Origin of the sequence: Longispora sp. NPDC051575, from assembly GCF_040681875.1 — a bacterium.
GTDB lineage: Bacteria > Actinomycetota > Actinomycetes > Mycobacteriales > Micromonosporaceae > Longispora.
In genome coordinates this window covers 280,730-507,536 of the sequence record NZ_JBFAZP010000005.1, presented here as the reverse complement: position 1 = coordinate 507,536, position 226,807 = coordinate 280,730, and the positions used below count along the sequence as shown (strand labels likewise).

The following is a 226,807-nucleotide window of genomic DNA, read 5'->3' as shown; positions in this document are numbered from 1 at the left end:
CGATGGCGGCGATCACCCACCAGTGCGTCCGGACGTGCTCCTCGGCGGGCCGGTCGGCGAGCAGCGCCGGGTCGAGGACGCCGTCGCGGCGGGCGGTCCGCCAGTGCTTCTCCTCCTCGGCCTTCTCGATCACCCGGCCGGGCAGGTCCACCCGGGCGAGGTCGAGGGCGAGCAGCAGGGCCGGGTCGAAGTCGTCCAGGACGGCCTTGATCGCGGCGGGCTCGCGGAGGGGGAGGCGGACCTCGGTCGTCCAGCCCTGGGCGGGCGGGCCCGAGGGGGGCCAAGGTAGACGGAGGACGGGTACACCGCCCCGTCGCTCCGCTTCCGCACGTATATGCGGAATATCGGAAATTGTAGCGGCGGTTTCCCGGGCTGAGAAGCGCACCCCGCCCGTGGTGGAGAGGATCTCGGGCTCGTCGGTGACCGCGAGGACGGCCGAGAAGCCCACCCCGAACCGGCCGGTGGAGCCGTCCTCCCGCTTGCTGGACGCCCGCAGCGAGGTGAGCGCGTCCAGCCCGGCGGTGGTCAGCGGCTCCCCGTCGTTGGCGACGCTGAGCGTGTCGCCGTCCAGTCGGATCCGGACCGTGGTCGCGCCCGCGTCGGCCGCGTTGGTGAGGAGCTCGACGAGCAGCCGGTCGGCGTACCCGCCGTGCAGCAGATCCTCCTCCGCGTTGGCGTCCTCCCGGAACCGGGTCGGGGAGTCGCGCCACGCGGCGAGGATGGCCTGCCGGCGCTGGGCGAGTTCGCCGTCGCGGCCGGTCCGGGCCGGCTGGGCGGCGGGCCCGGTGGGGCCCGCCGGGTGCTCAGAGCTCGTCAAGGGCAGAGTCGTCATAGGCGGGACCCGGAGTCGGCTCGGGCTCGGCCTGGGCCTCGACGAACAGCTCCGAGAACGCGCCGCAGCCGTGGTCGCCGGACACGACCTTGCCGTCGTCGGCCGCGTACTCGTTCGAGCAGACGCCGAAGTCCTGGCGGAGCAGGCCGGCGAGCGGCAGGAAGAACCCGCAGCCGGCGCACTGGGCGCTGTCCGGGGCGGCCTTCGCGATCGGGGCGTTGGGGCCGTGCTCGCCCTCGTACCAGCGCTGGGCGGCGTCGAGGCGGCCCGTCCGGCTCAGCACCCGGGGCCGGCCGAGGCCGATCTCCCAGGACACCTCCTCGACGGCGGGGTCGTCCGACAGCACGTACGCCGGGGCGAGCCGGTCGTCGTCCGGGGCCGTGGGCAGCAGGTCACCGACGCCGACGTCGCCGGGCTGGAGCCGCTCGTTCCACGGCACCCACGCGGGGGTGGTCAGGGCGTCGGCCCCCGGCAGCAGGGTCGTCTCGCACACGGTGACGTGCTTGCTGCGCGAGATCCGGGTGACGGTGACCGACCAGTACCAACCGCGGTAGCCGGCGAGCAGGCACTCGTAGAAGTGGGTGACGAGGCGTTCCCCGTCGGCGACGGCCTCGGTGTGCTTGCCGACGCTGTCGGCCGCCTCCGGAATCGATGCCAAAAGGGCGTCACGGGCAAGGTCCGTGGCATCCGCGCAGACCTGATCAATTCGGGCCGAGCGGGTGCGGGAACGAATTACTGCGCTGGTCACCCGCCTATTCTCGCATCATGCGAACCCTGATCGTCACTGCAGTCGAGGCCGAGGCCGCCGCCGTCCGGGCCGCGTCCGGTGACCTGGAGGTGTACCCCGTCGGGGTCGGGATCGCCGCCGCCGCTGCGGGCACCGCCGCACTGCTGGCCAGGGGCGGTTACGACCGGGTGATCAGCGCCGGGATCGCCGGTGGATTCGCGGGGCGGGCGGACATCGGGGACGTCGTGGTGTGCACCCGGACGGTCGCCGCGGAGCTCGGCGCCGCGTCCCCGGACGGCTTCCTGCCGATCGAGAGCCTCGGCTTCGGCACGTCGTGGTTCGCCGCCGAGAAGCTGGCTCTGGGGGCGGCCGGACCGCTTCCCGGGCTCGCCGTCCGGTTCGGGGAGATCCTCACCCTGCAGACCGTGACGGGTACGGCGGCCGGCGCCCGCGAACTCGCCGCCCGGCACCCCGACGCGCTCGCCGAGGCGATGGAGGGTTTCGGGGTCGCGACTGCCGCGCACCTCGCGGGGGTACGGTTCGGGGAGCTGAGAACGATCTCCAACCTGATCGGCCCGCGCGACACCTCGACCTGGCGCTTCGGGGTGGCCTTCGCCGCGCTGACCACGGCATTCAAGGAGCTCCTGTGAAGGTCGCCTACTCGCCCTGCCCCAACGACACCTTCGTCTTCCACGCGCTCGCGCACGGCCTGGTGCCCGGCGCGCCCGACCTGGACGTGACCTTCGCGGACGTGGACGTGACGAACACCTCGGCGGCGACCGGCGAGTACGACCTGGTGAAGGTGTCCTACGCGGCCCTGCCCTGGCTGCTCGACTCCTACCGGCTGCTGCCGTGTGGCGGAGCGCTCGGCCGGGGCTGCGGCCCGCTGGTCGTGACCCGGCCCGGGGTGACCCCGCGCACGGTGGCCGTGCCGGGCGACCGGACGACGGCGTACCTGCTGTTCCGGTTGTGGGCCCAGACCGAGTACCAGATCACGGTCGTGCCCTTCCACGAGATCATGCCGGGGGTGGCCGCCGGGAAGTGGGACGCCGGACTCGTCATCCACGAGGCGCGCTTCACCTACCAGGAGCACGGCCTGGTGGCCCTCGCCGACCTCGGCGAGTGGTGGGAGGGCGAGACCGGGCTGCCGATCCCGCTGGGCGCGATCCTGGCGCACCGGGACCGGGTGGACCCGGAGCGGGCGGCCGAGTGGGTGCGCGCGTCGGTGCGGCACGCGTGGGCGTACCCGGCGGCGAGCCAGGACTACGTGATGGCGCACGCCCAGGAGCTGTCCCCGGACGTGGCCGCCCAGCACATCGACCTGTACGTGAACGAGTTCACCGAGGACCTCGGCGAAGAGGGGTACGCGGCGATCGAGGCCCTGCTGGGCAGGGCCTCGGCCGCCGGTCTGATCCCGGAGTGTTCGGTGCGCTAGGGAGCTTCAGCTCCCGGAGCCGACCGCCAGCTCGTTGGCCACGGCGTGCACGACCTCGGCGAACTTGGCCGCCGACTTCTTGTCCGGGTACCGCCCGCGCTGGAGATCCGGCTGGACCTTGGACTCCAGCACCTTGATCATGTCCTCGATGAGGCTGTGCAGCTCCTCCGGCGAGCGGCGGCGCAGCTCGGTCAGCGAGACCGGCGACTCCAGGATCTTCACCTGGAGCGCCTGGTCGCCCCGGCGGCTCTCCACGATCCCGAACTCGACCTTCTGGCCGGGGGTCAGCGCGGCGACACCGGACGGCAGGGCTGCCTTGTGCACGAAGACGTCGCCGCCCTCGTCCCGGGTGAGGAACCCGAATCCCTTGCCCTCGTCGTACCACTTCACGCGACCGGTGGGCACAGCGGGACCTCACACTTCATTTGCGGATAACAGGGCCCTTAAGGCTATCCAGGGTCGCCGCGTCCAGCCAAGTGAGATCTTGTAGCACCAGGTCAGCGCCCGCCGCGCGGAGTTCGTCGGCCGTGCAGTGCCCCGTGGTGACCCCGATCGCGGGCACCCCCGCGCTCCGGGCGGCCGCCATGTCGGCGGTGTGGTCGCCCACGTACGCGACCGGGCGGTGCTCGCGGAGCGCGTCGGCCTTCCCTTCGCCCCAGGCGAGGCCGACGAGGTGCTCGACCTGGAGCCCGAAGTACTCCAGGTGCATGCGGGCCTGGGGCGCGTTCTTGGCCGTGATGACCACCGGGGTGGTGGCCGCCAGGACCTCGCGGGCGCCGGGCAGCAGGTCGACGGCCGGGATCGCGTACTCCGGGTACAGCGCCCGGTACGCCGCCGCCATGTCCGCGACCCGCTCCTGGGGCACCCAGTTGCCGAGTTCGGACTCCAGCGGCGGGCCGAGGCGGCCGACGACGAGGTCCACGTCGATGCTCAGCCCGTACCGCGCGTTGAGCTGGTGGTAGACCGCGCCGATGCCGCGCCGGCTGTCGATCAGGGTCATGTCCAGGTCGAAGCCGACCAGCGGGCGGGTCACCACTAGTGGGTGGGGGCCGAGCCCTCGTGCGGGTGGGTGTAGGACAGGCCCTCCACCGGCAGCGGGAACTCCACGTCCTCCCCGAACGGCGACGGGGCCCCGGCGCGGTCGAACAGGAGCTCGTTGAGGGGCAGGTGCCCGTCCTTGACGATCGCGGACTTGCGACCGGGCTGCTGCGCGTGCGCCGGCTGGTGGGCGTTACCCATGCTGACTCCTTAGTTCACCTGTCCGGTCAGTCTGTCACAGCCCCGGGGGACCTTGCGGGGCCCGGGTAACGTGGTCAGTCGCGAATCCACCGAAAGAATTCGGACTCCGCGGCAACCAGTGGGGCACCGCTTAGCGTCATATTGGTGCAGACCCACAACGGGGAGGAAAACACAATGGGTGTACGAACGAGAGCGCTGGCCATCCTCGCCGGTGCCCTCACCGCGGTGCTGCTCGGGACGGCGACGGCGTACGCGCTGAGCCCCGTCCAGGCCACCCCGCGGTTCCAGGACGTGGCGGTGAAGGCAGCCGAGGGCTCAGAGCCCCCGCCGAGCCCGCCCGCCGGGCCGTCGGCCAGTCCGTCACCCGCCCCGTCCGAGCCGCCCGTGCGCGGCAACACCGGCAGCTGTGAGGTCGGTGAGCACCAGAAGGAGGTCGAGGACCTCCTGGTCAAGATCGGGGGCTACGGCGCGATCGACGCCGACGGCTTCCAGTCCGATGGGGACTGCGCCGCGATCAGGGCGTTCCAGACCCGGTTCGACATCCGGCCGACCTCGGGCCGGCCCGGCCCGCTGACCGCGAAGGTGGCCCGCCGGATCGCCGCGTTCGACCCGGCGCTGTGCAAGGCGGGCGCGGGTCTCACGATCTGCGTCGACCTGACCCAGCAGACCGTCTGGGCGATGCGGGACGGCGCGGTCGTCCTCGGCCCGACCGTCGTGCGGACCGGGATGGGCGGCGGGTTCCAGACGCCGGCCGGCCAGTTCGAGCTGACCCGGAAGAACAACCCGGAGTGGTCGGTGCCGTACAAGGTGAACCTGCTCCGGTTCCAGCACTTCACCGACGGCATGGGCTTCCACGACACGCCGAGCTACATCCACGACGCGTTCGGCTCGCACGGCTGCGTGAACATGCTGGCGGAGGACTCGAAGGCGCTGTGGAGCATGACCGAGGTTGGCACTCCGGTGCACCTGTTCGGCCGCAAGCCCGGCACGTAGACCGAACCGCACGGTAGGCCCTGGTCGGCGCGCTGACCGGGGCCTTCGGCGTTTCCGGGAGAACGCGGCCGACCGGGTGCCCCGGTCGAGGGCTGCTCCCCCGGTACCCGGAGAAAGGGTTTCAGGCCAGGGTCGCCGACGTGATCCGGGCCAGGGCGAAGGTGTGCAGGGTCTCGCTGCGTTCGTCCTCCGCGCGCAGGTAGCCCGCCCCGATCGACATCGGCCGCACCAGGCGGGAGATGGTCGAGCCGTGCGGGTCGATGTAGCCGACCCAGACGGGCACCCGGTCGCGGATCGCGTCCCGGAGCACGGCGAGCGCGTCGTCGATGCTGCCGGTGACCATCACCGGGGCCTTGCGGGCGGCGCGGGCCCGGGCGTCGCTGATCCGGAGCTCCTCGACGATCCCGGCCAGGTACGCCTCCGGCAGCTCCAGCGGCTGCCCCGAGGACCGGTCGAACCCGGCGGTGGGCGCCCGGCGCGGCGTGGCCCGGGTGAGCAGCACCACCCCGGTGGCGTCCTCGGGCACCGGGCTGTAGCCGGTGTCGCGGAGCGCGTCGACCACCCGCGCGATCGGGTACGGCGACACCAGCACGGTCGGGGCCAGCCGGCGGAAGGCCAGCCCGGACAGCCGGCGGTCGGCGGCGATCTCGGCGAGCAGCGCCTCGTCCTCGCTGCGCAGGTAGGCCGAGGCGCTGCCCGCGCGCAGGCCGCCGTGTTTGCGGGACACGTCGTCGATCAGGTACGTGAGCGCCTGGGGCACCGGGGTGGTGGACCGGCGCGCGAAGAGGGCGTGCAGGTCCGTGGACGCGTACCCGGAGTCGAGGGCGCCGCGGAGGCTGTCGACGCTCACCCGGTACACGCTGGGGGACTCGGGGACCGCGACGGACGCCAGTTCGGCGGCCAGGCCGGCCGAGGCGGGGCCGGGCACCACGATCGTCAGGTCGGCCTGGAGGAGCACCTGGTCCACGGGGGCCGGGAGCAGGGCGGCGAGGATCGTCACGGAGCCGGGGGCGCGGTCGAGCACGCCCAGCGGGTCGTCCACCGACTCGGGGGCGAGCAGGGCGCGGCCGTAGCTGGTCAGGGCGCCCATCGCGGTCAGGCCCAGGGTCGCGGCCTCCGCGAGCGCCGCGCCGAGCAGGGTCGGGCGGGTGAACCGGCGCGGCGAGCGCCAGCGCAGCACGGCCAGCACGTCGGCGGTCTCGGCCCCGGTGCCGGCGGGCAGCTCGGTGAGCATGGCCAGGACGGCCGCGCGCAGGGCCGGGGCGCCGGACCGGGCCAGCTCGCCGGACAGGGCGTTCATGGGGCGGTCGCGCTCGTCCCGGGTGCCGATCAGGGCGGCCTGCCGGGGCATCCGCAGCCAGGCGTCGGCGAGGATCTGCCAGCGCTCGGCGAGCCCGGCGGCCAGCCAGGTGTCGAACACGGCGGTCGGCAGCCAGTGCGCGCCGCCGGTGCCGCCGCCGTCCAGGACGCCGATCAGACCGGCCGAGTACGCCACTTCCAGGAGCAGCCCGGCCGTGTTCTCCTCGACGCCGGCCGTCCGGGCGACCCGTTTGAGGTCGCGCGCGCTGAGGCCGCCGGCCTTGAGGATCGGGGCGGGCAGGGCGTTGACCAGCACATCCACCAGCCGGACGACCTCGATGGCCTGCCCGGCGCCGGCCTGGTCGACGGCCGCGCCGCGCTTCTTCGTCGGCAGGGTCGGCGGGGCGGGGTGCAGCTGGCCGAGCGGGCCGTCGTCGCGGCGGAGCAGCAGGCCGACCTCGCGGGGCAGCTCGACGGCGTCGTCGGAGATCGGCACGAGGAGCCGGCGGTTGAGCAGCCAGCGGACCGGGGAGTCGTCGGTCTTCGCCGTCCGGGCCTCGGTGAGCGAGCCGACGGGCGGGCCGGCGGCGAGGGTGTCGAGCACGGCGCGCGCCTCGGGCGGGGCGGACATGATCGTCCGGCGGAGGGCGGCCGGGTCGGCGGCCAGTTCGGTGGCGGCGGAGTCGCCCAGGTCGGCGGCGGGGCGGCCGAGCCCGGCCGGGTACGCCGAGCAGACCTCGTCGAGCACCGACACCGGTCGCAGGGCGGTGTCCGGGCCGTGCACGAGGAGCAGCGCGCGGAGCCGGTCGACGGCGGCCCGGGTCTCCGCCACGTACGGCGCGGTGACGGTGAGCACAGCGTCGAGCGAGGCCGCCGGGGTGCCGGCCGGGCCCGCGCCGAGCAGCCGGAGCGCGTCGAGCACCTCGAGGGTGAACAGGTCGAGTGCCTCCAGGGCGCGGGCGACCGAGAGCCGGGTCTGTGCCCGGTTGGCCAGGGCGGACAGGTCACCCGGAAGGGGGACGGTCAGGTCCGGACGGGCACGAAGCAGTTCCGCGAGGGCCTCATCGGGCAACGCTCGCAGGTGGTCAGCCAGGCTCATAGACATCGTTTCCTAAGTTACCTGTCCCCTGGCCAAAACGCGGCCCAGCGACGCCAGCCCTCCGGCGAGGCATACTTGAGGGTCTGCCTTGTTGGAGGTCCCCGTATGTCCTGCCTGATCGTGCAGAGCGACAAGACGCTGCTTCTCGAAGTCGACCATCCGGACGCGCAGGCGTGCCGGCTGGCCATCGCGCCGTTCGCCGAGCTGGAGCGTGCCCCCGAGCACGTGCACACCTACCGGGTGACCCCGCTGGGCCTGTGGAACGCCCGCGCCGCCGGCCACGACGCCGAGTCGGTGGTCGACGCGCTCCTGAAGTACAGCCGCTATCCGGTGCCGCACGCGCTGCTGGTGGACATCGCCGAGACCATGTCGCGGTACGGGCGGCTCCAGCTGCTCAACGACCCCGCCCACGGCCTGGTGCTGCGGACCACGGACCGGGCGGTGCTGGTCGAGGTGGCCAAGGCCAAGCGGCTCGCGGGCATGCTCGGGGCGCGGATCGACGAGGACACCCTCGCGGTGCACGGCTCCGAGCGGGGCAACATCAAGCAGGCGCTGCTGAAGCTGGGCTGGCCGGCCGAGGACCTCGCGGGGTACGTGGACGGCGAGTCCCACGAGATCACGCTCGCGGAGGACGGCTGGCACCTCCGGCCGTACCAGCAGGAGGCGGTCGACGGGTTCTGGGCCGGCGGTTCCGGGGTCGTGGTGCTGCCCTGTGGCGCGGGCAAGACGATCGTGGGCGCCGCCGCCATGGCGCACGCGTCGGCGACCACGCTGATCCTGGTCACGAACACGGTCGCCGGCCGGCAGTGGAAGCGGGAGCTGATCGCGCGCACGTCGCTCACCGAGGACGAGATCGGGGAGTACTCGGGCGAGAAGAAGGAGATCCGCCCGGTCACCATCGCGACGTACCAGGTGCTGACGACCCGCCGCAACGGCGCGTTCTCGCACCTGGACCTGTTCTCCGCCCGCGACTGGGGCCTGGTCATCTACGACGAGGTGCACCTGCTGCCCGCGCCGATGTTCCGGTTCACCGCCGACCTCCAGGCGCGCCGGAGGCTCGGCCTGACCGCCACCCTGGTCCGCGAGGACGGCCGCGAGGGGGACGTGTTCAGCCTGATCGGCCCGAAGCGGTACGACGCGCCGTGGCGGGACATCGAGAACCAGGGCTGGATCGCGCCGGCCGACTGTTGCGAGGTCCGGGTGACCCTCACCGACCACGAGCGGATGACGTACGCGACGGCGGAGGCCGAGGAGCGGTACCGGATGGCGGCCACCGCCAAGACGAAGCTGCCCGTGGTGCGCAAGCTGATCGAGAAGCACGCGGGCGAACCGGTCCTGGTGATCGGCGCGTATCTCGACCAGCTGGACCACCTGGCCGCCGAGCTGGACGCCCCCGTGATCGAGGGCAAGACGTCCAACAAGGAACGCGAGCGGCTGTTCGACCTGTTCCGCAAGGGCGAGCTGAAGGTGCTGGTGGTGTCGAAGGTCGCGAACTTCTCCATCGACCTGCCCGAGGCGTCGATCGCGATCCAGGTGTCGGGCACGTTCGGTTCCCGGCAGGAGGAGGCGCAGCGGCTCGGCCGGGTGCTGCGGCCCAAACAGGACGGTCGCCAGGCGCACTTCTACACGGTGGTGTCCAGGGACACCGTCGACGCGGAGTACGCGGCGCACCGGCAGCGGTTCCTCGCCGAGCAGGGCTACGCGTACACCATCATCGATGCCGACGACGTGCTGGCTCCACCGGATCTCCACAACTGACCGGCTGTTTCCCCAAAATCGCTCCGTAGCGTCGGCCGCATGACCGCATCGCAAGGAGCACCGAGAACCCTGGTGTGGGCGTTGCTAGGCACCGCCTTCGCCGTCGCCGTCGCCGTGCCGCTCGACCGGCCCGGGTTCGGTTGGCTGGCCGGCGGCCTGCTGGCGGCCGGCTTCGTCCGGTACGCGAGCGGCCGTTGGCTGCCGGCCCCGTCGCGGGCCGGGTGGGCGCTGATCTGCCTGGCGCTGTTGGCCGTCGGCGGCTTCCGGGCCGCCGGCTGGCTGTTCATCCTTTGTGTACTGGGCGCGCTGCTCGCCGGCATCCTCGCCGTGGCGGACGGCCGGATCCACCGCCTGGGGCTCGCGGCCCTGAGCCCGTTCGCCTTCACCCCGCTGGGCCTCGCGTGGCTGGCCCGGGGCTTCGGGCGCGCGGCGTTCCGGCCGAACGGCCGACCGCTGGCCGTCATCGGCGCCTCGGTCGGCCTGCTGGTGGTGTTCGGGGCGCTGCTGGCCAGCGCCGACGCCCGGTTCGGGGACCTGCTCACCGGCTGGCTGCCCGCCCTGCAGATCGGGCCGGTCTTCCGGATGGGGGTCGTGTTCTGGGGCGCGGTGGTGGCCCTGGCCTGCGCCGGGTACCTGGTCGGGCGGGAGGCCGGGGACCTGATCGGGCAGAAGCAGGCCGATCCCGTGGACTCCCCGCCCGGGCCCGCACGGCTCCGTACCGGCGAGTGGGCCGTGCCGGTGGGGCTGCTCGTCCTCCTGTTCGCCGCGTTCGTGGCCGTGCAGCTCTCCGTGCTGTTCGGCGACCAGCCGGCGGGGGTCAGCTACGCCGACCACGCGCGCGGCGGCTTCTGGCAGCTGTCCGCCGTGACGGTGCTGACGCTCGCGCTCATCGGGGGCGTGTTCCGGCTCGCGCCGCGCACCGACGGGGTGCTGCTGCGACTGCTCCTCGGCGGACTCGCGGGGCTCACCCTCGTCATCGTGGCCTCGGCCCTGCACCGGATGTCGCTGTACCAGGAGGCCTACGGCTTCACCCGGCTCCGGCTGCTGGTCTCCGCCTGCGAACTGTGGCTGGGCCTGGTGTTCGTCCTCGTGCTGGCGTCCCTGGTGCGGCTGCGCGGCGGCTGGCTGCCCCGCGCGATGCTCGCCACCGGGCTGCTGGCGCTGGTCGGGCTCGCGGTGCTCAACCCGGACGGGTTCATCGCGGAGCGCAACGTCGCCCGGTACGCGGCGACCGGGGACATCGACGTGAACTACCTGGCGGACCTGTCGGCGGATGCCGCCCCGGCCCTGGACAAGCTGCCCCCGGACCGGCGGGCGTGCGCGCTGCGGTTCGTCCGGGAGGACCTGCGGGACCTGCCGGACGACGAGTCCTGGCGGGGCTTCAACCTGGGGCGGCACCGGGCCGCGTCGATCGTGCGCGGCGAGCCCGGGCCCTGCACCTGGCGGGAACTGCGCTGACGGCCCCGCCCGTGGACGGACGGGCGGCGGCGGGCTGCCCCACGGGGACGGAATGCGGCGGGCCGCTCCGGCCCCGTGGGGCGGACGGGGGCGGGCCGGCCCGGAGCAACCTGGGCCGGCCCGGGTCCATCAGCTGCCGGTCAGGCCCTGTACCAGGCCGACCAGCTTGCCGAACGTGGGGCGCGGCTCCCCGCAGTTCTCCACGGTGTAGCTCTCCTGACCGAAGGTCAGCGTGTACGAGAACGTGTCCGCGCACTTCGCCGTACCCGGCGTCTTGAGCTCCTTGACCAGGACCGGGTCCTTGAGCAGCCCGGTCAGCTCGGTGCGCTGGGCGTCCGTCAGCTTGCCGGACTTCTTCTGCGCGGAGCGGTTGTCGCTGGCCCACGAGCCGTCGGGCTGGATCGTCCACGTGTCGCGGACCCCGGCGAACCCGCCGGTGCGGACCAGGGTCACGGCGTCGGAGGTGTTGGGGACCTTGGGCGGGTTGGCCGTGGCCTGGCCGGTGGCCGACGGGCTTGGCTGTGCGGACGCCGACGGAGAGGTGGTGACCTGGGTGTCGGCGGTCGGGGACGCGGACGGCTCCGCGCCGCACGCGGCCAGGGCCAGGGCCGCGAGGCCGGCGATCGTCAGTACACGAAGGGTGCGCATCTTGGGTTCTCCTAGTTGGTCGCCGTCACACGGCCGACGAATTCCGCCAGCTCGACGATATGGGGGGTCGGGGACTCCAGGCCACAGCCCGGGACGATTCCCGAGGCCGGACCCGAGTTCAGGATGTAGTCGATGCCGTCCGGGCAGGTACCCGGGCGGGCGTCGGCTCTGAGTTCGGCCGCGAGGGCCGGGTCGGTCAGCTTGCGGGTCAGGTCGCCGAGCTGCTCCCTGGTGAGGGTGCCGGTGGCCTTGACCTGCTTGCCGGCCGGGTCGGTGCGCCGCCAGCCGCCGTCGGCCGTGATGGTCCACATGTCCGATCCGCCCTTGAGGCCGCCGGTGCGGACCAGGACCATCTGGGTACCGAAGCCGGTCGGCGCCGGGGCGGTGGCGCCCGGGGACGGCGACGCCGTGACCGCCGGGGTGGGCCCGGCCGCGGGCGTGGACGTGCAGGCCGGCAGGGCCAACAGGGCCAGGACGACGAGGGCACGGGACGCACGCATACCCATGTGACGTCCGCCATGGCGCTACGGTTCCCGTATGGGACTGACTGCCGATCTCCGGGCCGCCCTCGGCGACCGGGTGCTGACCGACCCCGACGTGCTGGAGACCTACCGGCGGGACGAGGCGGACCTCTGCCCGGCCGGGGTGCCGCTCGCGGTGGTGCGGCCCCGTTCGACGGCGGAGGTGGTCGAGGTCGTCAGGATCGTCGGGGGGTACGGGGTGCCGATCGTCCCCCAGGGCGCCCGTACGGGGCTGGCGGGCGGCGCGAACGCGGTCGACGGCTGCGTGGTGCTCAGCATGACCGCGATGGCCGACATCCTGGAGATCGACCCGGTGAACCGGCTGGCCGTCGTCCAGCCCGGGGTGGTCAACTCGGCGATCAGCGCGGCGGTCCTGGCGCACGGGCTGACGTACCCGCCCGATCCCGGCTCCTGGGAGTCCTCCACCATCGGCGGCAACGTGTCCACGGACGCGGGCGGCATGTGCTGCGTGAAGTACGGCGTGACCAGCCGGTACGTACTCGGCCTGGAGGTGGTGCTCGCCGACGGGGAGGTGCTGCGCACCGGCCGGCGGACCGCGAAGGGCGTCGCCGGCTACGACCTGACGAAGCTGTTCGTCGGTTCGGAGGGCACCCTGGGCGTGATCACCGAGATCACGTTGAGCCTGCGGCCCACCCCGGGCCCGGCCCTCGGACTCGCCGCGATCTTCCCGGGCACCGCCGCCGCCGGGGCCGCCGTGACCGCGATCGTGGCCGGCGGGCACAGCCCGAGCCTGCTGGAGCTGATCGACCGGACCCACCTGCGCGCCCTGGAGGCGTACCGGCCGATGGGTCTGCCCACCGACGCCGCCGCCCTGCTGCTCGCCGCCGTGGACACCGCCGGGCCCGAACTGGAGGCCCTGGCCGACCTGTGCCGGGCGGCCGGCGCCACCGAGGTGCACGTGGCCACGGACGAGGCGGAGACGGCGGGCCTGCTGGCCGCGCGCCGCAACGCGCACCCGGCGATGGAGCGGCTCGGCAAACTGATCATCGACGACGTGGCGGTGCCGGTCTCGCGGCTGGCGGAGCTACTCGACGGCGTCGACCGGGTCGCCGAGAAGCACGGCGTGACGATCGGGGTCGTCGGGCACGCGGGTGACGGGAACATGCATCCGAACATCGTCGTCACCGAGGACAACGTCGCGGCGTGTCAGGCCGCGTTCGACGAGATCATGGCCCTGGGGCTCGCGCTCGGCGGCACCTGCTCCGGCGAGCACGGGGTCGGACTGCTCAAACGCGACTGGCTGGCCCGTGAGCTCGGCCCCGTCGGCGTGCGCGTCCATCACGCGATAAAAGCCGCCCTCGATCCGCGAGGATTGCTGAACCCGGGGAAAGTGCTTCCGGGCTCCTGACCCACTGGAGGTCGAGTTCCGCCCACTCCACAGCCGACCGGTCACCCTGAAATCGCCACTCGTCCCGGGCGGAGAGCTTCGGCAGCCGGTCCGTGAACAGCGCCATCGCGACCAGCCCGCCGACGGCCACCCCGCCGAGCGCCCAGGTCGCGGCCTCGGCCAGGCCGGTGGCCCCGCCGTAGAGCCGGCTCCACGAGGCGGCGGCCGCCGCGAGCGGCACGGCGACCAGGGCACCGGCGCCGGCGCTGAGCACCGCGCGCAGGTCGGGGCCGCCCGTCCGGAACCGGGTGAACGCCGCCGCGAGGATCACGGCTGCGGCGGCCAGACCGAACCGCCAGCCGAGGTGCGCCTCGGCACTGTGCCCGCCGGGCCACGGGAGGACCCCGGCCACCGCACCGAACACCGGGAGCACGGCACCCAGGATGGCACCAGAAATCAACCCAACGATCAGGGTGCCAGTGGGCCGAACGGTGGATGTCATATCGCCACATTACGGAGTCGAAGGCTCCGGGTAGGTCGAATTTTCGTCACAACTGCGTATCACTGGCCGTGGTCGATGCACCTGACCGGAATGAGGGACGGGCTCCCCCGCGAGGTCCTCCGTGCGGAGCGCCCTGACGCCGCAATCCTGCCGGAAATCCAGGTCGGACGCCGCCAACTTTCCGGCGTGGCCAGGTTCCGTCGGGTTCCCGACATAACGCCCCGACGTGGGTGGCGGGGCGTCAGGCCGAGGCCGGGTCCGGGGCGTAGCCGCGCACGTCCGGCGCGCCCAACCGGGCCGCGTCCGCCGTCTGGTCGTCGGGCATCCGCTGGGACTCCCGCTCCGCCTGCACCCGGGCCAGGTAGTGGGTGATCTCGTTCGTGAGCGTCTCCGGGGACCAGCCGAGGACGTCGGCCATCAGCCGGGCCGCGTGCGGGGCGGACTCCACGCCCCGGTGCGAGGTCTCGATCGAGATTCGGGTCCGCCGGGTGAGCACGTCGTCGAGGTGCAGCGCGCCCTCGGCCCGGGCCGCGTACACGACCTCGGCGGCCAGGTACTCCGGCGCGCCGTCCAGCGGCCCCGGGTACTCGTCGGCGACGTCGAGGATCTCGGTGTACAGCGCGCCGTACCGTTCGAGGAGGTGTTCGAGGACGCCCACGGACACCGCGTGCCGCCGGGCGATGTCGGCGCGGTTCTGCCACGCGTGCTCGTACCCGTCGGCGCCGATCAGCGGGATGTCCTGGGTGCGCGACTCCGGCGTGCCGGGCAGCCGGCGGGCGGCCTTGTCGACCACGTCGGCGGCCATCACCCGGTACGTCGTGTACTTGCCGCCGGCCACCACCATCAGGCCCAGCATGGGCTCGACGACGGCGTGTTCGCGGGACAGCTTCGAGGTCTCGTCGGACTCGCCGGACAGCAGGGGGCGCAGGCCCGCGTACACGCCCTCGATGTCGGACGCCGCGATCGGGCGGTCGAGGACGGCGTTGACGTGTTCGAGCAGGTAGGCGATGTCGCGGCCCGACGCGGCCGGGTGCGAGCGGTCCAGCTGCCAGTCGGTGTCGGTGGTGCCGATGATCCAGTGCCCGCCCCACGGGATGACGAACAGGACCGACTTCTCGGTCCGCAGGATCAGGCCGTCGTCGCCGGAGATCGCCGAGCGGGGCACCACCAGGTGGATGCCCTTGGAGGCGCGCACCCGCAGGCCGCGCTTCTTGGTGCCCAGCATCTCGGCGATGTCGTCGGACCAGACGCCGGTCGCGGCGATCACGGTCCGGGCGCGCACGTCGAACTCGTCGCCGGACTCCATGTCGCGGACCCGGACGCCGACGACCTCGCGCGCGTCGCGGAGCACGTCCACGACCCGGGTGGACGTGGCGACCGCCGCGCCCAGGGAGGCGGCGGTCCGGGCGATGGTGGCCACGAACCGGGCGTCGTCGACCTGGCCGTCGTAGTACTTGATCGCGCCGATCAGCTGGTCGTCGCGCAGGGACGGGAACCGGCGCTTGGCGGCCGTGCGGGACAGGTGCCGGTGCCAGGGGATGCCCCGGCCGAAGCCGAGCACGGAGGCCATCGAGTCGTACAGGGCCACGCCCGCGCCGTAGTAGGTGCGCTGCCAGACCCGGGAGGTGAGCGGCACCAGGAACGGCACCGGGCGGACCAGGTGCGGGGCCAGGCGGGTGAGGAGCAGGCCGCGTTCCCGGAGCGCCTCGTAGACCAGCGGGAACTCCAACTGCTCCAGGTAGCGCAGGCCGCCGTGGATCAGCTTGGAAGACCGTGAGGAGGTGCCCGACGCGAAGTCCCGCGCCTCGACCAGGGCCACCGACAGGCCCCGGCTGGCCGCGTCCAACGCCGCGCCGACCCCGGTCACGCCACCGCCGATGACCAGCACGTCGAACGTCTCGGTCCGCATCCGGTCGAGGTCGGCGGCCCGCCGTTCCGGGGACAGGCGGCTGCGGGCGTAGCGGGACTCACTCGGATCACGGCGCACATGCCCACGGTATCGGTTGACCACGGATATCGTCCGGTTATGCAGCCTGAATCACCCTCGCCCTGGTCCGTCGTCGCGGCCGTGTTCGTCGGCCTGTGGACGGTCGGGGTCACCTGGCTCACCCAGAGCGGCTGGTGGCTCGTCGCGGATCTGCTGCCCAGCTTCGGGCTGGACGCGCCGCCGGCCGTGGGCGTGGCGGTCGGGCTGGTCAACGCGCTGTTCGTCGCCGTGCCGGCCGCGTTGCTGCGGCTGTCGGGGCGGCCGGCCGTGCGGGCCGCCGGGACGGCCTGGCTGCTGGGGGCCGGGCTGATCGGGATGCTGGCCGCGAGCCGGGCGGTGCCGGCCGCGTACCACGAATGGCTGCTGTTCTGTCAGCTCGTGCTCTTCGGGGTGTGCGACCTCGTCCTGCGGCGGCGCGGGCGGGAGCGCGGCGGGCGGCTCTGGGGGCTCGCGGCCGGGCTCGCGGTGGCGCTGCCCTGGGCGTGGGCCGGGTCGCTCGGCGGCTGGTTCGAGACGTTCCTCGCGGTGCTGGTCGCCGTCGCGGTGGGCGGGTGCGCCGGCTCGCTGCTGGACTGGGGCCCGTTCCGGGCGCTCGGCACCGCCCGGCGGCTGTGGTGCGGGGGCCTCGTCGCGGGGGTCGCGTTGCTGCTGGTCGGCGCGTCGGCCGGCGCCGCTGGGCAGAACCTGCTCCTGATGGCCCTGCTGCCGCCGCTCGGGTTCGCCGCCGCCGCGCTGCACCGGCCGCTCGGGGTCGCCGCGCTGGTCGGCGCCGCCACCCTCGGCCCGCTGGTCTTCGTCGACCCGGAGGAACTGTCCCTGCTGCTCAACCTCGAAACCCGCGACATCGGGTACTGGGCCCTGATCGCCACCGCCGGTTCCCTGGCCATCGCGCTCCTCCTGTTCCTCCTCTACGGCCTGGCGGTCCCCCGCGACGCCGGCCGCCCGCTCGTCGCCGGGATGCTCGCCGCCCTGCTGCTCGTCGCCGGGGCCGGCGTCTACTTCGGAGCCGGCCGGCCCGGCTTCCACGGCGACCGGCTGTTCGTCATCCTCAAGTCCCAGGCGAGCCTCGACGGCGTCCGGGGCGCCGCCGTGCAGCCGTTCCTGCGCGGGCACGCCGAGGAGACCCAGCACGACCTGCTCGCCGCGCTGAAGGGCCGCGGCCTCGGCTACCGGTCGTACTACCTGGTCAACGCCGTGGAGGTCGACGCCAGCGACCCGGTGACCCGGTCCTGGCTGTCCGACCGGGGCGAGGTCGACCGGATCCTGCACAGCCCCCGCCTGCGCCCGCTCCCCGAGCCGCTCCGCGTCGCCAAGGGGGACCTGCCCGCGCCGACCGGGCCGGGGTGGAACCTGGACCTGATCGGCGCGCCGACCGCGTGGGCCGCCGGAGCCAGGGGCCAGGGCATCGTCATCGGCACGTCCGACTCCGGGGTGGGCATGGTGCCGGCGGTGGCGGACGCGTACCGGGGCGGCGCCGACTCCTGGTACGACCCCTGGAACGGCTCCAGGACGCCCCAGGACCACGGCGGGCACGGCACCCACACCCTGGGCAGCGCGCTCGGCCGGGGCGGGATCGGCGTGGCCCCCGAGGCCCGGTGGATCGGCTGCGTGAACCTTGACCGGAACATGGCCAACCCGGCGTACTACCTCGACTGCCTCCAGTTCATGCTCGCCCCCGGCGGCGACCCGACCCGCGCCCCGAACGTCCTCACCAACTCGTGGGGCTGCCCCGCCTCGGAGGGCTGCGACCCCGGCGCGCTGTCCCAGGCGCTCCGGGGCATCAAGGCCGCCGGGATCTACTTCGTCGCCGCCGCCGGCAACAGCGGCCCCGGCTGCGGCACGGCCGCCGACGTCCCGGCCCTGTACCCGGAGAGCCTCACCGTCGGGGCCGTCAACCGGAACTCGGAGGTCGCGTCGTTCTCCAGCCGGGGGCCGGCCGGCGGACGGGTCAAGCCCGACGTCGTCGCGCCCGGGGCGGGGGTGGTGTCGGCGATGCCCGGCGGCGGGTACGCGGCCCTCGACGGCACGTCCATGGCCACCCCGCACGTCGCCGGGGTGGTGGCGCTGATGTGGTCGGCGAACCCGGCGCTGGTCGGGGACATCGACCGGACGACGGCGATCCTGCGGTCCACGGCGAGTCCGGTGACGAAGGTGGACAAGGACAGCCTGCCGATCGACGGGTGCGACGGGAACCCGGAGAACGTGCGGGGGGCGGGGCTGGTAGACGCGGCTGCGGCGGTGGCGGCGGCGCGGGAGGTGCGCTGAGGGTGCGTTACCGGGGCCGCTGCCGGGGTGCCGACGGTTGCCGCTGCCGGGCCGCTGACGGTGGCCCCGCCGGTCAGGTCGTGGGCAGGGTCAGCCGGAAGTGCGCGCCGCGCTCCGAAGCCACCAGGACCGCCGCTCCCCCGTGCGCCGCCGCGACGGCCGCCACGATCGCCAACCCCAGCCCGGCCCCGGACGACGCCTCGGCCCGGGTCGTCCCCGCCCGGTAGAACCGTTCGAAGATCCGGTCGGCGTGCGCGGCGGGGATCCCCGGCCCCTCGTCGGTCACGTCCACGGTCCCGGGCCCGACCCGCACGGACACCGGCCCGGCGGTGTGCCGCACCGCGTTGTCCACCAGGTTCGCCACGGCCTGGCGCAGCCGGACCGGGTCCCCGACCACCGGCGCGGACTCCCCGGTCAGGGTCACCCGGTCCGTCAGGTCGTCGAGGACCACGTCCGCCGCGACGTCCAGCAGGTCCACCGGTTCGGCGGCGAGCGGGCGGTGCTGGTCGAGCTGGGCCAGGAGCAGCAGGTCGTCCACGAGTCCCGTCATCCGGACCGCCTGCGCGGAGATCCGGTCGATGATCCGGTCGGTGTCGGCGGGCTCCAGGGTGCCGCGCTGCTGGCGGTGGACGTCGGCGTACCCCCGGATGGTCGTGACCGGGGTGCGCAGCTCGTGCGAGGCCTCCCCGACGAACCGGCGCATCTGCTCGGCGGCGGACAGCGCGGCCCGTTCGGAGGCCTCCCGGCTGAGCAGCGCGGCCTCGATCCGGCCGAGGGTGCGGGCCAGCCCCCAGCAGGCCACCCCGAGCGCGAGCAGCGCGAAGCCGGCCACGCCCAGGTTGATGGTGGCCAGCCGGTCCACGGTGTCGTCGACGTCGGTCAGCCGGGTGGCGACCGTCAGGTACCCGGGTTCGCGCTGGTCGGCGACCCGGACGACCAGCCAGTCCCCGGACACGAACGGCCGGTCGACCGGGCCCGGCCGGACCCTCGGCGCGGCCTGGTCGCCGGAGTCGAGGGTCTGCACGAGCGTGCCGTCCGGGGCGTAGCTCTGCACCACGTAGTCGCTGGGCAGTTCCTGCCGGCCGCCACCGGGGCGGGGCACGGTCAGCCGGGGGAAGTGCCGGACCCGCTCGGCCGTCGCGACCAGGCGCTTCTCGGTCTGCGCCATCAGATAGTGCCGGAGCAGACGGGTACCGGCGAAGCCCGTGACCAGCAGCGTCGCCGACACCAACGCCAGCACTCCGGCCACCAGCCGGAGCCAGAGCGGGGCCCGGCGCACGCCCGGCCAGACCCGCCTCACGGCCGGGGCACCGTGGGCGCGGCCGGGAGGCACTGGGGGCGCGGGAGGCGCGCGGCGCCCGTCACGGCCGGGGCACCCGGAGCACGTACCCGACGCCCCGCAGGGTGTTGATCAGGCGCGGCCCGTGGTTGTCGACCTTCTTCCGGAGGTACGACACGTACAGCTCCACGATGTTCGCCTCCCCGTCGTACTCGTGGCTCCACACCCGGTCGAGGATCTGCGACTTGGACACCACCCGCCCCGCGTTGAGCATCAGGTACCGCAGCAGCCGGAACTCGGTGGGCGACAACGCGACGAGCCGCCCGGCGCGGCGCACCTCGTGGCTGTCCTCGTCGAGTTCCAGGTCGCCGACCCGGATTCGGCCGGTGGCCGCCTCGGTGGTCCGGCGCAGCACCGCCCCGATCCGGGCGATCAGCTCCTCCAGCGCGAACGGCTTGGTCACGTAGTCGTCGCCGCCGAGCGTGAGGCCCGCGACCCGGTCGGGGAGGTCGTCGCGCGCGGTGAGGAACACGACCGGGGCGTCCACGATGGCCCGCAGCCGCCGGAGTACGGCGAACCCGTCGAGGTCGGGCAGCATCACGTCGAGGACGACCAGGTCGGGCGGGTTCCCGGCGGCGTGCCGCAGCGCCTCGCCCCCGGTGCCGACGGCGGTGACGTCGAAGCCCGCGTACCGCAGGCCGCCGGTGAGCAGTTCGCGGATGTCGGGCTCGTCCTCGACGACGAGCAGCCGGGCGGTCACCGGGTGCCGCCGCCGCCCGGAGCCCCGCCGGTGCCGCCGTTGCCACCCCCGCCCGGGACGCCGCCCGTGCCCGGGTTGCCGCCCGTGCCCGGGTTGCCGCCGCTCGGCCGGGTGAACCCCGGGAAGTTCCCGCCGCCGGGGAACTGCTGCTGCGGGTTCGTCACCGTCGGCGTGGCCGGCGTCCCCACCTGCCGGGTCGTGTACGCCCCGGCGAGGAACCCCGCGACGAGCAGCACCAACCCGAGCAGGACCGCCGTGCTCCTCGGCAGCCGCCAGCTCCGGCGCCGCCGCGCGACCGCGTCCGCGAGTTCGGCCTCCACCTCGTTCGCCATAGCCATCCTATTCATATCGAAGTGCATCTATCGGACGCATCGAGGCGGCCCGGTGCGCGGGGAAACTGCCGAAGAACAGGCCGATCGCGACCGAGACGCCGAGCGCCAACGCGACGGAACTGGGCACGACCACCGGCTGTACCCCGCCGATCGTGAACGTCGCCCCGACCAGGGCCACCAGCACGCCCAGGCCGCCGCCGACCAGGCTCAGCACCGTGGCCTCCAGCAGGAACTGGCCGAGGATCGTGCCCCGGGGCGCGCCCAGCGCCTTGCGGATCCCGATCTCCCGGGTCCGTTCGGTGACCGTGACCAGCATGATGTTGGTGACCCCGATCCCGCCGACGAGCAGGCTGATCGCCGCCACCGCGCCCAGCAGGAACGTGAACGTGTCCGCCGTGGCGGTGCGGGTGGCCAGCAACTGGGCCTGGTTCTGCACCCGGAACGGACTGTTCGCGGCCGTCGCGTGGTGCCGGGCGTTGAGCACGTTGAGCACCTCGGCCTGCGCGAGGTCCGTGGTCTCGGCGCTGGTGGCCCGCACCAGGATCGAGGACAGGCCGCCGTACCCGGTGACGCTCTCCCGGAGGGCCGCCACCGGCACGATCACCGTGTCGTTCGGGTCGGAGAAGCCGGCGGTGTCCTTGGCCGCGAGCACCCCGGTCACCGTGAACCGGACCCCGCCGAGGGTGACCGTCTGCCCGAGCGGGCTGATCCGGCCGAACAGTTCGCTGGTCACGGTCTGGCCGAGCACCGCCACCCGCCGGGTGTCGCCCACCCCGAACAGCTCCCCGGACTCCAGCTTCGTGTTCGTCGCGGCCAGGTAGCCGGGTTCGGTGCCGATCACCTGGGGCACCGCGTGCGACGTCGACTCCCGCACGGCCGTCAGCGCGGTGGTGACAACCGGAGAGACACTCACAGCGTCGGGTACGAGTGCCTTGTCCAGCAACGATTCCGCGTCCGCCAGGGTCAGCTCCCCCGAGGAGGTCTGCGCCGCCGTCGCCGACCGGCCGCCCGCGCTCCGGTTGCCCTGCACCGTCAGCGTGTTGCTGCCCAGGCTCTCGATGCCGGCCTGCACGGCCTTCGCCGACCCGTTCCCGTACGCGACCAGCATGATCACCGCGCCGACCCCGATCAGGATGCCCAGCACGGTCAGCCCGGACCGCAGCTTGTTCGCGGTCAGCCCGCGCACCGCCTCCCTCACGCGAGCTCACCGTCCCGGAGCCGGATCACCCGGTGCGCGCGGGCGGCCACGTGGTCCTCGTGCGTGATCAGCGCGATGGTGACGCCCTTCTTGTTCAGCCCGTCGAGCACGTCGAGCACGTCGTCGGTGGAGTGGCTGTCCAGGTTGCCGGTCGGCTCGTCGGCCAGCAGCAGGGCCGGCTCCGTGACCAGCGCGCGGGCGATGGCGACCCGCTGCTGCTGGCCGCCCGACAACTCGTTGGGCAGGTGGTCGAGCCGGTCGCTCAGCCCCACGGTCTCCAGGGCCGCAAGCGCCCGTTCGCGGCGCGCCCGCCGGGGCACCCTCGCGTAGGTCAGCGGCAGTTCCACCTGGGCCAGCGCCGTCCGCCTCGGGATCAGGTTGAACGCCTGGAACACGAACCCGATCCGGCGGTTGCGGACCAGCGCCTGGCTGTCGTCGTCGAGCTCCGCCACGTCGATCCCGTCGAGGTGGTAGCTCCCCGACGTCGGCGTGTCCAGGCAGCCCAGCACGTGCATCAGGGTCGACTTGCCCGAGCCGGAGGAGCCCATCACGGCCACGTACTCGCCGCGCCCGACCGTGAGCGAGACGCCGCGGAGGGCGTGCACGGCGGTCTCGCCCGCGCCGTACACCTTGGTGAGGTCGCGGACCGCGATCACCGGCCTCATCGGGCGGTCCGGCCCGCGCCGCCGGTACCCCGCTGGTTGGTCGGGTTCTGGGTCGTCGTCGCCCCGCCCGTCGTGGCCAGCACGACCTTCTCGCCCGCGACCAGCCCACCCGTGACCTCGGTGTACAGGTCGCCCTGCAACCCCACCTGCACCGTCTTGGCGGACTGCGCGCCGGCCGCGTCGACCACGGTCACCGTGGCCCGGTTGCCCGCGACCCGCACCGCGCTCGTCGGCACGACCAGCACGCCCTCCTTCGCCCCGGTCACCACCGTCACCGACGCGGACTGCCCGAGCCGCACCTCCGCCGGCAGCTGGTCGAACGTGACCGTCACCCCGTAGGTGACCACGCTGTTCTGGGTGGTCGGCACCGGATCCACCACCGACACCTTGCCCGGGGCAGGTCGGCCGGGGGCCGCGTTCAGTGCCACGCTCACCGCCTGGCCGACCTTCACCTTCAGGCTGTCGGCCTCCGTGAACGACGCGCGGACGGTCAGGTTCGCCAGGTCCGTGAGCTGGAAGAGGGGCGTGCCCGCGTTCGTACCCGTCGAGGCCGTTTTCGTCCCTCCCCCGGTGCTCGCCCCGCCGACCTCGGCGTTCACGGCCAGCAGCGTGCCGCCCGAGGGGGCCTTCAGGGTCGAACTCTCCAGCGCGTCGTCGGCCTGCTCCGCCTTCGCCTGCGCCGAGACCAGGGAGGACTGGGCCCGGGCGACCTGGGAGGCGTCCACCTTCGTCGCGCCCTTCGCGGCGGTCAGGTCGGCCTGCGCGGACGTCACGGCCGCCCAGGCGGCGTTGGAGTTCTGTTCGAGCACCCTGGTGTCGAGGGTGGCCAGCACGTCCCCGGCCTTCACCACCTGGCCGACCTTCACCTTCACGTCGTCGATCCGGCCGGCGGCCGTGAAGTCCACGTTGAGGATCTTCGCGGCCGTGACCGTGCCGCTCGCCGCGATGGAGGCGCTGACGTTGCCCTGGGCCACCGCGACCGTGCGGACGCCGGCCTTCGACTCCGCCCGGGCCGGGGCGCGGAGCGTGAGATAGCCGGCCACGCCGCCGGCGACGACCAGCAGGGCCAGGACGCTGTTGACGAGAACGAGGCGACGCCGCCTGGGATTGCGCATGATGGGTACCCCACCACCGCGACCTGTGAGGACCCTATGAGTCGGGGCCTACATGTCCTCCAGTTCCCGCCCCTTCGTCTCCTTGATGAACCGCAGCACGAAGATCAGGGCCAGGAACGCGAACATGGTGTACAGCCCGTACGCCAACGTCAGCCCCACGCTGGCCAGCGGCGGGAACGTCACCGTGATGATCCAGTTGGCGATCCACTGCGCGGCGGCGGCCACGGCCAACGCGGTGGCCCGGATCCGGTTGTTGAACATCTCGCCGAGCAGCACCCACACGACGGGCCCCCAGCTCATCCCGAACGCGAAGACGTACACGTTCGCGGCCACCAGCGCGATCTTCCCCTCGGTGTCGCCGAGCACCAGGTCCGTCCCCGAACCGCTCGCCGTGGAGAACGCCCACGCCATCAGCCCCAGCGACAGCGCCATCCCGGCCGCGCCGATGATCAGCAGCGGCCGGCGGCCCACCCTGTCGATCAGGGAGATCGCGACCAGCGTGGTGACGATGTTCGTGACGGACGTGATCACGGAGGTGAGCATCGCGTCGGACTCGGCGAACCCGACCGCCTGCCACAGCGTCGTGGAGTAGTAGAAGATCACGTTGATGCCGACGAACTGCTGGAACACCGACAGCAGGATCCCGACCCAGACGATGCCGCGCAGCCCGAGCACCGGCCCGCGCAGGTCCCGCAGGTTCACGGCCTGGTCGCCGCCCGCCAGGGACCGGACGATCTCCTTCATCTTCAGGTCCACGTCGCCGCCGACGAAGCGCTTGAGCACCTCGCGGGCCCGGTCCATCTTCTTGACCTTGACCAGGTACCGGGGCGACTCGGGAATCTGGAGCGCCAGCACCCCGTACACGAGGGCCGGCAGCATCGCCGACGCGAACATCCACCGCCAGGCCGCCCCGCCCCACGGCACCGACTCGCCCGCCCCGCCCGCCGACCTGGCCAGCAGATAGTCGATCAGCAGCGACGCGAAGATCCCGGACACGATGGCCAGCTGTTGCAGCGAACCGAGCCGCCCCCGGATGTCGGCCGGCGAGATCTCCGCGATGTACGCGGGCGCGATCACCGACGCCGCCCCCACCGCGAACCCGCCCACGAGCCGCCACCCGGTGAGACTGATCGGCCCGACCGCCAGCGCCGAACCCAGCGCGCTGATCCCGAACAGGATCGCGGCGAGCAGCATGACCCGCAGCCGCCCCCACCGGTCGGCCAGCGGCCCGGCGAACCAGGCGCCCACGGCGCAGCCCAGCAGGGCGGAGGAGACCACGAAGCCGAGTACCGCCGAGGACAGTCCGAACTCGGCCTTCACCGCGTCCACGGCCCCGTTGATGACCGCCGTGTCGTACCCGAACAGGAAGCCGCCGATCGCGGCCGATCCGGACACGAACAGCAGCGCGCCGTGCCGCTGCCCCTCCGAGATTTCGGTCATGTCGCAAATCTATAGGCTTGCCCGCATCACCCGCAGCGCATTCCCGTGCGCCAACGCGCCCAGCTCCGCCTCCGACCAGCGCCGCCGCCGCAACTCCTCCAACAACCTCGGATACCCGGCGACATCCTCCAACCCGGCCGGCAACAGCTCGACCCCGTCGTAGTCGCCCCCCAGCCCGACATGCTCCACCCCGGCCACCGCCCGCACGTACTCCACGTGGTCCGCGACATCGGCCACCCCCACCGGCGGCAGCGGATTCGCCCGCAGCCAGCCCGGCACATCCTCCTGTTTGTCCTTCTCCTCCGCCCAGGCCCGACACTCCTCCGTCAGGAACCACGGCACGAACGTCACCATCACCAGCCCCTCGGTGTCCCGCACCCGCCCCAACACGTCGTCGGGCACATTGCGCGGATGGTCACACAGCCCCCGCGCCGAGGAGTGCGAGAAGAACGCCGGCGCCGTCGACGTGTCCAACGCCGCGTGCATCGTGCTCGGCGCGACGTGCGACAGGTCCACCAGCATCCGCAGCCGGTTCAGCTCCCGCACCACGTCGTGCCCGAACTCCGTCAGCCCGCCCACGACGGGGTCGTCGGTCGCGCTGTCGGCCCACGGGATGTTCCTGATGTGCGTCAGGGTCAGATAGCGCACGCCGAGCCGGTGCAGCATCCGCAACACACCCAGCGAGGAGTCGATCTGGTGCCCGCCCTCCGCGCCCATCAGCGACGCGATCCGGCCCCGCTCCCAGGCCCGCTCGACCTCGACGGCGGTGGTCGCGAGCTCCAGGTCGTCGTAGCGCCGGATCAGCGCGTGCACCGCGTCGACCTGCTCCAACGTGGCCGTCACCGGGTCCGGCACGTCCTGGTCCACCCACACCGACCAGAACTGGGCGGCCACCCCGCCGGCCCGCAGCCTGGGCAGGTCGGTCTGCAGTCCGGTGGCGGTCAGATCAACCCCGAGATCAAAGAGATCCGGGTTGTACCGGTACCGGGCGCGTAGCTCCCATGCCAGGTCGTTGTGCCCGTCGATGATGTCCACGGGCAGATCCTACGACCAGCGATTTCTTGCTGGGTGGGGCTGGAGTGGGCTGGGTGGGGTGGTGGGAAGGGTTGGTGCGGGCGGCGCTTTCCTGGGGTGGGTGGGGAGCCGGGCCGAGCGGTGAAAGGGTGACGCAAGTGTCGTCGCTCAGCACTCGATTCCGAGGCGGGGTGGCGGGAAGAGTTGGGGTGGGTTCCTTCGCTCATGGGTGACAGCCGGGCGGCGGTGTGGGTGGGCTGTTGGCGTGGCGGTGGCTGGTCTCTCCGTGCATCTGACGGCCGGGCAGTATCGGGCCGCTGTGCGCGTGACAGCCGGGCGGCGGGCGTGGCGGATTCCCGGCACCCGGGGTCTGCCGTGGTGCCGTCGCGGGTGGCCTCCGGAGCGGCCGATTAACTTCGGCGGCGGACCGGCCGCTAGGCACGGCGGTGGCGGGGGGCCGTGGCCGTGGCCGTGGCTGTGGCTGTGGCGGTGGCGGTGGCCGTGGCTGTGGCTGTGGCCGTGCCGGTGCCGGTGGCCGTGGCGGTGGCCGTGCCGGTGCCGGTGGCCGTGCCGGTGGCCGTGCCGGTGGAACATTGCTTGACGAGATGGGCCGGGGCGTCGGCACCTCCTCGCGAAGGTGGTGCCGACGCCGTCGGGCTACTTCGACGCGGCCGGGCGGTAGACGCACACGTTGACGCCCGCGTCGCTCGTGGTCGCGGAGACCAGTTCGAACGTGTGCAACCCGCCGTCGGCGGGGAAGATCGACTTGCCTCCACCGAGGAGTACCGGCATGACGATCAGCCGGAGCTCGTCCACCAGTCCCTCGCCGATCAGAGTGCGCGCGAGCGTCGGGCTCCCCATGACGACCAGGTTCCCACCCTCGGCCGCCCGCAGCTGCCCGATGTCCGCGACGGCCGTACCACCGGGGATCAGCGTGCTGTTGTTCCAGCTCAGGTCGTCCTCGCCCAGCGTCCCGGACACCACGTACTTCGGGAGCGCGTTCATCCGGTCCGCGAACGGGTCACCGGCCCGCTCGGGCCACGCCGCAGCCATCGCCTGCCACGTCCGACGCCCGAACAGCAGCCCCTCGGCCCCGCTCATCGCCCCGTCGAACGCGCCCCCCACGATCTCCGGGTCGAAGAACGGATGCGACCAGCCACCGTGCGCGAACCCGCCGTCGGTGTCCTCCTCGGGCCCGCCCGGCGCCTGTACGACCCCGTCCAGGCTCATGAACTCCACAATCACGATGCGCACGGAAATCGCCCCTCTTCCTCACTCCGACGTATGGCGCTGAAGATCATCCCACCTCGCCTCGGCCAGCGACCGCACATCACCGCGAGCCCGCCCCACCCCACCGCCCCTCAGCCCTACCCATCCCGCCGCCCCACCGCCCGCACCGCGAACCGCACCGCCGCCCCACCGCCCGCACCGCCGCCTCGTCGACCGCACCGCGCGCCACCCCGCCGCCCGCTTCTCGTTCGGCCCCAGCGGCCCGCCTGCCTCACCACGCGGCCAAACGGAGACCGCCCATGCGCCACTCCTCCGAGCTCACCCTCGGCGGCCAACCAAGCCCTGGCCCGGCGCACCCGACCGTCCGGACCCCGCCAGCGACCATCACATCAGGCTGCGATCCTCCGGCCCCTCCGGCCACCATCAGGTCCGGCTGCACGCCTGCGGGCCCGCCGTCCGCTCAGCGGTCTGGCTGCACACTGGCAGACCCGCCCACATGCCCGAGACTCTCGGCCCGACACCGCCGCGGGCTACTCCACGACCCGCGCGGCGCTCACCCGTCGGCGCCCACCTGCCCTCGACGCACGTCGCCCGAGCCTCCGACACTTCAGCACGCCGCAGCCCGCAATCATCAACTCAAGTCGCGCGGAACCATGCTCAGCTCCGCGCCCCAGTCGTCACGGGCACCCACGAACCCGCCCACCACGCAGGATGGTCAGCCCGACACCGCAGCGCGCTACTCCACGACCCGCTCGGCGCTCACCTATCGGCGCCCACCTGCCCTCGACGCACATCGCCCGCGCTCCAACACGCCAGCACGCCGCAGCCCGCAGTCATCAACTCAAGTCGCGCGGAACCAGCTCAGCTCCGCGCCCCAGTAGTCACGGGCATCCACGAACCCGCCCACCGCACACGACGGTCAGCCCGAGACCACCGCGCGCCACTCCGCTACCCGCTCGGCGCTCACCCCGGCGGCCCAGCCGCCCTCGCCACGGGCCGCGCTGCCCACGTGGAACGCCCGTACCCCGTTGGCGCGCAGCACCGGCACGTGGGCCGGCGTAAGCCCGCCGCCGGCCAGGATCAGCGCCGGGTCCCGGGCGAGCAGCCCGTCGAGCCCCGCGCCGAGACCCTGCGGCGCACCGGCGGTGAGTACGGCGTCGAGCCCCGGGAGGGCGCACACCAGGTCCCAGGCGTCCGGGCCGACCGCGTGGTCGATGGCGCGGTGGAAGGTCCACGGTCGACCGTCGAGCGCCCCGGCGAGGCGGGTGGTGGAGGGGACGTCGATCTCGCCGGTACCCGTCAGGAAGCCCAGCACGAACGCGTCCGCACCGGCGTCGACCAGCTGGGTGGCCACGGCGGCCAGCTCGTCCAGGTCGCGCTCGTCGGTCTGGAAGCCGGCCTGGGACCGGAGCATGACCCGGAGCGGGAGCCTGGTGGCGGCCCGGATGGCGGCGACCGTCGCCACGGACGGGGTGAGCCCGTCGGCGCGCATGTCGGCGACGACCTCCAGACGGTCGGCCCCACCGGCCTCGGCGGCGGCCGCGTCGAAGGCGTCCAGGGCGATGATCTCCAGCAGCGCGCGCGTCATGGACAGGATTGTTTCAAATTACCCGAGGTGTCTCCGTTACCGGGGCCACACCGGACTGTCGCGGCCCTCCGACTCGGATACCTGGACGGCTGTCCAGGTCGTCCGGCGGCTGCTCTGGAGGGCGTAGCTCAGGGCGAACACCGTTACGAACGGGAGTATGTAGGACATCCTGTCGAAGTACGTCGGGAGGCTTTCGCTGACGATCCATCCGGACAGCCCAGGGCCGAGGTCCACGCCGCCTAGTGTGCCCGGCAGCCACCACAGGAAGAGGTTCCACGGGGTCTGTGCCCCGAACCGCTCCACGACCTGGACGCCGGCCGCCAGATACAGCGACCCCAGCCCCCCGACCACCGCCACAGCCCCCGCAACCACGCCCCCGACTCCAGCTCCGCCTCCAACTCGGGCTCTGCCTCCGACTCCAGCTCCGCCTCCGACTCGGGCACCGGCCCCAGCACCGGCACCGATTCGGGCTCCAGTTCTGCCCCCGACTCGGGCTCCAGCTCCGACGCCGACCTCGGCACCGCCCCCGCCCCCGCCCTCGACCTCGGCTCGGTCCCCGACCTCGGCTCCATCCCCGGCCTCGGCACCAGCACCAGCACCAGCACCAGCACCAGCACCAAGTCGAAGACGACGGCCCCCCATCCAGAACAGCACCACGGAAACCACTCCCAGCCCCACTCCCCACGCGAAGACACTGTGCAGCACCCGAACCTGCCGACCCGGGTCACGGTTGTCCAGAGCCTCGATCGCCCCCAGCAGCACCGCCGTCGCCACCACCAGCACGACCAGACACACGAGCGGACGGACCATCGCCCCCGGCCGCACCTTCGCCCGACCGACCGGCGACTGTCGCCTCCCGAGCCACCGGCTCCCCTCTGCCGCGGCCGGACTTCCCGCCCCTGGCGGAGATCTGTCGCCGGTCACCGGAGTGCCCGGCGCCTGCGGGGACGAGTTGTCCAGCTCCGACGGCACCCCGGCCCCGGCAGCCGGCGGCACGGATCCGTTCTCCGCCAGCCGGCCGCTGAGGGTCTCGTTCTCCGGCCAGCCACGAGCCCCGTCGACCGACGCCACCCGCCCCGCTTCCCCCGGACCGCCGGCCCCGTCCGGATAGGCCGCCCCGCCGCGGGACTCCCGCGCCACCAGCACCCCGAGCCCCGCCGATATCAGCGCGAACAACAGGAACACGACGGCGTGCAGGATGTATCCCACCGACGGGGACCCGTCGAACGCGCCCCGGGCGAACATGGCCACATACATCCCGACCTCGCCGAACACCCCGAGCAACGGGGCGAACAGCATGAGCAACCCGGGCCGCCACACCCCGTGGAGGGCGAGCCGCAGACCGTCGCCCCGGGCCCCTTCCCGGGGCGGCCGCGCCACGGCCAGACTCAAGGCGAACGCCAGCCGGGCCCACCCACCCTCGATGACGTGCACCTCGGCAGCCCACTCGGGCCCGACCTCGGCCCGCAGGCGCTCCGGCCACCGCCGAACCGCGACCCGCAACAGGACCCGCACCAGCCACGCCACAGCACCGGACCCACCACCCGAGCCGGAGCTCGAACCTCGACCCGAGTCTGCCCCCGCCGTCACCATGCCGGCCGCACCACGGGAGCCGGACTCGTCTCCTGCCGCAAGGCCTGAAGTGCCACCCGTGACCGCGACGCCCCCTCGGCGGTGACCCGGTAGTACCTCCGGGCGGGCCGCCCAGCCTGAACGGGATCGATGTCCTCCCACTGGGTCTCCAGCCACCCGGCACGCACCAGCCGGGTCAGGATCGGATAGAGGCTGCCGCTGGCCAGGCCCGTCTGGTGCATCAGGTCGAGCCCGTAGCGCTCGACCTCCACGTCCGCCAGGAACGCCGCGAGCACCCGCGCCACCGGCACCGTCAACCGCACATCATCCGCCACCCCAAGAACTCTACATAGGGCCTATGCCCGTTGTCTACATAGGGTTGGACCAGCACCCCTGGGCCCAGCCTGGCAGCCACCAAAGGCCGCACACCCACGCGCCCAGCCCAGAGCAGCGGACGCAGCCCACCGGCAGCACGCCCCGAGCCCCCGAATCACAGGCACCAGCCATGGCAGGACCACAGACCCCGCCCACCAAAAAGCAGAGGGCGGACCCGAAGGCCCACCCTCTGCTGAGGTAGATCAGATCAAGGACTTAGAAGTCCATGTCCCCACCGGGGTTACCGGCCGGAGCGGCCGACTTCTCCGGCTTGTCCGCGACGACAGCCTCGGTCGTGAGGAACAGCGCGGCGATCGACGCGGCGTTCTGGAGCGCGGAACGCGTCACCTTGGCCGGGTCGATGATGCCCTCGGCCAGCATGTCGACGTACTCGCCGTTGGCCGCGTTGAGGCCCCAGCCCGGGGTCAGGTTGCGCACCTTCTCGACGATGACGCCACCCTCGAGACCGGCGTTGACGGCGATCTGCCGCAGCGGGGCCTCGAGCGACACGCGGACGATGTTCACGCCCGTGGCCTCGTCACCGGTCAGGTCGATCTTGTCGAACGCGGTCGCGCCGGCCTGGACGAGCGCCACGCCACCACCGGGGACGATGCCCTCCTCGACGGCCGCCTTCGCGTTGCGAACGGCGTCCTCGATGCGGTGCTTGCGCTCCTTGAGCTCGACCTCGGTGGCCGCGCCGACCTTGATGACCGCGACACCGCCGGCGAGCTTCGCCAGGCGCTCCTGCAGCTTCTCGCGGTCGTAGTCGGAGTCCGACTTCTCGATCTCGGCGCGGATCTGGTTGACCCGGCCCTGGATCTCGTCCGCCTCGCCGACGCCGTCGACGATCGTGGTCTCGTCCTTGGTGACGACGACCTTGCGGGCGCGACCGAGCAGCTCGAGGCCGACACCGTCGAGCTTGAGGCCGACCTCCTCGCTGATGACCTGGCCACCGGTGAGGATGGCGATGTCGCCCAGCATGGCCTTGCGACGGTCACCGAAGCCCGGGGCCTTGACGGCGACGGACTTGAAGGTGCCACGGATCTTGTTGACGACCAGGGTGGCCAGGGCCTCGCCCTCGAGGTCCTCGGCGATGATCAGCAGCGGCTTGCCGGACTGCATGACCTTCTCGAGGATCGGGAGCATGTCCTTGACAGCCGAGATCTTCTGGTTCGCGATGAGGATGTACGGGTCGTCGAGAACCGACTCCATCCGCTCCGCGTCGGTGACGAAGTAGGGCGAGATGTAGCCCTTGTCGAAGCGCATGCCCTCGGTGAGCTCGAGCTCGAGGCCGAAGGTGTTGCTCTCCTCGACGGTGATGACGCCTTCCTTGCCGACCTTGTCCATCGCCTCGGCGATGATCTGGCCGACGGTGTTGTCACCGGCGGAGATGGAGGCGGTGGAGGCGATCTGCTCCTTGGTCTCGACGTCCTTCGCGAGCTTCGACAGCTCCTCGGAGACGGCGGCCACGGCGGCCTCGATGCCACGCTTCAGGGCGATCGGGTTGGCACCGGCGGCAACGTTGCGCAGACCCTCGCGGACGAGAGCCTGGGCCAGCACGGTGGCGGTGGTGGTGCCGTCGCCAGCGACGTCGTCCGTCTTCTTGGCGACCTCCTTGACGAGCTCGGCACCGATCTTCTCGTACGGGTCCTCGAGCTCGATCTCCTTGGCGATGCTCACACCATCGTTGGTGATGGTGGGGGCGCCCCACTTCTTCTCGAGCACGACGTTGCGGCCCTTCGGGCCGAGCGTCACCTTCACGGCGTCGGCGAGGATGTTCATGCCCCGCTCAAGGCCGCGGCGCGCCTCCTCGTCGAACGCGATCAACTTAGCCATGGTGGCGTGTCCTCCGCTGCTGCGTTCTGCCCGGGTAAGGGCTGAATGTACGCAAGGTCCGAGTCGAGTCAGTGCCCGCGACGGACGACCCTACGGAGGGTCTCACCTTCTCGACCTGGCACTCGCAGTGCACGAGTGCCAGGTCAACGTTTAGCACTCTCCAGCCGCGAGTGCAACCTATGAGGCCTCCCGGAGGAGCTGTTCCGTGCTCAGCGGGGTCTCCCGGGCGCGGAGGTCGGCGTAGGTCACAACGGTGCCGGCCAGCACGAGGACGAAGATCGGCAGCGCGACGACGGCCGACCAGAGCCCGCCGCCGACGTCGGCCACGAACCGGCCCACGTCCCCGCTGATCGAGGCGGACAGGCCGGAGGGCGCGCCGAGGCAGCAGGACAGCACGATCACGACCAGCGCGAGGGGTACGAGGCGGGACAGGGTGTGGCCGAACCGGGCGTGGGTGAGCTTGAAGGAGCGCGGGATGCCGGCGGTCCGCTCGTACACGATGACGGGGGTGACCAGGGAGCAGGCGATGGCGAAGTACACCGAGCCGATCAGGCACAGGCAGATGCCGAGGGCGATGAGGATGGAGCTGAGGATCTGCCAGCCCCAGACGGCCAGGGCGCGGGTCCGGCCGAACCGGAGGGCCTCGCCGAGGGTGACGGTCCGGCCGGCGGCCTCCTGGGTGATCGCCCACACCCCGGCGGCGGAGCCGAGCGAGCCGAGGTAGGCGGCGCCGATCCAGACGACGAAGGCGAGGAGGCCGACCACGGGGCGGAAGTTCCAGTCGTCGGCGGCGTTCTGGTCGTAGGAGACGTTGGTCAAGATGGTGAGCAGGACGGTGGGGCCGGCGATGGTGACCGCCGCGATGGTCAGGAGCGACTGCCAACTGCGGCGCAGGACGCCGACCACCCGGTCGTACCAGCCGCCGAATCCGGCGGCGGGGTCGGGCACCAGCGGGTCGTCGGTCGGTTGGCCGATGGCCTGATAGCCATAAGTCGCCATGTTCGCCCCCTATTGGGTAGTTGAACATTGCTTAGCATGGCTAGATATAATTTTTCCGAGAAACAGCCTGAACGAATGCGGTGACCGCCTTGTCCCGGGAGCCGGCGAGCCGGATGGCGCGCAGTTCACGGGCCAGGGACAACCCCTCGACGGGTACGAGCACGAGGCTCCCCGCCGCCAGTTCCTCCCGGACGGCCAGCCGGCTGAGAATGGTCGCGCCCAGCCCGGCCCGGACCGCCGCCTTGAGCGCCTCGGTGGAGGTCATCACCCCGAACGGCTCGGCGATCAGGTGCCCGGCGGCGGCCGCGGCGGCCTCGTAGGTGCGCCGGGTGCCCGACTCGGCCTCGCGGAGCAGGAGCCGGGTGGCCACGAGCGTCTCCAGCGGCAGCGGGCCGTCGAGCCGGGCCCAGGCGTGTTCGGGGGCGACGAGGACGACGAGTTCGTCGCGGTCGAACAGCTTGGTGGTGAGCCCGGCGGTGGGGATGGGCCCCTCGACGAACCCGACGTCGACGGCCCCGGACCGCACCAGCGCGGTGACCTCGTCGGAGTTGGCGACGGTGAGGGACACGGTGACGTCCCCGGCGGCGGCGATCCGCCCGGGCAGCACGTACTCGGCGTTGGTGTAGCTCGCGGCCACCCTGATCCGGCCCTGGGCCCCGGCCCTCAGCGTCTCGGCCTCCCCGGCGAACCGGTCGGCTGCGGCGAGCAGTTCCCGGGCGAGGTCGGCGAGCCGGGCGCCCTCGGCGGTGGGCCGGCAGCCGCGCGGCGTACGGATCAGGAGTTCGACGCCGACCCTGCGTTCGAGCCGGCGGAGCGCCTCGCTGGCGGAGGGCTGGGTGATCTGGTGCGCGCGGGCGGCGGCGGAGATGCTGCCGGTGGCGACGGCGTCGACGAACAGGCCGAGCGGGACGAGGTCGGCGAGCCCGAGACGACTACCCATAGGTTGAGTCTATGGGTAGTCCACCCCGTCTCGGCGCGGTCTCCCGCGAATGGCTCAACCAGCCAGGCGGACGTTCTCCGCCTGCGGACCCTTCTGGCCCTGACCGATCTCAAATTCGACCCGCTGGCCGTCCTCGAGTGACTTGTACCCATCCATTTGGATCGACGAGAAGTGGACGAAAACATCCTGCCCGCCATCCACAGCGATGAAGCCGTAGCCCTTTTCGCTGTTGAACCACTTGACGCTACCTTCAGCCACAGCCGCACTTCCTTCTGCCAAACACCCCGACGCCGCACGACGCTGACGCCGGCATCAAGCCATTCCCGGTGCTCGATGAACGCACGCTACACGAGCCGATCAACCTACGCACTAATACAAACCGGACAGTAGAAATAACGCTGCGACTGTGGACAATCGCGGCTAGATTCTGTTTCTTATGCGCGCACAACCACCACCGTCCCGAGCCACTCTCGATTGGCTACACAAGGTGATCGGCGCCGACATCGCGTCGGCCGTGCCGCTCACCGGGGGCGTGGCCCAGTCCGTGACGGGGGTGACGACGACCGACGGCCGGGAGTACGTGCTGCGGTTGTGGAGCCGGCCCGACTGGCGGGAGACCGATCCCGACCACAGCCCGGAGAACGAGACCGCGGCGCTCACGGCGCTCGTCGGCAGCGGCCTGCCGGTGCCCGAGGTCGTGGCGGTGGACGCCGAGGGCCGGCACGGGGAGTACCCGGCGCTGCTGATGACCAGGCTGCCGGGCACGATCCTGCACAGCGCCACCCACCGTTCCCCGACCGCCGAGCCGCTGACCGCCGACATGCTCCGGCAGCTGGTCGACGCGGCCGACGTGCTGCACGCGCTGCCGGTACCCGACGTCGGCCCGTACGCGCCGTACGAGGATCTGAGCGAGTGGGAGCCGCCGTCGGAGCACCCGGTGTGGGAACGCGCTCTCGCGGTGGCCGCCTCCGGTCCGCCCCCGGGCCCGGACGTGTTCGTCCACCGCGACTTCCATCCCGGTAACACGCTGTGGCGGGAGGGGCGGCTCACGGGCGTGATCGACTGGACCACCGCGGCCCGGGGCCCGGCGGGCGTGGACCTCGCGCACCTGAGGATCAACCTCGTCCTGGCGTACGACCGGGCGACCGCCGACTCGGTGCTGCGGTTCGCTTCCGAACACAATCCTTACTGGGACGTCCGGGCAGTGCTCGACCTCGTGGACGAGGACGACGAGGACGACCTGCCGACCGTCGAGGAGTACCTGGAGAGCCTGCTGTGACCGTCGCGGACCCCGCGCGCCCGCGGGCCGCTCGGATCAGGCTGACCGTCGCGGATGGACGGACCCGGCGCGCGGCGGCCGTCTGACGGCCGCCGCGCGCCGGGTCGGGTTCAGGGTCGACAGGACCGGAGCAGGGCCAGCGACGGGAGCGGGTTCTTCCGGACCCCGCGCCCGCACCGGGCCAGTCAGGGCACCGCCGACGGGCTCGCGCTGGTGGCCGGGGTCGGCGTGGCACCCGGGGAGGCGCTCGGGGCGGCACTCGGCGCCCCGGACGGGGACGTCGACGGGCGCGGCGCGTCCGCGGAGCGCCGGATCGGGCCCGGGCCCTGGATCTCCTGCGGGCACAGCGGATAGACCCACCGGTCCGCCCAGTCCATGTTGTTGCGGTAGACGACGCTCGACGACTGCAGGCACCGGAACGGGTTGCCCATCTGGATCGGGTCGCCGTTCTGGTCGTAGATCCGGATGTCCTTCAGCGGCTTGCCCTCGGCGTCGTAGGCGACGATGTCCTGCACGTGGCCCCACCGGTCGTAGCTGTTGTAGGGGGCGTTGCGGTCCGCCGACTCCGCGACGATGACCAGGCCGGCGAGCGCGATCGGGAACGCGGCGGCCAGGAGCAGCCATCGGGGCCAGCCGCGGGTCTTCCGGGTCCGCCGGCCCAGCCAGACCGAGAACGCCACGGAACCCAGGAGGACGAGCAGGCCCAGGAGCGGCTGTCCGTTGCCGAACGGCAGCAGGCCGGTCCCGCCGCCGGTGAACACCAGCATCAGGAAGCTCGCGATCACCCAGCCCCGGAAGATCCACCAGGCGGGGCGGAGAGCGAGGAGGAGATCCATGATCCGTGGGTACCCGACGAGGGTGCCCAACCGGACGTCCACCCGGCTGAGGAAGGCCGCGAACCGCCGCCAGTCCAGCGCGGTGGCGTGCGGGCCGTTGCCCGCCGGGTCCAGCCCTGCGGCGGCGCGCAGTTCGGCCGCGTACTCCGCCGGGGTGCCCAGCCGCTCGGTCAGCGTCCCGCTGTGCTCGGCCTCGATGTCGGCGAGGTGGGCGGGCAGGTCCTCCATGAGGTCGTCGCGCACCTCCGGCGGCAGGTCGGACAGCGCCGTGCGGACCCCCGCCAGGTACGCCTCGCCCGAAGTGGTCGTGGTCATCACGCTGCCGCCTTCCCGTCGAGCAGGCTGTCCATGGTCCCGGCGAACCCGCGCCACACCGTGCTCGACCGGGTGAGCTGGGTGCGGCCGGCGGGGTTGAGGGCGTAGTACTTGCGGTGCGGACCCTCTTCGGAGGGGACCACGTACGTGGTCAGGTAGCCGGCGGTGAACAGCCGGCGCAGGGTGCCGTAGACGGAGGCGTCGCCGACCTCGTCCAGACCGGCCGCCCGCAGTCTGCGGAGGATGTCGTATCCGTAGCCGTCGTCTTCGCGGAGCACGGCGAGGACGGCCAGGTCGAGCACTCCTTTGAGAAGCTGGGTGGTATCCACGCATCAGACAGTACTGCGGACAGCGAAGTACCGTCAAGACGGAACTACCACCCGCTGCGCCATACACCTGTGGGCACAAAGGAGCGGGCGGGCACCCGGAGGTGTCCGCCCGCTGGAAGTGCGCTGTCTAGCTGTGCCGGCGGGACTGCACGATCCGGAACCGGTTGGACACGTAGGCCCCGTCGGTCAGGGCCGAGTTGGCCGCCCGGTTGGCGCCGCTGGCGTGGAAGTCCGAGTACGCCGCGGACTGGTTGACGAACACGCCGCCGGTCAGGTTGATCGACAGGTGGGTGCCGACCTCGATCGCGGCCTCCTCGACGACCCGGAGCACGTCCTCGTCGGTGGAGTACACCCCGACGGTGAGCGCGCCCTTGGCCTCCACGGTGCGCGCGAACAGGTCCACGCTCTCCGTGGTGCCGGCCGTGCCGATCAGGAACGAGATCGGGCCGAACCACTCGGTGCCGTAGGTGTCCTCGTCGGCCGCGTCGAGCTTCACGATCAGCGGGGTGCGGACCACCGCGTCCGGGAAGTCCGGGTGGGTGTGGGCGACGGAGTCGAGGACGACCTCGCCGACCTTGCGGGCCAGGTCGAGCCGGCCGATGACGCCCTCGTTGACGATCGCGCCGATCAGTTCGACGGCGCGGGCCGGGTCGCCGGTCAGCTTGGCCACGGAGCCGGCGATCCCGGCGGCGACCTCGTCGAAGGTCTTCACGCCGTCGGGGGTGGAGATGCCGTCGCGCGGGATGTAGATGTTCTGCGAGGTGGTGCACATCTGCCCCGAGTACAGCGACAGGGTGAACGCGATGTTGCGGCACATCCCGGCGAAGTCGTCGGTCGAGTCGATGATGATCGTGTTGACGCCGGCCTTCTCGGTGTACACGACGGCCTGGGTGGCGTTGGCCTCCAGCCAGTCCCCGTACTCCGTCGAGCCGGTGAAGTCCACGATCCTCACCTCGGGCCGGGTGGCCAGCACGGAGGCCAGCTTCTCGCCCGGGGCCTCGGGGGCGAGCTGGACCAGGTTCGGGTCGAACCCGGCCTCGGCGAGCACCTCGCGCGCGACCCGGACCGTGATGGCCAGCGGGGCGATGGCGCGCGGGTGCGGCTTGACGATCACCGGGTTGCCGGTGACCAGGGAGGCGAACAGGCCCGGGTAGGAGTTCCAGGTCGGGAAGGTGTTGCAGCCGACGACGAGGGCCAGGCCGCGCGGTACCACGTGGAAGGTCTTGGTCATCTTCAGCGGGTCGCCCTTGCCGGCCGGCTTCTCCCACTCGGCGGTGGCCGGGTGCCGGGTCATCTCGGCGTACGCGTAGGCGACGGCTTCCAGGGCGCGGTCGAACGCGTGCGCGGTGCCGGCCTGGAACGCCATCACGAACGCCTGGCCCGTGGTGAACTGCACGGCGTTGGCCAGCTCGAACGTGTTCTTGGCGAGCCGGTCGAGGATCTCCAGCGTGACGCCGGCCCGGGTCTGCGGGGTGGCGGCGCGCCACGCGGGCAGCGCCTCCTGGCCCCGGGAGACCAGGGTGTCGGCGTCGGTGTGCGGGTAGCGGATGCCGAGGTCGACCCCGAACGGGCTGGTCTCGGTGGCGACCCGCTCGGCGCCGTCGAGCGGGAAGTCCGCGTTGTGGTACGCCTCGAAGGCAGCCTTGCCGTCCGCGGCGGCCGTCTCGCCCCACACCCGGGGGCTGGGCGATTCGGGGTAGGCCGACCAGTAGCCCCGCTCCCGGATCGCGGTGAGCGCGGCGTCGAGTTTGTCGCTGTGTGTGGCGAAGAGGTCCGCAGTCATGCCCACCATCATGCCCCGACTGTGACAACTTTCGGCAATCTGATCACCAACGTGTCATGGACGGGTCAGCAGGGTGGGGGTTCGACCTGGTCGGTGACGTAGGCGTGGGTGACGTACTGGCCGCCGTAGAGCTTGTCCCAGCGGTCCGTGGAGCCGATCTGCTCGCCCCGGGTCTGGCACTCCAGCGGCAGCACCGCGTACGGCGCGGCGAGCCCCACGACCGCGTGGTCCGTCCCGGGCCCGGACCGCAGGTTGAGCAGCGTCTCGGCCTTGCCGGCGCCCGGGGACAGCCCGGTCCACAGGAAGGTCACGGTGACCCAGGCGTTGTTGGTGAGCCGGAGGCCGTCCCAGAAGGTGCCGTCGGCGAGGTCGATGCCCGCCGGGTTGTCGACCGTCCGGCCGAACTCGTCCTTCTTGGCGTTGTACTCGTCGTAGTAGGCGGCCTGGGCCTGCGGGGTGCCGTGCGGCAGGTCGCCCCATTCCTGCCGGTCGGGGTTCCAGTAGTCGTCGTGGGTGTTCCAGGGGCCGACGTCCCACACCGGCGCGTACTCGCACCGGCCGTTGTCGGAGCACACCTGCACGCTGCGGTCGCCGCCACCCTTGGCCGACAGGCCCCGACGGGACGGGAGGGCGACGAAGTGGTCGTGGGAGGTGATGACGTGTCCGTTGGCGGTGTTCTTGCCGACGAGCCCCTCGCGGGTCGCGTACACCCGGGACTGGAAGGGCGGGTCGTCGGCCGCGAAAGCAGGGGTCGGAGCCACCGTAATGACCCCGACCAGCACACTAGCTAGCTTCACCCACATAAAAGAACATTAGGCGGGTTTTACAACTCCTGCTGCCAGTTCACCCAGGTATTCGCCCAGCGGAACCCCATCCGCTCGTTAATCACGATCATGTAGCCGTTGTCGGCGGCGTTGGAGGTGTCGATGGCCCGGAGCTGCGGATACGTCTCCCGGTAGAAGGCCAGGTTCTCCAGTTTGACGATCGTGCCGAGCCGGTGGCCCCGGTGCGCGGAGCTGGCGATGGTGTTGTGCTGCCAGGCGTGCCACTCGTCGCCGGCGTCGGTGGCCAGCGCCGAGTAGGCCGCGAGGGTGTCGGTCTCGCGGTGCACCAGGCCCACGGCGAAGTGGATGTGGCCCCGGATCCGGGCGACCTCCTCGCCGGCCTTGACCCGGTCGGCGTCGATCTTCTCCTCCTCGAAGGTGAAGTCGCCGGTCGGGGACTCCATCATGATCCGCCGGTCGAGGTAGGCGAGGTCGTCGGCGTACTTCTCCGGGACCCGGTCCTTCCAGGTGATCAGGTCGTAGCCCTCGGCGTGCGTCCAGGCCTCGGCGAGCTGGCGGGCCAGCTCCTCCTCGGACACCACGCCCGGTACCCACCGGCGGTGCGCCTCGTCGAGCACCCGACGGAAGCCCATCGCCTTGGCGAACTCCTGGCCGGGGCCGTGCGGGCTGCCCTCCTCCTGACCGGGGAGCGCCTCGGTGGAGTCGGTCTGGAGGTTCTTGCGGTTCTCGGCCTTCGCGCGTTCGACGGCCTTCGCGTACAGCGCGCGGCCGATGCCCTTGCGGCGGTGCTCCGGGTGCACGGTGAAGTCGGCCCCGATGTTGTCGAGGTTGTCGAGGGTCGGCATCGACAGGGCGAGCAGGCCGACGGTTTCACCGTTCTCGGTGGCGGTCCAGTACTCACACCTCTCGCCCGGCCACGGGTTCCTGAGTCTTCCGATGTCACGTTCGAGCGTGGGGAACGGAAAGTCCGCACGCTCCAGGGTGTGTGCCGCGAGATGCACGCGGAACCAGGCGGCCACGGCCGCGTCGTCGGTCACGTCGAGCTGGGAGATATGCATACCCGTCAGACTGACGAACCCGGACCGACGCCGCGACCGAATTATGCCAACACCTGCTTGTACTCCTGATCGATCTTGCGGACCCGGAATCCCATCGCCTCGTTGACGGCGATCATGTGCCGGTTCTCGTCGGCGTTCCAGGTGTAGAGGGTGCGCAGTTCCGGCACCTCCGAGCGGACGAAAGCCAGGTTGGCGAGCTTCACGATCGTGCCGAGCCGCTTACCCCGGTGCTCCGGGTGTGCGATGGTGATCCACTGCCAGCCGAAGTCGTCGAAACCATGATCAAGGGCAATCGTCGTGTACGCGACCAGCCGGCCCCCGTGCAGCACCCCCGCGTTGTACCGCCGCCGCTTGCGCACGTCGAGCGCCGCGTCCTTGGCCCGGACCAGGTCGACGTCGATGTCCTCCCGCTCGACCGGGATGTCGCCCATCGGGATGTCGAGCAGCATCCGGCCGTTGAGGTAGGCGACGTCGGCGATCACCGAGTCCGGCGCGCCGTCCCGCCAGGTGATCAGCTCGTAGCCCTCGGCGTGCGTCCAGGCCTCGGCGAGCAGGGCGTCGAGGTCGGCCTCGGACACGGTGCCGGCCTCCCACCTGCGGCACACCTCGTTCAGGGCCCAGCTCGCGCCGACGGTCCCGGCGAACGCGCGGCCGGCCTCGCCGTGCGCCTGGCCGATGAGGACGGTGCGGCCGAGCGCTCCGGCGCGCTCCAGGGCCCTGGCGTGCAGGGCGCGGCCGACGCCCCGGCGGCGGTGGTCCGGGAGCACCCAGAGGTCGACGCCCAGCAGGGTGAGGTTGTCGCGGGTCGGCCAGTCCAGGACGAGGCCGCCGACGATCCGGCCGTCCTCGACCGCGATCCAGTGTTCGTAGCCGGCGCCCGGCCACGGGTCGTCCACGGCGTCGACCCACTGTTCGCGGCTCCGGGGCGGCATGTCCGGGTTCTCGGTGTGCCAGACGGTGTTCATGGCGGCGTAGCGTTCCTCGACCCGGGCCAGGTCCGAGGTGTCCAGCTCGATGATGTCCATGGGTCCACCTTGGCCGCCGCACGATCCCCCCGCGACCGATTAACCCCGGACGAAAAAGAGCCGCCCCCGAGTCCTCGGGGGCGGCTCACACGTTGGTCGGGAGAACGCTCGCTTGAGCAGCACCGCCAAATTGCGGCACCGCTGCACCGATCGAGATCGGAGCACATCATCGAAACAGGTTTCGACGGTGGTTACGGCGTCCTCCCGCAGAGAAAATACTCTGCCTCTACTTCCCCGTCGTCAAGCAGCCAAGTTATAGTTATCGATCGTTAAGCTCACCGTGAGTGGCGACTCGCCCGGGGACACCGGACGACTCGCCAACCCACCAGCGCACATTACGCAGTGCCTTGACTACGCTATGTAGTTTGTGTGACCTAAGTCACAACAGCCCAGCCTCACGGGCGGCGCGCAAAGAAGGCTTCACCTGGTGCGTCGGGCCTACGCGATCGGCCACGGCGTCCAAAGTCTTCAGTCCCTCGCCCGTGTTGTACACAACTGTCTCAGCCGACGGGTCGAGCTTGCCACTCTCAAGAAGCTTTTTGAGGACCGCGACCGTGACGCCCCCGGCGGTCTCCGCGAACACGCCCGTCGTGCGGGCCAGCAACTGGATGCCGTCGCGGATCTCGTCGTCGGTCACCGAGTCCATCCAGCCCCCGGTCCGGCGCACCGACTCCAGGGCGAACGGCCCCGCCGCCGGGTCACCGATGTTCAGGGACTTCGCGATGCCGGTCGGCTTCACCGGGGTGATCTGGTCCTTCTCGTCGCGCAGGGCGGTGGCGATCGGGTCGCAGCCCTTCGACTGGGCGCCGAAGACCTTCCAACCACTCTCGGGTACGAGGCCGATCTCGACCAGTTCCTCGAACGCCTTGTCGATCTTCGTGAGCAGCTCGCCGGACGCCATCGGCACGACCACCTGGGCCGGGAGCCGCCAGCCGAGCTGCTCGGCGACCTCGTAGCCGAGGGTCTTGGAGCCCTCCGCGTAGTACGGCCGGACGTTGACGTTCACGAACGCCGTGTCCTCGAACTCGTCCGTCTCCGTGAGCTCGCCGCAGAGCCGGTTCACGTCGTCGTAGGAGCCCTCGATGGCGACGAGCTCGCCACCGTAGACCGCCGTGGTGATGATCTTGCCCTGTTCGAGGTCGGACGGGATGAACACGATGCTCGGCACCCCGGCGCGGGCCGAGTGCGCCGCCACCGAGTTCGCCAGGTTGCCCGTCGACGCGCACGCGAACCGGGTGAAGCCCAGCTCCTTCGCCGCCGTCAGCGCCACCGACACCACCCGGTCCTTGAACGAGTGCGTCGGGTTCGCCGAGTCGTCCTTCACCCACAGCGTGCCGGTCATGCCCAACTCGGCCGCCAGCGCGTCCGCCCTGATCAGGGGGGTCAGACCGGGGTCGAGGGTCACCCGGGAGGCGGGGTCCTGGCCGGCGGGGAGGAGCGGGGCGTAGCGCCAGATGTTCTGCGGGCCCGCCTCGATCTGCTCACGGGTGACCTTGTTCAGCGCCGCCTGGTCGTAGCCGACCTCCAGGGGACCGAAGCACTCGAAACACGCGTGCTGGGCGATCAGCGGGTACTCCTGGCCGCAGGCACGGCACACGAGACATCGAGCGGGTGAGTTGGTTGCAGACAGCGCCATGCGCGGATTCCTTCCCATCTTTCCCGGATTCGATCTTCGATCCGGGCCGGATTTGGCACCTAACCCACATGTGTGGCGGTTGCCGGAGCGTCAACGGGCCGTTCCCTCGGCTCCTCTGGATGAGGTATTCAGTTGTGCCCAGCATTCTATGGGCTTTTTCCACCACCCGACACGTGAGCCGCACCACGCTCGTTGAACCTTCCGATCGGGGACAAGGAGGTCCGAAATGGCAGTAGGGCACAGCCCAATGGTGCGTCGGAGCAGGCTGGGCGCTGAGTTACGCAAGCTCCGCCGGGACAAGCAGCTGACCATCGCGAACGTGGCCGCACTCGTCGGCTGGCAGGCATCGGAGCTCAGCAGGCTGGAAAACGGCAAGCTCCGACCGGACCTGTCGGTTGTCATGGACATTCTGGACGCGTTGGAGGTGATCGGCGGGCAGCGCGAGATCCTGATCTCCATGGCCCGCGACGCCAACCAGCGCGGTTGGTGGAAGGCGATGGTGGGGCCGATGTTCGAGCGGTACCGCCAGATCGCCGAGATCGAAGCGGGCGCCACGGACATCAGGCAGATCACTCTGCTGTACGTGCCCGGGCTCCTCCAGACGGAGGACTACGCCCGGTCGCGCCTGTCGCACTACCCGGGGTTCACCGAACCCGGGGCGCTCAACACGGCCATCCACGGCCGTCTGACCAGGCAGAAGCTCCTCGACAACGAGGAGACGCGGTATTCGGTGATCATGGATGAGGGAGTCCTTCATCGCCGAACCTGTCAGCCAGCACTCATGGTTGAGCAGTTCAAGCACCTGATCAAGATAGGCCAGCGGCCAAACATTCAGATCAAGGTGCTGCCGTTCAGCTCGGAAATCTACGAGCGCACCTCGATGACCACGGGCTTCACGCTTTTCCGGTACGCAAGTCCGGATGACCCGCAGGTTGCTTTTGTCGAGACCAGCTCCGTGGACCTGATCCTCAGCGACACCGAGGACCTGGCCCGCTACGAGGGGATGTACCAAGAGATCTCGTCACACGCGCTGAGCGTCGAGGACTCGCGGACTCTCCTCGAAGAGGCGACAGAGAGATTCAGCAACGAAGGACGGCGATGACGCACCCCACATTCAGCGACTGGCACAAGTCAACTCGCAGTGACCAGTCCGGTTGCGTTGAGATGTCGTCGAGTGACGACCAGCTCATGGTTGGAATCCGCGACACCAAGGACCGGTCTGCTGGCACGCTCGTGTTTGGCAGCGCGGACTGGCAGACGTTCCTCAACGAGGCCAAGGGTGGCTCCTTCGTGCACTAACAGGGTCTACTTGCACAACGATTGTGTGGCCTCGGGGAACCTCCCGGGGCCACACATATTTATTCCGGAACCCGAATATCGGGACTTCGGGGTGTGGGTGGGATGCAATCTGGCGCTACCTTCGAGGCATGTCGAAATCGGCTGATCTATTCCGACGACGCCAGGAGCTGGGCGTCGCCCTCCGGGAGCTTCGCGAATCCGCAGGTCTGAGCGGTTCCAGACTCGCGGCCAGGCTGGGCGTAAGCCAGTCGAAGGTGTCGAAGATCGAGACCGGCCTCAGTAGACCTTCCATCGAGGAGGTCGAGATTATGCTGAACGCTCTGGAGGCGAGCACAGAGGTTCGGCGGAAGATCCTCAAACTCGCGCAGGTTAGTCCCTTGAGCTTCACACACATGAGCGCCATGCGTCAGGTCGGCTTGGATCGCAATCAGCAAAACGTGGGAGCACGGGAGCGAGCAGCCCTGGAATACAGGAACTATTCGTCGACCTTCATCTCCGGCTTGTTGCAGACTCCTGAATTCATCCGCTCATTGTTCGTCAAACCGCTCTTCGTTGGAAGCATCAACGCGCAACGAATGATCACAGCACGCGTCGATAGGCAGCGAATTCTCTACGAACCAGGGCGGCACTTCCGCTTCCTGTTTTCGGAGGCGGCTTTGCGTAGCCGACTCTGTTCCGGCCCTGTGATGGCCATGCAGATGGACCACATCGCGTCCATGTCTCGACTCGACAGTGTGGACATCAGCGTGCTCCCGTGGACCACCCGAATCCCTCAGGCAACCCTCCACCACTTCACGATCTATGACGAGCGGCTGGTTGTTGTCGAGAACATGCACGGCGACCTGAAGGTTCGCGATCACAAGGACATCGTCATGTATGCGGAGCTATTCGAGTCGCTGCATGGGGTGGCGCAACACGGCGACGCCGCGAGGGAGTTTCTGCGGGAAGTGGCTGACGAGCATCGGGGACTGCCGGACTGAACCGATGCGCGCCGGGTCGGGGCCCACCGTAATCAGATGATGATTTTATGCTTTGACCCGCATGAATTCGGTCCTCCGTCGGGGCACGGTCCTAGCGTTTTGGGCAGCCGGGGCGGTCCCTTCCCCCCTGATCGCCCCGGCCGACCCCGAAGGGAGAAGCCATGGCCACCACGGCGACCGCGCTCGGCACTCTGGACACCGTCTCCAACGGCCCCCGCGACGCGATCCTCGGACTCGCGCTCGACGGGATCGTGCACTGGATGACCCCTGGTGAGGGGTACCGGCTGCACCACGACGGCCTCGACTGGCGGGTGACCGGCGGGCGGTTCCACGGGGCGGTGCTGACCCGGGCCGGGCAGCCCGTGTTCCGGCTGCCGACCCAGCACGGGGACGAGCCGCTCAGCGTCCAGCACGCCTACACGGCGCAGCTCGGCCCCGACGGGCAGTGGGAACTGTGGCGGCTCAACTGGTGAGGAGTTTGGGCAGGTCCTCGATCCAGGCGAGGACCATCTTCTCGTAGCGGATGCCGTATTCGCAGGTCACGAGGCGGTAGGTCTCCCCCGCCTCCAGCATCGCGACCCGTTCCGCCTCCAGTTGGGCGAGCCGGGCCTCGTGCGCCTCGCGGTGCCCGCCGAGCAGGACCTCCAGCTCGTCGGGGCCGAAGTGCTCGCCGAACCCGATCCGGAGCAGCAGCTCCTCGCGGGGCTGCTGGACCTGCGGCACCCCGACCAGCCAGGTGGCGAACGCCTCGCGCCCCGCGTCGGTCAGGTGGTACGGCACGCTGCCGCGGGGGCCCGTGTCGCCCGCCCCGACCAGGCCACGGCCGGCGAGGAGCGGCAGTTCCCGGAAGATCTGGCTGCGGGTGATCCCCCAGAAGGGGCTGATATCGGACTCGGCCGCCCGGGCCAGCTCGCCGGCCGTGGCCGATCTCAGACGGTGCAGCAGACCGAGAGTCGCGGCGGAGGTGGCGTTCAGGTCGCGCGGCTGCCTCATGGAACAGAATTGTCCGCCGAAATGACGAACTTCGGTGCCTAAAAAGGGTTAGCTGTCAGTTAAGACACGCCGTGTCGTGGTGGAATCCCCGTATTGAGCCCGAATTGGTGGGGTCCACAGTTGACGGATGAGTGAGCAAGATCCACAGTGGAAAGTGTCGTAGCCCGCTGGCACAATTCTGGCATGCGGGACGTGAGCGGGAGACGGTTCGGGGGCGCGATCCTGGCGTTGGCCCTCGTCAGTGTGCTGTCCGGGGTGGCCGCGATCGGGCTGGCCGCCGTCTCGGTCGCCAGCGTCGGCTTCGGGCCCGAGCGGTGCTGCCCGGCCGGCGGCCCGCCGACGCGGCCGAGTCCCGCGCCCCGCCCGAGCGCCACCCCCGGGCCGACCCGGGCCGTCGGGCTGCCGGCCTGCATCATCGGCTCGTGGCGGGTGGTGTCCGAAACCTCCATGGTGAAGTACTACTCGAACGCCGACCCCTTCGCCGCCAGCTCCAGCCCCGGCAAGTCCTATGAGTTCCGGGCCGACGGCACCGGCACCGAGAAGTGGGACAACGTGACCTACACCGCCAACAGCGGCGGCTCCACCCTCCGCCTCCAGTCCAACGGGTCGGCGGAGTTCACCTGGACGGCGACGGGGGACACGGTGACGTATCTGGCGCGGACCAGCGTGAACCTCAAACACCACTGGTCGGTGCCCGAAGGGGAGTCCGACGCGACCAGCTCACCGAACCCCGCGCTGAACGAGGTCGACCGCTACAAGTGCGGGGCCACCGGGTTCGAGGAGAGCAACGACACCGGTTACCGCTCGGTGTGGGCCCGCACCTCCGGCTACGGGTTCTACGGATGAGGCGCGGCACGGGTCACCTCACGGAGGTGGGCGGCCGGGTGGGGCGCGCGATCTCCCGGCTCGGGCTTGCCGCCCTGTTGGGGCTGGTCGTGGTGGGGGTTGGCGCACCGGCCGGGGCCGCGCCGCCCAGTGCCGAGGAGCGGGCCGCCGCCATCGCCCGGCCCGCGATCGTGATCGTGGAGATCCGGTGGCAGGCGTGGGTGCGGGACACGAAGACCGGGGAGGTGTTCGGCGGCAAGGACGGCTATCGGATCGTCAGCTCCTGCACCGGGTTCGGGGTGCACGCCGACGGCCTGCTCGTCACCGCCGGGCACTGCGTGGACCCCGGGGCGGAGGGCATCGGCCGGGCCCTGTTCGGGATCGTCGCCCAGGAGCTGGCCGCCGTCGGCCGGGTCGGCGACAACAACAAGGCCGTGGCCGCGCTGCTCGACCGCGCCGTCGCCGAGGGCCCCGAGAAGGACAGCCCCGTCAGTCGCGAGGTCGTCGTGCACCGGGGCGTGCGGGTCGACGATCGGACCGTGGACGACCCGCTGCCCGCCGAGGTCGTGCACATCCTGCCGCACAGCCGGGGCGACGTCGCCGTCCTCAAGGTCGAACGGGGCCGCCTCCCCGCCCTGGAGATCATCGACGGCAGCGACCTGCCCGTCGGCACCCCGATCCTCGCCATCGGCTTCCCCGGCTCCGCCGACCGGATCAGCGACCCCACCCTCGAACCGAGCGCCAAGGACGGCCGGATCAGCAACCGCCGCACCATCGCCGGCGTCCCCTTCTACGAGGTCAGCGCCGCCTCCACCGGGGGCATGAGCGGCGGGCCCGTCGTGGACCAGTCCGGCCGGGTGATCGGCCTCGTGAGTTCCGCGCCGGCCGGCGAACCGCAGGCGTTCAACTTCATGGCCGCGTCCTCGCTGGTCGCGGGGGTGCTGCGCGGCAAGGAGATCCCCAACGGGCTGGGGCCGGTGGACCGCAACTACCGGTCCGGGCTCAAGCAGTACTACGCCGGCCACCACAAGTCCGCCATCGAGTACTTCGACGCGGTCCTCAAGGCCTCCCCCAGTCACCAGCAGGCCTGGGAATATCGGAGGCTGGCCGGGCAGACGCCGGGGAGTTCGGCCGTGCCGAGCCTGGTGATCGCGTTGTGCGCGCTGGTCGCGGTGGGGACCGGGGTGGTGGCGGTGTTCCTGTTCATGCTGCGGCGGACGGCTGCGGCCGGGGGCGTCGTCGGGGCTGGGCCCGGGACGCCGATCGGGCCCGTTTCGGGGCAAGGCTTCGGGGCTGTCGCCGGGCCGGTGTCCGGACCCGGGTTCGGGGTGCCCGCTGGGCCTGTGTCGGGGCCAGGCTTTGGGACAGCGGTCGGGCCGGTGGCCGGGTCGGAATGGGCGCCCGAAAGCGGGCCAGACGCCGGGCCCGCGCCGGGGCAAGGGTTCGGGGCCGCAGTCGGGTCGGAGTCCGAGCAAGGCTTCAGGTCGGAGCCCGGTTTTGGCGCGGTCGCGCCGATATCCGGACCGGCGTCCGGCCCCGGGCTGGAGCCGACCTCCGGTGCAGGGCCGCTGCCCGGCCCGGCGACCGAGCCGGAGCCGGGGCAGAGGGCCGGCTAGCTCACCACGTCCTTGCGGAGGAAGCGCCACCAGCCGAGCGCCACGAAGATCGTGACGTACAGCAGGGCGGAGATCGTGCCCCGGATCATGTCCTCGGTCTGGATGGGGCTGGCCAGCAGGCCGAGCCAGCCCGTGTCGTAGTGCCCGGGGAGCCAGTTGCGCAGGTCCCCGAGGGCGGTCACCGCGTCGAGGATGTTCGCGATGATCTGCAACAGGACCGCGCCGCCGACGGCTCCGAGGGGCGCGTCGGTGCTCACGGACAGCAGGAAGGCCAGGCCGGCGATCGGTAGCAGCTGGATCGCCAGGTAGGCGACGACGCCGAGGACCCGGCCGGTGCCGGTGCTGGCCGGGAGGACGCCGCCCAGCGGGGTGCCCAGGTCGTGCCAGCCGAAGAAGATCCAGCCGAACAGGGTCGCGCTGCCGGCCAGCAGGAGCACCGCGATGGCGCAGTAGGTCAGGGCCACCGACAGCTTCACGGCGAGCAGCCGCGACCGGGGCACCGGGACGGCCAGCAGGTAGCGCAGGCTCCCCCAGCTCGCCTCGCTGGCGATCGTGTCCCCGCAGAACAGCGCCACCACCACGATCAGCAGGAACGTGGACGACACGAACAGCGAGAAGATGGTGAAGTTCAGGGCGCTGCCGGTGGCCAGATCCACCAGGCTGCCGTACGCGCTCTGCCGGGTCGACTGGTTGCCGCCCGGGTTCAGCTTGAACGCGCCGGCCAGCAGCAACGGCAGGAGAGTCAGGAAACCCAACGCCATCTTGGTACGGCGGCGGGTCAGCTGCCGGCGGAACTCCACCCCGTAGCGCAGGGTGCGGTGGGCGTGCCAGCCGGTGGCGCGGCCGTCGGTCTCGGTCACGGTGGTCACCGGGGCACCTCCTGGAGGCGGGGGATGGACGCGGCGGGGGTCGTGGTGCTCAGGACTGGCGCGGTCAGCGCCCAGCGGTGCGGTGTGGCCGGCAGGCACCCGCGCGGGGCAACCCGGCGGTCAGTCGCGGTCATCTTCCGGGCCCCCTTCGACCAGGGCGAGGAACGCGTCCTCCAGGCGCCGGCCGGAGCTGGCCACATCGGCGACCGGCCCGGCCGCGACGAGCCGGCCCTGGTTCACCACGACCACGTGCGTGCAGGTCTGCTCGACCTCCGCCAGCAGGTGGCTGGAGACGAGCACGGCGCGGCCGTCGACGGCGTACTTCTTCAGTACCCGTCGCATCTCGGCGATCTGCGGCGGGTCGAGCCCGTCGGTCGGCTCGTCGAGGACCAGCAGTTCCGGCATGCCGAGCATGGCCTGCGCGATGGCGAGGCGCTGCTTCATCCCGTGCGAGTAGGTGCGGGCCTTGCGGTGGATGGCCTTGCCGAGGTTGGCGATCTCCAGGACCTCTTCGAGGCGGGAGTCCTCGGCGGGGCGGCCGGTGGACTGCCAGTACAGGCGGAGGTTCGCCATGCCCGACAGGTGCGGGAGGAAGCCGGGGCCCTCGACGAGCGCGCCGAGCCGGGACAGCACGGGGGCGCCCGGGATGAGCTGGTGGCCGAAGACCAGGACCTGGCCGGCGCTGGGGCGGGTGAGGCCCATCAGTACCCGCAGAGAGGTGGTCTTTCCCGCGCCGTTGGGGCCGAGCAGGCCGACGACCTGGCCGCGTTGCACGGTCAGGCTGATGTCGCGGACCGCGACGTAGCCGCCCGCGTACTCCTTGCGGAGGCCCTTGATGACCAGCGGGGTGTCGGCGTACTCGGCGACGACCGCGCGGTCGCGGCCCCGGTGCCGGGCCCGGGCGATCAGGACGGCCGCCAGGATGCCGAGCAGGATCAGGCCCACCAGGACGGCGAGCCCGATCAGCAGCGGGGTCTCCGCCGTGATCAGCGGGGTGCCGGCGGCGGTGGGCAGGGCGACGGCGGTGCCGGCGGCCACGGTGTAGACGACCGGCTGGACCGGGCCCTGGTAGGACTGGTCGGACGTCGCGATCACGACGCGCACCCGGTGCCCGACGTCGATCCGGGTGGAGATCGCCGGCAGGGTCACGTTGACCGGCTGGGCGGTGGCGAGGTCGGCGGACAGGCCGGAGAGCCGGATCGGGGCGACGAGGCCGTTGGGCAGGGAGGCCTGGCCGTTGGGGCTGACGTCGTACAGCTTGGCGAACAGCACCGCCTCGCCCGTCGGGGACGCGACGCGCAGCTGCACGCTCGGGGTGCCGACGACGTCCGCCGCCGTGGTCAGCGGTTCGGATTCGAAGGCCGCGTTCTGGCCGGTCATCTCGACGCTGGTCAGGCCGGTGCCGCCGAGGGACAGGCCGGGCAGGACCGAGATCGCGGAGGGTACGCCGTTGGGCGGGCTGGCGATCCGCTGTTCGCGGCCGGTGATGTCGACGGAGCGCGGGGAGCCGTCGAGCCCGGGGTACGCGTCGAGCTTGAAGCCCGTCGTCGTCAGCCCCCGCTCCTGCGCGCTGACCCCGGTCACCCGGCTGTACGTGAACGACGTACCCGGCGCGTCGCCCTGCTTGAGCAGGTAGTGGTCGAGCCACTGGACGGTCAGGAACTTGACCCGGTCCCGGTCGGCGTTGGAACCGACCCCGCCGTCGTGCCCGCCGGAGAACCAGGCCAGGCGCACGGGCGCGCTGGTGATGGCCTTCGCGTTGGCCTCGGCCTCGGGCAGCGGGAACAGCGAGTCGGCCATGCCCTGGATCAGCAGGGTCGGGGCGGTGATCTGGCCGGCGATCGCGTTGGGGCTGACCTCGCGGAGCAGCTTCACGGTCTCGGGGGTGGCCCGGCCGGTGGTCACGGTGTCCAGGAACGCCGCGCAGACGTCCTTGGCGAACCGGCCGCACTGCGGGTCGCCGGGGACGGTGCGCGCCGGGGCACCGTTGCCGGCGCCGCCGAGGGAGAACCCCGAACCGGAGCCGAACAGGACGCCGACCCAGCCCTTCTTCAGCACGCCGTTCTCGGGCGGGCCGCCGGAACCGTCGGGCAGCAGCGACCGGGCCAGGTCGTTGTACGTGATCTGCGGGACGATCGCGTCCACCCGCTTGTCGACGCCGGCCAGGTTGAGTGCCAGCGCCCCGCCGTACGACCCACCGACGACGCCCAGTTTCGGGTCGCCGGCCGCGTCCAGCGCCACGGACGGGCGCTGCGCGGCCCAGTCGATCAGGCCCTGGGCGTCCTTGATCTCGAAGTCGCGCGCGTTGAGGTGGATCTCGCCCGTGGACCGGCCGAAGCCCCGGGCGGTCCAGGTCAGCACGTTGTAGCCCCGGCCGGCGAGTTCCTTCGCGGAGTCGGCGACGGAGTTCTTCGAGCCGCCGAAGCCGTGCGCGAGCAGGATCAGCGGGGCCTTGCCGGAGGCCTGGGCGTAGAAGGTGGTGTCGAGGGTGACGCCGTTGACGGGGAGCTGGGCGTCGGTGGTGCGGTAGTCGGCTTCGTCATCCGAGAAGTACCACCAGGAGAGGCCGCCCAGGAGGACGATCACGAGTGCGAGCGCCCACAGGCGATGGCGACCGATCAAGCGCATGGTGGCGACTGTACGCGGCGCGATGGCGTCGGCTAAAAAAATACGGTTAAATCTCCCACATGCTTGGCCCTGACCTCCCCCCGCCCCATGAGCCGTTCAAAACGGACGCCTTCGAACAGCGCTGGCCGACCGGCGCCACGAAATGCGAACTCATCGATGGCGCGATCATCTTCTCCGGCGCCTTCGACGAACGCGACGTGAAGACAGCCACCCGCGCGTACCCGGGCCGCCGGGTCCAACTCGGCCCCGACAACGGCGTGGAGGTGTACCCGGGCGGCAGCACCTGGACGATCTGGGACCAGTGGGGTGGCGTCGAGGCGGCGCGAGCCGCTATGAACAACGGATGACCCGGACCCTGATCCACGGCGGTGTCGTGTTCGACGGCACCGGCGCTGCCCCCTCCCCCGCCGACGTGGTCGTCGAGGGGGACACGATCGTCGAGGTCGGCGTCGGCCTCGACGGCGATGTCGCCATCGACGCGACCGGCCACACCCTGCTGCCCGGCTTCTTCGACTGCCACGTGCACGTGATGTTCTCCGGTGTGGACTACCTCAAGGGGCTGGCCAGGCCGTTCTCGCTGCCGTTCTACGAGTCCGTGCACAACCTGCGGGCCACCCTGGACTGCGGCATCACCTCGGTGCGCGACGCCGGGGGCGCGGACCTGGGCGTCAAGGAGGCCGTCCGGCGCGGGCTCGTCGCCGGACCGAGGATGCAGATCTCCGTCAACGCGCTCAGCCAGACCGGCGGGCACGGGGACGGCTGGATGCCGTGCGGTACCTCCGTGAAGCTGTTCCCCGCGCACCCGGGGCGCCCGCACGGGATCTGCGACGGGCCCGACGAGGCCCGGAAGAAGACCCGCGAGATGCTCCGCGCCGGGGCCGACGTTCTCAAGATCATGACTTCCGGAGGGGTACTGTCCCCGCGCGACGACCCCCGGCACGGCCACTTCCGGGACGCCGAGGTCGCGGTGATGGTCGAGGAGGCCGCGGCGGCGGGCAAGTACGTCATGTCCCACGCCCAGGCCGCCGACGGGATCAAGGTGGCGCTGCGCAACGGGGTCCGCTCCGTCGAGCACGGCATCTACCTCGACGACGAGGGCGTGGCCCTGCTGCTGGAGCGCGACGCCTGGCTGGTCCCGACGATGCTCGCCCCCCAGATGGTGCTCCGGATCGCGGCCGACGGCGGCGGCCTGCTGCCCGAGGTGATCGAGAAGGCCCTGATGGTGGTCGACCAGCACACGGCCGCCGTCGAGCGCGCCGTCGCGGCGGGCGTGAAGATCGCGATGGGTACGGACTCCGGCGTCGGCCCGCACGGCGACAACCTCGACGAGTTCCGGCTCCTCATCGAGGCCGGCATGACCCCGGCCGCCGCCCTGCACACCGGCACCGGCTCGGCCGCCGACCTGCTGGGCGTGGCCGATTCCCTGGGCACGATCGCACCGGGCAAGAAGGCCGACCTGGTACTCGTGGAGGGCGACGCGCTCGCGCACGCCGGGGCCAAGGGCGCGCTCAAGGAGTCGATCCGGGGCGTGTGGCTGGACGGCAACCGGGTGGTGGACCGCACGGGCGCGTGATGGGCGCGGGGCCCGTACTCGGGTGACGGGAATGGCCGACGCCGGGCTGGTGGTGGGCGTGGCGGCAATGGGCCCTTGCCTCGTGCCGGGGAGGGGCCCTGTCCAGCCCACACCCGGGGGGCGTCGCGGAGTCTGTTGCCCCGGAGGCACGCGGGGCGCGGGGAGCGCGGACAGGCGCACGGGCCTGGCCCCGTTGGCGGGGCCGATTCCTGCCCGTGGCGAGTTGGACGCCCCTGTGGGCGCGGCGCGGCACCGGCCGGCCCCGGGGGTACGCGGGGCGCGGGGAGCGCGGGTGGGCGCGCGGGGGCTCGTACCCGTCTGGTGGGTTGAGGGGTTTCGTTTCTGGCCCCTCCCGGGGCGGCGGGAGGCGGCTAGTCTCGGGGCGTGACCGAAGCCCTGACGTTGACCGCCAGCCTGCGCCCCGCCGCCCTCGACGCCCGCCGGGGCATCGTCCGGCTGCACGCCGAGGTGCTCACCGCCCTCGGGCTGCGGCCCGGTGACCCGATCCGGCTCGTCGGGCGCCGGGAGACCGCCGGCATCGCGGCCCTCGCCGAGCCCGGCACCGCCCGGGGCCTGCTGCACGCCGACGACCTGATGCTCGGCAACCTCGGCGCGCGCGACGGCTCCTCGGTCACCGTGTCCGCGCTGCCCGTCGAGGCCGCCCGGCGGATCACCGTCGCCGGCGAGCCGGAGATCATGGCCTCGGTCTCCCCCGAGATGCTCCGCCTCGCCCTGCTCGGCAAGGTCGCCACCCTCGACGACAACGTGTCCCTGCTGCCGCACGACGTGGCGTCCGGCGCCCGGCAGAGCCTCGCCAACCGGGTCGGCCTCGCCTGGACAACGGTGCTGCTCACCGTCACGGCCGTCGAGCCCGGGCCGACCGGCCTGGTCACCATGGACACCGTCGTCGGCTGGCGCGACGGGCACGCCACCCACTCGCCGTCCGCCCCCGAACCCGCCGGCCCGGCCGCCGAGGAGATCGAGCTCGCCGGGCTGCGCGGCCAGGCCCAGCAGCTCACCGAACTCCTCGACCTCGGCCTGCACCACCGCGAAGTGCTCGATTCCCTCGGTACCGACGTGTCACTCGGCGTCCTCATCACCGGGCCGGCCGGGTCGGGCAAGTCCACACTGGTCAGAGCCGTCGCGCACTCCCTGAAGGCTCGGGTCACCACCCTTTGGGGCCCAGAACTCGCCGCCCAGCCGCCGAACGACGCCCTCGCCGCGCTCCGCAGGTCCGAGGGCATCCTGCTCGTGTCCGATGTGGATGCCCTGTCCGGCGGGCTGGCCACCGCGTTCCGGTCCCTGATCGTCGACCGGGTCGGGCGCGGCCGGGCCGTCATCTGCACCACCAGCCGTCCCGAGGACCTCGAACCCGGCCTGCGCGGCCCCGGCCTGCTCGAACACGAGATCTCCGTACCGCTCCCCGACGCGATCGGCCGCCGCGAACTCCTCGACGTCCTCACCCGGGGCGTCGCGCTCGCCCCCGACGTGCTGCTCGACGACGTCGCCGGCCGCACCCCCGGCTTCGTCGCCGCCGACCTGTCCGCCCTCACCCGCGAGGCCGGGGTCCGGGCCGCCCTGCGGGTCCGGGGCGGGGCCGCGCCCCAGGTCACCCAGGCCGACTTCGACGCCGCCCTCGAAGTCGTCCGGCCCAGCTCCATGGGGCAGTCGACCCTCGACCTCGGCCGGATCACCCTCGACGAGGTCGGCGACATGGCCGACGTCAAACAGGTGCTCACCGAGAGCGTGCTGTGGCCGCTGACGTACCCGGACACGTTCGCCCGGCTCGGCGTCGACGCCCCGCGCGGCGTCCTGCTGTACGGGCCGCCCGGCTGCGGGAAGACGTTCCTGGTGAAGGCCATCGCCGGCACCGGGAAGGCGAACGTCCTGTCCGTCAAGGGTGCCGAGCTGCTCAACAAATGGGTCGGCGAGAGCGAACGCGGCGTCCGCGAACTGTTCCGCCGCGCCCGCGACGCCGCCCCCACCCTGATCTTCCTCGACGAGGTCGACGCGCTCGCCCCGCGACGCGGCCAGTCCACCGACGGCGGCACCACCGACCGGGTCGTCGCCGCCCTCCTCACCGAACTCGACGGCGTCGAGTCCCTCCGCAACGTCGTCGTCATCGGCGCCACCAACCGCCCCGACCTGATCGACCCCGCGCTACTCCGCCCCGGCCGCCTCGAACGCCTCGTCTACGTCCCACCGCCGGACGCCACCGCCCGGGCCGCGATCCTCCGCGCCTCCGCCAGGAACGTGCCGCTCGCCGACGACGTGGACCTGGCCGTGCTCGCCGAGGAGTTGGAGGGGTTCTCCTCGGCGGACTGTGCGGCGCTGTTGCGGGAGGCGGCGCTGGCGGCGATGCGGGAGTCGTTGGACGCGGCCACGGTGACGGGCGCGCATGTGGCCACGGCCCGGGAGCGGGTGCGGCCGTCGTTGGATCCGGCGCAGGTGGCGGCGCTGGCGGCCTACGCGGCGTCCCGGTAGGGGCTGCCGCCCGGTGGCGGGCCGCTATCGGGAATGCGTCTCCGCCCGGGTGTCGTAGCCGATAGTGGGGACCAGGGCGGCCCGGCAGGATGCAGAAGCCGAGCCGAGCGACCGAGGAGCAACCTGTGTCCACCCCCGCACGCACCCGCAGGTTCGGCCGGAGCTCGCTGCTGGCACTCGCCGCCCTCGCCACCTTCGCCGGTGGCGCCGTCGTCGCTTCCAGCCCGGCGGCGGCAGCCTCCTGCGGCACGCTGACCGGCCCCAACCGGTGGGCGAACGGCCCGGCGGGCAACGCCGTCAACTACGTGGTCCGCCAGGGCACCCACACCACGCTGGTCTTCGGTGCCTCCGACGCCCTCGGCGTGTGGATCGAGAACGGACCCGCACCGCAACGGCACCTGCCGAACGGCGCGTGGCGCTTCGAGTTCACCCCCTCCTCCTCGCAGGCGACGCTGACCGGCTACACCCACGACGTGCCCGGCTACCGGGTCATCCGGGTGCACGCGTGGAACGCCTCCTGCGAGACCAGCTCCGAGTACGGGGTGCAGGTCGTACCCGGGACCACGGAGACTCCCGGCGGGTCGACGTACCCGGCGACCCCGCCCCACGAAGGCTCGGACGAATTCGGCTCCGGTACGGCGACCTACTACGATCCCTCGCCCGCCCCGGGCGTGACGGGCTCCTGCGGCGAGGTCGACACCGCCGACCAGCTCGTGGTCGCCGTCAGCCGTACCGAGATGACGCGGGGGCTGTGCGGCAGGAGCATGCGGGTCGAAGGGCCCCGGGGCACCGTGACCGTGCGGATCGTCGACACCTGCGGGTGCGGTCCCGGCTCGATCGGGCTCACCGCGGCCGCGTTCGAGCGGATCGCCGACCTGGACCTGGGCCAGGTCAACATCACGTGGCAACTCCTGTGAGACACACCGCGCCGCGACCGGCTCAGGGCAAGATCTACCGGATCCGCCCTAGCCGCGCGAGCGGCGGCGGGTGTCGCGAATCCGGCGGAGGCGGCCGACCAGCACCGGGTCGTGTACCAGGGCCGCCGGGTTGTCGAGCAGCTCGTTGATCAGCTGGTAGTACCTCGTGCCGGACAGGTCGAACTCGTCGCGGATCGCCTGCTCCTTGGCACCGGGGAACCGCCACCACCGCTTCTCGAAGTCGAGCAGCTCGCGCTCCCGGACGCTCAGCTCCGGCAGCTTCGCCTCGGGAGTGTTCGACGAGATGGCCATCCCTCGACCCTAGCGAAGCCCCCACCCCGAACGAAAGGCCAGTTTTCGGTATCCACAGGGTTATCCACAGGCCAACGAGTTGTCCACAGGCGGCCGCGACGGGTACCCGGGGGCCGTACTGTGCCCGTCGTGGAGGAACTGTTCCGGACGGTGGCGGCGGCGGTGGGCGTGTTCGCCGGTACCAATGTCGATGATCTTTTGATTCTGACCGTGTTGTTCCTGTCGTCCCGGGCGACGGGCCGGCCGGGGCGGTGGCAGATCTGGGTCGGGCAGTATCTGGGCGTCGGCGCGCTGGTGGCGGTGTCCGCGCTGGCCGCGCTGGGGCTCCAGGTCGTGCCGGACCGCTGGGTCGGGCTCCTCGGGCTGGTGCCGGTCGGGCTGGGGGTCCGGGGCCTGGTCGGGGCGTTCCGGAACGCGGCGAACGGGGCGGACGCACCCCGGGTCGCGGGCGGCTGGCTGGCGGTCGCCGGGGTGACCGTCGCCAACGGTGCGGACAACGTGTCGGTCTACACGCCGATGCTGCGGACGATCGGGGTGACGGAAGGCCTGGTCACGGTGGGGGTGTTCGCCGTGCTGGTGGCCGTGTGGTGCGTGGCCGGGTCGTGGCTCGGGTCGCACCGGCGGGTCGTCGCGGTCATCGAGCGGCACGGGCACTGGATCGTGCCGGTCGTGTTCGTCGTCATCGGAGCCGCGATCATCGCCGAGTCGGGCGTCATCGGCCGGGCCCTCGCCCTGATCTGACTCCGGCCCCGCGCCGGGAGCGGGTCGCTTCGTCGCCCGGACAGCAGTGAGCCCGTGCGATGAGGGGGCCGCCTCGCCGCACGGGCTACGTCTACCAGATGATTGCCCAGATCCGGACATGCGTCAACGCGCCGGAGCGTGTCCCGGTGACGAACCGGTCACACCTTGACGACCTTCAGCCCCGCCGCCTCGAACTCGGCCACCAGTCGCGGGTCGGCGTGCTGGTCGGTGACCAGGGTGTCGACGCGCTCGATGGGGCAGATCCGGGCGAAGGCGTGCTTACCCAGCTTGGAGCTGTCCGCGATGATCACGACGCGTCGGGCGCGGGCCGCCATCAGGTTGTTGATCGCCGCCTCGCCCTCGTGGTGCGCCGCCGCGCCGAGCTGGACGTCGACCGCGTTGACGCCGAGCAGGACCATGTCCAGGGTCAGTTCGCGGAGGATGCCGGTGGCCAGGGGGCCGACGAGTTCGTAGGACTGGGGGCGGACGACCCCGCCGGTCACCACGATCTTGATGTGGGACCGGACGATCATCTCGTTGGCGATGTTCAGGGCGTTGGTGACGATCGTCAGGCCCTGGCCGTCGACGCCGCCGGCCAGGTCGGCGCGGGTGGCGAGCGCCCGGGCGACCTCGGTGGTGGTGGTGCCGCCGTTGATGCCGACGACCATGCCCGGGGAGACGAGCGAGGCGGCGACCTGGCCGATCCGCTGCTTCTCCCCGATGTTCTTGGCCGATTTGTACCGCAACGGCAGGTCGTAGGACACCCCGTTGGCGACCGCGCCGCCCCGGGTGCGGGTGATCATCTGTTGCTGGGCGAGCTGGTCGAAATCCCGCCGAATTGTGGCCTGCGACACAGTCAGCCGATCGGCTGCGTCCTCGACACTGACACGCCCGGTCTCCGCGAGGAGCTCCAGCAGCGCATTCCAGCGCGCGTACCGGTCCACGTGCGGCCCCTCTCCCAGTCAGCCCCAGTCGGGCTCGATCTCCGTCAGCCCCGTCGGGCGGCATCACAGTGCTATGCATCCTACGGAGTTCCGTGCACAATGATTCTCCTGCACAATGATGCTCGAAACTAGGCCCTTACGTCGAGTTCCGTGCGCGAAATCGGATCATAAGCCATCAAGGAGGCCACGCAGGTGACGTACGTCGAGCAGGAGATCGCCAGCCAGCCCGCGTGCTGGACCCGCGCCGTCGAGGTGGCGGGCGCCCGGGTCGACGCTCTGCCCCGCACCGGCGAGCGCATCGCGGTCGTCGGCTGCGGCACGTCGTGGTTCATGGCGCAGTCGTATGCCGTGTTACGCGAGAGTGCCGGGCACGGCGAGACGGACGCGTTCGCCGCGTCCGAGTTCCCGGTCGGGCGCGGGTACGACCGCGTCCTCGCCATCACCCGGTCGGGCACCACGACCGAGGTGCTGGAGCTGCTGGGCCAGCTGCCCGCCAGCATCCCCAGCGTCGCCATCATCGGCGACCCGACCTCGCCGGGCGTCGCGCTCGCCGGGGACGCGATCGTGCTGGACTTCGCGGACGAGAAGTCGGTCGTCCAGACCCGGTTCGCGACCACCACCCTGGCCCTGCTGCGCGCCAGCCTGGGCGAGGACCTGTCCGGGGCGATCTCGGACGCGGCCAAGGCCGTCGAGCTCGCGCTGCCGGTGGACGTCGCGACGATCGAGCAGATCACGTTCCTCGGTCGGGGCTGGACCGTCGGGCTGGCCAACGAGGCCGGGCTGAAGTGCCGGGAGGCCGCGACGTTCTGGACCGAGTCGTACCCGGCGATGGAGTACCGGCACGGCCCGATCTCGATCGCCGCCCCGAACCGCGCCGTGTGGGCGTTCGGCGAGGTGCCGAAGGGGCTGGCCGAGGACGTGGAGCGCACCGGCGCCGCGTTCGTCTCCAGCGACCTGGACCCGCTCGCGGACCTGGTCGTCGCCCAGCGGGTCGCCGTGGCGCTCGCCGCGCACCGGGGCCTCGACCCCGACCAGCCGCGGCACCTGACCCGTTCGGTGATCCTGGATGGTTAGCGGGCCGCCCAGCCACGCGCCCCGTACCGTCGTCGCGATCGATGTCGGCGGTACGGGGATGAAGTGCGCGCTCGTGGACACCGAGGGGCACGTGCTGCACGTCGAGCGGCACGCGACCCACCGCGAGCGCGGGCCCGAGGCGGTCCTCGACACGATCGGCGACGTCGCGGCCGGCCTGGTGCGCACGGCCCGGGAGAAGGGGCTGGACCCGAAGGCAGTCGGCGTCGTCGTGCCGGGCGTGGTCAACGAGGACGGCGGCATCGCCGTGTACTCGTCGAACATCGGCTGGCGCGACGCCCCCTTGCGCGACCTGATCGAGCGGCGGACCGGGCTGACCGCCGCCCTCGGGCACGACGTGCGGGCCGGGGCCCTGGCCGAGGCGCGGATCGGTGCGGGCAAAGAGTACAATAACGTGCTTTTCATTCCGATTGGTACTGGAATCGCCTCGGGGCTGGCCGTCAACGGTCAGGTCCGGAGCGGCGCGCACGGGGCGGCCGGCGAGATCGGCCACATCGTCATCCGCCCGGGCGGGCCCCAGTGCGGCTGCGGCCAGTTCGGGTGCGTCGAGGCGATCGCGTCCGCCAGCGCCATCGGCCGCAGGTACGGTGAAAACGTGACCGCGGCCGAGGTGGCGGCGCGGGCCGAGGCCGGAGAGGCCAAGGCGCAGCAGATCTGGCAGGAGTCCGTGGACGCCCTGGCGGACGGGCTGCTCGCCGGGATCGCCCTGCTCGACCCGGAGATCATCATCATCGGGGGTGGGCTGGCCGAGGCCGGTGGCCTGCTCCTCGCCCCGCTCGCGGTCGCGCTGGACGCCAAACGGACGTTCCATGCCCGGCCACACCTGGTCCGGGCCGCGCTCGGCGACGAGGCCGGCTGCATCGGTGCGGCACTCCTCGCGCTCGACAGGTTGGAGAGCTCGTGAAGATCGTCACCCCCGACGGGGTCGTCACCGGCCAGCTCGACAGCGAAGACGGCATGATCACCGAGGTGGTACCGGGGGGCGACGCCACCCACTGGCTGATCCCCGGCTTCGTGGACATCCACACCCACGGCGGCGGCGGGCACACGTTCACCACCGGCGACCCGGTCGCGGCCCGCGCGGCGGCGGCCTTCCACCTCACGCACGGCACCACCTCGATCATCGCCTCGCTGGTCACCTCGCCCCCCGAGCTGATGAGTACGGCGACGGCGAACTTCCGGCCCCTGGTCGGCGACGGCACGCTGGCGGGCATCCACTACGAGGGCCCGTACCTGTCGGCGATCCGGTGCGGCGCCCAGAACCCCGAGTTCCTCCGCGACCCCGACCTCGACGAGCTGGCCGCGCTGCTCAAGCTCGGCGGCGGGGCCGTGCGGATGGTGACCGTCGCCCCCGAGCTGCCCGGCGCGCTCGCGGCCACGAAGATGCTGGTCGACGCGGGGATCGCGGTCGCGATCGGGCACACCGACGCGACGTACGAGCAGACGCTGGCCATGATCACGGCCGGCGCGACGGTCGGTACCCACGTGTTCAACGGCATGCGCCCGCCGCACCACCGCGAGCCCGGCCCCGTGTTCGCCCTGCTCCGCGCGCCCGGCATCGTCTGCGAGTTCGTCGCCGACGGGGTGCACCTGCACGACGGCACCCTGTCCTTCGCGGCCGGCGTGACCGGCCCGGAACGCGCGGCCCTGATCACCGACGCGATGGCGGCCACCGGGATGCCCGACGGCGAGTACGAGCTCGGCGGGCAGGGCGTGGTCGTCGCCGACGGCGTGGCCCGGCTGACCCGCAACGGCTCCATCGCCGGCAGCACCCTGACCATGGACGCCGCGTTCCGCCGGGCCATCGGGGCCGGCTTCTCCATCGTCGACGCCGTGCGGATGGCCGCGACCACCCCGGCCGGCGCGGTCGGCCTGCACGACCGGGGCGCGATCGAGGTCGGCAGAAGAGCCGATTTCCTGGTACTCGACGACAACCTCCAGGTCCTCGAGGTGCACAAGGGCGGAGCGCGAGTCGCGTGATCCTCACCGTCACCCTGAACGTGGCGCTCGACGTCACCTACCAGGTCGACGCGCTCGTCCCGGGCTCCGCGCACCGGGTCCGCACCGTCGTGGAACGCCCCGGCGGCAAGGGCCTCAACGTCGCCCGGGTCCTGCACGCCCTCGGTGAGCCCGTCATCGCCACCGGCCTGATCGGCGGCGCGGCCGGCACCCGGGCCCGCGACCTGCTGGAGACCAAGCACGCGTTCGTGGAGATCGCGGGCGAGTCGCGCCGGACGGTCGTCGTCACCGACGGCTCCGACGCCACCGGGTTCTGGGAGCCCGGCCCCGAGGTCAGCGCCGAGGAATGGGCCGAGTTCGTCGGGCGCTACACGGGGCTCGTCGCGGTCGCCCGGGTCGTCGTCCTGTCCGGGTCGCTGCCGCGGGGGGTGCCCGTGGACGCGTACGCGCAGCTCGTGGGCATCGCGCGGGAGCGGGACGTGCCGACGGTGCTCGACACCAGCGGGGAGCCGCTGCTGCGCGCCCTGGCGGCCGGGCCGGATGTGATCAAGCCGAACGCCGAGGAGTTGGCGGAGGCCATGCACGCCGGGCGGGCCAGCGAGTCGCGGAACAGCAACGTCCGGCAGGGCGCCGCAGACCCCGGCTTCCCCTCCGGCACCGAGCCGGCCGCCCCCGGACCACGCACCGACACCACCCGCGCCGACCTCGCGCCCACAGATCGTCCGGGCGTCGACGGGGGCGCCCGGACGGCCGACTCCACCGAGCGGCCGACCGACGGTGAAACCGCCGCCGACGCCGGGTACCGGATCGCCACCGCCGGCCTCGCGCACATCATCGAATGCGCCGAGGCGCTCCGCACGGCCGGGGCGCGCACCGTCCTGGCCTCCCGGGGCCCCGACGGGATGCTCGCCGTCACCGCCGACGGCCGCTGGCACGCCGCCCCGCCCGCACCGGTCGCCGGCAACCCCACGGGAGCCGGGGACTCGGCGGTCGCGGCCGTGGCGCGCGGGCTGGCGTACCGGAAGGAATGGCCCTCGATCCTCGCCGACGCGGTGGCGCTGTCCGCCGCGGCGGTGCTGGCCCCCGAGGCCGGGGCCTTCGACCAGATCGCCTACCGCAGGTTCTGCCATGCGGTGACCTCTCAGGAGCTGTAGATGCTGACCCCCACCGCAGAGCTCGTCGTCCCCGGCCGGGGCGTCGGCGCGTTCAACGTGATCACCGTGGAGCACGCCGAGGCCATCGTCGCGGGAGCCGAGGCCGCCGGCCAGCCGGTGATCCTGCAGATCAGCCAGAACGCGGTGCTCTTCCACCACAATCGGCTCGCCCCGATCGCGGCGGCGGCCCGGGAGGTGGCCCGCGCGTCCTCGGTACCCGTCGCGTTGCACCTGGACCACGTCGAGGACATGTCCTTGGTCGAGCAGGCGCCCGACCACGGCTTCGGCTCCGTCATGTACGACGGCTCCAAGCTCGACTTCGCCGCCAACGTGGCCGAGACCCGCAAGGCCGTCGAGTTCTGCCACGCGCACGGCCTGTGGCTGGAGAGCGAGCTGGGCGAGGTCGGCGGCAAGGACGGCGCGCACGCCCCCGGGGTGCGCACCGATCCCGACGAGGCGGCCGCGTTCGTCCGGGACACCGGGGTGGACGCGCTGGCCGTGGCCGTGGGCTCCTCGCACGCGATGGTGTCCCGGGACGCCGCGCTCGACCTGGAGCTGATCGGCCGGCTGCGCGCGGCGGTGCCGGTGCCGCTGGTGCTGCACGGGTCCTCGGGGGTGCCGGACGGGGAGCTGACGGCGGCCGTGCGCGCGGGCATGACGAAGATCAATATTGGTACGGCGTTGAACATCGCGTTCACCGGGGCGGTGCGGGAGTACCTCGGGGGGAACCCGAAGGCCGTGGACCCGCGGAAGTACGTGGCGCCGGGGCGGGACGCGATGGCGGCGACGGTCGAGCACTTCCTGCGGGTGCTGAACCCGTAGCGGCGACGCCGGGTGGCTCGCGAACCGTCGAGCCGCCCCGGGCTATGCCGCCGTGGCCGGCTCCCGGCGGCGCGACCCCAGCGCCTCCCAGTCCACCCAGCTGATCAGGCGGGACAGCAGCACGCCGATCAGCAGGCCGGCGGCGGTGTCCGTGACCCAGTGGAAGCCCAGGTAGATCGTGGTGAAGGTGACCACGACGACGGGTACGACCCGCAGCACCAGCCGCCACCGGGCGGTCAGCCACGGGGCGAGCAGGATGACCAGGATCGTGTACCAGACGAACACGTTGACCGCGTGTCCCGACGGGAACGACTCGTTGGCCGGGCCGCCCGAGAAGCCGGGGTGCGGGGCGGCGAAGAAGGCCGGGTCGTTGGCCGGGTCGTGCGGTGGGAGGCGGTGCGACCAGACCTTGAGGGGTTTGATCGACAGGCCGGTCAGCAGGTAGCCGGCCACGGTGATGAGAAGTGGCCAGAGGCGGCCGAGCAGCGCCGCGCCAGCCGTAGGGGTGCCGTTCCCGGGGGCGGCTCCGGATCCGGCCCGGGCCCGCCAGAGCCGCCAGACACCGGCGAGCAGGCACAACACCATCAGCGGGGTACCGCCGCCGAGCCGGTTGAACACCTGCCCGAACACCCAGTCCGCCCAGTCGGGCCGGTGCGCGTCCACCGCGTCGCGGACGGCGACATCGAGATCCAGCAGCCACCCGGCGCCCCGGGCCAACGCGGTGGTCAGGACAACCAGAACGGCCAGGCAGGAGGCGTCGAGCCACCAGCCTGGCCGTTCCTTGACCAGGGGAATTCGCATCCCCTATTAAAGCGTGCCGACCGTTCCTACAGCTTGCCGGCGATCTTCTTCTGGATCAGGTCGACCCGCACCCCCGAGTTGGGGCAGCCGCCGAAGTGGTGCAGCGCGACGACCTTGTGGGTCCGCCGCGACAGCACCGGCGAACCGGACGAGCCGCCCTCGGTGTCACAGAAGTACGAGACGTCCGTGCCCGGCCCGTACCCCTCGAAGTTGGGATCGTCGACCTTGCAGTTGGCGCCATCGGCGTCGCTGGTCATCGCGATCTGCTTGGTCTGCCCGCCCGGGTGCTGCGGGATGTAGATCTCCTCGCCCGCGTCGGGCCGGCGATCGTCGAACTCCAGGTACCCGAAGGACTGGATCTCCTCGAACTCGCCCACCGAGAACAGGGTGAAGTCGAGCTTGTCGTCCGTGGCGAGGAACTGGTCGCCCCACACCTTGGTGACCGGCTCCGACTTGGCCGCCCCGCACACCGCGCACTGGTAGTTGAACCAGACCTCGGTGTTGTTCACGTCGCGCTGGCTGGCGATGCAGTGCTGGTTGGTCAGCATCCGGTTGTTGGCGCCGATCCGCCAGGCGGTGCACAGCTCGACGCCGTTGATCAGGAGCCGGGCGACGGGCTTGGCGTGCTCGAACTCCCGGGGGTACTCCGACTGGAAGCACACCGCGTCGGACTTGTCGTCGCGCTTGCACACGCTCTCGGTGCGCGGCTTCTCCTTCGCGGCGAGTTCCTTCTTGCCGAAGCCGCGCGCCACCTTGTCGACCGTGACGCCGAGGCCGCCGAGCTTCTCGGTGGGCAGCGGCAGCCGCTTGCTGACGACCTCCAGCACGGCCGTGTCGCCGGGCACCGACATGACCCACTTGTCCACGCCGGTCAGCGGACCGTTGGACAGGGTCTTGCCGACGTCGAGCAGGCTGGCCGGGTTGAGCGGCAGGCCCTCGGGGCCGTAGTACCGGCTCTCCTTGCCCGCCTTGTCGCTGACCTTCAGGTACTGCCCGGGCAGCAGCACCAGCTTGCTGATGTGCGGCTTCACGTACTCCGCGTCCTTGTAGTGCAGTTCGGTCCGCCCGTTGCCGAGGAGGTCGAGGACCTGGTTGACGGGCTCGATCCCGCCGATCAGGGCCGGCGCCGGCCTGATCTTGGACTCCTTGGCCTGGGTCTTGCCGGGGGCCTTCGACTTCGCTTCCGGCGCGCCCGCCATCCCCTGCTCGGGCTGCTGGTCCGTGCTCGCGGCGACCAGCATCCCGAACGGGCCGTCCTGTCGGTGCGTGATCGCCGCCTCCGCGACCCCTCCGGCGACGACCAGGATCGCCACCCCCATGAGTACCGCCACGACTCGCCGCATGGTGCCCCTTCCGCGCATTTCGGGTTTGCCGTGGTTAACGACCCGCGCGGTGGGGGCGACGCGGTCATCGGATGATTCGTACCTCGTCCAGAGGCTTCTTGGTGATCGCGGGCACCTCGGCGTCCGACGCCGGGTACCCCACCGGGATCACCACGTACGCCCGCTCCTCGGCCGGCCGCTCCAGCACCTCGTTCAGGAACCGCATCGGGCTCGGGGTGTGCGTCAGGGTCGCCAGGCCGGCGTGGTGCAGCGCCGCGAGCAGGAAACCGACGGCGATCCCGACGGACTCCTTCACGTAGTACGGCCGGGGGGTCTCGGGCCCCTTGTGCACCTCGAACACCACGATCAGGGCCGGCGCGACCTCCAGGAACGGCTTGTCGGTGTCCGTGCCGAGCGGGGCCAGCGCGTCCAGCCACTCCTGGCTCGCCCGCCGGGTGTAGAACTCGACCTCCTCCTCCTCGGCCGCCACCCGCAGCCGGGACTTGATCTCGGGGTCGGTGACGACCACGAACCGCCACGGCTGCACGTTCGCGCCGCTCGGGGCGGTCGCGGCCACCCGGATCGCCGCGTCGATCACATCGAGGGACACGGGGGCGTCGGAGAAGTCGCGGATCGTCCTGCGCTGGAGCATCAGGTCGGCGAAGGCCTCGACCCTGGCAAGGGCCTCTTCGGCGGGTACGTCGTAGTGCGGGGCCGGAACGGTGGGGTAGCTGCGCGTCATGCGTACATTGTTAGACCCCGACCGCCTAACGGACAAGAGTGTTCACTATTCGGACGTGGACCGGGACACCGTTCTCGGCAGCAGCCGGCCGAGCCCCGCCCGGGTCGCGACCACCGTGATCCGGTCCCCCACGGCGAGCAGATGGTCCGCCGACGGCCGGTACCCCGTCCGGCCGCCGTTGCGCATCGCGATCACCCGCACCTCGCCCGAGTCGTGCGCGGCACTCAACCGGGCCCCGACCAGCTCCGACCCGCGCGCCAACGGCAACTCCGCGACCAGCAGCACCCGCCGCCCGACCGGGATCGTCTGGATCGCCTTCCGGTCGATCATCGCCGCCGCGAACGCCGGAGCCGCCATGTACGACACGCTCCGCGACCGGGTGATCCCCAGATGCTTCTCCACCCGGTGCGCCAGGTCCCCGTCGAACAGCCGCAGCGTGACCCACAGATCCGGCTGGAGCTCCTTGCCCAGCAGCCCCGCGTCCAGGTTCGTCGCGTCGTCACTCGTGATCGTCAACAACGCCCGGCACGTGTCCACCCCGGCCGCCAGCAGCGTGTCCCGCCGGCTCGCGTCCCCGACGATCACCTCGCGGCCCAGCGACCGGACCACCGGCACCCCGATGGCCTTCTCGTTCGCGTCGATCGCCACCACGTCGATGCCCAGGTCGTGCAGCTGGCGCACCACCCGGGTGCCCACATTGCCCAGACCGATGACCACCACGTGCCCCGAGTGCGTCGTCCGGGGCTTGTTCAACGCGATCGCCAACCGGGTGTTCACCACGAACTCGACGGCCAGCGCGGTCGCGATCGGCACCAGGATCACCAGGCCGGCCAGCGTCACCGCGACCTGCACCACCCGCTCCGGCCCGTGCAGGTTGTGGTCCACCTGCCCCGAACCGGCGGAGGTCATCATCATCTCGTACAGCGACGAGAGCCAGGACTTGCCCGTCAGCTCCGACCACACCGTCGCCGCCACGGCCATCACGCCCAGCCCGACCAGCAGCGCGATCCACAACTTCCGGAACCGCAGCACGTCCCACAGCATCTTGGCCGGCGCGCGCCGCTTCGGCGGGGCCGGCGCGGTCTCCTCCGGGGTCCCGGTCGCCAGCGCCAACACCAGGTCCGTACTCCGCGAGCCCTCCGGCAGCAGCGCCGACGGCGACTCCGTCGGATCGGTGAGCGTGCACAACACCTGGTCCTCGGGCACCGAGTCCCGGTGCGCGACCCGCAGCGTCTGGCCCGGCAGCCGCACCACGTTCAACGTCGGGTCGTTCAACGCCGCCACCACGAACGCCGGGGCCGCGATCGCCGCGTCCGACAGGGCCGTGCAGTCGTCGAACAGCTCGTGCATCCGCCGCCCGAGGCTCGTACTCGACATCCGGACCACCAGGCGCAGCCCCGGGTGCAGGTCCTGGGCGCGCAGGGCCGCGTGGATGTTCTCCACGTCCCCGTGCTGGACCAGCGCCAGGGCGCGCGCCTCCGGCAGCCCCGCGGCCCGGAACGTGTCCTCGTCGAGCCGGGTGGACTCGACGATCCGCACCCCCGGCAGCCGGGAGATGTCCGGCCCGTGGTTGTCCCTCTTGGACCGCAGGATGACGGTGACGTTCTCCCCGTACTTCTTCGTCAGCTCCTCGGCCAGCCGGAACGCGAGCGGATTGTCCCCACAGACGACGAAGTGCCGGCGTTGCACACGGCGGGGCAGGACTGGGGACATGTGCCCGATGGTAGCCAGCCGGGGCAACCGGCGACCGTCCCGACCACGGCCGGCGTCCAGTGAGGAACCCCACGCCCGCGCGCCTCCGCCGGCCCGGGCGGCGAAACGGCGGGCGGCACCCTCGCCACCCGCCGTCCCGGATCAGACCTACAGTGCCGGTTCGAGGACCAGGACTTCCCAGGCCCCCTCGCGCACCTCTTGCACGCTGTAACTGTTCGGGCGGATCAGGACGAGCGGCCCGTCGGCGGTCGGCAGCTCGCGGATCGCGCTGCCGTCCTCCTCCACCAGGTGGCCGATGAGAATCCCGTCAGCGTCGACGAGCTTCCAACCGTCGTTGGGGCGGATCTCGTAGCGGAGGCCGGGCACCAACCACTGGCGGTAGGTCATCCCGTCGTGCTCGACCAGAACGCCGGCGATCCCGTAGATCGTCGCCGGATGACCGGAACCGCCATGGCGGGCCGGCTCGTCGCTGGTCCGCCCGTAGGTCTCCAGAGCAGCCATGACTCCCCCTTTCAGGGGCTGTGCGTCGACCACGGCGGGTGGTCGACGCAGGACAATTGCCGCAATTAGGGTAACTAACATCTTTGAGATCTGGGTACCCTTCGCGCTTCTGATCTACGCAACGAGCGAACCGCACTCAGGTCTCGCCTTCGCGGGGCGATTATTCAACATCAATGGGCGGATCTGCATAACCATCCGATTGGGTGCCCATGCCACGACACTCAGTAACCAAACACCCGAATCCCATTCACGTGTACGAATCCCCGCGCGCCATCGACCACCGCGCTTCCCCGCCGCCGCCCCCGTCACCCCGAGAACCATTCATCGTGCGAACGATCCTCCGCGTACCCACAGCTCAGAACCCCTGAGGCCGACCGGGCAACAGAAGAGCGCCCCATGATGTCAGAGCCCGGGCAGCGCTACTGGTGCCAACCGAAGGCAATGGCGACCGCGTAGGCGAGCACGCCCACCACGAACGCGCCTACGACGATCAGACAGATACCTTCAGCGAGCGCCTCCGCGCGGTCCGCAGAGCTTTCGTTAGGGAGCGCCGTGCATCGGGGCGTCACCGTCGGCAACTCCCGCGTCGGCTCCATCCCTGCCCGGCCCCCGCTGGGCGCACTGTGCCTCAGGACAGCCACGCGTCATCGCAGACGAGGGCAGCGAACGACTCACGCACTCCGGGGTCGGCGAAGTCGCCGGTTACGTAGGTGTGCAGGACCATAAGGCGGTCGATCCCGGCCCGGTTCATGATCGCCCGACAGCCGACCGGCGCGTCCGGCCCTTTCGAGAACCCGAACCGGCCTTCCTCGTCCACGAAGATCAGCGCGTCGACCTCGTCCGGCCGGTAACTGTCGACGAAACTCACGATCCGCTGGCCGAGTTCCGAGATCTGCGCTGGTGAAGCCTTGAACATGGCGATAGCCCTTCGGGAGAGGCGTCCGACGACCTGGGTGAGGACTGCGGGGATAAGTCGCGACTCAGGAGCGACTTCCGCTGTCCACAAGCTCACCAGGCCCGCCTGCGCGAAGGAACGTCCCGCCAAAGGCAGTCGGAGAGCAGCGACTAGGCATCGAATAGGCGGGAACTGTCACCGTTCGCTCCCCGATAGCCTGTGGGCACACGGACGAGCGCGGGAGGCGGAAGTGGTGTCGCGAGCGACGGACGCGGTCCCCAACATCGCTCTGTACAACCTCAGGGACGCGGCCGGCCAGACCCAGCATGATGTCGCTGAGGCGCTGAATGCTCTGGGAGCCACGCACCACCGCGGAATCGCCGTTTCGGCAAACCAGGTCAGCCGCTGGGAGCGCGGCATCACACACCCCTCCGGCATCCACCGCCAACTGCTCGCCGAGCACTTCGGCGTCTCCCTGGAGGAGTTGGGCCTGACCCGGCCCCGGATCACCAGCAACCCCGGGCCCGGCAACAGGCCACGTGAGCCGTTCTCGATCGACTCGCCTCCGGTCGAACACGTGGACAAACCTCACGTCGCCCACAGCCAGGCGGAATGGCGTGAAGTCCGCAGACTCCTGAACCTCAACCGCGTGCGGATCGCCCGTACAGCAGCCCAGCTCTACGACCCCGACGTTCGGGTGGGTGGTTCCGGCTTGATTGCACACCCGTCCTGGCTGCTACCGACTCCGCTGGACCTCGACGAGTTCCGCATCAAGCTGACCGGGCTAGGGCAGCCCACTGTCACCGGGTCAGAAGACTTCAGCGCGAGGATGCGGCCTTTGGCCGACGTCGGACGTCGCTACCAGCGCTACAGCCAGGCGGTTCGGGACCTGGACCATCCTCGCCTTTTCGAGAACAAGTTCGCTTGGCGACTGGTCGATATCGACTGGGCTGATCCGGAGAACGCACTGACCTTCAGTTCGAGCACATACTTCGAGGGATTCGATGTCGCGGAAACACTCGCGCACGAAATGGCCGCCCAACACCTGTCTTCCGACGGCGCCAAACTCCTGCCCGCCAGTTGGCGGGGCCTCAACTTCAGACGGGAGTTGGAAGATCCCTTCACCCTTCCACGCCGTCCCGCCACCACGTCCACCGATACTCTGACCCTGCGCGTTGATCGAGATGGAGCGACATTCGTCCTCCACGACAGATCCGCCAACAGAGTCGCCACCGCCGGCGGCATGCTGCACATCATGCCGGCTGGCGTCTTCCAGCCTTCCAGCATCATGCCGGCGGCCCAGGCCACGGACTTCGACCTCTGGCACAACATCATGCGGGAGTACAGCGAAGAATTCCTCGGCAATGCGGAGCACGGCGGCGACGGCCAACCAGCCGACTACGGCGCGGAACCGCTCTCGTCCTTCGGTCGAGCAAAAGCCTCAGGCGGAGTTCGGGTGTACTGCCTCGGCGTAGCCCTGGACGCACTCACGCTGTGGGGGGAACTCCTGACAGTCGCTGTCTACGACGGCCCGGTATACGACCGGCTCTTCGCGGAGATGGTCCACTCCAACGACGAGGGCACCATCGTCACCACGGGGACTGTCAGACCGACGCACGCGATTCCCTTCACCCGGCACGTCATAGACGAGCTACTCGACAGCGACCGTCTGGCGCCCGCTGCGGCCGGAATTCTGGAGCTGGCGTGGCAACACCGAGCGAAGATCCTCGAAAGGAGCTGACGTGCAGGTACTGGTCACCGGAGGGTTGGGATTTCTTGGGCGCGCCGTCACCCTCGACCTCCTCGCCGCAGGGCACCAGGTCACCGTCCTGAGCCGGGGCGGGACGGACACGAGGCTCCCCGAAGGCGCGACCCTCGTCCACGGCGACGTGCGGGACCGTACCCGGATGATCGAGATCGTGGCCGAAGGCGGATTCGACGGGGTCTGCCACCTGGCCGCCCTCGCACACGGCCGGGACTCCTTCGCCCACCCTCTGGCCTACTTCGACGTCAACGTCGCCGGCACCCTCAACCTTCTCCTCGCTCTGGAGGCGGCAAAACCCGCGACCCCGCCCAGCTTCGTGTTCACCTCCACGAACATCGTCTACGGCTCGGTCCACACCGGCGCTCTCGCCGAGGATCTGGAACCGCACCCGGAGAGCCCCTACGCCGAGTCGAAGCTGGCCGCCGAGCGCCTCGTCGCCGCGCACGCAGCGACGGGAGCCGTCACCGCCACGAGCCTGCGGCTCTTCAACCTGGCCGGTGCCGTCGACGGAGTGCCCGACACCGATCGCACCCGCATCATCCCCAACGCCCTGCGCGCCGCGGCGGGCGAGCTCGACCGGGTCACGCTCAACGGCGACGGCTCGGCGGTCCGCGACTTCGTGCACATCCTCGACGTCGCCACCGTTGTCCGGCTGGCTCTCGGCAGATCGACAGCCGAGAACACGTCCGCGCCCGACAACGGCGAACCGACACCTGGAAGCCGACCAGAGGCCGGTTCCGACGGCTACCGGGGTCCGGCGCCGCACGAGCTGTACAACATCGGCAGCGGCACCGGTTCAAGCATGGCGGAGGTCGTCCGCGTGGCCCGGGAGGTCACCGGCGTCGACTTCACCGTCGAGCACCTCCCGCCGAAGCCCGAGCCCCAGCTTCTCATCGCTGACGTCCGGCGCGCGGCCACCGGGCTGGGCTGGGTCCCGACCAGGTCGGGCCTCGGGGAGCTGATCGAGGACGCCTGGCGCGCATGGCGGGGCTGAAAGAGCGTTCGACGGGAAACCGAGATTCTAGTCAGACGATCTCGCCATCCGGGCGCAGTACCCAAAAAGTGGTGAATTCAATGTGTTGGACCTCAAATTTGACTGTTACCTAGAATCCCGGGCGATCGGGATTCTAGGGTTCCTCGACAGGCACGCACAGTTCCGAATCGGGGGGAAACATGGACTACCGAAAGCTGCTGTCCGCGACCGCGCTCGTGCTGGGTGCGGGTTCGATGGCGGGTTGGGCGACACCGGCCGGGGCGACGTCCCCGGGCGGGCCGGTCACGGAGGCGGTGCAGGTCCAGCAGGTCACGCTCCGGCTCGCCAGTGACCCGGGGCAGGTCGCCAACGTCTCCGGGGGCTCGGTCGACAACGGGGCGGCGGTGATCCAGTGGCCGCTGACCAACGCCGGCAACGAGCGGTGGGAGGCGGAGTCGACCCTGGACGGGTACTACCGGTTCAAGGCCGTCCACAGTGGCAAGTGTCTCAACGTCCAGGGTGGCGGGACCCAGGACGGGACTGCGGTCATCCAGTACACCTGCGGGAACGCGGCCAACGAGTTGTGGAAGCTCGTCCCGAAGGGGATCGGGTACCAGGTCGTGGGCAAGGAGAGCGGCAAGTGCCTCAACGTGCGCGGCGGGGTGGGGCGGGGCAACCCGCTGATCCAGTACACGTGCGTCGCGGCGGGCGCGCCCAATGACGTGTGGCTGCCGGTGTGGGAGGACACGCTCAAGTAGGCCGGGCACAGGTGCCGGGCGGCCATCCACGACCGCCCGGCACCATTCCCGACCAGCACCTCCACACCCCGCCCACATCAGCCGGCTACGGTCCGGCCCATGCCCCTGACGTTCCCGTCGCACGCCGCAGCCGTCGTACCGCTGAAAATCTGGCGGCCCCGCTGGTTCGACGGCGTCGCGCTCGTCGTCGGCTCGGCGGTACCGGACCTGCCGTTCGCGTTCGAGCCGTGGGTGACCGTGCGGGCGCACCTCTGGTGGTCGCTGGTCTGGTTCTGCGTGCCGGCGACCGTGCTGGGCAGCCTCGTGCTGCGCCGGGCCGCGCCGGTCGTCGCCGCGCACCTGCCCGGCTGGGGGCGGCACTACGGGGTACTGGGCCGGGTGCGGCACCGCTGGTGGGTGACGGCGTCGTCGGCGTACGTCGGCGCGCTCAGTCACCGGCTCTGGGACATGGTCACGCACCGGTCGCTCGACCAGGGCCGGGTGCGGTTCGAGTGGTTGAGCCTGGCGGGGCCGTTCGGGGTGCCGGTGCATACCTACGCGCACCTGGGGTCCACGGCGGTGGGCGGGATCGCGGTGGCGTGGTGCGCGGTGCTGATCGGTCGGCGGAGCCTGCTGCTGCGCTGGCACGGCCCGCTCCGGCCGACCGACCTGTGGCCGGGGCCCGGCGCCGCCCGGACCGGCGTGTTCTGGGGCGTCGCCTGCGCGGTGACCGGGCTACTCGCGATCGTGTCCGTGCTCCTTCCCGGCTGGCCCTCGCTGGCTGTGGTCGGCGTGCGCTGGATCCTGTCGGCGGTCCTCGGGGCGCTGGCCGGCGTGGTGGCGGTACGGGTCGCGGGGTCGCGGCGCCTCGACCGACAGCCTCAGGACCACCCGGCCGGCTAGAGGATTTTGGCGTACGCGGTCGTGCTGCGCCCGACACTCATGCCGACCCGTTCGTACAGGGCCAGCGCGCCGGTCCGGGAGTGTGTCCACAGTGTGCAGCCGAGTCGGCCGCGCTGGAAGAAGCCACGGAAGGTGTCCCGCAGCAGCAGGCGGGCGACACCCCGGCCCCGGTGGTCATGGCGGACCGCCAGCCGCTCGATGTAGCCCTCGGTCGTGCCGGGCACGTCCAGCGCCAGTACGGCGCCGATCATCTGGTCGCCCGCGAACGCCACCGGCGACACGTCCGGCGCGAACGAGGTCCGGCCGACGGTGAGCGCCGCCCATTCCGTATATGACCTGCGCCGCTGCCCCCACTCCTGGAACGCGTCCTCGAGCAACTGGTGGGCGGCGGGTCCGTCGCCGGCCCGGAACGGCCGGACAGTGATCCCCGGCGGCGGTTCGGGCACCTCGGGCTCGGTGGGCAGGGCGATCTCCAGCCGCCAGTTCACGACGATCGGCTCGAATCCGCGTGACCGCAGCAGCGCGACAGCGGCCTCGTCCTCGTCCGGCACCGTCTGGGTGAGCTGCGGGGTGCCGTCGCGGCGCGCCCGTGCCTCGACCCAGTCGAGCAGCGCGCCACCGAGCCCGCGTCCCCGGTGCCGGGGGTGCACGTCGACTTCGCAGCGCTTCTTCACCCAGGCCCGGGCGACCAGGACGTCCGCCGGGTCAAAAACCATCGACGTGTCGAGCTCCGGGTCGAATCCGGGCCGGGCGAAGGGGGCCGCGACGGCGTCGAGATCGGTTTCTGCCCGGCCGAGCAACGCATGCTCACAGGCCCCGAGCAGGCCACCGATCGCGGGAACATCGGCAAGGGTCGCGGGCCGGGCCCGGTAGCCGGCGGGCAGTACGAGGGGAGTGCGCATGCGGGGATCCTGCCCGTGGCGCCAGCCCGGTCGCACCCGAATTGACGGGAGCCACGGCCGCGCGTGTCGAATAACGTACCCAAATGGGTGATTTGAGCCGCTATCGGGACTCGAACCCGAAACCTTCCCATTACAAGTGGGGTGCGCTACCAATTGCGCCATAGCGGCCTACCGGCTGCAGAGGATCATACCGTCAGCTGTTGGCAAGCGATCTCCCCCGCGCCTATGGTGGTCGGGCACTGCTCTTTCACTCGGATCGTCCGGCACGTTCCTGCCGGTGGAAGGAAGGTTAGTCGCAGCATGGCTACAGTCAGTTACAGGTCCGCTACTCGGATCTATCCGGGCACCCCCCGACCCGCCGTCGACTCCCTGAACCTCGAGATCGGGGACGGCGAGTTCCTGGTCCTCGTGGGCCCCTCGGGTTGCGGCAAGTCGACCAGCCTGCGGATGCTCGCCGGCCTGGAGGACGTCGACAAGGGCGGCATCTTCATCGACGAGCGCGAGGTCACCCACCTCGCCCCGAAGTCCCGCGACATCGCGATGGTCTTCCAGAACTACGCGCTGTACCCGCACATGACGGTGTACGAGAACATGGCGTTCGCGCTCAAGCTCCGCAAGACCTCCAAGGACGAGATCCAGCGGCGGGTCAAGGAGGCGGCGGTGCTGCTCCAGCTGGAGGAGTACCTGGACCGCAAGCCCAAGGCCCTCTCCGGCGGTCAGCGCCAGCGGGTCGCCATGGGCCGGGCCATCGTCCGCGAGCCGCAGGTCTTCCTCATGGATGAGCCGCTGTCGAACCTCGACGCCAAGCTCCGGGTGCAGACCCGTTCGCAGATCGCCGCGTTGCAGAAGAAGCTCGACATCACCACGGTGTACGTGACGCACGACCAGGTCGAGGCCATGACCATGGGTCACCGGGTCGCGGTCATGCTCGACGGCGTCCTCCAGCAGGTGGACACGCCGCGCAACCTGTACGACGCGCCGGCGAACGTGTTCGTCGCCGGCTTCATCGGCTCGCCGGCCATGAACATCAAGACGGTGCAGCTGACCGCCGACGGTGGCCAGTTCGGCTCGATGTTCATCCCGCTGAGCCGGGAGCAGGTCTCGAAGGTCGACAACGGCAAGGTGACCATCGGCTTCCGGCCGGAGGACACCGACCTGGTCGGCGCGGGCGACGGTGGCCTGCAGGTCATCGTGGACCTGGTGGAGGAGCTCGGCTCCGACGCGTACGTGTACGGGCACGCGGACGTCAACGGCGCCCAGGAGCGGTTCACGGTCCGGACCGACGGCCGCAACGCCCCGCGCCTCGGCGACATCGTGCACGTGAAGCCGCGTGGCGCGCACCACCACGTGTTCGACGCCGCGTCGGGGCTGCGGATCGCGTAGTAGTACCCAGCAGAACGGGGGGCGTTCCACGGCCGTGGAACGCCCCCCGTTGGGAATTACCTGGGTACGAGTAATTCTGCCCTAAAAAGTCCAGGCTGTTAGCTTTTCGGTAATAAGCGTGCACACCAGGTACTTGTCGCTGGCCACGCACTTCTCGTCCCCGGCGCCCGGAAGCTTCGCCAACGGCCGGATCTTCCGGGACCCGACCTCGGCGAACCCCACCCAGTCGACGCCCTCGAAGATGCCGCTCAGCGCGAACCGGTCCACCGAACCGTCGTGGCCGGGCAGCGGCGTCCACCGGCCCAGGTTCAGCAGCTCCTCACCGGTGGCGGCGTCGACCATCCGGATCCCGGTCCCCCGCGCGGTGCCCAGCATCGCCCCGTTCACCCCGGCGCCGACCAGGTACAGGCCATCCGTCCGCGAGGTCCACCGGGTACGCCCCGTCACGACGTCCACGGCCACCACCTCCGGGCCGGACATCTGGCACAGCAGCTTCCCGCACGGCATGGCCCACTCGGACTCCGGGGCCGACGTCGTCCACAACTGCTCCAACGTCTCCGGGTCATACGTCGTGTACGACGAGCCCTGGCGCAGCACCAGCGCCGTCGCCGTGGCGAACAGGCCGCCGAACCGGTTCACCGCGCCCTGGTCCGGGCCGAGGTCGCGGCTCCGGAGCACCCGGCCCGACTCCAGGTCGACGATCCGCAGCATCGTGCCCTCCGCGAACGCCATCCGCCACGGCGCGACCGGGGTCTCGCCGCCGACCAGCGCCGCCCCGCCCTCGCCCGGCGAACGCTTCCACAGCTCCCGCCCGGTGGCCACGTCCACCCCCACCAGGTCGCTGCCCCGGCTGAACAGCAGCTTGTCCTCGCCGAGCCGCGCGAACGGGAAGCCCTCCGCCGACCACGCGGACGCGCCGGTCCCCTTGTCGAAGGCCATCGCCACCGGGGTCAGCAGCGCGCCGTCGTCCGTCGGCTGGCCCTCCGGGAACCGTTGCAGGAACAGCCGCTGGCCGTAGAGCACCAACGAGCCCACCGCGCTGCTGTCGACCGGGACCTGCCAGTGCCGACGGCCCCCGCGGGTCAGGTCGTAGCTGGCCAGCCAGGTGGTCGCGCCCTCGCGGTACACCCGGAAGAGGTCGTCGCCGTCGATCAGGAGTTGCTGGTCGCTGCGGCCGTGCGAGGGCGAGGACACCGAGAAGACCTCGACCAAGGGGGGTACCCGGGCCGTCTCCACCGCCCCGCACGTCAACAGCGTGACCGCGACCAGGCCGAGCACCTGGACCCGGCGCCGCCACCTCTCCCACGGCGGCCCGGCCGACGCCGGCTCCGACTCCCCGCCGGTCAACTCACCCAGATCAATGAACCCCATACGACCAGGCTCCCAGACGACCCCCGGTGTCGACACACGCCAGGTGGCGATCGTTCCCGGCACAGCTCGCCGGGGACGTCGGCAGCGGCAGCACCAACCGGACCCGGCCGGTCGGGCCGTCCAGGACACCCAGCCAGTAGCCGCCGGCGTCGGCGTCGCGGACCAGCGGGATCCGGTCCGGGAACCGGCGGTCGGCGTCGAGCACCCGCCACCCGGTCAGCTTCTCGAGAACCGTGCCGTCCGGGGCGAGCACCAGCGCGTTCGAGCCCAGCCGCCGGTAGCTCCCGTCCGTCGTCACCGCGCCCGAGAACGTGTTCTGCCAACGCGCCGTCCCGGTCTCCGGATCGACGGCCGTCACCGGGGCGTACGACATCCCCGTCGGGCTGTCCAGGCAGACCAGCCGGCCGCAGAGGCTCGGGGCGAACAACCGCAGCGGGGTCGGCGACCGCCACCGTTCCTTCAGGGTCGCCGGGTCGATACCGACCAGGGCGGTCTTTTCGTCCAACAGGACGCCACCCGGGACGACGAACACGGGCAGTGTGTCGAACACCTCGAAGCCGCCGGTGTCGCCGGACTCACGCCGGACGGAGTAGGAATAGAGGACCCGCGTGGCCAGCTCCCGGCCCGATTCCGGTTCCCACAGGCGCAGGTGTTCCGAGACCACGGTCGACGTGCCCGTGGACTCGCTCCGCGGCACGACCTGGATCGTCCGCAGCGGGAGCACCGGCGCCCCGTCGGGCCCGAGCACGAAGGGCCCCGAGTCCCTCCACAGCTCGCGACCCGTGGCCAGGTCCACCGCCGCACCCGTGTCGAACAGGACCCGGCCGTCCGGCAACACGTGCGACACGATGCCCGGGTGGTCCCACCGCTGCGTTCCCGTCCCCGGGTCGTACGCCACCGTGGTCGCGTCGCTGCCCGGCCCCGACGAGGCCCGGACCGTCGCCAGCAGCATCCCGTCGACCACCCGCAGGGCGCTCGGCGCGAGGGCGTGGCTGACGGGCACGCGGTAGACGACCCGGCCGCCGTGCCGCAGGTCGTACCGGGTGAGCTGGGTGGCCGTCGCCGCGTACAGGGTGTCGCCGTCGAGGGCGGGCGGGCTCTCGGCCGCGTACCCGTCGACGGCTGTGAGGATCTGGCGGGGCGCGCCCGGATCCGGGCCGGCCGCCGCGACGCACCCGACACCGATGACGGCCGCCATCAGCAGACCCGCCGGCACGCGCCGCACCCAACCCAGGTCCAGGGGACGGCGGGGCGGTTCGGGGGCGGGTTCTTCGGTGATCTCGCCGAGGTCGATGACGTTCATGGCCCCGGGAGACTACCTCCCGGGGCCATGGTCGCGCAGTCCTTCGACTAGATGTCCAGCGCCCGGCGGCGGGCGATCTCCGACAGCGTGACGGCGGCGGCCACCGAGGCGTTCAGCGACTCGACCTGGCCGGCCATCGGAATGTTGACCAGCAGATCGCAGGATTCGCCGACCAACCGGGACAGACCACGGCCCTCGGAGCCGATCACGATCACGATCGGGTCGACGGCGGCTTCGAGGTCGTGCAGGGACACGTCGCCGTCGGCGTCGAGCCCGACGACCATGTAGCCGGCCTCCTGGCAGGCCTTCAGCGTCCGGGTGAGGTTGGTCACCTGGGCGATCGGCAGCCGCGCCGCCGCACCGGCCGAGGTGCGCCACGCGGTGGCGGTCATCCCGGCGGCCCGACGCTCGGGCACGATCACGCCCTGCGCGCCGAACGCGGCGGCCGACCGGACGATCGCACCCAGGTTGCGGGGGTCGGTGACGCCGTCGAGCGCCACGAGCAGGGGCGCGGTCACGGCGTCCCGGGCGGCGCCCAGCAGGTCCTCGAGGGCCTCGTAGTTGTACGGCGGCACCGCGAGGCCCACGCCCTGGTGCAGCACCCCGCCGGTCATCCGGTCGAGTTCGCGCCGGGTGACCTCCAGGATCGCCAGGCCCTTGTCGGCGGCGGACCGGACGATCTCCGTGATCCGCTCGTCGATGTCGATGCCCTGCGCGATGTACAGCGCGGTGCTCGGCACGTGCGCGCGGAGCGCCTCGACGACCGGATTACGTCCGACGAGCAGCTCGGGGGCCTCCCGGGGCGTGTTGGCGCGCCGACCGGGGGCGACCCGGGGGCCCGCCGGACGGGCCGGGCCGGACGCCTGCCGGATCCTGGTACCCGGGGCGACCTTGCCGCCGCGGGTCGTCTGGACCGAGCCCGGCTGGCCGACCTTGGGCGCGCGGCCCTCGACGGCGGCGGCCTTCTTCTCCTTGTGCTGCTTCCACGCGGTCTTGCTCGGGACCTGCTCGGTGCCCGAGTAGCCCTTGTGCCAGGGCCGCTCCTCGGCGGGCAGCGTCTTGCCGCGCGGCTTGAGGGTCTGTGCGCCCCGCTTGCCGCCGCTACCGCCCGTGGCGCCCTTCTTCGCCTTGCGCTGAATCGCGCCCTTGCGCTGTGAATTTCCTGCCATCGTCAGCTCCCCAACGTCCAGCGAGGCCCGTTCGGGGTGTCCTCGACAATGATCCCGGCACGCTTCAGCTGGTCACGGACCGCGTCTGCTGCCTGGAAGTCCTTACGGGCGCGGGCTGCGTTGCGCTGCTCGAGCGCCAATGCGACAAGAGAGTCGACTGCCGGCTTGAGCTGCTGGTCGCTGCCGGCCACTCGCCACTGGGAATCCAATGGGTCGATACCCAGGATACCGAGCATGGCCCGGACACTGGCCAGCGCCCGGCGTGCGGCGCCGTGGTGGCCATCGGCGAGGGCCGAATTGCCCTGCCGGATGGTCTCGTGCAGGGCCGCGAGGGCCCTCGATGTGTTGAGGTCGTCGTTCATCGCGGCGACGAACTCCGCGCCCAGCTCGCCCGGCTCGACCTCGCCGACCAGTTCGGTGGCGCGGGTGACGAAGCCCTCGATCCGGCGGAACGCGACCGCGGACTCCTGGATCGCCTCGTCCGAGTACTCGATCGCGGAGCGGTAGTGCGGGGACGCGATGTAGTACCGCACCTCGATGGGGCGCAGGCCCTTGGCGATCAGCGCGTCGAGGTCCAGGACGTTGCCCACGGACTTGGACATCTTCTCGCCGCCGAGGTTGAGCATGGCGTGGTGCACCCAGTGCCGGGCGAAGCCGAAGCCGGCCGCCTTGGACTGCGCGATCTCGTTCTCGTGGTGCGGGAACTGGATGTCCAGCCCGCCGCCGTGGATGTCGAACTCCTCGCCCAGGTAGCGCCAGGTCATGGCGGAGCACTCGATGTGCCAGCCGGGCCGGCCCCGGCCCCACTGCGAGTCCCAGTAGGCGTCGGCGGGTTCGGTCGGCTTCTCGCCCTTCCACAGCGCGAAGTCCAGCGGGGAACGCTTGCCGGACGCGCCGCTCTCGGTGGGCAGCATCGCGTCGGGGCGCTGCCCGGACAGCTCGCCGTACGGCGCCCAGGAGCGCACGTCGAAGTAGACGTTGCCCTCGGCCGCGTACGCGTGCCCGCGCTCGATCAGGCTCTGGATGAGGGCGAACATCTCGGGGATGTGCCCGGTGGCCCGGGGCTCCACGGTGGCGGGAAGCACACCGAGAGCGTCATACATCCGACCGACCAAGAGCTCGTTGCCGTAGGCGATCTGCCAGAACGGCACGTCGGCTTCGAGGGCCTTGGCCAGGATCTTGTCGTCGATGTCGGTGATGTTGCGGACAAACCGGACCTCATACCCGAGGTGCAGCAGCCAGCGGCGGAGGACGTCGTAGTTGATCGCGGAACGCATGTGACCGATGTGCGGGCCTGCCTGAACCGTGATCCCACACAGGTAGATCCCCACCTTGCCGGGTTCCCGCGGGACAAAGTCCCGCACCGAGCGGGTCGCGGTGTCATGCAGCCTGAGAGTCACCCCAAAAGGGTACCGGAGCCTGCGCTTATCCTCTGCACGTGAGCAGCGCGGTAGACCGTAGGCGGCTCAGGTCCGGCCGAACGATGGAGTGATGTTGAGTACAGAGACCGCCCAGACCCTCGACCGGGGCCTCCGCCTGCTCAAGATCGTGGCGGACACGCCCGACGGGCTGACCATCACCGAGGCCGCAGAGAAGCTGGAGGTCGGCCGCGCGGTCGTCTACCGCCTCGTCGGCCCCCTCACCGCGCACGCCCTGCTCCGCCGCGACCCCGCCGGCCGGCTCCGGCTCGGCCTGGGCGTCCTCCAGCTCGCCCGCCGCGCCCAGCCCCTGGTCGCCGACGCGGCCCAGGCGCCCCTGCGCCGGCTCGCCGAGGCCGCCGGGGCCACCGCGCACCTGACCGTCGCCGACGGCGGCGAGGCCCTCGCCCTGGTCGTGGTAGAGCCGAGCTGGACCCAGTTCCACGTGGCCTACCGGGCCGGCTCCCGGCACCCGCTCGACCAGGGCGCAGCCGGCAAGGCGATCCTGCGCGGCCGGCCCGGGCAGCCCGGCTGGGTCGGCTCCGTCGGCGAGCTCCAGCCGGGCGCGCACGGCCTGGCGGCACCCGTGCTCGGCGTACCCGGCCTGGAGGCCAGCGTCGGCGTCGTGTCCCTGGGCCCCCTGGACGGGGCTGTCGTCGGACCGCTGGTCCTCCAGGCCGCCACCGAACTCACGGCAGCCCTCGCGGCGGCCTGAAAAGCACAAGGGCCACGACCAGAGGGCTACGAGAGGCGCCCGACCCGGCACGCATCGGTTTCCGGCGCACTCCGGCCCCGCGAGGTGCCATGCCCCGCCCACCGTCACGCCCCCTGCGAGGGCCACCCCACCGCAACCCGGGCGCACACGGCACCCACGCAGCTCACCGACCGGGACGCGCACACCTACCGGGAGGCTCCGGGCACACACGGCACCCGGGCCCGCCGTGGTCCGCGCCCCACTCACCTCCCGTGCGGCCGCGCCATCCCCAACAGGTCCAACGCCGCGTCCAACTGCTCCTCCGTCAACGTCCCCCGGTCGACGTGCCCCCGCCCGATCACGACCTCCCGGATACTCCGCCGGGTGGCCAACGCCTCCTTCGCGACGGCCGCCCCCTCCGCGTACCCCAGATAGCGGTTCAACGGGGTGACGATCGACGGCGAACCCTCCGCGTACTCCCGCATCCGGTCCTCGTTCGCCGTCAGCCCCGCCACGCAGCCGTCCGCGAACAGCCGGGACACGTTCGCCAGCAGCCGGATCGACTCCAGCAGGTTGCGGGACAGCACGGGGAGCATCACGTTGAGTTCGAAGTCGCCCTGCGAGCCGGAGAACGCGATCGCCGCGTCGTTGCCGATCACCTGCGCGGCGACCTGGCGGACCGCCTCGCACAGCACCGGGTTCACCTTGCCCGGCATGATCGAGGAACCCGGCTGGAGGTCGGGGATGTGCAGCTCACCGAGGCCGGCGCGCGGGCCGGAGCCCATCCAGCGCACATCGTTGGCGATCTTGTACAGGCCGACCGCGATCGTGCGCAGCTGCCCGGACAGCTCGACCAGGGCGTCGCGCGCGCCCTGCGCCTCGAAGTGGTCCCGCGCCTCGGTCAGCGGCAGCCCGGTCTCGGTGGCCAGCAGCGCGATCACCCGGGCGGCGAACCCGGCCGGGGTGTTGATGCCGGTCCCGACGGCCGTCCCGCCCAGCGGCAGCTCGCCGACCCGGGGCAGGGTGCCCCACAGCCGCTCGACCCCGTGCCGGACCTGCGCCGCGTACCCGCCGAACTCCTGGCCCAGGGTCACCGGCGTCGCGTCCATCAGGTGCGTACGCCCGGCCTTGACGACGTCGCGCCACTCGGCGGACTTCGCCGTCAGGGCCGCGCCCAGGTGCTCCAGCGCGGGCACCAGATCGCGCACCACGGCCGCCGTGGCCGCGATGTGCAGCGCGGACGGGAACACGTCGTTGGACGACTGGGCGGCGTTCACGTGGTCGTTGGGGTGCACGGGCCGGCCGAGCCGGGCGGTGGCCAGCGCCGCGATCACCTCGTTGACGTTCATGTTGGTCGAGGTGCCCGAGCCGGTCTGGTACACGTCGATCGGGAACTCTTCCGGGTGCCGGCCCGCCGCGACCTCGTCGGCGGCCTCCGCGATGGCCTTGGCCAGATCGGGCGGCAGCTCGGCGTTGGACCGGGCGGCCGCGGACTTGACCATGGCCAGGGCGGCGATGTGCGCCGGGTCGACCCGTACCCCCGAGATCGGGAAGTTCTCCACCGCCCTCTGGGTCTGCGCGCCCCACAGCGCCTCAGCCGGAACCCGGACCTCGCCCATGGTGTCGTGCTCGATGCGGTACTCCATACGTCCCATCCTGCCCCGGGAACACCCGGACCGCCCACGCACCGGCCAACAGGCCCAGCCCGGCCGACTCCAGCAGGCGCACCCCGATCACGGCCGTGAACCACGCGGCGGGCAGCAGGAAGCTCACGAGCGCGAGCAGCGCCGTCACCCCGCCAGCGACGCCCCAGAGGAGGCCGGGACGCCCCTCTACCTGCGGCGGTTCACCGTGCCACTGGCGGAGCAGGCCGCGCCGGCCGACCAGGATCACCAGCCCCGCCACGGCGAGCGCGCCGAACACCGTGGAACCCTGCTGGAGGAACCACCACAGCGGGGTACCGGCCACCTCCGTGCCCAGCGGCGTCAGCACCCCCGTCGCCCAGCCGTGCCCCGCCGGATCGTGGGTGAAGCCGTCCCAGAACAGGTGGCTGCCGGCACCGAGCAGGGCCGAGCACACCGTCACGTACCAGGGGTGCCGCACCCCGCCCAGGACCGCGTAGTCGCGGCCCCAGCCCGGGAGGGACGCCGCGACCGCCGGGGCCGCCCACCGGGTCAGCCGGCAGCCGAGGAGGGTGACGGGGAGGCACCAGAGGAGTACCCCCCAGAGGTTGTGCGCCGAAGGCGTGTCCGGCAGCACCGCGAACACGCTGTAGGGCAGGTCCGGGGCCGTCGAGCCGAGCACCAGCGCCACGCCGTCGAACCAGCGGGGCCGCCAGAGCTTCAGCGGCACGACGATGGCCGAGTGTGACGGAAACGTCAGGGGCATGAACCGGACCGTAGCCTCCAGATGCGTACAACCGGTGGAGGAGGCGCGCGGAAACGGGGCAGCGGGCGGCCCCGGCGCGGCCCTACCCTCTGCGGGTGACAACCCTCTCCGCCCCGCGACGGCTCCTGGCAGCCGCCGCCCTGGCCGCACTCACCAGCGGTGTCGCACTCGTCACGACGGGGACCAGTGCCACCGCGAACACCCTGCACACGCTCGTGCCCACCTCCGTGTCATACGTGGACTCGGCCTCGCCGGACGGCACCCTGCCGCCGGTGGACGGCGCCGTCCCGGTCGGCACCTGGAAGGACGGCGCCGGCACGACCCACACCGCCCGCGCCTTCGCCACCTACGACGTGCGGGCCCTCAAGGGCCTCGACGTCCGCACGGCGCAGATCTTCACCCGGCACACGAAGGTCGACGACTGCTCCGCGCCCCGGCAGACCGAGTTCCGCTGGACGCAGACCCCGGACGCGCCCCCGACCTGGACGCGCCAGCCGGCCGAGCTGAACAGCCTGAAGGTCATCGACTTCGCCACCCGCCCGGGCTGCCCCGCCGACTACGTCGCCGCCGACGTGGTCTACGGCGTGGGCAAGGCCGTCCGGGGCGGGGCCGACACGTTCACGGTCGAGTTGCGGGTGCCGAAGGGCGTCGAGAAGGACGCCCGGCTGACCCAGTGGTACGACGCCCAACTGCACCTGTCCGTCCAGACCAACGCCGCGCCGGCCACCCCGTGGGACGCCAGCGTCGAGGGCAAGGCCTGCCAGGGCGAGGACAAGCCGTTCGTCCGGACGACGGAGCCCGAACTGCGGGTGCGGTTCTCCGACCCCGACGCCAACGACCGGGACGTGAAGGTCGTGTTCGCCGTGTGGCCGGTCGACGCCCCCGGCCAGCGCTTCGAGCTGGAGGGCCGCGGCCGCTACAGCGACTTCACCAGCGCCTTCGCCGCCCTCAGGATGCCTGCGGGCCGGCTCGTCGGCGGCACGACGTACGCGGTGGCCGTGCGGTCCACCGACGCGGCGGGCGGGGAGTCCGCGTGGAGCGGCGGCTGCCGGTTCACGACCGACCTGGTCGCCCCGGCCACGGCCCCGTCCGTGACCTCCGACGACTACCGGGACATCGAGCACGACTCCGGCTACGGCGGCATCGGCGTGCCCGGCACGTTCGTGTTCTCCGCCAACGGGGACAAGGACGTCGCGGGCTTCGCCTACGCCGAGCGGTCCGGTCGTAGCGGCTACGTCGCGGCGGACCACCGTGGTGGCAAGGCGACGTACCAGCTCACCCCGTACATCGGCAGCCAGCAGTCCCTGTCCGTGTGGAGCGTGGACCGCGCCGGGAACCGTTCCCCGGAGCGGGTCTACACCTTCGGCGTCCCCTTCAACCAGCCGTACTTCACGGACGGCAACCCGGGCGGCGGGATCGGCGAGGCCCGGGTGCTGACCCTGCGCCCGACGGCCGCCGACGTGGTCGAGTACACCTACTGGCTCGGGGAGGGCCCGCACCTCACGGTCCCGGCCGGCGCGGACCACACGGCCGCCGTCACGATCGTCCCCGAGTCGGAGTACCTGGAGATCCGGGTCCAGGCGCGGCGGGCGGACGGCCGGCTGACCGGGATCTCGCTGACGAACCTGCACGTGGACACCAGTCCGCGGGTGGTCTCCGCCGAGTACCCGGCCGATGTGTCCTCCGGTGGCGCGGGCGTGACCGGCACCTTCACCTTCCAGCCCCGGCAGCCCGGCGTCGTCTCCTACGTCTACTCGTTCGACTTCGGCGTCGAGGAGACCGTGCCGGCCGGCGCGGACGGCACGGCGAGCATCACGTGGACCCCGGAGACCGGCGGCTCCGACCACTGGCTGAGTGTCCGGGGCGTGCTGGCCGACGGCACCACCACGTCGGACAACTACCACTACTTCCTCGTGAACTAGCGGCAGTGGAACGGCCCGCCTCCCAGTGGGGGGCGGGCCGTTTCCGTGCGCTGGGACCTACCGCCGCCCGAGCGTCAGGGTCGGCTTGGTCGTCTCGGCGAAGAAGTCGTTCCCCTTGTCGTCGACCACGACGAACGCCGGGAAGTCCTCCACCTCGATCTTCCACACGGCTTCCATGCCGAGCTCCGCGTACTCCAGGACCTCGACCTTCTTGATGCAGTCCTGCGCGAGCCGGGCCGCCGGGCCGCCGATGGACCCGAGGTAGAACCCGCCGTGCGCCGCGCAGGCCTTGGTGACCTGCCCGGAACGGTTGCCCTTGGCCAGCATCACGAGCGAGCCGCCCGCCGCCTGGAACTGCTCCACATAGGAGTCCATCCGGCCGGCCGTCGTGGGCCCGAAGGAACCCGAGGCCATCCCGGTGGGGGTCTTGGCGGGGCCGGCGTAGTACACGGCGTGGTCGCGCAGGTAGGACGGCATGCCCTCGCCCGCGTCGAGCCGCTCCTTGATCTTCGCGTGCGCGATGTCGCGGGCCACGACGAGCGGGCCGCTCAGGGACAACCGCGTCTTCACCGGGTACTTCGACAGCTCGGCCCGGATCTCCGCCATCGGCCGGTTGAGGTCCACCCGGACCACGTCCTCCGACAGGTCCTCCTCCGAGGCGTGCGGCAGGAAGTGCGCCGGATCGGTCTCCAGCTTCTCCAGGTACACCCCGGAGGAGGTGATCTTGCCGAGCGCCTGGCGGTCCGCCGAGCAGGACACGGCGATCGCCACCGGGCAGGACGCGCCGTGCCGGGGCAGCCGGACCACCCGGACGTCGTGGCAGAAGTACTTGCCGCCGAACTGGGCGCCGATCCCGAACTGGCGGGTCAGCTCCAGCACCTCGGCCTCCAGCTCCAGGTCCCGGAAACCGTGGCCGGACGCCGAACCCGAGGTGGGCAGGTTGTCCAGGTACTTGGCGGAGGCGTACTTGGCCGTCTTCACCGCGAACTCCGCGCTCGTGCCCCCGACCACGATCGCCAGGTGGTACGGCGGACACGCCGACGTGCCCAGCCCGCGCAGCTTCTCCTCTAGGAACCGCATCATCCCGGCGGGATTCAGCACCGCCTTGGTCTCCTGGTACAGGAAGCTCTTGTTCGCGCTGCCGCCACCCTTGGCCATGAACAGGAACTTGTAGGCGTCGTCCCCGTCCGCGTACAGCTCGATCTGCGCGGGCAGGTTCGAGCCGGTGTTCTTCTCGTCCCACATCGTCAACGGCGCCAACTGCGAATACCGCAGATTCAGCTTCGTGTACGCGTTGAACACGCCCTCCGCGATCGCCCGCTCGTCGGCCCCGTCGGTGAGCACGTGCCGACCACGCTTGCCCATCACGATCGCCGTACCGGTGTCCTGGCACATCGGCAGCACGCCACCGGCGGCGATGTTCGCGTTCTTCAGCAGGTCCAGCGCCACGAACCGGTCGTTCGGGGACGCGGCCGGGTCGTCGATGATCGACCGGAGCTGGGTGAGGTGCGCGGGGCGCAGGTAGTGCGCGATGTCGTGCATCGCCGTCTCGGTCAGCAGGGTCAACGCCTCGGGCGCCACCTGGAGGAACGTTCGTCCGGCGGCTTCGATGACCTCGACGCCGTCGGAGGTCAGCAGCCGGTACTCGGTCTCGTCGGGACCGAGCGGGAGCAGGGGCGAGTAGTCGAACTCGGGCATGCCCGCCAGCCTATCCCCGGCCCGCCCACAGGCCTGGCAAGGCTGACCTAAGTCACTGTCCAGGGGCCGGCCGGGGCGCGCCGGTCAGAGCCGCACCAGCGGCAGTACCCGATAGTGGATCTGCTCTTCGAGGGCGATGATCGTCGACGCGCGCACGATGCCCTCCTGGGACACGATCTGGTCGATCACCCGCTGGAGGTCCGCGTTCGACCGGGCCACGATCCGGCACATCATGTCCCCGCTGCCCGTGATCGTGTGCGCTTCGAGGACCTCCGGGATCCCGCCCAGGTGCTCGGCCACCGGCTGGTGCCCGCGCCGCTGCCGGATCTCCAGGGTGATGAAGGCCATCACCCCGTAGCCCAGGGCGACCGGGTCCAGCTCCGGGCCGAAGCCGCGCAGCACGCCGCGTTCGACGAGCCGGTCGAGCCGGGCCTGGGCGGTGCCCCGGGCCACGCCGAGCCGCCGGGAGCATTCAAGGACCCCGATCCGCGGCTCGGCGGCGAGCAGCCGGAGCAAGCGGACATCGAGATCGTCCAGGCTATACAACTTGTCCATTACTTCAGGGTAGTCGTAGAACAGTCTGCGCAACATGACCACTGGCAGAGCGCACAGTTGCCTAGTTGCTCGGGCCGGGTAAAGCTTCGGGCGAAACCCACTTCCCGGAAGGAGCCCCGGCCATGACCCAGACGCTGGACGATCAGCTTGTCGGTGCCGTCGCGCACGACATCACCACCGACCAGTTCCCGATCAAGGGCTGGGACCACGTCCGGTTCTACGTGGGCAACGCCAAGCAGGCCGCGCACTACTACTCGACGGCCTTCGGCATGACCCTGGTCGCCTACCGGGGCCCCGAGCAGGGCTTCCGCGAGCACGCCGAGTACGTCCTGACGTCCGGTGGCGCGACCTTCGTCTTCGCCGGCGGGGTGCGCGCCGACAGCGCCGCCACCCAGCACTACGCCCGGCACGGCGACGGCGTGATCGAGGTCGCCCTCGAGGTGCCCGACGTGGACGCCAACTACAAGTTCGCGCTGGCCAACGGCGCGGAGGGCGTGGACGAGCCCTACGACATCACCGACGAGCACGGCACGGTCCGCGTCGCCTCCATCCGCACGTACGGCGAGACCCGGCACGTGCTGGTGGACCGGTCGAAGTACTCCGGCCCGTTCCTGCCCGGCTTCGTGCAGCGCGCCCCGATCGTGGACCGCCAGCCGGCCATCGCCGCCGGCATCCAGCCGAAGCGCTTCTTCCAGGCCCTCGACCACGTCGTCGGCAACGTGGAGCTCGGCAAGATGAACGACTGGGTCGAGTACTACGAGCGCGTGATGGGCTTCACCAAGATGGCCGAGTTCGTCGGCGACGACATCGCGACCGAGTACTCGGCGCTGATGTCCAAGGTCGTCGCCAGCGGTACCCGGAAGGTGAAGTTCCCGCTCAACGAGCCGGCCATCTCCCGGAAGAAGTCCCAGATCGACGAGTACCTGGAGTTCTACGAGAGCCCGGGCGTCCAGCACCTGGCCCTGGCCACCAACGACATCCTGGCCAGCGTCGACGCCATGACGGCGGCCGGCGTGGAGTTCCTCGACGTGCCCGACTCGTACTACGACGAGGAGCTCACGGCCCGGGTCGGCAAGCTGCGCACCGAGATCAGCGAGCTCAAGGCCCGCAAGATCCTGGTCGACCGCGACGACGACGGCTACCTGCTCCAGATCTTCACCAAGCCCGTCCAGGACCGCCCGACGGTGTTCTTCGAGCTGATCGAGCGGCACGGTTCGCTCGGCTTCGGCAAGGGCAACTTCAAGGCGCTGTTCGAGGCGATCGAGCGCGAGCAGGAGCAGCGCGGCAACCTGTAGCAGGATAGGGGCCGTGACCAAGACCGACGGAGTCCAGCCCGGCTGGCATCGCGACCCGGCCGAACCGGACACCCAGCGCTTCTGGGACGGCGAGCAGTGGGTGGGCGAGCCCCTGCCGATCGACGCGGAGACACCGGACGGGCCGTTGCTGGCCCGGCCGGTGCCCCCACCCCTGCCGACACTGGTGCCGGACCCGGGGCCCCCGCCTCCGGGCTGGACCCCACCGGCCGGGGCGGTGCCGCCTCCGGGTTGGACCCCACCGGCCGGCTCCGTGCCGCCACCGGGCTGGACCCCGCCCAAGGGCTCCGTGCCCCCTCCGGGCTGGACCCCGCCCCCGGGCTGGAGTCCGCCGCCCGGCTGGACACCCCCACCCGGCTGGACACCCCGGCCGGCCCCGGCCCCCAAGCCCCGCCCGCACGGCCTCACCCTGGCCACGGCCGGCTCCCGGTTCACCGCCCGGCTGATCGACATCGGGTCGGTGTTCCTGCTGGCCCTCGTCGCGAACGCCTGGTTCCTGTACCTGTTCTTCGACGCGGTCGGCCCCTGGTACTCCGAGGTCTTCAAGTGGAGCTTCGACGGCCAGAAGGGCGACCCGCCGGCGTTCCCGGAGAGCGCCCAGTTCCTGCCGTTCTACATGGTCCTGGTGCTGATCGCCGTCTGGGGCGCCTACGAGGTCCCGGGCATCGCCGGCACCGGACAGACGCTCGGCAAGCGGCTGATGCGGATCAAGGTGGTGCGGCTCGACACGACGGACAAGATCGGCTTCGGTCGGAGCCTGCGCCGCTGGCTGAACATGTCGATCCCGTGCCTGATGTGGTACGGCTGCTGCGGCCTCGGCCTGGTGTTCCAGTTCTTCGACTCGATCGGCGCCGTGACGAACCGCCCGTACCAGCAGTGCATCCACGACCGTGCGGTCCAGACCGTGGTCGTCAACACAGGAGAAGGAGAACGGACATGACCCGGCTGACCCGCGCCGACCTCGAGAAGCTGCCGAACTACGTGCCCGGCCGCAGCCCGGCCGACCTGGCCCGGGAGCTGGGCATCCCCGAGGCGATCAAGCTCGCGAGCAACGAGGTGCCGTACGGCCCGCTGCCGGGCGTCGTGGAGGCGGTCACCGAGGCCGCCACCCAGTCGCACCGGTACCCCGACATGGGTGTCGTGGCCCTGCGCGCCCGGATCGCCGAGCTGTACGCCGTCGACCCGGCCAACGTGGCCACCGGCTGCGGTTCCGTCGCGCTCGCCGAGATCCTGGTGAAGGCCACCTGCGTGCCCGGCGACGAGGTCGTGTTCGCGTGGCGCTCCTTCGAGGCGTACCCGATCATCACCGCCACCGCCGGCGCCACCAGCGTCATGGTGCCCAACACGCACGAGCACGGCCACGACCTGGACGCGATGCTCGCCGCGATCACGCCGAAGACCCGCCTGGTCTTCGTCTGCAACCCGAACAACCCGACCGGCACGTTCCTGCGCAAGGACGAGCTGACGGCGTTCCTGGACCGGGTGCCGGCCGACGTGCTGGTGGTGCTGGACGAGGCGTACAAGGAGTTCGTCACCGACGCCGACGTACCCGACGCGCTGGAGGTCTTCGGCGACCGGCCGAACGTGGTCGTGCTGCGCACCCTGTCGAAGGCCTGGGGCCTGGCCGCGCTGCGGATCGGCTGGCTGCACGCCTCGCCGGAGGTCGCGGGCGCGATCCGCAAGTGCGTGACCCCGTTCTCGACCAGCGCCGCCGCCCAGGCCGGGGCCCTGGCGGCCCTGGCCGCCGGTGACGAGATGCGCCGCCGGGTGGACCTGGTGATCGCCGAGCGCGGCAGGGTCGTGGAGGGCCTGCGGGCGCTGGGCGTGGACGTGCCCGACAGCCAGGCCAACTTCGTCTGGCTCCCGCTGGGCGACCGGTCGGCGCCGTTCGCGCAGGCCTGTGAGCAGCAGGGCGTCATCGTCCGGCCGTTCCAGGGCCACGGCGTCCGGATCACGATCGGCACCCCGGCCGAGAACGACGCGATGCTGACGGCGGCCGAAAAGGCACTCTGACCCGCACGGAAAGGGGGCACCTCACACGAGGTGCCCCCTTTTTCAGATCCATTTTCCGGCTACGGCGGCGCCTGATCCGGCACGCGGCGGTCGTCCGCGCCCCCGGTCCGGTGGTCGCCGCGCACCCCGGGCTCCGTTGCCCCGCCCAGGATGCCCGCCGCGGGCCGCTCAGCCCGCGATGGTCCCCGTGACCTCGCCCAGCGCCACCGGCCGCCCGGTGGCCCCCGGCGCGGTGGCCGTCAGGGTCACCGTGTCCCCGTCGAGCAGGAACGTGCGCTCCGACCCGTCCTCCAGCTTGACCGGGTCGGCCCCCGACCAGCTGAGCTCCAGGAACGAGCCGACCTGGTCACGGTTCGGCCCGGACACGGTGCCCGAGGCGAACAGGTCCCCGGTCCGGACAGAGGCGCCGTTGACGGTCATGTGCGCGAGCTGCTGCGCGGGGGTCCAGTACATCCCCGCGAAGGGCGGGCGGGACACGACGGTGCCGTTCCAGTCCACCTCCAGGTCGATCCCGAAGGTGCCGCGCGCGCTCTCGGCGAGGTAGGGCAGCACGACCGGGTCCTGCGCCGGGGCTGTCACCGTGGCGAGCGCCGCCAGCGGGGTCACCCACGCGGACACCGACGTCGCGAAGGACTTGCCGAGGAACGGGCCCAGCGGCACGTACTCCCAGGCCTGGATGTCCCGGGCCGACCAGTCGTTGACCAGCACCACGCCGAACACGTGCTCGGCGAACGCGTCCACGCCCACCGTGTCGCCCAAGGCGGACGGCACCCCGACCACGAACCCGACCTCGGCCTCGATGTCCAGCCGGACGGACGGCCCGAACACGGGGGCGGTCTCACCCTTGCGCTGCCCGCTGGGCCGCTTCACCTCGGTGCCGGTGACGACGACGGTGCCGGAGCGCCCGTGGTAGCCGATCGGGATGTGCTTCCAGTTCGGGTACAGCGGCGGCGAGTCGGGCCGGAACAGCTTGCCGACGTTGGTCGCGTGCTCCTCGGAGGAGTAGAAGTCCACGTAGTCGCCGACCGTGAACGGCAGGCTCAGGGTCTTCCCTGCGAGCGGGGACAGGTGCGGCTCCACCGCGGCCCGGTGCGACTCGTCGGTCAGCAGCTCCACGACCCGCTCCCGGACCGCGCGCCAGGCGTCGGGGCCCAGGGCCATGAAGTCGTTGAGCACCGGCGCGCGCAACGCCTCCAGCGCCAGCACGGACTGCAGGTCCAGCACCTGGTCACCGATGCGGACGACGATCCGCCCGTCGGCCACCCCGTACGGCAGGTTGTGCGTGCCCCACGGGCCGTCGGCCCCCGCTACCCAGCTCACGATCTCTCCTCCACTAGTCCCAGTTTGAGAATGTCTTCCAACGGCTCGGTGACGCTACAGGTCCCGAAACCCACCCAGAGGGGCCGCTCCTGGAAGAGGTGCGGCCGGACCACGTCCGCGAGCACCTCGGGCTCGGTGGCCTCCAGCATGAACGCCTCCTCGCCGGGCGTCAGACACGCGGCGAGGATGTTCAGGAACCCGTGGTGGGTGAACCCGGTCGCCGGGTCGGTGTGCCGGGCGGCGTGGTGCAGCCCGGCGGTGAGCTTGATCCGCAGCCCGCGGGTCCGGCAGGCGCTGATGATCGCCGCGAGTTCCCCGATGCTCGGGAACAGGTCGGGCGACAGGCCTCCGGTGCGGAACTTCGGCGTCACCGGGGTGCCGACGAGCGTGTCGAGGGTGGCGCGCCAGTCGCTGGCGCGGCTGATCTCCGCGTACACCCGGGTGGTTTCGATCCAGTCCTCGTCGAGGAGCGACGGTGACCAGGGCAGCTCGACCTGGACGGCTCCCGGCGCGTGGCCACCGATGGCCCCGAACGGGAAGTCGAGTGGGCCGGCCTCGTCGATCCGCCCGACGGGCAGCAGAAGAGGGCCGACAAATGGCGCATACCATGCTGAACGGTGTGCACGGTGCGCGACAATGGCGTCGGGCAGCGGCGCGTTGCCGGGCGGGAAGACGGCCGCGTCGTCGATCAGCCCTTGCAGGAGCCGTGGGATAGCAGACGTTGACACATCCACTACTGTAGGCGACGCTACAAATAGCGGACAAGTGTTGGTTGGACCGTCCGATTATCGGACGACCGGAGGTTGAGATGCCCTATTACCGGAGCGTTGGCGAGCTTCCGCCGAAGCGTCACACCCAGTTCCGGCAGCCCGACGGCAGCCTGTACGCGGAGGAGCTCATGGGCCAGGAGGGCTTTTCCAGCGATTCGTCACTCCTGTACCACCGGTTCCTGCCGACCGCGATCGTCGCCGCGGAGGAGTACGAGCCGACGGCCTGGACCCGGATCCCCAACAAGCCCCTCAAGCCCCGGCACCTGGTCACGGCCAAGCTCGGCGAGCAGACCGACCCGGTCCTCGACCGGCAGCACCTGCTGGCCAACGCCGACTGCCGGATCTCCTACGTCGCGTCCTCGCGCACCTCGGTGCTGTACCGCAACGCGATCGGCGACGAGTGCCTGTACATCGAGTCGGGCTCCGGCCGCCTGGAGACCAGCTTCGGCGTCCTGGAGTTCACCGCCGGCGACTACCTGATCGTGCCCACCTCGGTGATCTACCGCGTGGTGCCCGACGGCCTGGTCAAGATGCTCGTCGTCGAGGCCACCGGCCACATCGGCCCCCCGAAGCGCTACCTGTCGGTGCGCGGCCAGTTCCTGGAGCACTCGCCCTACTGCGAGCGCGACGTGCGCGGCCCGTCCGAGCCCCTGCTGGAGGACGGCGAGGACGTCGAGGTGTACGTCCAGCACCGCACCGGCTGGACCAAGTTCACCTACGCGAACCACCCGTTCGACGTGGTCGGCTGGGACGGCCACATGTACCCGTGGGCGTTCTCCATCCACGACTTCGAACCGATCACGGGCCGCGTGCACCAGCCGCCGCCGGTGCACCAGACGTTCCAGGGCCCCAACTTCGTGATCTGCTCCTTCGTCCCGCGCAAGGTGGACTACCACCCGCTGGCGATCCCGGTGCCGTACAACCACCACAACGTCGACTCCGACGAGGTGCTGTTCTACACCGGCGGCAACTACGAGGCGCGCAAGGGTTCCGGCATCGGCCAGGGCTCGGTCTCGCTGCACCCGTCCGGCTTCACGCACGGCCCGCAGCCGGGCGCGGCCGAGGGCTCGATCGGCGCGGACTACTTCGACGAGACGGCCGTGATGGTGGACACGTTCCGCCCGCTGGACCTGTGCGAGCCGGGGCTGGCCGTCGAGGACGAGAACTACGCCTGGACCTGGTCGAACCGCAAACTCTGACGGGTACCGGTACCCCAGACCACCTCGCCTGTCCGATCAGGGCTGCTCGGACAGGCGAGGTCCACCCCAGCCGGACCGACTACCTGGCCGCCAACCAGGCCAGCAGCAGCCCGACCGCGAACACGATCGCGGCGACCTTGAAGATCCCGCCCCAGCCACCTTCGCCGGAGCCCGCGGTGGTGTTCGAGGCCGGCGCGGGCTGGATCCCGCCGAACCGGTCCCACCACAACTTCCACACCCCGGCCCGCCTGCCCGGGAACGGCGGCAGCTGCCGGGCGTGGAACAGCCCCTCCTCGACGACCTGGTCCAGCCCCATCGGGGCCGCGATCCGGGCGAGCAGCCAGTGCGCGTCCGGGTCGGCCGGCGCCAGCCGCACGGCGTCCCACGCCGCGTCGAGCGCCACCTGCCCACCGCCGAACACGTTGAGCAGCGCGGTGGCGACCAGCGTGGTGTACGCCGAGTGGGAGAAGTCCCGGAGCAGTTCCTCGGCGAAGGCGAGCGCGCCGGCCCGGTTGTCCGTGGACGCGAGCACCCACGCCCGGGTGATGATGGCCTCGTCGTGCCCCGGGGCGGCATCGGTGGCCGCCGCCGCGAACTCGGCCGCCTCGCCGGCCCGGCCCTCCCGCGCGGAGACCAGCGCGGACAGCGCCAGGATGTCGGCGTCCTCGGGGGCGAGCGCCCGGGCGAACTTCAACTCGTCGCCCGCGTCGCGCCAGTGACCCAGGTCGACGAGCAGCCGGGCCCGGCTCAGATATACGTCCGCCGTCTCCCCGGTCACAGCGCCACCCCCACCTGGGAAGCCGGCACGGTGGCGGCCGGCTGGTAGATCAGGGCGGTGGCGAGGCCGACGAGCCCCTCCCCGCGACCGGTCATCCCCAGCCCGTCGGTGGTCGCCCCGGCCAGGTTCACCGGCGCCCCCACGGCGGACGTCAGCACGGCCTCGGCCTCCGCGCGCCGGGTACCGACCCGGGGCGCGACCCCGATCACCTGGACCGCGACGTTGCCGATCTCGAACCCGACCTCCCGGACCCGGCGCGCCGACTCGGTGAGCAGCGCGACCCCGGAGGCGCCCGCCCACTCGGGCCGCGACGTACCGAAGTTGGAGCCCAGGTCACCGAGGCCGGCGGCGGACAACAGGGCGTTGCAGGCGGCGTGCGCGACGACGTCGGCGTCGGAGTGCCCGGCGAGCCCGCGCTCCCCCGGCCAGTGCAGGCCGCCGACCCAGCACTCCCTGCCCTCTTCGAACGCGTGCACATCGGTGCCGATGCCGATCCGGGGCACGATCACAGGAGAGCCTCAGCGATCTTCAGGTCGAGGGGACGGGTGATCTTCATGGCGAGTTCGTCGCCGGCGACCGTGTCCACCCGTACCCCCAGCTTCTCGACGAGGCCGGCATCGTCCGTGAGGTCGTCGCTGGCCTGGTCGTGGGCGGTGGTCAGGGTCGGGCGGTCGAAGCCCTGCGGGGTCTGCACGGCGCGCAGCACGCTGCGGTCGACCGTGGCGAGCACCTCGCCGTCGTCGCCGACCTGCTTGATGGTGTCCACGACGGGCAGCACGGGGATCACGGCCCGGGACCCGGCCCGCACGGCGGCGGCGACCCGCGCGATCACCGTCGGCGGCGTCAGGGCCCGGGCGGCGTCGTGCACGAGAACGATCAGGAATTCGGGGGGTACTGCGGCGAGCGCGTTGGCCACGGAGGCCTGGCGGGTCGCGCCACCGGCCACGACGAGCACGCCCTCGGGCAGCATGGCGCGAACGGCGTCGACCTCGCCCGGCGGGGCGGCGACGACCACGCACCCGACGTCGGGGGTGGCCAGAAGATTGCGCACGGCGTGCACGAGCAGCGGCTCGCCGGCGAGTGGGCGTAGTGCCTTCGGGGCTCCGGGACCGAGTCGGAGGCCGGCACCAGCGGCAGGAACGAGGGCCGCGACATCACCACGCTGCTCGGATTGCGTGGTCACGCCGCGGCCCTCTGTCGATCCTTCAGAACTGTTGGTCACGCCTCAAGAAGCACCTTGTCGAGGAGACCCTCGGCATCGTCCTTGGTGCTCTTCTCGGCGAGTGCCACCTCGCCGACGAGGATGTCGCGGGCCTTGGCGAGCATGCGCTTCTCGCCAGCGGAGAGCCCACGCTCCCGCTCACGACGCCAGAGGTCACGCACGACCTCCGCCACCTTGAGCGGATTGCCGGAGGCCAGCTTCTCCAGATTCGCCTTGTAACGCCGCGACCAGTTGGTCGGTTCTTCGGTGTGTGGGGCGCGGAGAACATCGAAGACTGCCGTGAGGCCCTCTTCGCCGACCACTTCCCGCACACCAACGATCTCGGCGTTCTCCGCAGGCACCCGGACCGTCAGGTCGCCCTGTGCGACCTTCAGAACCAGGTACTGCTTCTCCTCGCCCCGAATGACGCGAGTCTCGATTGCCTCGATGAGTGCGGCCCCGTGGTGGGGGTATACAACGGTCTCGCCGACACTGAAAGCCATAGGTTCGAAACCCCTTTCGCTGTGTCTAGGGTAACACGCTCCGCAGCCTGACGGACAGTGTGCTGACCGACATAACCGCAGGTCAGGGGCTATGTGAGGCACTTGACAACATCCGCGTTTCGCTGATCCGCACCGGGAACGACACGTGGAGTAACGATCTGGTGACAAGTATGGCGGACTAATCGTTTATTTCGGACTAGCGCGGGGCCGGTGTCCTGATCGGGTGCGTCCCACGTCACGTCCGGAAAAGTTCCCCGCCTACCCTCTGGCCCCCGCCGCCCGGGTGCGGGAAACTGGAAAGCAAGGACTAAAGGGTCCGTTGGGTGCTGCTCCGCGAGGGGGTGCGCATGGCCACATGGCGAGAGGACGACAACAGCCAGCCGGTCACGGGGCTCCCACCCGAGTGGGGCCGCGTCATCATCCCCGACACCCCCGCTGAGCTGGCATTAGAGGCCAAGCGGGTCCGCCGGGAGCTGCGCTGGGCCGCCCGTCGGCGGCGCTGGACGGGCAACGGCTCGCTGTTCCGCTCCCCGTTCGCGATCCTCCTGATCACGCTCGTGCTGGCGCTGAGCAGCCTGTTCTCCATGGTCGGGCCGCTGGGCCGCGCGCCGAGGAGTTCCGAGCCCGACGTCGACCTCTCCCTGACCGGGGTCACCCTCACCGACGAGCTGGGCCGCTCCGTCCGGATCGGCAAGTACCTGCCCGCGGTCATCCTGATCCTCGACGCGTGCGTGTGCGCCCAGCTCACCACCGCCGTGACGGGTGCGGCCCCGGCGGGCGTCACCGTCCTCCTCGTCGGCCGGCAGTCCCCCACCGAGAGCGGCCCGGGCATCCGGCTCGCCGACCCCACCGGGCTGGCCCGCGACAGGTCCGGCTCGGGGCCCGCCACCGCGGACCAGGCCACCGTCGTACTCGTCGACAACACCGGCCGGGTCACCCGCCTCGTCCGCGCCACGACGACCGTCGAACCCTTCCGGACCGAGCTCCTCGCGCTGCATCCCTAGGACGCGCCGCGCCGCGTCTGCAACCGGTGGTCATGAATTGGGCGGGGTGCCTCCGCCTCCCCGAACGCGACAACTAGGCTGTCAACCGGTCTGCGTGTGGCTATCGAGGAGGACCGACGTGACCCGTCTGACAACTGCCATCCCGGCGTTCGCCTTGGGTGTGGCTGCCGTCGCGCTCACGGCTGGCTGCAGCGCCGGGCAGGTCTCCCAGACCGCCGGTCAGGTCGCCGCGGTACCCGGCGCGAACCGCACCATCGAACTCAAGGACAGCCACGACCTGATCGTCGGTCGGGTGGCGCTCCGCGACGTGATGGTCCAGTACTCCGACAAGGGGTACGCCGCGAAGGGCACGGCGCCGCTCCAGATCCGGATCTTCAACGACAGCCCGTACGCGGTGAAGCTGTGCTCCGTGGACAGCGAGGCCGGCAAGGTCGTGAAGGGCACCGGGGGCATCGTCCCGCCGGCCAGCCCGTCGGCCGCTGCCTCGGCTTCCGCGTCTCCGTCGGCCACGCCCGGCGCGTCGGCGTCGGCTTCCGCGGTGCCGTCGAGCTCCGCCGTGCCGTCCGCCTCCGCCGTGCCCTCGGCGTCGGCCGCCGCGCCGGTGCCGGCCGGTGGCTGCGCGCTGAACATCACCGTGCCGGGCCAGGGCTACACGTCGCTGCTGCCGGGCCAGGCGACGTACCTGCAGCTCACGGACCTCAAGGACGAACTGAAGCCGGGCGTCGTCGCCCGCGGCTTCACGTTCACCTTCCAGGATTCCAAGGGCAAGACGTTCGCCAGCGACAAGTTCGAGATCCCGATGGGTACCCCGCTGACCCCCGGTCCGCGCGAGAGCAGCGAGATCGAGGGCGCGCACACGATCGACGGCAGCGGCGGCGGCGAGCACAAGTAGCACTGTCGTACTCCTGGGCTAGGTTCAGTGCGTGACCACGCCCAGGAGTTCCCGTTCGGCCACGAAGTCACCCCGGGTCGTCGTGCAGTGCGACGCCTGTGGACACCGGCCGCCCCGCTGGGTGGGCCGCTGTCCTGAGTGCAACGAGTGGGGCTCGATCATCGAGGTCAGCGCCGAGCCCGCCGCGCTGCGCAACATGGCCGCCCGGGTGCCCAGCGAGCCGGCCCGGCCCATCTCCACGATCAGCGCCGAGCCCGCGCGCCGACGGCCCAGCGGGGTCGCCGAACTCGACCGGGTGCTCGGCGGCGGCCTGGTCCCCGGCGCGGTCATCCTGTTCGCAGGGGAGCCCGGGGTCGGCAAGTCCACCCTGCTCCTCGACGTCGCCCAGCAGTGGGCCGCCCACGCCGACACCCCCGCGCTGGTGATCAGCGGCGAGGAGTCCGCGAGCCAGGTCCGGCTGCGCGCCGAGCGGATCGGCGCCCTGCACGAGCGGCTGTTCATGGCCGCCGAGGGCGATCTGACCACCATCCTGGGGCACGTCGACGCCGTGCAGCCCGGGCTCCTGATCATCGACTCGGTGCAGACCGTCTCCTCCCCGGGGACGGACGGCGTGCCCGGCGGTGTCACCCAGGTCCGCGCCGTCGCCGCCGCCCTGGTCGCCACGGCCAAGGAGCGCGGGATCGCCACGGTGCTCGTCGGCCACGTCACCAAGGACGGCACGGTCGCCGGCCCCCGGGTCCTGGAACACCTGGTCGACGTCGTGCTCAACTTCGAGGGCGACCGGCACTCCTCCCTCCGGCTGCTGCGCTCGATGAAGAACCGGTTCGGGGCCGCCGACGAGGTGGGCTGCTTCGAGATGCACGAGTCCGGGATCGCCTCGCTGCCCGACCCGTCCGGGCTGTTCATCACCCGGCACGCCGACGCCGTCCCCGGCACCTGCGTCACGGTGACCATGGAGGGCCGCCGGGCCCTGATCGCCGAGATCCAGGCCCTGGTCGGGGCCGAGATGCCGGGCAACCCGCGGCGCACCGTCAGCGGCCTGGACGGCGCCCGGCTCGCCATGGTGCTCGCCGTGCTCCAGCGCCGCGCCAAGCTCAAACTGCACGACCGCGAGGTGTTCGCCGCGACCGTGGGCGGCATGAAGATCACGGAACCGGCCGCCGACCTGGCCCTCGCGCTCGCCGTCGCCTCCGCCACCCACGACATCCCGCTCACCCCCGACCTGGTCGCGATCGGCGAGGTCGGGCTGACCGGGGAGGTCCGCCGGGTCGGCGCCGTGCCCCGCAGGCTCGCGGAGGCCGCCCGCCTGGGGTACAGGATGGCGCTCGTCCCGCCCGGCTGCGGCCCGAACAACACCGCCAAGGCCCCCGAGGGGATGCGCGTGCTCGAGGTCGCCGACCTCCGTACGGCGCTGCACGCGGCCGCCACGGCGTACGCGCAGGCCGCCAACGAGGGGCCCCGATAACGTGATCATGACCGCAGCCGCAGGCGGGGGCAGGCGCAGTCCCGCCGCCACCGAGACCGGACACGCTAAAGTAGCTGTCGTGCCGATCGACCGCGATGACCCGCTCCGCGCCACACTCGCGCTGATGGCTCCGGGCACCGCACTCCGTGACGGCCTGGAGCGCATCCTGCGCGGGCGGACCGGCGGCCTCATCGTCCTGGGCTACGACAAGGTCGTGGAGACCCTGTGTACCGGCGGTTTTCCCCTGGATGTCGAGTTCTCCGCGACCCGGCTCCGCGAGCTCTGCAAGATGGACGGCGGGGTCGTGCTGTCCAGCGACGGCACCCGGATCGTCCGCGCCGCCGTGCACCTGATGCCCGACCCGACGATCCTGTCCGAGGAGTCCGGCACCCGGCACCGCACGGCCGAGCGGGTGGCCAAGCAGACCGGCCATCCGGTCATTTCGGTCAGCCAGTCCATGCGGATCATCAGCCTCTACGTGTCGGGTCAGCGACACGTCATCGACGACTCCGCGGCGATCCTCTCCCGGGCGAACCAGGCCCTGGCGACCCTGGAACGCTACAAACTCCGGCTCGACGAGGTCGCCGGCACGCTCTCCGCGCTGGAGATCGAGGACCTGGTCACCGTGCGCGACGCGATGGCCGTCGTCCAGCGCCTGGAGATGGTGCGCCGGATCGCCGACGAGATCGAGGGGTACGTGATCGAGCTCGGCACCGACGGCCGCCTCCTCGCCCTCCAGCTCGACGAGCTGATGGCCGGCGTCGACGCCGACCGCACCCTCGTGGTCCGCGATTACCTCGCCAGCCCCCGCCGCACCTCCCGCAGCGTCGGCGACGCGCTCGCCGAGCTCGACGGCCTCTCCGCCACCGAACTCCTCGACCTCACCCTGGTCGGCAAGGCCCTCGGCTACCCGGCGGCGTCCGACGCCCTGGAGGCGGCGGTCAGTCCGCGCGGCTTCCGGCTGCTCACCAAGGTGCCGCGCCTGCCCGGGGCGGTCATCGACCGGATCGTGGACCACTTCGGGAGCCTCCAGCGGCTGCTGGGGGCCACGGTGGAGGACCTGCAGGCCGTGGACGGGGTGGGCGACGCCCGGGCCCGTAGCGTGCGCGAGGGGCTGTCCCGCCTGGCAGAAGCCTCGATCCTGGAACGCTACGTCTAACCACCGGGGCTTCTGATCAACGGGGCGCTGGCGCCCAGACCCTGGAGCGGTACGTCAGACCAGCGGCGAGCCTGCCGCAGCGCCTGGTCAACGGTGTGTCCAACTGGCGGTGCGTGTGGTCAGCGGGACAGTGCGCCCAGTCGGATGCGGTGCGTCCACTCGAGCAGCCGCGTGACCGTGTACTCCCCGGTGGAGCCGACCTCCGGCAACGGGCCGTCAGCCTCGACTGTCGACCAGCAGTCGTCGAACTCCACCACGTACGCGAGGTTCGACACGAAGGCGGCCGTCACGGTACCGGTCACGGTCGAGCCCACCGGATAGCGCTCGGTGATGGCCCGCCACTCGGCACCCGACCATCGCGAGTACCGGCACCGGAGCGCTCGCATGCCCGCGTCCAGGGGAAACAGGCGCACCTGGCCGATGCTGTGCTGGAGTACCTCGAAAAGCCCTGTCCTGCCCACCGGGGGCCAGTGGGCCGGATCCTCCGGGAGGTGCAGGACGTCGACGAACCCATCCGGCGACGCGCCCAGGTCCACGAAGAGCCCGGTCAGCCCCGCCGGCCAGGGCATCGCGCTGACCCGGCCGCGAACCCTGTCCCCGGTCGGAAACCGGCGCCGAGCCGCCCGCAGTTCCTCGTAGTCCGACACGCCTCGACCTTCCTGGAATCCGGGGCAGGGTAGCGCCGATCCACCAGCCGGGCCAACCGTCTCCGACCCGGTGACGGCGTGAGCGGTGGGGCGCGCCTGACGGCCCGGCCGTGGGTAGATTGGGGAGCGTGACCGCCGCGATCGACGAGATGACCGGGCTGCTCGACGCCTCCGCACCCGGCCTCGCGCCGGCCGACCTCGTCTTCGTGTTCGGCTCGACCCTGCCCGGGCCGGTGGCACCGACCGCCCGGCTCCTGAGGGAAGGGCTCGCGCCCCGCGCGGTGCTCACCGGCGGGCCGAACCGGAGGATCCCCGCCCACGTCGAGAGCGAGGCCCACGCCCAACTGCTGTACGAGGCCGGCGTGCGCCCCGAGCAACTCCTGATCGAGCGGCGGTCCACCACCACGGTCGGCAACGTCGCCGACGCGCGCCCGTTGATCGAGGCTCGCTTCGGCGAGATGCGTACCGTTATCGCCGTCGTCAAGTGGTGGCACCGCCGGGCGTTGCACGTCCTAGCCGCCGGCATGCCCAGCGTCGAACGGATCTACGCCGTCACCTGGGATCCGCCGGCCCGCGCCACCGGTGCGCCCTACACGCGGCACACGTGGGCGGACAGCGCGGACCGCGAACGCCTCGAGGGTGAGTATCGCTACTTCCGGGGTTTCCTCGACCGGGATGAACTGCCCGCCCTCGTGCGGGACGGCGCCGGGTGGGTCCGCTCGGCCGATTCCTGACGAGCGAACTCCCGTTCTCACGGGACAGCAACGGTGGTCCGCTCAACCCTTCTCGCACGGGACAGCGACCGTGGTCCGCTCAACCTCCGGGCACGCCCCGCTGTTCCTCGACGAGGTCGGTGAGCTGCCGGAGACGTCGTAGGAACACGGCGAGCTGCCAGAAACGTCGCAGGCGGAACCGCGACCACATCGGCCGGACCGGCGCTCCGGCGACCACCGAGGAGGCGGACCCGGCGGGCCTTCAGGGGCGAGGACCGGCGACGACGAGTGCCGGACCGCACCGGTCAGTACCCGTCGAGGGGTTGCCGAAGGCCGCTACCGGAGCGGCGGCCCGTCCCCCAGCACCCGCGACGTGCCGACCGGTTCAGCTGACCTTGAAGTTGGCCGGGGCGCTCGTCTTCGTGCCGAGCCGCCCGAACACCTGGTAGGAGCCCTGTTCGACCAGGGTGCGGCCGTCCTTGCACGTGGCCGCGCTAGACGTCGTCGTGTTCCAGTCGGTGAAGAACTCCTGGCCGTCGGAGTTCGGCGCGAGGGAGACGACGTTGGTGCCGTGCAGGGCGGAGCAGTCGTCGGAGGACCAGATCCGCTTGTCGCCCTGCTTGATCTGGGCTTCCTGGGCGTCGGCGCCGAGGTCGCGGGTACACGTGCGGGCCGAGATGTTCTTGATCTTGATGAAGATGCGGAGGAACGCGGCGCTCGGCACCGGATCGCGGTCGGTCCGGACGGTCACCGAGATCTCGTCGTCGGTGCACGGCGTCACCGCGCCCTGGCCGGGAACCGGCGACGGGGTGCCGGACGCGCCCGGGGCCGCAGGGCTGCCGCCGGGGTTCTCAGCGGGCGTCGTGGCGTCGGGCTTGGGGGTCGACGCGGTGGGCTTCACGGCGTCGTTCTTCCCGGGGGAAGACGGGTCCGAGCAGGCGTAGACGACGCCCAGCAGCAGGACAAGCAGAATCGCTCCGAGCACGATGGCTCGACGCCGCCAGTAGACGGCGGGCGGTAGGGGTCCGACCGTCGATCGCATAATTCCGTCACAGTATCCGAGTCCGCGCACGAATGCGGAATCGGCTCGCCCGGGGCAAAAGCCCGGCGGAGGGTCGTGCCATCATCGGGGAGATGACTCCGCTCGCGGCACAGGCCCTCACCTGGTACGACGAACACGCCCGTGATCTGCCCTGGCGTGCCCCCGACGCGACCCCCTGGGGCATCCTCGTCAGCGAGGTCATGCTCCAGCAGACGCCCGTCGTCCGGGTGCTGCCCGCGTGGCTCAACTGGCTCGACACATGGCCCACCCCGGCGCATCTGGCCGCCGACACGCCCGCCGAGGCGATCCGCGCGTGGAACCGGCTCGGCTACCCGCGCCGCGCCCTCCGGCTGCACGCCTGCGCCACCGCCCTGGTCGAACGGCACGACGGCGCGGTCCCGAGCGACGTGGACGAACTGCTCGCCCTGCCCGGGATCGGGGCGTACACGGCCCGGGCGGTGGCCGCCTTCGCCTTCGGGCAGCGCGAGCCCGTGGTGGACGTCAACGTGCGGCGCTTCGTCGCCCGGGCCGTCACCGGGCTCGCCGACGGCGGGGCGGCGACCACCCCGGCCGACTTCGCGCTCGTCGAGACGCTGCTGCCGGCGGAGGACGCGCCCCGGGTGTCGGCCGCGTTCATGGAACTCGGGGCGCTCGTGTGCGTGGCCCGGTCGCCCCGGTGCGGGGACTGCCCCGTCGTGGCCACCTGCGCGTGGCGGCTCGCCGGGCAGCCGCCCGCTGAAGGTCCAGGACGCAAGCCTCAGGGGTACGCGGGGACCGACCGGCAGGTCCGGGGTCTCATGATGGCCCTGCTGCGCGACGCCCGGGATCCGGTGCCGTTGCGCACGTTGGACGCGGTGTGGCCGGACGAGACGCAGCGGCGGCGGGCGTTGGCGGGGCTGGTGGAGGACGGGCTGGCCCACGAGGTCCACGACGGGCTGTTCTCACTCCCGGTCTGAAAAACCATCATCGGGGTACCGGCGTGGCTTCGGACAGGTTCGGCGCGCCCGGGCTGGGGACGCCACGGGGACGGCCCGCCGTTCGTCGGGTGCCACGCCACCGGGACCGCGCGCCGCTCCTCGGGCGGCACACCACGGGAACCGCCCGCCGCCCCTCGGACGGCACACCACAGGGACCGCCCACCGCCCCTCGGGCCGCACACCACCGGGACCGCCCGCCGCCCCTCGGACGGCACGCCAGGCAAACGGCCGCCACTTCTCAGGCCGCACACCACGGAGACCGCACGCCGCTCCTTGGACCGCACCCACGAGTAATCGCACACCGCTGCCCTGGCGGCACACCACGGGAACGGCCCGCCGCTCGTCGGGCGGCACACCAGGGGACCGCCCGCCGCTTCTCCGACGGCGCACCACAGGAAAGCCCCCGCCCTGGCCTCTCGGACGGCCCGCCCGACCGCTCCCCGGCAGCACCCCCGATCCGGCGCCACGTCCAACTCCCGCCTACACCACGACGCGCCGAGTTGTCTGGTGTTTACGCAATCCCGACCTAAGATGGCGCGATGCGCCTTCCCCGTCCCCGACGACGCCTGCTCTCCGCTCTGCTCGTGCTCCCCGTTCTCGCGCTCGTGGCCGGTTGCGGCCCCAAGACGACGCAGTGGTCCGCCCCGTCGTCGCCGTCCGCGAGTCCCGGCCGGGGGCAGGCCGCCAGCCCGACCCCGACGGCCTCCCCGAACCCGTTCGACGGGAAGACGCCCCGGTTCGATCCCGCGCCGCCGCCGGAGCCGATCAACCTCGCCGGGGGGCCGACCGCGCCGCTGCTCTCCAGCATTCCGACCACCCAGAAGGTCGCCTTCCTCACCATCGACGACGGCTGGATCAAGAAGCCGGAGGCGATCGCGCTCCTGAAGGCCTCGGGCGTGCCGGTGTCGCTGTTCCTGCTCAGCCCGGCCGCCAAGGAGAATCCGGCGTTCTTCAAGGAACTGGTCGCCAACGGGGCCACGATCCAGGCGCACACGGTCAACCACCTGTCCATGCCGTCGTTGTCGTACGAGCGGCAGAAGCAGGAGATCTGCGGCAGTGCGGACGAACTCGGGAAACTCTTCGGTACCCGGCCGACGCTGTTCCGGCCGCCATTCGGTGACTACAACCAGAACACGTTGCGGGCCGCGCACGACTGCGGCATGAAGGCCGTCCTGTACTGGAAGCAGACGGTCGACAAGGGGAAGGTCCGCTATCAGGGTGAGTGGGGGAAGATGCAACCCGGCGACATCGTACTGATGCATTTCCGCGAGGCGTACGTGGACGACTTCACCGCCGCTTTGAACGCGATGAAGGCCAACGGACTGACGCCGGCACTCCTGGAGAACTACATTCCGTAAAGCTTGCGGTTGACGCGGTAGCGCCCCGGAAGATTTCTTCCGGGGCGCTACCGTTGTTCTGTCTCAGCCGCGAGTTATTCCGAAGTCGGTTCGGCGGAGCCGAGTTCGACGGGAACGGCGTCGGGAACCTGCGCGGGCTTTTCGATGCCCTTGAAGGTCAGCTTCGACTGGTCGAGGTTCTCCGGGTCGCCCTCGCAGTCGATGACGACGATCTGGCCCGGCTTCAGCTCGTTGTAGAGCACCCGCTCCGACAGGTTGTCCTCGATCTCCCGCTGAATGGTGCGACGCAGCGGACGCGCGCCGAGAACCGGGTCGTAGCCCTTCTTCGACAGGTACTTCTTCGCGTTGTCGGTGAGCTCCAGCCCCATGTCCTTGTTCTTGAGCTGGTTCTCGATCCGCATCGTCATGATGTCGACGATCTCGAGGATGTTCGGCTGCGACAACTGGTGGAAGACGATGGTGTCGTCGATCCGGTTGAGGAACTCGGGCCGGAAGTGCTGCTTGAGCTCGTCGTTGACCTTCGTCTTCATCCGCTCGTAGCTCGCGTCGGTGTCCTCGGACTGCTGGAAGCCCAGGGACACGGCCTTCGCCACGTCCTTGGTGCCCAGGTTCGTGGTCAGGATGATCACCGTGTTCTTGAAGTCCACGATGCGGCCCTGGCCGTCCGTGAGGCGACCGTCCTCCAGGATCTGCAGGAGCGTGTTGAACACGTCCGGGTGGGCCTTCTCGATCTCGTCGAACAGCACGACCGAGAACGGCTTGCGCCGCACCTTCTCCGTGAGCTGGCCGCCCTCGTCGTAGCCGACGTACCCGGGAGGGGCACCGACCAGCCGGGAGACCGTGTAGCGGTCGTGGAACTCGGACATGTCGAGCTGGATCAGCGCGTCCTCGGAGCCGAACAGGAACTCGGCCAGCGCCTTGGACAGCTCGGACTTACCGACACCGGACGGGCCGGCGAAGATGAACGAACCAGCCGGGCGCTTCGGGTCCTTGAGGCCGGCCCGGGTGCGCCGGATGGCCTTCGACACGGCCTTGACCGCGTCGATCTGGCCGACGATCCGCTTGTGCAGCTCGTCCTCCATGCGGAGCAGCCGGGAGGTCTCCTCCTCGGTGAGCTTGTAGACCGGGATGCCCGTCCAGTTGGCCAGGACCTCGGCGATCTGCTCGTCGTCGACCTCGCTGACGATGTCGAGGTCGCCGGCCTTCCACTCCTTCTCCCGCTGCGCCTTCTGGCCGAGCAGGGTCTTCTCCTTGTCGCGCAGCTGGGCCGCGCGCTCGAAGTCCTGCGCGTCGATCGCCGACTCCTTGTCCTTGCGGACCTGGGCGATCTTGTCGTCGAAGTCACGGAGGTCCGGCGGGGCGGTCATCCGGCGGATCCGCATCCGGGCGCCGGCCTCGTCGATCAGGTCGATCGCCTTGTCCGGCAGGAAGCGGTCGGAGATGTACCGGTCCGCCAGGGTCGCCGCCGCCACGAGGGCCGCGTCGGTGATGGAGATGCGGTGGTGGGCCTCGTACCGGTCGCGGAGGCCCTTGAGGATCTCGATGGTGTGCGCCAGCGACGGCTCGGCGACCTGGATGGGCTGGAACCGGCGCTCGAGCGCGGCGTCCTTCTCCAGGTGCTTGCGGTACTCGTCGAGGGTGGTCGCGCCGATCGTCTGGAGCTCACCCCGGGCCAGCATCGGCTTGAGGATGGAGGCGGCGTCGATCGCGCCCTCGGCGGCACCCGCACCGACCAGGGTGTGGATCTCGTCGATGAACAGGATGATGTCGCCGCGGGTGCGGATCTCCTTGAGGACCTTCTTCAGGCGCTCCTCGAAGTCACCCCGGTACCGCGAGCCGGCGACCAGGGCGCCCAGGTCGAGGGTGTAGAGCTGCTTGTCCTTGAGCGTCTCGGGGACCTCGCCCTTGACGATCTTCTGCGCCAGGCCCTCGACGGCGGCGGTCTTGCCGACGCCGGGCTCGCCGATCAGGACCGGGTTGTTCTTGGTCCGCCGGGACAGGACCTGCATGACCCGCTCGATTTCCTTCTCCCGGCCGATGACCGGGTCGAGCTTGCCCTCGCGGGCGGCCTGGGTCAGGTTCCGGCCGAACTGGTCGAGGACCAGGGAGGTGGACGGGGCGGCCTCGGTCGTGGTGCCGGCGGCGGCCGGCTCCTTGCCCTGGTAGCCGGAGAGCAGCTGGATGACCTGCTGGCGGACCCGGTTGAGGTCGGCACCCAGCTTGACCAGGACCTGGGCGGCGACGCCCTCGCCCTCACGGATCAGACCGAGCAGGATGTGCTCGGTGCCGATGTAGTTGTGCCCGAGCTGCAAAGCCTCGCGCAGTGACAGCTCGAGGACCTTCTTGGCCCTCGGGGTGAACGGGATGTGCCCGCTCGGCGCCTGCTGCCCCTGCCCGATGATCTCCTCAACCTGCTGGCGAACGCCCTCAAGCGAGATCCCGAGGCTCTCCAGCGCCTTGGCTGCAACGCCCTCACCCTCGTGGATGAGACCGAGCAGGATGTGCTCGGTGCCAATGTAGTTGTGGTTGAGCATCCGGGCTTCTTCTTGAGCCAGGACGACAACCCGCCGCGCGCGGTCAGTGAACCTCTCGAACATTCCCGTGCTCCTCACGTGCGCGGTGGCACCGTGTGGGTCCCCGAACACCTCTTGGTATCCGTGCCCTTACTCTATCGCCCGCCCCTGACTGTTCAGGGGTAGCGCTGGCCGGGTCGGGGCACTCACCCCGGCACGACCGTCACGTTTGCCCTAACCAACGGGCCTCTGGACCTGTTCCCGCAGCTTGAACGCTACGCCAAGAGCGAAATACGGCCCGGAGACGCAGCCGGCCCGACCCCGGGTACCAGGGGTCGGGCCAGGCGGTAACGCGAAGATCAGCGGCCGGCCTGCGCGTTGTACAGGTCGACGATGTCCTGGGAGATACGCCCACGACTGGAGACCTTGTGGCCGTTACGCACGGCCCAGTCACGAATGGCCTTGTTCTGCTCACGGTCATTCGCACCACTGGTCCGGGCACCAGTGGTGACCTGCCGGGTGGCAGGACGGCCGGCGCCGGCGCGCTGCCGACGACCAGCGGTGATGTACTTCGCCAAGGACTCGCGAAGCACCTTTGCGTTTTCACTGGACAAGTCGATGATGTAGCTGGCCCCATCAAGGCCGAAGCTCACCGTCTCGTCGGCTGGACCCGAGTCGAGGTCATCGACGAGGACCACGTGCACCTTCTGTGCCACGGTTTTCCCCTTCTTTCCCAACAAATTAAAAGAAAGATAGCCCACGGTACGGGAAAAGAAAAGCCGTCGGCACTATTCCTTTACTCTGGCTTAACCATGGGGAAGAGGATGGTCTCCCGGATGCCGAGACCGGTCAGAGCCATCAGCAGTCTGTCAATACCCATCCCCATACCACCCATGGGCGGCATTCCATACTCCATGGCCCGGAGAAAGTCCTCGTCGAGTTGCATGGCCTCGTCGTCTCCCTTGGCTCCGAGGAGCGCCTGGGCGACCAGTCTTTCGCGCTGGACTACGGGGTCCACGAGCTCCGAATACGCTGTACCCAATTCGAACCCTTGTACGTACAAATCCCACTTCTCCGTGAGGCCCGGCTCGGTACGGTGCGCACGGGTGAGGGGGCTCGTCTCCTCCGGGTAATCACGCACGAAAGTCGGCGCGACGAGCCCCGGGACGACCAACTCCTCGAAGAGCTCCTCGGCCAGCTTTCCGGGGCCCCACTTGGGATCCACGGCCAGGTCGTGGGCTTCGGCGAACTTCACCAACTCCGGATAGGGAGTGCGGATCGTGACCTCGGTGCCCAGCGCCTCGGATAGCGAGCCGAAAAGCGTGATTTCCCGCCAATCCCCGCCGAGATCGTGTTCGGTACCGTCATGATGTGTCACGACGTGACTACCGAATACGGAGTACGCGGCGTTCTGGACGAATTCCCTGGTCAGCTCTGCCATGGTGTTGTAATCGCCGTATGCCTCGTAGGCTTCCAGCATCGCAAACTCAGGTGAATGAGTGGAGTCCGAACCTTCATTACGGAAGTTTCTGTTGATCTCGAAGACCCGGTCGATTCCGCCGACCACACACCGCTTCAGGTACAGCTCAGGGGCGATCCGTAGATAAAGGTCAATGTCCAGCGCGTTCGAGTGGGTCTTGAACGGCCGCGCCGTCGCCCCGCCGTGCATCTGCTGGAGCATCGGCGTCTCGACCTCGACGAAGTCGCGCCCCTGGAGGAACTCCCGGAGCGACCGGACCACGCCGGAGCGGACCCGGACGACCTCGCGGGCCTGCGGGCGGACGATCAGGTCGACATAGCGCTGTCGGATCCGCGTCTCTTCACCCATCGGCTTGTGCGCGACCGGCAGCGGGCGGAGCGACTTCGCGGTGATCACGAACCGCTCGACCATGATCGACAACTCGCCGCGCCGGCTCGTCGCGACGTCGCCCTCGACACCGACCAGGTCGCCGAGGTCCACCATGCGCTTCCACTGCTCGAGCGCGTCCGCACCGACCTTGTCCAGGGACAACATCGCCTGCAGCTCGGTGCCGTCGCCGTCGCGGAGCGTGGCGAAGCACAACTTGCCGGTGTTCCGCACGAAGATCACCCGGCCCGTGACCGAGGCACGCTCGCCGGCCGCCGTGTCGGGCGGCAGGTCGGGATAGAGCGCCTTCAACTTGGCCAGGGTCGTGGTCCGTGGGAAACTCACCGGATACGGCTCGATACCGTCAGCGAGCAGCTTGGCTCGCTTCTCGTGACGAATCCGCAACTGCTCCGGCAGGTCATCGTTGTCTGGCTGTTGGACGGGCTTGGTCACGGCAACACCTTTCTTGTATGCAACAAAGGGTATAGGTTCGCCTCCGATGGACGCCTTCGACTTGTCACGCCAGGCCAGATCCTTCGGGCCGGTGGCAGATCTCTATGACCGGATCCGCCCCTCCTACCCGACCGAGGCCGCGGCCTGGCTCCTCGGCCCGACACCGTTGAAGGTCGTGGACCTCGGCGCGGGTACCGGCATCTTCAGCCGTGTGCTGGCCAACGCTGGTCACGAGGTCATCGCCGTCGAACCGGACGCCGCGATGCGCTCCCGGATCGGGGCCGGGATCACCGCCCTCGACGGCAGCGCCGAACGCATCCCCTTACCCGACGCCTCTGTGGACGCGGTGGTGGCGGCGCAGGCGTACCACTGGTTCCGGCCCGACGAGGCGCATCCCGAGATCGCCCGGGTCCTCCGAAGTGGAGGGATCTTCGGTCCGATCTGGAACATCCGCGACGAGTCCGTGGACTGGGTCGCGACCATCTCGAAGATCGCCGAATCCGAGGCGCAGCGGGTGTTCCACGCGCCGCAGCCGGGCTTCGGCCAGCACTTCCACGAGGCCGAGCGGGCCACGTTCCGGCATTCCGTGCACCACACCACCGACACCCTGGTCACCCTGACCCGCAGCCGGTCGTACTACCTGACCGCGACCCCCGAGCGGCAGGCCGAGGTGGAGGCCGAGCTCCGCGACCTGACGACCGGGCTCGAGGAACCGTTCGAGCTGCCGTACATCACCGTGGCGTTGCGTACCCGCAGGCTGCCGCGCTAGCGGTTCGTGCGTTCCCAGACCATCCGGAGTCCGATCAGGGTCAACGAGGGCTCGTGGTGGGTGACCGTCTCGCACTCCTCGATCACCACGGGCGCCAGTCCGCCGGTGGCGATCACGGCGGTGACGGAGCCGCCCAGTTCGGCGACCATCCGGCTGATCATGCCGTCGACCTGCGCGGCGAATCCGTACACCAGGCCGGACTGTAGGCACTCGACCGTGTTCTTGCCGATCACCGACCGGGGGCGGACCGGCTCCACCTTGCGGAGCTGGGCGGCCCGCGCGGCGAGGGCGTCGATCGAGATCTCGATGCCGGGGGCGAAGGCGCCGCCCATGAACTCGCCCTTCGGGCCGACCACGTCGAAGTTCGTCGCCGTGCCGAAGTCGACCACGATCGAGGGGCCGCCGTACAGCTGGTACGCGGCCAGCGTGTTGACCACCCGGTCGGAGCCGACCTCCTTCGGGTTGTCGATGGACAACGGCACGCCGGTGCGCACCCCGGGCTCGACGACGACGGCGGGTACCCCGCCGAAGTGCCGGTCGAGCATCCAGCGGAGTTCGCGCAGGGCCTGGGGCACCGAGGAGCAGGCGACCACGCCGGTGACCTGGACCGAGTCGGTGGCGAGCAGGCCCCGGTAGACCAGGGCCAGCTCGTCGGCGGTGGACCGCGAGTCCGTCTTGATCCGCCAGGAGTGCACCAGCCGGTCACCGTCGAACGTGGCGAGGACCGTGTTGGTGTTCCCCACATCGATGGCGAGCAGCATGGTGTTTACCTCCGCAGATCGAGTGCGATGTCCATGATGGGCGAGGAGTGGGTGAGCGCCCCGACCGACAGGTAGTCCACGCCGGTCTCGGCGTACGGGCGCACTCTATCGAGCGTGAGGTTGCCGGTGGCCTCCAACTCGGCCCGACCGCCCACCGCGTCGACCACCTCGCGGATCCGCTCCGGGGTCATGTTGTCCAGCAGCAGGAACGTCGCGCCCGCGTCGACGGCCTCCACGGCCTCGGCGAGCGTGGTGACCTCCACCTGTACCGACACGTCGGGGAACTGTTCGCGCACCCGTCGGTACGCCTCGGTGACCGAGCCGGCGGCCAGCTTGTGGTTGTCCTTGATCATGGCCACGTCGTACAGGCCCATCCGCTTGTTCGAGCCGCCGCCGACCCGGACCGCGTACTTCTCCAGGGCGCGCAGGCCCGGGGTGGTCTTGCGGGTGTCGAGCACGACGCACTTCGTACCGATCAGGGCGTCCGCCCAGGCCCGGGTGTGGGTGGCCACCCCGGACATCCGGCAGAGCAGGTTCAGCGCGGTCCGCTCGGCGGTCAGCAGGGCGCGGGTCGGGCCGGTGAGGGTGGCGAGCACCGTGCCCGCCGGTACCCGGTCACCCTCGGCGACGTGCAGCTCGACCTCGACGGGGCCGACCGCCTGGAACACCGCGACGGCCACCTCCAGCCCGGCGACGACGCCGTCGGCCCGGGCGACCAGCTCGGCCACGTCGGTCTGGTCGGCGGGGATCGTGGCCGCGGAGGTCACGTCGAGCCCCGCGGGCCCGAGGTCCTCCGCCAGCGCGGTCGCGATCACGCGGTCGATGTCAGCCCTCACAACAACGCCTCCCGTTGATTTCGCACGGCACCACCAGCGGCACCGGTCACAGCGCTTCCCAGGTCGAGGAGTTCAACCCCAACAGCACATGTCCGAGGTACTCGGGCCGCGCGTCCGGGAAGTCCTCGCGCCAGTGGCACCCCCGGGTCTCCTTGCGCTCCGTGGCGGCCCGCAGCAGACCGGACGCGACGGTGAGCAGGTTCGTCGCCTCCCAGGTCACGTTACGCGGCCGGCCGGCCCGCCCGGACAGTTCCTGGACGGTCGCGCTGGCGCTGGCCAGCGACTCCTCGCTGCGCAGCACGCCCGCGTGCCGGGTCATCGCGCGCTGGAGCTCGCCCTTGACGCTCTCGTCGACGACCTTCTCCTCCGCGCCCCCGAACACCGGGTCGGACTGCGGGGGCAGGTCGGCGGCGATGTCGGCCGCGATCCGCTTGGCGAACACCAGGCCCTCCAGCAGGGAGTTGGAGGCCAGCCGGTTCGCGCCGTGCACGCCGGTGCAGGCGACCTCGCCGCAGGCGTACAGGCCCGGGATGCTGGTGCGGCCGTGCAGGTCGGTGCGCACGCCGCCCGAGGCGTAGTGCGCGGCCGGGGCGACCGGGATCAGGTCCGTGGTGGGCTCGATGCCGGCCTCGCGGCAGTACGCGGTGATGGTCGGGAACCGCTCCGGCAGGCGGTCGACGTGCTTCGCGTCCAGCCAGACGTGGTCGGCGCCCTCGGCGTGCATCACCCGGGTGATGGCCTTGGCGACGATGTCGCGCGGGGCCAGCTCGTTGAGTTCGTGCTGGCCGACCATGAAGCGGGCGCCCGCGCCGTCGCGCAGGTACGCGCCCGCGCCGCGCAGGGCCTCGCTGACCAGGGGCTGCTGGGCGCGCGAGCCGGGAAGGTAGAGGGAAGTGGGGTGGAACTGCACGAACTCCAGGTCCGTGACGGTCGCGCCGGCCCGCAGCGCGACGGCCACCCCGTCGCCCGTGGACACCTCGGGGTTGGTGGTGACGCTGAAGATCTGGCCGAGGCCGCCGGTCGCGAGGACGACGGCCCGGGCCAGGATCGCGCCGACCCCGTCCTCGGTGCCCTCGCCGAGGACGTGCAGCGTGATGCCGCACGCCCGGCCCTGGGCGTCCTTCAGCAGGTCCAGGACGAGGGCGTGCTCGACGAGCCGGATCCACGGGTCGCGGCGGACCGCCCGGTGCAGCGCCCGCTGGACCTCGGCCCCGGTCGCGTCGCCCCCGGCGTGCACGATCCGGTCGGCGTGGTGGCCGCCCTCCCGGGTCAGCATCAGCGACCCGTCCGGGTGCCGGTCGAACTGGGCGCCGAACCGGATCAGCTCCTTGACCCGGGCCGGGCCCTCCTCGGTGAGGACCCGCACGGCCGCCGGGTCGCACAGCCCGACCCCGGCGACCTGGGTGTCGAGCGCGTGGGCCTCCGGGGTGTCCAGCGGGTCGAGCACGGCGGCGATCCCGCCCTGCGCCCAGCGGGTCGAACCGTCGTCGATGTTGACCTTCGTGACCACGGTGACGTGGTGGCCCGCCTCGCGGAGCTGCAGGGCCACGGTCAGTCCGGCGATGCCCGTCCCGACGACCAGGACGTCGGTCGTCTCCACCCAGCCGGGCTCGGGGGCCTGCAGTCTGTGCATGCACACAGTGAACGCCACCAGTCGGGCGAAGGACGGACCGGGGGTCTAACCGGCCAGCGGGGGCCGCCCGTCGCCGAGGCCCTTGACACTGGCCGTGAACCTGTGGTGATCAAGAGTGGTCACATAGCACTGGAAGGTACGGTCGCCGGCCAGGTCCGCGTGCGACGCGCCCCAGTAGGAGAGCTCGATCAACTGGGAGTCGCCGTATCGGCGCTCGTCCCAGCCCAGGTAGTCCCTGACCACCTTCTCGCAGCCGGCGGTGACCGCGGTGGCGAGGGCGTCCTCGTCGGCCGGGGCGGCGTCGGCCGGCATGGCGTAGAGGCCCGCGAACTCGGCGTTGTGCGCGGTGCCGCAGTCCGCCAGGTAGACGAAGTCGTCGGTGGTCGAGTTCGCGCAGCCGATCGTCATCGGGGCGGACCCGGCGAGGGAGCCGCGCAGGGAGGCGCTCCGGGTGACCAGCTTCTTGCCCGCCGAGCTCCCGACCTCCGCCAGGTCGCAGGTGAACCAGCGCCGGCCGCTGCCCTCCTCCAGGTAGTAGGTCATCTCGATCCGCCCGGCCTGCCGCTTCCCGCCCAGGTACTCCTCGGCGCGGGAGGTGCAGATCTCCATGGTCTCCTTCGTGCCCACCTCCTCGGTCCAGGTGGAGGCGTACACCCCGACGTAGACCGTCTCGATCTCGTGTGGGCCGGAGCACTTCACCCGGCCGGCCGCGTAGGTGTCGGGGAAGCCGTTCGTGCCGGTCGCGGGCCCGGTGCCGGCGCGCCGGCAGTCCCCCGCCACCGGGGTGATCCTGCTGCTCGCACCGATGCCGCCACCGCCGAGCAACCCGCTGTTGAGCAGTCCCCCCAGGGCGGCGAAACCGCCACATAATAGGAGAACACCGGAGACGACGAGGAGGACAACGGTTCTGGGCTTCACGGCGCGAGAGCCTACGGTGCCGCGCGCCGCCTCCGCAGCCCACTTCCGCGCCCGGAGCACGACCCGGCCGGCCCCGGCGCGCGACACCGCCGGCCCCGGGTGCGATACGCCACAAGCCCTCCCCAGCCGCCGGAACCAGGACGCATACTTGCGTCGACCGGTACCCCAACCAGGACTGGATCGCGACATGAACGTAGAACGCCCTGGCCGCCTCCGGGTCGGCATAGTCGGGGCTGGCCGGGTCGGCGCCGTCCTCGGGGCGGCACTGGAACGCGCCGGTCACCGCGTGGTCGCCGCCTCCGCGGTGTCCTCGGCGTCCCGGGCCCGCGTCGAGCGGCTGTTGCCCTCCGCACAGATCCTGACCCCCGGCGAGGTCGTCACCGGCGTCGATCTGACGCTCCTGGCGGTACCCGACGATGTTCTTCCCAAGCTCGTCGAGGCGCTGGAGTTCCCCGCCGGCCAGATCGTCGCGCACACCGCCGGCACCCACGGCCTGGACGTGCTCGCCCCGGCCGCCCGCCGGCGCGCGCTCCCCCTCGCGCTGCACCCGGTGATGACGTTCACGAACCGGCCCGAGGACCTCGACCGGCTCGACGGCATCTCCTGGGGGATCACCGCCCCGGAGGAGCTGCGGTTCGTGGCCGAGGCGCTGGTGCTGGAGCTGGGCGGCGAGCCGGAGTTCGTCACCGAGGCCGATCGGCCGCTGTACCACGCGGCGCTCGTGCACGGCTCCAACCACCTGGTCACGCTGGTCAACGAGGCGATGGACCTGCTGCGCGGCTCCGGGGTGACCCACCCCGAGCGGATGCTCGGCCCGCTGCTGTCCGCCGCGCTCGACAACACCCTGCGGCTCGGCGACGCGGCGCTGACCGGGCCGGTGGTCCGGGGCGACGCGGGCACGGTGGCCACCCACCTGACGGCCCTGGCGGCGCACGCGCCGGACTCGGTCGCCGCGTATGTGGCCCTGGCCCGCCGGACCGCCGACCGGGCCATCGCGGGCGGGCGGCTCAAGGCCGTCGACGCGGAAGAACTTCTGGGGGTACTGGCGGTGCGGTCGTGACCCTCGTCGTCGCCGACCGGGCGGGGCTCGCCGCCGCCCGGGCCACGTTCACCGGCCGGGTCGGCGTGGTGATGACCATGGGCGCGCTGCACCCGGGGCACGCCTCGCTGCTGCGCGCCGCCCGGTCCGCGAACGACCACGTGCTCGCGACCATCTTCGTGAACCCGTTGCAGTTCGGGCCGGCGGAGGACCTCGACCGGTATCCGCGCACCCTGGACGCGGACCTCGACCTGTGCCGGGCCGAGGGCGTGGACGCGGTCTTCACCCCCACCGTGGACGTCATCTACCCGGTGACCCCGTCGGTGCGGATCGACCCGGGTCCGACCGGCGACATCCTCGACGGCGCGAGCCGCCCCGGCCACTTCTCCGGGATGCTCACGGTCGTGCACAAGCTGCTCCGGCTCACCGCCGCCGACCGCGCGTACTTCGGCGAGAAGGACTACCAGCAGCTGGCCCTCATCCGGCAGATGGTCCGCGACCTGGACATGGGTGTGGAGATCGTCGGCGTGCCCACGGTGCGCGAACCCGACGGCCTGGCCCTGTCCAGCCGGAACCGGTTCCTGTCCCCGGCCGAGCGGGACCGGGCCCTGTCGCTGTCCCGCGCGCTGCGTGCGTGCCCCTCCGGTACCGCCGAGGAGATCCTCGCGGCCGCCGGCAACGAACTCAAGGATGTCGACCTCGACTACCTTGCGCTGACCGACCCGCTCCTGGGTCCGGTCGGCACCGGGCCGGCGCGCCTGCTGGTCGCCGCCCGGGTCGGTACCACCCGCCTGATCGACAACGCGCCCGTGGAGGTGCAGTGATGCTGCGTACGATGCTCAAGTCGAAGATCCACCGCGCCACGGTGACGCAGGCCGACCTGCACTATGTCGGCTCCGTCACCATCGACGAGGATCTGCTGGACGCCGCCGACCTGATCCCCGGCGAGCAGGTCGCGATCGTGGACGTCACGAACGGGGCCCGGCTGGAGACGTACGTGATCCCCGGCGAGCGCGGGTCCGGCGTGATCGGGATCAACGGGGCGGCGGCGCACCTCGTACACCCGGATGATCTTGTGATCATCATCTCTTATGGACAGATGGACGAGTCCGAGGCCAAGTCCTATCTTCCGCGCGTCGTGCACGTCAACGAGCGCAACCAGGTCATCGAGCTGGGCACCGATCCGACCGTCGCGAACCCGGGCGTACGCCTGGTGTGAGGCCGGGCCAGCCGGCCCGTTCTGTGTGACCGTTCGGCCGAATGGCCGCCGCCGGGAACTTCCGTAGGCTGCCCCGTCATGGGGTATTCACGGGGTTCATTCCTGGGGGCGGCCCTCGCCGTCGCCTCCCTCACCCTCAGCGGCTGCGCGCTCCTCCCGGGCGGCGGCGCGGCGACGAAGGACCCGCTCGCGGCCGGCGACAAGGTCGGCGAGTGCTGGAACTCCACCAGCGCGCCCGCCCAGAACGGCTTCCCGCAGTCCACCCTCGGGCGCAAACTCGTCGACTGCTCGGCCTCGCACGAGTTCGAGACCTTCTTCGTCGGGGAGACCGACGGGACGGCCGGCCGGGACACGATGCTGACCACGGGGTACGACCGGTGCGAGCGGGAGGCGGAGGGCTACCTCGGGGCGCACCGGCAGACCGGGCGGCTCGAGGTCGAGATGTACACCGAGGACAAGACGGCGAACGGCACCATGAAGCGCTGGCTGACCTGCGTACTCGCCGAGTCCCGCAGTTATCTGGTCCGCACGTTCGTCCCGCGTACCGGCCTGCTCAAGGGTGTTCTCGCCCAGCCCGGCCCGCTGCTCTTCGGCTGCGTCGAACCCCGCTACGAGGGCTCGAACGTCCAGGACGTCGACTACCTGCCCAACTGCGACGGGCCGCACGGCGGGGAGTTCGCCGGGCTGGCGAAGCTCGACCCCGGCGCGCTGCCGACTTCGGCCACCGAGCTGCAGACCGCCGCGGTGAGCGCGTGCGAGAAGACCGCGATGGACTATCTGGGCTGGCCCAGCACGAAGACGTCGAAGGACGTGACCGTGTTGTGGCTGGGGCCGCAGATGGACGGGGTCAAGCACGGGTTGCTGACGCTGCGGTGCCTGGTCGTGCCGACCGGTGGGCGGCATTTCACCGGGACGGTGCAGGGAATCGGGGAGCAGGCCCTTCCCCTGGCCTGAGCAGCGCTGACTCGGCCGTCGCGGCACTCGGCCCGGCGACATCCGGCCCAGCGCGGCATCCGGCCCGGCGGGGCATCCGGCCCGGCGTGGCACCCGGCCCAGCGCGGCCGACCCGGGCCATGGCGGAGGCCCGGTCCCACCCCCACGGGGAACCGGGCCTCCACCACCTCACGGCCGAGTCACTCCGTCGCGAGCGACTCCACCACCGGCCGGCCCACGGCCCGCCGGGCGGGGAACACCGAGGCGGCCAGGGCCGCCGCGGCCGCGACACCGAGGATGATCGACAGCTTCCCCCAGGGCACCGTGACCGCGAAGTCACCGCCCAGACTGTTGATCATGTTCATGGCCCCGGCGCTCACGGCTGTCCCCAGGGCCACGCCGAGCAGCGCGCCCACCAGGGCCATCAGGATCGCCTCCACGGCGAGCATGCCGCGCAGCTTGCCCCGGGTCAGGCCGACGGCGCGCAGGACGCCGTTCTCCCGGGTCCGTTCCACCACCGACAGGGTCAGGGTGTTCGCGACGCCGATCAGGGAGATCACCACGGCCAGGCCGAGCATCGCCGTGACGAACGCGAGCATGGTGTCGACCGTGGACGTGAGCTCCGCCTTGTACGCGGCCCGGTCCATCACCTCCACGGTCGGGTAGTCCTCCAGCACCGTGTACGCGGCGTCCATGGCCTTGGCCGTGCTGAACCCGGTGGCCGTGGAGGCCTCCAGCCCGTAGGGCCGGTACGTCGGGTACAGCGCCGTGAAGTCGGAGTCCATGATCGAGATCTGCTTCGTGGTGTTCGGCTTCTTGTCCACGTCGCCCTGCTTGACGACGCTGGTGACCTGGAACGACCTGCCCTTGACGCTGACCTTGTCGCCGACCTTCAGCCCGGTGGGCACCGTCGCGACGGCCTTGCCCTCCGTCAGCTTCGACGGGTCGCCGTCGACGGCCTTCTCGCCGTCGTTCAGCGCGTACAGCGGCTGGGTGGACCGGATCCGCAGGTCCGAGGCCTCGTCGACGGCCTGCCGAGGCTCCGAGACGGTGCCCAGCTCGGGCAGCTTGCGCAGCTTGTCGACCAGCTCCTGGGAGATCTGCCCGGAGCCGGACCGGAACATGAAGTCCGCGCCGATCTTCCGGTCGATCTGGGAGCCGATCCCCGCCTTGACGCTCTCGCCGCCGACCTGGAACGCGGACACCAGGCCGATCCCGATCACCAGCGCCACCGAGGTGGCCGCGATCCGGCGCGGGTTGCGCACCGCGTTGGAGATCGCCAGCGTGGCGGTCGCGCCGAACAGCTTGCGCAGCGGCCAGCCGAGCACCCGGACCAGGAACGGCACCAGGACCGGGCCGAACATCACGATCCCCGTGAAGCTGAGTACGCCGCCCGCGCCGACGAACAGGAAACTGCCGAGCATCCCCGCGCCGAACAGGCAGGCCACGCCGGCCGCGAGGGCGACCGCGCCGAGTACCAGTCTGATCTTGCCGACCTTACGGGCGGTCTCCACCGCGGAGTCCGACAGCGCCGCGACCGGCGGCACCCGGGTGCCCCGCCACGCGGGAACCAGGGCCGAGAAGACCGTGATGCCCGTGCCGATCACCAGGGAGATCACGATGGTCTTCCAGGTGAGGACGAGGCCGCCCTCCATCGGGAAGTCGAGCTTTCTCAGTACCGTCTGCATGCCCGCCGCGATGCCCAGGCCGGCCAGGATGCCGGCAATCGAGGCCACGAAGCCCACCACCGCCGATTCGAGCACCACGGACCGGAACGCCTGCCCGCGGGTGGCACCGACGAGCCGGAGCAGCGCGGTCTGCCGGGCACGCTGCGCGAGGACGATCGTGAAGGTGTTGGCGATCACGAAGGCCGCGACGAATGCCGAGATCGCGCCGAACGTGAGCAGCACAATGTTGAACTGCTCGACGTTCTGCACGATCTGCGCTAAACCCGCGTCGAGCAGTTCCTGGCGGGTCTTCACGTCCCCCGTGGGGCCGACCGCCTGCTTCACCTCCTTGGCCAGGGCCTCGTCGGCGACACCGGGCTTCGCCGCGATGATCATTCCGGTGTACTTCGTCAGGCCGCTCATCGCCAGCGCGTCGGCCGGGGTGACCCCGAGGAACGCCCCGCCGTAGTCGAGCGCGGTGCCCGAGACGTCCACGACGCCGACCAGCGTCATCTTCCGGCCCACGCCGTTCTCGCCGGCGGCCGTCACGGTGTCGCCGAGCTTGAAGCCCTGCTTCGCGAACGTGTTGTGGTCGATGGTGAGCTCGCCGGACTTCTCCGACAGGTGCCCGGCCGTCACGGTGTAGGACTGGAGGTCCTTGCTGGTCGGGACGCTGGTGAAGATCGGATAACCCCGGACGGGCTTTCCGTTGGTACCGGTCAGGCCGCCCGTGGTCCGCACCACGCCCTCGGCCACGGCGACCCCGGACAGCCCCCGCACCTTGTCGAGGGTGGCCTGGTCGAAGCCCGGCGGGTCGGCCTTGCCGGCGTCGGGGTTGCCGGCGGAGGTCCGGAAGGCGGTCTCGGACAGCTCCACGCCGACGCTGGTCTTCTGGTCGAGCTTGCCGACCTTGTCGTACGAGGCCTGCTTGAGTCCGTCGGTGAACACGAACGTACCGGCGATGAACGCCACGCCCAGCACGATGGCGAGGGAGGACAGGATCAGCCGGACCGAGTTCGCGCGCAGCGACTTGAGGGTGAGCTTGAACATCAGCGCGCGCCCGCCTTGTCGAGGTTGCCCATGACGTCGAGGATGCGCTCGGGCGTCGGCCCGTACAGCTCCGAGACCAGCCGGCCGTCGGCCAGGAAGACCACCCGGTCGGCGGAGGACGCGGCCATCGGGTCGTGCGTGACCATGATGACCGTCTGGCCCAGGGTGTCCACGGCCTCGCGGAGCAGCCGGAGCACCTCGGCCCCGGACCGGGAGTCCAGGTTGCCGGTCGGCTCGTCGGCGAAGATGACCAGCGGCTTCGTGATCAGCGCCCGGGCCACCGCCACCCGCTGCTGCTGGCCGCCGGACAGCTCGCTCGGCCGGTGGCCCAGCCGGTCGGCGATCCCGACCGCCGCGACGACCTGGGAGAACCACTTCGCGTCGGCCTTGCCGCCCGCGATGGAGATCGGCAGCATGATGTTCTCCGCGGCGGTCAGCGCCGGGAGCAGGTTGAACTTCTGGAACACGAAACCGACGTGGTCGCGGCGCAGCAGCGTGAGCTTCTTGTCGTCGAGCCGGGTGACGTCGGCGTCGCCGATCCGCACCGTGCCCGCGCTCGGCCGGTCCAGGCCCGCGAGGCAGTGCATCAGCGTCGACTTGCCGGAACCGGACGGCCCCATGATCGCGGTGAACTGGCCCGCGCCGAACTCCAGGCTCACGGCGTCCAGCGCGACGACGGCGGCCTCGCCCACTCCGTACTGCTTGCTCAGGCCGATGGCGGCCACGGCTGCTGCGTTGTTGGTCATGCGCCAAACGCTAGGCGCGCGCCGGCGGGTGTGCGTCCACCCGTGAACGGGACCTCGGGTCCACCGCCGGTCGCGCCCTAGGGGCAGATCCCTACGACCTGAGGATTACTAGCGGGTCGGCTTCACCAGGCCCGACTCGTAGGCCAGGATGACGGCCTGCACCCGGTCGCGCAGCTCCAGCTTGGTGAGGATCCGCCCGATGTGCGTCTTGACGGTCGCCTCCGCCACGAACAGCCGCTCCGCGATCTCCTGGTTCGACAGGCCCTGGGCCACCAGCAGCAGCACCTCGTGCTCCCGGTCGGTGAGGAGCTTCACCTTGGAGTCGTCCGAGCCGCTCTGCGGGCCGAGCTGGCCGGCGAACCGGTCGAGCAGCTTGCGGGTCACCCTCGGCGCGACGACGGCGTCCCCGCCGGCCACCACCCGGATCGCCGCGAGCAGGTCCTCGGGCGGCACGCTCTTGAGCAGGAAGCCGCTGGCCCCGGCCCGCAGCGCCGCGAACGCGTCCTCGTCCGTGTCGAAGGTCGTGAGCACCAGGACCTTCGGGCCGTTCGGGATGGCGGTCAGGCGGGCGGTGGCCGACACGCCGTCGAGCACCGGCATCCGGATGTCCATCACCACGAGGTCGGCCTCGACCGTGGCCAGCTGGCGGAGCGCGTCGGCCCCGTCCCCGGCCTCGCCGACGACCGTCATGTCCGGCTGCGCCTCCAGGACCATCCGGAACCCGGCGCGCACCAGCGACTGGTCGTCCACGAGAAAGACCCTGATCATGTACTCGGCGCTCCGCTCGGTCATGGCCGTAAGGGTAACGTCGCGATGACCTCGAAGCCGCCGACCAGCCGGGGCTTGGCGATCAGCTCGCCGCCGTACAACATCGCGCGCTCCCGCATGCCGACCAGGCCGTGGCCGCCGGAGCCCACCGCCCGGGGCACCTGGCCGGCCCCGTCGTCGATGATCGAGATGTTCAGGGTGTGCGGCAGCCACTCGAAGGTCAGGGTGACCCGGGTGCCGGCCCCGGCGTGCTTGAGCGTGTTGGTCAGGGCCTCCTGCACGATCCGGTACGCGGTCAGCTCCAGCGCCTGGGACAGCGGCCGCGGCGTACCCAGCTGGGTCATCTCGATCGTCAGGCCGGCGGCCTCGGAGCGCTCGACCAGCGTGCCGACCTGGTTGAGCACCACCACATTGCGGTCGTCGTCGGGCGCCTCGCGGAGCACCCCGACGAGGCGGCGCATCTCCTCCAGCGACTCCCGGCCGGTGTCGCCGATGGTCAGCATGGCCTCGCGGGCCTTCTCCGGGTTCGCGTCGAGCACGTACCGCGCGCCGTCGGCCTGCACGATCATCACCGCCAGGCTGTGCGCGACGATGTCGTGCAGCTCCCGGGCGATCCGGTTGCGCTCCTCGCCCACCGCGATCCGGGCCAGGTGGGCCTGCTCGCGCTCCAGGGTCTCGGCCCGGTCCTCCAGGCTCACCACGTACAGCCGGCGGTTGCGGGCGTTGAGGCCGGCGAACCACACCCCGACGACGAGGGAGCCCAGCATGATGACCATGCCGCCCTTCTCCTCCCAGCTGCTGCCCATCTGGTCCGCCGCGAGGAACACCCCGACGACCAGGGCCGCGCCGGCCGCGAAACCCTCCCAGAGCCTTTTCGAGTACTTGACCACGCTGTACCCGGCGACCAGGACCACCGCGTCGTGCGGGAGGACCTGCCAGTTCATCACGGTCTGGAGCAGGGCCAGCAGGGCGACCACGGTGCAGGCGACCGTCGCGTACCGGCGGCGGAAGAGCAGGGCCAGGGACATCGTGACGCCGAGTACGAACGGGAGCGGCCAGAAGTCCCCGGTACCCAGGCTGGCCACGCACAGGAAGAGCGCGCTGAGTACCACCGCGGCGTCGAAGAGCGCGCTGCGCAGCGGGAGGCCGAAGTAGGTACGGGGCACGTACCGAGCGTAACGACGTCCGGGGGGCTCGACGGCCGTCGCCAGGCTGATCAGCCCGTCATCCCTGAGGATGACCCTCGTTATGCGGTGGAGGGAGGAAGACGACGAGCCGGGTGCAGGGGAAAGTGGTGGGACTTCGTGGCGCCTCCCTATTTCGAAAAACTGAAACAATCGGTACTGTCTGCAACCATGCCAGCCTCGGACACCCAACAGGGGCGTCTGAGCGGCGGTCTACCCACGATCCTGTTCTGGATCGGGGTGGGTCTGGCTCCTGTGGCAGCCGCTCTCCTGCTGCTCAGCCAGGGCGGGGGCCCACTTCGAGTCGCCGCCGCTCTCGCCATCCTCTCGATCGTTCTCATCGGGTTGTCCATCACCCTGCGTCGGGACACCGGCGGGGTGACCGCCGAGATGGAGGCGACGCTCGTCGAGGAGCTGGAGCTGCTCCGGGAGGACGTCCGCGACGACATCCGGACCGCCGCGAAGGCCACCCACGCCGCGCTGCTCCGCGAGGTGCAGACCCTGCGCGGGGAGGTCGACGCGCTCCGGGGCGGCCGGCCGCAGCCCGGTCCGGTGACCGCGACCGCCTCCGTGCCGGTACCGCAGGCGTCCGGGCTCGTGCACCACACGGAGACCGTGCAGGTCACCACCCGCCAGACCACGCTCACCGCTGACCACCCGCACGGCCGGGCCACTCCTTATACCCCCGCCGACGAGGCACCCCGCCGGCCCGAGCCCGAACCCCGGTGGACCGAGGGGCGCGCCGCGCAGCCGGAGGGTACCGAGTACGGCGCCCGGCCGGCCCTGGAGACCAGCCGGATCGAGCCGTCGACCGTGCTCGGCCCGCGTCCGGCGGCAGAGCCGGCCCGCCCCGCCGAGTACGGCCGCCGGGTCGAGGAGGAGCGCCCGCGCTGGGAGCCCGAGCCGGCGCCCGTGCGCGCCCGGCCCGCGGAGGAGAGCCGCGCGCGGCCCGTCGAGGAGAACCGGGCCCGGCCCGCCGAGGAGGCCCCGGCCCGCGCCTGGCAGCCGCCGAGCCCGCCGCCGGTCCGGTCCGAGCCGCGCCGGTACGACGACTCCACGTCTGTCTCCCAGTACGAGCCGCGCCGGGCCGAGGCGGCGCCCCGCTACGAGTCCGGGTTCGACAGCAGTTCCGGGTTCGCGCCGCGCCGTGCCGAGCCGGACCGGTACGAGGCCGAGCCCGCCCGGTACGAGCCGGAGCCCCGGGAGCCCTCGTGGTCGGACGCCGGTGCCCGCCGGGCGGAGCCCGCGCCGCCGCGCCGGGCCGAGCCGGAGCCCCGCCGCGCGGAACCCGAATCACGTCGTGCGGAACCCGAGCCGCGCCGGGCCGAACCCGAGCCGCGCCGTGTCGAGCCGGAGTCGCGCCGTGCCGAGCCGGATCTGCGCGGGTCCGACATCCGCGCGGAGCTGCGCGGGTCGGAGCCCCGCCGGGCCGAACCCGAGCCGCGCCGCGCCGAGCCGGAGCCGCGCCGCGCCGAACTCGACGTGCGCCGGCCCGAGCCCGAGCCCGGCCGGTTCGAGATGGACGGCCCGACCCGCAACCGCCGGGCCGCCCGCCGGGCCGAGCCCGACGACGAGCCCAGCTTCTCCGCCAGCCTGCCCGCCCTCCCGCGCGGCAACGACCCGTGGGCGGACCTGCGCTCGCAGGACGCGCCGGGCTCCACCCGCTCGGCCGGCGAGTCCTGGGCCGAGGTGCGCTCCGACGAGCGCGGCGGCGAGGTCCGGATGGGCGAACGGCGCGCGGAACTGCGCACGGACGAGTACGGCCAGGAGCTGCGGGTCGCCGACCGGTGGGCCTCGATCCGCCAGGAGCCGGCCGAGCCCGAGCGGGCCACCCGGCAACCGGCCGAGCGGTCGGGCCGTCGGGCCGCCAGCCCCGACCGGGACGACCAGGCATCGGGCTGGCGCGCGCAGGAATCCGGTGGCGACGAGCGCACCGAGTCCGGCTGGAGCCCGCCGCGCGACTACGACGACAGCGGCTACCGGGCCCGGTACACCGAGGAGGAGCCCCGCCGCCGCAGCGCCGAACGCGGCTGGCAGCCCCCGCAGGAGGACTACCCGCGCGAGGAACGCTGGCGCTAGCGCGCGGAGCGCTGCCGGTAGGCCGCCGGCACCAGGTCGGTGATCGAGTACCGCCCCAGACTCGACCCCACCAACATCCCCAACGCGATGGAGATGAACGACCACAGCCCACCGATCGCGTCGCTGGCCCCGATCGGCACGTCCGTGGCCAGCTCGTTGAGGCTGAGCAGCCCGACCGCCCCCGGCACCATCAGCCAGAAGGCGGGCAGGAAGAGCACCTGGGCGGGCGGCGCCCCGGGGATCCGCTGGAGCCAGTAGGACACGACGGTCATCACGAGCGCGCCGACGAACCCGCTGAACAGCGCCCCGATCAGCAGCGTGCCGAGGAACTGCGCCACGTACGCGAGGTAGAGCATCCCCATCAGCCAGAGCAGGGACTTCGCGGGGGCGGAGAAGTACAGGTACACGCCGACGCCGAAGACGGCCACGCCGAGCCAGGGGGTCCACGGGCCGAGCGCGGGGATCAGGGTCACGTCGGCGTTGTGCGCCCCGGCGAGCTGGGTGCCGGCGGCCACGCCGAAGGTGAGCAGGAGCAGCCGGCTGATGCCGTACACGAGGCGGGTCGAGCCGGAGATCATCGCGCCGGAGGCGAGCTCGACGGTGGCCATGGTCAGGGTCGCGCCGGGCAGGAAGGACACGAGCGGCGGGATGAGTACCCGCAGGGCGGTGTCCCCGAGCAGCGGCGCCGCCACCTGGTACGCGACGGCCGTGACCAGCAGGCTCGCGAGCACGGGCAGCGCCAGGGACAGCGAGCGGCTCCGCCGGGCGACGAGGCCGAGCAGCCCGACGCCGAGGCCGAGCACGACGTAGGCGACGAGCGAGCGCCAGGTCGGTTCGAGGAGCAGTCCGAGGCCGACGGAGAAGGCGACGTGCCCGAGCAGCGTGGCGGCAGTGCCGAACCGGGGCGGGGAGCCGAGCAGCGCGTCGAGCCGGGTGCTGCCCTCGGCGGGGGTGATCCGGGCGGTGGACGCGAGCCCGACCAGCTCGTACAGGGCGCTGATCTGGTCGAGGCGCAGTCCGGTGCCGGTGGCCTCGGAGAAGTCGACGGCCTCGTGGTCGCGGATGAACACGCCGGTGGGCAGGACGAAGAACCGGACGTCCTCGGCCCCGTACGCGTCGGCGATCTTCTGCAGTCGCTCGGTGGTCTGGTTCACCGGGTCGCCCGCGTCGCACAGGGCCACGCCCAGCTTCCGGAGGAAGGTGAGCAGGCTGGCCGGGTTACTTGTCAATATCGCCCACGACGAAGAACATCGAGCCGAGGATGGCGACGAGGTCGGGGATGAGGCAGCCGGGCAGGAGGGTGGCCAGCGCCTGCACGTTGGAGTACGACGCGGTGCGCAGCTTCATCCGCCACGGTGTCTTCTCGCCGCGCGACACGAGGTAGTACCCGTTGAGGCCGAGCGGGCTCTCGGTCCACACGTAGGTGTGCCCCTCCGGGGCCTTGACGACCTTGGGCAGCCGGGTGTTGACCGGCCCCTGGATGGTGTCCACCTTGTCGAGGCACTGCTCGGCGAGGTCGAGGGAGACGTAGACCTGGTCGAGCATGCACTCGAACCGGGCGTGGCAGTCGCCGGACTGCCGGGTGACCACGGGCACGTCGAGCTCGCCGTACGCGAGGTAGGGCTCGTCGCGGCGCAGGTCGAAGTCGAGCCCGCTGGCCCGCGCGACCGGCCCGGACGCCCCGTACCCGGCGGCGGCCTCGGCGGTGAGCACCCCGACGCCCTTGGTGCGGGCCATGAAGATCTCGTTGCGCCGGATCAGGACGTCGATGTCCTTCATGCCCTTGCGGACGTCGGCGATGGCCTCGCGGGCCCGGCGGGTCCAGCCGGCCGGCACCTCTTCCTTGATGCCGCCGACCCGGTTGAACATGAAGTGCATCCGGCCGCCGGCCGCCTCCTCCATGATCGCCTGGAGCTTCTCGCGTTCCCGGAAGGCGTAGAACACGGGCGTGATGGCGCCGATTTCGAGGGGGTACGAGCCGAGGAACATCAGGTGGTTGAGCACCCGGTTCAGCTCGGCGAGCGCGGTGCGCAGCCAGGTGGCGCGTTCGGGGACCTCGATGCCCATCAGCCGTTCGACGGCGAGCGCGACGCCCAGCTCGTTGGCGAACGCGGACAGCCAGTCGTGCCGGTTGGCGAGGACGATGATCTGCCGGTAGTCGCGGACCTCGAACAGTTTCTCCGCGCCCCGGTGCATGTACCCGATGATGGGTTCGCAGGTCACGACCCGTTCGCCGTCGACGGTCAGCTTGAGCCGGAGCACGCCGTGGGTCGACGGGTGCTGCGGTCCGATGTTCAGCACCATGTCGGCGGTGTCGAGTCCAGCTCCCACGCCCACGGTCAACTCGGTCATGGGAAGCATCGTGCCACGTCCACGCCCCTGCCCTCGAACAGCCACCAGTGTCCGCCGAGTCCGCCCGGGTCGGTCAGCTCGTTGGCCTCGGTCGCGGCGACCAGCGCCCGGAGGTAGGCGCGCGGGTCGGTGCTGGCGAGGGACAACGGGGGGCGGGTGCCGGTCACGCCGAGAGTGCGCAGCGCCTCGCGTTGGGAGACCAGGACGGAGTTCCCGGTACTCAGCGAGTCCATCGCCACGTGGGCCGTGATGTCCGTGCCGCCGTCGGGGTCGGGCGGGACCTGCCGGCCGGCGCGGTACCCGGTCAACGTACCGAAGAAGGGCCGTTGATCTCTGGTGTGGCCGTAGTCCACGGCGAGCGCGAGCCCGGTGTGGTCGGCCACCGCCTCCTGCCAGGCCCGGTCCCGGGTCAGCCCCGCCTCGGCCTGCTCGAACTCCGGCCACCAGGCGCGCAGCCAGTCGGCGGTCTCCCGGTCGGCGGCCGGGCCGAGGGTGCCGTCGGTGAGCAGCAGCCGGGGCACGCCGGCCTCGTCGCGGCTCACCACGTCGACGGGCACGTTGTCGAGCCACTCGGTCGCCACGATCAGCCCCGTGGTGCCCTTCGGCATCTCGCGCACCCAGCCGATGTCGGCGGAGATCCCGGCCGGCCGTTCCGCGATCTCCACGGCCGTGTACCGGAACCGCGCGTCGGCCAACTCCGCCCGCAGCGTCTCCAGCAGCTCGCCCCGCCCCGCGCCGATGTCCACGATGTCGAAGGTCTCCGGGTGCCCGAGGGCCGCGTCGACCCGGCGCACCACGGTCGCGATCGCGGCACTGAGCTGCGAGGACGCGTGCACGCTGGTCCGGAACTGGCTCGCCGGGGCCTCGCGGACGAAGAAGCCGTCCGGCCCGTAGAGGGCCCGTTCCATGGCCTCGCGCCAAGTGCTGACCGGCATTGTGGCCCCCGCGGTGCGTGTGTCGTCTGGGTTGTGGCACCCCTGTCATCCCCAGAAGGATGCCCCTGAAAACTAACCCACAGCGACGGGTACCGGGATGTTCCGTCAGATCCGGCGCGGAGGGGTACCCCACGGGTCGATGTCGGGGCCGTTGCCCTGCTGCCCGGGGCCGTCGGAGCCCAGCGGCGGCCGGAACGGGGACGTCTCCCCCGGGCGCGCGCCGTAGCTCGTGTCGTCGCCGTAGCGCGGGTCGTAGCCGGCCGGCTCGCCCGGGGCGGGCGGCGGGACCGGCGGGGCCGACAACGTGGCGGTCGCCGGGCCGGACCAGGAGTCCGAACTCGCCTTCGCGTACGGGCTGCCGCCCGGCCACGTGTCGTCGGCGGCCACCGCCTCGCCGCTGCCGACCCCGAGCGGCCAGTCCGGTGACTCCGGGTCCCCGACCGTCGGCGGGTACCGCCGGGGCCGGCCGAACCGCTCGACCAGCCGGGTGACGATCAGGCCGAGGAGGACCGCGGCGCCGGCCACCCACAGGTAGGAGGCGCTCACTGCCTTGACCGCGAGGATCTGGGTGCCCAGGGTGACGGCGAGCGCGCCCAGCACCGTGCCGAGGATGCCGCCCCGGCGGCCGAAGGCGCTCACCCCGCCGAGCAGTACCGCGCCGAGCGCCGCGAACGTGTGCTGCAGGCCGTCGTTCGGGGTGCTGGCCCCCAGGTGCAGGGTCAACAGGACACCCGACGCGGCCGCGAGCAGGCACGAACCGATCAGGATCCCCGCCGCCAGCAGCGCGGGGCCGGCCCCGACCCGGCCGGCCGGGTCGCCGTCGATCCGGTACCGCGACAGGCCGCGGCGCAGCCCACCGCCCAGGCACAACAGGCCGCCGATGACGGACAGCGCGACGGCACCCGCGAGCCAGAGCCCGCCGTGCGTCTGGGGCCGGTAGTCCAGGTCGTCGATCGTCGACGTGTGGTGGCCGGCGAAGTACGCCATGATCAGCACCGAGAGCCCGGCGCTCGCCGCCCAGCCCGGCACCCGGACCACGCACACGAACAGCGCCAGCGTCAGGCCGGCCAGCAGCGCGACCCCGACCGCGAACAGGGTGGCCTCGACATAGCCGGCGTAGCTGTGCGCCGCGAAGGCGTAGCCCGACGCGACCGCCACCGGGCCGACCGCCAGGTTCACCGCCCCGGCCCGGACCGTCGCGGACAGCCCCACCGCGAGGAACAGCAGCACGGCGGCGACCACGGCCATGGACTTCAGGCTGTTGCCGCCGAAGCTGGCGGACGCGAAGCCGTACAGCGTCACGGCCAGGCCCGTCACCAGGCAGGCCAGCAGCACTTCCCAGACAAGGTGGACGAAGAGCCGATCCTTGCCGGTCGACCCGGGGGCATCGAGAGCCATGTGCGGGACCGTACCCGCCGAACTCAGCCGGCGGAAGGGTCCTTTTCAATATCCTTGGGCCCCGGCGGGATCCGGCACGACTGCTCCAGCCACAGCGCGGCGACCAGCAGAACGGCCGACGCGCACAGCGCCAGTACCGCCCCGGGGAGGTCCCGGCCGGCCGCGTCGAGGCTCGACAACCACAGCCACACCGCCAGCGCGCCGTACGCCCCGGCGAAGATCGCGCCGACCAGAGAGGACGCCTTCGCGAGCACCACGAGCCGCGCCACGGTCAACGGCTCGACCGGCTCGGTACCCGGTCGGCGGGCCAGCCGGGTCCGGGTGTTCCACGCCGCGTACAGCTCCGCGAGGCCCAGCAGGCCCAGGGTCAACGCGGTCAGCCAGGTCAGCTTCGGCAGGTCCCCGTAGAACCGGCCGATCAGCACCCACGTCAGGGCGGCGGCGGCGAGGCCGGCCACGAACAGGGTCGCGGGGCTGGTCGGGCGCAGGCTGGGCTCCGGCTCGGTCATGACGCCACGGTACCGACCGCGACCACGTCGCGCGCGTCCGCCGCGAGCCCGGGTTCCCGGAGCAGGTCCGCGACGAACCCGTGCCCGGGCAGCTCGGCCCACGGGTCGACCTCCAGCCACGGCACGAGCACGAACGCGCGCAGGTGCGCCCGGGGATGCGGCAGGGTCAGCTCCGGATCGTCGGACAGCACCGGCTCCGGGTCCCACACCATGACCACGTCCACGTCGAGGGTGCGCGGGCCGAACGGGCGCTCCGGGTCCCGGGTCCGCCCGGCCGCCTCCTCCAGGCCGCGCGCGACGGCCAGCCAGTCGGAGTCGCCCTCGACGAGCAGGACCATGTTCAGGTACGCCGGCTGGTGCTCGTCCCCCCACGGCGGCGTCTCGTACACCCGCGAGCTGGTCAGCACGGCGTCACCAAGCGTGGCCACCGCCGCCAGGAGCGCCGCCCGCCGGTCGCCGAGGTTGGCCCCCAGCGCCAGGAGCGCCCTCATGCCTTCCTGCGCACGGTGACGGAGACGTCGGCGAACTCGTGCTGGATCGGGGCCTGCGGCTTGTGCACCGTGACCGCGCAGGCCACCACCCTGGGATCAGCCAGGCAGACCTCCGCCAGCCGCTCGGCCAGGGTCTCGATCAGGTTGACCGGCTCCCCGGACACGACCGCGACCAGTTGGCCGGCCAGCTCGCCGTAGTGCACGGTGTCGGCCACGTCGTCGGAGTACGCCGCCTTCCGCAGGTCGATGTCGAGGACGGCGTCCACGACGAAGTCCTGACCGGCGGACCGCTCGAAGTCGTACACCCCGTGGTGGCCGCGCGCCCGCAGGCCACGCAGCTCAATGGTGTCCATCGTCCACCTTTCGATCGTTCACCATGCGCAGGACGGCCAGCGCGTCGGCGGTCCCGAGCACGTCGTGCACCCTGACCCCCCACGCTCCGGCCTGGGCCGCCAGGACGCTGACCGCCAGGGTCGCCGCCTCCCGGCCCTCGGTGGGGCGGGGGGTGCAATCGGGGCCGGCGAGCAGCGCGCCGAGGAAGGACTTGCGACTGGCGCCGACGAGTACCGGCAGGCCGAGGTCGTTCAGCCGGTCCAGGTGGGCCAGGAGCTCCCAGTTGTGCGCCGCGTTCTTGGCGAAGCCGAGCCCCGGGTCGAGGATCAGCAGCTCGGGGTCCACCCCGGCGCCCACGGCCGCGTCCACGCGCTCCGACAGCTCGGCGAGCACCTCGGCGACCACGTCCCCGTACACCGCGTTGCCCTGCATCCGGTCGGAGTGCCCGCGCCAGTGCATCAGGATCCAGGGGCAGCCCGCGTCGGCCACCACCCGGGCCATGTCGGGGTCGGCCAGGCCGCCGGAGACGTCGTTGACGATGTTGGCACCGGCCGCGAGCGCCGCGGCGGCCACCGTCGCCCGGGTGGTGTCCACGCTGGTCGGCACCCCGGCGGCGGCGAGTTCCCGGATCACGGGCACGACCCGGGCGGCCTCGGTGTCCGCGTCGACCCGGGCGGCTCCCGGGCGGGTGGACTCGCCGCCCACGTCCACGAGGTCGGCGCCCTGGGCGCGCAGGGTGAGCCCGGCCTCGACGGCGGTCCTGAGTTCCGCGTGCCGGCCGCCGTCGCTGAAGGAGTCGGGCGTGACGTTCAGGATGCCCATGACGGCGGGAGTGCTCACCCGTTCAGGGTAGAGGGTGCGGCTCGGCGGTCCGGCGGGATGGCCCTATCACTCGGGTGGGGTCGCCGGCGTCAGGGGCCACACGGCGAGTTCCACGGCCCCGACGATCTCCAGCGGCGGCTGCGCGGCTCCGGGGGGCAAGAGTCGGAAATCCGTCAGTCGGACGAAGCGCCGTCCGGCCCCGTCCTCGGCGGCGACCACGATGAGCCACGTGCCGATCACGTCCCGGTACACCCACCCCAGCTGCGCGTCGTCGGGTACCCCACGGTCGTCGACGGGGGCCGCGGACGCGGCGGGCGGTACGGGCTGGTCGGCCACGGGGGCCCCCTCGGTCGGCAGTGGAATCGTCGGCACCAGCACCGGCAGCAGCGCGGCACCCTTGGCGTACGCCGAGATCTCGACCCTTCGGACGAGCTTTGTCACCCCGATCAGCCCCACGGCGAGGACGACCGCCCCCGAGCCGGCGACCAGCGCCCAGTGCTGGGCGGTGCCCACCGGGACCGACCAGACGATCGCCCCGGCCCCGGCGGTGGCCAGGACGAGCCCGAGGCCGATCGCGGCCACTGCCAGCGGACCCGTGCCGAGGTGCGGCCGGCCGGGTGAGCCGAAGGAGACCACGGGGGCACCCTGGTCGGGGGCCGTGGGCCGGGCCGCGCGGGCGGCGGCGACGCCGATCCGCAGGGCACGGGCGGCGCGGGCGACGCCGAGGTCGTACCCGCTCAGACCTGCCATGAGCAGGCCCGCGAGCATGATCATCGTGCCCGCGATCGCCATGCGCAGCATGGATTACCTCCACGGTCAGCTTTGTGCGCCGGAAGGACTCGTGCAACAGTCTTCTTAGCTTGTCCGCCGTCAGGGCGCAATGTACGGTCAAGCTCACCCTGAGCAGCGGCGCGACACAGGGTCACTGCTTACTACCACTCGGAGCAGTTTTCCGGAAGGCTAGAGCACTGGCGGCCGGGCTCCCCCGGCCGCGACCGGGGAGGTCGAGATGATCTTGTTGGAACTCGCGCAGGCGGCGCCGTCCGTCAGCCTCGCGCATGCGGCAGAGATCGTCCTCGCCGAACCAGGAATCAACACCAACGGCGTGCTGGGCTTCTTCGCGACCAAGATCGCTCCGATCCTGCTCGCGGTGCTCGGCATCATCTTCATCGGTCGCGCCAGCAAGGGCGAGGTGTCCAAAGTCCTCACCAGCTCGGCCATCGCGATCGTGGGCATGGTGTTCGTGGCCGGCGCCGCCACGTTGTTCTTCCTGGGCGAGTACCTGATCAATCTGCTCTTCACGAAGTAGCGGGGACGTGAGCGGACCATGCGGCTGAGGACAGATGACGACATCTACCGGGCGCGCCTGGTCTACCTCGGGCCGCCTGGATATACCCTGCCAGTCCACCTGCCTTATGCGCAATATGGACTTTTTATCCTCTTAGTACCCGTTTTCATGTTCATTCACTTCCTGGTCACCCGTACAGTGGAACTGTTTCCGGCGTGGGAGATCGCGCTGGCGATGGTGACCACGTCGTACATCTTCCGGCACGTCGACCCGGACCGACCGGCACGCATGGTCATCCGCACCGCGCTCACCGACTGGCGCCGCACGAGGGAGCCCCGCACCGAACAGCGGGAGCCCCGTCTCGTCGCCAGGAAAGTGCTCATCCGCGAGGAGCTGATATGACCACGACCCCCCGAGGGCCGGGCGAGACCTCGCCACCGACGACGAGTGAGAAGGCCACTGTGCCCGGACAGCCCGGCCCGGTAGCGGTGTTCCGCGCCCCGGGAGCCGACCCGAACGGTTCCGCGTCGATCCTGGACGCCGACGACGCGACCCTGTCGCCGTTCCTCGGCCTGGTGACGCCCGCGAAGGACGAGGCCGCCCCGGCGGAGCCCGTCGCCGAGCAGCGTCCTCCGGAGCCCGTGGCCGCGCCCGTGGTCGAGCAGGGGCCCGTGCACCGGCCGATCGAGCGCACCCAGGTGCGGCCGCCGACCGGGACGACCCGGGTGCCGACGGCCGCCGACCGGGCCGCGTCCGGCGAGCACCCGAGGCCCGAGCAGCGGGGTGGCCGGCCGACCGCGCCCGGGATCCAGCAGGCGCTGGGCGGGCGACGCGAGCCGTACGGCATGCAGGCCGCCGCGCCTGCCGGCGTCCAGCCCGGCTCGCCTTCCGGGGGCCAGCCCACCGGGTCGGTCACGCCTTCCGGAGCCCAGCCCGACCACCGCGTCCAGGCCGGGCTCGGTGCGCCTGCCACCGGCCAGCACGACAGGCCCGTGGCGCCGACCGGCGTGCAGCCGGGCGCGGGGGGGCCCGGCCCGGATATCCGGCGTGTCGCGGACGGCGCGCCGTCCGATTCCCGACGTCCGGTGCAGCAGCAGCCCCAGCACGGTCAGCCTGGCCAGCAGGGCCCCGCCCAGCCGCAGGCCCCCCAGCTCGGCATGCCCCCGGCCGAGGCGACCCGGTCCGCCGCGCCCGACCAGCAGCGCCACGACCCGCAGCTCCCCGGCGCCCTCCCGTCCGGCCGCCCCGCGTCCGCCGCCGCCCGCCGCGCCCACGACGACGAGCTGTCCCAGCACGTCGACGAGCTGTTCAACGCCGCCGTCGAGGCCGTCCCGCCGCCGCCCGTGCACCAGCTGCCGGTCACCGAGCGGGCCACCGGCCGGGCCGTGCCCGCCGAGCGTTCCCAGCTGCCGCAGGGTCCGAGGGACAACCAGGGCCCGAGGGGCACCCAGGGGCCCCGGGACAACCGGCCGACCGAGGACATCCGGCTCGGCCGCGAGCACCGCAACCTCGGCACCGCGCCGTCCACCAAGCCGGACCCGAGCCCGCGCCGGGTGCCCAAGCGCCAGGTCCAGCCGATCCGGGACGGGGTGCCGCGCCGCCAGCTGCCCCGGTTCACCGACCGGGACCCGTCGTCCGACCTGGCGATCACCGAGGTCGCCGGGCACCTGACGTTCACCCCGAACACCATCACCGCGTGGTACTGGCTGCCCGAGGTCCGCTGGGCGTTCCGCCCGGACGCGGAGCGCGAGGCGCTGATCGTGGCCATCTCGGAGCAGTACGCGGGGCTCGCCGGGTTCCGGCTGCACCTGCGGCGCACCACCATGCCGTTCCCGGCCGACGAGTGGGCGCGCACCGTGGACACCCACACGCCCCGGCCGCTGCCGACCGTGCCCGGGGCCCCGAGCTGGGGCGACCACCTGGTCAACGCGCAGAAGCACCTGTTGCAGGTGAACCATGCCGAGGGGCAGACGTACCTGGGGATCACCTTCGCCCGGCGTACCCTCGGAGACTCTTTTTCCGAGAAGATCAACCGGATGTTCGGCAAGGGCGTGACCGAGTCGGAGCGCCGGCGCACGTCGCGGCTGGTCGAGCAGTTCGACGAGGTGCTGGGCGCGTTCGGCATGCGCGGCCGCCGGGTGACCGTCAAGGAACTCGAGTGGCTGCTCTACCGCTCGGTGGCGCTGTGCATGGCCCCGCCGCGCGACATGTCCCCGGTCGGCACCGGGGAGTGGGAGCGCGGCGACCTGCTGGCCCTCACCGAGCACATCGAGCGCTACCGCACGCCCTACGGCGCGACCGTCAAGCTCGTCAACCGGCTCACCGGCGAGGAACGGCACGTCTGCGTCCTCACCGTCGGCCGGATGGAGCCGCTGGACATCCCCGAACGGCACGAGCCGTGGCTGCACTTCCACGAGCGGCTGCCGTGGCCGATGGAGCTGTCCAGCCGGGTCGACGCGCTCGGCCAGAACGACACCTTCAAGAACCTCGAGCACCGGCTGCGCATGATCCGTTCCCAGCAGCGCGACTACGCCGAGCACGGCATGGACTCCCCGCCCGAGCTGGAGCGCCTGGCCAAGCGTGCCCTCGGCATCGGCGACGAGATGACCACCGGCCTGCCGATCGACGCCGCCCGGGTGCACGGCTGGCACCGGATCGCGATCGGCGGCCGGACCCGCGACGAGGCCCTGGAGCGGACCCGCAAGCTCATCCAGATGTACTCCCGCGAGCTGCGGATCTCCCTCCAGCACCCGAAGAACCAGGACTGGCTGGCCCGCGAGTTCATCCCCGGCGAGCCCATCGCCAACAGCGGCTACGTCCGCCGGATGCCCGTCAAGCTGTTCGCCGCCGCGCTGCCCCAGGCCGCGTCCACGGTCGGCGACCGGCGCGGCGACCTGATCGGCCGCACCGCCGGCACCTGCCGCCGCCCCGTCTTCCTCGACGTGCACTTCCCCACCGAGGTCCGCGAGCGCTCCGGCCTGGCCGTGTTCGTCGCCGAGCCCGGCGGTGGCAAGTCCACCCTGATGGGCGGCCTCGGCTACCTGGCCGCGCGCCGGGGCGTGCAGGTCACCATGCTCGACCCGTCCGGGCCGCTCGGCCGGCTGTGCGAGATGCCAGAGCTCAAACCCTATTCGCGGGTACTGAACCTGACCGGCTCCGGCCAGGGCACCCTGAACCCGTACGCGCTGATCCCCACCCCGCAGCGCCCGCACTTCCCGCCGGGCACCGAGGGCGACCGCGAGTTCCAGATCGCGCTCGGCAACGCCCGCGCCGAGCGCCGGATGCTCGTCCAGGACATCTGCTCGATGCTCGTACCCCCGCAGGTGGCCCGCGAGGCGCGCACGGCCACGATGCTCCGGCACGCGGTCCGCAAGGTACCCGCCGAGGAGACCGCGACCCTCGACGACATCGTCAAGGCACTCCAGGACGGCGACGACCACTCCCGCGAGCTGGGCAACCTGCTCCTGGACACCGCCGAGATGCCCCTGGCCCTGCTGTTCTTCGGCCGCCCCCCGGAGGGCGCGCTCGGCGACGACAAGACCCTGACCGTGATCACCATGGCCGGGCTCCGGCTGCCCGACCTCAAGATCGAACGCGAGTACTGGTCCGCGGAGGAGCAGCTGGCCCTCCCCATGCTGCACACCGCGCACCGGCTCGCCGTCCGCCGCTGCTACTCCGGCGACATGCACCGCCGCAAGCTCGTCGGCCTCGACGAGGCGCACTTCATGGACGGCTGGCGCTCCGGACGGTCCTTCCTGGTCCGTCTGGCCCGCGACTCCCGAAAATGGAACCTGGCCGCTTTGGTCGCCTCCCAGAACCCGAAAGACATTCTCGGACTCGACGTTCAAAACCTCGTGTCCACAGTGTTCGTGGGACGAATCGCCGAGGACTCCGAGATCGCCGAGGAGGCGCTCCGACTGCTCAGGGTGCCCCGTGGCGTCGGATATGAGCAGACCTTAGCGACACTCTCCCAAGTTGAGGCATCATCACAGGATCGGCTCGGATTCCGGGAGTTCGTGATGCGCGACGTGGATGGGCGGGTGCAGAAGGTGCGGGTGGACATCTCCTACGTTCCACAGCTGCTGGACTACCTGGACACGACGCCTACGGCCGCGCCGGAGGCTCCGCCGACCCGGGGGCGGGAGTGATGTCCGGCCATCGCTGGGCAGCCGTTCTCCTCACACTGATCATCACCGGACTCGTGATCGTCGTGCCCGTGTCGCCGGCGATGGCGAAGAAGCCGTGCAGCCTGGAGGAGTGGCGGGTCCCCGGAAACCTGTCCAAGTGCGTCGGGGAGCTCGACGACGTGGCTTCGAGCCGGGCGACGTGCCTGAAGTCGCCGACGCCGAGTGCGCCGGACTCGGGGATGGCGGGCTGGTTCGCGTCCCGTCCGGAGTCCTCGCGCAAGGCCGGCGTGACCGGCATGTACAGCAAGTACGGCTACGCGGGCTACGACTTCACCACCTACGACATCAACTGCGTGCAGACCACGATGCACCCGGACTACAAGTTCGAGAACACCGTGGCCAACGGCGAGTTCATGATCGCCACCGGCATCGTCGGCGCGGCCAACGCGCTGCGCGAACGCGCCTGGGAACCCAAGGAACTCTGGGGCTGGGCGGATCCGCTGGTGGAGAAGGCCACCAAGGCCGTGTACACGAAGGTGTTCACCGTCTTCGGCTCGATCACGCTCGCCGTCGTCGGGCTCTACCTGCTCTGGCGCTCCCGGCAGTCGGACATGTCCTCGACCATGACGACGGCCGGCTGGGCGATGTTCGTGCTGGTCGTGGTGACGGCGTTGGCCACCTGGCCGACCAAGGCCGCGGGGCTGGCCGACTCGACGCTGACGACGGGGCTCGCGGCGGTGCACTCGGCGATCGGGCCGGCGACCAAGGAGACCCCGCCGGACAAGTGCCCGGCGATCCCAGGGCCAGCAGCGTGCAAGGACAACCGGCCCCCGGCGGTCCGGGCCGGCGACACCGCCGCCGAGAACCTGCTCTACAAGAACTGGCTCCGGGGCACCCTGGGCAGCGCGGACAGCATCACGGCGCAGAAGTACGGCATGGCGCTCTACGACGCCAAGTCGTTCAGCTGGGCCGAGACGGAAACGATGCGGGGGGATTCGAGCCAGCGGGCCGCCATCATCAGTCAGAAGTCCACCGAGTGGCAGAAGGTCGCCGAGCAGATCAAGACCGAGGACCCGGAGGCCTACGAGTACCTCCAGGGCATGCGGGGCACCGACCGGATCGGCGCGGGGTTCGTGGCGATCCTGGCCTCCCTGGCGTACTCGTTCTTCGACATCACCGCCTCGATCCTCGTGCTCCTCGGGTTCGTGCTGTTCCGCTGGGCCGTGATCGCGGCCCCGGTGATCGGCACGGTCGCGCTGCTCAAGCCGGCCTCGGCCGGGTTCCGCCGCCTGATGAACGCCGTGCTCGCCGCCGTCTTCAACATCCTGATCTTCGGTACCGGCGCCGCGATCTACCTGTTCGCCGTCGACCAGATCATGAGCACCGCCGCGCTGCCCGGCTGGCTGCAGGTCGTGCTGATCTGGCTGTGCGGGATCGTGGGCTGGATGCTCCTGCGGCCGTACCGGCGGATCACCCAGATGGCGGGCAAGGAAGGCGGGGCGGCGGCGCCGGGCGCGACCTGGCGGGAACGCTTCTTCTCCGACCTGCGGTCCGCCGCGGTGGCGGCCGGCACGGCGAAGGCCGTCGCGGAGGACGACAAGGCCCCGAGCGGCACGACCGCCGGCGCGTCCACCCGGGTGGAGACGCGGTCCGAGGAGGTCTCGGCGGCGCCGTCGGCCCCGGTCGCCCAGCCGGCGTCGTCCCGGCCCGAGTCGAGTTCGGCCCCGGCCAGCCCGGTGCGTTCGACCGGCGAGCGGCGGATGCCCACCCCGGTCAACACCGAGTCGGGTGACTCGTCGTGGGGCGAGGTCTACCGGCCGTCAGAGTCAAGGGCCGAGGAGCGGGTGTAGCGGATGCGGTGGCTGTCCTACCTCGGCGCCCGGTACGCGATCGCCCTGATGATGGTGCTGCTCATCGCCGGGCTGATCCTGACCATCAAGGTCGTCGCGCCGGAAGCCGCCCCCTCGGCGGTCGGCCCGGACACCGGCAGCGCGCAGCCCGCCCCGGTGAACACCGAACCGCACCAGGAGGGCACCGACCTCGAGCCCAGCCGGTCGCCGGCCCCGCCCTCGACCAGCCCCGGCACGGCCCCGCCCGAGGTGGTGGCGAAGACCTTCGCCCTGGCCTGGCTGCGGCACACCGGCGTCACCGGCGACCAATGGCGCGCCGGGCTCCGGCCCTACGCGACCCCGGATCTGATGGAAAAGCTGAAGGACGTCGACCCGGTCCAGGTGCCGGCGAGCAGCCTCGCCGGTGAGCCGAGTCCGGGAGTCTACACAGGAGCCTCGTTCGTGGAGTACCGCTTGGCCGTGGACTCTGGCACTCTGAGTCTGAGGCTGGTCGCCGATCGCGGCCAGTGGCGGGTCGACACGATCGACTGGGAGCGGAAACGGTGAAACGCAGGCTGATCATCTCGGCCCTCCTGGGCGGAGTGCTCATCCTGCTCTGTTGCGCCGGCGGCACGGCGGCTGCACTGCTCGGCGGCCTGAACGGCGACCCGAACGACCCCCGGTTGAACCTGGCGGCCTGCGGCGCGGGCACCACGATCAGCCTGGACAAGCTGCCCACCCTGTCGGACCTGTCCCCCGCCGAGATGCGCAACGCCGCGATGATCGTGCAGGAGGGTCAGCGGCTGGCGATCCCGCCCCGGGCCTGGGTGATCGCGATCGGGACAGCGTTGCAGGAGTCCAACCTGCACAACCTGGCGAACAGCAACGTGCCCCGCTCCCTGAACATCCCGCACGAGGGCGTCGGCCGCGACCACGACAGCGTCGGGCTGTTCCAGCAGCGTCCGCTCCCGCCCGACGGGGCCGGCGGCTGGGGCACGGTCGCCGAACTCATGACCCCCTCGATCAGCGCGCGGAAGTTCTACGACAAGCTCCGCGGCATCCCCGGCTGGGAGCGGATGCGGCTCACCGAGGCCGCCCAGCGGGTCCAGGTCAGCGCGTTCCCGGAGGCGTACCAGAAATGGGAGCCCCTGGCCGCCGCCATCGTCGACGCCCTGACCGGTGGCGCGGCCCGCGCGCCGGGCAACGCCGACCCCGCCGCGCTGGCCTGCGCCCCGGGCGGTGCCATCACGGCCGGCGGCTGGACCACCCCCGTCTCCGACCAGGTCAGCAGCCGGTTCGGCCCCCGGGACGGCGGCTTCCACTACGGCGTGGACCTGAGCTCGCCGCACCGGACCCCGATCCGGGCCGCCGCCGCCGGCATCGTGATGACCGCGGAGTGCAACGCGCACGTGGGCAACGCCCAGATGAGCTGCGACGTGGACGGCGGGACCCATGTGTCCGGCTGCGGGTGGTACGTCGAGATCAAGCACGCGGACAACGTCGCCACCCGGTACTGCCACATGATCCAGCGGCCGCCCGTCCGGATCGGCCAGTTGGTCAGCGCGGGCGAGGTGATCGGGCTGTCCGGCAGTTCCGGCAACTCGTCGGGGCCGCACCTGCACTTCGAGGTCCACCTGCGGGGCGACATGTCGAACGGCGGCGCGGTGGATCCGGTGTCCTACATGGCGGCCAAGGGTTCGCCGCTGAAGGATGTCAGGTGACCTTGCGAGCTGCGCAGACGCGCCAGCCGTCCTGGTCAGCTGTGTCGAAGATCCAGTTCTCGATTCCGTCGCCGGTCGGAGCCGACAGCCTCAGCTGAGCGTGGACCTCGGACTTGCCCGACAGTGTCAGGGCCTCCGCAGTCACCTTCACATTCGGCCCACCGCTGGCCTCCTGGGCCTTGATCCCAGACAGTAGTTCTCGAAGTGGTCCAAGCTCAGCCTTCCTACAGCTGAACCGAGCCACAGCCTCGTCGTCGCGGTTGGAAAACATCTCATACACCAACTGCGTCACCACGACTGTCGGAGTACTCCGATCGATCTTCGTCTGCTGGTCGTACACATTCAGCGCGATCCCCCCGGCCACCACCACCGCGACGATCACCGCGAGCCCCGCCACCAGCGCGATCACCTTCCCCGGCGGCCGCCCCCGACGCCGAACCACCCGACCGCCAGCCGCCACACCACCGGCACCCGCCTCCGAGCCGGCCCCCAGCACACCCGCTGAGGGAGCCCCTTCCAACCCGGGCCGGACGCCGGCTCCACTCCCGGCCTCGACAGCCACCCCTCCCGACGGCTGCCCACCCGGGCTCGCCCCCGGCACCGACTGCCCAGCGGCACCCTGCCCCAACGGCCCGGACGGCTCCCCACCACCAGCCTGCACCGGCACCGCACCCGGGCCCTGAGGCGCGGCCATCGGCCACATCGGCTCGTCGTTCTGCCCGTCCCCTGAGGTCATGCCACCAGATTAACGGTCCGCACCCCGCAGCCCCCGCACCCGCCGTTGACCGACGTTGGCTACCACGCCCAGGCCCAACGGCGGCGGTGCTGTCGTCACGGCCGGGACTGCGGTAGCGTCTGCGGGTGGGAATCGGCAGGCTGAGGTTCGGGGTCGAGCAGGCTGTCACTCTGCACCGGCAGGCATCCGGCCTGGTGGCCGCCGTGCGCCGCGCCCTGGAGCTGCCCACCGCCAGCGGCTACTCCGCGGAGTCCACCGCCGAGCAGCGCGCCATCGTCGAGCACCTGACCCGCACCGCCGCCGACCTGGCCCCCGGCTGGCTGGGCGCTCCCCTCACGGCGATCACCGGGGACCTCCCGCACGACCAGCTCGCCCTCCCGGCCCTGGTCCGGATCGGCGAGGCCCGCCCGCTTCCCGACGCCAGTTTCCCGCTCCTCGTCCCGACCCTGGGCAAGGGTCATCTGGTCATCGACGCGGACGCCCGCGATCCCCGGGTCACGGCCCTGATCCGCACGGTCCTGCTCCGGCTCCTGGCAGCCGTGCCGCCCCGCGAGCTGCGGGTCCTGATCGCCGACAGCGCCACGGTCGGTACGGCGACGGCCCCGTTCCGGCCGCTGTTCGAGGCGGGGGCGCTACCGGCTCCGGTGACCGACCGGGACGGGCTGAAGCATGTCCTGGACGAGGCGGAGCGGCAGGTGAAGGCGGGGCACCGGGAGCTGCCGTACCTGCTGGTGGTGGTCGCCGTGGCCCCCGAGTTGCTGGAGCCGGCCGACGCGGCCCGGATCGCGGCGTTGGCCCACGCCGGCCCGGCCGCGCGGCTGCACCTGCTGGTCACCGCGCACACCGGCCGGCCGCTGCCGAACAGCACGGCCCTGACCCTCGGTCCGAAGTACGCGAACCTGGTCAGCCCGGGCGGCGAGACCTCGACCATCCCGGTGTATCTGGACGCCGCGCCCCCGGACGCCCTGATCACCGAGGTGGCCGGCAGGCTCGCGGCGGAGGCGGCCCGGGCCGGCCGGACGGAGCTGGCGAACCTGTTGCCGAGCCAGCGTTGGGCGGAGACGAGCCGGACCGGCCTGAACGCGACGGTCGGCCGCTCGGGGCTGGCCGAGCAGACCCTGAGTTTCGACGACGCGACCCCGCACTGGCTGGTGGGTGGCCGGTCGGGCGCGGGCAAGACGGCGTTCCTGGTGAACGTCCTCTATGGTCTGGCAACCCGGTACGCGCCGGAGGAGCTGGTCCTCTATCTCCTGGACTTCAAGGAGGGCGTGAGTTTCACCGAGTTCACGCCGACGGAGCGCGACCCGTCGTGGATCCCGCACGCGCGGGCGGTGGGTATCGAGTCGGACCGGGAGTACGGGGTCGCGGTGCTCAAGGAGCTCGACGCGGCGATGTCGCAGCGCGCGACGCTCCTGAAGCGGGCCGGGGTCACGAAGATCGGTGAGCTGACGGAGACCATCCCGCGGGTGGTGTGCGTGATCGACGAGTTCCAGGTGTTGTTCGCGGGCAACGACAAGCTGGCCCGGGATGCCGTGGACCTGCTGGAGTCGTTGGCGCGCAAGGGCCGGTCCTACGGGATCCATCTCGTGCTGGCCAGCCAGACGGTGAGCGGCGTCGAGGCGCTGTACACGAAAAGGGAGTCGATCTTCGGGCAGTTCGCGGCCCGGGTGGCGTTGCCGGGCGGCGCGGGGGTGCTCGATCCGCTGAACAACGCGGCGACGGCGCTCCGGCTGGGCGAGGCGGTGGTGAACACGTCGGCGGGCGCGCCGGGCCACGACACGGTGGTGCGGTTCCCGAATCCGCACGCCGAGGTGGAGACCCTGGCCGAGCTGCGGCACACGCTCTGGCAGGCGCGCCCGGCGGGCTCTGAACCCCCGAGCGTCTTCGAGGGGTACGCGGAGCAGCACGTCGCCAACGATCCCGTCTTCGGCGATCCGGTCCGCCGGCGCCGCGCCGAGGTGATCGTGGGCCGCAACGTGGACGTGACCGGCTCGACGGCTTCCTTCCCGCTGGACGCGAGCCCCGGCCGGCACCTCGCGGTCCTCGGCCCCAGCGAGATCGGCGCGGACGTCCTGCACGCGGCCGTCCTGGGCCTGGCCCGGCAGCACGGCCCGGGCGACGTGCGGTTCCTGCTGGCCCCGCTGGTCGCGGCGGCCGACCCGGTGTGCGACGACGTGGTGGTGGACCTCGACCACCTGGGGCACAGCTACGAGATCCTGGACGCGTACCGGCTGCGCGCCGTACTCGCCGACCTCGCGGACCCGGCCACCGACGGCGCGCACAAGCCCACCTACCTGGTCCTGTTCGGCGCCGACGCCGCCAGCGGCACCCTCGAACAGCGCGACCCCGAACTCCGCCGCTCCGGCCTCGACGACCTGCGCGCGGTGCTCCGGACCGGCCCGGCGCGCGGGGTGCACGTGCTGGGCTGGTGGCGGGGGATGCGCCGGTTCGGCGAGGACGTCGGCGGCTCGTCGGGCCGGGAGGACGTGGCCTGCCTGGTGACGCTGAACGTGCCCGGTTCCGAGGTGGCGATGCTGCTGGGCCAGGCGCAACTGGACTGGCAGTACCGGCCGAACCGGGCTCTGCTGATCGACCGGCACACCGACCGGGTGGCCACGATCGTGCCCTACGTCCGCCCGGGGAGGTACGCATGACCTGGCGCGAGTACGCGACCCTCGCCGGCCAGCTGGAGGCGCACCGGGGGGTGCAGGCCGCCCGCGCCGCCGGGCACGTGACCGCGCGCTCCGCGGTCGGCGCCGAACTGTCCGCCCTGGAGGAACTGCTCGCCGGGCAGCGCGAGCGCCTCACGGAGCTGTACGACAAGCTCGACCTGTCCGAGCCGGTCCTCACCGCGCAGCAGCAGCCCCAGGTCGCCGACCTGGCCGAGGCGCTCCGCCGGGCCCGGGACGCGGCCGAGCGCTCGGCGAGCCAGCTCACGGCGGTGGAGTCGGCGGCGAAGCGGTCGCCGTACCTGCCGCACTGGTCGACCAACCTGCGCAACTCCCTGGTCTACGGCTGCACCTCGGCCGTCGCGTTCTTCCTCAACGTGTTCGCGTTCCTGGGCACTTCGGGCGTCGGCCGGCTGCTGGTGACGCTGCTGTTCCTCGCCCTGCCGTTCCTCGCGTACGGCGTCGGCAGTTCCCTGATCGGTCTGCTCTTCAAGCCGGCCCTGGGGTCGAAGCCGCCGAAGACCCGTCCACTCGGGCTGGCGATCTGCCTGGCCCCGATCCTGCCGCTGTGTGCCCTGTGGGGCATCTCGTGGACCGTAGGAGGCTGACCGCGCCATGGCCAACATCGAACAGATCAAAGTGATCATCACGGCGGCGACCCGCGACACCGAGGACATCGTCTCCGAGATGCAGGGCCTGTGCGACCGGCTCGACGAGGCGATGGTCCGGCTCCGGACGGCGTCGTCGGGCAGCTCGCACCCGAAGGCCGACGAGGCGATCCGCTTCCTCCAGCAGTCCCGGGACCGCCTGGACGAGGCGGGCACCCTCGCCCGGGGCGCGGTCGACGCGGCCGGCGTCTACAGAGCCCTGATCTAAACCCTTTCATCCGGGTACGAGGCCCCGCGTCCCGACCACTCCGCGCCGGATCCGGGCACTCGCCCCCGCCCGGCGCGACGGTCCGCCGCGTGACAGGCCTGCCCCGGGTCCGGCCGAACAAGGGCCCGGTGTCACCTGTGGCACGCACCCGCTGACCGCCGCGTGACTGGCGAAAATCCGCGCACCCGGAAAGGCGGCGCGGGGTCGGCGCTACCGGTGCAGGTTGAGGAGGCTCATCGCCTCGCTGCGGGACCGGGCGTCCGTCTTGAACCGCCCGCGCACCGCCGAGGTGACCGTCCGCGAACCCGGCTTGCGGATGCCGCGCATCGCCATGCACAGGTGCTCGCACTCCACGACCACGATGACGCCGCGCGGTTCGAGCTGGCGTTCGAGGGTGTCGGCGATCTGGGCGGTGAGCCGTTCCTGGACCTGCGGGCGGCGCGCGTACGCCTCCACGAGCCGGGCCAGCTTGGACAGCCCGGTGATCCGGCCGTGCGTCCCCGGGATGTACCCGACGTGCGCGACCCCGTGGAAGGGCAGCAGGTGGTGTTCGCACATGCTGGCCACTTCGATGTCGCGGACCAGCACCATCTCGTCGTGGTCGGCGTCGAAGGCCGTGCTGAGCGTCTGGGCCGGGTCGACCCGGAGCCCGGCGAACATCTCCGCGTACGCGTGCGCGACCCGGGACGGGGTCTTGCGCAGGCCGTCGCGGTCCGGGTCCTCGCCGATGGCGATCAGGATCTCGCGCACGGCGGCGGCGATCCGGGCGACGTCGACCACGTCGCCGACGGGGCGACCGGCGATGCCGCCGTCCACGAGCCGGGCGGCGAGGTAGTCCAGCTGGTCGATGTCGACGAACTCGGGCTCGGTGGAGCTACCGGTGATGGCGGCACTCGGCGCCCCGATCACCGCGGCCCCGGGAATGGGAGCGACCCCGGCGGCCGGTGACGTGCCGGTGCCCGACGCCGCGCCCGAACCCGCGGCACCGGCAGCCGTGGCGGCACCCGGAACGGAGGCGTCCCCGGAAGCAGAGCCGGCGTCTACGGAGGCATGCGCACCACCCGGAGCGGAGGCGGCGGTGCCGGACGTCTCAGCGGAACCCTGGGCGGCGGAGCTGTCGGCGGCCGGGACGCCGACTGCCGGCCCCGTGCCCTCGGCGGTTGCCGAGGGCTGCGAGCCGGCAGTCGAGCTGGACGCCTGGTCCCCGCTCAGTGGGACTGCTCCTCGACCGGAGCGATGTCGATCCCGGGCACGGCCACCGGCACCTCGTCCTTGGGCGGGACGGAGACCGGGGGCTTGTCCGACGGGGTGCGCTTGCCGAAGCCGTTGAACGGGGCCATCGGCGGGCGCTTGACGACCCGGGCACAGATCCGGGCCATGTCCTGGGTGGTGAGGGTTTCCTTCTCCATCAGCTCCAGGACCATGTTGTCGAGCACGTCGCGGTACTCGGCGAGGATCTCCCACGCCTCGTCGTGCGCGAGCTCGATCAGGCCCCGGACCTCGGCGTCGATGTCGGCGGCGACGGAGTCGGAGTAGTCCCGGGTGTGGCCCATCGTGCGGCCGAGGAACGGCTCGTCGCCGGAGGTGCCGTACTTGACGGCGCCCAGCTTCGAGCTCATCCCGAACTCGGTGACCATCGACCGCGCCAGGGCGGTCGCCTTCTCGATGTCGTTGCCCGCGCCGGTGGTGGGCTCGTGGTAGACGAGCTCCTCGGCGGCGCGGCCACCCAGCGCGTACGCCAGGGTGTCGATCATCTCGGACCGGGTCTGGGTGTACTTGTCCTCGACCGGCAGGATCAGCGTGTGGCCCAGGGAGCGGCCACGCGGCAGGATCGTCAGCTTGTGCACCGGGGCGGTGTTCGGCAGGGCCCAGGCGACCAGGGCGTGTCCACCCTCGTGGTACGCGGTGACCAGCTTCTCCTTGTCGCTCATCACCCGGCCGCGCCGCTCGGGGCCGGCGACGACGCGGTCGATCGACTCCTCGAGCTCGGCGTCGCTGATGGCCTTCTTGTTCACCCGGGCGGTGAGCAGGGCGGCCTCGTTGATCACGTTCGCGAGGTCGGCACCCGTGAAGCCCGGGGTCCGGCGCGCGATGGTGTCGAGGTCCACGTCCGGCGTGAACGGCTTGCCCTTGGCGTGCACCCGCAGGATGGCGCGGCGGCCCTCCATGTCGGGGCGGTCCACGGCGATCTGCCGGTCGAAGCGGCCCGGACGGAGCAGGGCCGGGTCGAGGATGTCGGGCCGGTTGGTGGCCGCGATCAGGATCACGCCACCCTTGGCGTCGAAGCCGTCCATCTCGACCAGGAGCTGGTTGAGCGTCTGCTCGCGCTCGTCGTGCCCGCCGCCGAGGCCCGCGCCACGGTGCCGGCCCACGGCGTCGATCTCGTCGACGAAGACGATGGCCGGGGCGTTCTGCTTGGCCTGCTCGAACAGGTCGCGGACCCGGGACGCGCCAACGCCGACGAACATCTCGACGAAGTCGGAACCGGAGATCGTGTAGAACGGCACGGACGCCTCGCCGGCCACGGCACGGGCCAGCAGGGTCTTACCGGTTCCGGGCGGCCCGTACAGCAGGACGCCCTTCGGGATCTTGGCGCCCAGGGCCTGGTACTTCGCGGGGTTCTGCAGGAAGTCCTTGATCTCGTGGAGCTCCTCCACGGCCTCGTCGGCTCCGGCCACGTCCGCGAAGGTGGTCTTCGGGGTGTCCTTGGAGATCAACTTGGCCTTGGACTTGCCGAAGTTCAGGACCCGCGAACCGCCGCCCTGCATCTGGCTCATGAAGAACAGGAGCAGCAGCACGACGAGCGCGAGCGGGAGCAGGCTGAGCAGGATGCTGCCGAGCGTGCTGTCCTGGGCGACGTCCGTGTTGTACTGCTCGATCTTCTTGTCGGCGGCCAGCGCGTTGAGCCGGTCGTAGAGATCCTTCGAGACGTTGCCGCCGGCCGGGTACTGCGACTCGACCTTCGTGGTCTTCTCGACCTTGTCGAAGGACGTCGGCGTCTTCAGCTCGAACTGGAGGGTCTGTTCCTTGTCCTTGATCAGGACCCTCTTGATGTTGGACCCGTCGGCAAGCAGGGCGGAAGCCTCCGACGACTTGATCTTCTTGTAGTCACCACTACTCGAGAAGATGCCCGTCAGCAGGATCGCGCCCAGAACCACGAGGATGACCCAGAACCAGGTTCTTTTGAAGATTCGAGTTCTTTCCATGCTTATACGAGCGCAGTGCGCCCGGACCTCCCGATCCTCGGACCAGCCATCCCCGCACCAGACACGAAGGTGCGATCCCGGACCTCACTCCGGATATTTGACGGTACACCGTGCCAGCCATCAACACGGAGTGGCTAGCCGGCTAGTGTGTGATCGCGGTCACTCGGACATTGTCCCCCGGGTCGGGATCCAGGGTCGAGGAACCCACGCTCGCGGCGTTGGGCGCCCGGTCCCCCGGGGGCCGCTGACCCTCCGGCCGCAGGGTGACCACCCGCTGGACGCTGGCGCCGGTCGGCAGGTCGCCGAGCGCGCAACTGAGAAGGTGCCCCGAGAAAGTGCAGCCAAACAGCGGTTCGGGGGTACCGAGGAAGGTCGGCACCGTGTCCCGCAGGACGACGGCCTCGGCGGTGGACGGCCCGTCGTTGGTGACCGTCAGGGTGTACCGCCAGGCGTCGGTCACCGCGAGCGCGCTCATGATCTTCAGGTTCGCCGCTGGCGTAATCCGCAACGCCGGCGCGCGGCCCGTGGCGGTGCGCGTCAGACTGGGCAGATAGTCCGGAGCGTACAAAACGGTCGCGGTCGGGCGCAGGGTCTCGCCGCCCGAGGCGACCTCGGCCCGCACGCTCAGGGTCGCGGTCGTGGTGGTTCCGGGAGCCATCGCCCCGATCGGTACCCAGATCTGGCCATTGCGTTGTTCGCCGGAATTGTCGAGCACCGTGGTGTGCGCCGGGACGGCGGCGACCAGCCAGACGTTGGCGACCCGGGAGATGGGCGCGGCCGAGACGGTGTACGTGTAGGTGATCCTCGCGCCCGGTACGACCGGCTCGCCGGCGATCTCCAGCCGTTCGGCCTCGGCGGTGACGGCGACGGTGACCTCGGGCAGCGTGACGGCCACGGCGGCGTACACCGCGCCCACCCAGCCCTCGCCGGACAGCCGCAACAGGGTGTCCCCGGTCAGGTCGAACGCGTCCCCGGTGGCCACGGGCCGGCCGTCGACGGTGCCGGCGGGCGTGCCGTAGCCGATCCAGCCGACCTGGGCCCGGCCGGTGCGCAGCGGCAGTTCGGCGGTCTGGGCCAGCCCGTCGGCCAGGGTCACGGCGCGCAGCGGTTCGCCGGCGGCGGCGTAGACGACGAGGAGGGTCCAGCGCGGGGCGGCGACCCGGTACGTGCCGGGGCCGGCCTGGCGGACGAGTGCGGTCACGTCGGCGGCGCCCTGGTGGCCGCCCGGGTACGCGGCCAGCTCGCCGGTCACGGAGGTTCCCGGTCTGCCGGGCGCCGTGATCGCGACGGTGCCGATCTGGACCTCGGCGGACCAGTACAGCCGGGCGTAGCGGACCGTGGCGCCCTGGGCGAGCGCGAGCGGCTCGGCGGGGGAGGCGGTGGCGAGGCCGCCCGCGACGGTGGTGGAGTACCGGAGCGCGACAGCGCCGCCCGGGTCCGCCGACGCGGGGGCGGCGCCGCACGTGAGAAGCAGACAGAACACAAGATAGTGCGTTTTCAGCATGCCTACCCCCAAGCTTGAGGTAGGTCATACATTAAGGGATCTAGCGGGAATAAACCTCAGGTTTGAGAACTCCGACAAACGGGAGCTCCCGGTACCGCTCGGCGTAGTCCAGCCCGTAGCCGACGACGAACTCGTTCGGGATGTCGAAGCCGACGTACTTCACCGGCACGTCCACCTTCACGGCGTCGGGCTTGCGGAGGAACGCCACGACCTCGATGGACGCCGCGCCCCGGCTCGCCAGGTACCGCAGCAGCCACGACAGGGTCAGCCCCGAGTCGACGATGTCCTCGCACACGATCACGTGCTTGTCCGCGATGTCGCGGTCGAGGTCCTTGAGGATCCGGACCACCCCGGAGGAGGTCGCGGCCTGGCCGTAGGAGGAGACGGCCATGAACTCCAGCTCGGTCGGGAGCGGGAACGCGCGGGCGAAGTCGGCCATGAACATGACCGCGCCCTTCAGCACGCCGACGAGAAGCACGCCGTCCCGGCCCGCGTAGTCAGCAGCGACCTCTTCGGCCAGCTCCTTCGTGCGCTCTTTGATCTGTTCCTCGGAGACGATGATGCGTTCGATATCGTCGGCGTACCAGCCCATGTGGTTAGCCTGCCGGATGACCGAGGTCACTCCCCCACCGGGGTCGCCACGATCCGCCCGGCCCGCCGCGATACGGGCAGACCGCCCGGCAGCTGGGTCGGGCCCTGGCCCTTCCATGCCGTGACCAGGGCGTCCAGCGCGTCGAGATGCCGGCGGGTGAGCGCGCCGCCGGGGACGCCCAGGGACAGCGCCCAGCGCCGGAGCACCCGGCTGCGCAGGGCCGGGCCGAGTCCCGCCAGGTCCTCGACGGCCAGCGACGGGCCGAGCGGGAAGCGCCCGGCCTGCGCGTCCAGCTCGGCGCAGTCGGCCGCGACCAGGGCGGCGGTGTTCGCCAGGTTCGCCACGACCTTCTCGCCCAGGGTGTCGACGAGCTCGCGGACCCGGGACCGGGCGTACCGCGCGTCGGTGTTGTGCGGGTCCTCCCACGGTTCGAGGTCCAGCCCCGCGCAGGCGGCCCGGACCACGGCCCGGGGCAGGTCGAGCAGGGGCCTGGCGTACACGCCGCGCCGGGCGGGCATGCCGGAGATGCCGCGCGGGCCGGAGCCCCGGGCCAGGGCGAGCAGGACCGTCTCGGCCTGGTCGTCGCGGGTGTGGCCGAGGAGCACGGCGGCGGCCCCGGTCTCGGCGGCGACCCGGGACAGCGCCCCGTAGCGGGCCGTGCGGGCGGCGTCCTCCGGGCCGGCCCCGGCGTGGACGGTGACCGTCTCCACCAGTACCGGATCAAAGGATTTCGACGCCCAGGCCGCCAGCGCCGCCGCCCGGGGGCCGGAGCCCTCCTGGAGCTGGTGGTCGACCGTGACCAGGCCGATCCGGAGTCCAGCGCGCGGGCCCTCGAAGGCGAGGGCGGCGGCGAGCGCGAGGGAATCGGCCCCGCCGGAGCACGCGATCAGCACCAGCCCGGCGGACGGCAGGGCCCGGCGGACGGCGACCCGCACGGCGGCGACGGCCGGCGGCGGACCGGTCACGAGACCCGGGCGACCCACGCCGCCGGATCGGACAGCTCCTCGACCCGGGGCAGGGTCTCCGGGGAGGTGAAGATCCGGTTGAAGCCGGCCATGCCGACCTGGTCGACGACGGCGGCCACGAACTGGCGGCCCTCCTCGTACTGGCGCATCTTCACGTCCACGCCGAGCAGCCGGCGGATGAAGCGCTCCATCGGGTTGCCCCCGGACCGGCGCTGGGTGAACTTCGCGCGGATCTGCTCCACGCTGGGCACCACCTCCGGCCCGACGCCGTCCATCACGAACTCCGCGTGCCCCTCCAGCAGGGTCATCAGCGCCGTGAGCCGGGCGACGACCACCTTCTGCGCGGGGCTCTGCATGACGTCGAGGATGCTGGTCTTGTCGTCGGAGAGCGCCTGGAACGCCCGGCGGGCCCGCTCGGAGAACGCCTCCCCGTCCAGCTGGGAGGCGTCGGCGAACGCGTGGATCTCCGCGAGGAAGTGCTCGCGCAGCCACGGGACGGCCGTGAACTGGGTCCGGTGGGTCACCTCGTGCAGGCACACCCACAGCCGGAAGTCGCGCGGGTCCACGTCGAGCTTCTGCTGGACCTCGGTGATGTTCGGCGCGATGAGCAGCAGCTCGCCGGGGGCGCCGGAGAAGACCTCGTACTGGCCGAGGACCTTCGACGACAGGTACGCCAGGACGGTGCCGGCCTGCGCGCCCGTGACCTTCGCGCCGATCACGCCGGTCAGGAACCCGGGCTGCTGGTCGGTGAGCCGGGGCGTCAGGGTGCCGAACAGGTTCTTCAGGCCCTCGATGTTCACCGCCGCCCAGTCGGCCCGGTCCACGACCCGCACCGGCGGCAGCTCCCCGATCGGGTGCAGCCCGGTGTACCCGGCGACGTGCTCCGCCGCCTCGTCGGTCAACCTGCGCAGCTCGGAGACTGTCTCCGCCGCCACCGCGTACGTCACCTTGGGCCCGGAACCGCCGAGTGTCGCGGCGGTCGAGGCAGCCAGCTCCCAGTCCACGAACTGCGTCATGGAACTAACGTAGCTCCTCCCAGCGGATCAGGGCACGGACGCCGAGTTCGGGATATTCCTCGTACGCGGTCACCGCCGACACGCCCAGCCAGGTGGCGCCCGCCCGCTCGACGAGCACCCGGGCCGCCCGGGCCTGGGTGCCGGTCTCCACCAGGTCGTCCACGAGCAGCACCCGGTCGGCGGGGCCGAGCGCCTCGGCGTCCAGGGCCAGCACCTCCCAGCGGCTGATCGGGGCGGTGTCCAGGGCCGAGACCAGCTCGCCGGGTGCCTTGCGCAGAGCGACGAACCCGATTCCCAGGTACGCGGCGACGAGCGGTCCGAGCATGTAGCCCGAGGACTGGTTGCCGGCGATGACGGTGGGCCGGACCCCTCCGGGTGCCTCGGCGGCGGGCGGCCGGGCGTCGTGCAGCGCCGCGAGGGCCGGGCCGAGCGCGCCCAGGATCTCGGGGTCGCGCCACCAGGCCCTCAGGTGCAGGAACCCCTCGCCGACGAAGACGGCCCGCTCCCGCAGTAGCCGTCGGATGTCGGCCAGGAGTGTCTCCCCGCCGGCGGCTGCGGCGCCGCCCGGGACCGACCCGGCCCGGCCGGCCGCGTCCTCCGGCAGGGTCACAGCTTCGCCAGCTGGCCCGCGGCCTTGTCGATCGCCGCCCGCGCCCCGTCGAGCCCCGGCGAGGCGTCGCACAGCACGACGAGGACCACGGTGCGGCCGCCCTTGGTGGTGACCAGCCCGGCGAGCGCGTCGACCCCGGTGAGCGTGCCGGTCTTGGCCCGGACCGCCCCGGCGCCGTCGGCCGTCGGCGGGTAGCGCGGGTCGAGGCCGCCGGAGAAGCCGGCCACGGGCAGGCCGGTGAACAGGTACCGCAGCTCGGGGTGGTCCGGCTTGGCGGCCCGGGTGAGCAGGCTGCCCAGGTACCCGGCGGAGACCTGGTTCCTGCCCGACATCCCGGAGCCGTCGACCTGGCCGGCGGGCGGGGTGAGCCCCAGTCCGGTGACCGTCTCCTGGATGCCCGCCATCGCGCCCTCGAAGGACCCCGGCTTGCCCTTGGCCAGCGCGACCTGCCGGGCGAGGGCCTCGGCGAGCACGTTGTCACTGCGGAGCAGCGCGATCTCCACGAGCCGGCCGATGGTCGGGGACAGCACCTTGCCGTACTCGCGGGCTCCGGGGTCGGCCTTGCCCAGGGCCACCGGAACGGTCCCGCCGACCAGCTTCGCGAGGGCACCGCCCGCCGCGATCGAGGGGTCGGGCTGCCGCTTCGAACCCTCGCCGGCCGGGTCCTTCGCCTCGAACCGGCCGCCGTCGACGGCCACCGGGACCACGGTGTTGACCCAGGAGCCGATGTCGGCGGGGGCCCAGCCGGGGGCGGTCCCCGGGCCGGCGAACGCGGAGTTGTCCACGGTCACCTTGGTCAGTGCCTGGCCGACCAGGGCCGTCTTCACCTGGTTGGCGAGGTCGGAGAGCTTGGCCGCGCCCGGGTAGGCGCCCGCGCCGTCCAGGGACAGGGTGACGTCGCCGCCGCCGACCAGCACGATCTCGCCGGGCTGGGCTCCGGCGACGACCTTGGTCTCGATCCGGTAGTCCGCGCCCCGGGCGGTCAGGGCGGCGGCGGCCGTGGACAGTTTGATCGTCGAGGCGGGCACGGCGGGGGTGTCGCCGCCCTTGTCGTAGACCTTCTCGCCGGTCTCCAGGTCGAGCACCACGGCGGTGACCTTGGGGCCGAGCCGGGGGTCGGCGAGGGCGGTCGCGAGGACCCTGGCCACGGCGTCGGGGGTCAGCGGCTGGCCGGCCCGCGCGGCGGCCTCGAGGACCGGGGCGGGCGACGGCTCGTTGGCGAGGCCGGGCATGAACGCGACCGAGGCCCTGGGCGACCACGGCCGGAGTGCGACCGCCGTCCCCGCTCCGGCACTGATCAGGAGGACTGTCGCAAATGCGGCGATCCATTTACCTTTGCCGGATTTTTGTTCCACTGTGGGCGGGTTTACCGCAAGCACGGGCGCGACGGACTGTGATGAGCCGTACACTGTCCCCGTCGGGGGCCGCGCATCGTAGCGTGCCCCGGACACGGGTGGCTCCGAGCCCGTCGCTTGTGTGCTATGCCTCCCCATGAGCCCCCACTTTCTGCGTACGCCCAGCCTTACACGAGACTAGATTGGATAATCAGCGATGCGCGACAAGGGAGATGGCGTGGAGTTCGAGGTAACGATCGAAATCCCCAAGGGTCACCGGAACAAGTACGAAGTTGACCACGCCACCGGTCGCATCCGCCTCGACCGTACCCTGTTCACGTCCACCCAGTACCCGGCCGACTACGGCTTCATCGAGGGTACTTTGGGCGAGGACGGCGACCCGCTGGACGCGCTGGTCCTGCTCCCCGAGCCCACCTTCCCCGGCTGCCTGATCCGCTGCCGCGCCATCGGCATGTTCCGCATGACCGACGAGAAGGGCGGGGACGACAAGGTCCTGTGCGTGCCGGCCAACGACCCGCGCCAGGAGCACCTCCGCGACATCAACCACCTGCCGGTCTTCGACAAGCTCGAGATCCAGCACTTCTTCGAGGTCTACAAGGACCTGGAGCCCGGCAAGAGCGTCGAGGGCGCGAGCTGGGTCGGCCGGGTCGAGGCCGAGGCCGAGGTCGAGGCGTCCCGCAAGCGGCTCGCCGACTCCGGCGGCCACGAGGTGCCGGTCGCCCCGAACGCGACCCCGCTCGAGCACCCGTAAGCATCCGGTCAACGGCCCGCCTCGACACTTGAGGCGGGCCGTTACCCTTGCCGCCATGACTACCCCAACCCCTCCCGGCTGGTACCCCGATCCGTCCGGCACCACAGCCCAGCGTTGGTGGGACGGCCAGAAGTGGACCGAGCACACCCAGGGCCAGAGCGGCGGCGCCCCGGCGAAGCCCCTGGACTGGGAACTGTCCGTCGACGGGCAGCACAACCCGGCCAGGATCGCGCAGCAGGTCCAGCAGGGCGCCGGAGTCGTGCCCACCCAGCAGGGCGGCGGCTCGCTGTTCACCGAGCCCGTGCTCGTCGTCAACCAGAAGACGAAGCTGATCGAGGTCAACAACGAGTACTCGGTGTTCGACCAGCAGGGCCGCCAGCTCGGCATGGTCGTGCAGGTCGGCCAGAGCACCCTGAAGAAGGTCGTCCGGTTCCTCGGCAACTACGACCAGTTCTTCACCCACAAGCTCGAGGTCCGCGACAACTCCGGCCAGGTGCACCTCCTGCTCACCCGCCCCGCGAAGATCATGAAGTCCCGGGTCATCGTGCAGCGCGGCGACGGCCAGCAGGTCGGCGAGATCATCCAGCAGAACATGATCGGCAAGATCCGGTTCGCGCTGATGTCCAACGGGCAGCAGGTCGGCGAGATCCGCGCCGAGAACTGGCGCGCCTGGAACTTCTCGATCGTCGACCACACCGGCCAGGAGATCGCCCGGATCACCAAGACCTGGGAGGGCCTGCTCCGCACCGCCTTCACCACGGCCGACAACTACGTCGTGCAGATCCACCGGCCGCTCCAGGACCCGCTGCTCAGCATGGTGGTGGCCTCGGCGCTCACCGTGGACACGGCCCTCAAGCAGGACGACCGCTAGACCCCTTTCCGGGTACGCCGCGCGGGCGGCCGGTCGGCGTGGACAGGTCTCGCCGACGGTCGACCCGTGCGGCACCCGGCGGGACTGCGCCGGGGCGTACCCGTCGGAGTTTTGGTTGGTCAGGTGTTGATCGTGAAGCCCCGGCCGGGGGCTGACGGTGGCCGGTCGGCCGGGAGGTAGGGCGACTCGGACAGGCTGGCCGTCCACGCCGCCGGGTCGAACGGGGTCACCACGGCCAGCACCAGGTGCCCCAGATCGGCGGCCGCCCGGACCACCTCGGGGGCCACGAAGCCGTCCGGCAACGCGGTGCGGATCGCGACCGCCTCGGCCGACCCGAGCGCGGCGGCCACCGCGTCGGCCATGTCCGACCGGAGCGCGAACATCCAGTCGGAGACCTGCGTCGCGTACTCCGCCGTCGCCTCCGCCCTGGTCACCAGCGTCTCCTGGTGCGCGCGCAGCCCCGCCCAGTGCGCCCCGAACACGGCCGACGCCGGGCCGGCCCACTCCACCGGGGCGTCCGGCAGCGCGGCGGGGACGGGCGGCGCGGTCAGGGGCGGCCGGAGCGCGGCGGCGAACTCCAGCGCGCCGCCGGGCAGCACCCGCCAGCGGGTGATCAGGGGCAGCACCGGGTGGTCGGCGGGGGCGCCCCCGTCGGTGAGCACGCGGTCGACCCTGGTCAGGAGGTCGCGGCCGGAGACGAGGAGCCGGTCGAGAACGGCGGACTGCCGGCGGTCCATCCGGTGCCGGCCCGAACCGAGGGCCCGGCCGCCGTGCGCCACCTCCGGCACGGAAAGCCGGGTCGCGGGTTGGAGGAGGTCAGCCATCGAGGGTGTCCGTGGTCGAGTAGCGGTCCGTGGCCGCGCGCAGGCCCTCGGCCGTCGCGGCCAGCCGGGCCCGTTGTCCGGTGTCCTCCGCGGCGCGGGCGGCCAGGGCGGCGGCCCACTGGGCGTGCACGGCCCGGCCCAGCTCGCCGAGGCCGCCGGGGGCACCGCCGCCGAAGTCGGCCGGGGACAACGGGTCCGCGGGACCGGGGTGCGCCCCGGCGCCGGGGCCGTTGCCCGCACCGACGTCCAGGTCGAATGTGGCGACGAGCGCCGTGGCCAACTGGTCGGGGGTCATCGGGGCACCAGGGGCGGGTACTCGCCCAGCTCCTGCGCGCGGACCTTCTCCCGGGCCCAGGTCGCCGCCTCGCCCGCCGAGCGCAGGGTCTCCAGGATGTCGGCGCGGCTCACGCCCTCCAGGGTCACGGCGCGGATCTCGCCGTCCGCCGAGACGGTGACCTCGACACTCCCGTCGGAGGAGCGGACGATCACCTCGACGGCCCGGACCGCGCGCTCGTACGCCGCCTGGCGGGCCTCGATGCGCTCATAGCGCGCGACAGCCTCGTCGGTCCAGGCCGTGTCGTACTCCTGGGGCATCGATCGTCCCTTTTGGATGGCGAACATTTGCCATCGGACATTACCGATGAATGATCTCCTTGGGAAGGGAAAGGTGGAGACATGTCCGGTGCGCGACTCCGGGGTGCCCGTGGGGCGGGTGGGGCCACTGGGACCCGGAGGTGTCCGCCGGGGGCATGAGCTGGCCGACAGCCTCCAGGAGTGGTCCACAACTTCTCCACACGGAGGTACTACGGTCAGTCCCGTGAACCAACGTCGTGTCCTGGTCGTCGAGGACGAGCCGACCATCGCCCAGTCCGTCGCGGCCCGGCTGCGGGGCGAGGGCTACCTGGTCGACATCGCGGCGGACGGGCCGTCGGCGGTGTCGGCGGCGGCCGCGTACCCGCCGGACATCGTCGTGCTCGACGTCATGCTGCCCGGGTTCGACGGGCTGGAGGTGTGCCGGCGGATCCAGGCGGAGCGGCCGGTGCCCGTGCTCATGGTCACCGCCCGGGGCGACGAGACGGACATGCTGATCGGGCTCGGGGTGGGCGCGGACGACTACCTGACCAAGCCGTTCAGCATGCGGGAACTGGCCGCGCGGGTCGCCGTACTCCTCCGGCGGGTCGACCGGGCCGCCAGCACCGTGGTGCCCCGGCAGCTCGGGCCGCTGCGGATCAACGCGGCGGAGCGCCGGGTGTTCCTGGAGGAGTCCGAGGTGCACCTGACCCCGACAGAGTTCGACCTGCTCAGCAGCCTGGCGTCCCGGCCGAGGGCGGTGCACAGCCGGGAGCAGCTGCTGTCGACGGTGTGGGGCTGGTCGGACGCGTTCGCGAGCCGGACCGTGGACAGCCACATCAAGAGCCTGCGGCGCAAGATCGGGGCGGAGCTGATCCGCACCGTGCACGGCGTCGGGTACGCCCTGGAGATCCCCCGGTGACCACCGGCCCGGGCCTTCCGGGGCCGCCCGGGGACGCCACCGGCTACCGGTCCGGGGAGTATCCGCTGACCCGGCGCCGGGCCGCCGCCCAGTGGGCCGCCGACTGGCTCCGGCTGGTCGTGCCCCGGCCGCTGGACCCGGTGCACTCGATCAAGATGAAGATCGGCATCCTGGTCGCCGCCTCGATCGGGGCGGCGGCGATGGTGTTCTACTTCGGGGTCAAGTGGCCGATGCGGTACACGCTGAGCGCCGCGCTGCTCCTGGCCCTCGGCGTCACCCAGGTCATCGCGCACGGCATGACCTCCCCGCTCCGGCAGATGACGGCCGCCGCGCGCTCCATGGCCCGGGGCGACTACAAGCAGCGGGTCCGGGCCACGTCCCGGGACGAGGTGGGCGAGCTGGCCCGCGCGTTCAACCAGATGGCCCGGGACCTGGCGGCGGCCGACCGGCAGCGCAGGGAGATCATCGCGAACGTCTCCCACGAGCTGCGCACCCCGATCACAGCCCTTCAGGGGGTACTGGAGAACGTCGTCGACGGCGTCTCCGACCCCTCCACCCTCCAGGCGGCGCTCGCCCAGACCGAACGGCTCGGCCGGCTCGTCACCGAACTGTTGGACCTGTCTCGGTTGGAGGCGGGCGCCGTACCCCTCAACCGGGTGTCGTTTCCCGCGAAGCCCTTCCTGGCGGAGGCCGCGGCCCTGAGCGCGGCCGTGGTGGACGCCCCCGAGGACCTGGTCGTCACCGCTGACCGGGAACGGCTGCACCAGGTCGTCGCCAATCTGCTCGCCAACGCCTACCAGCACGGTCCGGCGGACGGGCGGGTCACGATCTCAGCACGGCGCACGGGGGGCGCCGTGCTGTTCGAAGTCACCGACGAAGGACCCGGCATCCCCGTCGACCAGCGCGAACAGGTCTTCGAACGGTTCATCCGGGGCGAGCGGGCCATCGGGGCGGTCGCGGACGGCGGCACCGGGCTCGGACTCGCGATCGCCCGCTGGGTCGTGCACCTGCACGGCGGGACGATCGCGGTCGTCGGGACGGATCCGGGCTGCCGGATCCAGTTCACCCTGCCGGCCTGAACCGGGACCGACCGGAGGGCCGCCGGGCACCTGGCGGGTCCGGAACCCGGCGCGTGGTGCCCGGCGGCCCGGCGGGCAGGCCAGCCCGCCTGCCGTCCCGTCAGCTGTGACGAGGAGCCGGCCGGGCCCCGATGGTCCGCACGGGGCGGGCTGTGTGCCGGACGCGGTGGCGTGGCCTCCGGACCCGGTTGCCGGGTGTCCTCACGGAGTGGGGCGCGTGTCGGACGCGGTGGCCGGTGTGGCCTCCGACCCGGTCGCCGGCGGGGCGGTGGTCGGCGGGACGGTCTGCTGCGGCGGGCTGGGAGCGGCGGACGACGGCACGACCGTGGCGCGCGGACTCGGCGACGGAGACGCTGCGGCCGTGGGCTCGGTGCTCGGCGGTGCGACCGTGATCGTCGGGCTGGCCGTCTTCCCGGCTGCCGGCAGCACCGGCCGTGCCTCGGTCTGCCTGACCTCCGCCGTCGGAACCGCCGTCGCCGGGGCCGGATCGACGGGATCGATCGGCGCGCCCAGCAGGCTCGGGTACGCCACGCCGGCCGCGAGCGCCGCCGCCCCCAGCCCGGTGGCGAGGGCGACCATGACCGGCCACTTCCGCCGCTTCCGGGTCTCCGTGGGGGCCAGTTTCAGACCCGGGAGCTGCACGAGCGACGCGATATCGCCCTCCGCCCCGCTGAGCTGGGACAACAGGGCGCGCGCGGTCGGCCGGTCCTCGGGGCGCTTGGACACGGCGCGGGCCACGTGCGGGTACAGGTTGTCGGGCAGCCCGGACAGGTCCGGCGGCTCGTGCAGGATCTGGAGCACCCGGGTCACCGAGTCCCCCTCGCCGAACGGGTGCCGCCCAGTCGCCGCGAACGCCACCAGGCAGCCCCAGCCGAAGATGTCGGCCGCCTGGGTGACCGGCCCGCCCCGGGCCTGCTCGGGGGCCATCCAGCCGGGGCTGCCGACCATCATCCCGGTCCGGGTGAGGTCGGAGGAGCCGTCGACGGCCCGGGCCACCCCGAAGTCGATCACCCGGGGCCCGCAGAGGGACAGGATGACGTTGCCCGGTTTGAGGTCGCGGTGGATCAGTCCGGCGGCGTGGATCGCGGTGAGCGCGGCGGCCACCCCGACGGCGACGCCCTGGACGGAGGAGCTGGGCAGCGGTCCGCGTTCGGCGACGGCACGGGACAGCGGGATGCCGTCCACGTACTCCGTGACCAGGTACAACCCCTGATCGTCCTCGCCGAAGTCGATCACGGGTGCGGTGCAGAACGCCGCGACCCGCCGGGCCAGCGCGGCCTCCCGGCGGAAGCGTTCCAGGAACTGCTCGTCGTCGGCGAGCCTCGGGTGGATCACCTTGACGGCGACGATCCGCCCGTCCGGGGCCCGGCCCATGTGCACCGTGCCCATGCCGCCAGCGCCGAGCTTCCCGATGATCTCGTACTGACCGATCATGGTCCGCCGTCCCGAGCTCTGGACGCGCGTTTCGAACTCAAGATCACCCATGTTGCCTCTCGGAGTGCGCGTTACGTACTCAACGGGCAAAACCGGGCCGAGGTGACGGAGCGAGTCCGCGCCGTGACCCGCGCGACTACGATCACTGGGGTACCCATTCGTCACCCCTCATCCAGAGATCAGGTGTCAGCGATGGCGACTGAACGACAGGCCACGGTGGGCGGCGGCCACACCCAGCCCGGGCGGCACCCGGGACTCGCGCTCGCGGTGATCACCTCCGCGCAGCTGATGATCGTGCTGGACGCGACGATCGTGAACATCGCGCTACCCCAGATCCAGGACGCGCTCGGCTTCTCCTCGACGGGACTGTCGTGGGTGCTCAACGCGTACACCCTGACGTTCGGCGGGTTGCTCCTGCTCGGCGGCCGGGCCGGCGACATCCTGGGCCGGCGGCGGGTCTTCATCTTCGGGATCCTGCTGTTCACCGTGGCCTCCCTGCTCGGCGGGCTCGCCCAGTCCTCGGAGTGGCTGCTGCTGGCCCGGGCGTTGCAGGGCATCGGCGGGGCGATCGCCTCCCCGACGGCCCTGGCCCTGGTCACGACGAACTTCGAGGAGGGCCCCGAACGCAACCGGGCCTTCGGCGTGTTCGCCGCCGTCTCCGGAGCCGGCGCCGCGATCGGCCTGATGGCCGGCGGCATGCTCACCTCCTGGCTGTCGTGGCGCTGGACGCTGTTCGTGAACGTCCCGATCGGCATCGCGCTGGCGCTGCTCACGCCCAGGTTCATCAAGGAGTCCGAGCGGCACCCCGGCCGGTTCGACATCACCGGGGCCATCACGTCCACGGCCGGCATGAGCCTGCTCGTCTACGGGTTCATCCGCGCCGCCGACAAGGGCTGGAGCAATGTGGGCACCCTGGCCTCGTTCGGGGCGGCGGTGGTCCTGCTGGCCGCGTTCATCATGATCGAACGCCGCAGCCAGCAGCCGATCACCCCACTGCACCTGTTCGCCGACCGCGACCGGTCCGGCAGCTACGTGGTCATGCTGATCACCGGCGCCGCCATGTTCGGGATGTTCTTCTTCCTGACCCTGTTCGTGCAGAACGTGCTCGGCTACACGCCCCTGCGCGCCGGCTTCGCCTTCCTGCCCGTGACCCTGGCCATCGGGATCACCGCCCAGCTCGCGTCCCAGATCCTTCCCAGGACCGGCCCCAAGATCCTGATGATGATCGGCGGCACCCTGGCGGCGGGCGGCCTGATCTGGCTGTCCCGGATCAACGAGTCCAGCGGGTACGTCACCGGGCTGCTCATCCCCATGTGCATCTTCGGCCTGGGCATGGGCTTCATCTTCGTACCCGTCACGATCGTCGCCCTGTCCCGCGTCTCCAACCGGGACTCGGGCGCGGCGTCCGGCCTGCTGAACGCGACCCAGATGGTCGGCGGCTCACTCGGCCTGTCGGTGCTGGTCACGGTCTTCGGCACGGCCAGTCGCAACGAGGCCGCCGTCCAGGTCAAACAGTTCCTGGCCTCGGCGACCCCCGAGCAGCTGGCGGCGTTCCAGCAGACCCAGCAGCTGCCGAAGCCGTTCTCCAGCCATGTGCTCGCCCACGGCATCTCGTCGGCGTTCCAGCTCGCGGCCGTGCTGGCCGTGGTCGCGTTGGTGGTGACGATCGTGGTGATCCGGCGGAAGGTGGCCGGGGAGGGAGCCGGGACGGTGGGGGCACCGGTCGGCTGAGGCCCTGGCTTGTGCCCGGCCACCGAAGTCGGGCACAACCCACGATCAACTTCATCAGTTGGTTACGGTGGGACGTGACCGGGTCTGAAGGGCTTCCGAGCCGTGGCGGCCCCCTCTGCCAGCATCAGTCCGTCCGGAATCGGGGAAGCCTTGTCATCGGAAGCCCAGGCGAAGGTCCACCTCTGGCGGATCGAGGACAGGGAGTACGCCCGCCACGAGCAGCGGCGCGGCAGACGACACGCGTTCACGACCATCGAGCCCCGCCGCACGGCGCTCATCGTGATCGACATGGTCCCCTTCTTCGTCGCCGAGAACGAGTACTGCCGGGGCATCGTGCCCAACATCGGCCAGCTCGCCGACACCCTGCGCGACGCGGGCGGCACCGTCGCGTGGGTCCTGCCCGGCGCGGGCGAACCCTCCGCCGTGACCGACGAGTTCCTCGGCCCCGACATCGCCGAACTGTTCCGGCGCAGCGGCGGCGAGGGACCGCTCGCGGGTCGCCTGTGGGAGGAGTTCGAGGTCCACACCGGCGACATCCTCGTGGAGAAGACGGCCGCCAGCGCCTTCTTCCCCGGCCGCTGCCCGCTCCCGTCCCAGCTGGAGACACGCGGCATCGACACGGTACTGATCACGGGCACCGTCACGAACGTGTGCTGCGAATCCTCGGCGCGCGACGCCAGCACGCTCGGATACCGGGTCGTCATGGTGGCCGACGCCAACGCCGCCCGGCGCGACGAGGAGCACAACGCCACGCTCCACACGGTCTACCGCTCCTTCGGCGACGTACGCCCCACCGCCGCCCTCCTCGCCATGCTCACCGCCCCGGCACCGTAGACGACTCGGGCTCCGGCGAGCCTTGTGAGGTCCCTGCGCCCTGACAGCGGCCTTGCGGTCGATCATTCAAGCCGAGAAAGTGTGCGGTGGCGCTGAGTTATCGTTCGATCGGCTCATGCCGGGAGCCGGTTCACGTGCCCGCTCTACTCTCGACCCGACTACTCTGAGAACCATGAGCAACGCGGCCGGGGCGACGGCGACTCACGAGGAGGAGATCGCGTTTCTGGCCATGGAGCAGGTGCTTCGGATCGACATCAAGCTCGCGGATGCCGGCGCTGGCGACAGAATGCCCGACGGCTCTTGGGTTTACCCTGACGGCCAGAAGGGCCGCGGCATCGTCGAGGTCACCTCGCCCCCGGCCGCAAGACTGTTGACACAAAGGGCACGAGCGAAAAAGGCTGGACTGCGCCATACCGAGAGCGGGTCAATTTCTTTGCTCTTGAACCAGCTCGCGCAGGTGTGCAATGAGATGCTCGCGGCAGACTGGGCCCGGGAGAACATCAACAAGCTCCTGGCCCAACCGGCCGATGAGTGGCACCTCTTCCTCTTCGGGCGCAGCCACAAAGAAGAACACTACTTCTACCGGCTGTCAGATCCTGATGATGAAGGGAAAACCGAGCCCGTCGATGACCTTGTCCTCCCACAGGGCATCTCAGACGTATGGTTCCGGGGCCGGGCACGGCGGGACCGTGGCCACCCAGGGGCCCCGATCGAACTCAGGTTGGCACGGTTTCACATGGAGTCGGGTTGGCACCGTTACGTGGTCCGGATCGAGGACCTGCACCTGCCGACCCCCAATCGGCATCTCGCCGATGATCGAGTTCCCGCTGGATTGCGACACCCCAAAGATCGATCTACCAGCACGGCCGATGACTGAGGCCGACTGGGTCGGCATTCACGTTTCGGGTGCAGGCTCGTTCGTGCTGCGGATCCTCGCGCCACGGGTCTGATCTGCGAGCGGCCCAGCGCTGGACGCCGAACCAGCGCCGCGATCAGCGCGAACCCGGCGAGGAGCACTCTGCGCCTGGGAGCGTCCTCGACCACTGCCCCGCGTGGAGGCCGCGCTCCGGCTCGTGCGGTCTTTCGCACGCTCGGACCGAGCGCTCACCGCGCCGGGGAGGGCAGTCCCGCGCGCTCCCGCCATATCGACGGATCGGCTGGCCCGGCGGTCCACACGATGACCTGTGCCACGGCTTGTTCGAACGTGTCGGCCAAAGAGCGGGTGTCATCGACGAGCAGCACGTGCTGTTCGACGTGGTGAACGCTGTGATCGATCGGGCACCAACAGCCGACGCCGAGTTGCGCGGTCACCGCCAGCTGCCCCGAGCGCGTCCAGCAGACATCGAGTTCGAGTTCCGTCCAGTCGCTGAGGCGGCTCTCAAGAGTGACGGCGGTATAGAGAATGACTGGTACTCCGACCCCGTCGGGGCCTGGAAAAACCGCGTGATCTTCCAACCAATGCCAGTCCGGCGCGTCGGCTGCGGGCCGCGCCGCGTCGAGGGCATCCGCTGCGAGCCGCAGCCTGCCCACATCATCCTGCGCGACCCCCGGGAAAAGCACCTCCAACGGAGATTCCGGAATCGGACCACGAGTCATCCAGGTACTCATAGGAGTCAAATCTTGCCCGTCACACAGGTGCATCGCAAGCGATCCGCCCATTGCGGTCCGGAGCTACCATCGCGGCATGGGCGGAGTACACATCGGATGGTTTGTCGCGGCAGGTGGGGTCGCTCTCCTGGTGGTTGTCCTCCTTCTGCTGCGGTCACGGGGCCGGCGCCGTCCCGATCCGGTCAGGCTCGCCGAGGCCCGAGCGCTCGCCACCGGACGGCCGCACCGGTCCGCGCCCCGCGCACGTTCCCGCACCGGCGGCGGGCGGAATCCGGGGGTCAACGGCACGAGCGGCGTGTGGATCCACGACCACGGCACCGTGAGCAGTTCGGACATGAGCCCGAGCGGGGACTCCGGCGGTGGTGGTGGCGGAGGCGGCGGGGACTAGGTTCTGTCCGGTGGACCCCGGGTTGATCGGCCGGCCGGGTTCGGCGGGGTGCTCCGCGAGGGTCCGCACGATGTTCACGCCCTGGTGATCCTCGCGCGGACATACGCGGCGAGTCGCCGGACGTCCTCCACGCGCATCAGAAAACAGCCGCCGACGTAGGCCGCGACCAGCACCGTTCCGCTCAGGAGCAGGGCCGCTCCCGCCGAGAGTTTGTCACCCGGCAGCGTGACCACGACGGCAGCGCTCAGGCCGGCCGCCACAGCGATCGGGATCAGCAGGCGCAGCACGGTGGTTCGGACGTGCGCGGTCGGCGCTGGCCCGAGGCGGCGGCGGAGGAGTACGGCGCCGCAGATCGCGGCCGCGAGGTAGGAGAGCGCGTTGCTGGCCATGAGGCCGGCGGCGATCCAGCGCACGGGGACGACGTGGACCACCAGCAGCGCCGAGGCCACGCGCACCAGGGTCACAGGGATGTTCAGCAGCGCCGGGGTGCGCAGGTCGGCGAGCGCGAAGAACGCGAACGTCTGCAACTGGCTGATCGCGTACGGCAACAGGCCCGCTCCCGCGACCGCGATGACGGTACCGGTGGAGACCGCCTGGTCATGGGTGTAGCGGCCCCACTGAAAAACCGTGACCGCGATGGGTACGCCGAGGACCACGAACGCGAGGGCGACCGGACTCGCGACGACGGCGATCAACCGGCCGCCCAGGGACAGCTCGGCGGCGGCCAGGCTCCGGCCTTTCGCCGAGTGCCACTCGCCCTCGGGGTGGCGCTGGTCCGCCGACGGGTGCGGGTCAGTGGCGGCGCGGGTGAGGCGGGGTACGAGTGCGGTGATGATGGGCAGTGCCGCGATGCCGTAGCCCATCATCAGCAGCAGGTAGCCGTTGTTGTAGATCGCGGGACCCGGGCCGCCCTGGTCACTGGCCACCCGCGCGAGTTTGAGCACGACGAGCACCCCGGCCTGGCTGACCCCGAGATAGAGCAGCGTCCAGCCGGCCAGCCGCCCGAGGGAGGCCAACTCCGCGCGCCGGACGTCGAACCTGGCCCGCCACCGCCACCCGGTCCGCCGCAGGGCCGGCCACAGCGCCACGACCTGACAGCCGACCGCCAGGAGGGTACCGCCGCCGAGTACCGCGACCTGGGCGGACGTGATCGACTCCGGGGTCAGGTCCTTCGGGCCGGGGAGCAGGAGGAACGCGCCGGCGGTACCCATCAGTGCGAGGTTGTTCGCGATCGGCGCCCACACCGGCACCGCGAACTCGTCGTGCGCGTTGAGGACGGCGGTCAGCAGGGCGAACACGCCGTACAGCAGGATCGCCGGCAACGTCAGATAGGACCACGTGGTGACGAGGTGCCGGCCGGCCTCCGGGGTGGCCCCGCCGGACAACAGCCCGGAGATCCACGGGGCCGCGAGCGTGGACAGGGCCGCCAGCAGCGCGAACATGCCCGTGTCAGGGTGAGCAGCCGGTCGGTGTACGCGCGTCCGCCGTCGGGCTGGGCGCGCGCCCGCACGAGCAGCGACACGACGATGCTGGCGATGGTGCCGCCGACGAGCACCTCGTACACGATGCCGGGCAGCATGGTCGCCGTCGCGTACGCGTCCCCCACCAGGCCCGCGCCGATCGCGGCGCCGATGATCGCCGTGCGGACGAAGCCGGTGAGCCGGGACACCAGCGCGCCGACGGCCATGCCGGCACTCTTCCGGGCGATGCCTCCGGCGTCGGGGGTGGTCCCGCCGGTCCCGGGCTGGGCGGTCACCACGCGAACTGGGCGATGGCCTGGTCCAGGTCCCGGCCAAGATCGGCCATCTCGGAACGGGACTCGTGCCGGGCGAGCGCGAACCGGAGTGCCTGGACCTCACTGATCATCCGGGTGGAGCGGACACCGGTTAGTCGGGGCAGCACCGTTCGGGCCAGGCGAGCACCGGTGCCGGGGTCACCCTCGCCTTGGCCGAGGTGCAGGGTCGCCATCCGCAGCGTCGCGAACATGGCCGCGCGACTGCGGTCGTCCCCGAGGCCGGCCACCGCGTGCCCCAGATGTTCGAGCGCGGCGGTCGTACCCGTGCCGCCTGTGGCTCGGGCGAGGAGATAACCCGCGTACCCGATAGCGTGGTGCATCCCCGCTTCCGTGCGGAACGTGTTGAGCCAGACCGGGGCCGTCCCCGTGGTCGGACCGGCGAACGCGTCCTCCGCACGGGTCAACTCGACCTGTGCGCCCTTCTGCCGCCCCATCGCGGCGTATGCCTCGGCCATCACCCCGTGCACCGCCGACCGCAACTGAGGAACGAGACCAGGGGCTGCGGCGGCGTCGGCCATCCGCAGCGCCTCGTTGGGTTGACGCAGGTAGACGGCCTGATTCGCCATGTCGCAGAAGAGTTGCGCCCGGACGTTGACGTCGCGGGCATCGGCGGCCACGGCCAGGCCGAGTTGGAACTGACGACGTGCCTGGTCGTGCCGGCCGGAGTCGTAGGTGGCCCACGCCGTCCGGTCGGCCAGGTACGCGATCGTCCGGTCCAGCCGCCCGACGAGGTCCCCGTTGATCGCTCGGGAGCGCAACTCCAGTGACCACCGCAGCAGTGCGGCCCCCTGGTCGGCTGCCAGGTGTCCGCCCCGTTGCAGATCCCACGACGCGATCTGGGCGGTCGCGTCCTCCACCTCGGCCACGTCATCAGCCCGGACCCTTGCCGGGACATGGGGAGTGGACTCCCCCACCAGGTCGACGAGTGGCACCCCGATCCCGCCACTGCCGCCGGCCGCCAGGGTCAGAGCGCGTCCGAGGAAGTCGCGTCGATCCACAGAATCACCTTCCGCGTCGTGCCCACCCGCCACAGGCGACGGCAGAATGCCCGTGAGCTGACAGTGCCTGGGGAGCACGCGTCTCGGATCCTGACCCACTCGTCGCGCATTCTGGGACTAGTTCGTTTGCGAGGGTCAGGCCGCCTCGGGCCGGTAGAGGTGCCAGCCATGTCCGCCGGGGCAGCGGCGCGGAACGAGGCCACGCTGGAGCCAGGCATCGGCGCGCACGATGGTGAACAGGTTCCGTCCTCCGGCACCGCATGCGGTCATTCGACAACGCGCCTTCATCGTCGTCCCTTTCCTTTGCAGTCGGGGCAGGTGACCGGTCGGGTGGTCTCCTTCTGCACCGGCTTGCCGTTCTTGTCGTAGGTGGTCACGACCGTGCGAGCGCGCACCATTCCGTTGCCGGCACACTTGGCGCAGCTCGGTAGTGCCTCCGGTTTGCCCATCCTGTCACCTTCCCGGGAGGTTGCGTAAGGGGGCAGATACGTTGAGTAGACATTCGGTGAGGTCGGTGAAGTCGCGGCCGTGGTGGAGGTGGTAGACCTCCAGCGCCTTGAGGAGCAGATGCCGCTGCTCGTCCGGGGCGAGCCCGGGATCCGCCGGGCGGAAGAGCGACAAGGTGCAACCAGGATCAACGATCACTCCGACCAGCACGGCCTCACCATCCGTGAGCCTGAGCAGTCGCAGCTCGGAGCACATCGGGTTGCCCTCGACCAGGTAGGTGACCTCGGCGCGGCTGAAGCTGCCGTAGCCGATCTCGTTAACCATCGACCTCGACGACCTTCACCCGCAGCTCGCCCGCGCCGACCGCGTAGGGATTCTCGGAACGCCACTCGTGGAACAGGCGCATGGCGTCGGAGAGTTCCGCCCGATCCACGACGCGGGTCACCTGCGCCGGCCACGGGTTCCGCGGCTCCTCCATGATCACTCGGAACATGCCTGGCCTCCTGAATGCTCTGACGAATCCGAGCATTCAGAGTGCTTCTGGAACCTGCCCCAGGAAAGGAAATGAACCCGTGGTGTCAGTCCACGGAACCGCCGCACGGGTGAGCATTCTGCGCTACATGTCGGATACGCTCGATCACACATCTCACGGCGGGCGGACCCGGGTGGCGCGACGAAGAATCTTTGATCCTGCGACCGTTGTGTCGACGTTCTGGCGTCGCAACGATGTGCGGCTCGCACTCGCGCGCAGGGACATCGGCGGAGTATTCCGGCACTATGTGGAGCAGCATCCCCAGTGCACCCAGACACAGCTCGCACTACTCACCGAACACGATCGCTCGGATATCTCGAACTGGCTTCGCGGCACCCGGACAGGGAAGACGAGCGACATCGACGTGCTGAACCGGATCGCCGATGGCCTCCAGATGCCAGATGATGCTCGCGTGCTAATGGGTCTCGCACCGGCGGACGTTCACATGTCAGAGCTGGCCAATGCCTGGGCCGCGCCAGTCGTGGACAGTTCTTCCGCCCTGATTGCGATCTGCGGTAGCCGTGCGGCAAACACGGACGAGTCCCTGATCGACGCCTCCGTGCGTGCCCTGAGCGTGTTGCTCATGCGCCGACGCTGTGTCGTCAACCATGGCCCGGTCGGGGTCGGAATCGAGGTCATGACCTACCTCGCCGACCACTTCCGCCCGCCCAGCCTTACCGGTGTGACCGGCATCTTTGGCCGACCGAATGTCATTCGCAACGCCGACCTCATCCTCGTAGTGGGCGGTGCGCAAGGCACTCTCGATGAGGCGAATCTGGCCCTGGCGAGCGGCAAGGTCGTCGTTCCGTTTCCAGCATCCGGAGGGACTGCGAGCCAGGTGTACCAGGCACAGCGACGAGACCCCGCGCTGCACGATTGGGCGTCAGCGGAGGAGTTCGCAACCCTCGGCGTGATGACCAGCGCTGAAGACTACGCACGTTTCGTGGAACACCTACTGAACCGGGAGCGCTCGCATGACTGATCGGCCGTATGTGTTGTTGAGTTGTGCCATGTCCGTGGACGGGCACATCGACGACAACACCGACGAGCGGTTGCTGTTGTCCAACGACGCGGATTTCGACAGGGTCGACGAGGTGCGGGCCACCTGTGACGCGATTCTGGTCGGCGCGAACACGATCCGGCGGGACAATCCCCGGCTGCTCGTCAGGTCGGAGGCCCGGCGGGCGGAGCGGGTGGCCAACGGGCTGTCGGCCAGTCCGGTCAAGGTGACCATCTCGGCGAGCGGGGACCTCGACCCGGGCAGCGGCTTCTTCACCGCCGGGGACACCGAGAAGATCGTGTACACCGTGAACGGTGAGGGGCTCGGGCACGTCGCCACCGTGGTCGGGACGCTGGATCTGCGGTCGATTCTGGCGGACCTGGCGGCGCGGGGCGTGCGCCGGCTGATGGTCGAGGGCGGCAGCACGCTGCACACCCAGTTCCTCACCCAGGATCTGGCGGACGAGATCCACGTCGTCGTCGCGCCGTTCTTCATCGGCGACCCGACGGCACCGAACTTCGTGAACTCCGGCGTCTACCCGCAGAGCCCGAAGCGGAGGATGACCCTCGCCGAGGTGCGGCAGATCGGCGACGTGGTGCTGCTCCGGTATCTCACGGGACAGGATCCGTCCAACTGGCGCGGGTCAGGTCTGGGAGAGGACGGTGATGAGGAGTAGGAAGGCGGCCAGGAGCAGGATGCACACGGCCACGGCGCCGATGGCTCGCTTCAGGGACTGCCGGCGCTCGTACGCCCGGAACGCCGCCCGCCCCTCGGCGGTGTCGCGTCGCCAGGCGGGGTCGAGCCGCGCGGTACCGGCCGCGATCTCGTCCTGGACCCGTTGCACGTCCTCGGCGGCGTAGTACACGTTGATGGTCTCTCCTGAGGTCAGTGCCGTCGAGACCTGCTGCCGGCCCACGTGGTTGGCGTTCAACACCGGCCAGATCGTCCAGACGACCGGCCAGGCGAGGCCGACCTCGTAGCTGTCGAGGTAGCCCTCCGGCACCCGGGAGGATCTCGACTCCTGCCGGGCCAGGATCTCGGCCACCGTCATGGGTGGCGGGATGGTCTGCGGCTCCCCGTAGTCGTCGATTTCCGGATCGTCACTCATCCCCCCACGATATAGACACATAGCGATCAATTTCCTCGGCCGGACGGCCATGAACCCACCGGCGCGGGCGGCGGCCGGATGCGCGCGGGGCGGCGGGGTGGAACCGTGCCGGGCATGATCGGCGGATGGTGGAGGACTGGGAAGTACTGGAGCGGCGGCTCGTGTTCCGGCACCGGCGCTGGGTGAGCCTGTACGAGGAGGATGTCCGGCTGCCCGACGGGACCGTTGTCGAGGGGTATCTGACGGCCGAGGCGCCGAGCGGGACGATGGTCGTCGGGCTCACCGACGAAGAAGAGGTCGTCGTGCTGCGGGGGTACCGGCACGGGCCGAGGGCGGTCACGTACTCGTTGCCCGGCGGGGGGCTCGACGACGGGGAGGATCCGCTGGTGGGGGCGCGGCGGGAGCTCCTGGAGGAGACCGGGTTCGCGGGTGGGGAGTGGACGCTGCTCGGCGAGTTCACGCACAGCGCGAACCGGGGCATGGGCACCGCCCATCTGTACCTCGCGCGGGGGGTGCGGCGGGTCGCGCGGCCCGAGTCCGGGGACCTGGAGGCCACCGAGGTCGAGTTGCGGCCGCTCGACGCGTTGCTGGCCGAGGTGTTCGCCGGCAACGTGCACGTGTTCAAGGAGGCCGGCGCGCTGGCCCTGGCCGCCGTGGCGCTGCGCGCGGGAGGCTGACCCGCCCGGGCACCGTCAGACTCGGTGCCGCTTCGGGCAAACCGCCACCCACGTCGGCCCGTCGACAAGCAGGCCAGCGGGTCGCCCGGGAACCCGGCCCGCTGGGCAGGGTGAGCGGCCGGTCGTCTCAGGCCAGAGCCTGTCGGCGCGACGAGCGGCCAGCGCCCCGGAAACCGTTGGAGGAAGTGCCGTCGGGAGCGGAACCGGGCCTGCAGCGTACCCAGATGATGGTGTTGACCTGGGGAAACAAGCATGGGAACGCTTCGGGAACGGAAGGGGAGCGGCTGGGCTGAACCTGTACCCACGACAAAAGGCTGCGTGGGGAGGGACATCTGATGGACGAGCTCGTGGGACGGGAAGAGTCTCTGGCGGAGATCCGGGGGGTGCTCGAGGCCACGGTGGGCGGCCCGGGTGGGTGTGTGGTGGTCGAGGGGCCGGCGGGGATCGGGAAGACGCGGCTGGTGCGGGCGGCGGCCGAGCGGGCGGCGGCGCTCGGGATGAGTGTGGCGCTCGGGCGGGCGGCCGAGGTGGACCGGGCCGGGGCCGTGGTGCTGATGACGGCGTTGCGGGGGGTGGCGGTCGAGGCCGCCGAGTTGGCGGAGCTGGCCGGGCACGAGGACAACTGGTTCGCGCTGGTGGCGCGGCTCGGGGCGGTGATCGAGGCGGAGGCGCGGCGGAGGCCGGTGCTGATCGTCGTGGACGACGCGCAGTGGGCCGACGAGTTGACCCTGTTCGCGCTGCGGGTGCTGGTGCCCCGGTTGGCGGGCGAGCGGGTGGCGTGGCTGCTGACCCGGCGGGTGGCGCCGGCGGAGCTGTCCGCGCAGGGCACGGTGGACCGGCTGGTCGCGGAGGGGGCCCGGCGGGTCGTGCTCGGGCCGTTGGACGACGAGGCCGTGGTGGAGTTGTGCGCGCAGGTGCTCGGGGCGCGGCCGGACGCGACCGTGTCGAGCCTGGCGGCCGGGACGGGGCGCAATCCGTTCCTGTTGCGGCATCTGCTGCGCGGGCTGGTCGACGCGGGACAGATCCTGGTCAACAAGGGCACCGCCACCGTGGTCGACGGCGAGCTGCCCCAGAGTTTCCTCGCGGCCGTGGGTCACCGGCTGCGCGGGCTGTCCCCCCTGACCCGGCGGATGCTGGGCGGGTGCGCGGTGCTGGGCCGGCCGTTCACCGCCTACGACGCGGCGGCGCTGATCGGGTCCACCGCCGGTGACCTCGTGCCCGCCATCGACGAGGCGATCGCGCACGACTTCCTCACCGAGCAGGGTGTGCAGGTCGCGTTCACCCATGACCTGATCCGCGAGGCGGTCTACAACAATCTTTCAGGACCCGTTCGAGGGGTACTGCACCGCGAGGCCGCCGCCGTCCGCAAAGCCCAGGGCGCCTCCCCCGTCGAGGTGGCCGAGCACCTGGTGCGGGGCGGGAGTACGGACCCGTTGGAGGTGTTGCGCGCGGCGGCGCAGCTCACCGGTCGGGGCGCGCCGGGCGCGGCGGCCGATCTGGTGCTGCGGATGCTCGACCTGCTCGGCGAGTTCGACCCGGCCCGGCCCGGGCTGGCCGCCGAGGCGGTGCGCCTGCTGGCGTCGGCCGGGCGGATGGCGGAGGCCCGGGAGCTGGGCGAGGCAGCGCTGCGGAGTGTGCGCACGGTGGGTGACGAGGCGGCGGTCCTGGTGGGGCTCGCGGAGGCCAGCCGGCACGCGGGGCAGCCGGCGATCGCGGTGGAGTACCTCCGGCGGGCGTTGGCGATGACCGGGCTGGACGACGTGCGGCGGGCGCAGTTGCTGGCGGTGTGCGGGCACGGGCTGATCGACGCGGGAGATCTGGGGGCGGCCGGGCCGGTCGTCGAGGAGGCGGTGACGCTGGCCGAGGCGGCGGGAGGTGCGCTGGGCAGGGCCGGGGCCGGGGCCAGGGCTCGTGGCGAGGGGGGCTCGGGTGCGGGCTCAGCGCTGGACCTCGGGGCGGACCCGGCCCGGGGTGCCGTGGACGCGCTGGTGCTCGGGCTGGCGGCCCGCAGCGTGCTCGCCCGCTCGACCGGGCACCTCGACCGCGCGCTGGTCGACGCCCGGGACGCGGTCGCCGCCGCCGACCGGGACCGGGGCTCGGCCACCCTGCGGCACCCCCGGCTGTGGCTCGGCCGGGTGCTCGTCGCCCAGGACCGGTTCACCGAGGCGGAGGCCAGCTACACGATCGGGCAGCGCGAGGCCGACCGGCTGGGTACCGCCTGGTCACAGCCCCTCTGGCACCTCAGTCTCGCCCAGCTCCGCCTCGCGCTGGGCCGGCTCGGCGAGGCCCAGGCGGAGGCCGAGGCCGGCATGCAGCTCGCCGAGCAGTTGGCGACGCCGCAGCTCGCGGTCCGGTTGCTGTGCGTGCTGGCCCGGCTCGCGCTGCGCCGAGGCGACACCGAGCTGGCCCGGGGGTACGTGCACCGGACCCAGGAGCTTTTCGTCGACGGGATCGGGGTGGCGCCGGCCGAGCTGACGTACGCGATGGCGATGGTGCGGTCCGCGACCGGCCAGCACCGGGTGGCCATGGAGACCCTCGGCGCCGTGTACTCCGACGCGCCCGAGAGCATGCTGTTCCTCGGGCTCGACCACGGGGTCGCGGCGATGCTGGTCCGGCTCGCGCTCCGGGCCGGCGCCGTGGACCGGGCCGCCTCCGTGGTGACCATGGCCCGGCGGCTCGCGGAACTCAACCCGTCGGTCGGCTCGCTCGCCGGGGCCGCCGCGCACGCCGACGGGTTGCTGCGCGGGGACGTCGAGGCGCTGCGGACCGCCGTCAAGCTGTTCCAGAACTGCCCGCGGGCCCTGGCCCGGGCCTCGGCGGTCGAGGACCTCGGCGTCGCGGAACTCGCGGCCGGCAACGAGTCGGCGGCCGGCGCCCGGTTCGAGGAGGCGCTCGCGGTGTGGGTCGGCTGCGGGGCGACCGGGGACGCCGAGCGGGTCCGGGGGCGCAAGGCGAAGCTCCGGCCCGAACCCGGCGCCGGCTGGAACAGCCTGACCGAGGCCGAACTGCGGGTGGTGCGGCTGGTGACCGAGGGGCTGACGAACCGGGAGACCGCCACCCGGCTGTTCCTGTCACCGCACACTGTGGACAGTCATCTGCGGCACGCGTTCAGCAAGCTCGGGATCAAGAGTCGGGTCGAGCTGACCAGGCAGTTCTTCCACCACCGGGAGGCGCAGATCGCCTGAGCCGCCAACTGCCCCAACCACCGAGGAGCCGCTCAGATCGCGTGAGCGCGTGATGCTCCCCTCACGGTAACTGCCGATCATTCTTACCAGGCTGATCGCGCAGATCCGACCGTGAGGGGTAGCGACCGTGAGCACCAACGAATCCTTGGCATTCACCGTACCGGTGCTGATCGTCGGCGCCGGTCCGGTCGGTTCCGTGCTGGCCCTGGAGCTCGCCCACCACGGCGTCCCCAGCATGGTCATCGACCGGGCCGTCGGGCCGTCGAAGCACCCGAAGATGGACTACATCAACGGCCGGAGCATGGAACTCCTGCACCGGCTCGGTGTCGCCGACGAGGTCCGGGCCGGCGGGATCGGGCCGGAGCACAACGCCAACTTCGTCTGGACCCGCGGCTTCGACCAGCCGACCGTCGCCACCTGGGAACACGCGTCCGTCGACGAGTGGGTCGAGCGGTACGCGCAGGTCAACGACGGGTCGGCGCCGACCCAGCCGTACCAGCGGGTGCAGGGCTCGTTGCTGGAGGGCATCCTGCGGGAGCGCGCCACCGGGCACCCGCTGGTCGACGTGCGCGACGGGTGGACGTTCACCGAGCTGTACCAGGACGACACCGGCGTGGTCGCCACCGTGGTCGACTCGACCACCAACACGTGGCACACGATCCGGGCCCGCTACCTGGTCGCGTGCGACGGCGGGAGTTCCACGGTCCGGCAGTTCCTCGGGATCGGGGCCGACAACAACGGGCCCAGGACCCAGTTCGTCTCCGTGTACTTCAAGAGCTCCGACCCCGTGCTGCGCAGCCACGGGCGCGGCTTCGTCACGGTCGAGGCGTCCGGGGTGACCCTGGTGTCCCGCGACGAACGGGACACCTGGACGGCCAGCCTGCGGCTCTTCGAGGGCGAGACCCTGACCGAGGATCCCGTCGAGCTCGTGCAGCGGCGGCTCGGGGTGCGGATCGCCATCGACGAGGTGCTCAGCATCGCGCAGTGGGAGGGCGCGCTGGCCGTCGCGGCCACGTACCGCAGAGGCTCCGTGTTTCTCGCCGGGGACTCCGCGCACCAGTTCTACCCGACCGGCGGGCACGGCGCGAACACCGGACTCGGCGACGCCGTGGACCTGGGCTGGAAGCTCGGCGCGGTCGTCAACGGCTGGGCCGGCCCCAAACTCCTCGACAGCTACGAGGCCGAGCGCCGCCCCGTCGCCCTGTTCAACCGGGAGATGTGCGCGAACCTGCTGGAGGTGTGGCGCCGGTTCGCCCAGCTGGCCCGGGACGGCGCGTCCAGCGAGCACATCGCCGGCTTCCTGGCCGAGGAGACCCACCAGGGCGACAACGGCGGCATCCACTTCGGGTACCGCTACGTCGACTCCCCCGTCATCTGCGCCGAGGACGGCCCGGCCCCGATCTGGCGGTGGCGGGAACTCGTGCCCACCACCTGGCCGGGCGGCCGGGCGCCGTCCCTGCGGCTCGCCGACGGCAGCAACGTCTTCGACCACCTCGGCCCGGAGCTGACCCTGGTCGACACGTCGGGCGACGGGGAGCCGCTCGTCCGGCGGGCGGCGGAACGGGGCATCCCGGTGCGGTACCTGCGGATCGACGACGACACCGTCGCCAAGGTCTGGGAACGCGCCCTGGTGCTCGTCCGCCCCGACCAGCACGTCTGCTGGCGCGCCGACGAGGCCCCCGCCGACTGGAACGCCGTGCTCGACCGAGTTGTAGGAGGTGCACGATGATTTTTGATGATTTATTTACCGGCGACGATCCGTTCGTCGTGCTGCACCGGCCGGGTACCCGCCCGGACGAGTTGGAACTGCTCACCGGGGACTTCGCCAGCCTCGACCGGCTGGAGGACGTGCCCGTGGCCCCGGGCGGCGAGGTGCTGGCGATCGTGCCCTACCGGCAGATCACCGAGCACGGCCACGCCTGCCGGGACGACGCGGAGCCGATCCTGACGATGACCGTCCGGGACCGGGGGGTCGTCGCGCTCGCCGACGCGGTCGCCCGGATCCCCGACGCCCCGGTCACACTCGAAGGGGCGGACTTCGAGGTCTCCGACGAGGAGTACGCGGCCATCGTGCGCACCATCCTCGCCGACGAGATCGGGCACGGCGAGGGCGCGAACTTCGTGATCAGGCGGTCGTTCGCCGCGAGCGTCCCGAACTTCTCCCGGCACACCGCGCTCGCGCTGTACCGGCGGCTGCTGCTGGCCGAGGTCGGCTCGTACTGGACCTTCCTCGTGCACACCGGCACCCGCACGTTCATCGGCGCCACCCCCGAACGGCACGTCAGCCTGACCGACGGCACGGTCGTCATGAACCCGATCAGCGGCACGTACCGCTACCCGGACCAGGGCCCCGAACTGGGCGGCGTCCTCGGGTTCCTCGCCGACCGCAAGGAGGCCGAGGAGCTGTTCATGGTCCTCGACGAGGAGTTGAAGATGCTCGCCCGGATCTGCGCGCCCGGGCTGACCATCCGGGGGCCGGAGCTGCGGGAGATGGCGCGGCTGGCGCACACCGAGTACTTCATCGAGGGCAGCACCGGACTCGACGCGCGCGCCATCCTCCGGGAGACCATGTTCGCCCCGACCGTGACCGGCAGCCCGCTGGAGAGCGCGTTCCGGGTGATCGCCCGGCACGAGCCCACGGGACGCGGCTACTACAGCGGGGTGCTCGCCCTGATCGGCGTGGACGACGCGGGCCGCCAGACCATGGACTCCGCGATCGTGATCCGCACCGCCGACATCGACGCGGCCGGCGCCCTGCGGATCGGGGTGGGGGCCACGCTCGTCCGGCTGTCCGACCCGGACTCGGAGGTCGCGGAGACCCGGGCGAAGGTGGCCGGCGTGCTCTCGGCGTTCAGCCCGACGGCCGGCGTGACCCGCTCGGCGTACATCCCAGGCTCCCGCCGGTTGGCCGCCCACCCCCGCGTCCTGCGCGCCCTCGAATCCCGCAACGTCAATCTCGCCCAGTTCTGGCTCCGCCAGGGCCCCGCCCCCGACGAGACCCTCGAAGCCCTCGCCGGCATCCGCGCCCTGGTGATCGACAACGAGGACCGCTTCACCGCGATGCTCGGCCACCAGCTCGGCGCGCTCGGCGTCCGCCCCGACGTCCGCCGCTACGACACGGTCACCGACTTCGACGGCTTCGACCTCGTCGTCTTCGGCCCCGGCCCGGGCGACCCGAACGAGCACGCGCACCCGAAGATCGCCACCCTGCGCCGGCTCACCCAGCGCGCGCTCGCCGAGAAGATCCCGTTCCTGTCCGTGTGCCTCGGACACCAGATCCTCTCCTCGGTACTCGGCTTCGACGTGGTCCGCCGCGACACCCCGAACCAGGGGCTGCAGAAGGAGATCGACCTGTTCGGGGACAAGGAGCTCGTCGGGTTCTACAACTCCTTCACCGCGCGCAGCCCCTGGGACGCGGTCCGCCGGGTCGGCCTGCCCGGGCAGATCGAGATCAGCCGGGACCCGGACACCGGAGACGTGTACGCGCTGCGCGCCGCCGAGTTCGCCTCCGTGCAGTTCCACCCGGAGTCGGTACTCACCCGCAACGGCCCCGCGATCGTCGGCCACCTGCTCAGCCACGTGTGGGGCGGCGCGTCCGCCGACCTGGCGTTGGCTTCCTAAGGAGACACGATGCCCATCTCATCCCTCACCTTCCTCGGAACGCGGCTGCTCGACCACCAGGCCGGCGGGGTCTACTGCGCGACCGACGCGGCGGGTACCCGGCCGTTGTCCACCGACAAGGGCCTCACCGACCAGGCGGCGGCGGTGTTCGCATTCGCGGAGCACAACCTGGACGAGGAACTGGCCGTGGCCCTGGAGGGGCTGCGCAACCTCCAGGACCGCACCGGGCACCCCGGGTTCGCCGAGCTGGCCGACCGGTGGTGGCGGCACCGTCCCGACTGGCGGATCCGCACCCTGCGCCACCAGCTGTACGCGGCCACCGCCCTGCTCGTCGGCGCGGACCGCAACGACGACGACTACCTGCGCACCCGGGCCGCGGACGTGCTCAACCGCTGCCTGAGCACGGTCCGCGACGGCGAGTTCCCGGCCCGGCTCACCGAGTCCTGGCGGCCGTTGGACCGGCTGGTCGCGTCCCCGATGACGGCCGTGGCCGCCGTGGAGGCGATGGCCGTGGCGCACGCGGTCGGCGAGGACGGCGTGGACACCGACCGGCTGCCGGAGATCGCCGCCCGGCTCGCCCAGCTCCTGGTCGAACCGCACCCGGTGGCGGACCTGGCCCGGTGCGGCACCCTGGCCCGGCTGGCCCTCGCGCTCGCCCAGGCCGGCCGGCTGCTCGGCGACGGGTCCCTGGTCACGGCCGCGAGCCGCGCGCTGGGCGACGCGACGGTCCGGCCGCCCCGCCGGGCCGTGGACGCCGGGCACATCCTGCGGGCCGGCCACGAGCTGGGCCGCAGCGGGATCGACGCCTGGGCTGCCCGCAACGAGGCGGTCCGGGTGCTGGAGGAGCTGACGGACCGCCGGAACGGTGGGGTCTTCTGGGCGACGTCCCGGATGGCGATCAACCCGACCGTGATGAGCGACGACCCGCTGCTGCGCCGCAAGACCGCGCAGGCCCAGGCCACCGCGGCCCGGGCGCTGGGCGCGGTGGGGGTCGCGCTGGCCGGGGCCGTCGCGGCGTGACAGGAACAAGTGCTGCCGCTGCGTGACCGGGCAGGAACGCGGCGGGAACGAAAAGGGATCCACAAACGGGACTCTTAGTGCATCGAAAGCCTGCCCCTCCCCAGCTCCGGACCGGGTTTCCCCCAGCTCCCCCGGTCCGGCCACCCGTCCCCCAGCCCCGAGAGGAGGTGTTTCCATGACCCGCAAGCCGATCCGTCGGGGCGTCGCCGCCCGCAAGGCCGTCGCCCTCTAGGCGGCGCGGGCGGTCCGAGACTGCCGGTGCCCCCATGGCACCGGGGACCGCCGCCGCAGGCCGAGTACGTGCCGCGGGGGGGCGACCTCCGCGGCACGACCCTTTCCTCTCCTCTCCCGCGAAGGGAAACCAGCCATGGAACTGACCGACCGCGTCGTGCGGATCCTGCCTGTCCCGGGCGCCGGCCTGCTGGCTTCCGATGTCACGGGACGGATCCACCTCCTCGACGAGAACCTGCGGCCCGTCCGGTCGAGCCCGGCACGGGGCGGCACCGTGCCCGCCGGGCACGCGCCCGTCTACACCCTGGTCAGCGACGGCACCTGGGTGATCGGCAAGGACAAGCGCGGCACCCTGCTCCGCTGGCGCCTCGACACCCTCGACCTGGTCGACGTGCTCGACGCCGCGGCGGTGGGCGACCACGCGCACCTACTGGAGGGCGAGGAGCCCTCGCCGCAGATCAGCCGGGGCGCGGTCATCCAGGACGGCAGGGTCTACCTCAACAACGGCTTCCGGCAGCTCGTCGTCCTCGACGTCGAGACGTTCACCGTCGAACGGATCGCGCCGTCGTTCGCCGAGGACGTGGCGCTGGAGTGGTTCTGCACCGACCACCCCGACGTCGACGCGGCCTCCGACAAGGCCGGCCGGGTGTTCTTCGGCTCCCTCGCGGAGCTGGACTTCCCGCACGTGGTCAAGCTCGACGGCGGCAACATCCACCGGATCCTGTACGACCACCGGCACGGCCGGTTCTGGGCCACCCAGGACGACGGGGTGGACGAGAACGACTGCGTCGTCAACGGAGTACTCGTCCTCGACGCCCACGGCACCGTGCTGCACCAGGTGATGCTCGCCCGCGACGACATCGAGTTCTGCGACCTGTCCCCCGACTGCCGGACCGTGTACGTCGGCGGCTTCGACGGGGTGCTGCACGTGCTCGACAACACCGAGCCCACCCCGCGCCTCGTCTCCACCGTGCACGGCTTCCCGCACCAGCTCGTCGACTTCGGGGTGGCCGCCGACGGCCGGCTGTACGTCCTCACCCAGGACGGGGAGGTCTGCCAGCTCGACGCCGCCACGTTCGAGGTGGTGGCCCGCGCGCCCTTCCGCCGGCAGTGCGTGTGGGACATCCAGCCGTCGTGCGAGGACCCCGACACGCTGTACGTGGCCACCGACGACGGGGTGGCCGTGGTGGCCCTCGTCGCCGACCCGCGCGGGGAGCCCCAGCTCCAGCTCCTGGAGCACCACGTGACCGGTCTGGGCTTCACCCGACGGGTACTCGCCGTGCCGGACGGCTGGATCGGCCTGACCCGGGACCGCTGGGTCTTCCGGGCCGACGTGGACGGCGAGGTCCGCTGGCGGCACCGGCTCGGCGCGCTCGCGCACACCGTGGCCGCCTCCCCCGACCACACCCGCCTGCTGGCCTGCACGAACGACGGGGCCGTCGAGCTCGACGCCCGGACCGGGGCCCGGCTCGACCACGTGCGGCTGGGCGACGCCTCGCTGTGGGCCGGCTGCTACCTGGCGACCGGCGAGCGGGCGGTGGCGGCCGGCAACGGGGTGGTCACGGTGCTGCGCGCCGACTCGGCGGAGGTACTGTGGGAGGTCGACACCGACGAGTACCCGAAAAGGATGTGGTCTTCCGCGACCACCCTGGTGATCAGCGGCGAGAACGGGGTCAAGGAACTCGACCTCGGCACCCGCGAGGTCACCGCCCGGTGGAACGAGCTCCTCGACAACACGGTCGAGAACGGGGTCCTGCTCGACGACGTCGTCTACGCGGTGTCCTACGGCGTGCAGCTCGCCGCCTACGACCGGGCCACCGCCGAGATCCTCGCCCTGGTGGAGGACCTGCCCGACTTCCCCAAGGGCCTCGCGGTGCTGCCCTTCGGCGCCGGGCACGTGATCGCGGTCGGCGGGCGCGGCGGCTACCTGAGCCTGTACCGCTACACCGGCGGCGCCGAGCCGGCGTTCACCCGGCTGCGTGACCTGTCCCTGCCCCGCCCGGGGCTGCCGTCCGTCACCACGACGGTCCGGTAACCGCGATGGCGCTCCTGACGGCCCCGCCCGTCGTCTCCCCGTGGCGGGACGGCAGGTTCCGCGTGTTCGCGGCGGGCAACACGGTCAACAACCTCGGCGAGGCCGTGTACACGGTCGCGCTGCCCCTGCTCGTCTTCCAGCTCACCGGCTCCCTCGTCGTGATGTCGCTGCTCGTCGCGCTCACCCCGGCCACCCTGCTGCTCGGCCCGGTCCTCGGCACGGTCGTCGACCGGTGGGGGCCGCGCGCGCTCGTGGTCCCCGGGCTCCTCGTCCAGCTGGTCGCCGCCGTGGCCCTCAACCTGCTCGGGCTCGGCGAGCGCGCGCCGCTCTGGCCGCTGTTCGTGTTCGGCGCGCTCGTCCAGGTCGGCGGCGCGATGTACCGGATGGGCTGGATGACCGGTGTGGCCAGCATGTTCCCGGCCAACGCGGTCCGCGCCCGCGGCTCCCTCGGCAGCCTGTACGTCGTCACCAACGTCGTCGGCCCGCTCCTGGTGGCCCTCGCCCTGACCCGGATCAGCTACGCCGGCCTGCTGTGGGTCAACGTGGCCACGTTCCTGGCCCCGATCGGGGTCTGGCTGGCCGGCGTGCACCCGCCGCGCGTCGCCCCCCGGGAACGGACCGGCTTCACCCGGGACCTGGCCGACGGCTGGCGGGTACTCCGCGAACGGCCCCTGATGCTCAACGCCACCCTGGTCATGCTCCCGATGCTGCTCGTCGGCACCGCCGGCACCATGACCCTGGCGATCTTCCGGCTGTCCGACGAGTGGCGGATCTCCGCCCAGGCGGTCAGCGGCATCCTCGTCGCGGTCCGGATCGCCATGGTGGTCGGCACCCTGGTCGTCTCCGAACGGCGCGGGTTCGGCTACCGGGGCCTGGTCCTCGTCGGCACCGTCGGCATGGGGCTCAGCATGCTCGTGATGGCCTCCGGCGCGCTGCCGGTGTTCGTGGTCGGGCTCGTGGCGGCGTTCGCGTTCCAGAGCGCGCTGTCGGTGGCCGACGACATGATGCTCATCCGGTACCTGCCCGCCGACGCGCTCGGCCGGGCCGGCGGCATCCTCGGCCTGATCCAGGGCGCCGCCGTACTCGCCGGACCGCTGCTCATCCCGCCGATCTCCGCCGCCGTCGGCCCCTCGGCCACCTTCGCGGTCCTCGGCGTCCTCGAACTGACCGGCCTGCTGTGGCTGGCCCGAACCTGGCGCGCCTGGCACCCGTCGCGCGCCGTCGACCCTGGAGGCACCACCATGGACACTCCGGCCCCGGCGAGCGCGGCATGATCGGGCACCGCGCGCCGATCAGCGGGATCGCCACGTACCGCGACGAGTACGTGGCCACCGCCGGCTACGACAACCAGGTCATCCTCTTCGACCAGCGCGGCCGCCGGGCGCTCACCCGGGTCAGCCACGACCACCTGGCCAACCAGTGCGCGTTCAGCCCCGACGGCCGGGTACTCGTCACCGCGTCCAGCGACTACACGGCCCGGCTGTGGTCGGTACCCGACCTGCGGCTGCTGGCCGTCCTCGCCGACCACGAGGACGACGTGGAGATGGCCGCGTTCCACCCCGACCGGGCGCTGGTCGCCACGGCCTCCCGGGACCACCGGATCCGGCTGTACGACCTCACCGGCCGTTTGACCCACCGGTTCGCCGGGCACACAGCGGACGTCATCTCGGTGGTCTGGTCGCACGACGGCACGGAACTGATCAGCTCCAGCGACGACGGCACGGTCAAGCGCTGGTCCCTCAAGACCGGAGCGCTGGTGGAGGACATGGACCTCGGCGGGGTGGAGACGGACACGGTGGCGATCGGCGCGGACGGCACGATCTACGCCGGCAACGACGAGGGCGAGATCCTGGTGATCACGGACGGGAACCGCAAGGCGCTCCCCGCGCACGCCGCCGGCGTCAAGCGCCTCGTGCTCGGCGCGGAACAGGGCCTGCTGGTCAGCCTGAGCTACGACCGGACCCTGCGGCTGTGGCACGTGGCCGGCGGCACCCTGACCCCGGCGGGCGGCGCGGACCTGCCGCCGGACGTCTGGCCCCGGTCGTGCGCGTTCGCGGCGGACTCGACCCTGGTGTTCGGCACGTTCGGCGCCCTGTACCGGACCTACGACTACGCCGCCGACCGGTGGCTGGACGAGGAGGTGCCGCCGACCCAGGGCCTGAACGCGGTGTGCGGCACCCCCGACGGGGTGTGGGCGGCCGGGGACGCGGGCGTCGTGTGGCGGGTCGCGGAGGGCCGGCGCACGGAACAGGCGGTCCTCGGCAGCCTCGCCAACTTCCTCACCCCGTCCCCGTCCGGGCCGGTGCTCGCCGGCGGGCAGCTGGGGCAGATCTTCGACGCCCGGACCGGACGGGTACTGCACCGGCACCGCTCCCCCCTGAACTGCGCGGCCGTGTTCCACACCGCGACGGGCTGGCACGCGGTGGTCGGCGCGTACACCGGCGAGGGCATCGTGCTCCGGCTCGACGGCACCCCGGAGCGGGTCGTGGACGTCCAGCTGCACGCCAACGCGATCAAGGGCGTGGCCGTCTCCGGGGGCATGATCTTCTCGGTGTGCGCTGACGGCGGGGTCGCGTGGCACGACGCGGAGACGTACCAGCTGATCCGCCGGGTACCCGCCGCGCACGACAAGATCGTGAACGGGTGCGCCGCGCTCAGCGCCGGCCGGTTCGCGAGCGTCAGCCGGGACCGGACGCTGCGGCTGTGGTCGGCCGACTTCCACGTGGCGACCCTGCACACCCCGCACGAGCACTCGATCAAGTGCGTCGCGGCCAGCCCGGACGGCGTGCACGTGGCCACCGGCGCCTACGACGGCCGGATCGCGGTCTACGACACCATCACCGAGACCTGGGCGGACACCCACCGGCCCACCACCTCGGGCATCTCCTCGCTCGCCTACGACGCGGGCCGCGGGATCTTCCTGGCCAGCGCGTACGACGGGCAGGTCTACGAGGTGCCCCGGTGAACGCCCGGTCGGCGGTCCCGATCCAGCCCAACCACGTCGACCCGCGCGTCGCCATGGGCCTGCCCGCCGTCTTCCTCGACCGCCCGCACGGCGACCTCTACGAACGCAACCGCGACCTGTTCCGGCTGGACCCGGAGAAGCTGGTCCTGATCGCGGAGGACCCGACCGTCGAGTTCGAGCGGAGGTTCGCCGCCGGGCACGTCCTCGCGCTGACCGGCGACCCGCGGATCGAACCGTTCGCGCCCCGGATGCTCGACGTGCCCGGGGGCCGGGTCCGGATCGGGCTGCCCGGGCACGAGGTGGACCGGGTCGTCCGGGAATGGCGCGAGGTCGGGGTACTCCCCGAGTGGATCGAGAAGGAGGTGCCGGAGCACACGGTGGAGCTGGCGGCGTACCGGATAGCGCGGTTTCCCGTCACGAACCTCGAGTACCGGCTCTACCTGCTCGACACCGGCGCGCTGTCCCTGCCCAGCTCCTGGAACTTCGGGCGATATCCGCATCCCAGGGCGAATCACCCGGTATGGACGGTGCGACCCGAGGACGCCGACAAATACGCGACCTGGTTGTCCGCGAGAACCGGCCGCCAGTTCCGACTACCCACCGAGAGTGAGTGGGAGTTCGCCGCTTCCGGAGGCGACGGACGGGAGTATCCGTGGGGCGACCAGTTCTACGTCAACGCAGCGAACACAGTCGAGGGCGGACCGTTAATGACCACACCGGTGGGCCTATTTCCCGCGGGGCGCAGCCCTTTCGGGCTCGACGACATGGGCGGCAATGTTGAGGAATACGTTGCCGACGAATACCGTCCTTATCCGGGAGGCAGGGCGGTGTCGGACGATCTGGCCGGAACATGGTTGGCGTATCGGGTGGCGCGCGGCGGGAGCTTTGCGCGATACGGTGACTTGGCCCGTTGTCGGCGGCGTCACGGGTGGTATGACGGTCCGATCTACGCGATGGGTTTCCGGCTGGCGGAGACCGTCAACAGGACAGGAGATCACGGATGAACCGGCACGAGTTCCCGCAACGACGCGGTGAACCGCCGCTGGTGTCAGGGCCGCACCCGCACGAGCAGGTGACGCAGACCGCCCCGGTGGAGATCCAGGAACGCCTGTTCGCCTGGGCCATCCTGTTACCCGGGGTCGTCGTCGGCCCGTCCTACGTGGCGATCTCTGGCACCCGCGCGCTGCACCTGTCCCCGGCTCTGGCCCGGGGTCCGCTGGAGGCCTTTCTCGCCGGGACGGAGTTCGCGCACTTCCACCCCGCGTACGACGGCAGCATGCACCTGACCCTGCCGAAGGACATTCTCCAGGCGGCCGTCGACGCCGGCTGGGGAGTTTCGCATCCGGTGTCCGGCGCACTCCTGCTCTACGGCCCCCGCGACGAAACGGAACTCGACGTCGCGCGCACCATTCTCCAGCTCTCCTACGGCCACGCGACCGGCCACGCCGAACAGCACTGAACGTCAATGGGGGCCAGCGGAAATCCGCCGGCCCCCATTGACGTTCAGCGTACTCAGTGCTTGGCCGCGTAATGCGCCTCCGCACCGTCCACGGCGCGTTGCACATCCTTGTTGGTGAGCCGGGGTGCCGGCTCACCCGGAACGGCCTCCCGACCGATCGCGGAGAAGAACTTCTCCATACCGCCCGGCGTGTAGATCCGGATCATCCGCGCCGTTTCCGAACCGATGTTCTTCCAGACGTGCTCGGTACCGCGCGGAATAAAAGCGTAATCACCCTTGTCGATGACAAAGGTTTTTCCACCTGCCCGCACCTCGAAACTACCCTCGAGTACGAAAAAGGACTCGTCCTCGTCGGCGTGCGCGTGCCTCGGCGGCCCGTTCCCGGGCGGCACCACCGTGTCGACAAGGGATAGCGAACCGCCCGTCAGGTCGGCCGTCGCCGCGAAAGTGTACGACGACATGACCGGGCCCTCGCCGTCCACCAGAACGGCTGGCGACTCCTCGGGAACCCACAGTGCGATCCCCCCGCCGGCCGGGATATGGGTCACCTCCGGTTTGTTACTACTCACTGTCACCTCCTCATGAAGCTGGTACTCCAGCCCATCGTGGCAGCGGAGAGAGTCGTACCGGATCACGTGAGCACGTGATGTTCGGACACCCCTATTCGGACACCCTGGAAGTCGGATTAAGCGGCCCGCGCGAGCGGCCATCGCCCGTACGACTTCGGGAGTCATCGCATGCAGAGCACATTACTCAGCCCGGCCGTCGAGGCCCGGCGGGAGCGCAATCCGTGGGCGGTGTTCGCACTGCTCGCGGTAACCCAGTTCATGGTCGTCCTGGACACCGGCATCGTGTACGTCGCCCTGCCCTCGATCCAGCGCGACCTGGGGATGTCCCAGGTCGGCCTGGCGTGGGTCATGGACGCCTACATCCTCACCTTCGGCGGCTTCATGCTGCTCGGCGGCATGGCGGCCGACCGGCTCGGCCGCCGCCAGGTCCTCTACGGGGCCATGGTGTTCTTCGGCCTCGCGTCCCTGGCCTGCGGCCTGGCCACCGCGCCGTGGGAGATCATCGCGGCCCGCGCGGCCCAGGGCCTGGGCGCGGCCGTCGTGGCCCCGGCCGCGCTCGCGCTGGTCACCGACACGTTCAAGGACGGGCCGGACCGGTACAAGGCGCTCGGCATCTTCGGCGGCATCGGCGGGGTCGCCGGCGCGGCGGGCACCATCATCGGCGGGGCGCTCACGGCCATCTCCTGGCAGTGGGCCTTCCTGGTCAACGTCCCGCTCGTCATCGTGCTCCTGGTGATCGGGACGCGGATGCTCCCCGAAGGCACCCGGTACCCGAACGGCCGGATGGACCTGATCGGCGCCCTGACCAGCACCTCCAGCCTGTGCCTCCTGCTGTACGTCGTCCTGCACGTCGGCAGCCAGGGCTGGAACACCGCCACCGTCGGCGCCGCGGTCGCCGGTGTCGTCCTGCTCGCCGGGTTCGTCGCCCGGCAGCTGACCGCGCAGTCCCCCCTCATCCCGCGCGCGCTGTTCCGGCTGCGCAACGTCGTGCTCGGCAACGTGGCCAACGCGGCGGCCGGCGCGCTGCTGTTCGGCGTGTTCTTCACCGTCACGCTGTACCTCCAGCTCGTCCGGGGGTACTCGCCGGTGCAGGCCGCGCTCGGCATCGTACCCATCAGCGTGTTCTTCTTCCTCGGCTCCCAGCTCGCCTTCCGGCTCTTCGCGAAGGTCGGCGGACCGGTCAACGCGCTGGCCGGCGGCCTGGTGATCCAGGCGGTCGGACTGGCCTGGTGGGCGCTCGCCCTCAGCCCGACCGGCAACGTGCTCACCGCCTCCGTGCTGCCCGGCATCGTCTGGGGACTCGGCGGCGGCGTCGTGATCGTCTCCGCCTTCGTCGTGTGCACCAGCGGCCTGCACGGCCCCGTGATGGGCGCCGCGTCCGGGCTGGTCAGCACCACCCTCCAGGTCGGCGGCGCGCTCGGCGTCGCGGTGCTCAGCGTCGTCGCCGCGCGGCAGGCGGCCGGCGCCACCCCCGGTGAGGCGCTCACGGCCGGGCACTCGGCCGCGCTGTGGGTCGCGATGGGTCTCGCGCTGCTCGCCGTGCCGGTCATGTTGTGGCTGCGCGCCACCTGGCGGCCGGCGCCCCACGGGCACGGGCACGACGACCACGCCCCCGCGGCCCCCGCCGGAGACGCGGCCGCACCCCAGAGTTCCCACCAAGGAAAGGAAAGTGCCCCAGTGAGTTACGTACTCGACGACCAGGCTCAGGACCTGCTGTTCCGGCAGGCCCGCACGGCCAACACCTTCACCGACGAGCCGGTGACCGACGCACAGGTCGCCGCCATCTACGACCTGGTGAAGTGGGCCCCGACCTCCTTCAACCAGCAGCCGCTCCGGGTGGCCGTCGTGCGCAGCGCCGGCGCGAAGGACACGCTGGTCGACAACATGTGGGACGCCAACCAGGACAAGACCCGCAACGCGCCGCTGTCCGTGGTGCTCGCGATCGACCTGGACTTCCACGAGAACCTGCCCAGCCAGTTCCCGTTCTTCCCGCAGGCCAAGGACGTCTTCTTCTCGGACCCGGCGGTCCGCGAGGAGTCCGCGGTCCTCAACGGCAGCCTCCAGGTCGCCTACTTCATCCTCGGCGTCCGGGCCATCGGCCTCGCCGCCGGCCCGATGACCGGCTTCAACGTGGACCCGATCACCAAGGAGTTCTTCGGCGAGGGCAACCACCGGGCCATCGCGGTCATCAACGTCGGCAAGCCCGGCGAGGGCGCGTGGTACGACCGGCTGCCGCGCCTGGAGTACAGCGAGATCGTCCGCACGGTCTGACCCCCGGGTGCCGGACGGGCCACCGCCCGTCCGGCACCACCCCTGATGGCTGAAGGAGGCCAGCACCTCATGACGACTTCCACTGGCAACGTCGCCCAGTTCACCACTGTGGACGACGCGCCGGACGAATCGTGGTTCATCACCTTCATGGACCGCGCGAACGCCCTGCCCGAGTACGCGCGCGCCCGGCGGCAGCTGGCCGCCGACATGGGCGACCTGGGCGGGGCCACCGTGCTCGACGTCGGCTGCGGTACCGGGGACGACGCCCGCGAACTGGCCGCCCTGGTCGGCGCCGACGGCCTCGTGATCGGCACCGACCTCAGCGCCGCCATGATCGAGGTGGCCCAGCAGCGCAGCGCCGGCTCCGACCTGCCCGTCGAGTTCCGGGTCGACGACGGCCGCGCCATCAGCTTCGACGACCAGTCCTTCGACGCCGTCCGCGCCAAGCTGATGCTGATGCACTGCGAGAACATCCCCGCCACCGTCGCCGAGCTCGTCCGGGTCACCCGGATCGGCGGCCGGGTGGCGGCCTTCGACTACGACTTCGACACCACCACCATCGACCACCCCGACCTCGCCACCACCCGCGAGATCATCCGCACCCTGTCCGACGGGCACAACAGCTGGTGCGGCCGGCAGCTCCGCCGCCGCTTCCTCGAACTCGGCCTCGCCGACGTCACCGTCGCCCCGCAGACCGTGCTCATGCCGTTCGAGTTCTACCGGATGGTCACCTCCGGCCGGCTCGCCGCCGCCCAGGCCTCGGGCGACCTCAAGCTCAGCGCCGAGCAGCTCACCGCCTGGTGGGAGCCGCTGATCGAGGCCCAGGTCAAGGGCCAGTTCTTCCAGTCCATCACCGGATTCGTCGTCGGAGGCACCCGTGTCGAGTAAGCCGACCCTCGTTCTCGTGCACGGCGCGTGGCACGGCACATGGTTCTGGGAACCGTTCGTCCCCGAGCTGCGCCGGCACGGCCTCGACGTCCAGCTCGTCGAACTGACCAGCCACGGCACCGACCCGGCCACCGTCGGGGACCTGCGCTCCGACGTCGCCCTCGTCCGCGAGACCGTGCGGGCCATCGACGGGCCGGTCGTGCTCGTCGGGCACTCCTTCGGTGGCGTGGTGGTCACCGAAGCGTCGGCGGAACTGCCCAACGTCACCCAGCTGATCTACGTGGCCGCGTTCCTGCCCCGGGTCGGCGACTCGATGCGCGCCCTCACCGGGGGCGGCAACGCGCCGTGGATCGAGTTCAAGGACGGGCTGATCAGCGTCGCCGCCGGGTGGGGCAGCAAACTGTTCTACAGCGACGTCGACGCCGACGTGGCCGCGGGCGCCGAGGCCCGGTTGCAGCCGCAGTCGGCCGCCTCCTTCGGGCAGGAGGTGCTGGCCGCCGGGTGGCAGACGATCCCGTCGACCTACGTCGTGACGACCCAGGACCAGTCCGTGCCGACCGGGTTGCAGCGGGAGATGCTGGCCAGGGCCGGGATCACCGATGTCGCCGAGTTCGACTCGGGGCACTCGCCGTTCCTGAACCACCCGGCCGAGCTCGCCGATCTGTTGCACTCCCGGCTGGTCTGATCGGGGCTGGCGGGGCTGGGCTGATCGGGGCTGGCCTGCCGGAGTGTCGGCCGCTCGGGGTTGGCCCGCCGGAGCGTTGGTCCGCTCGGGGCTGGCCCGTCGGAACACCTCCGGCGGGCCGGAAACCCCTTCAGACCACAAGATGGTTACGCCACGTTTCCGACCCGGGGGCATCGGCACATCGACGGGGAGGCCACCGGGGGCGCCCGGTCGGGGAGCGGCGCGTCCGGGCCGGGCTCGGACGTCGCGACGCGCGAGGGCACCGGGCGTCAGAGGGCCAGGTTCTCCGTGATCCAGGTGCCGACCAGGGCGGCCAGGGTGTCGTGCGAGCCCCGGGTCAGATGGATGCCGTCCGCGCCGACCCGGGCGACCGTACCCGCGTCCGCGAACGCCGCGCCCCGGGCCGCCGCGACCTTGCCGAACTCGGCCGCCAACTCCCGCGACACCGCCACCGAACCCGCGTCGTACGGCCGGTCGCCGTCCTCGAGCACCCGTTCGTCGCACGGCGCAGGGGACAACACCAGCACCCTCGGCGGCCGGCCGTCACGGTCCGCCCCGTACTCCGCGATGTCGTCGAGCAGGCCGCCCACCGCCGCAGCGATCTGAGCCGCGGTCCGGCCGAACAGGTTCTTCACGTCGTTGGTGCCGAGCATCAGCACCACCAGGTCCAGCGGGTTGTGCGAGTACAGGGTCGGGAGCAGGTGGGTGCGGCCGTTGAGGCCCGGCCGGTCGACGTAGTCCACGTCGGTGGTCCGGCCGCCCAGCCCGGCCTCGATGACGTAGTACCCGTCGCCGAGCAGGTTCTGCACCTGGCCGGTCCAGCGGACGTCGGCGGGCCACCGGCCCAGGTCCTGCTCCTCGGCGCGCTCGCCGTGCGTGTTGGAGTCGCCGTAGCAGAGCACCGTGATGGCGTGCGGATTCGTGATCATTTCGCCGATGCTACCCACGGCCGGCCCGGTACCGGGGCCCGTCCCAGGGCCCGGGACCCCCACGGCCGCAGGTGGCCCTCAGCGCCGGGGAACCACGCCGACCAGGAATTCTCGCGTCGCCAACGGGAACTTCCCCTCAGCGGATGCAATGTTGCGGGCCGGCTGGAGCCGTGGCCGGGGGATGTTGCAGGCCGGCTGGAGCCGTGGCCGGGGGGATGTCACCAATCGGCGGCGCCCTCGAAGGAGGTCGGGGTCGGGGCGTAGCCGAGGAGGGTGCGGGCCCGGGTCAGGTCCAGGGTGCGTTCCATGGCCAGGTGGCTGATCGCGTACCGGGTCAGGCGCGGTGGCCTGCGCGCGCCGACCAGCCGGAAGGCGCCCTCCAACGCGCCCGCCAGCGGCCACGCCAGGGCCATGGGCAGGCCCCGGACCCGGACCGCCAAGCCGCGCGCCGCCAACAGGTCCCGCAGGGCCTCCCCGACGGGTACGGGCTCCGCGTCGGCGATGTTGTACGCGCCCCCGGGAGCCCCGGGCCGGCACGCCAGGGCGACGGCACGCACCAGGTTGTCGACCGAGGTGAGCGACTGGGCGGCCCGGCCGTCGCCGACGATCCACAGGGTGCGGCCCCGGATCGCGCCGAGTACCCGGGGCAGCAGGGTCGGGTCGCCCGGCCCGTACACGGCGTGCGGGCGGAGCACGAGGGCGTCGGGGCGGGCCAGGACGAGGAGCTCGGCGGCGGCCTTGGTGGCGGCGTACCCGGTGAGGAAGCTCCGCGCGGGGGCCTCCGACTCCGCGGCGCGCACGGTGGGGCGGAACGGGTCGTAGACGCTGGCCGTGGAGACGTGCACGAACCGGGCGTCGGGGAACGTGTCCAGCGCGTGCCGGGTGCCGTCGACATTGGCCCGCCGGGCCGGCCCGACCGGGCCCCAGTCGGTGACGGCGGCGGCGCAGTGCACGACGGCGTCGACCTTCGGCGGGTCGGCCATCGGACCGGTGGTGATGTCCCACTCCCGCCGGGTGAGGGCGACGACGTCGTGCCCGTCGTCCCGGAGCCCCCGGCACACGGCGCCCCCGACGAACCCCCCGGCCCCGGTCACCGCGACCCTCACCCCTGTCCCCCGCTCACTCCGGCCCCACCCAACGCCCCGTCCCACCTCGGAATGGTCCACGCGAAGCCACCCCGCACACGCGCGCCACCCGGCCCGCACGATGCCCCCGCCCCGCCGGGCCACACCTCACTCACAACCCACCCCGCCCACCAGTCGCCGCAACGCCTCCCGGTCCGGCTTCCGGGTCCGGCCGACCGTCGGGATCGCGTCCACCAGCACGATCTCGTCGGGCAGCGCCGAGGCGTCGATCAGGCGCGGCAGGCTCGCGGTCAACCGGGCCACGAGTTCCCCGCCCACCGGGGAGTCACTCCCCGCCGCCACCACGGCCAACACGATCCGCTCGTCGCCGATCTCGTCGGGCACCCCGACGAGCGCGGCCTCGCGTACCCCCGGAAAGGTGTTGATCGTGGGTTCGTAGAGGCCGGGGTACACGTTGGTCTTGCCCCGGATGATCATGTCCTTCTTGCGGCCGAGCAGGACGAGCCGGCCGTCGTCGAGGGTCGCCAGGTCGCCGGTCGCGTGCGCCTCCAGGCGGGGCTGGCCTAGGTAGCCCCGGCACAGGTTCGGGCCGGCGACGACGAGTTCGCCGTCCTCCGCGACGGCCACCCGGACCTTCGGCAGCGGCGCGCCGACCAGGTCGCCGGGGCCGGTGTGCGCGAGCTTCTCCTCGGCCGTGGCGATGGCGATGGGCAGGATCTCGGTCATGCCGTACACGGCGAGGATCTCGGTGTCGGGGAACGCTTCGCGGGCCCGGCGCAACAGGGGCGGCAGCACCGGCGCGCCGCCGATCAACAGGTGGCGCAGGCCGGGCGCGCGGACGCCCGCGTCGAGCAGGACGGCCAGGTCGGCGGGGACGCAGAAGGCGTGCGTGGCACCCGCCAGGCCGGCGCCGTAGCGGACCGGGTCGGCGGCGGGGGCGAACCCGTAGGGCGGCATCGTCCAGTGCGCGCCGGCGACCAGGGCCGGGAGGCCGAGCATCAGTTGGTCGGTGTGCACGGTGTCGCCGGGGCCGAGGCGGCAGCGGGTGGCGAGCAGCGCCAGGCCGGAGCCCAGGGAGGCCCGGGTGTGCACGACGGCCTTGGGCGCGGCGGTGCTGCCGGAGGTGAACACGATGAGCGCCTCCTGGTCGCCGAGCCCGGATCCGCCGGCCGGCACGGCACCACCGGGACCGGTCGGGGCGCCCGACCCTCCGGACACCGCGCCTCCGGCCGCCCCACCCAGGGCCGGGTCCGCCTCCCCGCCGCCGCGCACAGCCCCACCCGCGCCTCCAGCCGCCAACCTCCGCGCCGACAACGCCCCCTTCGGCACCCCCGGCAACCACCGCCCCGCATACACGTGCCGCACCGGCAGCTCCCGATAACTCGGCAACAACAACCCCCGCCGCCGCGCCACCCCCCGCCCGTACCGACTGGCGGCGTACAACAACGACTCCGCCGCCGCCCAGCGCGGCCCCGCCAACGCCAACCGCGCCGCGAACAGCTCCGGCCCGGTCCCCGGATCGGCGAACACCACGGTCCCCCCGGCGGCCACGATCCCGAGGGCCAGCACGACCCCGGCCGCCTCGGGCCGTACGGAGAACAGCACCCGGTCCCCGGGCTCCAACCCGGCCGCGACCAGCCCGGCGGCGGTCGACCGCACCCGGCGGGCGAGTTCCCCGTAGGTCAGCTCCCCGATCGCCAGCGCGTCGGGCGCGGCGTCGGCGGTGGTCAACACGGCTGCCACCAGGTCCATCACAGGCTCCGGATCATGAGTCGGGAGTAGCCGGGAATCAGTACGCGCTTCGCCACGGCCCGGGACGTGACGGTGAGCCGGTCGGTGGGGGCCAGCGCGCGGAGTACCGCGTCGATCTCCGCCCTGGCCAGTGGCGCGCCGAGGCAGAAGTGCGCGCCGGCCCCGAACCAGAGCTGCCGGATGTCGGGGTCGGCGGGCCGCGCGGGGTCGAACGGCGCGCGGCCCCGGGCGGCGAACAGGGTGGCGATCACGATCCGGTCCCCGGGGCGCACCGCGACCCCGCCGACGCTGCCGGCCCGGGCGACGCTGCGCAGCATGACGGGCGACGGCACGGTGTACCGCAACCCTTCCACCACGACACTGTCCAGATTGGACGGAGTTACGGCCACCCCGGTGTCGTGGCACAACGCGACGAGCCTGGGCAGGTACGACACCAGCGTCTCGGTGCCGGTGAGCACGAACGCGCCGACCGCCCCGTGCGCCTCCTCCTCGGTCAGCCCGAGTTCGCGCATCCGACCGGGCACGGTGGCCGGGTCGCCGGCCCGGTAGGCCCGGATCGCGGGCGCGGTGAGGCCGCCGAGTTCGGTGCGGGCGTGCCGGATCTGCCGGTCGGTGAGCCGGGGCCGCCCGAGCCGGACCATGGACGTGATGGCGGTGCCCCGGGAGTAGGCCTCGGCGACCCGGTCGGCGGGCAGGCCGACGAGTTCGCAGATCACGGCCCCGGCGCAGTCCTGCACGACCCGGACGAGGTCGACCTCGCGGCCGTCGGCCAGGTCCTCCCGCAACCGGGCCAGGGGGACGGTCAGCACCCGTTCGCACAGGTCGCGGACATACCCGGGCGTGAACAGCCCGGACAGTTTGCGCCGGAGCCGGGTGTGCGCGTCGCCCTCCATGTTCAGCAGCACCGACGGGCCGAGCACGGGCGTCCACAGGTCCGACGGCGAGCCGGGCCCGGTCTTGGTGAACGTGTCGGAGTCCATCAGCACCTGCCGGGCCAGCACCGGATCGCTGACCACGACGCCGACCCGGGGCACCCGGCGCACGGGCCCGCTGGCGCAGATCAACCGCATCATCCGGTACGCGACGGGATGCGCCCCCGTCTGCACCCTCTCCTCCCAGGCGGTCACCGGATGTCCACGATCTCGGGCTTGTACCGGTGGTCGGCGTACCACGCGAGGGTCCTGCGCAGCCCCCACGCGTGCGCCCGCCGCACGGATCCGCGCACCCGGACGTCGCGCCGGTACGCGTAGGCCGTGGTCAGCCGGCGCACCGCGTTGACCAGCGCCCGGTCCTCGTGCAGTTCCTCGATCCTCGTGCGGGGGAAGCCGCCGGAGCGCTCGTACATGTCGGCGGTGATGGCCATGTTGCAGCCCGGCGCCATGATGTACGGCCCCAGGTACTCGGCCCCCCGGTTGCCCTTGCGCAGCTTGCCGAACACCACGGCGACCTCGACGGCGGCGAGCAGCAGCCCCCGGCGCCAGGCGCTCACCGGCACGTCGTCGGTCCGGGGGATGAGCTGGCCGCCGACGAGTTCGAGCCCCGCGTCGAAGCACCGGCGCACGCTCCGGGTCCAGTCGGGGGCCGGCAGGCAGTCCGCGTCGGTCCGGGCGAGCAGGGTCGCCCCGTGCGCGATCGCGTACCGCATCCCGGTGTCCGCCGCCGCCCCCGTGCCCTTGACGGGTTCGTGGATCAGGTGCGCGCCGGGGAAGTCGAAGGCCCGCACCACGGTCGCCGTACCGTCGGTGGAGTTGTTGTCGACGACCACGAGGGTGAAGTCGCGGTCGAGCTGGGCGGCGAGCGCCTGCAGGGTGGGCAGGATGCCGCGCGCCTCGTTGTAGGCGGGGACGATGACCCAGAGGCTCACGCGCGCACCTCGCATCCCGCCGGACAGCGGAGCCGCCCGTCTCCCGGGTCTCCGGTGACGTTCACAGTTCCACCGCCATCACGCCCATGCTCACGCCACCGGCCAGCCCGATCAGGCACGCCCGGTCCCCCGGACCCAGCCTGCCAGCCTCCCGGGCCCGGACCAGCTGGAACGGCAGACTGGCCGACGCGAGGTTCCCGTGTTCGGCGAGCGTCACGACCAGCTTGTCCGCCGGGATCCCGAGCCGTTCGCGCAGGATCTCCAGGTACGGCAGGGACACCTGGTGCACGGCCACCACCGCGAAGTCGTCCCAGCCCAGCCCTAACCGCCCGAGCGTGTCGAGCACGATCTCGGCCCCGAACGCGTCGAACGCGTCCTTGAGCGCGGCCCCGTCGAGCCGGAAGTAGCTATACGCGGGGTCGCGGGGGTGCGCGGAACCGCCGGCGGGCAGGGTGCCGACCTGCCACGCCTCCGAGTGCGCGGAGAAGCCGGAGCCGAGGACGCCGGGCCGGTCGGAGCGTTCCATCACGAGCGCGGCCCCGGCGTCCGACAGCGTGTACCCGGGCAGCGCCGTCAGGTACTCCTTCAGGTCCGGCACGTCCCACCGCACGGCGCGCGACGGGGCCTCCCCGCTGGCGATCAGCACCCGCCGGTACCCCCCGGCACCGATCAGCGCGTCGGCGACCTCGACCGCGTTCAGCACGCTGTTGCACGCGTTCTTCACGTCGAACACCGGGCAGCTCAGGCCCAGTTTGGCGGCCACGATGTGCGCGGTGGCCGGTTCGACCATGTCCTGGCTGGCCGACGCGAAGAGCAGCAGGTCGATGTCCGCCGGGTCGGTGCCGGTGTCGGCGAACAGCTTCCGCGCGGCCTCGGCGGCCAGGTCCGACGCCTGCCAGTCGGCGGGCATCACGTGTAGTGACCGCACGCCGGTCAAGCGTTCGACCAACCCGGCCGGTGGCCGGTACCCGGTGATCCGGTCCGTGACCTCACCGCTGGTCAGCGTGGTCTCCGGCAGGTGCACCGCCATGCCCGTGATCCGAGCGCCCATTGTCACCCTCCCCTGTCTGCTGGAATCGTCCGTCACCAGCACGCACACAGGAAGAGCCCCGCCCCTCTTGTCAGGACCCCAACAGTCTGCTAAAGGACCCCCATCCGGGTACCGGCACCGGCGGCTCGAGCCCCGGACGACGACCGCGTCGGGCCCGCCCAGCTCCCGACGACGGCGCGTGACGGGTGCCGCCCGCGCCCGGGACGGGACAGCCCCGACCGCCGGCTGCCGCTACCGTTGCCCGCGTGACAAGGCACATCGCGTTCGAGAAACTGCACAACTTCCGCGACCTCGGCGGGTACCGGACGGCCGACGGCGGCACCGTGCGGTGGGGCCGGCTCTACCGTTCCGACTCGCTCGGCAAGCTGGCCGGCGCGGACATGGACACGTTCACCGCGCTCGGGGTGCGCACCGTCATCGACCTGCGGTATCCGTTCGAGATCGAGGCCCGGGGCCGGGTGCCTCAGACCCCGGGGCTGGCGTACCACAACCTGAGTGTCGAGCACCGGCCCTACAGCCAGCCCAGGCTCGGCCCCGAGGTGCGGGTCGCGCCGTTCCTGGCGGAGAAGTACGCCGAGGTCGCCCTCGACGGCGCCGCCGAACTGCGGACCGTGCTGGAGCTGATCGCCGCCGACGCGAACGCCCCGGTGGTCTTCCACTGCGCGGCGGGCAAGGACCGCACCGGGATCGTCGCCGCCCTGGTCCTGGGCCTGCTGGGCGTGTCGGAGGCGGACATCGCGGCCGACTTCGCGCTCACGAACCTGGCCACGGACCGTTCCGTCGCGGACTACGTCGCCAGCGGCCGCCCCCTGACCTGGCCCGGCTACGGCCAGGCGCCCGCCGAGCTGATGGTCCTCTTCCTCGCCGACCTCACGAGGACGTACGGCTCGCTGCCCGACTACGTCCGCGACCACCTCGGGCTCGACGACGGCGTGGTCGCGGAGCTGCGGGCGCACCTGCTGACGAACGCGTCAGACCACACCGCCTGACCCCATAGCGGTACCAACGTGAGATATCGACAGACTTCCCTAAATGGATTGCGCGCGGGGGCCCCACGGCTCTAAGTTGGAGCCCCAATTACGCGCTCACATCTCACACGGGGGAGACTCTTGCGCATACTTCGCGGTGCCATGACCGCTGCCATCGCCCTGGTAGCTTCTGCCGCAGTTCTTCCGGCTCCCGCTCTGGCCGCACCGGCGGCGCCGACCGCGCCGTACAACGCGCTGGTGCTCGCCGGCCCGGCTTCCGGCAACTACATGTTCAACGGGAGCCGCGTCTTCGACGCGAGTACCGCGACCGTGACGTTCACCCCGTGGGGGGCCGAGGGCTTCAACGTCGGCGCCGTCCCGGTCCGCGGTGACAGCGTCGGCGGCGAGATCGTCGCCCCGCCGTCGACCCCCTGGCAGGTCGGTACGACGTACCAGGTGAAGCGCTCCGCCGAGGGCGCCTACGCCGGCATGGACATCAGCTCCGGCTCGCGCGGCTGCAACCAGACCTCCGGCTCCATCAAGGTCCTGGAGGTCACCCGCGCCGCGGGCGTGATCGCCTCGTTCGCGGCCGACTTCTCCTACCAGTGCGACAACAGCACCCCGGTCACCGGCCAGGTCCGGTGGAAGTCCACGGTCGGGTACAACGGGCTCGAGGTCGGGCTCACCTCGATCGAGCTCGGCACCCAGGAGGTCAACGTCCCGGGCGCCCCGCACCAGGTCGTCGTGACGTCCCTCGGCTCCGGGTCGACCAAGCTCGGCACGGTCGCCGTCACGGGCCAGCACCCGGCGGCGTTCCCCGTCACGGCGGACACCTGCTCCGGCGCGATCCTCGCGAACGCCGCGACGTGCACGGTCACGATCACGCCGCTCACCGCGGTGCGGGGCCCGCAGACGGCCCAGCTGTCGTTCCCGAACGTCACCACGGGCGGCACGCTGACCTTCGACTTCTCGCTGTACGGGAACGACTCGTGGGCGGGCAACAAGGGCACGTACACCCGGCTCAACCCGAACCGGATCCTCGACACCCGCTCCGGCAACGGCGCGCCGACCGGCCGGGTCGGACCGGGCGGCATCCTGCACCTGCAGGTCGGCGGTCGCGGCGGCGTCCCGGTCGGGGCCTCGGCGGTCACGCTGAACGTGACGGTCACAGACCCCACCGACTCGGGCTTCCTCACCCTGTTCCCGAAGGGTGTGGCCCGCCCGACGGCGTCCTCGCTGAACTTCATGCCGGGCTGGACCGGGGCGAACTCGGTCACGGTCAAGGTCGGCACCGACGGCGGGGTGGACATCTACAACCACTCCGGCCTCACGCACGTCATCGCCGACGTCCAGGGCTACTACGTGGACAGCGACCAGGTGTACTCGATGGGCGGCCTGTTCCACCCGATCACCCCGACCCGGCTCATCGACACCCGCACGGGCGGCACCAAGCTGCCGTCGAACTACTACCTGCGCACCGGGCTGAACTTCGGCTCCGCCAACTCCCACATCCGCGCGTACGTCGTCAACGTCACCTCGACGGAGTCGGTCGGCCAGGGTTACCTGTCCGCGTGGAACGGCCGGGAGTCGGACTTCATGTCCACGTCGACCCTGAACTTCCAGCGCAACGAGACCGTGCCGAACCTGGCCGTCGTCCCGACCGCGGACTGCTGGGGCTGCGGTCAGGCCGAGGGCTGGCCCGTGATCGGCGTGTACACCCAGACGACCACGCACGTGATCGTCGACATCGTCGGCTACTTCGACGACGGCTACTTCTCGGGTGACGGCCTGCGGTTCGACGCGATCACGCCGACCCGGATCGTGGACACCCGTGACGGCCTCGGCGCGCCCGGCGCGCTCGGCCAGGCGACCACGACGAAGGTCACGGCGCCCGGCACCGTGCTCGACACCGCCGGCGGCACGACCTACAGCCTGGCGCTGAACGTCACGGCCGTGAACCCGTCGATCCCGACGGTGCTGACCCTGTGGGCCAACGGCATCGCCGGCCAGAACAAGCCGGGTGTCAGCAACCTGAACCCGCAGCCGGGCAAGGTGACGCCCAACGCGGCGGTCACCGCGATCGGCCCGTCCAACGCGTTCAACGTGTACAACCACGGCGGCAACGTGCACCTCGTCGTCGACGTGGTCGGGCGGTACTACTTCCACGTGCCGACCGGCAGCGCCCTGACCCGGGGCGCGCTCGCTCCGACGTCCGGCGCGCAGCCGTTCGCGGTCGGCTTCAAGGCCGTGTCCTGACCGTGGCCTGAGGCGGCGCCCCCGGGGTACTCCCCGGGGGCGCCGCTGTCTCTACGCGTACTCCGACAGCACCTGCCGGGTCTGCTCCGGGTCGAGCCGGGGATCGCACAGCGTCGTGTACGCCTCCGACGACAGGTCGTCCTCTGCCACCCCGTGCCCCACGCACTCCGTCACCGGGGACGCCGACGCCTCCAGGTGCACCCCGCCGGGCACCTGCCCCTGGTCGAGCAGCACCTCCCGGAACGCGGTCAGCTCCGCGACGATGTCGGGCAGCAGCCGGGTCTTCACCCCGGAACCGGTCTTCACCGTGTTCCCGTGCATCGGATCGCACAGCCACACGGCCTGGTGCCCGGCCCGCCGGACGGCGCGGAGCAGCGGCGGCAGGGCCTCGCGGAGTCCGCGCCCCATCCGCGAGATGAGCACCAGCCGGCCCGGCTCCCGGGCGGGGTCGAGGAGTTCGCACAGCTCCAGGAGTCCGGCGGGGGTCGCGGTCGGGCCCACCTTGCAGCCGACCGGGTTGAGCACCGAGGCCAGCAGGTGCACGTGCGCGGCGTCGGTCTGCCGGGTGCGTTCCCCGATCCAGGGCAGGTGGGTCGAGCCGAGGTAGGTGCCGTCCGGGGCGGGGCGCAGCAGGGGGCCCTCGTAGTCCAGCACCAGGGCCTCGTGGCTGGACCAGGGGCCGGAGCCGTGCAGGGGGTCGCGCTGGCTGCGGTGCTCGCGGACCATCCCGGTCACCTCGGCGCTGGCCTCGTACGCCCACAGCAGGCGGCGCGGGTCGTGCCGGCGGGCGGCGCGGGTCGGGATCTCCGAGTTCACCAGGTGGCCCCGGAAGGTGGGCAGCTCGACGCCCTCGTACACCTCTGTGGGTTCCGATCGGGGTTTGCCGAACTGGCCGCCGAGCCGGCCGATCCGCACCACGGGCCGGCCGGTGAGCTTCGCGAGGTGGTCGCCGAGGTCCTCCAGTACCCCGATCTTGGTCCTGGTCCGGGCCGGGGTGCACTCGTAGAAGTTCTCGGCGCAGTCGCCGATCTGGAGCACCTGCGCCTCGCCGGCCGCCACCTTCGCCAGGTCCCCGCGCAGTTCGGTGAGCTCCTCGGGGGTGACCAGCGGGGTGGCGGCGGCGAGGAACGCCCGGGTCCGGGGGTAGGCGGGGTGGTCGCGCCAGTCGGGTTGCTGCGCGGCGGGCAGCCGGTCCCAGGACAGTGCCGCGGTCACCGCAGGCTGCCCACGGGGCTCAGAGCCTCCACCACGCGACGGGTACTCAGCGTCACCGCGCACCGCCGGGCGGCGTAGTCCAGGGTCATCTTGTGGTCCGCCTCGGTGAAGTCCGCGATGGCGTCGGCCACCAGGAACGGTTCGATGTCCAGGGTGAACGCGTCGAGGGCGGTCTTGAGGATGCCGACGTGCGCGTAGACCCCGCAGATCAGGAGCTGGTCGCGGCCGCTGTCCCGGAGAATGGTCTCCAGGCGGGACCGGTGGAACGCGCTGTACCGCCACTTGGTCAGCACCGTGTCCTGCGGCCGGGGCGCGAGCTCCGGCACGATCCGGCGGGTGTCCGCGTCGGCGCTCATCCCGGGACCCCAGATGTCGCGCAGCAGGCCGCGCTGTTCGGGGGTCATGGCGCCGGGCTGCGCGGTGTACACGATCGGGATGTTCTGCTCGACCGCCGCGTCCCGCAGCCGCGCGGCGTTGTTCACCAGCAGGCTGACCAGCTCGGATCCGGCCGGCAGGAAGTCCACGAAGTAGCGCTGCATGTCGTGGACGAGCAGGACGACGCGTTGCGGGTCGGGCTGCCAGGTGGCGACGTTCTCGGGTAGCTCGGCCTCGCACGGCATGGCGTAGGGCACGATGGACGGAATTCCCATGATCTTCCCTTCTGCGGGTCGCGCGGTCAGACCCCGAGTGCGGCCCCGCCGTCGACGTAGAGGTCGTGCATGGTGATGTGCCGGGCCCGGTCGGAGACCAGGAAGAGCACCGCGTCGGCGATGTCCGCGGGGTCCGCGATCCGGCGCAGCGGAATGCCGATCTTGTAGGCGGTGGGCGAGCCCTCGATGACCATCCGCGCGCCGTCGGAGTCGGCCCACATGGAGGTCTGCATGTCGGTGTACGTGGACCCGGGCGCGACCACGTTGCACCGCACCCCGTACTCGGCGAGCTCCAGCCCGAGGCACTTGGTGAACATGGTCGAGGCGGCCTTGGAGGCGGCGTACGCGCCCATGTTCATCCGGGGCACCCCGGCCGCGTTGGACGCGACGGTGACGATGACGCTCGACGGGTTGGTCCGCATCCGGCGCGCCACGGCCCGGGAGATGTAGAAGACGCCGTCGGTGTTCACCGAGAACACGGCGTCCCAGTCCTCGTCGGTCATGTCGACCACGGGACCGGTGCGCAGCACGCCCGCGACGTTGACCAGGATGTCGATCGGCCCGAGTTCGCGCTCGATGGTGGCCACGGTCTCGTCGACGGCCGCGCTGTCGCGCACGTCGGTCGGGAAGACGCTGAGCTTGTGCCCCGCGCCGGACTGCTCCAGCAGCCTCGACAGCTGGTCGGCGTTGTTGTCGACCGCCGCGACCGAGGCCTCGTTCTCCAGCAGCGCCGCGACGACGGCCCTGCCGATGCCCTGGGCCGCCCCCGTGACCATGGCGACCTTGCCACTGATGCCCAGTGAGTCCATTACCCGTCCAGCCTTTCCGCGTCGTATCCGTACAGCCATTCCTGGCTGGTCAGCCCCCAGTTGGCGTCCATCGCGCCGTCCCGTTGGCGCTGCTGTTCGCCGTCGTCGTAGTGGTGGTTGCGGGTGTTGCTCTGCACCCACGCCCGGACCGCGGCGATCCTGGGTCGCCGGTTGCGCTCGTAGCGGTCGAGGGCCTCGTCGAGGCCGGTGGGCGTCGCGTCCGTCAGGCACCGGGCCAGCGCCGCGGCGTCCTCGATGCCCTGGGCCGCGCCCTGCGCCCCGAACGGCAGCACCGGGTGCGCGGCGTCGCCGACCATGACGACCCGGCCGTCCCGCCACCGGCGCAACGGGTCCCGGTCGTGCAGGGCCCACTTCTGGACGCTGTCGGCGGCCCGGAGGACGCCGAGCACCTCGGGGTGCCAGCCCTCGTAGGCCTCCGCCAGCTCCTCGACGGAGCCCGACGCCTGCCAGGACTCGACCCGCCAGCCCCCGGCGGGCGCGGTGGCCACGAAGCTGATCGTCCGGCCGCCCGAGATCGGGTAGCAGACGACGTGCTGACCGGGGCCGAACCACAGCAGGACCTTCGGCTCGTCGAGCAGGTGCGACAACCGTTCGGCGGGTACCAGGCCCCGGTAGGCGGCGTGGCCGGAGAACCGGGGCTGGTCGGTGACGATCCGCGCCCTGAGCAGGGAGTGGATGCCGTCGGCCCCGACCACCAGATCGGCGGTGGCCGAGCGCCCGTCGGCGAACTCCAGCAGCACGTCCTCCTCGCGGTCGGTCACCGCGACGACCTGGCTGTCCAGGGTCACCGAGTCCGAGGGCAGCAGGTCGAGGAGCGCCTGGTGCAGGTGCGCGCGGTGCACGGTGTAGTACGGCGCGCCGTACAGGTCCGCGCAGTCCGCGCCCAGGCCGTGCCGGAACAGGACCGCGTTGTCGTGGTAGCGGCGCATCTCCAGCGCCACCGGCCGCACGGCCACCTTGTCCAGGCGGTCGGCGAGGCCGAGGCGGTGCAGCAGGCGGCCCGCGTTGGGGGCGAGCTGGATGCCCGCGCCGACCTCGGCGAGCTCCGGGGCCTGCTCGTACACGTGTGCTGCGATGCCGTTGCGGTGCAGTGCCGCGGACAGGGTGAGTCCGGCGAGCCCGGCCCCGACGATGGCGATTCTCATGTCTTCCTCACTAGTAGTAGAGGAGTGCCTTGTCCCAGTCCTCGTCCGCGCCGAACAGGCTGCGCGGCTTGACGACGTCGTGGATGCCGGTGAGCACCTGGCTCGGGACCAGGGTGCCCGGCGCCACCCCGGTGACCTGGCAGTTGACGGCCAGTTCGCGGCGGATGACCTCGGTGAGGGCGGACTCGGCGGCGGCCCGGTGCGCGTCGGGCACCTCGATCTGGACCGTGAGCACGTCCGGCTCGGCCTTGGCCCGCCAGAAGAGGACCTCGTAGGACGACGGCAGCTCGAACACCAGGTCCTCCAGGCGGGCCTGGGTGACGGTGCCGTCGCCGACCGGGTAGCCGAACGCCGACCGGCCGAGGACCCGGACGCTCGGCAGCACCCAGCCGCACGGGCACTCGGCGTAGGAGACCTCGACGTTGTCCTCCAGGTTGTAGCGCAGGAGGGGCATGGCCTCGCGGTACAGCGGGGTGACGACGAGCTGGCCGCAGCCGTCCGGCGCGACGGTGCCGGTCAGCGGGTCGTACACCTCGAAGACCGCCCGGTCCGACCACAGGTGCATCCGGCCGTGCTCGCACTCCCCGGCGAGGCTGCCGGTCTCGGTGGAGCCGTACTCCTCGACCACCGGCACGCCCCAGATCTCGCTGATCCGGGCCCGCCGGGCGGCGCTGAGGGGTTCGCCGCCGACGAACAGCGCCCGCAGCTTGGGGAAGTCGGTCCCGGGCTTGTGCCCGGCGGCGCGGGCGGCGGCGGCCCAGAGCAGCGTCTCGGTCGGCATCGACCAGCTCAGGGTCACCTCCAGGTCGTGCAGCACCCGGACGACCCGCGAGTAGGGCATCGCCAGGGACCGGTTGTCGCCGGGCACCACGGTCGCGCCGTGCAGCCGGGCGGCGGCGTGCGCGAGGTGCCCGGTGATCATGAGCGCGTAGGGCGTGCGGACCAGGAAGGTGTCCTCGGCGCTGATCCCGATCCACTTGCGGGCGTAGCGCTCGGCGAGGTCGGTCCAGTCGTTGGCCGTGTAGTAGGACGGGGTCGGCTGCCCCGACGTGCCACTCGACTCGTGGTACGTGGCCAGCAGCGCCTTGTCCACCGCGAGCATCCCGAACGGGTACTGGTCGCGCATGTCCTGCTTGCTCGTGAACGCCAGGTCCTCGAACGCCGGCGGCGTGTCACCGAACCGGGCCCGGTAGAACGGCGAGCGGGTCGCCTGGGCCAGCGTGTGCGGGAGCTGCTTCTCCTGCAACGCGCGCAGCTCGTCGAGGCTGCGCCACTGACCGATCCGGGGTAGCGTGCTCATCTCTCTCCCAAAACTCGTAGCGCGTTGAGGCGGACCACCTTGTTCCAGGTCTCCTCGGGCAGGTCGAGGGTCCGGTACTTGGTGATCTCCACCGCCGGGTGCTGGTGCGGGTGCTCGGAACCGAACAGCACCCGGTCCGCGCCGAGCCTGGCCAGCGCGGCCTTCACGATGAAGCTGAACGTCCCCGAGGTCTCCGCGAGGATGTTGGGCTGCGGGGCGATCTGGTTGACCGCGTGCAGGTCCACGGCGAGGAATCCACAGTGGCCGAGGACGAACGTGATGTCGGGGAACCGTTTCGCGAGCTCCACCAGGTCGCCGGCGCCGAACCCGGGCTGGCCGAGCGAGACGGTGTAGACCGGGTGGCCGAACTCGCCCGCCACCCGGACGAGGTCGACCATCCGCTCGTCCGCGAACGGGATGCCGTGCACGGCCGGGGACAGTTCGAGGCCGCGGAACTCGGCGGCCCGCTCGCGGTAGACGCCCGCCGGGCGGTGCGGGTTGGCGAAGAAGAACGGGATCAGCCGGCCGCCCGACCGCGCGCACGCCGCCAGGACCGCGTCGTTGTCCGCGTCGGAGTCGAACTGGCCACCCTCCACGAGCTGCCGCGCCAGCCGGTCGGGGTCGATGACCGCGCCCGCCGCGAGGACCGCCCGGTCGATGCCCAGTTCGGCCATCAGGGCGAGCTGCCGGTCGACGGCGTCGGGGCCCGGCATGAGCCTGGTGTGGAAGTCGAGGAAGGGTGGCCGGTCCATCCCTACTTCTCCAGGGAGAACTCGTTGATCGGGTACCCGACGTGCCGGTCCTCGGTCGGCAGGTACCCCCACACCTTGTCGCCGGGGCGCAGCTCGGTGCTGTTGAGCACCTTGTAGTCCTCGCCGCCCTTGCCGCCGGGGCCGAGCACCCGCACGTGCCAGTCGTCCTGGAGGATCAGGTTCGCGGCGCGGCCGTCGGGGGCCACCGCGTCGATCGAGATCAGCGGCCGGGACTCGATCTTCACCCGGCCGACCGTGATCACCCGGGTCTCGCCCTTGGTGTTGACCGCGAGGACCTTGCTGCCGGCCTTCAGCTCGCTGAGGTAGTTGGTCCGGCCGGCCTTGCTCATCGTGTACGAGTGGATCGCGCCCGCGTTCACCCGGAACGGCCGGGTCGGCATGTACGGCAGCGGGTGCGTCTCGCTGACGCACAGGATCATGCCCTTGGAGTGCGAGCCGACGAGAATGCCCTCGTCCTCCCCGAAGTACGAGGTGGTGTCGACGCAGGCCCGCTCGCCCATCCCGATGTGCGCGGTCTCCAGCACGGTCAGCTCGACGAGCTCGACCGGCGCGGAGCGCTCCTCGGCGGCGGCCTTCAGCGCGGTGGTGTCGCCGACGTTCTTCGGGGCCATCGCCACGCCGTCGGAGCCGTGCTCCAGGACGATGAAGATGATCTCGGCCTCTTCGACGTCCGCCGCCTGGGTGATGATCTTGCCCTTGCCGGTGTCCTTGCCCGCGCCGGCCGCGGCGAGCACGATCTCCAGCGGGATCTTCGTCGGGTCGCGGAACAGCAGGTAGGACCACGTCTCGGTCCGGGCCGCCTCGCACGCCTGCTCCAGGGTCGGCGCGTCCACGATCTCCACGTACCGGCCGAACTCGACGCCCGGGAACTTCAGCGCCAGGGTGGCGGTGTCGCCGAACTTGTCGGTGTCCACGAGCACGACGTCCGCGCCGGTCAGGTCCGCCGGGATCGCGTCCTGCGGGAACAGCACCCGGGTCACGGTCGGCGGCAGGTTGGTCAGGTCGGCCAGGTCGTTGGCGATGATGCCGTCGACGCGCTGGTGCAGCGCCTCGGCGACGATGGCGTCCTTCAGGCCGTTGGTCGAGCGGATGTCCACCCAGCACAGCTTCATTGCGGAACCTCTCAGAGTCGGGGTCGGTCAGCTAGCCAGCACGCTGATGCGGCCGGTGTGTCGCGCGTCCAGCACGGTCTCGCCGGGGATCTCGCCATGGATGAGGTCCGCCAACTGCCGGGTCATGGCCCCCGGGTCCGTGGCCAGGAAGATGTTGCGGCCCATCGCCACGCCCGAGGCCCCGCCGCGCAGCGTCTCCGCCACGTACGCGAGCACGTCCGCCGGCTGCTCGCGGCGCGGTCCGCCGGCCACGATCACCGGGACGGACGCGCCCCGGACCACGTCGCGCATCTCGGCCTCGGAGCCGACGTAGAGCGTCTTGACGACGTCCGCGCCGAGGTCGGCGGCGACCGTGACCGCGTGCGCGACCAGGGCCGGGTCGTTCGGGTTGGTGATCTTCGGGCCGCGCGGGTAGATCATCACCAGCAGGGGCACGTTCCACCGGTCGCAGGCGTCGGCGACCAGCGCCAGGTCCGCGATCTGCTCGCGCTCGTCCTCCGAGCCGATGTTGACGTGCACGCTGACGGCGTCCGCGCCCAGGCGCAGCGACTCCTCGACACTGGCGACCAGGTACTTCGAGTTCGGGTTCGGCGCGTGCACCGTACTCGCGCTCAGGTGCACGATCAGCGCCGTGTGCGCGAACCAGTGCGGACTCACGTGCCTCAGGACGCCCTTGTGCAGGACGACCGCGTCGGCTCCGTTCGTGGCGAGCTGTCCGACGAGTCCGTCGATGTCCAACCCGATGGGTCCATCGGTGACGGAGTGATCCAACGGAACGACGAGTAGACGTTGACCAGGATGGCGAAACAACCTGCCCAGTCGGGTCTGCCTCCCGAATGATTGATTGGCGAACATGTTCATTCCTCCTCAGGCTGCCGTCATCGAGTCGGCCACCACTGCGGCGGTCTCCAGGTCGAATTCGCGGTGCAGTACGGCCACCGCGTGGGCTCCGTGCGCGCGCTCGATGACCGCCGAGACGCGCAACTGCGACGTGGAGATCCAGCTGGTGTAGATGCCCTCGGCGGCGAGCGTCGAGATCATCCGGGCCGCGTACTCCGGCCGGTTCAGCAGGCCCATGCCGACCAGCGAGATCTTGGCCACGTCGCGGTCGACCCGGACCTGGCCGTCGTCCTCCGGGAAGGCGTCGCCGAGGACGGCGAGCACCTCCGGGATGTCGCCGAGCCGGGCCGTGAAGCCCATCCGGAACTCGTCCTCGGACGGGCCGGACCGGGCCACCAGGTCCACGGGGATCGACCGCGAGCCCAGGGCCGACAGGATGTCCGCCGCGAGGTCCCTGCGGGCCCGGACCAGTACCCGTGCGACATCGAAGTCGTGGGTCACGGCCACCACGGCGCCGTCACTCTCCAGCATCGCGTCGTTGCTCCCCTCAAAGACCCGGGTGCCCGCCCCCGGCGCGAACGAACTGAGAACCTGCAGCTCCATGCCCCGCATGGCGGCGAGCTCCACCGCGCGGGAGTGCAGCACCCGGGCCCCGGCGAAGGCCATCTCCGCCATCAGCCGGACGTCGACCTCGGGCATGGCGCGCGCGGTGGGCACGAGCCGCGGGTCGGCGGTGTACACGCCGTCCACGTCCGTGTAGATCAGGCACCGGCTCGCGTCGAGCGCCGCCGCCAGCGCGACGGCCGTGGTGTCCGAGCCGCCCCGGCCGAGGGTGACCATGTCGCCCGCGGCGTTGGTGCCCTGGAAGCCGCTGACGACCACGACGTTGCCGGCCTCCAGCAGCGCGAGGATCCGCTTCGGGTCGATGCTGGAGATGACGCCGCCGCCGTACTTGCCGGCGACCTCGATGCCGGCCTGCGCCCCGGTCAGGGACACGGCCGGCACGCCCAGGCGTTCGATCGCCATCGCGGTCAGGGCGGCCGAGACGACCTCCCCTGTGACGAGGAGCTGGTCGGTCTCCCGGGTGGTCCGGTCCGAGAAGTCCCCGCCGCCGAACTCGCCCGCCAATGCGAGGAGTTCGTCGGTGGAATCGCCGCGCGCCGACACCACGACGACAGTGGCTCGACCTGACCGATGAGTTTCCGCCGCGTAATTCGCGACCCGCCAGATCCGTTCGACACTCGCGAGAGAACTACCGCCGAACTTCTGCACCACGATGTCCATCGGAACAACCACTCCTTTCCGTTGTCGTATCGAAGTCTCGCTGTCCCCGGCGGGCCGCTACATCACTTGTTCGCGCGATCCCTAGAGGACGAAACGCGCGTCCTCGACAGCGTCGGAGCCCGCCATCCACTCGGTGTCCCAGGACATTTCCCAGGCCTGGTCGGCGCCGGCGAGAACCATGTCCTTCGGGGCCCACGAGCGGGCGACGACGTACTTGAGGCCCTTGGCCCTGGCGCCGGGAAAGATGAGCACCATGTCCTCGGATCCCTCCGTGGCACCGGAAACCGGCTCCAGCGGCACCCGGACGAGGCCGTGACCGGCCCACTCGGCGCTGTCGTACCCGTCGATGATCGGAGCCATCTGGCATTCAGGCGTAATGTCAGTCATGTCTTTGTTTTCCCCTCGCCGAATATCGGCACCCCGGGCGGCTCCCCCATCGAGACCGCTCCTGTTACCGGCCAGCGTGCGGGGCGGGCTTCCTAAATGGATTCCGAATGGTTACCACTCGCCGCAGGCGCGCTTCGGTAACTGTTCGGTGTGTTTTCTGTTTCCGGCCCGGGTCCAATTCCACACCCACACAAATCGGGACTGCGGGATCTAGTACCACGAAATGCGTTTCGAAATCCGGTGTCCGGTCCGAGATTCCCCCCAAACTGGCCGGCCTTTACGGGCGAATCGGAAGAGTCATGATCCAGACAGGACAAGTTGGCCGGCGAACACGGACAAGTGGGTGGCCGAGCGATTTGGGCAGAGCGTTATAGATTTCGATGCTTCATTCGGTTACACAGTCCTCGTAACACGGTCCTATAGTGGGCAGGTGACACAGGCCGACGCGGGGACTGGCCTCACCTTCCGGATCTTGGGTCCGCTCGAGGTGTGGTCGGACGGAGCGCGGCTGGCCGTCGGCGGGGTCCGACAGGAACGCGTGCTCGGCATGCTCCTGCTGGCCGCCAACCAGGTCGTCCCGCTCCCCCGGCTCGTCGAGGCCGCCTGGGAGGACGATCCGCCGCCCACCGCCTCGCACCAGGTCCGCAAGATGGTCGCCGACCTCCGCCGCCGCCTCGGCACCGGCTCCGAACTGATCTCCACCGACGGCCCCGGCTACCGGATCGACGTCGACGTCGAACAACTCGACCTCCGGCTGTTCGAGGTGCGACTCACCCGGGCGCGGGAGGCGGACGCGGCGGGCCTGCCGCACAACACCGTCGTCCAGCTCCAGGCGGCCCTCGACCTGTGGCGGGGCAAGGCGCTCAGCGGCCTCGACAGCGCCGCGATCATGTCGGCCGCCGCCGTCCTGGAGGAGCGCAGGCTCGCCGCCACCGAGCACCTGATGGACCTTCGGCTCGCGATGGGCGAGGCCCGCGAACTCGTCAGCGAACTGCGCGCCCTGCTCAGCGAGCACCCGCTCCGCGAGGCCCTGCGCGGCCACCTGATGCTCGCGCTGTACCGGTCGGGCCGCCAGGCCGACGCCCTGCACCTGTACGAGGAGACCCGGCACCTGCTCGCCGAGGAGCTGGGCATCGACCCCGGCACCGAACTCGTCAAGCTGCACGAGCGCATCCTCCGCAACAGCTCCGACCTCGACCCGCCCACCCAACCGGCCCCCGTCGCGGCCGTCGACGCGCCGCCCGTGGTCCGCCCCAACTCCCTGCCGTACGACGTCCCCGACTTCACCGGCCGGGGCGAGGAGGTCGACCGGCTGCTCGCCGGGGCCGCCGAGGCTGGGCTGTCCCTGTTCGTCATCGACGGCATGCCCGGGGTGGGCAAGACCGCGCTCGCCGTGCACGTGGCGCACCGGGCCGCCGAGCAGTACCCGGACGGCCAGGTCTTCATCGACCTGCACGGCTTCACCCCCGGCCGCGAGCCCCTAGAGCCCTGCGAGGCGCTGGAGGTGATGCTGCGCGCGATGGGCGTCCCCGGCGACCAGCTGCCCGACGACCTGGAGGGCCGGGCCGCGCGGTGGCGGGTCCAGGTGGCCGGCCGCCGGCTCGTCGTCGTGCTGGACAACGCCGCCGAGTACGCGCAGATCCGCCCGCTGCTCCCCGGTACCCCCGGCTGCATGGTCCTCGTCACCAGCCGCGCCCGCCTCGCCGGCCTGGACGGCGCGACCCCGCTGTCCGTGGACGTGCTGTCCCAGGCCGAGTCGCTGGCCCTGTTCACCCGGGTGCTCGGCCGCGACCTGGCGCCGGGCGAGCACGACGCCGCCGCCGACCTGATCGAGGTGTGCGGCCGGCTGCCCCTCGCCCTGCGGATCGCCGCCGCCCGCTGCCAGAACCGCCCGCAGTGGACGGTCAACTACCTCCTCGAACGGCTACGCGCCGAGGACCGCCAACTCGGCGAGCTCGTCATCGGCGACCGCAGCGTGGCCTCGGCCATCTCGCTGTCCTACCGGTTCCTCGGCCCCGACCACCGGCGCCTCTTCCGGCTGCTCGGGCTGCACACGGGCACCGACTTCGACCTGTACGCGGCGGCGGCGCTGGCCGACCTGCCGGCGGCGACGGTCGAGGCGCTCCTGGAGGACCTGCTCGACGCGCACCTGCTCACCCAGCGGGTGCTCGACCGGTACACCTTCCACGACCTGGTCCGGCGGTACGCGCAGATCACCGTCCAGGCCGAGGAGCCCGACACCGAACGCCGGCACGCCGTGCACCGGCTCCTCGACTACTACCTGCACACCGCGCACCGCGCCGCCGACCTGCTCCAGCCGGGCCGGGCCCAGATCGAGCTGCGCCTGACCCACCCCCCGGCCACGGCCCCGGCGGTCTGCGACTTCACGGCCAGCCTCACCTGGTTCGACGCCGAACGGGCCAACCTGATCGCGGCGGTCCGCCGGGCCGACCGGCTCGGCATGGACCAGCACGCGTGCCACCTGCCCCGCGACCTGAGCTTCTACCTGCTCTGGCGCGGCCACATCCACGACGAGATGGCCATGCTGCACACCGCCGTCGAGGCCGCCCGCCGGTTGGGCGACCACGACGCCGAACGCCGCAGCCTGCTCAACCTCTCCCTGCCCTACTGGCACGTCGGCCGGCTCCGCGAGGCCGTGGACTACGCCAGCCAGAGCCACGTCCTCGCCACGAAGATCGGCGATCTGTCGGGCGAGGGCGCCGGCCTGAACCGGATGGGCTCCTACTACGGCGAACTCGGCCAGTTCACCGAGGCGATGCGCTGCTACGAACGCGCCCTGGAGATCCACCAGCTCTGCGGTGACCGCCGCGACGAGGCCTCCGCCCTGATCGGCCTCAGCTACGTGCTGGCCACCATCGGCCGCAACGACGAGGCCATCACCACCGCCCAGCGCGGCGTCGCCATCGAACGCGAACTCGGCAGCCAGATCGTCGAGTTGACCGGCCTGATGAACGAGGCCCTCGGCCACGCCGGCCTGGGCGACCTGCCCACGGCCTTCCGGCTGCTCGACCGCACGATGGTGATGGCCAAGGACATCGGCGCCCCGGGCCGCCGGGCGATCATCCTCGCGCACTACGCGGAGTTCCACCGCCGCCAGGGCGACCTGGACCGCGCGGAGGACTGCGGCCGACAGGCCCTCGAACTGCTCTGGGCGCTGCGCCGGCCGGCGATCGGCGCCATGGTGGAGAACATCCTCGGCGCGGTACACCGGGACCGGGGCGAACACGTCCAGGCCCTGAAGCGCCACCAGCAGGCCTTCGACATGGCCCGCGAGATCGACGCCCGCCTGGAGATCGCCAAGGCCCTCGACGGCCTCGCGTTCGCCTGCCGCAACCTCGACCGGCCCGACGAGGCGGCCCTGCACGCCCGCACCGCCGCGGACCACTACGACGCCATGGGAATTCCGGCCCCGGATACTCTCAACACCATCATGGACACTGTTCGACCCACGTAAAGGCATATCGCCTTTTCGGTCAATGTGCAGACCGGGATGCGACAGTTTCCAGCCTTGATCGCGCCCTAGTCTCGAAGTGAAAGCCCCCCGCACGCACGCCCCCAGCGGACCTGACTAGCTCTTACCCAGTGGAAGTATCGGTAAGGGACCCGCTTGGTATCACGACCCGCGATTGTCATTGGCGTCGGTAAATGGCCTTCTTGGAAAGGGGACCAGGGCATGCGTAAGCGCCTGTTCCTGATCGTGCTCGTCGCGGGCTTCCTCACCGCCCTCCTAGGGCTGGAAGCACTCACCCACAACCCGCGCTCCACCAGCGCGAACGTCGAGGCGGACGGCTTCCCGCAGCCCGACGTGATCGCTTGTAAGAACAACCCGCGCCTCCCTGGTTGCCCGACCAACCCGAATACACAGCCGTCCGGCTGATCTCCGGATCTGGGGGAGTTCGAAGAGAACAGCAGCGGCGGTCCGTAACTGGTGAGAAGTCACCGTTACGGCCGCTTTTGTTTTGCCCACCGATCAATCCAATTCATTCCATTGGGTACGAACGCGGCACAGCCAAGATGAATGGGGGTCGGGACTTTCGCAGTCGCATGACAATAACCCGGGAGGGGGGTTCATGGGATGAATGAAAAGCTCCTCGTTCCGCTACCCCGCAATCTGTCCTTTGTCGAACGAGGCCGCGCGCGTAGCATGGGGTACAAGTGTACCCATGGGAGGCCGCCATGTCATCGTCATCGATCAGCCCCGGCGACCGGGTCCGCGCCCACCGCAAGGCCCGCGGACTGTCGCAGTCGGACCTCGCCGCCCAGTCCGGCCTGTCGGTGACGACGGTCAAGTTCATCGAGAACGGCAAGCGGTCACTGACCCTCAGCGCGGCGCAGAAGCTCGCACCCGCCCTGCGCATCGACGACCTCGCGGAACTCCTCGGCCCCCAGGTCGGCCACCTCCCGATGACCGGGCGCCTGACCCACCCGAGCATCCCGGCCGTGCGGCGCGCCCTGACGAACTGGTCCCTCACCATCTCCGGCGAACCCCAATCCGTGGAGTACCTGCGCGCGATGGTCGACGCGGCGTGGAACCTCTGGCACACCTCCCAGTCCCAGCGGACCGAGGTCGGCGAGATCCTGCCGGACCTGTTGGAGCAGCTCCAACTCGCGGCCCGCCTGCACACCGGCCAGGAACGCCGACAGGTCCTCACACTGCTCGCGCAGGCATACCACCAGGCCCAGGCGTACCTGGCCTGGCACGGTGACCGGGAACTCGTGTGGCTCTCGGCCGACCGGGCGATGTCGGCCGCCCTGGAGACGGACGATCCGGTGACGATCGCCGGCTCGGTCTGGTACTCGGCGCACCTCCTCCGGGCCACCGGCCGCTCCGACGAGGCGGTCGAACGACTCCGCGAAGCCCTCGACCTGATCCAGCCCCTTGTCGAGGCGGGACCGCGCAGCGACGCCCCCGGACACGTCGCTTCGCATACCGAGTCCGTCGCGATGTTGGCCGACCTGCACCTGTGCGGGGCGCTGACCCGGGCCAGGGCCGGCGACCAGGCCGCCTGGGCCGAGTGGGGCAAGGCGCACCGGATCGTCACCACCATGCTCCCGAAGGGCTACGCGCACCCGTGGACGAAGGTCGGCACGGTCCGCACCGAGGTGTACGGCGTGATGTGCGCGGTCGAACTCGGCGACACCACCTCCGCGACCAGGCACGCCGAAGCCCTGGACCCGGCGACCATCCACTCCACTGAGCACCGCGCCCGCCACCTGCTGGAACTCGCCCGCCTCGCGGATCTGGAAGGCTCCAGGGAGGGCGTGTTGCACCTGCTCAACCAGGCCGCCCACGTATCCGCCGAGGTGGTGTCCTTCAGCCCGGTCGGCAGGGACATGGTGCGCCGGGCCGTCGAGACAGCGCCCGCGTACCTGCGCGCGTCCGCCGTGGCCTTGGCCGGCAAGGTCTCAATCGTCCTCGATTAGGGGTACATGACGTACCCCGACACCTGGCGTACCCGGGATCCCGTTCGACGCGTCTTAGCGTGACTGCGGAGACACCTACGGCTGTTGGGCGGGATACCCGCCGCTCGCCGCTGGTGACTCGGCGGCCCGCTCCGACGAAGTCGGGCCGTCGGCGCGGCGGGTATCGCCGCGCCCCTCCACACCTGCCTGGAGGAGGCCCACTGTGCACCGTTCCGCCCGCCTCGCACTGCCCGCCGAGTTTCCGCCGCCGTATACCCGCGGCTGGCGTCGACTGCCCCTCGGCACATTCCGATGACCTGCCGACCGACGTCCCGATGGATCCGGACCGGTTGGCTCCGCTGGCGACGCCGCCCGTTTGACGAGGTCACCTGCGTGGTGCACGGCCAGATCTGGTCTCGCCACTCCCCCGAGCGGCCGTAGATCCCCGGCCGGGCGGCGTGGCGGTCACCTGTCGCCTGGCCGGGTCAGTCACCCGAGGGCCGCCGTTTCCAGCCGGCGGCCCTCGGGCTCCCACGAAAGGAACGTCATGTCCCACTCCCACAGCCCGCCGGGCGAGATACTGCCGGCACCGCTCGGGATCCTCGACACCACCGGCCAGGACCGGCACGCCCTCGGCAGGTGTGCGCTGATCGGGGTGTGCCTTGCTCGCGCTGACGACCCGTCACCCATCGCGGCGTGGCTCATCCCGGGCCAGCACTACCAGCTCGAATCCCAGGGCGCGGTCTGGCGGGTAACCGGGCCGGCGGAGCTGGCGACGACCCTGCACCACCTCGTCGACCGGCACGGGCGTATCACCGGTCATCTGCCCACCGAGGACGGCGGTGGCGGGGTGACCCTCCTCCACGGCCGGGCCTACGTCCTGCGGCACTCCCTCGTCCTGACCGACTACGACGGCGAGATCGACCGCTGGGAACTGCACCCCGACCGAGCTCACGCCTAGTAGGTCGAAGCTGAAGGCTCTGATCACCGGTCAGGGCCTTCATGCTTCCGCCAGCTTCAGCGAGAGTGACGGGGTGAACGGGGAGAAGGCTTTGCGGATCCGGGTCGGCGGGGCCGACGTGATGCTCGGCCAGCTCGACCGGCTCCTTGCCGTGATGTCGCTGCCCCGCGTCAGCCTGGGCATCATCCCGGCGGGCGGCGGGTGGCGCTGCCTCGCGCAGGGCTCCTTCTGGGTCTTCGACGAGGAGAGAATCCAGACCGAGGGCGTCTCTGCCGGGCTCGACGTCACCCAATCCCGCGAGGTCGCCGTGCACCTTCGCGCGTTCGCGCTCCTGCAGGCCTCCGCCACGTACGGCGCCGACGGCCGCAAGCTCGTCACCGCCACCATGGACGACGTCGCGGGGACCTGACGACCGCTGATACCGAGAAGGAAACCCTTCGCACGGTGTGCGCGGGGCGGCGCGTAACGACATCGAGCCCGGCGGGATACGGGTCCTCCGGCGAGGTCACTGAGACGGTGATCACTGCCGGCCGTGACCACATATCCACTTGTCGCATTTCCACTTTGGACATCTCGGTCAGACAGGATTTTTGGGGCTACGCTCGAACCATGACTGGCGAACTCGCCGCGGTCTCCGCGGGTACGAACCTCTTCAAGCTGGGCGTGGAGCTCCGCGCCCCTCACCGCCACGCGGCGGGCGTGAACTTCGACGCCCCCACCGTCCACGTCCACGAACTCCCGTGCGGCGGCCGCCCCCTCCGCCACGCCACGTTCGAGGGCGTCCGGATCCACAACGACAACCCGTCCGGGGCCATCCTCAGGCCCGAGCTGGACCTTGAGTTCCAGCCCGGCAGCGGGGTGGACGAGAAGGTCACGCTCACCCTGGGCAACCGGCTCCCCGCAGGCGAGTCCCGCTTCATGGAGTGGCACGGGGCGCCGATGGTGTTCGACTTCCCGGACGGCGCTCCGCCGCCCTTGCGAGTGTGGATGCGCTGGACCGACCGGGACAACCGGCACTGGATCCGCGAATTCGGCCGGGAACCGCTGCTCGTCAACGGCTTCTTCCGGCAGCTCGCCTTCGCCAGCGCCGGGGCGGTAGGCCTCGTACCCCGGTAGCCATGCCGCGCCTCGTTCCCGGTGGACCCCGGGAACGGGACGCGGTCCCGTTCCGGCTACTCGCCGCGCAGGTTCTTCCAGCGCTTGTCGTCCACGCCGAGCGCGTCGAAGACCGACTGCACCCGGACGCCGAGGTACTCGGCGACCCGCTTCTTCACCCCGTGGCCCGTACCCACCTTCTCCATGGTCTTCTTCATCCCGGCGGCCCTGGCGAGTCCGAGGCGGGTGAGGTGCAGGCGCTGGCGCTCGATGGCCTTGCGCAGCCGGAGGTCGACCGCGCCCTCGGGCGTGTACCCGTCGAGTCCCCCGTGTTCGGCGGCGAACCGGCGGACCCCGAGCGCGGTGTCGGCGAGCTGCATGTCGGTGATCTCGACGAGGACCTCCTCGACATGGTCGGCGTCCATGAGGCCGGTGGTGTTCGTGAGTTCGTCGAGGCAGTTCTCGATGAACTCCGAAAGGTCCGTGAGCAGGAGTTCGTCGATCGTGAGCTCCTGGACGTCGACCGGTTCGTCGGGGTCGCCGCGGCGGTGCCGCGCCAGGTACGCCACGGCGGCGTCCGAATCGAAGAGGACGCGGTACGGCTCGTCGAGGCAGGCGGAGAGGCCGGGCTGGTCGACGGCTGCCGGGTGCTCGCTGGTGATGGTGGCGATCGCGTCGGTGAGCGTGTTGTGGGTGCTGGTTGCCATGCCAAGAAACATAGGGGTACCCCTTTGGCAAATCAAGGGGTACCCCTTTAGAAAACAACTCAACAGTGTGACCCGCGAGAGCGGGACATCGGACCTCCTAGCGCCCAGAGCGCGAAGGGACTGCTACCCAACCCCACCCCGGGAGGTCCGCATGTCCATCACCTTCACCGTCGCCTACTTCGACGACGCGCCGGAGATCAACATGAACAGCGCCAACACCGCTGCTCTGCTCCGACTCCTCGGACTCCCAGTGGAGTCCGAGGGTGAGGTCGCCGCCGCCGACATGATCGGCCGCGTGCTGCTCGCCCAGGGCCTGCTCGACCTCGCCACGTGCGACGCGTACGGGCTTCCGGACATCACGGACGGACGCTGGACAAACTGCGGGCGCCCCCGACTACCTGGCCGGCCGGCTCGCCGAGTTCCACCAGCTGGCCACCTGGGCGCACGAGCACCACGCGACCGTCATGTGGTGGTAGGCCAGGGGCGGGGGAGGCAGACCTCCCCCGCCCGGCCGCGTTCCCGGGTCACGCACCGGTCGTTGGACAGGGCACCCACCACGAAGGAGCGCCCGTGTCGAACATGACCTCTCCCCCGCTGGCCCCGACCGGCAGCTGCGTTCCCGGCTGTGCGGATGGGCACGTCCTCGACGGCGACGGCAAGCTGGTCGGACCCTGCCCCGGCTGCCAGCCGTTTCGTCCCGCGTACACGGGCGAGGACGACTGCTGCATCACCCGCTGACCCGTCAAGCCTTTCGGCGCGGCTGATCACCTGAAAGAGTGAAGCCTCCACACTGACGTGGCGGTACCGTCGTTTGATGGATCGGGACTCTCCGAACTTCCCCCACGGCACGAGTAAGGGCTACTCCGCCCACAAATGCAGGTGCGACGACTGCCGGGCCGCCTACGCAAAGTACAAGAGAGAACTGCGCGCTCGAGGATTGTCAGAGGGCGACCATCGACATGGCACCGTGCACGGGTACAGCGACCATGGCTGCAAGTGCGAGCTGTGCAAGGACGCCAATCGGCGGTGGGTCCAGTCCCGCGAGCGAGTACCGCCGCCGCCGGGCGATCCGCGCCACGGACTTGCATCGACGTACAGCACCCTGAAATGCCGGTGCGTTCTGTGCAGGGCTGCGCAGGCCGCCCAGACCCGCAGCCGTAAGAAGGTTCGCACGGAACTCGCTCCAGACGACCCGCGACACGGAACGGAGAACGGCTACGGCAATCTGGGTTGCCGGTGCGCGCCATGTTCTGAGGCTCACCGCGACAAGTACCTGGCCGCCACCAGGAGCCGTGAGGCAGGCTCGCGGTCGATGACCCTCGCCATGGCACCGTTACCGGGTTCAAGCTCTACAAGTGCCGGTGCGAGCCGTGCCGGATTGCCCGCGAGACGGCTCGGCGCAAGCCCAAGGTCGGCGCTGATCATGGTGCGTTGGCAGGCTGCAGGTGTCGTGCGTGCCTGGACGCCAGTTTCAACGCCCGCGCGGCGGCAACAGCCGAACGTGAAGCACAACGTGTGCGAGTGATCCCCCCAAAGCAGCTTAAGCCGTACGTGGAGAAGGCAAGCGAACGTCGTGCCCGGGCGAAGGCTGAGGCTGCGGCCCGACGCGCGCTGGGCAGGCGCTTGGCCCGAGGGGACTTCGAGCCCGAAGAGCGACAGCGATTGATGGACGAGTACCACGGGCGCGGACCGGTAGGGCCGTCGGCGGAGAAGGTCACCGCGACCGTGGTCCGGACCGAGAACACGGACACCGGCGGCACCCGGGTGGTACTCGAAATCCACCGCGAAGCCGCCAGCACACCAGAGCCGTGAGCGGGCTGAGCTGGCGAACTGCTGCCGCGACGAACCGCCCCGGTACCTGAGAGGTACGTGCAGGGTGGAGGCGCGGCGGAAGTTCGCCCAGCAGCCCCGGTCATCGGTGTCGGGGAGGATCGTGAACCGGTACCCACCCTCGATGCCGAGGCGCAACTGCAGGAGGGCTCCGACGACCGCGCGCGGCGCGGTGCCGGTGGTTCCGTCGGCACGGTGGAGGGTGCGGCAGCGGCGCAGGACGGCGATCTTGTTGCCGGATCCGGCGAGGCGCTTGCTGGTGGTGACGTCGATGAGGACGATCTGGTCTGTGGCGGGGAGGTAGGCCGTTCGACGGCGAGCGGGGGCTTCCGGAAGGCATCGTGGAGCGAGTTATGCAACGCGGGTGCAACGCGCTCCGACGATGTGAGGCCCAGGCTGGACGGAAAACACCGTCTGACCTGGGCCTCAGAGGAGCCGCCTTCGGGATTCGAACCCGAGACCTACGCATTACGAGTGCGTTGCTCTGGCCAGCTGAGCTAAGGCGGCACACAACACGCGAGTGCGGGCACTCACGCCGGACCAGCATACGCGAACCGCCCCGTTCCCGCGAACCACCCCCGGACCACCCCACACCACCACCCCGACCAGCGGACATTCGCTCTGACAGGTCCATGACAGGCATCTATCCGACACAAGATCGGAGTCGCTAAGGTGCTCAGCGATGGACACCACGGAACCAATCCGGAAGAAGCCCGTCGCCTGGTTCGCGCCGGGGCAACTGGCGGGGACGGCCCTGCGCGTGCTCCTGGCGCAACGTTTCGGGGCATACCTGGATAAACGTGAGCTACAGGCGATGTTCGAGCAGCCGACGTTCCGGCATGACAGCGACGAGCTGTGGCTGGACTATGTCGCGGATGTCGGCGACGGGTTCGACTCGACGTACTCGGTCGCGTATCTGCTCGCCCAGTCCGGGTTGAGTCCCGCGCCGCCGCGCCCCGGGCCGAGCGTCCTGGGCGTCGACTCCATGGCCATGCCCGGCCCCGGGGCAGGCACCCGGCCCAGCACGCCTTCCGCGCCGCACGACGCCGCGTCCGCCCGGCCACTCGACGGGACCGCCGCCACACTGTCCGGAGCGCCCAGCGGGACCGGCGCGACATCGGGCGCCGAGCCGGCTCCTCTCTTCCTCCCCCGGGGCCAGGTCCTCGTCATGGGCGGCGACCAGGTCTACCCCGTAGGCTCCGCCATCGCCTACCGCGAACGCTGCGAGGGCCCCTACACCACGGCCTTCCCCGATTCCGACGACGACGGCGCCGACATGCGCGCCCCGGCGCTCTACGCCCTCCCGGGCAACCACGACTGGTACGACGGCCTGACCGCCTTCCTCCGCCTCTTCGGCAAGGGGAGACACTTCGGCGGCTGGCGCAGTCCGCAGAGCCGGAGCTACTTCGCGCTGAAGCTGCCGCACGGCTGGTGGCTGTACGCGATCGACGAGCAGTTCGACGCGTATCTCGACGAGCCGCAGATGGACTATTTCCGGGCGGCGGCGAAGGAGTTGAAGCCCGGCGACAAGGTGATCATCGCGTCGCCGGCGCCGTCGTGGGTGTACACGGAGGAGAAGCCGAGCGAGTACGACACGATCAAGTACTTCATCAAGAAGATCATCGGGGACCACGACGTCACGGTGAAGCTGCACCTGTCCGGGGACGCGCACCACTACGCGCGGTACGGGGACGGGTTCATCACCTGTGGCGGCGGCGGGGCGTACCTGGCGGGCACGCACGGGTTGCCGAAGGGGATCGCGGTGCCGGTGGTCGCGGGGGCGGCGGTGCACCCGTTGCGGGCGACGTATCCGAGCCAGGCGGACTCGAAGCGGTACGGCTGGGGCGTGTTCTGGCGGATGCCGTGGCAGAACCCGACGTTCGCGCTGCTGATCGGGCTGCTGCACACCCTGATGCTGCTGGCGTTCGTGTCCTCGCGGCCCCGGATCCTGACGTTGCCGGTGATGGGGATGGTGGCGGTGGCGTTCGCGGCGACGGTCGGGTTCTCCACGCTGGAGGCCCGGGTGATCCGGAAACGGCACTGGTTCGCCGGGTTCGCGCACGGGGTGACGCACGTGGGGCTGGCGCTGGCCGGGATGTATGTCTGGAACCGGCTGCCGTTCGTACACCTCGAACCGCCCTGGGCCTCGGCGTCCACGGTGCTGTACCTACCGGTGGTCTCGGTGTTGGGCGTGCAGATCGTGGCGCTGTACCTGCTGGTCGCCGACCGGTGGGGCGTGAACCGCAACGAGCTGTTCGCCGGGCAGGGCATCATCGACTCGAAGTCGTTCCTGCGGATGCGGTTCGCGAAGGACGGCTCGTTGACGATCTACCCGATCGGCCTGGAGCGCTCGGGCCGCGCCTGGCAGGCGAACACGGGCCCCGGCCCCAGCCTCCTCGCCCCGAAAGACCCCCTGGTCCCCCACCTGATCGAGCCCCCGATCGTCCTGTCCTAAAACCCTTCGACGGGTACGGCGGAGCCGGGCGCCCGGCAGGATTCCCGGTTCCGCCCGGGCTCCGGCACGCGCCGGCTCGGCTCACGGGCACTCCCCGGGCCTGGCCGGCACCCCGGGCCGGGCCGAACCCCCGCCCTAGTCGAGGCTCTCGTAAGCCCGCCGAGGCCCACACACCGAAGCCCGGCTACACGAGGCCCGCGACCCGTCCGAGTCCATCCGCACCACCACCGAGTCACTCGGCACGTTGTGCGCGACCACCCGCCCGTCCCCGTCATCCGTGGTCACCCGGGACCCGACAGCCGGCGCGGTGGCCTGGAACTGCTGGTACAGCGGGTGCTCGTACTTCAGGCAGCACATCAGCCGCCCGCACGCCCCGGAGATCCGCAGCGGGTTCAGCGGCAGGTCCTGGTCCTTGGCCATCCGGATGGTGA

General features: G+C 71.5%; 210 protein-coding genes, 2 tRNA genes, 1 pseudogene and 1 riboswitch (2 of these 214 cut by a window edge). Of the genes and pseudogenes, 91 read left to right on the top strand and 122 right to left on the bottom strand.

The genetic code is table 11. The features are described 5' to 3' along the window. Positions 1-832, bottom strand: the start of a protein-coding gene (locus AB0M43_RS16730) for an ATP-binding protein (protein ID WP_363725430.1). The gene continues 1,712 nt to the left of window position 1, outside the view; the window shows 832 of its 2,544 coding nt (coding positions 1-832); it begins with the start codon at positions 830-832; its stop codon lies off the left edge, out of view. Next, positions 804-1,580 carry a DUF3027 domain-containing protein gene (locus AB0M43_RS16725; protein WP_363725428.1) on the bottom strand — a complete coding sequence of 259 codons (777 nt, stop codon included), beginning with the start codon at positions 1,578-1,580 and terminating at the stop codon, positions 804-806. The genes AB0M43_RS16730 and AB0M43_RS16725 overlap by 29 nt, the downstream gene beginning before the upstream one ends. 14 nt (positions 1,581-1,594) lie before the next feature. On the opposite strand from AB0M43_RS16725, the gene AB0M43_RS16720 reads away from it, so the two are divergent. Continuing rightward, entirely contained in the window at positions 1,595-2,209 is a 615-nt protein-coding gene (locus AB0M43_RS16720) for a futalosine hydrolase (RefSeq protein WP_363725784.1), read from the top strand. Continuing rightward, on the top strand, positions 2,206-2,994 hold the full coding sequence (locus AB0M43_RS16715; protein WP_363725426.1) for a 1,4-dihydroxy-6-naphthoate synthase: 789 nt from the start codon (positions 2,206-2,208) through the stop codon (positions 2,992-2,994). Before AB0M43_RS16720 ends, AB0M43_RS16715 begins: the two co-directional genes overlap by 4 nt. A gap of 6 nt (positions 2,995-3,000) precedes the next feature. Here AB0M43_RS16715 and AB0M43_RS16710 read toward each other — a convergent pair whose 3' ends face one another. The 3 genes from AB0M43_RS16710 to AB0M43_RS16700 are packed head-to-tail and all read right to left on the bottom strand — an operon-like array spanning position 3,001 to position 4,233. Continuing rightward, positions 3,001-3,399, bottom strand: coding sequence for a cold-shock protein (locus tag AB0M43_RS16710; RefSeq protein ID WP_363725424.1), 399 nt, complete (start codon positions 3,397-3,399; stop codon positions 3,001-3,003). 16 nt (positions 3,400-3,415) lie between these two features. Then, positions 3,416-4,027, bottom strand: a complete 612-nt coding sequence (locus AB0M43_RS16705) for an HAD hydrolase-like protein (protein ID WP_363725422.1) — start codon at positions 4,025-4,027, stop codon at positions 3,416-3,418. A 2-nt stretch (positions 4,028-4,029) separates the two neighbouring features. Next, positions 4,030-4,233 (bottom strand): hypothetical protein, encoded by a 204-nt coding sequence (locus tag AB0M43_RS16700; protein WP_363725420.1) that lies wholly within the window; start codon positions 4,231-4,233, stop codon positions 4,030-4,032. A 174-nt stretch (positions 4,234-4,407) separates the two neighbouring features. On the opposite strand from AB0M43_RS16700, the gene AB0M43_RS16695 reads away from it, so the two are divergent. Next, complete coding sequence (locus AB0M43_RS16695; protein ID WP_363725417.1) at positions 4,408-5,226, top strand: L,D-transpeptidase; 819 nt, start codon at positions 4,408-4,410, stop codon at positions 5,224-5,226. A gap of 121 nt (positions 5,227-5,347) precedes the next feature. Here AB0M43_RS16695 and AB0M43_RS16690 read toward each other — a convergent pair whose 3' ends face one another. Then, complete coding sequence (locus AB0M43_RS16690) at positions 5,348-7,630, bottom strand: helicase-associated domain-containing protein (RefSeq protein ID WP_363725415.1); 2,283 nt, start codon at positions 7,628-7,630, stop codon at positions 5,348-5,350. A gap of 99 nt (positions 7,631-7,729) precedes the next feature. Between AB0M43_RS16690 and AB0M43_RS16685 the strand changes: the two genes are divergently transcribed. Both AB0M43_RS16685 and AB0M43_RS16680 read left to right on the top strand, forming a co-directional pair. Then, positions 7,730-9,382 (top strand): DNA repair helicase XPB, encoded by a 1,653-nt coding sequence (locus AB0M43_RS16685; protein WP_363725413.1) that lies wholly within the window; start codon positions 7,730-7,732, stop codon positions 9,380-9,382. A gap of 39 nt (positions 9,383-9,421) precedes the next feature. Then, complete coding sequence (locus AB0M43_RS16680; RefSeq protein ID WP_363725411.1) at positions 9,422-10,840, top strand: DUF4173 domain-containing protein; 1,419 nt, start codon at positions 9,422-9,424, stop codon at positions 10,838-10,840. Between the two features lie 129 nt (positions 10,841-10,969). Here the strand turns inward: AB0M43_RS16680 and AB0M43_RS16675 are convergent, their stop codons facing one another. After that, positions 10,970-11,488, bottom strand: coding sequence for a hypothetical protein (locus AB0M43_RS16675; protein WP_363725409.1), 519 nt, complete (start codon positions 11,486-11,488; stop codon positions 10,970-10,972). Between the two features lie 11 nt (positions 11,489-11,499). Continuing rightward, positions 11,500-11,994, bottom strand: coding sequence for a hypothetical protein (locus tag AB0M43_RS16670; protein WP_363725407.1), 495 nt, complete (start codon positions 11,992-11,994; stop codon positions 11,500-11,502). Between the two features lie 31 nt (positions 11,995-12,025). Here AB0M43_RS16670 and AB0M43_RS16665 point away from each other — a divergent pair, with 31 nt between their 5' ends. Further along, positions 12,026-13,378 carry an FAD-linked oxidase C-terminal domain-containing protein gene (locus AB0M43_RS16665; protein ID WP_363725405.1) on the top strand — a complete coding sequence of 451 codons (1,353 nt, stop codon included), beginning with the start codon at positions 12,026-12,028 and terminating at the stop codon, positions 13,376-13,378. A gap of 722 nt (positions 13,379-14,100) precedes the next feature. On the opposite strand, the gene AB0M43_RS16660 is transcribed toward AB0M43_RS16665, so the two are convergent. Beyond that, positions 14,101-15,768 (bottom strand): glycerol-3-phosphate dehydrogenase/oxidase, encoded by a 1,668-nt coding sequence (locus AB0M43_RS16660; protein ID WP_363725782.1) that lies wholly within the window; start codon positions 15,766-15,768, stop codon positions 14,101-14,103. Between the two features lie 117 nt (positions 15,769-15,885). Here AB0M43_RS16660 and AB0M43_RS16655 point away from each other — a divergent pair, with 117 nt between their 5' ends. Continuing rightward, positions 15,886-18,111 carry a S8 family serine peptidase gene (locus AB0M43_RS16655; RefSeq protein ID WP_363725403.1) on the top strand — a complete coding sequence of 742 codons (2,226 nt, stop codon included), beginning with the start codon at positions 15,886-15,888 and terminating at the stop codon, positions 18,109-18,111. Between the two features lie 73 nt (positions 18,112-18,184). Here AB0M43_RS16655 and AB0M43_RS16650 read toward each other — a convergent pair whose 3' ends face one another. The 16 genes from AB0M43_RS16650 to AB0M43_RS16575 form a co-directional block, all read right to left on the bottom strand. Then, positions 18,185-19,411: an ATP-binding protein gene (locus AB0M43_RS16650; protein WP_363725401.1), complete on the bottom strand. Its 1,227-nt coding sequence runs from the start codon at positions 19,409-19,411 to the stop codon at positions 18,185-18,187. A 61-nt stretch (positions 19,412-19,472) separates the two neighbouring features. Beyond that, complete coding sequence (locus AB0M43_RS16645) at positions 19,473-20,150, bottom strand: response regulator transcription factor (RefSeq protein WP_363725399.1); 678 nt, start codon at positions 20,148-20,150, stop codon at positions 19,473-19,475. Next, positions 20,147-20,482 carry a hypothetical protein gene (locus AB0M43_RS16640; protein ID WP_363725398.1) on the bottom strand — a complete coding sequence of 112 codons (336 nt, stop codon included), beginning with the start codon at positions 20,480-20,482 and terminating at the stop codon, positions 20,147-20,149. The genes AB0M43_RS16645 and AB0M43_RS16640 overlap by 4 nt, the downstream gene beginning before the upstream one ends. A 7-nt stretch (positions 20,483-20,489) precedes the next feature. Next, positions 20,490-21,680, bottom strand: coding sequence for an ABC transporter permease (locus AB0M43_RS16635; protein WP_363725396.1), 1,191 nt, complete (start codon positions 21,678-21,680; stop codon positions 20,490-20,492). Continuing rightward, positions 21,677-22,345 (bottom strand): ABC transporter ATP-binding protein, encoded by a 669-nt coding sequence (locus AB0M43_RS16630; protein WP_363725394.1) that lies wholly within the window; start codon positions 22,343-22,345, stop codon positions 21,677-21,679. Before AB0M43_RS16630 ends, AB0M43_RS16635 begins: the two co-directional genes overlap by 4 nt. After that, positions 22,342-23,460, bottom strand: a complete 1,119-nt coding sequence (locus AB0M43_RS16625; protein ID WP_363725393.1) for an efflux RND transporter periplasmic adaptor subunit — start codon at positions 23,458-23,460, stop codon at positions 22,342-22,344. The genes AB0M43_RS16630 and AB0M43_RS16625 overlap by 4 nt, the downstream gene beginning before the upstream one ends. Before the next feature lie 48 nt (positions 23,461-23,508). Next, complete coding sequence (locus AB0M43_RS16620; RefSeq protein WP_363725392.1) at positions 23,509-24,900, bottom strand: sugar porter family MFS transporter; 1,392 nt, start codon at positions 24,898-24,900, stop codon at positions 23,509-23,511. Between the two features lie 9 nt (positions 24,901-24,909). Beyond that, complete coding sequence (locus AB0M43_RS16615) at positions 24,910-25,935, bottom strand: dipeptidase (RefSeq protein ID WP_363725390.1); 1,026 nt, start codon at positions 25,933-25,935, stop codon at positions 24,910-24,912. A 636-nt stretch (positions 25,936-26,571) separates the two neighbouring features. Further along, the gene (locus AB0M43_RS16610) at positions 26,572-27,168 is read right to left on the bottom strand and encodes a dihydrofolate reductase family protein (RefSeq protein ID WP_363725388.1); all 597 of its coding nucleotides are present in this window, start codon (positions 27,166-27,168) and stop codon (positions 26,572-26,574) included. A gap of 895 nt (positions 27,169-28,063) precedes the next feature. Beyond that, complete coding sequence (locus AB0M43_RS16605) at positions 28,064-28,732, bottom strand: copper homeostasis protein CutC (RefSeq protein ID WP_363725386.1); 669 nt, start codon at positions 28,730-28,732, stop codon at positions 28,064-28,066. 36 nt (positions 28,733-28,768) lie between these two features. Further along, positions 28,769-30,259 carry a hypothetical protein gene (locus AB0M43_RS16600; protein ID WP_363725384.1) on the bottom strand — a complete coding sequence of 497 codons (1,491 nt, stop codon included), beginning with the start codon at positions 30,257-30,259 and terminating at the stop codon, positions 28,769-28,771. Positions 30,260-30,318: 59 nt separating this feature from the next. Then, positions 30,319-30,639, bottom strand: a complete 321-nt coding sequence (locus AB0M43_RS16595) for a PadR family transcriptional regulator (protein ID WP_363725382.1) — start codon at positions 30,637-30,639, stop codon at positions 30,319-30,321. Positions 30,640-30,895: 256 nt separating this feature from the next. Continuing rightward, positions 30,896-32,515: a chaperonin GroEL gene (groL, locus tag AB0M43_RS16590; RefSeq protein WP_363725380.1), complete on the bottom strand. Its 1,620-nt coding sequence runs from the start codon at positions 32,513-32,515 to the stop codon at positions 30,896-30,898. Between the two features lie 177 nt (positions 32,516-32,692). Further along, the gene (locus tag AB0M43_RS16585) at positions 32,693-33,514 is read right to left on the bottom strand and encodes a hypothetical protein (RefSeq protein ID WP_363725378.1); all 822 of its coding nucleotides are present in this window, start codon (positions 33,512-33,514) and stop codon (positions 32,693-32,695) included. 40 nt (positions 33,515-33,554) lie between these two features. Beyond that, on the bottom strand, positions 33,555-34,454 hold the full coding sequence (locus AB0M43_RS16580) for a LysR family transcriptional regulator (protein ID WP_363725376.1): 900 nt from the start codon (positions 34,452-34,454) through the stop codon (positions 33,555-33,557). Between the two features lie 54 nt (positions 34,455-34,508). After that, positions 34,509-34,712 (bottom strand): cold-shock protein, encoded by a 204-nt coding sequence (locus AB0M43_RS16575; protein WP_363725374.1) that lies wholly within the window; start codon positions 34,710-34,712, stop codon positions 34,509-34,511. A gap of 229 nt (positions 34,713-34,941) precedes the next feature. Between AB0M43_RS16575 and AB0M43_RS16570 the strand changes: the two genes are divergently transcribed. Then, positions 34,942-35,733: a phosphotransferase gene (locus AB0M43_RS16570; RefSeq protein WP_363725372.1), complete on the top strand. Its 792-nt coding sequence runs from the start codon at positions 34,942-34,944 to the stop codon at positions 35,731-35,733. A gap of 185 nt (positions 35,734-35,918) precedes the next feature. Here AB0M43_RS16570 and AB0M43_RS16565 read toward each other — a convergent pair whose 3' ends face one another. From AB0M43_RS16565 to thrC, 7 genes are all read right to left on the bottom strand, one after another. Beyond that, on the bottom strand, positions 35,919-36,884 hold the full coding sequence (locus tag AB0M43_RS16565) for a hypothetical protein (protein WP_363725370.1): 966 nt from the start codon (positions 36,882-36,884) through the stop codon (positions 35,919-35,921). Next, positions 36,884-37,213, bottom strand: coding sequence for a PadR family transcriptional regulator (locus AB0M43_RS16560; RefSeq protein WP_363725368.1), 330 nt, complete (start codon positions 37,211-37,213; stop codon positions 36,884-36,886). The genes AB0M43_RS16565 and AB0M43_RS16560 overlap by 1 nt, the downstream gene beginning before the upstream one ends. 127 nt (positions 37,214-37,340) lie before the next feature. Next, complete coding sequence (gene paaN / locus AB0M43_RS16555) at positions 37,341-38,996, bottom strand: phenylacetic acid degradation protein PaaN (RefSeq protein WP_363725366.1); 1,656 nt, start codon at positions 38,994-38,996, stop codon at positions 37,341-37,343. Positions 38,997-39,061: 65 nt separating this feature from the next. Next, on the bottom strand, positions 39,062-39,793 hold the full coding sequence (locus AB0M43_RS16550; protein ID WP_363725364.1) for a hypothetical protein: 732 nt from the start codon (positions 39,791-39,793) through the stop codon (positions 39,062-39,064). A 26-nt stretch (positions 39,794-39,819) separates the two neighbouring features. Beyond that, positions 39,820-40,839 carry a GNAT family N-acetyltransferase gene (locus AB0M43_RS16545; protein WP_363725362.1) on the bottom strand — a complete coding sequence of 340 codons (1,020 nt, stop codon included), beginning with the start codon at positions 40,837-40,839 and terminating at the stop codon, positions 39,820-39,822. 41 nt (positions 40,840-40,880) lie between these two features. Beyond that, positions 40,881-41,864, bottom strand: a complete 984-nt coding sequence (locus tag AB0M43_RS16540; RefSeq protein WP_363725360.1) for a GNAT family N-acetyltransferase — start codon at positions 41,862-41,864, stop codon at positions 40,881-40,883. Between the two features lie 379 nt (positions 41,865-42,243). Next, the gene (thrC, locus tag AB0M43_RS16535; RefSeq protein WP_363725358.1) at positions 42,244-43,500 is read right to left on the bottom strand and encodes a threonine synthase; all 1,257 of its coding nucleotides are present in this window, start codon (positions 43,498-43,500) and stop codon (positions 42,244-42,246) included. An 11-nt stretch (positions 43,501-43,511) separates the two neighbouring features. Next, positions 43,512-43,626, bottom strand: a riboswitch (SAM riboswitch). Positions 43,627-43,726: 100 nt separating this feature from the next. On the opposite strand from thrC, the gene AB0M43_RS16530 reads away from it, so the two are divergent. From AB0M43_RS16530 to AB0M43_RS16515, 4 genes are all read left to right on the top strand, one after another. Beyond that, positions 43,727-44,602: a helix-turn-helix transcriptional regulator gene (locus tag AB0M43_RS16530; RefSeq protein WP_363725357.1), complete on the top strand. Its 876-nt coding sequence runs from the start codon at positions 43,727-43,729 to the stop codon at positions 44,600-44,602. Beyond that, entirely contained in the window at positions 44,599-44,799 is a 201-nt protein-coding gene (locus tag AB0M43_RS16525; RefSeq protein ID WP_363725355.1) for a DUF397 domain-containing protein, read from the top strand. Before AB0M43_RS16530 ends, AB0M43_RS16525 begins: the two co-directional genes overlap by 4 nt. Before the next feature lie 128 nt (positions 44,800-44,927). Then, positions 44,928-45,779 (top strand): helix-turn-helix transcriptional regulator, encoded by an 852-nt coding sequence (locus AB0M43_RS16520; RefSeq protein ID WP_363725353.1) that lies wholly within the window; start codon positions 44,928-44,930, stop codon positions 45,777-45,779. A 161-nt stretch (positions 45,780-45,940) separates the two neighbouring features. After that, entirely contained in the window at positions 45,941-46,252 is a 312-nt protein-coding gene (locus AB0M43_RS16515; RefSeq protein WP_363725351.1) for a hypothetical protein, read from the top strand. Here the strand turns inward: AB0M43_RS16515 and AB0M43_RS16510 are convergent. After that, on the bottom strand, positions 46,242-46,772 hold the full coding sequence (locus tag AB0M43_RS16510) for a PadR family transcriptional regulator (RefSeq protein WP_363725349.1): 531 nt from the start codon (positions 46,770-46,772) through the stop codon (positions 46,242-46,244). The genes AB0M43_RS16515 and AB0M43_RS16510 overlap by 11 nt on opposite strands. 183 nt (positions 46,773-46,955) lie before the next feature. Here AB0M43_RS16510 and AB0M43_RS16505 point away from each other — a divergent pair, with 183 nt between their 5' ends. Both AB0M43_RS16505 and AB0M43_RS16500 read left to right on the top strand, forming a co-directional pair. Further along, on the top strand, positions 46,956-47,618 hold the full coding sequence (locus AB0M43_RS16505) for a lipocalin family protein (RefSeq protein WP_363725348.1): 663 nt from the start codon (positions 46,956-46,958) through the stop codon (positions 47,616-47,618). Next, the gene (locus tag AB0M43_RS16500) at positions 47,615-49,213 is read left to right on the top strand and encodes a trypsin-like peptidase domain-containing protein (protein WP_363725346.1); all 1,599 of its coding nucleotides are present in this window, start codon (positions 47,615-47,617) and stop codon (positions 49,211-49,213) included. The genes AB0M43_RS16505 and AB0M43_RS16500 overlap by 4 nt, the downstream gene beginning before the upstream one ends. Here the strand turns inward: AB0M43_RS16500 and AB0M43_RS16495 are convergent. Both AB0M43_RS16495 and AB0M43_RS16490 read right to left on the bottom strand, forming a co-directional pair. Beyond that, positions 49,210-50,025 carry an ABC transporter permease gene (locus tag AB0M43_RS16495; protein ID WP_363725780.1) on the bottom strand — a complete coding sequence of 272 codons (816 nt, stop codon included), beginning with the start codon at positions 50,023-50,025 and terminating at the stop codon, positions 49,210-49,212. The two genes, AB0M43_RS16500 and AB0M43_RS16495, sit on opposite strands and share 4 nt — an antisense overlap. A gap of 177 nt (positions 50,026-50,202) precedes the next feature. Continuing rightward, on the bottom strand, positions 50,203-52,710 hold the full coding sequence (locus tag AB0M43_RS16490; RefSeq protein ID WP_363725344.1) for an alpha/beta fold hydrolase: 2,508 nt from the start codon (positions 52,708-52,710) through the stop codon (positions 50,203-50,205). Positions 52,711-52,769: 59 nt separating this feature from the next. Between AB0M43_RS16490 and AB0M43_RS16485 the strand changes: the two genes are divergently transcribed. From AB0M43_RS16485 to AB0M43_RS16470, 4 genes are all read left to right on the top strand, one after another. Beyond that, positions 52,770-53,057 (top strand): hypothetical protein, encoded by a 288-nt coding sequence (locus tag AB0M43_RS16485; protein ID WP_363725342.1) that lies wholly within the window; start codon positions 52,770-52,772, stop codon positions 53,055-53,057. Continuing rightward, positions 53,054-54,283, top strand: a complete 1,230-nt coding sequence (locus AB0M43_RS16480; protein WP_363725340.1) for an amidohydrolase family protein — start codon at positions 53,054-53,056, stop codon at positions 54,281-54,283. The genes AB0M43_RS16485 and AB0M43_RS16480 overlap by 4 nt, the downstream gene beginning before the upstream one ends. 384 nt (positions 54,284-54,667) lie before the next feature. Next, positions 54,668-56,767, top strand: a complete 2,100-nt coding sequence (locus tag AB0M43_RS16475; protein ID WP_363725338.1) for an AAA family ATPase — start codon at positions 54,668-54,670, stop codon at positions 56,765-56,767. A gap of 125 nt (positions 56,768-56,892) precedes the next feature. Continuing rightward, positions 56,893-57,684, top strand: coding sequence for an RlpA-like double-psi beta-barrel domain-containing protein (locus tag AB0M43_RS16470; protein ID WP_363725336.1), 792 nt, complete (start codon positions 56,893-56,895; stop codon positions 57,682-57,684). A gap of 48 nt (positions 57,685-57,732) precedes the next feature. On the opposite strand, the pseudogene AB0M43_RS16465 reads toward AB0M43_RS16470, so the two are convergent. Further along, positions 57,733-57,954, bottom strand: a pseudogene (locus tag AB0M43_RS16465) (DUF3263 domain-containing protein); the annotation flags it as partial. Positions 57,955-58,125: 171 nt separating this feature from the next. Here AB0M43_RS16465 and AB0M43_RS16460 point away from each other — a divergent pair. Further along, complete coding sequence (locus tag AB0M43_RS16460; RefSeq protein WP_363725334.1) at positions 58,126-58,737, top strand: cadmium resistance transporter; 612 nt, start codon at positions 58,126-58,128, stop codon at positions 58,735-58,737. 158 nt (positions 58,738-58,895) lie between these two features. On the opposite strand, the gene AB0M43_RS16455 is transcribed toward AB0M43_RS16460, so the two are convergent. Then, a complete protein-coding gene (locus AB0M43_RS16455) occupies positions 58,896-59,681 on the bottom strand; it encodes a DeoR/GlpR family DNA-binding transcription regulator (RefSeq protein WP_363725332.1) in 786 nt (261 codons plus the stop codon). A gap of 192 nt (positions 59,682-59,873) precedes the next feature. Here AB0M43_RS16455 and AB0M43_RS16450 point away from each other — a divergent pair, with 192 nt between their 5' ends. From AB0M43_RS16450 to AB0M43_RS16430, 5 genes are read left to right on the top strand one after another with little or no spacing between them, the layout of a single operon-like run. Continuing rightward, positions 59,874-60,755 (top strand): sugar isomerase, encoded by an 882-nt coding sequence (locus tag AB0M43_RS16450; RefSeq protein WP_363725330.1) that lies wholly within the window; start codon positions 59,874-59,876, stop codon positions 60,753-60,755. Next, a complete protein-coding gene (locus tag AB0M43_RS16445) occupies positions 60,748-61,677 on the top strand; it encodes an ROK family protein (protein ID WP_363725328.1) in 930 nt (309 codons plus the stop codon). The genes AB0M43_RS16450 and AB0M43_RS16445 overlap by 8 nt, the downstream gene beginning before the upstream one ends. A 53-nt stretch (positions 61,678-61,730) precedes the next feature. Next, positions 61,731-62,753, top strand: coding sequence for an N-acetylglucosamine-6-phosphate deacetylase (gene nagA, locus AB0M43_RS16440; RefSeq protein ID WP_363725778.1), 1,023 nt, complete (start codon positions 61,731-61,733; stop codon positions 62,751-62,753). Further along, entirely contained in the window at positions 62,750-63,886 is a 1,137-nt protein-coding gene (locus tag AB0M43_RS16435) for a 1-phosphofructokinase family hexose kinase (RefSeq protein ID WP_363725327.1), read from the top strand. The genes nagA and AB0M43_RS16435 overlap by 4 nt, the downstream gene beginning before the upstream one ends. Then, a complete protein-coding gene (locus AB0M43_RS16430) occupies positions 63,887-64,708 on the top strand; it encodes a class II fructose-bisphosphate aldolase (RefSeq protein ID WP_363725325.1) in 822 nt (273 codons plus the stop codon). A gap of 42 nt (positions 64,709-64,750) precedes the next feature. Here the strand turns inward: AB0M43_RS16430 and AB0M43_RS16425 are convergent, their stop codons facing one another. From AB0M43_RS16425 to AB0M43_RS16400, 6 genes are all read right to left on the bottom strand, one after another. Continuing rightward, positions 64,751-65,509 (bottom strand): phosphatase PAP2 family protein, encoded by a 759-nt coding sequence (locus AB0M43_RS16425; protein ID WP_363725323.1) that lies wholly within the window; start codon positions 65,507-65,509, stop codon positions 64,751-64,753. Positions 65,510-65,535: 26 nt separating this feature from the next. Next, positions 65,536-66,852, bottom strand: coding sequence for a serine protease (locus tag AB0M43_RS16420; RefSeq protein ID WP_363725322.1), 1,317 nt, complete (start codon positions 66,850-66,852; stop codon positions 65,536-65,538). A gap of 64 nt (positions 66,853-66,916) precedes the next feature. Then, positions 66,917-67,573, bottom strand: a complete 657-nt coding sequence (locus AB0M43_RS16415; protein ID WP_363725320.1) for a nitroreductase family protein — start codon at positions 67,571-67,573, stop codon at positions 66,917-66,919. 45 nt (positions 67,574-67,618) lie between these two features. Continuing rightward, on the bottom strand, positions 67,619-69,286 hold the full coding sequence (locus tag AB0M43_RS16410) for an NAD-binding protein (RefSeq protein ID WP_363725318.1): 1,668 nt from the start codon (positions 69,284-69,286) through the stop codon (positions 67,619-67,621). Between the two features lie 147 nt (positions 69,287-69,433). Next, the gene (locus AB0M43_RS16405) at positions 69,434-69,787 is read right to left on the bottom strand and encodes a hypothetical protein (RefSeq protein WP_363725316.1); all 354 of its coding nucleotides are present in this window, start codon (positions 69,785-69,787) and stop codon (positions 69,434-69,436) included. Positions 69,788-70,415: 628 nt separating this feature from the next. Next, positions 70,416-70,703: a hypothetical protein gene (locus tag AB0M43_RS16400; protein WP_363725314.1), complete on the bottom strand. Its 288-nt coding sequence runs from the start codon at positions 70,701-70,703 to the stop codon at positions 70,416-70,418. A 229-nt stretch (positions 70,704-70,932) separates the two neighbouring features. Here AB0M43_RS16400 and AB0M43_RS16395 point away from each other — a divergent pair, with 229 nt between their 5' ends. From AB0M43_RS16395 to AB0M43_RS16380, 4 genes are all read left to right on the top strand, one after another. Then, the gene (locus tag AB0M43_RS16395; RefSeq protein WP_363725312.1) at positions 70,933-72,423 is read left to right on the top strand and encodes a helix-turn-helix transcriptional regulator; all 1,491 of its coding nucleotides are present in this window, start codon (positions 70,933-70,935) and stop codon (positions 72,421-72,423) included. Position 72,424: 1 nt separating this feature from the next. Beyond that, entirely contained in the window at positions 72,425-73,441 is a 1,017-nt protein-coding gene (locus tag AB0M43_RS16390; protein ID WP_363725310.1) for an NAD-dependent epimerase/dehydratase family protein, read from the top strand. A gap of 179 nt (positions 73,442-73,620) precedes the next feature. Then, complete coding sequence (locus AB0M43_RS16385) at positions 73,621-74,178, top strand: RICIN domain-containing protein (RefSeq protein ID WP_363725308.1); 558 nt, start codon at positions 73,621-73,623, stop codon at positions 74,176-74,178. A gap of 99 nt (positions 74,179-74,277) precedes the next feature. Then, positions 74,278-75,060, top strand: coding sequence for a DUF4184 family protein (locus tag AB0M43_RS16380; protein WP_363725306.1), 783 nt, complete (start codon positions 74,278-74,280; stop codon positions 75,058-75,060). Here AB0M43_RS16380 and AB0M43_RS16375 read toward each other — a convergent pair. After that, positions 75,057-75,962 carry a GNAT family N-acetyltransferase gene (locus tag AB0M43_RS16375; RefSeq protein WP_363725304.1) on the bottom strand — a complete coding sequence of 302 codons (906 nt, stop codon included), beginning with the start codon at positions 75,960-75,962 and terminating at the stop codon, positions 75,057-75,059. The two genes, AB0M43_RS16380 and AB0M43_RS16375, sit on opposite strands and share 4 nt — an antisense overlap. Positions 75,963-76,057: 95 nt before the next feature. Continuing rightward, positions 76,058-76,130 (bottom strand) — tRNA-Thr (locus AB0M43_RS16370). 132 nt (positions 76,131-76,262) lie between these two features. Here AB0M43_RS16370 and ugpC point away from each other — a divergent pair. Next, positions 76,263-77,345 (top strand): sn-glycerol-3-phosphate ABC transporter ATP-binding protein UgpC, encoded by a 1,083-nt coding sequence (gene ugpC / locus AB0M43_RS16365; protein ID WP_363725302.1) that lies wholly within the window; start codon positions 76,263-76,265, stop codon positions 77,343-77,345. 81 nt (positions 77,346-77,426) lie between these two features. On the opposite strand, the gene AB0M43_RS16360 is transcribed toward ugpC, so the two are convergent. Genes AB0M43_RS16360 through cysS form a run of 4 tightly spaced genes read right to left on the bottom strand, consistent with a single transcriptional unit; the run spans position 77,427 to position 82,588 of the window. Next, entirely contained in the window at positions 77,427-78,716 is a 1,290-nt protein-coding gene (locus AB0M43_RS16360) for a hypothetical protein (protein WP_363725300.1), read from the bottom strand. Beyond that, positions 78,703-80,019, bottom strand: coding sequence for a PQQ-binding-like beta-propeller repeat protein (locus AB0M43_RS16355; RefSeq protein WP_363725298.1), 1,317 nt, complete (start codon positions 80,017-80,019; stop codon positions 78,703-78,705). The genes AB0M43_RS16360 and AB0M43_RS16355 overlap by 14 nt, the downstream gene beginning before the upstream one ends. A 47-nt stretch (positions 80,020-80,066) precedes the next feature. After that, on the bottom strand, positions 80,067-81,188 hold the full coding sequence (gene rlmB, locus AB0M43_RS16350) for a 23S rRNA (guanosine(2251)-2'-O)-methyltransferase RlmB (protein WP_363725296.1): 1,122 nt from the start codon (positions 81,186-81,188) through the stop codon (positions 80,067-80,069). Between the two features lie 2 nt (positions 81,189-81,190). Further along, complete coding sequence (cysS, locus tag AB0M43_RS16345; protein ID WP_363725295.1) at positions 81,191-82,588, bottom strand: cysteine--tRNA ligase; 1,398 nt, start codon at positions 82,586-82,588, stop codon at positions 81,191-81,193. Between the two features lie 91 nt (positions 82,589-82,679). On the opposite strand from cysS, the gene AB0M43_RS16340 reads away from it, so the two are divergent. Next, complete coding sequence (locus AB0M43_RS16340) at positions 82,680-83,321, top strand: helix-turn-helix domain-containing protein (protein ID WP_363725293.1); 642 nt, start codon at positions 82,680-82,682, stop codon at positions 83,319-83,321. A 242-nt stretch (positions 83,322-83,563) separates the two neighbouring features. Here AB0M43_RS16340 and AB0M43_RS16335 read toward each other — a convergent pair whose 3' ends face one another. Beyond that, complete coding sequence (locus AB0M43_RS16335) at positions 83,564-84,946, bottom strand: class II fumarate hydratase (protein WP_363725291.1); 1,383 nt, start codon at positions 84,944-84,946, stop codon at positions 83,564-83,566. Continuing rightward, a complete protein-coding gene (locus tag AB0M43_RS16330) occupies positions 84,894-85,688 on the bottom strand; it encodes a DUF4184 family protein (protein ID WP_363725289.1) in 795 nt (264 codons plus the stop codon). Before AB0M43_RS16330 ends, AB0M43_RS16335 begins: the two co-directional genes overlap by 53 nt. Before the next feature lie 95 nt (positions 85,689-85,783). Between AB0M43_RS16330 and AB0M43_RS16325 the strand changes: the two genes are divergently transcribed. Then, on the top strand, positions 85,784-87,610 hold the full coding sequence (locus AB0M43_RS16325) for a hypothetical protein (protein WP_363725288.1): 1,827 nt from the start codon (positions 85,784-85,786) through the stop codon (positions 87,608-87,610). Between the two features lie 57 nt (positions 87,611-87,667). Here the strand turns inward: AB0M43_RS16325 and AB0M43_RS16320 are convergent, their stop codons facing one another. Further along, on the bottom strand, positions 87,668-89,308 hold the full coding sequence (locus tag AB0M43_RS16320; protein ID WP_363725286.1) for a fumarate hydratase: 1,641 nt from the start codon (positions 89,306-89,308) through the stop codon (positions 87,668-87,670). Between the two features lie 84 nt (positions 89,309-89,392). After that, positions 89,393-89,863: an Lrp/AsnC family transcriptional regulator gene (locus AB0M43_RS16315; RefSeq protein WP_363725284.1), complete on the bottom strand. Its 471-nt coding sequence runs from the start codon at positions 89,861-89,863 to the stop codon at positions 89,393-89,395. A 122-nt stretch (positions 89,864-89,985) separates the two neighbouring features. On the opposite strand from AB0M43_RS16315, the gene hppD reads away from it, so the two are divergent. Genes hppD through hisC form a run of 3 tightly spaced genes read left to right on the top strand, consistent with a single transcriptional unit; the run spans position 89,986 to position 93,189 of the window. Beyond that, the gene (gene hppD / locus AB0M43_RS16310) at positions 89,986-91,158 is read left to right on the top strand and encodes a 4-hydroxyphenylpyruvate dioxygenase (RefSeq protein ID WP_363725282.1); all 1,173 of its coding nucleotides are present in this window, start codon (positions 89,986-89,988) and stop codon (positions 91,156-91,158) included. Positions 91,159-91,171: 13 nt separating this feature from the next. After that, entirely contained in the window at positions 91,172-92,116 is a 945-nt protein-coding gene (locus tag AB0M43_RS16305) for an RDD family protein (RefSeq protein WP_363725280.1), read from the top strand. Next, entirely contained in the window at positions 92,113-93,189 is a 1,077-nt protein-coding gene (gene hisC / locus AB0M43_RS16300; RefSeq protein WP_363725278.1) for a histidinol-phosphate transaminase, read from the top strand. Before AB0M43_RS16305 ends, hisC begins: the two co-directional genes overlap by 4 nt. Positions 93,190-93,357: 168 nt before the next feature. Here the strand turns inward: hisC and fahA are convergent, their stop codons facing one another. Together fahA and AB0M43_RS16290 are read right to left on the bottom strand one after the other, a co-directional pair. Then, positions 93,358-94,509: a fumarylacetoacetase gene (fahA, locus tag AB0M43_RS16295; protein WP_363725276.1), complete on the bottom strand. Its 1,152-nt coding sequence runs from the start codon at positions 94,507-94,509 to the stop codon at positions 93,358-93,360. Continuing rightward, the gene (locus AB0M43_RS16290; RefSeq protein ID WP_363725274.1) at positions 94,506-95,237 is read right to left on the bottom strand and encodes a hypothetical protein; all 732 of its coding nucleotides are present in this window, start codon (positions 95,235-95,237) and stop codon (positions 94,506-94,508) included. Before AB0M43_RS16290 ends, fahA begins: the two co-directional genes overlap by 4 nt. Before the next feature lie 80 nt (positions 95,238-95,317). On the opposite strand from AB0M43_RS16290, the gene AB0M43_RS16285 reads away from it, so the two are divergent. Then, positions 95,318-96,478, top strand: coding sequence for a homogentisate 1,2-dioxygenase (locus AB0M43_RS16285; RefSeq protein WP_363725272.1), 1,161 nt, complete (start codon positions 95,318-95,320; stop codon positions 96,476-96,478). Positions 96,479-96,557: 79 nt separating this feature from the next. Here the strand turns inward: AB0M43_RS16285 and AB0M43_RS16280 are convergent, their stop codons facing one another. The 4 genes from AB0M43_RS16280 to AB0M43_RS16265 are packed head-to-tail and all read right to left on the bottom strand — an operon-like array spanning position 96,558 to position 98,960. Further along, complete coding sequence (locus tag AB0M43_RS16280; protein WP_363725270.1) at positions 96,558-97,256, bottom strand: hypothetical protein; 699 nt, start codon at positions 97,254-97,256, stop codon at positions 96,558-96,560. Beyond that, entirely contained in the window at positions 97,253-97,765 is a 513-nt protein-coding gene (ispF, locus tag AB0M43_RS16275) for a 2-C-methyl-D-erythritol 2,4-cyclodiphosphate synthase (RefSeq protein WP_363725268.1), read from the bottom strand. The genes AB0M43_RS16280 and ispF overlap by 4 nt, the downstream gene beginning before the upstream one ends. Then, entirely contained in the window at positions 97,762-98,439 is a 678-nt protein-coding gene (gene ispD / locus AB0M43_RS16270; RefSeq protein WP_363725266.1) for a 2-C-methyl-D-erythritol 4-phosphate cytidylyltransferase, read from the bottom strand. Before ispD ends, ispF begins: the two co-directional genes overlap by 4 nt. A 35-nt stretch (positions 98,440-98,474) precedes the next feature. Then, positions 98,475-98,960, bottom strand: coding sequence for a CarD family transcriptional regulator (locus AB0M43_RS16265; RefSeq protein WP_197005877.1), 486 nt, complete (start codon positions 98,958-98,960; stop codon positions 98,475-98,477). Positions 98,961-99,307: 347 nt separating this feature from the next. On the opposite strand from AB0M43_RS16265, the gene AB0M43_RS16260 reads away from it, so the two are divergent. From AB0M43_RS16260 to disA, 4 genes are all read left to right on the top strand, one after another. Continuing rightward, positions 99,308-99,964 (top strand): hypothetical protein, encoded by a 657-nt coding sequence (locus AB0M43_RS16260; RefSeq protein ID WP_363725264.1) that lies wholly within the window; start codon positions 99,308-99,310, stop codon positions 99,962-99,964. Between the two features lie 118 nt (positions 99,965-100,082). Next, positions 100,083-100,856: a hypothetical protein gene (locus tag AB0M43_RS16255; protein ID WP_363725262.1), complete on the top strand. Its 774-nt coding sequence runs from the start codon at positions 100,083-100,085 to the stop codon at positions 100,854-100,856. A gap of 31 nt (positions 100,857-100,887) precedes the next feature. Continuing rightward, positions 100,888-102,321, top strand: a complete 1,434-nt coding sequence (gene radA / locus AB0M43_RS16250; RefSeq protein WP_363725260.1) for a DNA repair protein RadA — start codon at positions 100,888-100,890, stop codon at positions 102,319-102,321. Positions 102,322-102,445: 124 nt separating this feature from the next. Then, positions 102,446-103,480, top strand: coding sequence for a DNA integrity scanning diadenylate cyclase DisA (gene disA / locus AB0M43_RS16245; protein ID WP_363725776.1), 1,035 nt, complete (start codon positions 102,446-102,448; stop codon positions 103,478-103,480). 119 nt (positions 103,481-103,599) lie between these two features. Here disA and AB0M43_RS16240 read toward each other — a convergent pair whose 3' ends face one another. Further along, a complete protein-coding gene (locus tag AB0M43_RS16240) occupies positions 103,600-104,127 on the bottom strand; it encodes a hypothetical protein (RefSeq protein ID WP_363725258.1) in 528 nt (175 codons plus the stop codon). 128 nt (positions 104,128-104,255) lie between these two features. Here AB0M43_RS16240 and AB0M43_RS16235 point away from each other — a divergent pair, with 128 nt between their 5' ends. Further along, a complete protein-coding gene (locus AB0M43_RS16235) occupies positions 104,256-104,861 on the top strand; it encodes a YdcF family protein (protein WP_363725257.1) in 606 nt (201 codons plus the stop codon). Between the two features lie 364 nt (positions 104,862-105,225). On the opposite strand, the gene AB0M43_RS16230 is transcribed toward AB0M43_RS16235, so the two are convergent. Continuing rightward, positions 105,226-105,825: a hypothetical protein gene (locus AB0M43_RS16230; protein WP_363725256.1), complete on the bottom strand. Its 600-nt coding sequence runs from the start codon at positions 105,823-105,825 to the stop codon at positions 105,226-105,228. A gap of 149 nt (positions 105,826-105,974) precedes the next feature. Between AB0M43_RS16230 and AB0M43_RS16225 the strand changes: the two genes are divergently transcribed. Continuing rightward, on the top strand, positions 105,975-106,838 hold the full coding sequence (locus tag AB0M43_RS16225) for an A/G-specific adenine glycosylase (protein WP_363725254.1): 864 nt from the start codon (positions 105,975-105,977) through the stop codon (positions 106,836-106,838). A 560-nt stretch (positions 106,839-107,398) separates the two neighbouring features. Next, positions 107,399-108,217, top strand: coding sequence for a polysaccharide deacetylase family protein (locus AB0M43_RS16220; RefSeq protein WP_363725253.1), 819 nt, complete (start codon positions 107,399-107,401; stop codon positions 108,215-108,217). A gap of 74 nt (positions 108,218-108,291) precedes the next feature. On the opposite strand, the gene AB0M43_RS16215 is transcribed toward AB0M43_RS16220, so the two are convergent. The 3 genes from AB0M43_RS16215 to lysS form a co-directional block, all read right to left on the bottom strand. Then, entirely contained in the window at positions 108,292-110,814 is a 2,523-nt protein-coding gene (locus AB0M43_RS16215) for an ATP-dependent Clp protease ATP-binding subunit (protein ID WP_363725251.1), read from the bottom strand. Between the two features lie 275 nt (positions 110,815-111,089). Beyond that, positions 111,090-111,446 carry an Lsr2 family protein gene (locus AB0M43_RS16210; protein ID WP_197005886.1) on the bottom strand — a complete coding sequence of 119 codons (357 nt, stop codon included), beginning with the start codon at positions 111,444-111,446 and terminating at the stop codon, positions 111,090-111,092. 80 nt (positions 111,447-111,526) lie between these two features. Then, complete coding sequence (lysS, locus tag AB0M43_RS16205; RefSeq protein WP_363725249.1) at positions 111,527-113,029, bottom strand: lysine--tRNA ligase; 1,503 nt, start codon at positions 113,027-113,029, stop codon at positions 111,527-111,529. A 91-nt stretch (positions 113,030-113,120) separates the two neighbouring features. On the opposite strand from lysS, the gene AB0M43_RS16200 reads away from it, so the two are divergent. Further along, entirely contained in the window at positions 113,121-113,798 is a 678-nt protein-coding gene (locus tag AB0M43_RS16200; RefSeq protein ID WP_363725247.1) for a class I SAM-dependent methyltransferase, read from the top strand. Here AB0M43_RS16200 and AB0M43_RS16195 read toward each other — a convergent pair. From AB0M43_RS16195 to AB0M43_RS16180, 4 genes are read right to left on the bottom strand one after another with little or no spacing between them, the layout of a single operon-like run. After that, complete coding sequence (locus AB0M43_RS16195; protein ID WP_363725245.1) at positions 113,795-114,559, bottom strand: type III pantothenate kinase; 765 nt, start codon at positions 114,557-114,559, stop codon at positions 113,795-113,797. The genes AB0M43_RS16200 and AB0M43_RS16195 overlap by 4 nt on opposite strands. 5 nt (positions 114,560-114,564) lie before the next feature. Beyond that, a complete protein-coding gene (gene nadC, locus AB0M43_RS16190) occupies positions 114,565-115,395 on the bottom strand; it encodes a carboxylating nicotinate-nucleotide diphosphorylase (RefSeq protein WP_363725243.1) in 831 nt (276 codons plus the stop codon). A 46-nt stretch (positions 115,396-115,441) separates the two neighbouring features. After that, positions 115,442-117,028 (bottom strand): L-aspartate oxidase, encoded by a 1,587-nt coding sequence (locus AB0M43_RS16185; RefSeq protein WP_363725242.1) that lies wholly within the window; start codon positions 117,026-117,028, stop codon positions 115,442-115,444. A 45-nt stretch (positions 117,029-117,073) separates the two neighbouring features. Further along, positions 117,074-117,946 carry a septum formation family protein gene (locus tag AB0M43_RS16180; protein WP_363725240.1) on the bottom strand — a complete coding sequence of 291 codons (873 nt, stop codon included), beginning with the start codon at positions 117,944-117,946 and terminating at the stop codon, positions 117,074-117,076. A 187-nt stretch (positions 117,947-118,133) separates the two neighbouring features. On the opposite strand from AB0M43_RS16180, the gene AB0M43_RS16175 reads away from it, so the two are divergent. From AB0M43_RS16175 to AB0M43_RS16160, 4 genes are all read left to right on the top strand, one after another. Then, complete coding sequence (locus AB0M43_RS16175) at positions 118,134-119,006, top strand: DUF2520 domain-containing protein (protein ID WP_363725238.1); 873 nt, start codon at positions 118,134-118,136, stop codon at positions 119,004-119,006. Next, positions 119,003-119,809 (top strand): pantoate--beta-alanine ligase, encoded by an 807-nt coding sequence (panC, locus tag AB0M43_RS16170; protein WP_363725236.1) that lies wholly within the window; start codon positions 119,003-119,005, stop codon positions 119,807-119,809. The genes AB0M43_RS16175 and panC overlap by 4 nt, the downstream gene beginning before the upstream one ends. Beyond that, positions 119,809-120,204, top strand: a complete 396-nt coding sequence (panD, locus tag AB0M43_RS16165; RefSeq protein WP_363725235.1) for an aspartate 1-decarboxylase — start codon at positions 119,809-119,811, stop codon at positions 120,202-120,204. Before panC ends, panD begins: the two co-directional genes overlap by 1 nt. Before the next feature lie 78 nt (positions 120,205-120,282). After that, the gene (locus tag AB0M43_RS16160; RefSeq protein WP_363725233.1) at positions 120,283-121,158 is read left to right on the top strand and encodes a septum formation family protein; all 876 of its coding nucleotides are present in this window, start codon (positions 120,283-120,285) and stop codon (positions 121,156-121,158) included. A gap of 179 nt (positions 121,159-121,337) precedes the next feature. Here the strand turns inward: AB0M43_RS16160 and AB0M43_RS16155 are convergent, their stop codons facing one another. The 4 genes from AB0M43_RS16155 to AB0M43_RS16140 all read right to left on the bottom strand — a co-directional run bounded on the left by AB0M43_RS16155 (position 121,338) and on the right by AB0M43_RS16140 (position 126,534). After that, complete coding sequence (locus AB0M43_RS16155; RefSeq protein WP_363725232.1) at positions 121,338-123,854, bottom strand: FtsX-like permease family protein; 2,517 nt, start codon at positions 123,852-123,854, stop codon at positions 121,338-121,340. Further along, positions 123,854-124,600, bottom strand: coding sequence for an ABC transporter ATP-binding protein (locus tag AB0M43_RS16150; RefSeq protein WP_363725231.1), 747 nt, complete (start codon positions 124,598-124,600; stop codon positions 123,854-123,856). Before AB0M43_RS16150 ends, AB0M43_RS16155 begins: the two co-directional genes overlap by 1 nt. Positions 124,601-124,708: 108 nt before the next feature. Beyond that, complete coding sequence (locus AB0M43_RS16145) at positions 124,709-125,392, bottom strand: response regulator transcription factor (protein WP_363725229.1); 684 nt, start codon at positions 125,390-125,392, stop codon at positions 124,709-124,711. Next, a complete protein-coding gene (locus tag AB0M43_RS16140) occupies positions 125,389-126,534 on the bottom strand; it encodes a sensor histidine kinase (RefSeq protein WP_363725227.1) in 1,146 nt (381 codons plus the stop codon). The genes AB0M43_RS16145 and AB0M43_RS16140 overlap by 4 nt, the downstream gene beginning before the upstream one ends. Before the next feature lie 273 nt (positions 126,535-126,807). Here AB0M43_RS16140 and AB0M43_RS16135 point away from each other — a divergent pair, with 273 nt between their 5' ends. Next, the gene (locus tag AB0M43_RS16135) at positions 126,808-128,631 is read left to right on the top strand and encodes a hypothetical protein (RefSeq protein WP_363725225.1); all 1,824 of its coding nucleotides are present in this window, start codon (positions 126,808-126,810) and stop codon (positions 128,629-128,631) included. Here the strand turns inward: AB0M43_RS16135 and AB0M43_RS16130 are convergent. From AB0M43_RS16130 to AB0M43_RS16090, 9 genes are all read right to left on the bottom strand, one after another. Further along, positions 128,628-129,860 (bottom strand): threonine/serine exporter family protein, encoded by a 1,233-nt coding sequence (locus AB0M43_RS16130; RefSeq protein WP_363725223.1) that lies wholly within the window; start codon positions 129,858-129,860, stop codon positions 128,628-128,630. The two genes, AB0M43_RS16135 and AB0M43_RS16130, sit on opposite strands and share 4 nt — an antisense overlap. Then, positions 129,850-130,983: an NADH-quinone oxidoreductase subunit D gene (locus tag AB0M43_RS16125; protein ID WP_363725222.1), complete on the bottom strand. Its 1,134-nt coding sequence runs from the start codon at positions 130,981-130,983 to the stop codon at positions 129,850-129,852. The genes AB0M43_RS16130 and AB0M43_RS16125 overlap by 11 nt, the downstream gene beginning before the upstream one ends. Beyond that, entirely contained in the window at positions 130,980-131,918 is a 939-nt protein-coding gene (locus AB0M43_RS16120; protein ID WP_363725220.1) for an SAM-dependent methyltransferase, read from the bottom strand. The genes AB0M43_RS16125 and AB0M43_RS16120 overlap by 4 nt, the downstream gene beginning before the upstream one ends. A 105-nt stretch (positions 131,919-132,023) precedes the next feature. After that, complete coding sequence (locus tag AB0M43_RS16115; protein WP_363725218.1) at positions 132,024-133,316, bottom strand: ABC transporter permease; 1,293 nt, start codon at positions 133,314-133,316, stop codon at positions 132,024-132,026. A gap of 23 nt (positions 133,317-133,339) precedes the next feature. Beyond that, positions 133,340-133,825, bottom strand: a complete 486-nt coding sequence (locus AB0M43_RS16110) for a DUF3180 domain-containing protein (protein ID WP_363725217.1) — start codon at positions 133,823-133,825, stop codon at positions 133,340-133,342. After that, a complete protein-coding gene (gene folK, locus AB0M43_RS16105; protein ID WP_363725215.1) occupies positions 133,822-134,316 on the bottom strand; it encodes a 2-amino-4-hydroxy-6-hydroxymethyldihydropteridine diphosphokinase in 495 nt (164 codons plus the stop codon). The genes AB0M43_RS16110 and folK overlap by 4 nt, the downstream gene beginning before the upstream one ends. Then, positions 134,313-134,669, bottom strand: coding sequence for a dihydroneopterin aldolase (folB, locus tag AB0M43_RS16100; RefSeq protein ID WP_363725212.1), 357 nt, complete (start codon positions 134,667-134,669; stop codon positions 134,313-134,315). The genes folK and folB overlap by 4 nt, the downstream gene beginning before the upstream one ends. Further along, complete coding sequence (gene folP / locus AB0M43_RS16095) at positions 134,656-135,471, bottom strand: dihydropteroate synthase (RefSeq protein ID WP_363725774.1); 816 nt, start codon at positions 135,469-135,471, stop codon at positions 134,656-134,658. Before folP ends, folB begins: the two co-directional genes overlap by 14 nt. A gap of 66 nt (positions 135,472-135,537) precedes the next feature. Continuing rightward, positions 135,538-136,272 carry a hypothetical protein gene (locus tag AB0M43_RS16090; RefSeq protein ID WP_363725210.1) on the bottom strand — a complete coding sequence of 245 codons (735 nt, stop codon included), beginning with the start codon at positions 136,270-136,272 and terminating at the stop codon, positions 135,538-135,540. A 208-nt stretch (positions 136,273-136,480) separates the two neighbouring features. On the opposite strand from AB0M43_RS16090, the gene AB0M43_RS16085 reads away from it, so the two are divergent. The 6 genes from AB0M43_RS16085 to AB0M43_RS16060 are packed head-to-tail and all read left to right on the top strand — an operon-like array spanning position 136,481 to position 144,436. Further along, on the top strand, positions 136,481-136,780 hold the full coding sequence (locus tag AB0M43_RS16085) for a hypothetical protein (RefSeq protein WP_197005908.1): 300 nt from the start codon (positions 136,481-136,483) through the stop codon (positions 136,778-136,780). A gap of 18 nt (positions 136,781-136,798) precedes the next feature. Further along, on the top strand, positions 136,799-137,161 hold the full coding sequence (locus tag AB0M43_RS16080) for a hypothetical protein (RefSeq protein ID WP_363725208.1): 363 nt from the start codon (positions 136,799-136,801) through the stop codon (positions 137,159-137,161). After that, a complete protein-coding gene (locus AB0M43_RS16075) occupies positions 137,158-140,907 on the top strand; it encodes an ATP-binding protein (protein WP_363725206.1) in 3,750 nt (1,249 codons plus the stop codon). The genes AB0M43_RS16080 and AB0M43_RS16075 overlap by 4 nt, the downstream gene beginning before the upstream one ends. After that, a complete protein-coding gene (locus AB0M43_RS16070) occupies positions 140,907-142,736 on the top strand; it encodes an MFS transporter (protein ID WP_363725204.1) in 1,830 nt (609 codons plus the stop codon). Before AB0M43_RS16075 ends, AB0M43_RS16070 begins: the two co-directional genes overlap by 1 nt. A gap of 3 nt (positions 142,737-142,739) precedes the next feature. After that, on the top strand, positions 142,740-143,282 hold the full coding sequence (locus AB0M43_RS16065; protein ID WP_363725202.1) for a hypothetical protein: 543 nt from the start codon (positions 142,740-142,742) through the stop codon (positions 143,280-143,282). Beyond that, positions 143,279-144,436: a M23 family metallopeptidase gene (locus tag AB0M43_RS16060; RefSeq protein ID WP_363725200.1), complete on the top strand. Its 1,158-nt coding sequence runs from the start codon at positions 143,279-143,281 to the stop codon at positions 144,434-144,436. The genes AB0M43_RS16065 and AB0M43_RS16060 overlap by 4 nt, the downstream gene beginning before the upstream one ends. On the opposite strand, the gene AB0M43_RS16055 is transcribed toward AB0M43_RS16060, so the two are convergent. Next, positions 144,429-144,845: a hypothetical protein gene (locus AB0M43_RS16055; protein WP_363725198.1), complete on the bottom strand. Its 417-nt coding sequence runs from the start codon at positions 144,843-144,845 to the stop codon at positions 144,429-144,431. The two genes, AB0M43_RS16060 and AB0M43_RS16055, sit on opposite strands and share 8 nt — an antisense overlap. A gap of 452 nt (positions 144,846-145,297) precedes the next feature. Between AB0M43_RS16055 and AB0M43_RS16050 the strand changes: the two genes are divergently transcribed. From AB0M43_RS16050 to AB0M43_RS16040, 3 genes are read left to right on the top strand one after another with little or no spacing between them, the layout of a single operon-like run. After that, entirely contained in the window at positions 145,298-147,826 is a 2,529-nt protein-coding gene (locus AB0M43_RS16050; protein WP_363725196.1) for an FtsK/SpoIIIE domain-containing protein, read from the top strand. Next, positions 147,823-148,449, top strand: coding sequence for a hypothetical protein (locus AB0M43_RS16045; protein WP_363725194.1), 627 nt, complete (start codon positions 147,823-147,825; stop codon positions 148,447-148,449). Before AB0M43_RS16050 ends, AB0M43_RS16045 begins: the two co-directional genes overlap by 4 nt. A gap of 7 nt (positions 148,450-148,456) precedes the next feature. Beyond that, entirely contained in the window at positions 148,457-148,717 is a 261-nt protein-coding gene (locus AB0M43_RS16040; RefSeq protein ID WP_363725192.1) for a hypothetical protein, read from the top strand. A 210-nt stretch (positions 148,718-148,927) separates the two neighbouring features. Here AB0M43_RS16040 and folE read toward each other — a convergent pair whose 3' ends face one another. The 8 genes from folE to AB0M43_RS16000 form a co-directional block, all read right to left on the bottom strand. Next, the gene (gene folE / locus AB0M43_RS16035) at positions 148,928-149,557 is read right to left on the bottom strand and encodes a GTP cyclohydrolase I FolE (protein WP_363725772.1); all 630 of its coding nucleotides are present in this window, start codon (positions 149,555-149,557) and stop codon (positions 148,928-148,930) included. Between the two features lie 368 nt (positions 149,558-149,925). Further along, positions 149,926-151,923 carry an ATP-dependent zinc metalloprotease FtsH gene (ftsH, locus tag AB0M43_RS16030; RefSeq protein WP_363725190.1) on the bottom strand — a complete coding sequence of 666 codons (1,998 nt, stop codon included), beginning with the start codon at positions 151,921-151,923 and terminating at the stop codon, positions 149,926-149,928. A gap of 142 nt (positions 151,924-152,065) precedes the next feature. After that, positions 152,066-153,427 (bottom strand): hypothetical protein, encoded by a 1,362-nt coding sequence (locus tag AB0M43_RS16025; RefSeq protein ID WP_363725188.1) that lies wholly within the window; start codon positions 153,425-153,427, stop codon positions 152,066-152,068. Between the two features lie 40 nt (positions 153,428-153,467). Then, positions 153,468-154,019, bottom strand: coding sequence for a hypoxanthine phosphoribosyltransferase (gene hpt / locus AB0M43_RS16020; RefSeq protein WP_363725186.1), 552 nt, complete (start codon positions 154,017-154,019; stop codon positions 153,468-153,470). 26 nt (positions 154,020-154,045) lie between these two features. After that, entirely contained in the window at positions 154,046-154,984 is a 939-nt protein-coding gene (gene tilS / locus AB0M43_RS16015; protein WP_363725184.1) for a tRNA lysidine(34) synthetase TilS, read from the bottom strand. Continuing rightward, complete coding sequence (locus tag AB0M43_RS16010) at positions 154,981-156,000, bottom strand: zinc-dependent metalloprotease (RefSeq protein WP_363725182.1); 1,020 nt, start codon at positions 155,998-156,000, stop codon at positions 154,981-154,983. Before AB0M43_RS16010 ends, tilS begins: the two co-directional genes overlap by 4 nt. A 4-nt stretch (positions 156,001-156,004) precedes the next feature. Further along, on the bottom strand, positions 156,005-156,610 hold the full coding sequence (locus AB0M43_RS16005) for a hypothetical protein (protein ID WP_363725180.1): 606 nt from the start codon (positions 156,608-156,610) through the stop codon (positions 156,005-156,007). Beyond that, positions 156,607-157,842, bottom strand: coding sequence for a D-alanyl-D-alanine carboxypeptidase (locus AB0M43_RS16000; protein WP_363725178.1), 1,236 nt, complete (start codon positions 157,840-157,842; stop codon positions 156,607-156,609). The genes AB0M43_RS16005 and AB0M43_RS16000 overlap by 4 nt, the downstream gene beginning before the upstream one ends. A 340-nt stretch (positions 157,843-158,182) precedes the next feature. Here AB0M43_RS16000 and AB0M43_RS15995 point away from each other — a divergent pair, with 340 nt between their 5' ends. Both AB0M43_RS15995 and AB0M43_RS15990 read left to right on the top strand, forming a co-directional pair. Next, positions 158,183-158,716 carry an inorganic diphosphatase gene (locus tag AB0M43_RS15995; RefSeq protein ID WP_363725176.1) on the top strand — a complete coding sequence of 178 codons (534 nt, stop codon included), beginning with the start codon at positions 158,183-158,185 and terminating at the stop codon, positions 158,714-158,716. A gap of 55 nt (positions 158,717-158,771) precedes the next feature. Continuing rightward, positions 158,772-159,587, top strand: coding sequence for a phospholipid scramblase-related protein (locus AB0M43_RS15990; RefSeq protein ID WP_363725174.1), 816 nt, complete (start codon positions 158,772-158,774; stop codon positions 159,585-159,587). A 119-nt stretch (positions 159,588-159,706) separates the two neighbouring features. Here AB0M43_RS15990 and AB0M43_RS15985 read toward each other — a convergent pair whose 3' ends face one another. From AB0M43_RS15985 to AB0M43_RS15975, 3 genes are read right to left on the bottom strand one after another with little or no spacing between them, the layout of a single operon-like run. Next, positions 159,707-160,411 carry a hypothetical protein gene (locus AB0M43_RS15985; RefSeq protein ID WP_363725172.1) on the bottom strand — a complete coding sequence of 235 codons (705 nt, stop codon included), beginning with the start codon at positions 160,409-160,411 and terminating at the stop codon, positions 159,707-159,709. Further along, positions 160,404-160,706, bottom strand: a complete 303-nt coding sequence (locus tag AB0M43_RS15980) for a hypothetical protein (RefSeq protein ID WP_363725170.1) — start codon at positions 160,704-160,706, stop codon at positions 160,404-160,406. Before AB0M43_RS15980 ends, AB0M43_RS15985 begins: the two co-directional genes overlap by 8 nt. Then, positions 160,703-161,005, bottom strand: a complete 303-nt coding sequence (locus tag AB0M43_RS15975; RefSeq protein ID WP_363725168.1) for a YbaB/EbfC family DNA-binding protein — start codon at positions 161,003-161,005, stop codon at positions 160,703-160,705. The genes AB0M43_RS15980 and AB0M43_RS15975 overlap by 4 nt, the downstream gene beginning before the upstream one ends. A 223-nt stretch (positions 161,006-161,228) precedes the next feature. Here AB0M43_RS15975 and AB0M43_RS15970 point away from each other — a divergent pair, with 223 nt between their 5' ends. Further along, positions 161,229-161,903: a response regulator transcription factor gene (locus AB0M43_RS15970; RefSeq protein WP_363725166.1), complete on the top strand. Its 675-nt coding sequence runs from the start codon at positions 161,229-161,231 to the stop codon at positions 161,901-161,903. Between the two features lie 155 nt (positions 161,904-162,058). Further along, the gene (locus AB0M43_RS15965; RefSeq protein ID WP_363725770.1) at positions 162,059-162,982 is read left to right on the top strand and encodes a HAMP domain-containing sensor histidine kinase; all 924 of its coding nucleotides are present in this window, start codon (positions 162,059-162,061) and stop codon (positions 162,980-162,982) included. Positions 162,983-163,183: 201 nt separating this feature from the next. Here the strand turns inward: AB0M43_RS15965 and AB0M43_RS15960 are convergent, their stop codons facing one another. Next, the gene (locus tag AB0M43_RS15960; protein WP_363725163.1) at positions 163,184-164,416 is read right to left on the bottom strand and encodes a protein kinase; all 1,233 of its coding nucleotides are present in this window, start codon (positions 164,414-164,416) and stop codon (positions 163,184-163,186) included. A 192-nt stretch (positions 164,417-164,608) separates the two neighbouring features. On the opposite strand from AB0M43_RS15960, the gene AB0M43_RS15955 reads away from it, so the two are divergent. The 3 genes from AB0M43_RS15955 (at position 164,609) to AB0M43_RS15945 (ending at position 167,858) form a co-directional block, all read left to right on the top strand. Beyond that, a complete protein-coding gene (locus AB0M43_RS15955) occupies positions 164,609-166,147 on the top strand; it encodes an MFS transporter (RefSeq protein ID WP_363725161.1) in 1,539 nt (512 codons plus the stop codon). Between the two features lie 150 nt (positions 166,148-166,297). Beyond that, entirely contained in the window at positions 166,298-166,981 is a 684-nt protein-coding gene (locus tag AB0M43_RS15950; RefSeq protein WP_363725159.1) for an isochorismatase family cysteine hydrolase, read from the top strand. A gap of 172 nt (positions 166,982-167,153) precedes the next feature. After that, complete coding sequence (locus tag AB0M43_RS15945) at positions 167,154-167,858, top strand: hypothetical protein (RefSeq protein ID WP_363725157.1); 705 nt, start codon at positions 167,154-167,156, stop codon at positions 167,856-167,858. Positions 167,859-168,085: 227 nt separating this feature from the next. On the opposite strand, the gene AB0M43_RS15940 is transcribed toward AB0M43_RS15945, so the two are convergent. The 7 genes from AB0M43_RS15940 to AB0M43_RS15910 form a co-directional block, all read right to left on the bottom strand. After that, a complete protein-coding gene (locus tag AB0M43_RS15940) occupies positions 168,086-168,589 on the bottom strand; it encodes a hypothetical protein (RefSeq protein WP_363725156.1) in 504 nt (167 codons plus the stop codon). A gap of 462 nt (positions 168,590-169,051) precedes the next feature. Continuing rightward, positions 169,052-170,419: a lipid II flippase MurJ gene (locus AB0M43_RS15935; RefSeq protein WP_363725154.1), complete on the bottom strand. Its 1,368-nt coding sequence runs from the start codon at positions 170,417-170,419 to the stop codon at positions 169,052-169,054. After that, the gene (locus AB0M43_RS15930; RefSeq protein ID WP_363725152.1) at positions 170,302-170,733 is read right to left on the bottom strand and encodes a lipid II flippase MurJ; all 432 of its coding nucleotides are present in this window, start codon (positions 170,731-170,733) and stop codon (positions 170,302-170,304) included. Before AB0M43_RS15930 ends, AB0M43_RS15935 begins: the two co-directional genes overlap by 118 nt. Continuing rightward, complete coding sequence (locus AB0M43_RS15925; protein ID WP_363725150.1) at positions 170,730-171,770, bottom strand: twin-arginine translocation signal domain-containing protein; 1,041 nt, start codon at positions 171,768-171,770, stop codon at positions 170,730-170,732. Before AB0M43_RS15925 ends, AB0M43_RS15930 begins: the two co-directional genes overlap by 4 nt. Positions 171,771-172,054: 284 nt before the next feature. Next, positions 172,055-172,219, bottom strand: a complete 165-nt coding sequence (locus AB0M43_RS15920; RefSeq protein WP_363725148.1) for a hypothetical protein — start codon at positions 172,217-172,219, stop codon at positions 172,055-172,057. 4 nt (positions 172,220-172,223) lie between these two features. Continuing rightward, entirely contained in the window at positions 172,224-172,541 is a 318-nt protein-coding gene (locus tag AB0M43_RS15915; RefSeq protein WP_363725146.1) for a hypothetical protein, read from the bottom strand. After that, entirely contained in the window at positions 172,534-172,710 is a 177-nt protein-coding gene (locus AB0M43_RS15910; RefSeq protein ID WP_363725144.1) for a hypothetical protein, read from the bottom strand. The genes AB0M43_RS15915 and AB0M43_RS15910 overlap by 8 nt, the downstream gene beginning before the upstream one ends. A 109-nt stretch (positions 172,711-172,819) precedes the next feature. Between AB0M43_RS15910 and AB0M43_RS15905 the strand changes: the two genes are divergently transcribed. Together AB0M43_RS15905 and AB0M43_RS15900 are read left to right on the top strand one after the other, a co-directional pair. Then, the gene (locus AB0M43_RS15905; RefSeq protein ID WP_363725142.1) at positions 172,820-173,731 is read left to right on the top strand and encodes a hypothetical protein; all 912 of its coding nucleotides are present in this window, start codon (positions 172,820-172,822) and stop codon (positions 173,729-173,731) included. Next, on the top strand, positions 173,724-174,425 hold the full coding sequence (locus tag AB0M43_RS15900; protein WP_363725140.1) for a dihydrofolate reductase family protein: 702 nt from the start codon (positions 173,724-173,726) through the stop codon (positions 174,423-174,425). The genes AB0M43_RS15905 and AB0M43_RS15900 overlap by 8 nt, the downstream gene beginning before the upstream one ends. Here AB0M43_RS15900 and AB0M43_RS15895 read toward each other — a convergent pair. Next, positions 174,393-174,857, bottom strand: a complete 465-nt coding sequence (locus tag AB0M43_RS15895; protein ID WP_363725138.1) for a hypothetical protein — start codon at positions 174,855-174,857, stop codon at positions 174,393-174,395. The two genes, AB0M43_RS15900 and AB0M43_RS15895, sit on opposite strands and share 33 nt — an antisense overlap. A 125-nt stretch (positions 174,858-174,982) precedes the next feature. On the opposite strand from AB0M43_RS15895, the gene AB0M43_RS15890 reads away from it, so the two are divergent. The 10 genes from AB0M43_RS15890 to AB0M43_RS15845 all read left to right on the top strand — a co-directional run bounded on the left by AB0M43_RS15890 (position 174,983) and on the right by AB0M43_RS15845 (position 190,050). Beyond that, on the top strand, positions 174,983-175,534 hold the full coding sequence (locus tag AB0M43_RS15890; RefSeq protein WP_363725136.1) for an NUDIX hydrolase: 552 nt from the start codon (positions 174,983-174,985) through the stop codon (positions 175,532-175,534). 335 nt (positions 175,535-175,869) lie between these two features. After that, the gene (locus AB0M43_RS15885; RefSeq protein WP_363725134.1) at positions 175,870-178,719 is read left to right on the top strand and encodes an AAA family ATPase; all 2,850 of its coding nucleotides are present in this window, start codon (positions 175,870-175,872) and stop codon (positions 178,717-178,719) included. A 127-nt stretch (positions 178,720-178,846) separates the two neighbouring features. Then, entirely contained in the window at positions 178,847-180,448 is a 1,602-nt protein-coding gene (locus tag AB0M43_RS15880; RefSeq protein WP_363725133.1) for an FAD-dependent monooxygenase, read from the top strand. After that, positions 180,445-182,340 carry an anthranilate synthase family protein gene (locus AB0M43_RS15875; RefSeq protein ID WP_363725131.1) on the top strand — a complete coding sequence of 632 codons (1,896 nt, stop codon included), beginning with the start codon at positions 180,445-180,447 and terminating at the stop codon, positions 182,338-182,340. Before AB0M43_RS15880 ends, AB0M43_RS15875 begins: the two co-directional genes overlap by 4 nt. A gap of 9 nt (positions 182,341-182,349) precedes the next feature. Continuing rightward, positions 182,350-183,360 carry a hypothetical protein gene (locus AB0M43_RS15870; RefSeq protein ID WP_363725129.1) on the top strand — a complete coding sequence of 337 codons (1,011 nt, stop codon included), beginning with the start codon at positions 182,350-182,352 and terminating at the stop codon, positions 183,358-183,360. Between the two features lie 367 nt (positions 183,361-183,727). Continuing rightward, a complete protein-coding gene (locus AB0M43_RS15865) occupies positions 183,728-185,626 on the top strand; it encodes a hypothetical protein (protein ID WP_363725127.1) in 1,899 nt (632 codons plus the stop codon). A gap of 5 nt (positions 185,627-185,631) precedes the next feature. Beyond that, complete coding sequence (locus tag AB0M43_RS15860; protein ID WP_363725126.1) at positions 185,632-186,900, top strand: MFS transporter; 1,269 nt, start codon at positions 185,632-185,634, stop codon at positions 186,898-186,900. Next, entirely contained in the window at positions 186,897-188,591 is a 1,695-nt protein-coding gene (locus AB0M43_RS15855; RefSeq protein WP_363725124.1) for a WD40 repeat domain-containing protein, read from the top strand. The genes AB0M43_RS15860 and AB0M43_RS15855 overlap by 4 nt, the downstream gene beginning before the upstream one ends. After that, the gene (locus tag AB0M43_RS15850) at positions 188,588-189,595 is read left to right on the top strand and encodes an SUMF1/EgtB/PvdO family nonheme iron enzyme (protein ID WP_363725122.1); all 1,008 of its coding nucleotides are present in this window, start codon (positions 188,588-188,590) and stop codon (positions 189,593-189,595) included. Before AB0M43_RS15855 ends, AB0M43_RS15850 begins: the two co-directional genes overlap by 4 nt. Next, the gene (locus AB0M43_RS15845) at positions 189,592-190,050 is read left to right on the top strand and encodes a luciferase family protein (protein WP_363725120.1); all 459 of its coding nucleotides are present in this window, start codon (positions 189,592-189,594) and stop codon (positions 190,048-190,050) included. Before AB0M43_RS15850 ends, AB0M43_RS15845 begins: the two co-directional genes overlap by 4 nt. Positions 190,051-190,103: 53 nt before the next feature. Here AB0M43_RS15845 and AB0M43_RS15840 read toward each other — a convergent pair whose 3' ends face one another. Then, positions 190,104-190,619: a cupin domain-containing protein gene (locus AB0M43_RS15840; protein WP_363725118.1), complete on the bottom strand. Its 516-nt coding sequence runs from the start codon at positions 190,617-190,619 to the stop codon at positions 190,104-190,106. A gap of 168 nt (positions 190,620-190,787) precedes the next feature. Here AB0M43_RS15840 and AB0M43_RS15835 point away from each other — a divergent pair, with 168 nt between their 5' ends. The 3 genes from AB0M43_RS15835 (at position 190,788) to AB0M43_RS15825 (ending at position 194,463) form a co-directional block, all read left to right on the top strand. Beyond that, on the top strand, positions 190,788-192,890 hold the full coding sequence (locus AB0M43_RS15835; RefSeq protein ID WP_363725117.1) for a malonic semialdehyde reductase: 2,103 nt from the start codon (positions 190,788-190,790) through the stop codon (positions 192,888-192,890). Between the two features lie 69 nt (positions 192,891-192,959). Next, positions 192,960-193,778 carry a methyltransferase domain-containing protein gene (locus AB0M43_RS15830; protein WP_363725115.1) on the top strand — a complete coding sequence of 273 codons (819 nt, stop codon included), beginning with the start codon at positions 192,960-192,962 and terminating at the stop codon, positions 193,776-193,778. Next, entirely contained in the window at positions 193,768-194,463 is a 696-nt protein-coding gene (locus tag AB0M43_RS15825) for an alpha/beta hydrolase (RefSeq protein ID WP_363725113.1), read from the top strand. Before AB0M43_RS15830 ends, AB0M43_RS15825 begins: the two co-directional genes overlap by 11 nt. A 269-nt stretch (positions 194,464-194,732) precedes the next feature. Here AB0M43_RS15825 and AB0M43_RS15820 read toward each other — a convergent pair whose 3' ends face one another. From AB0M43_RS15820 to AB0M43_RS15795, 6 genes are all read right to left on the bottom strand, one after another. Then, positions 194,733-195,392, bottom strand: coding sequence for a GDSL-type esterase/lipase family protein (locus tag AB0M43_RS15820; protein WP_363725111.1), 660 nt, complete (start codon positions 195,390-195,392; stop codon positions 194,733-194,735). Between the two features lie 218 nt (positions 195,393-195,610). Further along, entirely contained in the window at positions 195,611-196,498 is an 888-nt protein-coding gene (locus tag AB0M43_RS15815; RefSeq protein ID WP_363725109.1) for an NAD-dependent epimerase/dehydratase family protein, read from the bottom strand. 126 nt (positions 196,499-196,624) lie between these two features. Then, positions 196,625-198,229 (bottom strand): class I adenylate-forming enzyme family protein, encoded by a 1,605-nt coding sequence (locus AB0M43_RS15810; protein ID WP_363725107.1) that lies wholly within the window; start codon positions 198,227-198,229, stop codon positions 196,625-196,627. Beyond that, positions 198,229-199,356 carry a cytochrome P450 gene (locus AB0M43_RS15805; RefSeq protein WP_363725105.1) on the bottom strand — a complete coding sequence of 376 codons (1,128 nt, stop codon included), beginning with the start codon at positions 199,354-199,356 and terminating at the stop codon, positions 198,229-198,231. Before AB0M43_RS15805 ends, AB0M43_RS15810 begins: the two co-directional genes overlap by 1 nt. Then, positions 199,353-200,093, bottom strand: coding sequence for a glycosyltransferase family A protein (locus AB0M43_RS15800; RefSeq protein ID WP_363725104.1), 741 nt, complete (start codon positions 200,091-200,093; stop codon positions 199,353-199,355). The genes AB0M43_RS15805 and AB0M43_RS15800 overlap by 4 nt, the downstream gene beginning before the upstream one ends. Positions 200,094-200,154: 61 nt before the next feature. After that, complete coding sequence (locus AB0M43_RS15795; protein WP_363725103.1) at positions 200,155-201,144, bottom strand: ketoacyl-ACP synthase III; 990 nt, start codon at positions 201,142-201,144, stop codon at positions 200,155-200,157. Between the two features lie 245 nt (positions 201,145-201,389). Between AB0M43_RS15795 and AB0M43_RS15790 the strand changes: the two genes are divergently transcribed. After that, positions 201,390-202,133, top strand: coding sequence for a tyrosine-protein phosphatase (locus AB0M43_RS15790; protein ID WP_363725101.1), 744 nt, complete (start codon positions 201,390-201,392; stop codon positions 202,131-202,133). Between the two features lie 141 nt (positions 202,134-202,274). After that, positions 202,275-204,368, top strand: coding sequence for a hypothetical protein (locus AB0M43_RS15785; protein WP_363725099.1), 2,094 nt, complete (start codon positions 202,275-202,277; stop codon positions 204,366-204,368). Between the two features lie 51 nt (positions 204,369-204,419). Here AB0M43_RS15785 and AB0M43_RS15780 read toward each other — a convergent pair whose 3' ends face one another. The 10 genes from AB0M43_RS15780 to AB0M43_RS15735 form a co-directional block, all read right to left on the bottom strand. Continuing rightward, the gene (locus AB0M43_RS15780; RefSeq protein ID WP_363725097.1) at positions 204,420-205,583 is read right to left on the bottom strand and encodes a 3-deoxy-7-phosphoheptulonate synthase; all 1,164 of its coding nucleotides are present in this window, start codon (positions 205,581-205,583) and stop codon (positions 204,420-204,422) included. After that, positions 205,580-206,233: an isochorismatase family protein gene (locus AB0M43_RS15775; RefSeq protein ID WP_363725096.1), complete on the bottom strand. Its 654-nt coding sequence runs from the start codon at positions 206,231-206,233 to the stop codon at positions 205,580-205,582. The genes AB0M43_RS15780 and AB0M43_RS15775 overlap by 4 nt, the downstream gene beginning before the upstream one ends. Before the next feature lie 26 nt (positions 206,234-206,259). Then, the gene (locus AB0M43_RS15770; RefSeq protein WP_363725094.1) at positions 206,260-207,042 is read right to left on the bottom strand and encodes a 2,3-dihydro-2,3-dihydroxybenzoate dehydrogenase; all 783 of its coding nucleotides are present in this window, start codon (positions 207,040-207,042) and stop codon (positions 206,260-206,262) included. Further along, the gene (locus AB0M43_RS15765) at positions 207,042-208,208 is read right to left on the bottom strand and encodes an FAD-dependent monooxygenase (protein ID WP_363725092.1); all 1,167 of its coding nucleotides are present in this window, start codon (positions 208,206-208,208) and stop codon (positions 207,042-207,044) included. Before AB0M43_RS15765 ends, AB0M43_RS15770 begins: the two co-directional genes overlap by 1 nt. 10 nt (positions 208,209-208,218) lie before the next feature. Next, positions 208,219-209,508, bottom strand: a complete 1,290-nt coding sequence (locus AB0M43_RS15760) for an AMP-binding protein (RefSeq protein ID WP_363725090.1) — start codon at positions 209,506-209,508, stop codon at positions 208,219-208,221. Continuing rightward, positions 209,505-210,260 carry an amidohydrolase family protein gene (locus AB0M43_RS15755; RefSeq protein ID WP_363725088.1) on the bottom strand — a complete coding sequence of 252 codons (756 nt, stop codon included), beginning with the start codon at positions 210,258-210,260 and terminating at the stop codon, positions 209,505-209,507. The genes AB0M43_RS15760 and AB0M43_RS15755 overlap by 4 nt, the downstream gene beginning before the upstream one ends. Positions 210,261-210,262: 2 nt before the next feature. Then, entirely contained in the window at positions 210,263-211,393 is a 1,131-nt protein-coding gene (locus tag AB0M43_RS15750; RefSeq protein ID WP_363725086.1) for a 3-dehydroquinate synthase II family protein, read from the bottom strand. A gap of 27 nt (positions 211,394-211,420) precedes the next feature. Next, the gene (locus AB0M43_RS15745) at positions 211,421-212,248 is read right to left on the bottom strand and encodes a 2-amino-3,7-dideoxy-D-threo-hept-6-ulosonate synthase (RefSeq protein WP_363725084.1); all 828 of its coding nucleotides are present in this window, start codon (positions 212,246-212,248) and stop codon (positions 211,421-211,423) included. A 12-nt stretch (positions 212,249-212,260) separates the two neighbouring features. Continuing rightward, entirely contained in the window at positions 212,261-213,517 is a 1,257-nt protein-coding gene (locus AB0M43_RS15740) for an aspartate kinase (protein ID WP_363725083.1), read from the bottom strand. An 81-nt stretch (positions 213,518-213,598) separates the two neighbouring features. Further along, complete coding sequence (locus AB0M43_RS15735; RefSeq protein WP_363725081.1) at positions 213,599-213,877, bottom strand: hypothetical protein; 279 nt, start codon at positions 213,875-213,877, stop codon at positions 213,599-213,601. Between the two features lie 457 nt (positions 213,878-214,334). On the opposite strand from AB0M43_RS15735, the gene AB0M43_RS15730 reads away from it, so the two are divergent. The 6 genes from AB0M43_RS15730 (at position 214,335) to AB0M43_RS15705 (ending at position 221,405) form a co-directional block, all read left to right on the top strand. Beyond that, positions 214,335-217,379: a BTAD domain-containing putative transcriptional regulator gene (locus AB0M43_RS15730; RefSeq protein ID WP_363725079.1), complete on the top strand. Its 3,045-nt coding sequence runs from the start codon at positions 214,335-214,337 to the stop codon at positions 217,377-217,379. 219 nt (positions 217,380-217,598) lie between these two features. Beyond that, positions 217,599-217,802 (top strand): hypothetical protein, encoded by a 204-nt coding sequence (locus AB0M43_RS15725; RefSeq protein WP_363725077.1) that lies wholly within the window; start codon positions 217,599-217,601, stop codon positions 217,800-217,802. 299 nt (positions 217,803-218,101) lie between these two features. After that, positions 218,102-219,349 carry a helix-turn-helix transcriptional regulator gene (locus tag AB0M43_RS15720; protein WP_363725075.1) on the top strand — a complete coding sequence of 416 codons (1,248 nt, stop codon included), beginning with the start codon at positions 218,102-218,104 and terminating at the stop codon, positions 219,347-219,349. Between the two features lie 526 nt (positions 219,350-219,875). After that, positions 219,876-220,289, top strand: coding sequence for a hypothetical protein (locus AB0M43_RS15715; RefSeq protein ID WP_363725073.1), 414 nt, complete (start codon positions 219,876-219,878; stop codon positions 220,287-220,289). 73 nt (positions 220,290-220,362) lie between these two features. Next, the gene (locus tag AB0M43_RS15710) at positions 220,363-220,698 is read left to right on the top strand and encodes a Scr1 family TA system antitoxin-like transcriptional regulator (RefSeq protein WP_363725072.1); all 336 of its coding nucleotides are present in this window, start codon (positions 220,363-220,365) and stop codon (positions 220,696-220,698) included. A 200-nt stretch (positions 220,699-220,898) separates the two neighbouring features. After that, positions 220,899-221,405, top strand: coding sequence for a hypothetical protein (locus AB0M43_RS15705; RefSeq protein ID WP_363725070.1), 507 nt, complete (start codon positions 220,899-220,901; stop codon positions 221,403-221,405). A gap of 56 nt (positions 221,406-221,461) precedes the next feature. Here the strand turns inward: AB0M43_RS15705 and AB0M43_RS15700 are convergent, their stop codons facing one another. Further along, the gene (locus AB0M43_RS15700; protein WP_363725068.1) at positions 221,462-222,091 is read right to left on the bottom strand and encodes a hypothetical protein; all 630 of its coding nucleotides are present in this window, start codon (positions 222,089-222,091) and stop codon (positions 221,462-221,464) included. Positions 222,092-222,242: 151 nt separating this feature from the next. Between AB0M43_RS15700 and AB0M43_RS15695 the strand changes: the two genes are divergently transcribed. The 3 genes from AB0M43_RS15695 (at position 222,243) to AB0M43_RS15685 (ending at position 223,903) form a co-directional block, all read left to right on the top strand. Then, a complete protein-coding gene (locus AB0M43_RS15695; protein ID WP_363725066.1) occupies positions 222,243-222,674 on the top strand; it encodes a hypothetical protein in 432 nt (143 codons plus the stop codon). Beyond that, a complete protein-coding gene (locus AB0M43_RS15690) occupies positions 222,671-222,829 on the top strand; it encodes a hypothetical protein (RefSeq protein ID WP_363725064.1) in 159 nt (52 codons plus the stop codon). Before AB0M43_RS15695 ends, AB0M43_RS15690 begins: the two co-directional genes overlap by 4 nt. Positions 222,830-223,756: 927 nt before the next feature. Continuing rightward, positions 223,757-223,903: a hypothetical protein gene (locus AB0M43_RS15685; protein ID WP_363725062.1), complete on the top strand. Its 147-nt coding sequence runs from the start codon at positions 223,757-223,759 to the stop codon at positions 223,901-223,903. 451 nt (positions 223,904-224,354) lie between these two features. Here the strand turns inward: AB0M43_RS15685 and AB0M43_RS15680 are convergent. Beyond that, positions 224,355-224,428 (bottom strand) — tRNA-Thr (locus AB0M43_RS15680). 175 nt (positions 224,429-224,603) lie between these two features. Here AB0M43_RS15680 and AB0M43_RS15675 point away from each other — a divergent pair. After that, complete coding sequence (locus tag AB0M43_RS15675; RefSeq protein ID WP_363725060.1) at positions 224,604-226,376, top strand: metallophosphoesterase; 1,773 nt, start codon at positions 224,604-224,606, stop codon at positions 226,374-226,376. A 135-nt stretch (positions 226,377-226,511) separates the two neighbouring features. On the opposite strand, the gene ricT is transcribed toward AB0M43_RS15675, so the two are convergent. Then, positions 226,512-226,807 carry the 3' portion of a regulatory iron-sulfur-containing complex subunit RicT gene (gene ricT / locus AB0M43_RS15670; protein WP_363725058.1) on the bottom strand. 529 nt of this gene lie beyond the right edge of the window, so the window shows 296 of its 825 coding nt (coding positions 530-825); the start codon falls outside the window, past its right edge; it ends in the stop codon at positions 226,512-226,514.

Excerpts from the sequence above, each read along its gene's own strand:
- AB0M43_RS16375 (WP_363725304.1), bottom strand. The coding sequence starts at position 75,962 with ATGCGCACTCCCCTCGTACTGCCCGCCGGCTACCGGGCCCGGCCCGCG.
- AB0M43_RS16405 (WP_363725316.1), bottom strand. The coding sequence starts at position 69,787 with ATGGCTGCTCTGGAGACCTACGGGCGGACCAGCGACGAGCCGGCCCGC.
- hisC (WP_363725278.1), top strand. The coding sequence starts at position 92,113 with ATGACCCGGCTGACCCGCGCCGACCTCGAGAAGCTGCCGAACTACGTG.
- folK (WP_363725215.1), bottom strand. The coding sequence starts at position 134,316 with ATGAGGGCGCTCCTGGCGCTGGGGGCCAACCTCGGCGACCGGCGGGCG.
- AB0M43_RS16665 (WP_363725405.1), top strand. The coding sequence starts at position 12,026 with ATGGGACTGACTGCCGATCTCCGGGCCGCCCTCGGCGACCGGGTGCTG.
- AB0M43_RS16090 (WP_363725210.1), bottom strand. The coding sequence starts at position 136,272 with ATGCTGCGCATGGCGATCGCGGGCACGATGATCATGCTCGCGGGCCTG.
- AB0M43_RS15975 (WP_363725168.1), bottom strand. The coding sequence starts at position 161,005 with ATGCCCCAGGAGTACGACACGGCCTGGACCGACGAGGCTGTCGCGCGC.
- paaN (WP_363725366.1), bottom strand. The coding sequence starts at position 38,996 with ATGACTGCGGACCTCTTCGCCACACACAGCGACAAACTCGACGCCGCG.
- AB0M43_RS16410 (WP_363725318.1), bottom strand. The coding sequence starts at position 69,286 with ATGTCCCCAGTCCTGCCCCGCCGTGTGCAACGCCGGCACTTCGTCGTC.
- AB0M43_RS16655 (WP_363725403.1), top strand. The coding sequence starts at position 15,886 with ATGCAGCCTGAATCACCCTCGCCCTGGTCCGTCGTCGCGGCCGTGTTC.
- AB0M43_RS16485 (WP_363725342.1), top strand. The coding sequence starts at position 52,770 with ATGCTTGGCCCTGACCTCCCCCCGCCCCATGAGCCGTTCAAAACGGAC.
- AB0M43_RS16220 (WP_363725253.1), top strand. The coding sequence starts at position 107,399 with ATGCGCCTTCCCCGTCCCCGACGACGCCTGCTCTCCGCTCTGCTCGTG.
- AB0M43_RS16315 (WP_363725284.1), bottom strand. The coding sequence starts at position 89,863 with ATGGACAAGTTGTATAGCCTGGACGATCTCGATGTCCGCTTGCTCCGG.
- AB0M43_RS15890 (WP_363725136.1), top strand. The coding sequence starts at position 174,983 with ATGGTGGAGGACTGGGAAGTACTGGAGCGGCGGCTCGTGTTCCGGCAC.
- AB0M43_RS15775 (WP_363725096.1), bottom strand. The coding sequence starts at position 206,233 with ATGGGAATTCCGTCCATCGTGCCCTACGCCATGCCGTGCGAGGCCGAG.
- AB0M43_RS16685 (WP_363725413.1), top strand. The coding sequence starts at position 7,730 with ATGTCCTGCCTGATCGTGCAGAGCGACAAGACGCTGCTTCTCGAAGTC.
- AB0M43_RS16500 (WP_363725346.1), top strand. The coding sequence starts at position 47,615 with ATGAGGCGCGGCACGGGTCACCTCACGGAGGTGGGCGGCCGGGTGGGG.
- groL (WP_363725380.1), bottom strand. The coding sequence starts at position 32,515 with ATGGCTAAGTTGATCGCGTTCGACGAGGAGGCGCGCCGCGGCCTTGAG.
- AB0M43_RS15985 (WP_363725172.1), bottom strand. The coding sequence starts at position 160,411 with ATGGCTGACCTCCTCCAACCCGCGACCCGGCTTTCCGTGCCGGAGGTG.
- nagA (WP_363725778.1), top strand. The coding sequence starts at position 61,731 with ATGATCACCGAGGTGGTACCGGGGGGCGACGCCACCCACTGGCTGATC.
- AB0M43_RS16040 (WP_363725192.1), top strand. The coding sequence starts at position 148,457 with ATGGCCAACATCGAACAGATCAAAGTGATCATCACGGCGGCGACCCGC.
- AB0M43_RS16155 (WP_363725232.1), bottom strand. The coding sequence starts at position 123,854 with ATGTTCAAGCTCACCCTCAAGTCGCTGCGCGCGAACTCGGTCCGGCTG.
- AB0M43_RS15705 (WP_363725070.1), top strand. The coding sequence starts at position 220,899 with ATGACTGGCGAACTCGCCGCGGTCTCCGCGGGTACGAACCTCTTCAAG.
- AB0M43_RS15915 (WP_363725146.1), bottom strand. The coding sequence starts at position 172,541 with ATGGTTAACGAGATCGGCTACGGCAGCTTCAGCCGCGCCGAGGTCACC.
- ftsH (WP_363725190.1), bottom strand. The coding sequence starts at position 151,923 with ATGGAAAGAACTCGAATCTTCAAAAGAACCTGGTTCTGGGTCATCCTC.
- AB0M43_RS15845 (WP_363725120.1), top strand. The coding sequence starts at position 189,592 with ATGAACCGGCACGAGTTCCCGCAACGACGCGGTGAACCGCCGCTGGTG.
- AB0M43_RS16660 (WP_363725782.1), bottom strand. The coding sequence starts at position 15,768 with ATGCGGACCGAGACGTTCGACGTGCTGGTCATCGGCGGTGGCGTGACC.
- AB0M43_RS16415 (WP_363725320.1), bottom strand. The coding sequence starts at position 67,573 with ATGACGCGCAGCTACCCCACCGTTCCGGCCCCGCACTACGACGTACCC.
- AB0M43_RS16385 (WP_363725308.1), top strand. The coding sequence starts at position 73,621 with ATGGACTACCGAAAGCTGCTGTCCGCGACCGCGCTCGTGCTGGGTGCG.
- AB0M43_RS16690 (WP_363725415.1), bottom strand. The coding sequence starts at position 7,630 with ATGTCTATGAGCCTGGCTGACCACCTGCGAGCGTTGCCCGATGAGGCC.
- AB0M43_RS15900 (WP_363725140.1), top strand. The coding sequence starts at position 173,724 with ATGACTGATCGGCCGTATGTGTTGTTGAGTTGTGCCATGTCCGTGGAC.
- AB0M43_RS15965 (WP_363725770.1), top strand. The coding sequence starts at position 162,059 with ATGAAGATCGGCATCCTGGTCGCCGCCTCGATCGGGGCGGCGGCGATG.
- AB0M43_RS15935 (WP_363725154.1), bottom strand. The coding sequence starts at position 170,419 with ATGTTCGCGCTGCTGGCGGCCCTGTCCACGCTCGCGGCCCCGTGGATC.
- AB0M43_RS16545 (WP_363725362.1), bottom strand. The coding sequence starts at position 40,839 with ATGCATATCTCCCAGCTCGACGTGACCGACGACGCGGCCGTGGCCGCC.
- AB0M43_RS16380 (WP_363725306.1), top strand. The coding sequence starts at position 74,278 with ATGCCCCTGACGTTCCCGTCGCACGCCGCAGCCGTCGTACCGCTGAAA.
- AB0M43_RS15720 (WP_363725075.1), top strand. The coding sequence starts at position 218,102 with ATGTCATCGTCATCGATCAGCCCCGGCGACCGGGTCCGCGCCCACCGC.
- AB0M43_RS16445 (WP_363725328.1), top strand. The coding sequence starts at position 60,748 with ATGGTTAGCGGGCCGCCCAGCCACGCGCCCCGTACCGTCGTCGCGATC.
- AB0M43_RS15785 (WP_363725099.1), top strand. The coding sequence starts at position 202,275 with ATGACCGCTGCCATCGCCCTGGTAGCTTCTGCCGCAGTTCTTCCGGCT.
- AB0M43_RS15885 (WP_363725134.1), top strand. The coding sequence starts at position 175,870 with ATGGACGAGCTCGTGGGACGGGAAGAGTCTCTGGCGGAGATCCGGGGG.
- AB0M43_RS15745 (WP_363725084.1), bottom strand. The coding sequence starts at position 212,248 with ATGTTCGCCAATCAATCATTCGGGAGGCAGACCCGACTGGGCAGGTTG.
- rlmB (WP_363725296.1), bottom strand. The coding sequence starts at position 81,188 with ATGGCAGGAAATTCACAGCGCAAGGGCGCGATTCAGCGCAAGGCGAAG.
- AB0M43_RS16175 (WP_363725238.1), top strand. The coding sequence starts at position 118,134 with ATGAACGTAGAACGCCCTGGCCGCCTCCGGGTCGGCATAGTCGGGGCT.
- AB0M43_RS16330 (WP_363725289.1), bottom strand. The coding sequence starts at position 85,688 with ATGCCCCTGACGTTTCCGTCACACTCGGCCATCGTCGTGCCGCTGAAG.
- AB0M43_RS16160 (WP_363725233.1), top strand. The coding sequence starts at position 120,283 with ATGGGGTATTCACGGGGTTCATTCCTGGGGGCGGCCCTCGCCGTCGCC.
- AB0M43_RS15685 (WP_363725062.1), top strand. The coding sequence starts at position 223,757 with ATGGACGAGTACCACGGGCGCGGACCGGTAGGGCCGTCGGCGGAGAAG.
- AB0M43_RS16085 (WP_197005908.1), top strand. The coding sequence starts at position 136,481 with ATGATCTTGTTGGAACTCGCGCAGGCGGCGCCGTCCGTCAGCCTCGCG.
- AB0M43_RS15860 (WP_363725126.1), top strand. The coding sequence starts at position 185,632 with ATGGCGCTCCTGACGGCCCCGCCCGTCGTCTCCCCGTGGCGGGACGGC.
- AB0M43_RS16530 (WP_363725357.1), top strand. The coding sequence starts at position 43,727 with ATGGCAGTAGGGCACAGCCCAATGGTGCGTCGGAGCAGGCTGGGCGCT.
- AB0M43_RS16075 (WP_363725206.1), top strand. The coding sequence starts at position 137,158 with ATGACCACGACCCCCCGAGGGCCGGGCGAGACCTCGCCACCGACGACG.
- AB0M43_RS15855 (WP_363725124.1), top strand. The coding sequence starts at position 186,897 with ATGATCGGGCACCGCGCGCCGATCAGCGGGATCGCCACGTACCGCGAC.
- AB0M43_RS15940 (WP_363725156.1), bottom strand. The coding sequence starts at position 168,589 with ATGAGTACCTGGATGACTCGTGGTCCGATTCCGGAATCTCCGTTGGAG.
- AB0M43_RS16605 (WP_363725386.1), bottom strand. The coding sequence starts at position 28,732 with ATGACGCGCGCGCTGCTGGAGATCATCGCCCTGGACGCCTTCGACGCG.
- AB0M43_RS15765 (WP_363725092.1), bottom strand. The coding sequence starts at position 208,208 with ATGAGAATCGCCATCGTCGGGGCCGGGCTCGCCGGACTCACCCTGTCC.
- AB0M43_RS16120 (WP_363725220.1), bottom strand. The coding sequence starts at position 131,918 with ATGCCGGTCAGCACTTGGCGCGAGGCCATGGAACGGGCCCTCTACGGG.
- AB0M43_RS16400 (WP_363725314.1), bottom strand. The coding sequence starts at position 70,703 with ATGTTCAAGGCTTCACCAGCGCAGATCTCGGAACTCGGCCAGCGGATC.
- AB0M43_RS16215 (WP_363725251.1), bottom strand. The coding sequence starts at position 110,814 with ATGTTCGAGAGGTTCACTGACCGCGCGCGGCGGGTTGTCGTCCTGGCT.
- AB0M43_RS16195 (WP_363725245.1), bottom strand. The coding sequence starts at position 114,559 with ATGCTGCTCGCCATCGATGTGGGGAACACCAACACGGTCCTCGCCACG.
- AB0M43_RS16675 (WP_363725409.1), bottom strand. The coding sequence starts at position 11,488 with ATGCGCACCCTTCGTGTACTGACGATCGCCGGCCTCGCGGCCCTGGCC.
- AB0M43_RS15830 (WP_363725115.1), top strand. The coding sequence starts at position 192,960 with ATGACGACTTCCACTGGCAACGTCGCCCAGTTCACCACTGTGGACGAC.
- AB0M43_RS16625 (WP_363725393.1), bottom strand. The coding sequence starts at position 23,460 with ATGCGCAATCCCAGGCGGCGTCGCCTCGTTCTCGTCAACAGCGTCCTG.
- AB0M43_RS15960 (WP_363725163.1), bottom strand. The coding sequence starts at position 164,416 with ATGATCGGTCAGTACGAGATCATCGGGAAGCTCGGCGCTGGCGGCATG.
- AB0M43_RS16025 (WP_363725188.1), bottom strand. The coding sequence starts at position 153,427 with ATGCTGAAAACGCACTATCTTGTGTTCTGTCTGCTTCTCACGTGCGGC.
- AB0M43_RS16110 (WP_363725217.1), bottom strand. The coding sequence starts at position 133,825 with ATGACCGAGCCGGAGCCCAGCCTGCGCCCGACCAGCCCCGCGACCCTG.
- AB0M43_RS15875 (WP_363725131.1), top strand. The coding sequence starts at position 180,445 with ATGATTTTTGATGATTTATTTACCGGCGACGATCCGTTCGTCGTGCTG.
- AB0M43_RS16320 (WP_363725286.1), bottom strand. The coding sequence starts at position 89,308 with ATGCCCGAGTTCGACTACTCGCCCCTGCTCCCGCTCGGTCCCGACGAG.
- AB0M43_RS16670 (WP_363725407.1), bottom strand. The coding sequence starts at position 11,994 with ATGGGTATGCGTGCGTCCCGTGCCCTCGTCGTCCTGGCCCTGTTGGCC.
- AB0M43_RS16680 (WP_363725411.1), top strand. The coding sequence starts at position 9,422 with ATGACCGCATCGCAAGGAGCACCGAGAACCCTGGTGTGGGCGTTGCTA.
- folB (WP_363725212.1), bottom strand. The coding sequence starts at position 134,669 with ATGGACACCATTGAGCTGCGTGGCCTGCGGGCGCGCGGCCACCACGGG.
- AB0M43_RS16265 (WP_197005877.1), bottom strand. The coding sequence starts at position 98,960 with ATGGCTTTCAGTGTCGGCGAGACCGTTGTATACCCCCACCACGGGGCC.
- panD (WP_363725235.1), top strand. The coding sequence starts at position 119,809 with ATGCTGCGTACGATGCTCAAGTCGAAGATCCACCGCGCCACGGTGACG.
- AB0M43_RS16260 (WP_363725264.1), top strand. The coding sequence starts at position 99,308 with ATGGCCACATGGCGAGAGGACGACAACAGCCAGCCGGTCACGGGGCTC.
- AB0M43_RS16525 (WP_363725355.1), top strand. The coding sequence starts at position 44,599 with ATGACGCACCCCACATTCAGCGACTGGCACAAGTCAACTCGCAGTGAC.
- AB0M43_RS16010 (WP_363725182.1), bottom strand. The coding sequence starts at position 156,000 with ATGACGCAGTTCGTGGACTGGGAGCTGGCTGCCTCGACCGCCGCGACA.
- AB0M43_RS16480 (WP_363725340.1), top strand. The coding sequence starts at position 53,054 with ATGACCCGGACCCTGATCCACGGCGGTGTCGTGTTCGACGGCACCGGC.
- AB0M43_RS16490 (WP_363725344.1), bottom strand. The coding sequence starts at position 52,710 with ATGCGCTTGATCGGTCGCCATCGCCTGTGGGCGCTCGCACTCGTGATC.
- AB0M43_RS15750 (WP_363725086.1), bottom strand. The coding sequence starts at position 211,393 with ATGAAGCTGTGCTGGGTGGACATCCGCTCGACCAACGGCCTGAAGGAC.
- AB0M43_RS15725 (WP_363725077.1), top strand. The coding sequence starts at position 217,599 with ATGCGTAAGCGCCTGTTCCTGATCGTGCTCGTCGCGGGCTTCCTCACC.
- AB0M43_RS16565 (WP_363725370.1), bottom strand. The coding sequence starts at position 36,884 with ATGACCACGACCACTTCGGGCGAGGCGTACCTGGCGGGGGTCCGCACG.
- AB0M43_RS16620 (WP_363725392.1), bottom strand. The coding sequence starts at position 24,900 with ATGACCGAAATCTCGGAGGGGCAGCGGCACGGCGCGCTGCTGTTCGTG.
- AB0M43_RS16700 (WP_363725420.1), bottom strand. The coding sequence starts at position 4,233 with ATGGGTAACGCCCACCAGCCGGCGCACGCGCAGCAGCCCGGTCGCAAG.
- AB0M43_RS15695 (WP_363725066.1), top strand. The coding sequence starts at position 222,243 with ATGTCCATCACCTTCACCGTCGCCTACTTCGACGACGCGCCGGAGATC.
- AB0M43_RS16285 (WP_363725272.1), top strand. The coding sequence starts at position 95,318 with ATGCCCTATTACCGGAGCGTTGGCGAGCTTCCGCCGAAGCGTCACACC.
- AB0M43_RS16000 (WP_363725178.1), bottom strand. The coding sequence starts at position 157,842 with ATGCCCGGCCTCGCCAACGAGCCGTCGCCCGCCCCGGTCCTCGAGGCC.
- AB0M43_RS16580 (WP_363725376.1), bottom strand. The coding sequence starts at position 34,454 with ATGGGTAGTCGTCTCGGGCTCGCCGACCTCGTCCCGCTCGGCCTGTTC.
- AB0M43_RS16150 (WP_363725231.1), bottom strand. The coding sequence starts at position 124,600 with ATGACCAACAACGCAGCAGCCGTGGCCGCCATCGGCCTGAGCAAGCAG.
- AB0M43_RS16695 (WP_363725417.1), top strand. The coding sequence starts at position 4,408 with ATGGGTGTACGAACGAGAGCGCTGGCCATCCTCGCCGGTGCCCTCACC.
- AB0M43_RS15980 (WP_363725170.1), bottom strand. The coding sequence starts at position 160,706 with ATGACCCCCGACCAGTTGGCCACGGCGCTCGTCGCCACATTCGACCTG.
- AB0M43_RS16355 (WP_363725298.1), bottom strand. The coding sequence starts at position 80,019 with ATGAACGTCATCGACCTCGGCGAGATCACCGAAGAACCCGCCCCCGAA.
- AB0M43_RS15820 (WP_363725111.1), bottom strand. The coding sequence starts at position 195,392 with ATGATCACGAATCCGCACGCCATCACGGTGCTCTGCTACGGCGACTCC.
- AB0M43_RS16510 (WP_363725349.1), bottom strand. The coding sequence starts at position 46,772 with ATGAGGCAGCCGCGCGACCTGAACGCCACCTCCGCCGCGACTCTCGGT.
- AB0M43_RS15865 (WP_363725127.1), top strand. The coding sequence starts at position 183,728 with ATGGAACTGACCGACCGCGTCGTGCGGATCCTGCCTGTCCCGGGCGCC.
- ugpC (WP_363725302.1), top strand. The coding sequence starts at position 76,263 with ATGGCTACAGTCAGTTACAGGTCCGCTACTCGGATCTATCCGGGCACC.
- AB0M43_RS15910 (WP_363725144.1), bottom strand. The coding sequence starts at position 172,710 with ATGTTCCGAGTGATCATGGAGGAGCCGCGGAACCCGTGGCCGGCGCAG.
- thrC (WP_363725358.1), bottom strand. The coding sequence starts at position 43,500 with ATGGCGCTGTCTGCAACCAACTCACCCGCTCGATGTCTCGTGTGCCGT.
- AB0M43_RS16335 (WP_363725291.1), bottom strand. The coding sequence starts at position 84,946 with ATGGAGTACCGCATCGAGCACGACACCATGGGCGAGGTCCGGGTTCCG.
- AB0M43_RS16065 (WP_363725202.1), top strand. The coding sequence starts at position 142,740 with ATGCGGTGGCTGTCCTACCTCGGCGCCCGGTACGCGATCGCCCTGATG.
- AB0M43_RS15715 (WP_363725073.1), top strand. The coding sequence starts at position 219,876 with ATGTCCCACTCCCACAGCCCGCCGGGCGAGATACTGCCGGCACCGCTC.
- AB0M43_RS15955 (WP_363725161.1), top strand. The coding sequence starts at position 164,609 with ATGGCGACTGAACGACAGGCCACGGTGGGCGGCGGCCACACCCAGCCC.
- AB0M43_RS16430 (WP_363725325.1), top strand. The coding sequence starts at position 63,887 with ATGCTGACCCCCACCGCAGAGCTCGTCGTCCCCGGCCGGGGCGTCGGC.
- AB0M43_RS15795 (WP_363725103.1), bottom strand. The coding sequence starts at position 201,144 with ATGGGCGCTCGGATCACGGGCATGGCGGTGCACCTGCCGGAGACCACG.
- AB0M43_RS15740 (WP_363725083.1), bottom strand. The coding sequence starts at position 213,517 with ATGGACATCGTGGTGCAGAAGTTCGGCGGTAGTTCTCTCGCGAGTGTC.
- AB0M43_RS15990 (WP_363725174.1), top strand. The coding sequence starts at position 158,772 with ATGACTACCCCAACCCCTCCCGGCTGGTACCCCGATCCGTCCGGCACC.
- AB0M43_RS15870 (WP_363725129.1), top strand. The coding sequence starts at position 182,350 with ATGCCCATCTCATCCCTCACCTTCCTCGGAACGCGGCTGCTCGACCAC.
- AB0M43_RS15690 (WP_363725064.1), top strand. The coding sequence starts at position 222,671 with ATGACCTCTCCCCCGCTGGCCCCGACCGGCAGCTGCGTTCCCGGCTGT.
- AB0M43_RS15755 (WP_363725088.1), bottom strand. The coding sequence starts at position 210,260 with ATGGACCGGCCACCCTTCCTCGACTTCCACACCAGGCTCATGCCGGGC.
- AB0M43_RS15810 (WP_363725107.1), bottom strand. The coding sequence starts at position 198,229 with ATGGACCTGGTGGCAGCCGTGTTGACCACCGCCGACGCCGCGCCCGAC.
- AB0M43_RS16070 (WP_363725204.1), top strand. The coding sequence starts at position 140,907 with ATGTCCGGCCATCGCTGGGCAGCCGTTCTCCTCACACTGATCATCACC.
- AB0M43_RS16225 (WP_363725254.1), top strand. The coding sequence starts at position 105,975 with ATGACTCCGCTCGCGGCACAGGCCCTCACCTGGTACGACGAACACGCC.
- AB0M43_RS16515 (WP_363725351.1), top strand. The coding sequence starts at position 45,941 with ATGGCCACCACGGCGACCGCGCTCGGCACTCTGGACACCGTCTCCAAC.
- AB0M43_RS16185 (WP_363725242.1), bottom strand. The coding sequence starts at position 117,028 with ATGCACAGACTGCAGGCCCCCGAGCCCGGCTGGGTGGAGACGACCGAC.
- AB0M43_RS15945 (WP_363725157.1), top strand. The coding sequence starts at position 167,154 with ATGAGCAACGCGGCCGGGGCGACGGCGACTCACGAGGAGGAGATCGCG.
- hppD (WP_363725282.1), top strand. The coding sequence starts at position 89,986 with ATGACCCAGACGCTGGACGATCAGCTTGTCGGTGCCGTCGCGCACGAC.
- AB0M43_RS15770 (WP_363725094.1), bottom strand. The coding sequence starts at position 207,042 with ATGGACTCACTGGGCATCAGTGGCAAGGTCGCCATGGTCACGGGGGCG.
- AB0M43_RS16505 (WP_363725348.1), top strand. The coding sequence starts at position 46,956 with ATGCGGGACGTGAGCGGGAGACGGTTCGGGGGCGCGATCCTGGCGTTG.
- AB0M43_RS15735 (WP_363725081.1), bottom strand. The coding sequence starts at position 213,877 with ATGGCTCCGATCATCGACGGGTACGACAGCGCCGAGTGGGCCGGTCAC.
- AB0M43_RS16425 (WP_363725323.1), bottom strand. The coding sequence starts at position 65,509 with ATGCGAATTCCCCTGGTCAAGGAACGGCCAGGCTGGTGGCTCGACGCC.
- AB0M43_RS16640 (WP_363725398.1), bottom strand. The coding sequence starts at position 20,482 with ATGGCGAACGAGGTGGAGGCCGAACTCGCGGACGCGGTCGCGCGGCGG.
- AB0M43_RS15895 (WP_363725138.1), bottom strand. The coding sequence starts at position 174,857 with ATGAGTGACGATCCGGAAATCGACGACTACGGGGAGCCGCAGACCATC.
- AB0M43_RS16360 (WP_363725300.1), bottom strand. The coding sequence starts at position 78,716 with ATGGGGTTCATTGATCTGGGTGAGTTGACCGGCGGGGAGTCGGAGCCG.
- AB0M43_RS15700 (WP_363725068.1), bottom strand. The coding sequence starts at position 222,091 with ATGGCAACCAGCACCCACAACACGCTCACCGACGCGATCGCCACCATC.
- disA (WP_363725776.1), top strand. The coding sequence starts at position 102,446 with ATGGCTCCGGGCACCGCACTCCGTGACGGCCTGGAGCGCATCCTGCGC.
- AB0M43_RS15760 (WP_363725090.1), bottom strand. The coding sequence starts at position 209,508 with ATGAGCACGCTACCCCGGATCGGTCAGTGGCGCAGCCTCGACGAGCTG.
- AB0M43_RS15920 (WP_363725148.1), bottom strand. The coding sequence starts at position 172,219 with ATGGGCAAACCGGAGGCACTACCGAGCTGCGCCAAGTGTGCCGGCAAC.
- AB0M43_RS16420 (WP_363725322.1), bottom strand. The coding sequence starts at position 66,852 with ATGCGGCGAGTCGTGGCGGTACTCATGGGGGTGGCGATCCTGGTCGTC.
- hpt (WP_363725186.1), bottom strand. The coding sequence starts at position 154,019 with ATGGGCTGGTACGCCGACGATATCGAACGCATCATCGTCTCCGAGGAA.
- AB0M43_RS16540 (WP_363725360.1), bottom strand. The coding sequence starts at position 41,864 with ATGGACATCATCGAGCTGGACACCTCGGACCTGGCCCGGGTCGAGGAA.
- AB0M43_RS16045 (WP_363725194.1), top strand. The coding sequence starts at position 147,823 with ATGACCTGGCGCGAGTACGCGACCCTCGCCGGCCAGCTGGAGGCGCAC.
- AB0M43_RS16520 (WP_363725353.1), top strand. The coding sequence starts at position 44,928 with ATGTCGAAATCGGCTGATCTATTCCGACGACGCCAGGAGCTGGGCGTC.
- AB0M43_RS16080 (WP_363725208.1), top strand. The coding sequence starts at position 136,799 with ATGCGGCTGAGGACAGATGACGACATCTACCGGGCGCGCCTGGTCTAC.
- AB0M43_RS15835 (WP_363725117.1), top strand. The coding sequence starts at position 190,788 with ATGCAGAGCACATTACTCAGCCCGGCCGTCGAGGCCCGGCGGGAGCGC.
- folP (WP_363725774.1), bottom strand. The coding sequence starts at position 135,471 with ATGGGCATCCTGAACGTCACGCCCGACTCCTTCAGCGACGGCGGCCGG.
- AB0M43_RS16340 (WP_363725293.1), top strand. The coding sequence starts at position 82,680 with ATGTTGAGTACAGAGACCGCCCAGACCCTCGACCGGGGCCTCCGCCTG.
- AB0M43_RS16125 (WP_363725222.1), bottom strand. The coding sequence starts at position 130,983 with ATGACCGAGTTGACCGTGGGCGTGGGAGCTGGACTCGACACCGCCGAC.
- AB0M43_RS15675 (WP_363725060.1), top strand. The coding sequence starts at position 224,604 with ATGGACACCACGGAACCAATCCGGAAGAAGCCCGTCGCCTGGTTCGCG.
- AB0M43_RS16585 (WP_363725378.1), bottom strand. The coding sequence starts at position 33,514 with ATGGCGACTTATGGCTATCAGGCCATCGGCCAACCGACCGACGACCCG.
- AB0M43_RS16145 (WP_363725229.1), bottom strand. The coding sequence starts at position 125,392 with ATGACCGAGCGGAGCGCCGAGTACATGATCAGGGTCTTTCTCGTGGAC.
- AB0M43_RS16630 (WP_363725394.1), bottom strand. The coding sequence starts at position 22,345 with ATGAGGCCGGTGATCGCGGTCCGCGACCTCACCAAGGTGTACGGCGCG.
- AB0M43_RS16115 (WP_363725218.1), bottom strand. The coding sequence starts at position 133,316 with ATGGCTCTCGATGCCCCCGGGTCGACCGGCAAGGATCGGCTCTTCGTC.